The sequence below is a fragment of the Ensifer aridi genome (genome assembly GCF_002078505.1).
Taxonomy (GTDB): Bacteria; Pseudomonadota; Alphaproteobacteria; order Rhizobiales; family Rhizobiaceae; genus Sinorhizobium; species Sinorhizobium aridi.
Genome location: NZ_LUAV01000004.1, coordinates 326,567 through 549,381 on the forward strand (window position 1 = coordinate 326,567; position 222,815 = coordinate 549,381).

Here is a 222,815-nt window from a genome sequence, read left to right on the forward strand (position 1 = left end):
AAAAGACGCACGGCGCTGTAAAACGCGCTGCATTCAATCATATTCAAGCAACGCGCTTTAGGCATTTGTTTTATGCATGTCGTGCCCCAAAACCGCTGCACACTTTTGGGCAACATGCATTAGAATTGCTGTGACCGTTCAGCCGCAATCGGGAATCCTGACCGAAATGATCGTCCCGACGTTTTCCGTCGAATGGATCTTCATCGTCCCGCCGTGGAGGCGCGTGAGAGAGCGGGAGATTGCAAGCCCGAGCCCGGAGCCGCCTTTGCCTTTGGCATATTGACTCTGCACCTGCTCGAAGGGCTGGCCGATCTTTTGCAGGGCATCCTTGGGGATACCGATGCCGGAATCGGCGATCGTCAGCGTCACCGCCCCCCGCACCTTGCGCGCCCTCAAGGAGATGCGCCCGCCCTCATTGGTGAACTTGACCGCGTTCGAAAGCAGGTTGAGCAGAACCTGCTTCATTGCCCGCCGGTCGGCGAACATCGTCAGACCGGAAGATATCTGCTGAACCACGCGGATATTCTTCTGCTCCGCCGGTATGGTGGTGAAACGAAGCGTCTCCTCGATGAGCGGCGCCAGATCGATCCTTTCGCGCGAGAGGCGCATGTGGCCGGCCTCGATCTTCGACATGTCGAGAATGTCATTGATGACGTTGAGCAGATGCTTGCCGCTTTCGAAGATGTCGCGCGAATATTCGTGATATTTCTCTGAGCCGAGCGGCCCGAACATCTGGTTCTGCAGGATCTCCGAGAAGCCGAGAATGGCGTTCAGCGGCGTGCGCAGTTCGTGCGACATGTTGGCCAGGAATTCGGATTTGGCCCGGTTCGCCGCTTCTGCGCGCTCCTTTTCCGCCTGGTAATTGGCGTTGGCGGTAGAGAGCTCCGCCTTCTGCTGCTCGAGCGTCAGACGGGAGGCCGAAAGATCGCCAATGGTCGCCATCAACCGCCGCTCGGATTCGCGCAACCGCACCTGATGGCGCTTGAGCAGCGTGATGTCCGTGCCGACGGAGACGAGGCCGCCGTCACGCGTACGGCGCTCGTTGATCTGCAGCCAGCGCTCGTCGGCAAGCTGCACCTCGCTTGTCTGGGAGTGGTTGCTTCGGTCCGGATCGGCAACGCGCCTTTCGATCACCGGCCTGGCCGCTGCCGCATGGACCACGGCACGCTCGGTACCGGGCACGAGGACGTGGTCCGGCAGTTGATAGGCCTGTTGGTAGTGGGTGTTGCACATCACCAGGCGGTCGTGCTTGTCCCAGAGCACGAAGGCCTCGGACGTGCATTCGATAGCATCGGCCAGACGCTGATCCGCTTCGGCGTAGCGCTGAGCGAGCTTGTGCTGCTCGGTCACGTCCATTGCGATGCCGATCAGGTGCACCCGGCCCGATACGGTGCGGATGACCTGGGCGCGCGCACGCAGCCATACATAATGACCGTCCGCATGGCGCATGCGGAACACCTGATCGATCTGGCGTTCGTTGCCCTTGGCGATCGCGCGCGCAACGCGGTAGATGCCACGGTCCTCCGGGTGCATCAGGCGGGCGGCATCGCCGAAGGACAACACGCTGCTGTCGCCTGGCATGCCGAGCATCTCGTACATCGAGCGGGACCAGAACAGCCGCCGATTGGCGAGATCGAAGTCCCAGAGGCCGCAGCGGCCGCGGGAAAGCGCCGTTTCGACTCGCAGGTTAGACTCGGCGAAGACGGAATCGGCATCGCGGGCGCGCTTCGCCTGGATATAGTAGGCGTATAGCACGACGAGCAGGATCGCCGATATCCCGGCGAACAGCGTGACGTTGAGCGAGACCTCGTCGCGCCAGGCGGCCTCGAAAGCCGCGACCGGCGTGGCCGCCAGAATGACGCCGGCCGAATCCGGCAACCGCAACAGAGCAACGAGATGCTCGACGCCATCGATCGGTGTTTTCGTGACGCTCGAACCTTCGCCGTAATATTGCAGCGTCGCCACGTCGGGAGCGACAGAGGCGAGGGTGCGCCCGATGAAATGAACGCCATCCTGGGTGCCGGCAAAGATGCGACCGTCCCTGCGGACCGTGAGCAGGAACATGCCGGCGTCGAGAATGTCGGCCGACAGATACTCCGCCAGCCGCTGCTCGACTTCCCACCGGCGGCCCTCGGCAAAGAGTGCCGATCCGTCGGCTTGGAAGGCGGCGGCAGCCGCTACGGCCGCGAGATTGACTGCGCGGCGCGAGCCGGCCTCCATACGAGCGTGCTCGTCGATGATCCCGGACATACGCGAGATCGCCACGATGAGAAGGAAAGCGATGATGAGTGCGGGAATGGAACGTTTGAGGATGGGCTCGACCCTGGCGAGGCTCCGCGATGCCGGCTTGGCAAAGAGCTTCGCCTGCTCGATGAGCTCCCGTTCCAGACCGGAAAGGCCCGGAAACTTGAGTCGCAACCGCCCGTCGGCTGCGCTTCCCCGTCGCGCGTCCGCCATCTTTTCCAATCTGTCATCCTCGAGAGCGTGCCTCGCATTCATGAATGCGCAGGGGACGCTTTGATCCTGTCAATCTGAGCAGCAGCCTCTTCAGCGGTTCCCCGCAAGCTGGGCGTCTCAGCGATTCGGCGCGCCGCCCGCCCGAATCTGACTCAATGAATCACACCGCGATTCGCCTTGTCCAGAGGCAATCGTAAAGATTTATTAACCAATTCTCATCGTTGGAAAATCATAGCGAATAATTCCGCATGCCGATCGCACGATATGCTGCCCGCCACGCGGCGCGAGGACGGCTCACGCGCGCCTACCGCAACCATTTCCTGAATCGGAGTCGAATCAAGGGGAAAGCATGCAGCAATTCAACATGCTACCGCGACTTCCTCGTGCATCCGATCGGGCACGGCGTCGTAGACTTATCCCTCGTCCTTCAACATGCGGTCGACGATATCGCTGACATCTGCGGAGAGGTTGGAGGCGCGCGCGATCTCCTCGAGGGCGCCTCGGGCATGATCGGCCCGCACCTTTTCGAGCGATCGCCAGGACCGCATCGATGTCAGAATACGCGCTGCAAGTTGCGGGTTACGCGCGTCGATGTCGAGAATCTGATGGGCGAGAAAGCGGTAGCCTTCGCCATCGGCCCGGTTAAAGCCCGTCGCATTGGCGAAGGCGAAGGTGCCGACCAGCGCGCGGACGCGGTTCGGGTTGCTCGCGTTGAACAGCGGATCCGACATCAGTGTCCTGATGCGGTCGAGAGTGGCGGCGCCGGGGATCGTCGCCTGGATCGCGAACCATTTGTCGATGACGAGCGCATTGTCCGCGAAGCGCTTCTTGAATACGGCGAGCGCTTCCACGGTCTCGTCGGTATCTGGAAAGCGATGGGCGAGCAACGTCAGCGCGTGGCTGAGGTCGGTCATGTTATTGGCGGCGCGGAAGGCATTCGCTGCCTTCTCCGGCCGGTCGTCGGCATAGACGAGATAGGAAAGCGCCGCATTGCGGAGCGCCCGCCGTCCCGCACTCTCCGCGTCCGGTCGGAAGGGGCCGGATAGCGACATCTTGTCGACGAGCAGCGCGAACGTATCTCTACCGGCGGCGGCAATGGCCGCCAGCATCGCTTGGCGACCGGCGTGGATCGCGTCCGGATCGTTGTCGGAACCAATTTCGCGGGCTATGTCGGCTTCGCTCGGCAGAGACAGAACCTGCGACCGGAAAGCCGGCTCCAGCTCCTCCTCGGCAGCCGCGGCAAGGAGGCCGTCGACGAGCGCGCCGTCGCAGGTGACTGGCTGTGCGCTGCGCGCTTCCGCTGCCGCTTTGACGAGATTGTCGAGCGCCATCGTATTCAGCGCCTGCCAGCGCGCGAAAAGGTCGACCTCGTGGCGGGCAATCAGAGCCCGGTCCTCTGCACTTTGTTCGACATGCAGGTTGATCGGAGCGGAAAAGTCGCGGTTGAACGATGGAACCGGTCGCGCTGGAATGCCGGAGAAGGTGACCGTCTGCTTGCGCTCGGTTAAGTGCACCACGTCCGCGGTGACATCGGCGCCGGAAATCGCCGTCGGTATGGCCTCGCTTCCGTCCTGGAGAAGCAGCCCCAGACGCAGCGGTATGTGCATCGGCTTCTTGGCGCTCTGTCCGGGCGTCGGCGGTATCGTCTGCTCCAGCGACAGAGTGTAAGTCTGCTTGTCGGCGTCATAGGAGCCGGAAGCGGTGACGAGCGGTGTTCCCGCCTGGTGATACCAGAGCGAGAATTGCGTCAGATCGCGGCCGCTTGCCGCTTCGAAGCAGGCGACGAAATCCTCGATCGTAACCGCCTGGCCGTCGTGGCGCTCGAAATAGAGATCCATTCCCTTCTTGAAGAGGTCGCGTCCGAGAATGGTCGCGATCATCCGCGTGACCTCGGATCCCTTCTCGTAGACTGTCGTTGTGTAGAAGTTGTTGATCTCACGGTATTTGGTCGGGCGCACCGGATGGGCAAGCGGCCCGGCATCCTCGGGGAATTGCTCGGATTTCAGATGCCGCACCTCGGCGATCCGCTTAACGGTGCGCGAGCGCATATCCGCCGAAAATTCATGGTCGCGGTAGACGGTCAGGCCTTCCTTCAGGCAGAGCTGGAACCAGTCGCGGCAGGTGATGCGGTTGCCTGTCCAGTTGTGGAAATATTCGTGCGCGATGATCGCTTCGATGTTGGCGTAGTCCGCATCGGTCGCCGTCTCCGGATCGGCGAGCACGTATTTGTCGTTGAAGATATTGAGCCCCTTGTTCTCCATGGCGCCCATGTTGAAATCGGAAACGGCGACGATCATGAAGATGTCGAGGTCGTACTCTCGGCCGAAGGCCTCCTCGTCCCACTTCATCGAGCGTTTAAGCGCGTCCATGGCATAGGCCGCGCGCGGCTCCTTGCCGTGTTCCACATAGATCCTGAGTGCGACCTCGCGACCGGAAACGGTGGTGAACGTGTCCTCGACAACGCCGAGATCGCCGGCAACCAGCGCGAAGAGATAGCTCGGCTTCGGATGCGGATCGAACCAGGAAGCGAAGTGGCGGCCATCGCCCATGTCGGCGCCGCCGAGATAATTGCCGTTCGAAAGCAGAAGCGGCGCTGTTGCCTTGTCGGCGATGATATTGACCGTATAGACGGCCAGCACGTCCGGCCGATCCGGGAAATAGGTGATGCGGCGGAAGCCTTCCGCCTCGCACTGGGTGCAATAGACGTCGCTGGTGCGGTAGAGCCCCATCAGCTTGGTGTTCGTCTCGGGAGACAATACCGTCGTCACGGTAATCTCGAAAGGGGCAGTCTCCGGCAGGCCGCGGATGGTCAGGGTGTCGTCCGTTGCTTCGTAAAGTGCGGCCGGTAGTTCTTCCTGGTCCAGCAGCAGTCCGGTCATTTTCAGTTCGTCGCCGTCGAGGACCAGCGGCGCCGAGGGACTGACGCCTTCGCGCCGATGGAAGATCATGCGCGCCTCGACCTTCGTTTCCGTCGGGTCGAGTTCGAAGGTCAGGTCCACCCTCTCAAGAACGAAATCGGTCGGCCGGTAGTCTTCCAGATGAACGATCTGGCCAGTATTTGTCCGCATGGTCAGTCCTGTTTGCGCCTTATGCCCTTCGATTTGTAGAGGGCGCTGGTGACGGTGAAAACCCAAGAACCGAGATTTTTGCACGATTGTGATACCGGCGACCGCACCCCGGCAGCAAAAAACGTAGAACCTCCCGCGCCCTTAATCCACCGGAGGTTTATCGGAGCGGCACTAACAAGAGCTAAATCGGCAGTGATTTTTTCGTGCTTGCTAAAAAATCCGGGCGCCGCCGCACGGCAGCAATGATCACGAAAAAACCGCGCCCATCAACAAATTTGATCCAACATCCGGCGCAGCACGGCTAAGGTAACGCCGTCTTTAGCGGCGTTGCGGCCGCGGCCTTCCCGACCTATCCCTCCTCCAATCGGCGCGCCGATGGCAATTTGAAAAGTGCATGTCATGAATGCGGACGTTCAGAGCCCGATGAAGGGGATTGTGCTCAAGATTCTCTCTGTCGTCGTTTTCGTGTGCATGTCGACCTGCATCAAGGCGGCCGGCAACGATATCGCCACGGGCCAGATCACCTTCTATCGCTCCGCCTTCGCCATGGTGCCGATCCTCTTGTTCCTGGCCTGCCGCGGGGAGTTGCGCGACGCTTTCAGAACCAGCAACGTCAGCGGTCATCTTGCCCGCGGCTTCGTCGGCATCCTCTCGATGAGCTGCGGCTTTTATGGTCTCGTCCATCTGCCCTTGCCGGAGGCGATTGCGATCGGTTACGCCATGCCGCTGCTTGCAGTCGCCTTTGCGGCGATTTTCCTGGGCGAGATCGTGCGGCTTTACCGCTGGTCCGCAGTCGTCATCGGAATGGTCGGCGTGCTCATCATCACTTGGCCGCGGCTGACCTTGTTCGACGAGGGTGGGCTCGGTTCGAGTGAGGCGCTCGGCGCCATCGCGGTGCTGCTTTCGGCGACCCTCGGAGCGATGGCGATGGTTCTCGTGCGCAAGCTCGTGCAGAAGGAGCGGACGCACACGATCGTCCTTTATTTCTCGCTTTCCGCCTCGGTGTTTTCTCTCGCGACGCTGCCGTTCGGCTGGACTTCGATGTCCTGGCAGGCCTTCTTTCTCCTGATGATTGCAGGCTTTTGCGGCGGGGTCGCGCAGATCCTGCTGACGGAGAGCTATCGGCATGCGGACATGTCGACGATCGCCCCTTTCGAGTACACCTCGATCGTCCTCGGCATGGCCATCGGCTACGTCCTGTTCGGCGACATTCCGACCGGGACGATGCTCGCCGGCACCGTGATCGTCGTCGGTGCGGGCATCTTCATCATCTACCGCGAGCACCAGTTGGGGTTGGAGCGAAAGGGCGCCCGCAAGCACGTAACACCGCAGGGCTGATAGCCCAAGGCTGTGCAGCGATTGTGGTGTTATTCCGCGGACGCTGTCGATTGCGACAGTGAATGTCTAAACGGAGAGTCGGAATAGAAGGGCCGGGTCAGTTCGGCAGCAACGGGCTCACCGCACGGCGGTGGGCGCGCCGGGCGTCGTCGGTCGTGCTCAGTCGGCTATATTCTCGCGAAGCGCGGACGGCCGTTCCGATGTCGGAGATCGTGTCGAGCAGGCTGCGAATGCTGTCGAGCGGCTTGGACATGATCCTGTTCTCCTGCAGTCATCTCGTGACGGGGCCGGCATGCGGCCCCGCGCGATGATCAGCGCTGAATGAATTCGGCGTAGATCTGCGCCGGACGCGTGGTCCGCGCGAGGCCGATCGCGGTCATCTGCTCGTTGGCTGCCGTGCCGAAATTGTTGAACGGCGTCCGCAGCGCCGCACCGGCATGACGGAGCGTTTCGAAGCTGCTGTGAATCGGACGATAGCGGGCAGTCATGGTTCAATTCCTTATCCATTCCTCCCGTTGCTCCATATTGCGATGCAACATCAATTTTGCAATGCATTAAAACGCTGCGCAGACATGCGCAAATCGCATGGCTTTCTTCATTGTTTGTTCATGAATCGGCTGTGCCGTTTCAGGCTAGTGTGCGGGCCTTGAAGGTCAACAGGTCCGCCCAGGCGAAGCGCTTGTTGACGGGGGCTGCAACGAGGTCCTGCGGGTGCAACGTGGCGAGCGCGGCGACGCGGTGGCCGCCGGCGGAAAGCTCGCGCCACTCGCCGCGCAACTGGTGGATCGTCTCGCCCGCGCCGAAGAAAAAGCGAGCGGCGAAGTTGCCGAGGAGCAGCACCTGTTTCGGCTCTGCCAGCGCGATCTGCCGTTCGATGAACGGGCGGCATATATCAGCCTCCCGGGCGCTTGGAACGCGGTTTCCCGGCGGCCGCCAGGGCACGACGTTCGAGAGCAGCACGTCCGCCCTCGATAGCCCGATGCCCGCCAGCATGCGTTCGAGCATCTCGCCGTGCTTGCCGGCAAAGGGGCGGCCATCGCGGTCATCATCCGCGTAAGGCATGGGGCCGATGATCATGATTCCGGAGGCGGCATTGCCTTCGGCGAAGACGAGGTTGCGGGCGCTGTTCTTGAGGTTGCAGCCGGCGAAGGCCTCCATCGCGGTACGCAGTTCCCCGAGCGATCGGGCTGCCTCCGCAGCAAATTGTGCCTCCTTCACCGCCTGCTCGTCGGGAATCGCGACGGTCGCCGCAACCGGTGGTGGCGGCGGCGAGGCAACACGGGACCGGACGGAAGGCGCCGCCGGTTGCCGTGGTCCGCCGCCTGAGGTCTCCGAAGAAACCGGCTCCCTGTCGGATTGCGCAGCTCGGCTTTCGCCGCGCCTGGTCTTCATCGCTTCGAATTCGGCGAACCGGTCGATGGGTTCATCCTCAAGCAGCCACTCGACGCCGGCCTCCGCATGGAAGGCGAGCAGCGCGGCGAGTTCCTGGGGGGAGAGGTCGTTGGCCGAGATCATGGGGCGAATTTAACAGATCGGCGGGGGCGGTCCAGCCGCAGCCGGAGCGGGATGAGGAAAAACTGTCCGGTTGTCCGTCCGCGGCCCGCGCCAGTTTGATCGCAATGCCGGGCCGATCATGCGGCGGCGGTCCAGGTCGCGATGTCCTCCCGCTCGCCAATGAGCGCCAGGCCATGGGCGATCGACAGGAGCTCGCCAACGCTTTCAATGCGTTCTCGGCCGAAGCGGTTCTCGAACAGGCGGCGAACGGCGGGAACGAAGGACGTGCCGCCGGTCAGGAATATCCGGTCGATCGATTGCGGCGCCGTCTGGGTTTTTGCGAGCACCTCGTCGAGAGCCTCCTCGATGCGGGCGAGGTCCGGCGCGATCCAGGCTTCGAAATCCGCCCGCTTGACGGTTCGGCGCGCGCGTTCTCCGAGCGGCGGAAATGAGAAATCGGTTTCGGCCTCATCGGACAGCCGCATCTTGGTGGCTGAAATCGCCTGATAGAGCGGGTAGCCCTCGTCATGCTCGATGAGGTCCACGAAGGCTTCCAGCTTTTCCGGTTCGAGGCTCGCCCGCACGAGCTTCTTCAATTCGGTGAAGTCCTTCAACGTCTTGAAGATGGAAAGCTGATTCCAACGGCCGAAATTGGCGTAGTAGCTCGACGGCACTTCAAGCAGCTTGTCGAAGCTTTTGAAGAGACTCCCCTTTCCGATGAGCGGCGAGACGATGTTGTCGATGATGCGGAAGTCGAAGTGATCGCCCGCTATGCCGACGCCGGAATGCCCGATCGGCGTTGCCGTCAGCCGGCCGGCCTCTCTTTCGAAGCGGATGATCGAATAGTCGGTAGTGCCGCCGCCGAAATCGGCGACGAGAACCGTCGCGTCGCGCTCGAGATTGCGGGCGAAATAGAAGGCGGCCGCGACCGGTTCGTAGACGTAATGCACTTCGGGAAAGCCGAAACGCGAAAGCGCGCGATTGTAGCGCTCGAGCGCCAGCTTCTCGTCGGGATTGGCGCCGGCAAATTGCACCGGACGCCCGACGATGACGCGCCGAAGGTCCGTGTCCCAGTTGCCGCCGGCGTAGTCCCGTAGCCGCGCAAGGAAGCGGTGCATCAGATCCTCGAACTCGTACCGCTTCGCAAAAACCAGCGTGCCCTGGAAAAGGGCGCTTGCCGCAAAGGTCTTGATCGACTGGAGGAAGCGGCATTCGCCCGGGTTGTCGATGAAATCGCGGATCGCCGCCTGTCCGACTTCGATCCTGAGGGGCACGTGGCCGTGACCCTTCAGGAAAGAGAGTGCGGTCCGCGTCGTGTCGGACTGTCCCGCCGGGCTTTCGACGAGGATGGAACGAGTGGATGCCCCCTCCGCCAGCGCCAGTACGGAGTTGGTCGTGCCGAAATCGAGGCCGACAGCCGATGCCATGGTCTACTCCGTCTTGTTCGATTGGGGGCGGGCCTCCTCGCATGCGGGCGCGGCAAAAGCAAGCCGCTACTGCATGTCTCCTTAAATCGACATCGACTTAAGGAGACAGACATGCAGCAATTCAAAGAGCAGCGACCTCTGCGCGTCTGATAAGACGCGCGGCGCTGTCGGCCGGGCTGATTCGTCGCAAATTTATTTACGTTTACGTACAGGTAATATAATGGAGCTGTAGTAAACTCATGAACTCATGCGCAAATGCAGAGACAGTCTGTCGCATCCCGGCTCGACAAGCCGTTTCGCATTTGCCATGACGGGACGATTTTGGCTGGGAACGGAGCCGGCGGAAGACCGGCGAGACTGGAGAATGGCGAAATGGTCGAGGCGACGGAACTGCCCGAGCGCGAGAGCATGGAATTCGACGTGGTGATCGTCGGCGCAGGTCCGGCCGGGCTTGCGGCAGCGATCCGGCTGAAGCAGGTCGATCCGGAGCTCTCGGTCGTGGTGCTGGAGAAGGGTGCCGAAGTCGGCGCGCATATCCTCTCGGGCGCCGTCGTCGACCCGATCGGCATCGACCGGCTGTTGCCGGATTGGCGCGAGGATCCGGATCATCCGTTCAAGACGGAAGTCACCGACGACCACTTCCTGTTCCTCGGGCCGGCCGGCTCGATCCGCTTGCCCAACTTCCTGATGCCGCCATTGATGAACAATCACGGCAACTATGTCGTCTCGCTCGGCAATGTCTGTCGCTGGCTCGCCACCCACGCCGAGGCGCTCGGCGTCGAAATCTATCCGGGCTTTGCCGCGACCGAAGTGCTCTACAATAACGAGGGCGCGGTGATCGGCGTTGCCACCGGCGACATGGGCATCGAGCGGAACGGCGAACCGGGGCCGAACTTCGCCCGCGGCATGGCGCTCCTTGGCAAGTACACGCTGATCGGCGAGGGCGTGCGCGGCTCGCTCGCCAAGCAACTGATCGCCAAGTTCAAGCTCGACGAGGGCCGCGACGTACCGAAATTCGGCATCGGTCTCAAGGAGCTCTGGGAGGTCAAGCCGGAGAACCATAAGCCCGGCCTCGTGCAGCATTCCTTCGGCTGGCCGCTCGACATGAAGACCGGCGGCGGCTCCTTCCTCTACCATCTCGAAGACAATCTCGTCGCCGTCGGCTTCGTCGTCCATCTGAACTACAAGAACCCCTATCTGCATCCCTTCGAGGAATTCCAGCGCTTCAAGACGCACCCGGCCATCCGCGGCACCTTCGAGGGCGGCAAACGCCTTTCCTATGGTGCCCGCGCCATCACCGAGGGTGGTTGGCAATCGGTGCCGAAGCTCTCTTTCCCCGGCGGCGCGCTGATCGGCTGCTCGGCCGGCTTCGTCAACGTGCCGCGCATCAAGGGCAGCCACAATGCGGTACTGTCGGGCATTCTCGCGGCGGAGAAGCTGGCCGCGGCGATCGCTATCGGCCGCGGCAATGACGAGCCGATCGAGATCGAACACGGCTGGCGCGAAAGCGCCATCGGCCAGGACCTGAAGAAGGTGAGAAACGTCAAACCGCTCTGGTCGCGCTTCGGCACGGCGATCGGCGTCGCGCTCGGCGGCCTCGACATGTGGACCAACCAGCTCTTCGGTATCTCCTTCTTCGGTACGCTGAAGCATGGCAAGACCGATGCAGCCTCGCTGGAACCGGCGGCTAAGCATCGGAAGATCGACTATCCGAAGCCGGACGGCGTGCTTACCTTCGACCGGCTCTCCTCGGTGTTCCTGTCGAACACCAATCACGAGGAGAACCAGCCGGTGCATTTGCAGGTCAAGGACTGGGATCTGCAGAAGCGTTCGGAATACGACGTCTACGCCGGTCCCTCGTCGCGCTACTGTCCGGCCGGGGTCTATGAGTGGGTGGAGAAGGACGGCCGGCCGACCTTCGTCATCAACGCCCAGAACTGCGTCCACTGCAAGACCTGCGACATCAAGGACCCGAACCAGAACATCAACTGGGTGCCGCCGCAAGGCGGCGAAGGCCCGGTCTATCCGAACATGTAATTTCGGGCGCTGAGCGCGACTGATTTCGAGGATCACCACAAGGGCCGGCGAGCGATCGCCGGTCTTTGGCATGCGCTTGCCCGCCGTCACCTCACCCTCCGCGTAATGTCGCCTCCATGCCTCTTCGACGTCGCTGCACATGAATTCGGGACTACTAACCCCATCAAACATTTGTGTACTTTGAGAAAAAGACAGTAAGATCAACTGCTGACGCAAATGGGAAAGTGTTTGCCGGGAAGACAGGATAGCACTGGAATGCGGCGTTGGTTCCGATGGGGACTTGACGCCGCGGAAGCCGTCGCCTGCCAGCCCCTCGGGCTGAAGCCGATCTTGTTCCATTCGCTGCCAGCAACCGCGGTGAAGCTGGCAGCCTGCCATAAGTACACCGCCAACAGAGGGAACGGAAAATGAAGAAACTTCTTGCAACGACATGTCTGGCCGTCGGTCTTCTCGGGCTTGGCAGCGCCGCATCTGCGCAGGAATGCGGCGATGTGACGATCGCCAACATGAACTGGCAGAGCGCCGAAGTGCTCGCGAATGTGGACAAGTTCATCCTGACGGAAGGTTACGGCTGCAGCGCCGAACTGGTCGTCGGTGATACGGTACCGACCATCACCTCGATGATCGAGAAGGGCGAGCCGGACGTCGCGCCGGAAGGCTGGGTCGATCTGCTGCCCGATGTCGTCAACCGCGGCCTTCAGGAAGGAAAGCTCGTCGGTGCAGCCGTTGCCTTGTCTGATGGTGGCGTTCAGGGCTGGTGGATGCCGAAATACATCGCCGACGAGCATCCGGACATCAAGACGATCGACGACGTGCTGAAGCACAAGGAGCTCTTCCCGGATCCGGAGGATCCGAGCAAGGGTGCCATCCACAACGGCCCGCAGGGCTGGGGCGGTACGGTCGTCACGACGCAGCTCTACAAGGCCTACGGCGCCGAGGCTGCGGGCTTCACGCTGGTCGATACCGGCTCTGCCGCCGGCCTCGACGGCTCGATCGCCAAGGCCTATGAGCGCAAGCAAGGCTGGGTTGGCTACTATTGGGCTCCGACGGCACTGCTTGGTAAATACGAAATGGTCAAGCTCGACCATGGCGTACCGGCAGACCCGGCCGAATGGAAGCGCTGCAACACTGTTGCCGATTGCCCGGACCCGAAGAAGAACGACTGGCCGAAGGACAAGGTCCAGACGCTCGTCACCAAGGCCTTCGCCGATCGCGCCGGCCCGGCCATGGACTATCTCAAGGTCCGCGCCTGGCCGAACGACGTCGTCAACAAGCTGATGGCCTGGATGACGGACAACCAGGCGAGCGGCGAGGAGGGCGCCAAGCACTTCCTCGAGGAGAACCCGGACATCTGGACCAAGTGGGTTTCTCCGGAAGTTGCCGAGAAGATCAAGGCTGCACTCTGATCGACTCGCTTTTCAACGAACGGCGCGCACAAGGCGCGCCGTTTTTCGTATCACCAGGCGCACGATTTCGTTCACCGCATGTCGGTTTGAGAATAAGATTGCGCAGCTTCATTGGTTACAGCGCGTTGAGCGTTTGAACGGCGGCGAAGCAAGAAAAAGAAGGATGCCGCCCGAAAGAGTGCAAAGGGGAACCGAGATATGGAATGGCTGACGAAATTTCCGACTATGGACGATGACCGCCTCAGAGAGCTGAAAAAGGTCATCGATGAAGGTTTTCGCGCATTCACGCGCACCTATGGCGACGCCATTGAATCCTTCTTTGATCCGCTGCAGTTCTTCCTGATCCATGCCGAGCGCTTCATGACGCGCACGCCTTGGCCGGTGATCCTCATCCTGATCGCCCTGATCGCCTGGTTCGCCAGCCGTAACTGGAAGGTCGTCGCGGGAGCGGTCGGTACGCTGCTCGTTATCGGCTATTTCGACATGTGGGACGACACGATGAAGACGATCTCGATGATCTTCGTCTGTACCGTCCTCTCCATCGCGATCGGCATTCCGCTCGGCATTCTCATGTCACGCTCCGACCGCGTCCAGAACCTCGTCAATCCGGTGCTGGACGTGATGCAGACGATGCCGAGCTTCGTCTACCTGATCCCGGTGGTGATGCTGCTTGGCATCGGCAAGGTTCCGGGCCTGATCGCCGTCGTCATCTACGCCATTCCGCCGATGATCCGCCTCACCAACCTCGGCATCCGGCTCGTCGACAAGGATGTACTGGAGGCGGCGGACGCCTTCGGCTCGTCGAACTGGCAGAAGCTGAAGAACGTACAGATGCCGCTGGCGCTACCCACCATCATGGCCGGCATCAACCAGACGATCATGATGGCGCTCGCAATGGTTGTCATTGCTTCGATGATCGGTGTTCAGGGCCTCGGCCAGCCGGTCTTGAAGGCGATTGCCAACCAGTACTTCACGCTCGGCATCTTCAACGGCCTCGCCATCGTCGGCATCGCGATCATCTTCGATCGCGTAAGTCAGGCCTACGGCCGCCGGCTGCAGCGGCATCGTGAAATCGTTCACGGCTAGAGCGAACGGGCATTACAGGATTACCCTGTCCGCAGCCCCTGCGCACAAAGGGGAAGGGGGAGGCGGCTTGTCGCGCAAGCCGCCATCCCAGACCATCTATCAAAAACCGGCAAGCACGAGCTTGCCCCGGGTGCGTCCGGTTTCGATCATCTGGTGTGCCTTCCTGAGCGTTGCCGCGTCGATTGGTCCGAGCGTCTCCGTCAGCGTCGTGCGGATCTTGCCGGCATCCACCAGTTCCGCGACCCTGTTCAAGAGGTTGTGCTGCTCGATCATGTCCGGCGTTTTGAACAGCGGTCGGGCGAACATCATCTCCCAGTGCGTCGACACGGCCTTGCGCTTGAAGGGCATGATATCGAGAACGGGGAGGTCGTCGATCAGTGCGAAGCGCCCCTGCGGCGCGATCAGTTTGACGATTTCGGCGACGTGCTTATCCGTGTTAGTTGTGGAAAACACGAAAGCCGGCGCACCGAGGGCCAGTTGCTCTATTTCCGTCGCGAGCGGACGGTTGTGGTCGAGCACGTGATGCGCACCGAGTTTCAATGCCCAGTCGCGGGTTTCCGCGCGCGAGGCAGTGGCGATCACCGTGAGATTGGTGAGCGCCCGCAGCAACTGAATGGCGATCGAGCCAACGCCGCCGGCGCCGCCGATGATCAGCACGGCATTTGCCGCGCCCGGCACCGGATCATTGACCCTGAGGCGGTCGAAGAGCGTTTCCCATGCGGTGATCGCCGTCAAGGGCAGTGCGGCGGCGGCAGCGAAGTCGAGCGATCGCGGCTTCCGTCCAACGATCCGCTCGTCGACGAGGTGAAACTCCGCATTGGTGCCTGGGCGATCGATCGCCCCGGCGTAGAACACTTCGTCGCCGGGTTGAAAAAGCGTGACCTTCGCGCCGACCGCCTTGACGACGCCGGCAGCATCCCAGCCGAGAACCTTCAGTTGATCCGGTTCCGGTTGAACACCGGCGCGCACCTTGGTGTCCACCGGATTGACGGAAACTGCCCGGACCTCCACCAGGAGATCGCGTTCGCCCGGCGTCGGCTCAGGCAGGTCGACGTCGATCAGCGCGGTCTCGTTGGCGATAGGTTGCGGTGTCTTGTAGGCGACGGCACGCATGGAATGCTCCTTTCAAGATTGAACAGGAGCTAGATGAGCCCTATGCTCGCAGAGCACAAGAATGCACAAATTTGGCCTATAGTGTCGAAAAGGATACTGTCCATGTCCCGGCCGCGCGCGAAACTGACGAACACATTCCCCGGCTGCCCTGTGGAGTCGGCACTGAGTTTCATCGACGGCAAATGGAAAGGTGTCATCCTCTATCATCTGATGACGGAAGGCACCTTGCGCTTCAACGAGCTGCGCCGAAGAGTGCCGAGCGTGACGCAGCGGATGCTGACCAAGCAACTGCGCGAACTGGAGGAGGCGGGGCTTCTGTCGCGCACGGTCTTCCCGGTCGTCCCGCCGCGTGTCGACTACGCTTTGACGTCCAGGGGAGAAAGCCTGCGGCCGGTGATCATGGCCCTAAAGGCCTGGGGCGATAAAAATGTCCTCTGCGACGGCGAACGCATGACGCTGAAGCCGCTCAAGGCTAAGTCACAGGTCGAATCGGAGAACGCCTGATCGCTCTCGATGATGCCGGGATGCGTACAGAACACCGATCGCACTTTTCCGCGACCGCGCCCTAGAAACCCCCGTTATCGCGCTTATCTGAGATGCTGAAACACCCTACAGCGCCGCGCGTCTTATCAGACGCGCAAAGGTCGCAGTAGCACTTTGAACTGCTGCATGTCTTTGTCCCTAAATCGAGGTCGATTTAAGGAGACATGCAGTAGCTGACGGAGATCGCGATCATTGAAAGTTAAGGCCATCTTCAATCGAGATGGGGGGACTTTTCGAACGACCGATATGCCGGCCTACAGCAAGAAGGTCGAAGACGTCTTTCGTGCGGCCGGCCACCAGATAGAGATCGCCATCGTCGAGGCGAGCGCGATCCACCACGAGTTGGAGACGACCTGCCGGCGGGGCGATCTCGACGCGATCCTTGCCGGCGGCGGCGATGGAACCATTTCGGCCGCTGCGGGTGTCGCCTGGAAAGCCGGCATGCCGCTCGGCGTCATCCCTGCCGGAACAATGAATCTCGTTGCCCGTTCGCTGAAGCTGCCGCTCGATATCTGGAAAGTGCCGGAGGTTCTTGCCTTCGGCCGGATCATCGATGCGGATATCGGCAGCGCGGATGGCCGCGCCTTCGTACATCAGTTTTCGATGGGCCTTCACGCCCGCATGGTACGCTATCGCGAATCCTACCGTTTCGCGTCCCGCCTTGGGAAAATACGGGCCAGCACCCGCGCCGCCATTGGCGTCATCTTCAACCCGCCGGATTTCGAGATCGAGTTCGACGCCGACGGCCATCGCGAGCGCCGGCATGTCTCGGCAATCGCGGTGTCGAACAACCACTTCGGCTACGACACGCTCATGTATGCGGAAGACCTGACGAGTGGCCATCTGGGCTTCTACACCGCGCCGCCTTTGAGCCCGGCGGGCGTCGCGAAGCTCGCCTTCGATATCCTGCGCGGAAAGTTCCGAAGCAGCCCGCTGATCACCGAGATGAGCGCCCTTGCCGTCGAACTGCATTTCCCGAAGGTGGATCGAAAGATCAATTGCGTCATAGATGGCGAGCTCCTGCCGTTGGCGCGGCGGGATGTCGTGCTGCGTGTTCATCCTGGCGAATTGAAGCTGCTGGTCGGTTCGCAGTAGTTTTCGCTGGCTCTACTTCACCCAGATATAGCTGAAGGTGTAGCGGTCCGAGCCGGACCCATAGACATAGGGCAGGGCCAGGTTACGCGGTGTCCCCGCTCCCTCCGGCACGCCAGAAGTTTCGAGGGCGTGCCTCAGGAGGTCGGGAAGGGGCGGCTCAGAGTTAGCGTCGTCGTGCCAGACAACCAGAAGCGGCCTCTTCGACATGTCGACCGGGAGCGGATTCGAGAGTCTCGGCATGGCAACCACCGCCTCCCCGAGCTGCGTCCTGATGTTTCCTGCTATCTGCTTGTCGTTGGTTAGGACGAGCGCGGGCTGCCCGCCTTCCGCGCGCGCAACCGCCTCGACGAAAGCTGAGTAGGGGATGTTCAGTCGCGAATAATTCCCAAACCACGGACGCACGATGGCCCGCGCCGACACGATGAGAAGCGCTGCGACTGCGACGCAGGCGACCAACAGGAAGAATCGTCTGAGGCTGTCGGTAAGGTCGATCTCGGCCGCTTCGATCTTGAGGCAGAGATAGAGCGGAAGAAGGACAAGAAAGAGGACGAGCCATTTCTCGCGAACGTGAGTCGCGGCGACTCCCAGCACGATCAGCAACACCGCGAACAGGCAGATCGCAATCATACGTCCGACGATTCGGCTCCACTGGTTTCCAGCCCGCCACACCACAGGAATCTTGCGGCCAAGGACGAGGCCGAACATGAGCAAAGGGACAAGGCTGCCGCCGATGATCGCCGAACCCAGCGAGTAGATGCCGTGGAAGGCCTGCAGGAGACGTCCGTCCGCCTCACGTTCCCGCATTTCGTTCAAGGTGCCGCCCGAGGCGAAATCGAGGTTCTGCAGCACCCAGAGGCCGTGCGGCAGCATAATGACGCAGGCGATCGCAATTGCTGCGAGGATGCGCCAATCGAAAATGCGCGCTCTGAGGTCGCGTTCCGGCAGGACGGCGATGATCGCAGCGATTGGCAGGAGAACGAAATTGTACTTCGCGATCAAGCCGATGCCGACGGCGGCGCCGGTAAGGAGATAGGAGAAGAGGCTGGGGCGCGTGTGCGTCTTCAGAAAGCCGTAGAGAAACAGAGAAACGGCAAAAAGCGCTGCAACCGTGTGCGAGAGGTCGCGCTGCGCCAACAGGAAAACCGGCGGAAATGTGAGGACGCCGAGCATGGCCATCGCCGAAAGGCGCTGGTCCGAAAGAACGTGCCGCGCCGCGAGGCCGTAAAACAGACAGCAGAGAAACAGAAGGCCGTTCTTTAGGATGGTCATTGTCGCGAGCGACGGGCCCATCACTTGCGCCAGGCCGTATTGAAGCCAGTTGTAGAAGGGCGGTTGCGGCCCGTAGCCAAGCTGCAGGAACTGCGACAGGAACGCCTGTTCCGCCTCGTCGATCTCGAGCGAATTCGACACGGCGAGGCGCAGGGCGACACACAGCAGAAAATAAAAGGCGACCGCGACGACGACCGCGCCGGGCCGCCGATTGACAGCTTCAAGCATTCGGCGGCTCCCGCTCGAAGACCTGGCGCACGATATAGCTCGTGGTGTCGTCGTCGCTGAAATAGGCGCGCGCCATCATCTCCGAGAGAATGCCGGTGGTGATGAGCTGGATAGAGGACAGGAACAGCATCACGCCGACGATCAGCATCGGGCGGGTTCCGATATCATTGCCGAGGATGAACTTGTCGATCGCGAGATAGAACAGAATAAGGGCGCTGGCGCCGCCCGCAGCCAGACCGATCGAGCCGAAGAAGTGCCCGGGGCGCGCCTTGTAGCGCATGAAGAACAGCACGGCGAGCAGATCGAGAATCACCCGGAAGGTCCGTGAGATGCCGTATTTCGAGGTGCCGTAGTGCCGCGCATGATGCGTGACCGGCATCTCGCCGATGCGGCTGCTCGGCACCACGCCAGCGACCCAGGCCGGAATGAAACGATGCATTTCCCCCATCAGCTTCACCTGCTTGATGATGGAGGCACGATAGACTTTGAGGCTGCAGCCGTAGTCGTGGAGCTTCACGCCGGTGATCTTGCCGATCAGGAAATTGGCGCACCAGGAAGGAATCTTTCTGAGTAGGAGGTCATCGCGGCGATTCTGTCGCCAGCCGACGAGCAGATCGAGCCCGCGCTCCTCTATCGCCGCAACCATCAGGGGAATATCGGCCGGATCGTTCTGCAAATCGCCGTCGAGCGTCGCGATAAGCCGGCCCGAGGCTGCATCGATCCCCGCCTGCATCGCGGCGGTCTGGCCGAAATTCTTCTGGAGTTCGATGATCTTTAACTGCAGGTCAGCGCGTGCGAGCTCCTTACGTGCGTTCGGCAAGGTGCGGTCGGTGCTGCCGTCATCGACAAGGATCAGTTCCCAGGACTTCGAAAACCCGGCCATCGCATCCCCGATACGGGCAACAAGCGGCCCGACACTCTCCTCCTCGTTGAACACCGGCACCACTATGGACAGCTCGACGGCCTCCATAGCGTCGGTCGTCGCCTTCACGGGTTCTTCAATGTGATTCAAGGGGTGGTCTCCGATGCGCTCGCAGGTTTTCTTGCACAGTTAACGGTGATAACCAACGCGGAAATTGCATGGCTCGCTACAGGAAATCGGTCTCTCATGAATTCAAACTGGCAGTCCAGCCGGCGGCCATGGCTCGCACGCAACCGCATGGCGCTGATCTCCGCGGCGGCAATAGCGGCTTATGGCATCTTCGTCGAGTGGGTCTGGGGCTGGTTGGCCTTGCTTAGGCAATGGGCTGAGATCGGCCTTACGCCTGTCCTCTCCGCCCTCGCTCTCCTCGTCGGCACCTATTTCATCCGATGCTATCGCATCCAGGACTACTTTCCGGGTGAGACCGGGGGCCGGTTCTTCACGCTTTTCCGAGTAACGCAGGTTCACAACCTGCTCAACATCATGCTGCCGTTCAGAGCCGGCGAGACGAGTTTTCCGCTGCTCATGCGCAGCGAATTCGGCGTTCCATTGATGCACGGCACGTCGGCACTGCTCGTCATGCGGCTCCTCGACTTGCATGCGCTGCTCATGGTCGCAGCGATTGGGCTGGTCATCGACCGGGGTCATCGGGCGATCGACTGGTTGCTCTGGCTGCTGGCGTTCCTCTCGCCGCTTGCATTCTTTCTGTTAAAGGAGCCGGCGGTTGCAATGATGCGCAGATTGGCGCCGGAGAAGTTCCGGTCCCTTATCGACGAGGTCGAGGCGGGCCTGCCGGACGGCATCAACGCCTTCCTACGCGCCTGGACCATGACGGTGCTGAACTGGGCGGTCAAGGTCGCGGTGCTAGCCTGGGTGCTCGCCATCATGGGCGTGGCTCCGATCGCCGCCTCATTCGGCGGCGCACTTGGCGGCGAATTGTCCTCTGTTCTGCCGGTGCATGCGCCGGCAGGTGTCGGCACCTATGCGGCGGCGATCGTCGCCGGCGCGGTCTCGTTCGGCGCGACGGCCGACCATGCGACGCTGGAAATGCTCGGCCGCGCCAGCGTCAATGCCCATCTGCTCGTCATCGTGTCGGCTGTCGCCGGCACGTTGCTGTCGCTGGTGCTGAAACCGAAGACGTGATGATCTCTACTGAAACGATGTCTCGTAGAAGCTTCTGAGCTTGCGCGAATGCAGCTTCTCGGGCGGCATTGCCGCCAGCTTCTGCAGCGCCAGGATGCCGATCTTGAGATGCTGGCTCACCTGTGTGCGGTAGAAAGCGCTCGCCATGCCAGGCAGCTTCAACTCGCCATGCAGCGGCTTGTCGGATACGCAGAGCAGCGTCCCGTAGGGCACGCGGAAGCGGAATCCATTGGCGGCAATGGTGGCCGATTCCATGTCGAGCGCGATGGCACGCGCTTGCGAGAGGCGCTTGACCGGTCCGCGCTGATCGCGCAGTTCCCAGTTGCGGTTGTCGATCGTCGCGACCGTGCCCGTGCGCATGATGCGCTTGAGGTCGTAGCCGTTATAGCCGGTGACCTCGGCCACGGCATCCTGGAGAGCCACCTGCACCTCCGCCAGAGCGGGCAGGGGGATCCAGACCGGCAGGTCGTCGTCAAGCACATGATCCTCGCGCATATAGGCATGCGCCAGAACGTAGTCGCCGAGACGCTGGCTGTTGCGAAGGCCGGCGCAATGACCAAGCATCAACCAGACATGCGGCCTGAGCACGGCAATGTGGTCGGTGATCGTCTTTGCGTTGGAGGGGCCGACGCCGATATTGACGAGCGTGATGCCGCCGTGGCCCTTCTTCTTCAGATGGTAGGCCGGCATCTGGGGCAGTCGGGCGAGCGAATAGTCGGCGTCCGGTTTGTCGGCGCCGGCGGGCGTGGCGATGTTGCCCGGCTCCACGAAGGCGGTGTAGCCGTTGCCGCCTTCCGCCATCTGCTGGCGCGCCCAGGCGCAGAACTCGTCGACATAGAACTGATAGTTCGTGAACAGCACGAAATTCTGGAAATGCGCGGCGCTCGTCGCCGTATAGTGACTGAGGCGCGCAAGCGAGTAGTCGATGCGCTGCGCCGTGAAGGGCGCGAGCGGCGACGGCTCGCCGGGCCCGGGCTCATAGGAGCCGTTGGCGATCTCGTCATCGGTAGTCGTCAGGTCCGGGGCGTCGAACAGGTCGCGCAGCGGTATGTCGATGCTCTCTGCCGCCGACGCCTCCACATGGGCCCCTTCGCCGAAGGCAAAATGGAGCGGGATCGGTGTCGAGGATTCCGACACCGTGACGCCGACTCCATGGTTGCGCATCAGGTGGCCGAGCTGCTCCTTCAAATAGTGACGGAAAAGCTTGGGGCGGGTGATCGTCGTCGTGTAGACGCCCGGGGCACTGACATAGCCGAACGAGAGCCGTGAATCGACGTGCCCGAAGCTGCTCGTCTCGATGCTGACCTGAGGATAGCAGGCGCGGAAACGGGTGAGCGGCTTGCCGCTCTTGCCGAGCCCTTCGAAGGCCTCGCGAAGGAAGCGGGTATTGCGCTCGTAGAGCGCCTCGAGGCAATCGACGGCCTCGGCCGGGTCATCGAAGAACTGCGGCTCAAGGGGCTCGGGGGTGGCGGTGGAGAGGACGGAGTTTGAAGAGATTCGTTTGTTCATGTCGCATTATAGGCTGCAGCTTCTGACAAGCAAACGACAAGATGCTGCGTTTTCACATCGTCGCGGTTGTGCTTCAACGGGGTCCGGCGATGATGATTGCGCTGCCTGCGAGCGCCACGGCGGCACCCGCCACGTCCCATCGATCCGGCCGAACACTCTCGGCGAGCCACAGCCAGGCCAGCGAGGTGGCGATATAGACGCCGCCATAGGCGGCATAGGCGCGACCCGCCGCAGCCGTGTCGATCATCGTCAGCAGCGAGGCGAAAAGGGCGAGCGAACCCATGCCGGGAAAGAGCCACAAGGCCGATTTGCCGAGCCTGAGCCATGCCCAGAAGGCGAAGCAGCCGGCGATCTCGGCAAGGGCAGCGAGGAAATAAAGGGCGAATGCGGGCATGATCTTCCGGTCCTTCCGAGCGTGAAAGGACCGGAATTTCAGGCGCCATGCAAGAGGTCGAATGCGTTTCCGCCACGGGGGTGGCGGTCAGCTCATCGCCTGACGCTGCAGCGTGACGAAGAGGACGAGGCCGGCCCCGTTCTTGCCGATGCCGAGGCCGGAAGCTTTGCTGTAAGCGGCCGCTCCGATCGGCGCCATCAGCAGGCCCGCGAGGATCAGGAGGCGGAGCGAGATGATGGCGGAGGAGACAAGGGCGGCCATTTCCGTGATTCCTTTAATGCATGTCGCCCAAAAGTGTGCAGCAGTTTTGGGATAACGACATGCGCAAAAACAAAGACCTAAAGCTTCGCCTGGCAATATTGAGCCGTGTGGGCGGTGCAGTCGGTAAGCGAGCCGAGATAGGTGCTCTGGCGGCGGCGCTCCGTATCGGCGCCGACCGCTGCGGCGAGCGTCATCGCGAAGACAACCATCAGCAGACTGATGATGGTGAGGCGGCGAGCGAGAATATCCATGGTCTTGTCCGTTGGGCTGGAGACACGTTCAAATCGATTGATAGCCTTTTCGCACAACCAAACTGAATTCTTGCTGAGATGCCCGTTCATCTGCCATTCATCTTCGTAAAACCTCTTAGCCTTGCCGTGGGCGGTAGGCGTCCCTACGTCAATGCTCCCGTAACTTCAGGAGAGAACGCCTATGACCGCTCCCATCGAGCTTTACTACTGGCCGACGCCGAACGGCTGGAAGATCACCATCATGCTGGAGGAGCTCGGCGTTCCCTACGTCGTGAAATACATCAACATCGGCCGCGGAGATCAGTTCGCACCGGACTTCCTGAAGATCTCACCCAACAACCGCATGCCGGCGATCATCGACCCTGAAGGCCCCGGCGACGAACCTCTTTCCGTGTTCGAATCAGGAGCGATCCTGCAATATCTCGGCCGCAAATACGGAAAGTTCTATCCCTCCGAGGAGCGCGCCCGCGTCGACGTCGACCAATGGCTCTTCTGGCAGGTGGGCGGTCTTGGCCCCATGGCCGGACAGGCCCACCATTTCCGCCAATACGCCCCGGAGAAGATCGCCTACGGCATCGAACGCTACACCGATGAGGTGAACCGCCTTTACGGCGTGATGAACAGGCGGCTCGCCGACCGGCCGTTCCTTGCCGGTGATTACTCCATCGCCGATATGGCCGCGATCGGCTGGGTGATTCCGCACGAGAATCAGGGCCAGGACCTGAACGAATTCCCGAACCTGAAGCGCTGGTTCGAGACGATTCTCGCGCGACCGGCGGTCAAGAAGGCGATCGAGGTGGGCAAGGAAGAACGGGCTCGCCAGAAGAGCCTTGCCGAAGACGAGGAAGCGAAGAAGATCCTCTTCGGCCAGCGCGCCCGCTGAGATGAGCAGACCGGGTCGGAGCTTGTGGATGCTCGTCGAAGGAGGCTCACCTTCTTGCATCGAGAGCCCCGACCTGGCGGGCCCCCCCGGGCCAGAATGCCAGGCGCTGCGCCATTGGCCGTTTTGCGCGGTGCTTGCCGGGCAATGATCGCCCCGGAGCCGCTCAACTCGAAAAATGATGCGAATGCCGTACGCGAAATTTGGGGGCGATGTCGCCAAATGCGGGCACTGCAGCTTGACCAGAAAGCAGGACCGGTCCAGCATCGGCTGCACGCAGAGGCTGAAAGGCCGTCCGCTCTCAAATCGGAAGTGGCTGTCGGCTTCATCGCCATATGCAAACCTGACCGGTCGGAGCGGGCATGATGAATATTGCGCGCGTGTTTGTGGGTTTCGACAGCAAGGAAGTCGTGGCCTACCATGTCTTCTGCCAGAGCATCCTCGAGAAGAGCTCGATTCCGGTCGAGTTCGTGCCTGTCTCGCTGAACAATTTGGCAGGGACCTTCACCCGCGAGCGCAATCCGCTGCAATCCACGGAGTTCTCGTTTTCACGCTTCCTCGTCCCTTATCTCAGCAACTATGAAGGGTGGAGCCTGTTCGCCGATTGCGACATGCTGATGCGAACCGACATCGCGCGGTTGTGGGAGCTGCGTGACGACCGCTATGCCGTGATGTGCGTGAAGCACGACTATATCCCGAAGAGTACGATCAAATTCCTCGGCCAGACGCAGACCAAATATGAAAAGAAGAACTGGTCGAGCGTCATTCTCTTCAACAACGCCAAATGCAGATCGCTGACTTCAAACTATGTCAACACAGCGACTGGGCTGCAGTTGCACCAATTCAAATGGCTCGAATCAGACGAACTTATCGGTTCACTGCCGCCAACCTGGAATTGGCTAGTTGATGAATATGATTACAACGAGGCTGCCGATCTCGTCCATTTCACGGAGGGAGGTCCTTACTTCGAGGAATACAAGAACGCGGATTATGCCGAGGAATGGTTTTCCACCCGTGATCGCCTTCTCTACGCCGCGAAACTTTGATTGCCCGCTGAAGGCTTCGTTCCGCTCTAGCGGCTGAAGCGCTTGAAAAATGCGCGAATCCGACGCTCCAGCTTTGTGCTTGCCCAAAGTCTGGCGACCTGGCGTTCCATTCCTGTATAGCGGTTTGCCAGAACGTTGGATGCAATCAGTGCTATTGTCGACTCATTCAATTCCGGAAAATGGCGGCAGATGCGCTCCAGGGTGCCGGCCGGCCCACTGACGCCTTCTTCGAAAAACCGTAGGCGGCCTCGGTTGACGAAACACCGCAGCATAATTTGTTCGAAGGTCCAGTCATGCTCCACATGCATGTTGAATTGCATTCCCGCCACGCCGGTGAACCCGCAAAGGCAGACGTTTGCATGCGACGCCCTCTCCAGCAGCCACAGGGCAACGGCGAAGCCTGTTGTCGGCATGCGCCCGACCGGATAAAGCGAGCCGAACACGTAGTCGAAATCCAAGGTGTATGGGACGAGTGCGCTCCGCCGTGGCGCGGTCATGCCGGGCGTTCCTTCCGGCACGCCGCGGTCGGCAAGAACGCCAATCTCGGCTCTCGGGGGCCGGGAGAAGAGTGCATACGCCTTATCGAAGTGTTTCTTTGACTTCTGGAAGCGCGTGCCGCCGCTGACGAGGCGGTGGCAAAGTATGGCATCCTTGTCGAAAGGGCGTGCTAGCACTTTCGCGCAGCCTGTGAAAAAGATGTACAGCGTTCGCTCCGGAAGGCCGCGAGAGACCGCTTCGACGTCTACGCCTTCACTGTTGGCGATCAGGGCCACCATTTCGTATTCGGAAAGGATGGTCTCAAGATCTCGTACTTCCATGAAGATCCCCCCGCCGCCTTAGTAGGGCCGGCTCGAACCTTCCCAAGGAAGGGCATGGTGGTCAAGTCCGCAACGCCGCGGCTACCACAGCGACCTGTGCGCGTCTGATAAGACGCGCGGCGCCGTAAGTGGGCCGCCGTTAGCCCAGGGCGAATGCCGGCGCCCCCCTCGCATTCAAAGCCGCGTCCAGGTCTGCGACTTGCAAAGCACTTTCAGCACACAGCCTTTCATCTTCAGCGAATTGCCGCTGACGGAGCCGGAGCCGCTATAGGTCTTGTCGCTTTCGGGATCGGTGATCTCGCCGCTGTAGCTGCCGCCCATTCCGGAAAGGGAGCCGATGCGCTTGCCCGCATGTTTGCCCGTCTTCAGGGTGATGCAGAACGCCCCGCCGCAGGGGGCGATCTCGGCCGTTGCGCCGCTTGCTGTCTTCCAGTCGCCGACGATCGGCTCGGCCGCGTGCATAGCACCCGTTGCGGCGAAGGCGAGCGCCGCGGTGAAGAACAATGTACGAATCATTCGATTTCCTCCGAAAGAAGCTGCCGTCTTGCGTCTGGCCCATGCTTGCGTTTCCTCGTCTCCGGCGATCTCCTCACCACCAGAGCCCCGCACGTTAGCTTACGCGTACGTAAAGGTAAATATCCGTGCGGGCGCCCCGTTTGTCGGAGGGGAAGAGCCATTGTGGATCCGCGAAATCGCATCCTCCTCGGAAGCGCTGCTGTTTATGTGGTTAGCGTTTGGTTGAAATCCGCTTCTGAATTTTCGTAAATTTTGAGGCGAATGCCCGCTGTCACAGGCGGTCCGATGCTTAACGAAAACCCAAGTTTACCAAGCGTTTGAACTTTGTTTGCGTCAAATTAAGCATGCATTTTAAGGGCCCGTTGAAGCCCGTCCGGCATATTCGAACCCATAAGACGAGCGGAGGAAAACCCGCCGAACCGCCGGAAGCGACGCCGCACAAGACGGTGCGCCTTCGGAAAGCCCGCGAAGAGGCAGCACTGAACAGGGACGAAGAAAAATGCCGAACTGAAGCCAGGCGCGCCACTGCATGATTCCTTAAATCGGATCGATTGAAGGAGAAAATCATGCAGCAGTTCAAAGTTCTACAGCATCTCTGCGCGTCTAATTAGACGCGCGGCGCTGTAGGGGGCGTGCCGCTTCGGCGGACCAACGAAGACAGGGACAAGATAAAGATGGCACGCTTTGACATTGATGTCGTTTCGCATGACGCGATCGGAGGCGAGAATCGGGCCGATGCTCTTTGCGAAATGGGCCTCGCCTACGCAACTGGCCGTGGCAGGCCCGTCGATCTCGTCGCCGCGCACAAGTGGCTGAACATCGCAGCCATCAGAGGCTCGGACCGTGCTGCCGACCTTCGGGCCGATCTCGCGGCGACCATGAGCAAGGCGGATCTCGCCGCCGCGCTCCGGGCGGCGCGCGAGTGGATGACCATGCACTGACCGCGCGATGGCGCTTGTGAGTCTAGCCTGCTGCGAGGCTCTTGAGCACCGAGGGCAGGGCCGCTTCGAGTAGATCCAACTCGCTATCGGGGCCGGTGCTCACCCGGATGCAGCGGTTGAGAGGTGCGACGCCGGGCATGCGGATGAAGATCCCGTGGTCGCTCATCAGCCGGTCGACGATTGCCCGCGCGTAGGCCGCATCCCGTCCGCAATCGACAGCCACGAAATTCGTCGCCGAGGCAAGCGGCTCGATCCCATTATCGCGGGCGATGGAGGCGATTCTTTCCCGTGCCCCGAAGATCTTGAGCGTAACCTCATTGAGATAGTCCTGATCGGCGAGCGCGGCGATCGCGGCCGCGACACCAATACGGTTCATTCCGAAATGATTGCGGATCTTGTCGAAGGACTGGGCTGTTCCGGCTGTGGTCAATGCGTAACCGACGCGCGCGCCCGCGAGGCCATAGGCTTTCGAGAAGGTGCGCGTGCGTATGACGTTGGGCTTGTCGATGAGGCTCGCGATCGACGGCAGCGCCTCCGGCGGTGCCGTTTCGCAATAGGCCTCATCGAGAACGAGCAGAGTCGTTTCGGGCAGGGCGTTCGCAAAGTCGATCACATGGTCGGCCGGCCACCAGCTTCCCATCGGATTGTCGGGATTGGCGAAATAGACGAGCGGGGCGTTCTCGCGCTTCGCGGCGGCGAGTAGCCCCTCGAGATCTTCGCGGTCCTCGACATAAGGTGTCGTCACCAGCCGTCCGCCGTGGCCCGCGACATGATAGTTGAAGGTCGGATAGGCTCCAAGCGAAGTCACCACCGGCGTGCCCGGCTCGACGACAAGACGCACGATCTGCCCGAGCAGACTGTCGATGCCTTCACCAACCGCAATATTGGCGGGAGCGGTGCCGAGCTGTGCGGCAAGCGCCTGCTTCAGATCGTGATTCTCGGGGTCGGCATATTTCCAGGTTTCTCCGGCCGCCTGCTCGATAGCGCGCAACACCGATCTGGCCGGCCCGAATCCGCTCTCATTGGCGCCAATGCGCGCGGCGATCTTGCGGCCGCGCTGGCGCTCGATGGCCTCGGGCCCGACGAAGGGAATGGTGGCCGGCAGGGATTGGACGAGCGGCGTGAAGCGTGAGAATGCGGACATCTTGGAAAAACTGAACTCCGTTCGGGAAATGCGCCGCGGAACTTATCGCATAAGGACGCGAATCGGAAACGGCTCGCGCAAAGAAAGATGGACGGCTGAGGTGGCTTGGGGGTTGCCGGGGCTTTCAAGCGCCGCTGGAAAACTGCATACGGATCAGCCTGCGAAGAAAATCCTGTGCCAGCAACATGTTGAAGCGTACCCCGAGTTCGGTGCCGCTACGGTACACTTCGGCGCAGCCGATCTCCTCCTTGAAGCCGTCGATCTCCAGAAAGAAGTGCTTCGGCAGCATGATCGCCGCGTTGAAGTCGAGCATCGCGCCGCCGACCGAGATGTGGCGCAGCAGGCAATGATATTTGGTTTTCGCCTTCAACTGCTGGCCGATGACGAGGATGCGGCAGGGCCGTTCGATGAAATAATGCGGGTACTTACCGGCTGGTTGGCCGGAACTTGCTTGCGCGCGATGCATGATCATCGACATGACCGGTTCCCCGGAAAAACCATCCTTCCATCCAGCCGGCAGATCGCTTCATGAGAGAATCAAGCGCGGCGAAGACATCGCGCATGCTCTGCCGCGCCGCTTGCTTCAGCCTTGCGAGCGCTTTTGCCGCCAGCCCCGGAACGATGGGTGCCGAGCCCCTCAGTTCCTTTTTACGATCGCTGCGGCCGCTTCCGCATATGGTCCATGTCGGCAGGAACAAAAGCGCTGCAGCGTAGTTTCAGGGCCTCAATCGAAGGGAGAGAACAATGAGGTTCAAACACGCAAGTACTCTTGCTCTGGCGCTCGCGCTCGGCATCTCGCCACTCGTCCTCAGCGAGGTTGCAAACGCCCAGCAAGGCACGTCGGGCGGCACCCAATCCCAACAGGGAACGTCGGGCCAAGGAACTGAGTCCAACTCGAATCCCGGGACCCCTGAGTCAACCGCCGGCGGATCCAGAGAGGATCGCTGCGCTCAGGCGGATGCGCCCGCCGATTGCCCCGAAGGCCTGAAGAGGCCGCCCAAGACGGAGGGCGCAAGCGGCGACAACAAATAGGTGCGGGGCGTGCGGACCACTTTCAATCGCTGCCAGCTGGGCCGCAGTGGAGGAGTCTGACCCATGGCTGCGGGCAGTCATGAGCCACCTGCATCTGCTTCTGGCGACTTGAAGCAATCGCAACACGCACGATGATCACGCTATTGCAATCCTTAGTGGATCTGCTCTCCTCATCGAGAGGATTGGCGATTTGGCTCCGTATCGCGCAGAGATTGCCGCGACCACGCGAATTGGGCAAACCCGTAAGCTCTTCTCGCCTTCGAAAAAAATCCTGCGCGTTTTCGGAAACGCGCAGGAAATGGCTGAAATATCCACGTCTGGTCTCGTCGCGGCGGCTTTGTTGAAAAAGTCGCCGTTTGTCGATTTTTCGCAAAAAACCCTTGCAATCATTGGCCTCTGGCAATAGCTAGGCCGTAACGGAGAGGTGGCCGAGTGGTCGAAGGCGCTCCCCTGCTAAGGGAGTATACCGGAAACGGTATCGAGGGTTCGAATCCCTTCTTCTCCGCCATTTCCCGCATTGTTCAGCCCCGATAAAGCTGGCCGCCTCTCTCAGAGTCGTTGGTAGTATTGCCCGTTCGAGGTCGGTGTCTCCAGTAGCGAAGTACTTCGGCCGCGAGTTCGCAGCACATCTTCGCGACGGCAATTGATCGCTCGCCTGCGCTTGAGGAACCGCACCGTCCCTCGATCGACTCGATCCGGCCGATTCTGCGACCGGGGTGATCGTCGCGTCCGCAGATTCGCGAATCTCCGCCCATTGATTCTGTTGAGAATCGGCGAAAGCTCCCCTGATCGCATTGTCCGACTCGGCCTTTGGGCGGCCTGAGGACCTGCGGAAAGACCGGGCGCGGAGAACCCGGTGCCGGGTTTTGCCCCCGTTTTTGGCCATTTTCTGCCTCTTTTCGAAACAGAAGACGTGACGCAGCTTCACGCTAACCCCGCGTGGCTAAAGGATTTTCTTAATGATTTGTTAATTCTCTCGGGCCGTCTGGGGCGATTTTGTGTCGTTTCAGCAACAGGGATCAGGGAAGGGCAGCGCAAAGGAGTTGATCAGGCAAGTTGGTCGTTGCGCGCCCCATCCGGTTTTGTATTTTCAACTCCGGAAGCGAGGGCGGTTGATCGTCCGACTTCTTGAACGTTGGGGATGGGGCAGGGAACGCTGTCCTTCAGCAAAGAAACCCAGACCCGTTTGAAACTTTTGACTGGAGGTCAGAAATGAACATCAAGAGCCTTCTTCTCGGCTCCGCTGCTGCTCTCGCAGCAGTCTCCGGCGCACAGGCTGCCGACGCTATCGTCGCTGCCGAGCCGGAGCCCATGGAATACGTTCGCGTTTGCGACGCTTTCGGCACGGGTTACTTCTACATTCCGGGCACGGAAACCTGCCTCAAGATCAGCGGCTTCGTCCGCGTTCAGGTTGACTTCGGCGAAGACGCTGTTGACAACCGCGATGATGATCCGGATGGCTCGTCCGATTGGGACATGTTCTCGCGTGGCTTCCTGGCGTTCGACGCCAAGAGCGACACCGAGTTCGGCACGCTGACCGGCTTCTTCGCTATCGAAGCTGACACGGACAACCAGGGTCACAACAACTTCAAGGTCGACGAAGCTTACATCCAGCTCGGCGGCTTCAAGGTTGGTGCCTTCTGGAGCTGGTGGGATAAGGGCCTGAACGGCGAAACCGACATCAACGGCAACGACACCACCAAGTTCAACTCGATTGCCTACATCTATGACGGCGGCACCTTCCAGGCCGGCGTTGCTGTAGACGAACTCGAAGGCGTAACTTCGAAGCCGAACGGTATCGGTGTTGAAGGTATCGTTTCCGCTACGCTCGGCGGCGTATCCTTCGACCTGCTCGGCGGCTACGACTCGGAAGTCGAAGAAGGCGCGATCCGTGGCCTGATCTCTGCAGACCTCGGCCCGGGCGTTCTCCAGGCTCTCGCCATCTGGTCGTCTGACCCGAACGCTTACTGGTCGGTTTCGGAATGGAGCGTTGCTGCTTCGTACCGCTTCAATGCAACCGACAAGTTTGCGATCACCCCCGGCGCTCAGTACTTCGGCGACATCCGCAACAACGTTCCGTTTAACGACGCTTGGGAAGGTGCTGGTCCGAACGAAGGCTTCGGCAACGGCGATGCCTGGAAGGTCGGCGTCACGGCTGACTACCAGATCACCGAAGGCCTCGCAGCTCGCGCAACGGTTAACTACACCGACGTCGACTACGACAACACCTTCGCTGATGACGATTTCGTCTCGGGCTTCGTCCGCCTGCAGCGCGACTTCTAATCTGACCTGACCTCGGTCAGTGAAGGAAAGCCCGGCTCTCTGAGCCGGGCTTTTTCGTTGTCATTTGCGCGTGGCGAGCAGCGCAAGCTTGCGTTCCGCAGCTCTCAATGTCGCAATAGTTGGACATGCATGGAACGCATGACTGCGACACTCCCTCGAAGGAACGTTACTTTCCTTAAATCGTACTCGATTTAAGAGCAAAAACTTGCAGCAATTCAGAGTGCTACAGCGTCCTTTGTGCGTCTGAGAAGACGCACGGCACTGTAGACAGCACCGGTGCGGTCGCTCGGTCTCGGCAGGTGCGATCAACAAATCGTGATCGCAACTTAAGCCTTGGCACAAAACCCTGCTTCGGCCATTTTGTTGCTGAAGGGAAGTAATCCTTTGAAAGGAAAAGGTGAAGCCGATGAAGAGGCTAGCAATCGTTGCCCTGTCACTGGCGACCGCGCTGACAAGCATCGGGCCGGCTCAGGCATTCCCGACGGTGCCGGCGGTGAAGGCGCAAGCCTCCGACATTCAACTGACCCAGAACAACGCGCGCGACCACGTACCAGGCTGGAATCCGAGCAATCCGCGTTATTGCCAATACCACAATTGCCGGTTCTTTGACCGCTCCGGGAATCCACGTTTCGGCTCGTACAGACGCTACCGGGACCGCGACTATTATCGCTACCGAGACCGCGGCTATTACCGCCGCCATTACCGTGATTGGGACGATGACGACGACGATTTTGGCGCGGCTCTCGGAGGCTTCGCAGCCGGCGCGATTATCGGCGGTCTTCTGAGTCAGCCGCCCAGGGCCTACTACCGTGGCGGCGGCAATTCGCATGCGAATTGGTGTTATGCGCGCTACAGGTCGTACCGGGCTTACGACAATACGTACCAGCCCTATTACGGCCGGCGTCGTCAGTGCATTTCGCCGTACATGTAAGCGGGAAAGAAAACTGCCGCGCCTGATGGCCTAGTCAACGGCGCCGAGTTTTTTGCCCCCGGAGTTCGTAGCTTTTCCGGGGTGGATTCGAGCCGTCGTTGCAATCAGCCCACAACAAACGCGGCTATGTGCGCTTCGAGCCCGCCGAGATGCAGATGCGGCGCGTGGCCTTGGCCGCGCGCGGTCACGGCCACCAGATCGGGGTGCCGCCGCGACATTTCCTGAACGGTCGCTTCGCTCAGCAGTTTGGAATGTTCGCCGCGAACGACCATCATCGGCAGGTCGTGAAAAGCATCGAATTGTGGCCACAGCTCCGGGAGTGCGGTGTCGGCGGTCAAGCCCTTCAGTTGCGCCGTGATCGCTGGATCGAAGTCGGCGATTGGGAGCCCGTCTTCATCCCGGTAGATCGCTTCGGCCATGTCGCGCCAGTCCTGCTCGCGAAGAAGGGGGAAGTCTTCACCGTGCAGGCGCTGCAGAAACATCGGCGCCTCCGCCCAACTTTCCGGTCCGCTTGCCGCGTTCAGGTAGTCCCGGATCCTCAACAGCCCCTCGATCTCGACCACGGGCCCGATGTCGTTGAGGACCACGCGGGCGACTAGGGCAGGCGCTGATACGATGAGGTGATGGAGAATGAGGCCGCCGCGGGACGTGCCGATGAATATTGCTTTGTCGATCCCGAAATAGGCGCAGGCAGTGATGACGTCGGCGGCTTCGGCGGCGATCGTGTACCGGCCATTGTCGTTGTCGCGCTCCGACTGCCCGCGACCGCGGTAGTCGAGCGTGACGACGGGATGTCCGCCGCCGGCGGGGGAGGCCAGGAAGGTGGCCAAGCCATGGAAATCGCGGCTGTTGCGGGTGAGTCCCGGGAGGCAAACGATGGGCATGCCCGCCCGCCGCTCAGCCCCGAAACCATAAGCCCGGCCGTAGAGCCTCAGCCCGTCCTTCGCGTGAAAATAATGCGGTTGAAACACCTGCCACCCTAGCGCGGGATGAGGAAAAGTGTGCGCGGTTTTCCGCCCGCATTCCGCGCTAACCTATTAGAATCGATCACGTTCATGATTTTAGGTCGATCCGACCTAAAATCATCGTGATCTAGTCGCCGCGCGGTGCATCGCCGCCGATCAATTCGCCGCCGCAGCGTCGCAGGCGACCGTCACGAAGAATCACGTCCCATTCTCAAGTCCGACACGATGTCCGCCTTCTGCCCGAGCCGGGACTTATAGACCTGATAATTTTCCATCACACGCTGAACGTAGTTGCGCGTCTCCTCGAAGGGAATGCGCTCGATCCAGTCGACCACCTCATCGATCGGCTTGCCACGCGGGTCGCCATAGCGGGCGAGCCATTGAGGCACGCGACGCGGACCGGCATTGTAGGCGATGAAGGTGAGTATGTAGGAGCCGCCGAAGCTGTCGATCTGTTCGCCGAGATAATGTGCCCCAAGCGTCGCATTGTAGCCGGCGTCCGTCGTCAAGCGGTCCTTGGAATAGGCGAGGCCGTAGCGGCTGGCGACGCCTTTGGCAGTGCCGGGCAGAAGCTGTAGCAGGCCATGGGCGTTCGCCGCGGAAACCGCTGCCGGATTGAAGGCGCTTTCCTGGCGGGCGATCGCATAGGCGAGGGCCTTGCCGGCCCCGCTGATATCCGCGCTCGACGGAATGACGCCGATCGGGAAGGCGAGGGCGGCCACGTCTACGCCGCGGCCAAAGGCGATTTTCCCGACCTGCAGGGAAAGTTGGTGATTGCCCGCTTTCTCCGCCTGCCCCGCCAGGATTGCAAGCTCGCCGGGGGTGTTGAGCTCCTCCGCGAGCGCCCGATAGAGGCTGTCGGCCCGCCAGCCGTGGCCGCTCGCTTCGAGCCGGCCGATCGCCTTGACGGCTTCGCGGCTTTCGAAGCGAGCGCGATCTTCCTCGGTAGGCGAGGGGTAGGTCACATCGATCGTCGAGCGACCGAGTCGTGCGGCGGCAAGCTGACCGTAGAAGGTGCCGGGATATCGCGCCGCATTGGCGAAATACTCCCCCGCGTTGCCGGGGCCACCGGCCTCGGCGGCGCGCCCAAGCCAATACCAGGCGCGCGAGGCGGAGACCGGCCGTCCAGATGCCTCCAGGACCCTGCGGAAATGGCGTGCGGCCGTCGCCGGCTCTTCGAGCCCTCGCAGCGCGTACCAGCCTGCATGAAATTCCGCGTCGACGATGTCCGTCGGCCGGTTTGCCGCATGATTGGCAGCGATCTCGTAGGCGCCACGGAAGTCACCCTTGTCGAGGAGGCCGCGGCTGACGATGCGCTGCTCCTTCCACCATTCTCCCGGGTCGACCAGGGCGCCGCTGTCCTCAGGCATCCGGGCGAGAAGCTTTGCAGCTTCCTCGTATTTCTCTCGTTTCCGCAGAAGCTCGATGCGAATGAAGAGATAGGCTGGTTTGTCGCGCCAGGAAGGCTCGACCGCTGCGACAAGCGCCGCCGCATTGCTGCTGCCGCGCATAACTGCGGCCCAGGCACGGAAGAGCGATTGCGCCTTACCGAGATCACTGAACCGCTCCGCCTGTTCGGTGCGGCCGCGATAAAGCAGCATTTCCATCCGCCGCCTATGGTCGTCGGTCGTCAGTAGGCCGGAAAACTCCGAGAGGACCTTCGTTTCGATCTCCTCGTCGAGCGCCTCGTCCAGCCAGATGGCGCGCAGATGCTTGGCGGCCATCTCTGCTTGCCCCCCGGCCATCAAGGCACGCGCAAAGACGATGGCCCCTTCCGCCGTTTCGGGGCGGGTAGCACCGAAGGCGGCGATCACGTCGGCGGCCGGCGGATTTTCGCGATAGAGCGCTCGTTCCGAATGGGCGCGTAGCGACTTCAAGCCCGGCCAGCCGATAAGTTCCCGTTGCGCATCGGCGATTTCGTGGGAGGGGACGCCTCGCTGTCCGGAAACGGCGATCGCCCAGGTGAGGATATGCCGGTCGAGCGTTCCGGCCGGCATGCGGTCGCGAACAGCGATCGCCGTTGCCGGCTGCCGGTCCGACAAGGCATCGAGGCCGGTTTTCAGATCTCCATCGACTTCCGCGGTAGCGTCCGGTATCGCGGCGGTGACATCACCTGTGGTGATCCGTCCCAATTTGCCCGCGAAGCCTGGCTTTTGGGCTGGTACTGGTATCCGGCTCTCGATGGCGCCGGCCGAGGAGGCCAGTATCGCTGCACCGAGCATGGCGGCGACAGGCAGAAAGAGCATTCCGCGCATCAAGAGCCCCGTGGTTCCCCGTGTCTCAACTTCATTTTGCCGTCGGATCGGCTACGCAAAGGTTAGCGGCATTTGTCGGTCGTCGTAAATGGCAGGCGAGCGGGCAGTTCATGGCTCTTGTTTTCCCTGCGTGCCAGAGCCGGTCGCAGTTCCCTCAAGCTCTTCATTGGTCGGAAACGGACACGAAATGCGTTGTTGCGGCGCTTGCCGCAGCCACGTCACATGATTATGGTGCGGCAGTTTTTTAACCGTCGATTGCGGCCAAAGCATGGGCCTTTTCCGTGTCCCCGGCCGTCAGGAGTTGTGCATGTTCAAGGGTTCCATTCCCGCTCTCGTAACACCGTTCACGGCCAGCGGCTCGGTCGATGCGGATAGTTTCGTCGCACATGTGGAGTGGCAGATAAAGGAGGGCAGCCACGGTCTTGTGCCGGTGGGCACGACGGGCGAATCCCCGACCCTTTCCCACGACGAGCACAAGCAGGTCGTAGAACTGTGCGTCGAGGCAGCCGCCCGTCGCGTCCCGGTCATCGCTGGCGCGGGCTCCAACAATACGATCGAGGCGATCGAACTGGCACAGCATGCGGAAAAGGCTGGAGCGGACGCCATTCTCGTCGTCACGCCTTACTACAACAAGCCGACGCAGAAGGGGCTCTTTGCCCATTATGCGGCGATTGCCGAAAACGTGAAGCTGCCGATCGTGATCTATAACATTCCTGGCCGATCGGTCATCGACATGAGCGTCGAGACCATGGCGGCGCTGGCCAAGGCCTATCCCACGATCATCGGCGTCAAGGATGCGACCGGGAAGATTGAGCGGGTTTCCGAGCAGCGCATGGCCTGCGGCAAGGATTTCGTGCAGCTTTCGGGCGAGGACGCGACCGCGCTCGGATTCAACGCACATGGCGGCGTCGGCTGCATTTCCGTTACCGCCAACGTCGCGCCGCGCCTCTGCGCTGAATTCCAGGAGGCGACCCTTGGCGGCGATTTCGCCAGGGCATTAGACTACCAGGACAAGCTGATGCCGCTTCACAAGGCGATCTTCCTGGAGCCTGGCCTTTGCGGCGCAAAATATGCGCTCAATCGCCTTGGGAGAATGAGCCGCGCGGTCCGCTCGCCGCTGCTGCCGACGCTCGAGCCGGCGACGGAGGCGGCGATCGACGCCGCGCTTCGGCACGCGGGATTGATGAACTGATGGCACCGAAGGGCAACGAAAGAACGGTCAAGAAGGTGGTGGCGGAAAACCGCAAGGCCCGCTTCAACTATGAGATCGTCGATACCTACGAGGCCGGTCTCGTGCTGACCGGCACCGAGGTTAAGTCGTTGCGTGAGGGGAAGGCCAACATCTCGGAGTCCTATGCGACCGACGAGGGCGGCGAAATCTGGCTGATCAATTCCTATCTGCCAGAATATCTACAGGCGAACCGCTTCAATCATGAGACGCGCCGGCGCCGCAAGTTGCTTTTGTCGAAGCGGGAAGTGAACCGCCTCCAGGGCGCTGTCAATCGCGAAGGCATGTCGCTGATCCCGCTTAGAATCTATTTCAACGAGCGCGGCCGCGCGAAGCTGGAACTGGCGCTCGGCAAAGGCAAGAAGCTGCACGACAAGCGCGAGACCTCCAAGGAGCGCGACTGGAACCGGCAGAAGAACCGCCTGCTCAAGGAGCGGGGCTGAGTCCTTTTCATTGGGGTTTGCGAGGGAAAGCCCCTCATCCGACCTGCCCGGCCACCTCTTCCCGCCTGCGGGTAGAGGGTTAGGGGCAGATAGACTGATCGCTCGCGTTAAAGCTCGACGTCGTCGGCAACCGGCTCTACAGGACGCTGCACCCGTTCCGAAGGCTCGCGGCCTATTTCGCCCCTGAGAGTTGCCAGATCGATGAAGTGGTCCGCCTGGCGGCGCAGGTCGTCGGCGATCATCGGGGGCTGCGTCGACATCGTCGAGACCACGGAGACCTTGCGTCCTTTGCGCTGCAAAGCCTCGACCAGCGTCGTGAAGTCTCCGTCGCCCGAGAAGATCACCAGATGATCGACGGTCTCCGACTGCTCCATGGCGTCGATTGCGAGCTCGATGTCCATGTTGCCCTTGATCTTGCGGCGCCCGAGCGAGTCGGTGAATTCCTTGGCGGGCTTGGTGACGACCTTGTAGCCGTTATAGTCCAGCCAGTCGATCAATGGACGAATGGAGGAATATTCCTGGTCCTCGATGAGCGCAGTGTAATAGTAGGCCCTCAGCAGGTATCCGCGCTTCTGGAATGCTTTAAGCAGCTTGCGATAATCGATGTCGAAACCGAGACTCTTCGATGCAGCGTAGAGGTTGGCGCCATCGATGAATAGAGCGATTTTCTCGCGAGGATCGAACATCGTTATTTCCTTTTCCATGCCCTGCACACTGACCGGACCGACCCCGCGGAGGCTGCGCAGACAATAGGCGTATTACATTATTAATTGCTGATTTTGCAAATAATGTAGGTCATGCCACCGCATTTATTCCAACATGGGCGCGGCGCCTATAGCTAGTTTTAGCAGTTGCTGCAGTTCGTCCACACTTCAATTTGCAATTGTCGTTGATGTTGGTACGAAGAATATCACGAAACACAATCACTGTCTGGGACTTGCAGCGTCAACCCTTAAATGCCGTATTTTAACATGCGTTGGGCGAAGGCGTGAGCGCTGGATGCAGGAAAAACTTGAACTTATGTTGTTTTGAATGTATCCGAGCGGCTAATTCCAGAAATCGGAGCTGATGGAGCCGCATCAAGCGGCGTTCCGGTTTCGTGTCGTTAATCATGCCGCGGCATGCCGCCGCGCTTCTTAAGTCGTAAAGGACAGGCTATGGCCCGCGTCACCGTCGAAGATTGCATTGACAAGGTCGAAAACCGCTTCGAACTCGTCCTGCTTGCCAGCCATCGCGCGCGCCTGATTTCGCAAGGTGCCCCGATCACCGTTGATCGTGACAACGACAAGAATCCGGTCGTTGCACTGCGAGAGATTGCCGACGAGACGCTTTCTCCCGGCGATCTGAAGGAAGACTTGATCCACTCGCTCCAGAAGCATGTGGAAGTGGACGAGCCGGAACCCGATGCGGCTGCGCTCGCTCAGACGGAAACCGCCGCTTTTGCCGAGGCTGCGGAGGAGGAGGACCAGCCGGAAGCGCTGACCTTCGACCGTATGTCCGAGGAGGAACTGCTGGCAGGTATCGAAGGTCTCGTTCCGCCGGAAAAGAGCGACGACTACTGAGATCCGTTCGGGAACAGCCGTTCCAACGTGTTTTCGAAGCAGTGCGCCACTCGTATGATTGGCGCACTTTTTTGTTTGCCTGATTTCACGGAGCCGTCAGCGGATGATGCGCCAATACGAGCTCGTTGAGCGCGTGCAGAAATACAAGCCCGACGTCAACGAGGCCCTGCTTAACAAGGCCTATGTCTATGCGATGCAGAAGCATGGTCAGCAGAAGCGGGCAAGCGGCGATCCGTATATTTCTCATCCTCTCGAAGTCGCGGCGATTCTTACCGAAATGCATCTGGACGAGTCGACGATCGCCGTCGCCCTGCTGCACGATACGATCGAGGACACGACGGCGACACGGCAGGAGATCGACGAGCTCTTCGGCGAGGACATCGGCGCGCTGGTCGAGGGGCTGACTAAGATCAAGAAGCTCGACCTCGTCACCAAGAAGGCGAAGCAGGCGGAAAATCTCCGCAAGCTGCTGCTTGCCATTTCCGACGACGTTCGCGTCCTCCTCGTCAAGCTTGCCGACCGACTGCACAACATGCGCACGCTCGATCACATGTCGGCGGAGAAGCGCGCACGCATCTCCGAGGAGACGATGGACATCTATGCGCCGCTGGCCGGACGCATGGGCATGCAGGACATGCGGGAGGAGCTCGAAAATCTCGCGTTTCGCCATATCAACCCCGAGGCCTTCGAAACGGTCACGAGGCGGCTGGAAGAGCTCTCGCAGCGCAACGAGGGTCTGATCAAGAAGATCGAAGAAGAACTGAGCGAGCTGCTACAGGCGGAGGGCCTGAAGAATGCACTGGTGAAAGGGCGTCAGAAGAAGCCCTATTCCGTCTTCCGCAAAATGCAGTCGAAATCGCTCTCCTTCGAGCAGCTATCGGACGTCTGGGGCTTTCGCATCCTCGTCGACGACATTCCTTCGTGCTATCGGGCGCTCGGCATCGTGCACACCCGCTGGCGCGTCGTGCCAGGCCGCTTCAAGGATTATATTTCGACGCCGAAGCAGAACGACTATCAGTCGCTCCACACGACGATCATCGGCCCGTCGCGACAGCGCATCGAGCTGCAGATCCGCACGAAGCGCATGCACGAGATCGCGGAATACGGTATCGCCGCGCATGCGCTCTACAAGGATCGGGACATGGTCTCGGGGGATGCGACCCGCTCTCCGTCGTCGAATGCCTATTCCTGGCTGCGTCGGACGATCGAGTCGCTTGCCGAAGGCGACAATCCCGAGGAGTTCCTGGAGCACACGAAGCTCGAACTCTTCCAGGACCAGGTCTTCTGTTTCACCCCCAAGGGGCAGTTGATCGCGCTGCCGCGCGGTGCCACGCCGATCGACTTCGCCTATGCCGTCCATACGAACATCGGCGACACCTGCGTCGGCGCCAAGATCAACGGCCGCATCATGCCGCTGGTGACGCGGCTCAACAATGGCGACGAGGTGGAGATCATCCGCTCGGGCATCCAGGTGCCGCCGCCGGCCTGGGAGGAAATCGTCGTCACCGGCAAGGCGCGCGCGGCCATCCGCCGCGCGACACGCGCGGCCGTGCGCAAGCAATATGCCGGGCTCGGATACCGCATCCTCGAACGTACCTTCGAGCGCGCGGGCAAGACGTTTTCGCGCGAGGCGCTGAAGCCGGTTCTCCATCGGCTCGGGCAGAAGGAAGTCGAGGATGCGATCGCCGCGGTCGGACGCGGCGAGCTCTCCTCGCTCGACGTCCTGCGCGCCGTCTTCCCGGACCACCAGGATGAGCGCGTGACCGTCAAGCCCAGTGCCGACGACGGCTGGTTCAACATGCGCAGCGCGGCGGGCATGGTCTTCAAGCTGCCGGAACGCTCGAAGGAGGCGATCGCGGCGGAGCAGGCGGAAGGACCCGAAGCCTTGCCGATCCGCGGGCTCTCCGGCAATGCGGAGGTGCATTTCAGTCCCGCGGGTGCCGTTCCCGGCGACCGGATCGTCGGCATCATGGATAAGGAGAAGGGTATCACGATTTACCCGATTCAGTCGCCCATCCTGCAAAAGTTCGACGAAGAGCCCGAGCGTTGGATCGACGTGCGCTGGGATCTCGACGAGGCGAACAGCAGCCGCTTCATGGCAAGAATCGCCGTCAGCGCCTTGAACGAACCTGGCACGCTTGCCGAGATCGCGCAGGCGATCGCGACCACCGACGTGAATATCCGCTCGCTCTCCATGGGGCGTGTCGCCGCCGATTTCAGTGAGATGCAGTTCGACCTCGAAGTCTGGGACCTGCGTCAGCTCAACCATCTGATGGCGCAGCTCAAAGAATTGCCGAGCATTTCCATGGTCAAGCGCCTGTTCGATTAGGGTGCGCACCTGCTGGCGGCGTCGCAAGGCTCCGCCACCGCAAAACGCGTCAGAATTCAGCGCTTTCCCATGCAATTGCCTTCGAAATGGGCAGCGCCCGGCGCAGAAATGATTTGCCATGCATGTCGTGCATGGCTGCCGCCGCATCCTGGCGCTGGTGGCGAGCCGACCTCTGAACTATCTTTCGCATCGGGAGGTAAACGAAGAGGTTTGCCAATGTTCAAGCAGTTGAAGAAAATCACCCGTGCGCTGCACATTCCCACTATCGAAGAGCGCGAGATCGCCTATCTGAACGGTTCCGTCGATCGCATCGACCTCGAATACCGTCAGCGTCAGATCGATCGCGGCCTGTTCCGCAAGGGTTTCTGATTCGAAAACGTGAGCGCGCCGGGACGGCGCGCAAAGGTTGTCTCGCGGACTTGCGCCCAATCGCGACCGGGCGCAGCCGATAATCTGTCAGCGTGAAGGCGATGAACGCCGAGCTATGCATTTTCAGAATGGCTCGGATGCGTGATTTTGCCGCCTGCCGCCTCGGCTTGCACCCGGCTGGCGTCGCGCCTATGTTGCGGCCATCAAAGGCGGAGAGGCCGCCTGCTGCATGATTCCTCGAATCGGAATTGATTTAAGGGCAAATCCTGCAGCGATACGAAGTACTACGGCGACTTTCACGCGTCCGGTTGGGCGCGCGGTGCGGTAGTGGCCCGCGGACGGCTTCTACTGCATGTCTCCTTAAATCGACCTCGATTTAAGGACAAAGACATGCAGCAATTCAAAGTGCTACAGCGACCTTTGCGCGTCATACAAGACGCGCGGCGCTGTAGATGCGATCATGACGGCAGAATGTTATTCAGGCGCAGAGAACCGGTAACGATATCCGAAAGGCTTCGCGCTTTCTTCTGGCCGCGCAAGGGGCTTTCGCGCGGTCTGCGCTGTGTTGTGCTTCGCGTCCTCCGTCTGAAATCGTCTCCTCACTCGATCGCCGTCGGCGTGGCGGCGGGGGCCGCTTCGTCCCTTACGCCGTTCTTCGGCTTTCACATCGTTTTCGCGGTTATCATCGCCGCGCTCTTCTCCGGCAACCTGCTCGCTGCGGCGATCACGACTGCACTTGCCAATCCGATTACCATTCCAGTGATCCTGACGGCGTCCTACGAGCTCGGCACGGCACTTATGGAGCCGCAGGCCGTTCCGGCCATCGGCGGCCCGGAGATCGCCCGCATGATTGAGCGGCTGGACCTTGCCGAGCTGTGGGGCCCGGTCTTCAAGCCGATGATCGTCGGCTCGCTGCCGCTGGCCATCGGCGGCGCCTTGATCTTCTACCCGCTTTCCTACCAGGCGGCCCGGCTTTTCCAGGAGCGGCGCCGGCGGGCTCGTGCGCAAAGGGTCGGAACTCCATCATGATTATCGGTATCGGGAGCGATCTCATTGATATTCGCCGCATCGAAAATTCGCTTCAGCGTTTCGGTGAGCGTTTCGTCAACCGGTGCTTCACCGATATCGAGATCGCCAAATCGGAGGGCCGCAAGAATCGCGCGGCGTCCTATGCCAAGCGCTTCGCGGCCAAGGAGGCCTGTTCGAAGGCGCTGGGTACGGGGCTTGCGCAAGGGGTCCTATGGAAGGACATGGGGGTCGTCAATATGCCAGGTGGAAAGCCGACGATGCAGTTGGCTGGAGGCGCAGCCGCACGCCTCCAGCAGATCCTGCCCGTCGGGCACCGTGCCACCATTCATCTGACGATCACCGACGATTTCCCGTTGGCACAAGCTTTCGTGATTATCGAGGCAGTCCCGGTTGCCCCCGCCGAGGGAACGGTTTAGAGCACTTGCCGGATCGACCGTCGCTTGAAGCATGGAGCTCCCGCGACATATAGGGTCGAATTCGCGCGGTGATGCGCAGCACGCGTCCGGGGCGCAAACGCAAGTTGAAGCGTGAAAACCAGGTGCCCTGGGCAGGATGACAAGGAAGAACTGAGCGTGGCAGAAAAGACAGAAACGAAGCAGAGCGGCCTCTGGGAAAATGTGAAGGTCATCATCCAGGCGCTGCTCTTGGCCGTGGTCATTCGGACCGTCTTCTTCCAGCCCTTCACCATTCCGTCGGGATCGATGATGCCGACACTGCTCGTCGGCGACTACATCTTCGTGAACAAGTTCGCCTATGGCTATTCGAAGTATTCGCTGCCGTTTTCGCCGAATCTTTTCAGCGGCAGGATCTTCGCAAGCGAACCCGAGCGCGGCGACATCGTGGTCTTCCGCTTCCCGCCCAACCCCGACATTGACTACATCAAGCGTCTCGTCGGCCTTCCGGGCGACCGTATCCAGGTCAGGAACAGCATCCTCTACGTCAACGACAAGCCCGTCGAGCGCGTGCCGGACGGCACGTTCCGGGCGGATGATCAGTACGACACCGGCGGCGACGTTCCGGTCTATCGCGAGACGATGGACAACGGCGTGTCTTACGACACGCTCGACCAGTTTCCCGATTCACGCGGCGACAATACCCGCGAATTCATCGTCCCCGACGGCCACTATTTCATGATGGGCGACAACCGCGACAACTCGGCCGATAGCCGTTTCGACGTCGGTTTCGTTCCGGCGGAAAACCTGGTCGGCCGCGCAAGCCTGATCTTCTTCTCGCTCGGCAACGATACGTCCTTCCGCGAAGTGTGGAAGTGGCCGGCGAACCTGCGTTACGATCGCCTGTTCAAGGTTGTCGAATGATGAAGGGGCGCTCGTTGAGCGCGGAGGACCGGGCGAGGCTCGAGGCCGCGATCGGTTACCAGTTTGCCGAAAAGGAGCGTCTCGACCGGGCGCTGACGCATTCGAGCGCCCGCAGCGGCCGCGCAATCAACTACCAGCGGCTCGAATTCCTGGGCGACCGGGTATTGGGGCTGTGCGTGGCAGAACTTCTGTTTCAGACCTTTGTCAATGCGAACGAGGGCGAGCTTTCGGTCCGCCTGAACCAGCTCGTGAGCGCGGAGAGCTGCGCGAAGGTGGCGGACGAATTGTCGCTGCATGAATTCATCCGCACGGGATCGGACGTCAAGAAGATCACCGGCAAGCACATGATGAACGTACGCGCCGATGTGGTAGAGTCCCTGATCGCTGCGATCTATCTCGACGGAGGCATCGAGGCGGCGCGCCGCTTCGTCCTGCAGCATTGGACGCACCGCGCCGCGAGCGCGGACGGCGCCCGCCGTGATGCGAAGACGGAACTGCAGGAATGGGCGCACGCCAAATTCGGCGTTGCGCCGAAATACAGGACGGACGATCGCTCCGGCCCCGATCACGATCCACGTTTCACCGTGACGGTCGAGGTCGACGGGCTGGCACCGGAGACGGGGATCGATCGCTCAAAGCGCGGCGCCGAGCAAATCGCCGCCACGAGATTGCTGGAACGCGAAGGTGTTTGGCAGAAACGATCTGCCGGAAATTGACGGAAGCCATGACGGATAAGGAAATTGATACGGCCGCCGGCGGCGCGCAGACCCGCTCGGGCTTCGTGGCGCTGATCGGCGCGACGAACGCCGGCAAATCGACATTGGTCAACCGCCTCGTCGGCGCGAAGGTGTCCATAGTCAGTCACAAGGTCCAGACGACACGTGCGATCATCCGCGGCATTGCCATTCACGGCAACGCTCAGATCGTCTTCATGGACACGCCCGGCATCTTCAAGCCGCGGCGCCGGCTCGACCGCGCCATGGTCACCACCGCCTGGGGCGGCGCAAAGGATGCCGATGTCGTGATGCTGCTGATCGACAGCGAACGCGGACTCAAGGGCGATGCCGAGGCGATCCTCGAAGGCCTGAAGGAGGTGCCGCAACCGAAGATCCTGGTGCTCAACAAGGTCGACCGGGTGCGGCCGGAGGAATTGCTGAAGCTCGCGGCCGCGGCAAACGAGGCCGTCGCTTTCGAGCGTACTTTCATGATCTCGGCGCTCAACGGCTCGGGCTGCGACGACCTTATGGATTATCTGGCCAAGGCGCTGCCGGAGGGTCCCTGGTATTATCCGGAGGATCAGATCTCCGACCTGCCGATGCGCCAGCTCGCTGCCGAGATCACTCGCGAGAAACTGTTCCTGCGACTGCATCAGGAGCTTCCCTATGCGTCGCACGTGGAGACTGAGAAGTGGGAAGAGCGCAAGGACGGCTCGGTGCGCATCGAGCAGGTGATTTACGTGGAGCGCGAGAGCCAGAAGAAGATCGCGCTCGGCAAGGGCGGGGAGGCGATCAAGGCGATCTCCACCGCAGCCCGCAAGGAAATCTCGGAAATTCTGGAGCAGCCCGTGCACCTCTTCCTGTTTGTGAAGGTGCGTGAGAACTGGGGCGACGATCCGGAGCGCTTCCGCGAAATGGGGCTCGATTTCCCGAGATAGGCATTGCCGCTCAGGTCACGAGGATTTAGGTCGGATCGACCTAAATCGTGAACGTGATCGATACTAAAAAGTTAGCGCGGGTTGCGGGCGGAAAACCGCGCACACTTTTCCTCATCCCGCGCTAGATCTTCGCCAAATTGACGCGCTCTTCGAGCTCTGCGGCCGCCTGCTTGCGCTCGCTGTAACGGTCCGTCAGGTAGGCGGAGCAGTCGCGCGTCAGGAGCGTGAATTTCATCAGCTCTTCCATGATGTCGACGACGCGGTCGTAATAGCTCGACGGCTTCATCCGGCCATTGGCATCGAATTCCTGGAACGCCTTCGCGACGGAAGACTGATTGGGAATTGTAATCATGCGCATCCATCGGCCGAGGATGCGCATCTGATTGACGGCGTTGAAGCTCTGCGATCCGCCCGAAACCTGCATGACGGCCAGCGTCTTTCCCTGCGTCGGCCGGATCGATCCTGTCGATAGCGGAATCCAATCGATCTGGGCTTTCATGATCCCGGTCATCGCTCCGTGGCGTTCCGGGCTCACCCAGACCTGTCCTTCGGACCAGATCGATAATTCGCGCAGTTCCTGCACCTTGGGATGGCTCACCGGTGCCGCATCGGGCAGCGGCAAAGCGGCGGGATCGAAGATTTTCACCTCCGCGCCGAAAAACTCGAGCAGACGGCGGGCCTCGTGCGCCAGAAGGCGGCTGTAGGACACCGTTCGCAACGATCCATAGAGAATCAGGATGCGTGGCTTGTGCGTCGAAAGCGTCGGGCACAGCGCGTCGCTATCCGGCGGCCGCAGTTGCCGCACGTTCGCGGAAGGGAGGTCGTTGTCGTCAGACAATGCGCTTGCCTTCTGAATCGAGCACGGCTTCGCCGTCTTCCTTGGAGAATAGTCCCTTGTGGGTATCCGGCAGGATGTTGAGCACGACTTCCGACGGGCGGCAAAGGCGTGTGCCCAGCGGAGTGACCACGAAGGGGCGATTGATCAGAATCGGGTGTTCGACCATCGCATCGAGCAGTTCCTCTTCCCCGAGCGCGGGATTACCGAGCTCGAGCGCTTCGAACGGTGTTCCTTTTTCACGAATGGCCTCGCGCACTGTCAGTCCCGCGGCCGCGATCATCGACTTCAGCTCTGCGCGCGATGGCGGCGCGTCGAGATAGGCGACGATGGTCGGCTCGATGCCGGCGTTGCGGATCATCGCCAGCGTGTTGCGCGAGGTGCCGCAGGCCGGATTGTGATAGATGGTGACGTTCATGGTGTTGCCTCGTTGGAGATTGGGCGGGCGATGGGTCGGGCCGGCCGCAGGAGCCAGGTCATCAGCGAAAGCGCGCAGACGGCTCCCAGTATTTCCGCAATCACGAAGCCGGGCAGATCCCCCGGACGAATGCCGGAGAAGGTGTTCGTCAGTGACCGAGCCAATGCGACTGCTGGATTGGCGAAGGACGTGGAGGCGGTGAACCAGTAGGCGGCTGTGATGTAGAGACCGACGAGCCACGGTACTGCCTCGCCACGGAAGCGGATGCCGGCGAGGATGGTGGCGATCAGGCCGAAGGTCGCGATCGCCTCCGAAAGCCACTGCGCGGGACCGGTGCGTACTTTTGCGGAGATGTCGAGCGGCGAAAGATCGAACATCAGATGGGCGATGACAGTCCCGGCAATGGCGCCCGTCACCTGCGCGACCAGATAAAACGCGCAGTCGCGTCGCCCGAGTCCTCCGGAAAGGGCGAAGACAAGCGACACTGCCGGGTTGAAATGGGCACCAGACAGAGGGCCAAGGATCGTGATCAGGACAACGAGGATCGCTCCCGTGGCGATCGTGTTGGCAACGAGGGCCAATGCATTATCGGCCGTCAGGGCATCGGCCATGATCCCCGAGCCGACGACCGCCGCCACGAGCAGGCCAGTGCCGAGCGCCTCTGCCACACAACGGCGGCTTAAGTCGAATTCCTGCATCAGCTTGCCCTGTCCGCGGTCACGTCGTTCATACGGCCGATCTCATCGAGATGGCTGTGGAGCGCCATTCTGTCGATCGAGGTGAGCGGCAGGCTGATGAAGGCCATGATTCGGTTCTTGAGAAACCGCGCCGCCTCGGCAAAGGCCCTTTCTTTTTCGAATTCGCTGCCTTCGACCGCGGCCGGATCGGCCACGCCCCAATGGGCGGTCATCGGATGGCCCGGCCAGACGGGGCAGGCCTCTCCCGCCGCGCTGTCACAAACGGTGAAGATGAAATCCATTTGCGGCGCATCCGGCGTGGCGAACACGTCCCAACCCTTGGAACTGAAGCCCTCAGCCGGGTAGCCGCGGCTCTTCAGTTCCCGAAGGGCAAGCGGATGCACGGTGCCCTTGGGGTTGCTGCCGGCCGAAAAGGCGCGGAAGCGGCCCTTGCCTTCCGTATTCAGGATCGACTCGGCAAGAATAGAGCGTGCCGAATTACCGGTACAGAGGAACAAGACATTGTAGACGGGTTCAGGCATGGGTGTCCTCCCTTGGTGAACAGCATGGCGTAAGGTCCGCGATCAGGGGTGCGCAGAGATCCGGATGTCCGGCGCAGCAGTCCTTGAGCATGAAGCTGATGACGTGACGCAGACCGTCGAGATCGGCGCGGTAGATGATCGATCGGCTCTGCCGCTCCGTCGTCACAAGTCCCGCCCGCTGCAACTGCGCTAGATGCGTCGACATGGTGTTGTGCGGGACTTTGAGCACACGGGCGATCTCACCCGCGGGCAGGCCGTCCGGCTCGTGTGTGACCAGGAGCCGAAATGCGTCGAAACGTGTTGGTTGAGCCAGGGCGGCAAGGGCTGCAATTGCGTCGGATGTGTCCATGTGTCGAGATATATCGACACATGAACATTTAGGCAAGCTTCGATCGCGACTGCAACGCGAATCAAGAAGGTATTCGCGGTTTCCGCCTGCAGGCGGCGGCTCATTGCTGCCGATCAGTCGCTCGAAGCGGCAAGCCGCTTGCCGAGCAGGGGGCCGATCGTTTCCGCCCGGTTGGTCCAGACGTAGCCCGCGAAATCTTCCGGAACCATCGCCAGATCTTCCGCCCTGTCGATGCCGGAGGTGAAATCCCCGCCGCCATAGGGGCCAAGAAGGATGATCTCGCTTCCGACAGCCCGCATGCGGGCCGCGAAGCGGTGCGGCCAGCCCCACAGAAACGGCGCATAATTGCTGGGCACGATGATAAGCGTATCGCTGCAGGCATCCGGAACGATGCCGGTCCAGCCATAGGCGGCGTAGCGACCAAGGCAGGCGACGGTGGACTGTCGATCATAGCCTTTCAGCCCCGGGATCAGCCGCAAGGTTTCCTGTGTCGGGGCGCTGCCGCCGTAGACGCCGAACACTTGCTTGCGCCACTCCGGGTGGAACCGCAGCAGCACGGCAAGCGTCGCGCCTTCCTCCCGCCGCTCGCTTTTGAAATTGATCAGGAAACGGCCATGGGGCAGGGCGTTGAAGACCTCCGTCAATGTCGGCATCTGGCCCGCCCCCTGACCGCGGAAGGGAAAGGTCTTGCCGCCGTCGGGCGTGTAACCATAGCCGATGTCAAGTGTCTTTAGCTCGGTCATGGGCGTCTGCTCGGTGACGCCCGTTCCGTTCGTCCTGCAGTCCAGCGTCCAGTCATGGAACACGGCGAACTGGCGGTCCGGCGTCAGGTGCACGTCGAGCTCGACGACATCGGCGCCGCTGTCGAATGCTGCGCGCATCGAGGCGATCGTGTTCTCGATATAGCTGTGGCGCGGTGGCTCGATGCGATCGGCCGTGCAGGTGTCTTTTTCGACGCCATCCGGTGAGTAGACCTGATGGATACCACGATGAGCGAGGATTTTGGGTGCGCCGGTGGGCGGCGTCGCCAACAGCGACGTATTGAGGAGCCAGACCACGGCAAGGACGACGAGCGCAATGGCGGCGACCTTCTTCATCGGGTTTTCCTCCTCTCGCGACGGCTTTACGCGATAATGGGACGTGACGATGTTACCGCGAGTGCACGCAGCAGGTTACGCGGATTGCGAACGATCTGTCACGTCGACGCGCGATTGACCGATAACCGACCTCATGGGAGGTAGGCGTTCGGCGTCGGTCATGCAACGCTTGTGGAGAATATACGTGCCGCAGCTCGCCGACGGAAATGCGTCAAAGGCGATGTCGCCGCAGCGAGATGAGGAGCGGCGCGTTCCACCGCAAGCCACGCGCTTGCGCGCGCGCCCGTACCATCACGTCGTATGCCGGCGATCAGGCCTTCCGCATTTACTAAGTATGCAAATCTTTGAGGGGCCACAAAAAAGCCCCATTGATAAACCGGCGAACGCAGCTAAGTTAATGGAAGTTCTGATGGATAGGAGCCCGTTGGGCTGGCCTGACGACATCCCGTAGCTGGCGCCGCGCGTCCGTGCGGCCCGTCGGAAGCCGTGAGGCTTGACCTGAGCCGGTCGCTGCTTCTGGACACATCGGCGCTGTTCTCTGGCGCACTCTTCCGGAAGCGACCGAACCGCCCGCGCTCCATGCGGAAGAACCAATATGGTCCGTGTAGGTCTGGCGCTGAGGTTGGAAATGAATGCAGCATTGTTGAAGTTGCTTCGCCGTCTTGTCCAGAAGGGGACTCTGGCGGTCATTTTTTCATCGGGAAAGAAAGTTGTCTTGGGTGATGGCACGGGGAAGCCTGCGACCATACGCATCACCGACGCCGAGGCGGAAAGGGCAATACTGTACGACCCCGGGCTGAAGTTCGGGGAAATGTATATGGACGGTCGCGTCGTCGTCGAGGAGGGCGACATTTTCGATGTCCTGTCCATCATCAAGAGTAATGGTGTGGAAAAGGCAGCAACCTTCGCGAACTCTATCGTCGCGCTGTGGCATGTGCTGCGCCAGCAGGTGAAAAGCCGCCTGCCTGTAAACCGCAATCGCTACAACGTTGCCCACCATTACGATCTGGACGGCAAGCTCTTCAATCTCTTCCTCGATGAGGACTGGCAATATTCCTGTGCCTATTTCCATCCACCGGGCATCTCGCTAGACGAGGCGCAGCGCGCCAAGAAGCGGCACATCGCGGCGAAATTGCTGCTCGAACCCGGCCAGAAGGTGCTGGAGGTCGGTTCTGGTTGGGGCGGCATGGCGATGTATCTCGCCGAATCGTCCGGCGTCGAAGTCACCGGCATCACGCTCAGCGAAGAGCAGTTGAAGGTCTCGCGTGAACGCGCGGCCAGGCGCGGCCTCTCCGACCGCGTGCGCTTCGAGTTGCAGGACTATCGCACCATGCAGGGACGGCAGTTCGATCGCATTGTCTCCGTCGGCATGTTCGAGCACGTGGGCATCGGCAATTACGGCAACTTCTTCCGTAAGATGAAGGAGCTCTTGAAGCCCGACGGCGTGATGCTGCTGCATTCCATCGGCCAGATCTACAAGCCCTGGGCCACCAATCCCTGGATCGAGAAATACATCTTCCCGGGCGGTTATATCCCGGCCCTATCGGAGGTGCTGCCCCCGGTCGAGAACAGTCGGCTGCTCGTCAAGGACATAGAAATCCTGCCGATGCACTATGCCTGGACGCTCAGGGCCTGGCGCGAGCGCTTCGTTGCGCGGCGGGACGAGGCGGTGAAGCTCTACGACGAGCGCTTCTTCCGGATGTGGGAGTTCTATCTCGCAGCTTCTGAGACGGCATTCCTCTACGACAAGCACTTCATCTTCCAGATACAGCTCTCGCCGTCTCTGGGAACAGTGCCGGTCTCGCGGGATTACATCGAAGCAAAGGAGCGCGAACTGCTGGAGTTCGAGAAAACCCGTCGGCGGCTGGAACTCGTCGCGGTTTGATGCAGTAAAGCGCCCAATTTCTTCGTAGCGGGATTGCCTCTCACCCCTAACCCTCTCCCAGGAAGCGGGGCGAGGGGTCTGAGAGCGCCCGACTGTCTCTTCTCCCGTCGAAACGCGGAGAAGGTCGCGGAGCGGGATGAGGCACGGCGCACGCATTTCATCTTTGCCATCTTCTGTGGAGTTCAGGTGAGCCCTCACTTGGCCTTCCTCGTCTGCGCACGTATGGTCCGGCCGGAAAACAGCATACGGAACGCAAAATGACCGCAAAGCCCATTGCCTCCATCATAGCAAGCGAGATCAAGGCGACTGCCGCTCAAGTCGCCGCCGCTGTCGAATTGCTCGATGGAGGGGCGACCGTGCCGTTTATCGCCCGTTATCGCAAGGAGGTTACCGGTGGTCTCGACGACACGCAGTTGCGCGTTCTGTCGGAGCGGCTCACCTATTTGCGCGAGCTCGAGGCGCGTCGGGCGGCAGTCGTCGATTCGATCCGCGGTCAGGGCAAGCTCACCGACGAGCTGGAAGCCAAGATCGCTGCCGCGGTTACCAAGGCGGAGCTCGAGGATATCTATCTGCCTTACAAGCCGAAGCGGCGCACGAAGGCGGAGATCGCCCGCGAGCGCGGTCTCGGTCCGCTGGCGGAGGTGATTCTGGCGGATCGCTCCATCGCACCGGCTGAACGGGCGACCGCCTTCGTGACCGCCGAGGTGCCGGATGTGAAGGCCGCTCTAGACGGCGCGCGTGACATCATCGCCGAGGGCATGACCGAGAACGCCGATCTGCTTGGCTGTTTGCGGAACCATATGCGCGAAGCGGCCTTCCTGCGCGCCAAGGTCGTCGAGGGCAAGCAGGAGGCGGGCGCGAAGTTCTCGGACTACTTCGACCATTCGGAGCGGTGGGCGACGGTTCCCGGCCATCGCGCTCTCGCGATGTTGCGCGGCTGGAACGAAGAGGTCCTCTCGGTCGAAATAATCGTCGATCAGGAGGAGGCGTCTCCGGGGAAGCCGGTCGAGCGGATGATCGCGGCCGCTTACAACGTCGGCGGTCATCTGCCGGCGGACAAATGGCTGTTGGACGTCGTCGGCTGGACTTGGCGCGTCAAGCTTTCGCTGTCCCTTTCGCTGGATCTGATGCGGGAACTGCGCGAGCGGGCGGAGGAGGAGGCCATTCGAGTCTTCGCGCGCAATCTCAAGGACCTTTTGCTCGCCGCACCGGCCGGCTCGCGCGCGACCATGGGTCTCGATCCGGGCATCCGCACGGGCGTCAAGGTCGCGGTGGTGGACGGCACCGGCAAGCTGCTCGACACGACAACGGTCTATCCCTTCCCGCCGAAGAATGACGTGCGCGGGACTCAAGCCGAACTCGCCTCGCTGATCCGCAAGCACAAGATCGAGCTGATCGCCATCGGCAACGGCACCGGCAGCCGCGAAACGGAGAAGCTCGTCGCCGACATGCTCGCTCAGATGCCGGCGCCGAAACCCACGAAGGTGATCGTTTCCGAGGCGGGTGCGTCGGTCTATTCCGCTTCCGAAACCGCGGCCGCGGAATTTCCGGGTCTCGACGTATCGCTGCGCGGTGCCGTGTCGATCGCCCGGAGACTTCAGGATCCGCTTGCCGAACTGGTCAAGATCGAGCCGAAATCGATCGGTGTCGGCCAGTATCAGCACGATGTCGATCAGGCGAAGCTCAGCCGATCGCTGGACGCGGTCGTCGAGGATGCCGTGAACGCCGTTGGCGTCGATCTCAACACCGCCTCCGCGCCGCTATTGGCGCGTGTTTCGGGTTTGGGAAAATCGTCTGCCGAGGCGATCGTCGCGCACCGCAATGCGACGGGCGCCTTTGCCAACCGCCAGGAGCTCTTGAAGGTGCCGCGCCTCGGCGCCCGGACCTTCGAACAATGCGCCGGCTTCCTGCGGATACCGAACGGTTCGGAGCCGCTCGATGCCTCGTCCGTGCACCCGGAAGCCTATGGGATCGCCAAGAAGATCGTCGACGCCTGCGGCCGGGACGTACGCGCGCTGATGGGTGACAGCGCCGCTCTCAAGAAGCTCGATCCGCGCGCCTTCGTCGAAGAGCGTTTCGGCCTGCCGACGGTCAAAGACATCCTCGCCGAATTGGAAAAGCCGGGCCGCGATCCGCGACCGAGCTTCAAGACGGCAACCTTCGCCGAAGGTGTTGACGACATCAAGGACCTGAAGGTCGGCATGCAGCTCGAGGGGACGGTGACCAATGTCGCAGCCTTCGGCGCCTTCGTCGATATCGGCGTGCACCAGGACGGACTCGTCCACGTGTCGCAACTGGCCGACCGTTTCGTCAAGGACCCGCATGAGGTCGTGAAAGCGGGCGACGTCGTCAGGGTGCGTGTCACCGAGGTCGACGTTGCGAGGAAGCGCATCGGACTGACCATGCGCAAGGATGGCGGCGCGGATGCGGGGCGAGAGGCACGGGGGGCGGCGCCGAACGGAAGCAACCGTGGCGCGTCCATGCGCCCGCAGAAGCCGCAGGCGCCTGCGGAAGGTGCGCTCGGCGCGGCGCTCTTGGCGGCAATGAAGAAAAAATGAGGATGATCGTTGGAACGGCTCCATGTTGCGGATCGTTACATCATCATCGATGCCCCGGTGTGACGGCTTCAGGCTACGCTCTATATATTAGTTAATTGAAATATAGCCTGCTTTCCCTCATACTTCGCGAGTGGCGACAGCGGTTCGTCGCGAACAGGCGTCGACCAATGAATGCCGGACTACGGCGGAACAGGTCAGCGGAAATCCTCTTCCGCCGGGACATCCCGGCGAAAGGAGGTGCGTCATGGTACGCAATGTGGTCCGCGGCCTCGCTCTCGCCGCCCTGCTGGCGGTGACGGTCTATCCTGATCCTGCAGATTCGCAAGCAGTGGCGAATTGCGCCGAGCGATCGCAGGTCGTCGAGTTTCTTGCCCGACAGTATTCCGAAAAACAGGCTGCCTTCGGGCTGATCAACCCGCAAGCAGTGATGGAACTTTATGCAGGCGATAACGGTAGCTGGACCTTGGTCGTGACCGATGTGTCCGGCCGAAGCTGCGTCATTCTGGCGGGAAAAAGCTGGGAGCAGGTGATCCCGGTCGGCCCGAAGGCTTAACCGCAGGTCTTCATCGGTCGCATCTCTAACGCCGGATCAGGCGCGGGGAGGAGGCACGGCCGACCCCCACCCCGCATCCGGCGCTGATTGCAAAAAGGTCAGTCTGGCCTGCCGACGCTCGCATAGTGGAAGCCGTGCTTGGCGACTTCATCCTTGCGGTAGATATTGCGCAGGTCGACGAGCAGCGGGGTGTTCATGATGGACTTCAGCCGATCAAAATCCAGCGCGCGGAATTCGTTCCACTCGGTGATGATCACCAGTGCGTCGGCCTGTGCCGCTGCGTCATAGGGATCGGTCGCGTAGTCCATGCCCTCTATGAGGTTGCGGGCGTTTTCCATTCCTTCCGGATCATAACCGGTCACCTTGGCTCCGGCGTCCTGCAGGGCCTGAACGATCGCGATCGCCGGGCTATCACGCATGTCGTCGGTATTTGGCTTGAAGGTGAGGCCGAGAACCGCGATTTTGGAGCCGCGCACCTCGCCACCCGCCGCGGCGATCACCTTGCGACCCATCGCTCGCTTGCGGTTGTCGTTGACGGCGACCGTGGTCTCCACCAGCCGTACCGGGCTGTCGTGATCCTGGGCGGTCTTGACCAGTGCCAGCGTGTCCTTGGGGAAGCATGAGCCGCCATAGCCCGGGCCGGCGTGCAGGAATTTTGCCCCGATGCGTCCGTCGAGACCGATGCCGCGGGCGACATCCTGGACATTGGCGCCGACCTTCTCGCAGAGATCGGCCATCTCGTTGATGAAGGTGATCTTCATCGCCAGGAAGGCGTTACCGGCATATTTGATCAATTCCGACGTGCGGCGTGTCGTGAAGACGAGGGGGGACTGGTTAAGATAAAGCGGACGGTAGACCTCCGTCATCACGTCGCGCGCGCGCTGGTCATTGCCGTTGAGGCCGATGACGATTCGGTCCGGCCGTTTGAAATCCTCGATCGCAGCGCCTTCGCGCAAGAATTCCGGATTCGAGACGACGGCGAAGTCGGCATCCGGATTGGTCTCGCGGATTATGCGCTCGACCTCGTCGCCGGTACCGACCGGAACCGTCGATTTGGTGACGATGGCCGTGAAGCCCTGAAGATTGGCAGCGATGTCGCGCGCGGCGGCATAGACATAGGAGAGATCGGCGTGGCCGTCGCCGCGCCGCGACGGTGTACCGACGGCGATGAAGACCACGTCGCTCGCCGCAACGGCAGTCTTGAGGTCTACGGTGAAATTCAGGCGGCCGGCGGCGACGTTGCTGGCGACGAGATGATCGAGGCCCGGTTCGAAGATCGGAATCTGTCCTTTCTTGAGCGCCGCGATCTTGCCTTCGTCCTTGTCGACGCAAACGACATCATGGCCGAAATCCGCAAAGCATACGCCGGAAACAAGGCCGACATAGCCGGCGCCGATCATCGTGATTTTCATCCGCTCTTTCCTTTTGATTGTGTGGTTTTTCTCGAGGATGTTCGGTTGGTGAAATGTATCGGTTAAAAGGCGAAAATAGGATCAATCTACAGTTTTCTGCCCGCGTGGGCGCGATTTGCGCGCTGATCCCGCGGGACCAAGTCAGCCTACTGTGTCTGTATTACGGCAATATTCTTCATACCATTCTACGAAACGCGCAACCCCTTCTTCCACGGGAACGGAAGGTTTGAAGCCGGTGAGTGCCTCGAGCAAGTCCGGCGACGCATAGGTTCGCGGGACGTCTCCCTGCTGCATCGGCAGCAGGTTGCGGATCGCCGGCCGCCCCATCGCCTTTTCGACCGTTTCTACGAATGTCATGAGCTCGACCGGCTGGCCGCCACCAATATTGACGACGCGGAACGGCGCGTGGCGGGAAAGCGTGTCCGCGGCCGTGCCCGCTGCCACCCGGTTCTCTTCCGATGGCGCAATGTGCGAGAGCTGGACGATGCCTTCGATAAGGTCGTCGATATAGGTGAAATCCCGGCTCATCTGGCCCTCGCCATAAATATCGATCGGCCGGCCATGACGAATGGCATCGACGAACTTGAAGAGGGCCATGTCAGGCCTTCCCCAGGGACCATAAACGGTGAAGAAACGGAAGGCGGTGGTCGGCACTCTGTAGAGGTGAGCGTAGCTATGCGCCATCACCTCCATCGATTTCTTGGTCGCCGCATAGAGCGTCATCGGCTCGTCGGCCCGGTCTGCTTCGGCAAAGGGGATCTTTTCGTTGGCGCCGTAGATCGATGAGGTGGAAGCCAGCATCAGATGCTTCGGCGCGATTTTCTTGGCGAGTTCGAGGATGTTCCAAGACCCGACGAGGTTCGAGTCGACATAGGCTTTCGGATTTTCAAGACTGTAGCGGACACCCGCCTGGGCGGCGAGATGAATGATGATCTCCGGCTCGGCGAGTTCGGCCGCGCGATCGAGCGCGGCGCGGTCTTCGAGCATGGCCGTGACAGCTTTGAAGCCGTTTGAACGCTCGAGGACGGCGTGGCGACGTTGCTTGAGCCTCACGTCGTAGTAGGGCGTCATGCCGTCGAAACCGACCACAAAATGCCCCTCGTCGATCAGCCGCTTGGCGAGATGGAAGCCGATGAACCCTGCGGTGCCGGTAATGAGGTAGCGCACAACGATATCCCAAATTGCCCAACTGGATTGTTCATACGCAGAAAGGCCGACAATGGAAAGCCGAATCCGTTACTCCGATGGGTTGTCTAGCTGCCGTTGCAAGGCCGTCAGGACGGACATTGCATGGCCGGCATACTGGCTGATCCAGCGGTCGTGGATCGCCTGTATCGGCAGGGCGTTCAGATGGTTCCACCGCTCACGCCCGTCGCGCCGGACGAGAACGAGATCGGCCTCTTCCAGCACTTTCAGGTGCTGCATCACGGTGCAGCGGTCAAGGTTTTGAAAGCGCTCGCAGAGCATGCCTGTCGTCTGCGGCGACTCCTTCAGTGCGTCGAGCATCTGGCGGCGCAAGCCGTTGGCCAACGCCTTGAAAACCGCATCGTCTTTCGAATCGTTTGACATGTTATATTTTTATAACATATTATCGCCGGGTACAATCATGAGGAGGACGTCATGGCTATCGAATTTCGTGTGAATGGGCGGATCGCCCGTTCCGTCGAAGAGGTCTTCGACGCGGTCGTGAATCCAGATCAGCTCAGTCGCTATTTCGTGACGCTCGGCGGCATCAGCGGTCCGCTGGTCGAAGGCGCCACCGTGACCTGGTGGGGCGAGGTTCCGGTAGAGGTGGAGGTGGTTGAGCCTAATGAGCGCATCGTCTTCCGCTGGGATGCCATGGTCGCAGAGGGCGAATCTCCCTATCGGACGCGGGTGGAGATGCGTTTCCAGTCGCTCGAAGATGGCGCTACCATGGTGACCATCGCGGAAAGCGGATGGCGGGAAAACGAACAGGGGCAGAAGGCCTCGTACTTCAATTGCGAGGGCTGGTCGCAGATGCTCGCCTGCATGAAGGCGTGGCTCGAATACGGCATCAACCTGCGCGACGGCTATTATGTCGCCGAGCTCTCCGGCAAGCCGGCGCTCGAGCCGCAAGTCTAGGAGGCCCCCGTCATGTCAGTAGAGATCAAGGGCGGCATCAACATCGCCATGAAGGTGCCGAGCCATCAATATGAAGCCGTGATCGCCTTCTACCGCGACGTCGTCGGACTTCAGCCTTTCGACGAGAAGGAGCCGGCCAAGGGGTTCATCCTCGGCCCCAATCGCCTCTGGATAGACGAAATGCCGCATTTCAGCCAGGCAGAGGTCTGGCTGGAACTGTTTACCGAAAACCATGAAAGGGCCCTCGACCATCTCACCGGGAACGGAACGGTGCGCTGCGATGCGGTTGAGGATCTAGGCGAGGGCTTTCGCGGCGGCTGGATCATGAACCCCGCCAACATCGTGCATCTCGTGCGCGAGCCGGATGCCTGGTAGGGGCGCTCAGAACGAAAGCGGTGCCCCGTCGGCGGTCGCCCCTATCGGAGCATCGGCCGGCGGCATCGCCGCACTTATAGGCGGCTCCGCCTGAATCACGACCACTCGGGTGCCTTCAGGCACACGGTTGTAGAGATCGATGATATCCGGATTGAACATCCGGATGCAGCCGCTCGAAACGGCTTGGCCGATGGACCAGGCCTCGGTCGTACCGTGAATGCGGAAAAGCGTGTCCCTGCCATCCTGGTAAAGATAGAGCGCGCGCGGGCCGAGCGGATTAGTCGGGCCCGGGTCCATGCCGCCGGCGAGTGGACCATAACGTTCCGGCTCGCGCGCGACCATGTCGGATGTCGGTATCCATCGGGGCCATACAGCTTTGCGGCCGATGTGCGCCTCGCCGGCGAATTCCAGTCCCGCCTTGCCGACGCCGATCCCGTAGCGCAGCGCCATCCCGCCATCCTGCACGAGGTAAAGGTATTTGTTCGGCGTATCGATGACGATCGTGCCAGGAGGCTTGTGGGTGGGGTAGGGCACCTGCTGGCGCAAGAAGCGCGGATCGACCTTGCTGATGTCGGTCGCAGGCAGCGGGAACATCTCTTCCGGAATCGGTCCGTACATCGTCATATAGTAGGGATCCGGCCCCCGCGGCCGGGGCTGCTGCGCGGTGCTCGTCGCGCAACCCGCCAGTGCGGCCAGAACAAGGAGGAGCGTGAGAGGCTGGGCGAGGCGGGACACACACATGCTCCAAACAATCCTGATGATTGCCAGCTCGAGATCAGCGGCAGGCTTCGCCGGCAGGATAATGACAGAATTGTAGTGCGGCGACCACGCCGCGGAAAGGCGACGATTCGTCAGGGCCGCCCCGATGAAGTCCCGTTGCGCGCGCCATCTTCGCTTGATCCGGTTTCCGCCGCGGGTGTATGCCTTTTTCATGCAATGGAGCGATCAGGCCATCATTCTCGGCATCCGGCGGCATGGCGAAAGCTCTGTCATAGCGGAAGTGATGACGTCCGGGCACGGGCGGCATCTCGGGCTGGTGCGTTCGGGCCGCTCGCGCGCAATGCAGCCGGTGCTGCAGCCGGGCAATTCGGTGGAGGTGACCTGGCGGGCGCGGCTCGACGAGCATCTCGGCGAATTCCGCGTAGAACCGCTGCAGTTGCGGGCCGCAAGGCTAATGGAGACGGCAACTTCGGTCTACGGCATTCAGGCGCTCGGGGCGCTTTTGCGCCTTCTGCCGGAGCGCGATCCGCACCCGCATCTTTACGAGGCGCTTGCCGTCATCGTCGATCATCTCCAGGACCCGGCGGACGCCGGCGAATTGTTCGTGCGCTTCGAGCTCGCGGTTTTGAACGATCTCGGCTTCGGCCTCGATCTTTCGGAATGCGCGGCGACGGGCGGGCATGACGAACTCGTCTATGTTTCGCCGAAATCCGGCCGCGCCGTCAGTCGTGAGGCCGGCGCGCCCTATGCCGAGCGCATGCTCGCCCTTCCGGCGTTTCTCTCCGGAGGGCACAAAGCGGCCGATCACGAAAGCCTCGCCGCCGCCTTCCACCTCACCGCCTATTTCCTCAATCGCCATGTCTACGAACCGCGCGGCGTCGATGCGTCGTCGGCCCGCGAGGGTTTCGTGCATGCGACATTGAAGGCGCTGAAGTCTGCGTCGCCCTCGGCGGCCTGAACAGGAAAGGCGCCGCGGGGCAAGCGCGGCGCCTGACAATCAATTGAGCTCGTTGGTCGTCTAACCGATCTTGCCGCCGCCCTGCTTGGTGACGGCGACGACCGCCGGGCGTACCGGCATGTCGTCGCGGAAGTCCGGCCAGCGCGTCGCCGGCTTTTCATAGGTGGCGAGGCCGGCGTCGCCCGGATGCTGGACGGCGAGGAAGAAGGTGTCGCTCGTGGGGTTGAAGGTCGGACCGCACATTTCGGCGCCGACCGGCACCCGGAAGAACAGCTTCGAGGTACCGCGGGCTTCCCCTTCCGTCTCGACCGCCCAGACGCCGTCGGTGCGGCCGGTCTCCTTTTCGCTGTTGCCGTCCGTCGAAACCCAGAGGCGGCCGTCTGAGTCGATGGCGCAATTGTCCGGCATGCCGAACCAGCCGTTCTTCGTCGTTGCGGTCGAGAAGGAAGCACCAACATCGGCAACGCTCGGATCGCCGCACTTCAGGAGGACATCCCAGCGAGACTTCGTCGAGGCGAAATCGCCGTCGGTTTCCGAGATCTCTATGATATGGCCAAAGGCGTTCTTGGCGCGCGGATTGGCAGCGTCGATCTCGTCTTCCTTGCGCTTCGTGTTGTTGGTCAGCATCACGTAGACCTTGCCGGTCTTCGGATTGGGCTGAACGTCTTCCGGCCGGTCCATCTTGGTCGCGCCGAGCGCGTCGGCGGCAAGGCGGGTGTTGATCAGCACGTCGGCCTGCGACGCAAAGCCGTTTTCGGCCGTGAGCGGGCCTTCGCCATGGACGATCGGCATCCAGGTGACCGTGCCGTCCTCGTCGAATTTCGCCACGTAGAGCGTGCCTTCGTCGAAGAGATCCATGTTCGCCGCGCGGTCGTTCGGATTGTAGATGCCTTTCGTCACGAACTTGTAGACATAGTCGTAGCGCTCGTCGTCGCCGCTATAGAGGACGACCCGGCCGTCCTTGTTGACGATCGACTCGCAGCCCTCGTGCTTGAAGCGTCCGACCGCGGTGCGCTTCTTCGGCACGGAAGTGGGGTCGAGCGGATCGACCTCGACGACCCAGCCGAAGCGGTTGGCCTCGTTCGGCTCCTTGGATACGTCAAACCGGTCGTAGAATTTCGACCATTCGTACTGGCCGCCCGGTGCGCCGAGGCGCTTCAACTGCTTGAATTCCGGATGATCTTCGGCGAGCTCGCCGCCGAAATAGCCGTTGAAGTTTTCCTCGGCCATCATGTACGTGCCCCAGGCGGTGACGCCGCCGGCGCAGTTGTTGATGGTGCCGAAGACCTTCTTGCCGGTCGGATCGGCCGAGGTCTTCACGCGGTCATGGCCGGCGACAGGGCCGGAAAGCTGCATTTCGGTGTTGACCGTGATGCGGCGGTTGTACTTGCCGTCGAGGACCGGCTGCCATTTGCCGTCGACCTTGCGGATCTCGACGACGGTGCCGCCATGGGCGGCCATTTCGATGTCGACCAGTTCCTTCGTGTAGTCGCCGAGCACAACCTTGTCCTGCTCCTTGCCGTCCTCCGTCACCTTCTCGACGCGAGCGAAGTTCGGGAACATGATCTCGGCGTTGGTGTATTCGTGGTTGACGACGAGGAGGCCGTGGTCGGGATTGCCGTCGAGCGGGATGAAGCCGACATAGTCGTTGTTGTAGCCGAACTGGCGGTTCTGGGCTTCCGCCGTCTGCTTGAGTGGATCGAATTGCGGGCTGTCGGCGAAGATCTTGTCGCCCCAGCGGAACAGGATGTCGGCGTCGTAGCCTTCGGCGACATGGTGCGTCTCGTCGACGCCGGCCTCGACTTCCTTGAAGTCAAACCGCGAAGCGGCCTCGCTGGCCCGCGCTTCGTCGGCCGACAGCAGGGCGAGCGGGCTGACGGTGGTCGAGATGGCGGCAACCGCGAGCGAACCGCTGATGAACGAGCGGCGCGAGAAGCGGCGGTTGATGATGTCGCCCATCGTCGGATTGGTGGAACAGTTCTGGCCGATGTCTTCCCGAGCTTCGCGCTCCTCTGTCAGCGTCTGGAATTCGGTCTCTTCTGTCAGGCCGAGATGCTTGTCCATGCTCTGGTTCTCCTCGTTTAGCGATCGAAGCCGCCGCGTCGATGCGCGGCGCCCGTTCGTCGCTCTAGCAGCAAGCTCATGACAGTTCTGCGACAGTTCAATGAAGAGATTGCGGCACCCGGCCGGCAAGCGATTTGCGGCTGTGGGAGGGACGCGCCGGTGCGCGCAAGGGCACGAATGTCTCGTGCAGTATTTTCCGCGCCCGTTTCGCGCTAACGTCGTCCGAATCGATCGCAAACTGGTTGCGATGCTGGGGGAATCGATGCTTGAGGTCATTGCCCTTCTTGCCTTTGTAATGGCGCTCACCGCCTTTCTCCGTGGCCGGAACACCGCTGAACGGCTGGATGCGGAGATCGAGGCCCTGAAGGCCGAGATTGCTCGGCTCGCTGAGCAAAGGGTGGCAGAGCCAGCACCGGACCTTGCATCGGCTGGACCGGAGGGGCGCACACCGGAGGAAGAGCCGGCCGAGGGGCCGTGGTCGCAGGCACGGCAGGATGCTCGGATTTTTAGCGACGAGGCGCCGGATCGGGAGGGGCTCGAGCAGGCCGCGCGCGAAATGCCTGCTGTCCCGTCAGCAAGCGGCCAGCCCAGGGTGGATCGGACCGAGAGTCTTGAAAGCCGTATCGGCGGGCGCTGGCCGGTCTGGGTCGGCGGGCTAGCGCTCGCGCTCGGCGGCTATTTCCTCGTGCAATATTCGATTGATGCGGGCCTCCTGAGCCCGGCCGTGCGCCTGACGCTTGCCGCGGGCTTCGGCCTCCTGCTCGGCGTCGCCGGCGAGGTGATCCGGCGCCGCGCCATGCCGACGAGCGCCGACCGGTTCCGCAATGCAATGATCCCGGGCGTGCTGACCGCGGCCGGCGCCGTCACGCTCTTTGGCGTCGTCTATGCGGCCCATGGCATCTACGGTTTTGTCGGCACCGGTGCCGCCTTCGTCCTCCTGGCGCTGATTTCGCTGGCGACCGTCGGTCTCTCGCTGCTGCATGGACAGGCGCTCGCCGGACTCGGCCTTTTGGCGTCGCTTCTGACGCCGCTTTTCGTGTCGAGCGCGGAACCGAGTCCCTGGGTGCTGTTCGGCTTCCTCTCGATCGCCTGGCTGGCGACGCTCGCCGCATCGCGTTTTCGCCGTTGGACGGTGGTCCCGACACTCGCCAATGCCGGCCTCGGCCTCTGGGGACTTGCTTACGTCGCCTTGGCCACGCCTTTCGAAGCGCCGCCGGTCGCTTTTGCGCTCCTGGTGATGATTGCCGGCGTCGGCCTCGTTTGGCCGAGCGGTGTGGAGCGGCCAGCGGCGGCATCGGACGTAGGCGCGCCGGACGCGGCGGCGCCGGAGGGAGCGTGGGAAGGGCTCTTCAAGCCGCCTTATACGGCGATCTCCCTATCTGCTGCGATTGTCGCCACTCTTCTCGCCCTTCTGTTCATCAGCCCGGCGGTTGACGCCGCGCATTTTCCCGTAAGCGAGTTCGTGGTCGTGATCGCGTTCCTTGCCGCGGCAGGTGCCTTGCGGGCAACGGCCGTCTATGCGGCACTGCTCGCCACCCTCGGCGCCATCGCCGGCACTTGGAGCCTGACGGCGCTCAGCAACGTTCTGGCCTATCTCGACCCGTCCTTCGCGGCGCCATCGCCCGAGATCGTCGTTCCCGGCCGCACCGCCATGCTGACGGCGATGACATTGTCGACGCTCTTCGTCCTCTTTGGGTCTTTCGTGCTTGCTCGGCGCCTTGCCGGGGAGCGGCAATTCGCGATCCTCTGGGCCGGCATCGCGGCCGTTGTGCCGAATGCGCTTCTCGCCATGTCGTTTCTGATGACCGGCACCTTCGCCTTCGACCTGCCGCACGGGCTTGCCGCCCTCATCGGCGGCCTGTTCCTTCTCGGCCTGGTGGAATGGCTCTATCGCCGGCGCGCCGAGACGAAAGATGCGGACGCGGCTGCTGGGCTTCTGGCGCTGGGGTCCTTAGGCCTCTTTGTCATCGGCCTGCATGCCTGGACAGATGGCCTCGTCACGACGCTTGCGATCGCGTTCCTCGGAGCGGGATACACCTTTGCCACGCGTCTTCGTTCATGGCCCATCCTCCCTTGGGTGACGGTGGCCTCCGCCATCGTTGTCCTCGCACGGATCGCCTGGGAGCCGACGATCGTCGGTCCAGGCAGTCTTGGAACGACGCCGGTCTTCAACGCGCTCCTGCCGGGTTACGGCATGCCGGCGCTGCTGCTTGTCGCGTCGGCCTATTTCCTGCGGGCCTCGCCGGACCTGCGCGTGCGCAATCTGCTGCAGGCCCTTGCGAGCCTGTTCGTCCTGCTGACTTTGGCGATTCTGGTGCGCCACGCGATGCATGGTGGCGTGCTCGACAGTTCCGTTCCGACGCTCGGCGAACAGGCGATCTACACGCTCCTCGCCATCGGCGCCTCCGGCATCCTCATGACGCTCGACGGGAGATCGCCAAGCCCGGTGTTCCGCTACGGCGGAATGGTGCTCGGCGTGCTCTCCATGCTCTCGGTGCTTTCCGCCCATCTGGCGGGCCTGAACCCCTATTTCAGCGGCGAACTGCTCGGAAGCATCCCCTTCTTCGACCTGCTCTTCATCGGCTACCTGCTGCCTGCCGTCGGCTACGCGGGCCTCGCATGGTACGCGCGAGGCAGGCGCCCTCTGCCCTATGTGATGGCGCTTGCCGTCAGCGGGGCGGTCCTTGCCTTTGCCTGGGCGACGTTAAGCGTCCGCCGCTTCTGGCAAGGCGAGAACGTCGCCGACTGGAAGGGTTTCCTCCAGGGCGAGACATACACCTATTCGGTGGTCTGGCTCGTGCTCGGGGTCCTGCTGCTCGTCGCCGGCTCGCGCTTTGATGCCAAGAGCATCCGCATCGCTTCCGCCGTGCTCGTCTTCATAGCCGTGCTCAAAGTCTTTCTGATAGATATGGCCAATCTCGAAGGCGTCCTGCGGGCGCTGTCCTTTATCGGCCTCGGCGGGGTGCTGATCGGCATTGGCCTGTTCTACCAAAAGATCCTGTCGGGCAGCGGCGGAGGAGGCCCAGGCAACGCTCCGGCGGGCGAAACCGACACCGGCGAGGGAGCGCGCCCGGCATGACGCAATTTCACGTCCTCGCAGAGGCCTTCACGCCTCACGACGATCTTGCCGCAATTCTTCTCCCGCACGCCTTTGCTGCCGACGACGGCTCCCACGATGCCGCGCATCTGATGCGCGTGTGGAAGAATGCCACGCGCATCCAGGCCGAGGAGGGTGGAGATACCCGTCAGCTTGCCGCGGCGGTGCTGCTGCATGATTGCGTCTCGGTCGAGAAGAACTCGCCGCTGCGCGCCGGGGCGTCACGGCTTGCGGCCGAAAAGGCTTGGCAAGTCCTCGACGCTCTCGGCTGGCGTACACTGGAAATTTCGGCCGTGGCCCACGCCATTCTGACACACAGCTTCTCCGCCAACATAGAGCCCGAAACGCTGGAGGCGAAAATCCTTCAGGATGCGGACCGGCTCGACGCGATCGGCATGGTAGGCGCGGCGCGCTGCTTCTACATTGCAGGGCGGATGGGCAGCGGCCTTTACGATCCGCTCGATCCCTTGGCCGAGGCGCGGCCGCTCGACGACAAGGCCTTCGCGATCGACCATTTCGAGACGAAGCTTTTCCGTCTGGCAGATGGTTTCCAGACAGCGGCCGGGCGGCGGCTGGCATTGGAGCGCCAGGCGCGATTGCGCAACGTGCTTGCCATGTTCCTCGACGAAATCTAATTCTGCCAATATGTTGCCGCCGCTCCATGACTCAGCGCGCGAGCGGCCTGAATCAGTTTCTGAACTCGGAAGATTTGCGATGAAAGTGGCCGGCCTCAACATCCACCCCTTGAAGAGCGGTCGCGCCGTGCCGCAAACGACCGTCACGGTCAATCTCGACGGACTGGCCGGCGACCGGCGTTTCATGGTTGTCGGGCCAGACGGCCATTTCATCACTCAGCGCGAGTTGCAGGCGCTGGCGCAGGTGGAAGCGAGGCAGATCGAGGGCGGCGTGCACCTGAGAATGAACGGCAGCGAACTCGCCGTGCGCTTCGACCCCGATCACCGCCTCGGTGTTCGCGTCTGGTCGAGCGACGTCGATGCCGCCGTCGCCGACGATGCAGTCAACGACACGCTGTCCGGCTGGTTGGCTCGGCCCGTCAAGCTCGTTCACATGGATGAAGAGGCCGAGCGTTTCGTCGGCGCCGAATGGGCAGGGGCGGCGGCGCCGGTGGGCTTTGCCGACGGCTTCCCGATCCTTGTCACGACGAACGGCTCGCTCGCCGACCTCAACCGCACACTCGTCGAAAAGGGGCAGGAACCGGTCGGCATGGAACGTTTCCGCACCAATATCCTGATAGATTGCGACGAGCCCTGGGCGGAAGACCTCTGGGAAAGCCTGGAAATCGCCGGCATCATTTTCGATCTCGTCAAGCCCTGCGCCCGGTGCATCATGACCACACAGGACCAGACGACCGGCGAACGCATCGGCGGCAATCCGATCCAGGGGCTCGCGGAAAAGCGCATGTCGGCGGACCGCCGGGTGCCGGGTGTGCTCTTCGGTTGGAATGCCGTGCCGCGGAGCGAGGGAACCTTGAGGCTCGGCGACGAGGCCAAGGTGATCCGCCGGCGGAACGAAGGCTGGCCGATGAAGGTGCGTCCGGCCAACTGAATGACGTCCGATTGCGGGTGCCATGACGCGGTCGCCGCCATCAATTTCTGTGATCACAAGGTCAATTTAATTGGCTTTCCTACCGTGCGCGCGACGCCATATTATGGCCCCTCATCAACCGGAGCTTGCCCATGTCCGCTGTTTCTCCCGCCGCTATCCGCGCCGTCGAGCGCAGCAGCTTGCCCTGGCTCATCATCGTCGCCGGTTCCCTCATTGCCATGCTGACCTTCGGTCCGCGCTCGGCCATGGGGTTCTTTCAACTGCCGATGTTGGCGGAAAAGGGCTGGGATCGAACGACTTTCGGCCTTGCCATGGCGCTCCAGAATCTCTGCTGGGGCCTTGGCCAGCCGTTTTTCGGGGCGATCGCCGACAAGTTCGGGACCTGGCGGGTGCTCGCACTTTCCGGCCTGCTTTATGCCGCGGGTTTGTTCACGATGGCTTTCGCGAATGCTCCGATCTGGCTGCATGTCGGTGGGGGCGTTCTCGTTGGTCTCGGCGTCGCCTCCGGATCCTTCGGCATCGTGCTTTCCGCTTTCGCCCGCAACGTCGCGCCCGAACAACGCTCGCTCGCCTTCGGCATTGGCACGGCCGCGGGCTCGGCCGGCATGTTTTTGTTCGCGCCGCTGAGCCAGGGGCTTATTTCGGCCTATGGCTGGTCTGATAGTCTCGTCTATCTCGGCCTGTTGATGCTGCTGGTCCCGCTCTTCGCTATCCCGCTCAGGGGCAATGCCGCGTCCGGGCGCCAGTCGGAGATGCTGTACAAGCAGACGGTCGGCGAGGCTCTCAAGGAGGCGTTCGGGCATCGGAGCTATCTGCTGCTTGTTTCAGGCTTCTTCGTCTGCGGCTATCAGGTCGCCTTCATCACGGCGCATTTCCCGGCCTATATTGGCGACATTGGTATCGATGCCCGCTATGCGGTGATCGCGCTCGCGCTTATCGGCTTCTTCAACATCATCGGTTCGCTGTCAGCCGGCTTCATCGGCCAGCGCTATTCGAAGCCCTACTTCCTCGCGCTGATCTATATTGCCCGCTCGGTCGCGGTCACCGCCTTCCTGTTGCTGCCCCAATCTCCGACTTCGGTCATCATCTTCGCGATCGTCATGGGGCTCTTATGGCTCTCGACCGTGCCGCCGACGAACGCTTTGGTGGCGATCATGTTCGGAACGCGGCATCTTGGCCTGCTCGGCGGCATCGTCTTCCTGTCGCACCAGATCGGCTCGTTCCTGGGTGTGTGGATGGGCGGTTATCTATACGACCAGTTCGGATCTTACGATCCGGTCTGGTGGGTGGGCGTGGCCCTCGGCCTCTTCGCTGCCATCGTCCATTGGCCGATCGAGGAGCGGGGCGTCGCGCGTCCGGCCATGGCGTAAATCAAATCCGATGCGCCCGGGATTTCTCGGGCGCATCTTCCTTGAAATCTGTCACAAAACTTTCTAAATCAGTCGCGGCGGCTCAGCCGCTTTTGTTTTGACGCAATTATGCTCAATGTGAGCATAATTGGCGGTTGCCGGAGACGGCAAGAGAGGAGAGCCCGATGACAACACTCGACCTTCGCGCGGATGCAGCGTCTGCCCCGACGTTCGTAAGCGCTGCGGCGCGCTTCGGCGTCATCGAGAAACCGGACCTCGCCTTTACAGCGGCGATCGCCCGCGAGACCGAGCATCTCTACGAGAAGGTCAAGGACTTCATTCCGGCGATCGAGTGGGCGGCCTATGCGCCCTACGTGCATGCGATCAACCGGCTGAAGAAAGAGCGCAACGCCGTCATTCTGGCACATAATTACCAGACGCCGGACATCTTCCACTGCGTCGCCGACATCGTCGGGGATTCCCTGCAGCTTGCGCGTGATGCCACCAAGGTCGATGCCGAGATCATCGTCCAGTGCGGCGTGCACTTCATGGCCGAAACCTCGAAGCTGCTCAATCCTGAAAAGACCGTGCTCATTCCCGACGCCAAGGCTGGATGCTCGCTGTCGGAGTCGATCACCGGTGCGGATGTGCGGCTGCTCAAGCAGCGCTATCCCGGTGTCCCGGTCGTCACCTACGTCAACACCTCGGCAGAGGTGAAGGCCGAGACCGACATCTGCTGCACGTCCTCCAACGTGCTTGCCGTCGTCGAGAGCCTGGAGTCCGACACGGTGCTCTGCATCCCGGACGAATATCTGGCGATGAACGTCGCGCGCCAGACGAACAAGAAGATCCTGACCTGGAAGGGGCACTGCGAGGTCCACGAGCGCTTCACGGCAAGCGAACTTCTGGCCTACAAGGAGGCCAATCCCGGTATCGAGATCATCGGGCACCCGGAATGCCATCCGGACGTGATCGCCGTCTGCGACTTCTCCGGCTCCACCTCTGGCATGATCAACTACGTCAAGGATAAGCGGCCTGAGCGGGTGCTGCTCGTCACCGAATGCTCAATGGCGTCGAACATCCAGGCGGAAGTCAAAGGCGTGGACTTCGTCAAGCCCTGCAATCTCTGTCCGCACATGAAGCGCATCACGCTGCCGAAGATCCTCGACAGTCTGCTCAACATGACGGAAGAGGTTCTGGTCGATCCCGCGATCGCCGACCGCGCGCGCCTTGCTGTCGAGCGCATGGTGAACCTCAAGCAGTAATTAAGAGCGGGACGAGGAAAAGTGTGCGCGGTTTTCCGTCCGCATCCCGCTCCAACCTTTGATGCAGCCGGGCATTCGGCCCGGCGCAGAAGCAGGCCGTTGGAGGAGTAACCGAGCCATGCTGACCGACCATTTTCGCCCGCAGTCCTTCAATGGGATCGATGACATCGTCATCGTCGGCGGCGGGCTTGCCGGACTTTTCTGCGCATTGAAGCTCGCGCCGCGTCCCGTCACCATCCTCGCCGCCGCACCGATCGGCCACGGCGCCTCCTCGGCCTGGGCGCAAGGCGGCATTGCCGCGGCGATGAGCACCGGCGACACCTTCGAGAAGCACGTCGCCGATACGGTCGCCGCCGGTGCCGGCATCGTCGACGAGAAGATGACGCGGATGATGGTCGCCGAAGGGCCGGCCCGCATCCACGACCTGCTCGAATATGGCGTGCCCTTCGACCGCGATCTCGAGGGCAAGCTCCTGCTTTCGCGCGAGGCCGCGCATTCCGAGCGGCGCATCGTTCGCGTCAAGGGCGACATGGCCGGCAAGGCGATCATGGAAGCGTTGATCGCCGCCGTGCGGCGCACGCCGTCGATCCGCGTGCTCGAAGGCTATGTCGTCGAGGAACTGGTGCGCGAAGGACGGTTCATTTCCGGCGTCGTCGCAAGGCCGGATGCCGGTCAATCGAAGACCCGCGTTTCCTTCCCGGCGCGCGCAGTCGTCCTCTGCTCGGGCGGCGTGGGGCATCTCTATGCGGTCACCACCAATCCGTGGGAAGCCTGCGGCCAGGGTGTCGGCATGGCGGCGCGGGCTGGCGCTATCATCGCCGATCCCGAATTCGTCCAGTTCCATCCGACCGCAATCAATATCGGCAAGGACCCTGCACCGCTCGCGACCGAGGCGCTGCGCGGCGACGGCGCGATCCTCGTCAACTCCAAGGGCCACCGATTCATGCTCGACATCCATCCCGATGGCGAGCTGGCGCCGCGCGACGTCGTCTCGCGCGGTGTCTTCGCCGAGGTCAAGGCCGGACGCGGCGCTTTCCTCGATTGCACCAAGGCGGTAGGCAAGCATTTCCCCGAAATGTTCCCGACCGTTTATGCCTCCTGCACGGCCGCCGGGATCGACCCGGTGACGCAGCCGATTCCCGTCGCTCCGGCGGTGCACTACCACATGGGCGGCGTGCTGACGGATGGAGAGGGGCGGACCTCGATCGACGGCCTCTGGGCGGCCGGCGAGGTGACCTCGACCGGCGTTCACGGCGCCAACCGGCTCGCGTCCAACTCGCTGCTCGAGGCGGTGGTCTTCGCGGCGCGTATTGCGGAAAACATCAAGGGAACCCTGCCGGCCCCGAAGCTCACTCCCTGGGGCGACAATGCCGGCGAGAACGACGATCCGGTAACGGTCGAGGACAGCCCGCCCTTTAAGATCTTGCGTCGTCTGATGAGCGAATGCGTCGGCGTTGTGCGCACGCGCGAGAGCCTGACGCGGGCGATCCGCGAGATCGCCGATCTGGAGCGCGCCAACAGCCGGTTGCGCTTTGCCAATATCGTCACCACGGCAAAGCTCATCGCGGTCGCTGCGCTGCAGCGCACGGAAAGCCGTGGTGGCCATTTCCGCGCCGATTGCCCGAGCGACCGGCCGGAATGGCAACGCAGGACCTATCTGACGCTCCCTCAGGCCGAGCGCCTCGCGGCAGACCTGGCCGAGACAGAGCCGGCATGACGTCGGTAACCCGCAAGATGACCTCAATCGCAGGAACAACGCCATGACCTCTGCCCGTCGCCCGGAATTGCCCGCCCTCATGGTGGAAGAGCAGGTGAAAGCCGCACTCCTGGAGGATTTGGGCCGAGCTGGCGACATCACTACGCTTGCCACCATAGGACCGGACATGACGGCCACGGCGCATATGAGTGTGCGCGAAGCGGGCGTGATTGCCGGCCTGGAACTGGCGCGCATGGCCTTCCGCCTTATCGACCCGTCGATCCGTTTCGAGGCGCTCGCCGCCGACGGCGATCGCGTGAGGCCAGGCACGACGATTGCCCGAATCTCGGGCCGTGCCCGCGGCGTGCTTTCGGCGGAGCGGGTGGCGCTCAACTTTCTCATGCATCTTTCGGGGATCGCGACCTATACGGCGAAGTTCGCCGACGAGATCGCCCATACCGCGGCAAAGGTGTGCTGCACCCGCAAGACCATCCCCGGCCTGCGCGCGCTCGAGAAATACGCCGTTCGGCTCGGCGGCGGCTCCAACCATCGCTACGGCCTCGACGACGCGGTGCTGATCAAGGACAACCACATCGCCGTTTGCGGCGGCGTCGCGGGCGCGATCCGCGCCGCGCGCAGCTATTGCGGCCATCTCGTCAAGGTCGAGGTCGAAGTCGACGGCCTCGCGCAGTTGCGCGAGGCGTTGACGGCTACGCCGGACGTTGTCCTGCTCGACAACATGGGGCCGGACCTGCTGCGCGAAGCCGTGGCAATCAATGCCGCGCATTGGGGATTGAGCGCTGCCTCCTATGCCGGCGACGACCGTCGAACGCGGCTGGAAGCGTCCGGCAATGTGAGGATCGAGACGATCCGCGCGATTGCCGAAAGCGGCGTCGACTTCATCTCGACGTCGAAGATCACCATGGCGGCGCCAACCCTCGACATCGGCCTTGACGTGTCGATTTAGTCAGGCTCGCCGGTTACAATGCAACTCTGCCGCGTTCGCGCGGAACGACCCCGGCAGCCGCGCGTTGTCCCCCATCAGCCCGGGAGTGAGTGATGAGGAAGGATCTCCGATGATGAGAATGATGATCGCGATCGCCTGTGCCGCGGGAATGGCGGCCGCCGCCTCGGCGCAACAATCCTCTCAGACTGCCACTGCCGAGTTCGTGGGCAAGGACGGCAAGGACACCGGACGGGCGACTTTGACGGCCGGCGGCAAGGGCGTGCTGATCGAGATGGAGGTGAGCGGCCTACCCAAGGATACCTGGGTCGCCTTCCACGCTCATGAAAACGGGCGCTGCGATGCGGCAGGAGGCTTCGAATCGGCCGGCAACCATTTCGTCGGAGAGGACGAAAACGCGGAGCATGGCTTCCTCGCGGCAAACGGTCCTCATATAGGCGACATGCCGAACCAATATGTCGGGGCTGACGGCATCCTGCGCGCGCAGGTCTTCAACAGCTTCGTATCGCTCGACGACAAGGGAAACGCCCTCCGCGGGCGTGCCCTGGTGATACACGCGCATTCCGACGACAATCGCAGCCAGCCGGCCGGCGATGCCGGCGATCGCCTGGCCTGCGCCGTTGTCCAGTAGTTATCGCCCTCCAACCTTGAGGCCGGGGGCAGGGCGTTCATCCAGGATCTGACGGCGGAAGCGGAAGAGCGCTGCCGGCCGGCCACCCGTGGAGGCGAGCGTCACGCCGGTCGGCTCCACCAACTCCGCCCCTTCGACCAGCCGGCGGAAGTTCTGCTTGTGCAGGTGCCTGCCGGAGATCGCTTCGACGGTCGCCTGCAGGTCGGTAAGGGTGAATTCCGGAGGCATCAATTCGAAGACTACGGGCCTGTATTTGATCTTGCCGCGCAGCCGGGCGACGGCGGTCGCGACGATGCGGCGGTGGTCGTGCCGCATCGCCAGCCCCACCGCCGGGTTCTCGGGATTGCGGCAATGGCCGTCGATCACCGCTTCGCGCACGAGTCCCGCTTCATAAAGCAGTTCATAGCGCTCCAGCACGCGCTCCTCGTCCCACGGAAAATCGTCGAGACCGAAGGCGAGACGCACCCGCGAGCGGCGCTGCGCGGTCGAAGCGGACTTCTCCTCGCCCGATAGCCCCACCTCCCATCGACCAAGCGCCGGCAGGATCGTCTGGTCGAGGATGGCGGGGCGGCCCTGGCGCCAGTCTTCCCACGGCAGGTAGCCGTACCAGTCCCGCCAATGGGCGCCCGCCTCGGCCAACCGCTCGTTGTTCTCGGCATCGGTGCGCGTCAGCGCCAGATAGCCGACCGAGACCATGTGCTTGCCTTCTTCCCCGGGCAGACGCTGGCGGCCGCGGTCGCCGAACGTATAAAGCTGCTCGATGTAGCCGAGCTTGAGCGCGGTTTGCTTTTCGACATGGGCGCGAAGGTTCGCCTCGAAGGTACGGTGATGGGCCGGATCGAAGGGCCCGAAGGGCAGGCTATCGCGCGTGTCTCCATCCGCTTCGCTGACGGCGAGGATACGCGGACTTCGGTTGACCACGGCGACGACGACCGCGTTGAGCCCGATCTCGACGGTGATCGGCCGCTCTTCAACAACCGACATGAGACGTCTTCTTCGGACGGAGCGGCAGGGCGAAGGGAGCATTGCCGTCGGCATCGGCGCCGCGGCCGATCGAGCGCACGGCGGCGGCCAGGCGTCCGTTGCGAGAGAGAGCCTGATCGCCGATCTCCACGAGCCGCGCATTCGGCGTTGCGAAAGGCGAAGCAAGCCGTAAGCGCCTCGCCAGATCCTCATCGTCCTGCTCCGGCTCGACGGCGAGGGCGGCGATCAGCGCCGCGGCGGGTGAGCGGGAAACGCCCATCCAGCAATGGATGAGCAGTGGCCGCCCGCGGTCCCAGTTGCGAGCAAAGTCGATGATGCGTTCGACGTGCTCTTCCTGCGGCGCGACGAGATCGCCCGTGCCGGCAAAGCTGATATCGTTGACACCGATCGTCAGATGCTTCGTCTGGTCGATCACGGCGGGACGGTGAAAATCCTGGCCTTTTGCCACGAGGCTCAGCATTTCGCGGCAGCCGTGGCGAACGGCCATTTCAGCGATGCGCGCGAGCGGCGAGACGACGATCACCGCCACCGTCAGGCCTCCTGCCGTGCCCTGCTGCGCTCGGCTTCCAGCGCGCTGAAGCGCGCCGCGAAGAGGCGCTGCGCCTCGACTGCGGGCAGAGGATCGATCAACAGGGTCTCGCGGGTGATGCCACGCGGCTGGCCGAAGAACTTGCGGGCCTCCTCCGCCGAGAATCCGGCGAGTTCCGTGGCCTCGAAATAGGCCGCAACGCGGTCGGCCTTCTTGATCCGCTCCTTGAGCTCCTTGGGCGTGTGGGGCGGCAGTCCGAAGCGCAGGTGCACGGCGCTCTCAAGCCGCTTTTCCACACTCTTGTAGCCGCCGCCGACGACCGCCTTGAAAGGGGAGATCATATCGCCGATGACATATTCCGGCGCATCGTGGAGCAGGGCCATCAGGCAGTCCTCGGCATTGCAGCGGTTGGTACGGCGGAAAATGTCCTCGACGATGAGACTGTGCTGGGCGACGGAAAAGGCGTGGTCGCCCGAGGTCTGGCCGTTCCAGCGCGCCACGCGGGCGAGCCCGTGGGCGATGTCGGAAAGCTCGACATCGAGCGGCGAGGGATCGAGAAGATCGAGCCGCCGGCCGGAAAGCATACGCTGCCAGGCGCGCGCATTCATCATGCGCTCGCCTCGTCGGCCTCACTCGGAAAGCGGAGGCCCGTCCATGCGGGCAGCGTCAGCGAAACCGGCACATCGCCCGCAAGTATAGGGTCTGCCCGCGCGATCGCCTCGCCGGCCTTATCGATGCGCACGATCGCAAGGCCGGACTTGTCTTGAACGGTACCGAGCGAACCGATCGACCGCCCGTTGACGGAAATATTCGCGCCGGTCGGCGGTAGCGGTGCGTCGCCCGTAACGACGACGACCCTGCGCCGTGCCGTACCGCGGTGCTGTATGCGGGAGACGACTTCCTGGCCGACATAGCAGCCCTTACGGAAGGAAAGACCACCGTTGAAATCCATCAGCACGTCATGTGGAAAGGCATCCTGCAGGGCATAGTCGCGGCCTGCCTCCGCTACTCCCGCTGCGATACGCAACCGATCGAGATCGGCAACGCTTGCGTCCGGGGCAGCCGCCTCGCGGTAAAGGCGGAAGACGGTCAAGCCCGCTTTTTCGAAGCGATCGTCGCGATAGCTCTCGGCAGGGCGGTCCTCCTCGAAGACGACCGTCACCGATGCCGGCAACTGTAGCGACAGGTCCACGGCCGACCGCAGTTTGTACATGGTCAGACGCTTAAAAAGCAGCTCCGCCTGGTCGCCCGTCGTCTCCAGCCGCAACGCCTCGCCGTCTCGGGAAATCAGAAAATCGAAGAGGATCTTGCCCTGCGGCGTGAGCAGCGCGCCAGGCTTGACTTCGTCCTCAGCCAGTGCGCCGACATCCGTCGTGATCAGGCCTTGGAGAAGAGGCTCAGCGTCCTTTCCGGAAATGCGGATGAGCGCGCGGTCGTCGAGACAAACCCTGGGCATATGTCGAATCCTACTGTCTTTCCCGAAGAGGTAGGATGTCCGCCGATAATCGGCAAGCGCGACGATCGATTCTCACGAGGCGAGGCGCAGGATATGGGGCGAGACCACTCACTCATTCTGCCCTAATCGCCGGCGACGAAGAACTTCCAGCGGCCATCCGGTGTGATGCCGACACGGTAGAAGTTGTAGCTGCCGAACTCTTCCATGCCGGCGAAGTCGCCGGCTGTCACCAGCCGGAACAGCTCCACCTTCTCTGGTGGAGTCAGCGAGGAGAGCGGCTTCTCGGCGAAATAGGGCCAGACATAGACCTCGTCGGGCGTGCCCTTATCGGCCTGCACGAAGCCGGTCGAAAGCACGTCGAGGAGGATCGCGAGGATCTCGATGCCCTCCTGGTCGCCGGAAAGCCCTTTAAGCGTCGCGATGGGGTCGTCGTCACCCGTTCCCGTTACCTGGGTCTGAGTCGGGCCCTTGCCCAGCAAAGGCCGCAGCCGTTCGATATCGCCGGAAGCGGCGGCCTCGACGATCAGTTCGCGCATGCGGGCGACGGGTTCAGGGATCTTGGAGACGTCCGTCAGCACTTCGACGGGTTCGGCCACCTCGGGCGCGGCGATTTCATCGTCCTTGGCGGCGGGTGCCGCCTTGTCGACCAGAGGGTCGGGCATTGGAATTTCGAGCGGAGCCTCTTCTTCCGGCACGGCTTCCTCGGGCGCTTCGGTCGGTGCGGCATTCTGCTCGCCGGCAACGGGCGCGGGGGCGCCTCGGAGTTCGCTGAGTGCCAGCGCGGGCGCGGCCGTGATCGGTGCGCAGACGGCCACGCTCGCCAGCAGCAACGTAACAAGCCCAACCGGGAAGGCCCGGTTTGCAAGGTTCCGGCTCATGGGGCAGTCCTGATGTTACTGAATTGTCCGCTGTGGCGAGAACTCTCCGGCGAGCATCCGCTCACGAAGCGAATTCAACATTGCCTCGGCACCTTCTTCGCCATGGAGCCGGATCGTCTCGCGCATGGCAAGCGCGATCGCTGCATCGGCAATGATTTCCGGCTCGATACCATCTGCCATGCCGTCCGCCCAGGCCTCGTTCTGGTGCTCAAGGGCCGCCTGCATCTTCTCGTGGACGATCATGTCATCGATGTCGGTCAGGCTTGGTTGCATCATTCGTTCCATGCGGCTTCCGTTACGTGCACTTGGCGAACCTAACGCCTCTCCGCTGAACCGCGACTGAACGGGCAGACAGGCCGGTCACTTCTTACCACTCTCTTAATAAACTTAGCAGCCTTTTCCCGAAACGACACGGCCTCGCGGAAAAAGAGGTTAATTTATCCCTAATTTCCAAAACGGGCGACGATTTCTGAAGCGAGTGTTGCACCTTCGGCACGGTATCTCTCCTCTGCGAGCGTCGCCGGCTCCGTGCAGCTCGTATAGACGGATGCGAAGGTCCGATAGCCTCGGTTGAAGGCGGCGGTCATGCGCTCGCGCCGTTTCGGCTCGCCGGCCGTTTCCTTGTCGAGGAGTTCCTGCGCGGAGCGACGCCAGGCGTCCTCCGGCTGACCGAGGCAAAGATTGCGCAGATAGTGGACCGATCCGAGGATCTCGGCGAGGCGAAGCAGCCGCTCATCATAAGGCGTCGGCTTTTCCTCCGGGGCCGGGGCAGGGGAAGTCTGGTTTTTTTCCTGCGCGGCGGGCTGCTTTTCCTGCGCCACCGCACCTGCGGCTGTCGCGAGGATGGCGCCCGTCAGGAGAAGTCTGAACAAGAACGCTACGCTGATCATGAGCGCATCAAATCCGAATCGGCACCGTTTGCAAGGCCACTTCGGCCGGGGTGCCTCGTCAGCCGGACGGCGGCCAGCTTCTCCACGCAGTCGCGAACGCTAGGGGGAATGGGAAGCGCGAAGATTTCCTCCGGTGTGAACCAGCCGACACCGGCGGCGTCGTCGCAAGCGACGGCGACCGAATCGGCATCGGCCTCGACGGTGAAGACGGACAGCAGGAAATGCCGCCCCTCCGATTCCTTTCCGGGCAGATCGTAGGTCTCGAAGAGCACGGGATCGCGACCGCTGATGCCGGTTTCCTCGGCGAGTTCGCGCAGGGCCGTCTCCGCCGGCGTTTCGCCGGGCTCCGCCCTGCCGCCGGGAAAGGCATACATGTCCGCCGACGGCGGATTGGCCCGCCGGACGAGCAGGTAACGTCCGTCCCGTTCGAGGATGGCGGAGGAAGCGTGTTCGGGTTGGTTCGGCATCTGGGAATCGAATTTCAACTGGGTCGTTGACCCATCCTACGTGAAGTGCCACATCGATGTCATGTGCGGACGCTTTGCGCTGACGGCAACGCCGGAAGAATTGATGGAATTGTTTGGCTTGCTGGAGGCGGACGACTTCCCGGCTCGTTTCAACATCGCCCCGACCCAACCGATCATCGTGATCGTCGCTGCGGATCGGGCGGAGCCGGGTAGCAATCTGCCGGAGCGCAAGGCTCTGCTCGTGCGCTGGGGGTTCACGCCTGGCTGGGTCAAAGATCCACGCAAGTTCCCGCTGCTCATCAACGCGCGTGCCGAGACGGCAGTCGGCAAGGCCGCCTTCCGCGCGGCGATGCGCCACCGCCGCATACTGGTGCCGGCCTCCGGCTTCTACGAATGGCGGCGTCCTGCGAAAGGCGGCGGCGAACCTTCGCAAGCCCATTGGGTGCGCCCCAGAAAAGGCGGCGTCGTCGCCTTTGCCGGGCTTATGGAGACCTGGTCCTCCGCCGATGGCTCGGAGGTCGACACGGCGGCGATCCTCACGACCGACGCGAATCGCGTTGTCCGCCACATCCACGATCGCATGCCCGTCGTCATCGAGCCGGAAGATTTTGCCCGCTGGCTCGACTGCAGGACCCAAGAGCCGCGCGACGTGACGGATCTTATGGTTCCGGCTGCGGAGGACTACTTCGAGGCGATCCCCATCTCGGACAAGGTGAACAAGGTCACCAATACGGGGCCCGAGATTCAGGACGAGGTCGCGCCTGTCATTCCCGCCGCGCCGGCAGCAAGCAAAGCCCGGGCGGACGATCGCGACGATGACGGCCAGATGTCGCTGTTCTAAGTGCTTTTATGTCTGCGTGTCGGACCGACCCCGAGATGATCGCCCTCAACGGGGCGCTTCATGACCTTCTTGCCAGCAGGCTTGGCTTTTACCTGTAGTGCGGCGGCGAGTACGGCCTTCAGGCCGAGCGGGCGGTACTTCGTCAGCAGATCGGATGGGGGCGGCTTGCGTTCGGCGGTCTTGGCGGCCTTCATTGCATGTATTCCTTGGTGTTTTTCCCTACTGCATGTTTCCCTAAATCGCAGTCGATTTAAGGATCAAAACATGCAGCAACTCAAAGTGCTACAGCAACCTTCGCGCGTCTGATGAGACGCGCGGCGCTGTAGTCAGCGCATTGCCTTCGTTACTTTTGAACGAAAACCATGTCCCTGTTGTTCCTCGGGAAACAGGACCTGAAGCAGTGTCGGCTGCATTCGCGAATCTCCTCTCCCGGTATGGCGATGTCACATAAGCCAAATCGTGACAAATCCATGGCCGCTATGGTTGCAAAATGACGACTTTCGCTTGCATGGCGCTCTCCTCTTGACCGGCGCCGAGCGACGCGCGATAAGGATCGCCATGAAAACGGTTATCTGCATTATCTGCCGGAAGATTATTCGCTAGCGCTCCGCTGGCCTGGCCGTTTTCGTCTCCAGAAATCCAAGATGACAAACGCGGGGCCATCCGGGCGCTATATTCCGATGGTTGCATGCAGGCTTGGAGATTGGGATGGCCGCAATGCCGATTTTGAAGCTGTACAACACGCTGACGCGGGAGAAGGCCGATTTCCGGCCGATCGATCCTCAAAACGTCCGCATGTATGTCTGCGGCCCGACGGTCTACGATTTTGCCCATATCGGTAACGCGCGGCCGATCATCGTCTTCGACGTGCTCTTCCGGCTGCTGCGTCATGTCTATGGCGAAAGCCACGTCACCTACGCGCGCAACATCACCGACGTCGACGATAAGATCAATGCGCGGGCGCTGCGCGATTATCCGGGCCTGCCGCTGAACGAAGCGATCCGGCGCGTGACGGAGAAGACCGAAAAGCAGTTCCTTGACGATGCCGCAGTACTCGGCTGCCTCGATCCGACCGTACAGCCGCGCGCCACGGAAAATATCGCCGAGATGATCGAGATCATCGAAAAACTCATCGCCAAGGGTCACGCCTATGAGGCGGAGGGCGAGGTGCTCTTCGACACGACATCGATGGCAGATTACGGCCAGCTTTCGAAGCGCAATCTCGAGGAGCAGCAGGCCGGTGCCCGCGTAGCGGTCGAGGCGCATAAGAAAAATCCGGGCGACTTCGTGCTCTGGAAGCTTTCCGAAGAGCATGAGCCGGGCTGGGAGAGCCCCTGGGGACGAGGCCGTCCCGGCTGGCACATCGAGTGCTCGGCAATGAGCAGGCACTATCTCGGCGAAGTGTTCGACATTCACGGGGGCGGGATCGATCTGATCTTTCCGCACCACGAGAACGAGATTGCCCAATCGCGTTGTGCTCACGGCACAGAGGTGATGGCGAACGTCTGGATGCACAACGGCTTCCTGCAGGTCGAAGGCCGCAAGATGTCGAAGTCGGAAGGCAATTTCATCACCATTTACGAGCTTCTGCACACGGAGACGTTCGGCGGCCGCAAATGGCCGGGCGAGGTACTGAGGCTGGCGATGCTGATGACGCATTACCGCGAGCCGATCGATTTCTCGATGAAGCGGCTGGAGGAGGCTGAGCATCTGCTCTCGAAGTGGCCGGTCGCCGGTGAAGCTGCAGGCGAGCCGGATCCGGCGGTCGTGGCGGCGCTTGCCGACGATCTCAACACGGTCGCGGCGATCCAGGCGCTTCACGCCCTGGCTCAGAAGGCCTCCGCCGATTCGCGGTATCTCGGCGTCTTCGCCGCGAGTACCGCGTTGATCGGCGTGGTGCCGAAGGAAATCGAGCTCGACGAAGCGGTGGTCCACGAGATCGACGGCCGCGTGCGCGCGCGTCTCGAGCTCCTAAAGGCGAAGAATTACGCAGAGGCGGACGCAATCCGAGCGGATCTCCTGGCGCGCGGCATCCAGCTCAAGGACGGCAAGGACCCGGAGACCGGCGAGCGGGTGACCACCTGGGAGGTGAAGCGGTCCCAGGTTTAGGCAACCACCTTCAAGGCTACAGGGCAGGAAAGAGGAGGACGACATGGCTGACGATATCCATACCGGCGGCTGCCAATGCGGTGCGGTCCGCTTTCGCGTCGAAGGCAAGCTCGGCGACGCCTCGGTCTGCCATTGCCGTATGTGCCAGAAAGCGAGCGGCAATTTCTATCTGCCGCTCGTTTCCGTACGCGGCGCGAAGGTCACGTGGACGCGCGGCGAACGCAAGCGGTTCCAGTCCTCCAACTTCGTGTGGCGCGGCTTCTGCGGCGATTGCGGCACCCCGCTCACCTACGAGGCGCCGGACGGGATGGCACTGGCGATAGCGGCCTTCGACAGGCCGGACGGGATCACGCCGACAATCCAATGGGGCGTCGAGGCGAAATTGCCCTACGTCGATCACATTCGGGAACTCCCCGGCGAGGAGACGATGGCCGATACGGATGCGGCGTCATTTCTTGCGAACCTCGTTTCCTATCAGCATCCAGACCATGACACCAAAACCTGGCCACCGGAGGAAAAACGATGAGTGATGCCGTCAGAACAGGAGGATGCCAGTGCGGCGCGGTACGTTTCCGCATCCACGGTGAGCTCGGGCGACCATCGATCTGCCATTGCCGCATGTGCCAAAAGCAGTTCGGCTCGTTTTTCTCGGCCTTGGTGACCGCGCCGAAGGACGGAGTCGAATGGACGCGGGACGAGCCGAGCTATTTCCAGTCCTCGGTCAATATCGACCGCGGCTTCTGCCGGAAATGCGGCACGCCGCTGACCTATCGGCATCCGGGCGGCCTCGAAATCGCGATCGGCGCCTTCGACGACCGTTCCGATCTCGCCCCGAAAATTCAGGTCAATTACCAGGCGCGGCTTCCCTGGGTCGAGACGATCTTCGACCAGCCCATCCACGAGGATCCGGATTATTACGCCCGGCAGGAGCGGATCATCTCGTTCCAGCATCCCGATCATGAGACCGATCAATGGCCGTCGGCCGGGACCTGGGCATGATGATCCGGCGCATCTTTACCGGCGGCTGCCAATGCGGCGCGGTCCGCTATCGCGCCGAAGGCACGCTCGATGATCCGCATATCTGTCATTGCCGCATGTGTCAGAAAGCGGCAGGGAATTATTTCATGCCGCTCGCCAATATCGCGCGCGAGGATTTCCGCATCACGCGCGGGGAGCCGTCCTGGTTCCGCTCGTCGGGCCTCGTGCGGCGTGGCTTCTGCCGCAATTGCGGCACGCCGCTCTTCTACGACATGCCGGAGGCGAGCTTCCTCAACATCGCGCTCGGATCGCTCGACGATCCCGATGACGTGCAGCCCATCTATCAATCCGGAGTCGAGTCGCGGATGTTCTGGTTCTCGCATCTGCCGAAGCTCCCGGAGAAGGAGACGGACGACGGCAGCGAAGCGGCAGCAGAGCGCCACCTGCGTGTCTTGGAAACCAACCGCCAGCATCCGGACTTTGACACTGTGCACTGGCCGCCCGAGGAAGACCTATCGTGAGTTCCCCATTGCGTAGCCTTTATCCGGAAATCGAGCCCTATGCTTTCGGCCACCTCGATGTCGGCGACGATCATAGGGTCTGCTGGGAGCGGGTGGGCACGCCCGGCGCGAAACCGGCCGTCTTTTTGCACGGTGGCCCCGGCGGCACGATTTCGCCGAACCATCGCCGCCTCTTCGATCCGGCGCTCTATGACGTGATGCTGTTCGACCAGCGCGGCTGCGGCAAGTCGACTCCGCATGCCGAGATCGAGGCGAACACGACCTGGCATCTCGTCGCCGACATCGAACGGCTGCGGGAGCTGGCCGGCGTCGAGAAGTGGTTGGTCTTCGGCGGCTCCTGGGGATCGACGCTGGCGCTCGCCTATGCGGAGACCCATCCGGAGCGCGTTTCCGAACTCGTCGTTCGGGGCATCTATACGCTGACCAAGGCGGAACTCGACTGGTACTATCAATTCGGTGTCTCGGAAATGTTCCCGGACAAGTGGGAGCGCTTCATTGCCCCGATCCCGCCGGAAGAGCGCCACGAGATGATGCGGGCCTATCACCGGCGCCTGACGAGCGAGGATCGCGCGACGCGGCTTGCGGCCGCCAAGGCCTGGAGCATCTGGGAGGGCGAGACGATCACGCTCATGCCGGAGCTTTCGACGAGCGCGCACTTCGAGGAAGAGGAATTCGCCGACGCCTTTGCCCGGATCGAGAACCACTTCTTCGTCAATGCCGGCTGGTTCGAAGAGGGGCAATTGCTGCGCGATGCCCATAAGCTCCACGGCATTCCGGGCGTGATCGTGCACGGACGCTATGACATGCCGTGCCCCGCGAAATATGCCTGGCAGCTGCACAAGGCCTGGCCCGAGGCCGAATTCCACCTGATCGAGGGTGCAGGCCACGCCTATTCGGAGCCGGGCATCCTCGATCGCCTGATCCGCGCCACCGACAAATTTGCCGGCAAGACCGAATGACGCGGGAAAGGCCGCGTTGACTTAAACTGAAATCGCGCGTTGGAACCGAGACATGACCAGGGAACGCATCTATCTCTTCGATACGACGCTTCGAGACGGGCAGCAAACGCCCGGGATCGATTTTTCGGTCGAGGACAAGATCGCGATTGCGACCCTGCTCGACGAATTCGGCATGGACTATGTCGAAGGTGGATACCCGGGCGCCAATCCGACGGATACGGAGTTTTTCAAGCACAAGCGCACCGAGAAAGCGTCCTTCGTGGCCTTCGGCATGACCAAGCGTGCCGGCGTCTCCGCTTCCAATGATCCGGGCCTCAATGCTCTGCTTGCCGCCAATAGCGATGCGATCTGTCTCGTCGCTAAAAGTTGGGACTATCATGTCGAGGTGGCGCTCGGCTGTTCGAACGACGAGAATCTCGAGAATATCCACGCCTCCGTCGAGGCGGTCGTCGCTTCCGGCCGCGAGGCGATGGTCGATTGCGAGCATTTCTTCGACGGTTACAAGGCGAACCCCGCCTATGCGATCGCCTGCGCGAAAACCGCTCTCGATGCGGGCGCGCGCTGGGTCGTGCTTTGCGACACCAACGGCGGCACCCAGCCGCCGGAAATCCGCGAGATCGTCGCGGCCGTGATGGCGGCAGGCGTGCCCGGTGCAAATCTCGGCATTCACGCCCATAACGACACGGGCCAGGCCGTGGCGAATTCACTCGCCGCGGTCGAAGCTGGCGTCCGTCAGATCCAGGGCACGCTGAACGGCGTCGGCGAACGCTGCGGCAATGCCAATCTGGTGACGCTGATTGCGACGCTAGCGCTGAAGGAGACCTACTCCAGCCGCTTCGAAACGGCGATCGACGCCGAAAGGCTGCAGGAACTGACCAAGCTCGCGCATTCGTTCGACGAGCTCCTCAACCGCTCGCCGGACTCCCAGGCCCCCTATGTCGGTGCTTCGGCCTTCGCCACCAAGGCCGGCATTCATGCCTCGGCGCTGCTGAAGGACCCGAAGACGTACGAGCATGTTGCGCCTGAAAGCGTCGGCAATCTGCGCCGGGTCATGGTCTCGGACCAGGGCGGCAAGGCCAATTTCATCAATGCGCTGAAGCGGCGCGGCATCACGGTCTCCAAGGACGACCCGCGGCTCGACAAGCTGATCTCGATCGTCAAGGAGCGCGAGGCGACGGGCTACGCCTATGAGGGCGCGGATGCGAGTTTCACGCTGCTCGCCAACCGCATTCTCGGCACGGTGCCCGACTTCTTTCACGTGGAGAGTTTCCGGGTGATGGTCGAGCGCCGCTTCGACGCAAACGGAAAATTGAAGACGGTGTCGGAGGCCGTGGTCAAGGTCGTGGTCGACGGCGAAACGATGATGTCGGTCGCAGAGGGCCATGGCCCGGTCAATGCGCTCGATCTCGCGCTCCGCAAGGATCTCGGCAAGTATCAGTCGGAGATCGCCGATCTCGAACTCGCGGATTACAAGGTGCGCATCCTGAACGGTGGGACCGAGGCGGTGACCCGCGTCCTGATCGAATCGACGGACAACACAGGCGCGCGCTGGTGGACGGTCGGTGTTTCCGACAACATCATCGATGCTTCCTTCCAGGCGCTGATGGACAGCATCGTCTACAAGCTGCTCAAGAACCGGGACCAGGTCGGCCTGATCGCGGCGGAATAGTCCTTCGCTCCACTTACAGCTTTGTTCACGCATCGGTTCACGGAAATGAATTGGTGCATCACTCTTCGTTGGAGTAGGACGCAGGAGGAGGGCGGTGAACGGTCCGACGGGCCTGCCGTCGATTGCGATCCGGAGCGGTCCCCGCCTGGCTCCGGCGAAGTTTTCAGGATCAAGATCATGGCTGAACCGAACGCGAAATCACCCGCCGAGAATGTCGATTCCGCGAGAGGTTTCGCCTTCGCACTTGCCGCCTACCTGCTTTGGGGTTTCCTGCCGTTTTTCATGAAGGCGGTGGCGCATATTCCTGCGGCGGAGGTCGTCGCGCACCGCATCGTCTGGTCGGTGCCTCTTGCCGGGCTCGTGCTCCTGTGGCTCGGCCGCACGCAAGAGATCAATGCGGCGCTCCGCTCGCCGCGTATGCTGAAGATGGCGACGCTGACGGCCGCTCTCATTACAGTCAACTGGGGCATCTATGTCTGGGCGATCGGCGCCGGCCGCGCAATCGAGACGGCGCTCGGCTACTACATCAACCCGCTGTTCTCGATATTCCTTGGTGCCGTGCTGCTCAAGGAAAGGCCGAATACGGCGCAGATGGTGGCGATTGCGCTTGCCGCCCTTGCCGTCGCCGTGCTTGCCTTCGACGCCGGCGGTCTTCCCTGGGTCTCGCTCGGGCTCTGCTTCTCCTGGGGCTTTTACGCCTTCTTCCGCAAGACGCTGCCGATCGGACCCAATCAGGGTTTCTTCCTGGAGGTGCTGCTCCTCAGCGTCCCGGCGGTCGGCTACGTCATCTGGCTCGAAGCTACGGGGCAGGGGCATTTCGGCGACACCAGCATGGCCGACGTCCTGCTGCTTCTGTCCTGCGGCCTTGTCACGGCCGTGCCGCTGATGATCTATGCGAACGGTGCGAAGCTGCTCAGGCTTTCGACGATCGGCATCATGCAATACATCGCCCCGACGATGATTTTCCTGATCGCGGTCTTCGTTTTCCACGAACCTTTCGGGACCGCAAAACTCGTCGCTTTTGTCCTGATCTGGGCCGCGCTCTTCATCTATTCGGGAGCGATGCTGGCCGAGAGCAGGGCCCGCCGTGCCGCCCAGCCGACACCGGCCGAGTGAGGCCGAAAATCAGAGCCTGGAAATAATCTCGGTTTCGCCGTCACGGCCCATCGCAGCGGCCGATCCCAGGATGCCGGGAACGATGTCTTCCGCCCTGTCGATCACCAGCGGCTGGACCAGGTGCGCCGTGTGGACGAAACCCTGATCGCGCATGTGTTGGATGAGTTCCAGCATAGGGTCCCAGAAGCCGTTGACATTGCCGAAGACCATCGGCTTCCTGTGGCGGCCGAGCTGCGCCCAGGTCATGATCTCGACGATTTCCTCGAGTGTACCGATGCCGCCGGGAAGAGCCACGAAGGCGTCGGCGCGCTCGAACATCTTGTGCTTGCGCTCGTGCATGTCGGCGGTGACGATCAGCTCGCTGAGCTGACCGAGCGAATGGCGGGTCGCTTCCTTGTCCATGAGGAATTCGGGAATGATGCCGGTGACATGGCCGCCGGCGGAAAGCACGCCGCTTGCGACCGCGCCCATGATCCCGCGCGTGCCGCCGCCATAGACGAGTTGCAGGCCGTGTTCGGCAATCGACTTTCCGAGGATCCGGCCCGCCTGGATATGGGCGGGGTCCCGCCCGGGCTGGGAGCCGCAATAGACGCAGACGGATAGAATCGGGCTTGCTTCGTTGCTCATGAGCCCAAGAGACATTGCAGCGCAGTACGGGTCAAGAAAAATAAGGGAAAGAGCACTTTCGTTCAGCCCGATGAGCAGCAAAAGCTTGTACTGAACTGTAGGAAACGTTAGCAATTTCACTAATACATTGAAGAATTCGGACGGCTATGCCGCTATTGCGCTATAATGGTGTATTGGTGTCGCGGACTCGGGCCGGCGAAAGGGGCATGAGCGGAGCATCAAGACGCTCCGCCCTGTGGAGAGTGGCATGATAAAGAATAAGGCCAGCTGGGTGGCCCTCGGTGTCCTGGCGATTGCGACGGCTTTGATGGTCTTCGTGGTCCAGCCGAACTTGCGCGAAAGCGACAAGCAGGCCGCGCAATCCATTGCGAGCGGCGAGGCCGGCCAAACGGCGTCCGCGACGAAGACCGAAGGCCCATCCGCTAACGTGCAGCAGGGCACGGCCGGCGAGCAAGCGGCGGGCGCTGACAATGCGGCGCCGGCAGCCGAGACCGCTGTAAACGGGACCATTCCCGGGTTCGACATCCTCCGCGTTGAGCCGGACGGCTCGACTGTCGTTGCGGGCAGGGCGGAGCCCGGCACCAAGCTCGAGATCCTGAGCGGCGATAAAGTCGTCGGTACGGCCGACGTCGGCGCCGCTGGGGATTTCGCTGCCGTCTTCGACAAGCCGCTTGCAGCGGGCGATCACCAGTTGACGCTGAGAAGCGTCGGCCCGGACGGCGCCACCAGGACCTCGGACGAAGTTGCAACCATCTCGGTACCGCAGGATCCGAGCGGGCAATTGCTGGCTATGGTGTCGAAACCCGGCGAGGCGAGCCGCCTGATCACGACACCGAAGGCCGAGACGAAGCCGATGCAGGCAAAGGCTGAGCCCACCGCCGGTGACCCCGCTGGCGCTTCCGTTCCACTCGCGAAAACGAATGGAGTGCCGGGTCTCCAGGTCACGGCCGTCGAGATCGAGGGTGGCACGATGTACGTTGCTGGCAATGCCAAGCCCGGCTCCCTCGTGCGCATCTATGCGGACGACAAGCTGCTCGGCGAAACGAAGACGGACGACAAGGGGCATTTCGTCGTCGATGGTTCGATCGAGCTCTCGGTCGGCAGCCACATCATTCGTGCCGACATGATGAATGAAGACGCCAGCAAGGTGGCAATGCGCGCCTCCGTGCCCTTCGACAGGCCGGCAGGCGCGCAGGTCGCCGCCATCGCCGGTCCGTCCGACACGCCGGTTACGGCCCTCGGCAGCCTGAAGACGGAAGCAGGAAAGGCGCTTGCACTGTTGAGGGGGCTTTTCGCCGACGGAAAACAGCCTTCGGCCGAACAGCTCGCTGCCGCCCGCTCGGCAACGGAATTCGCGCTCCAATCGCTCGCCGAGTTCAAGCCGGCTGCCGATGCCGATCCGGCACTCGCAAAAGCCGCGGCCGAAACATCTAAGGCGGCGGCTAGCGCGCTGACCGCACTCAAGTCCTCGCCGCCGGACCCGGCAAGCGTTGCCGCCGCGTTGCAGAAAGTCGATGGAGCCATCGGTTCCGCATTGACGCAACAGAGCCTCGGCACCGCCGTTGCGACAGTTGAACTTCCGGTCGCCACGGGGAGCGGAGCCGCCAGGGCGACGGACGCGCCAAAGGTCGAGAACGCGGAGGAAGCGGCCGCCGCTCCGGCCCAGCAGGCAGCAGCGCCCGATGCGACGCAGGAGCAGCCGGCAACCATCGAACAGGCGCCGCTCAAGGAGAGCAAGACGTCCGTCATCATCCGCCGCGGCGATACGCTCTGGCAGATTTCGCGGCGCGTCTACGGCGCTGGCGTTCGCTACACGACGATCTATCTCGCCAACCGCGAGCAGATCGGCAATCCCGACCTGATCCGTCCCGGTCAGGTTTTCGGGGTCCCCGACGAGGCCCTCTCCGACGAGGAATCGCGGGAAATACACCGCAAGCACATGCGTCACTAAGAATAGCCGGTCTTTTGCCGGCACTTCCATTGCACCGGCGGCAGGGTGGACCTATCTGTCAGGAAATGCGGCGTCTTCAAAGGGCGCCGCTTTTCATTGAAGCTGGAGCGGGAAGGACGATGTAGGGCTCGCGCCTGCCTCCCGCGTCTCCAAAAATCGAAGCGGACTGAGACGTGGCACCCCAGAACAAGAAGACGGTTTCCGCCGACAGCGCCAATCCCGTCGGAACCATTGCGAATCTCTGGCCTTATATGTGGCCGGCGGATCGCATCGACCTGAAGCTCAGGGTCGTTTGGGCAACGGTTATCCTTGTGGTCGCCAAGGTCGTGCTCATTCTCGTACCCTATTTCTTCAAGTGGGCGACGGATGCGCTCAACAACAAACCGGACACGCTTGGCTTCCTGCCGCAGTTCCTGACGGGTGCCGTCATGCTGGTGCTCGCCTACAATCTCGCGCGCCTGCTGCAGGCAGGGCTGAACCAGCTGCGCGACGCGCTCTTTGCGAGCGTCGGGCAGCACGCCGTACGGCAGCTTGCCTACAAGACCTTCGTCCATATGCATCAGCTTTCACTCCGTTTCCATCTCGAGCGGCGCACTGGCGGGCTGTCGCGCATTATCGAACGCGGTACCAAGGGCATCGAGACGATCGTCCGTTTCACCATCCTGAACAGCGTACCGACAGTCATCGAGTTCTTGCTGACGGCGGTGATCTTCTGGTGGGGCTACGGCTTCACCTATCTCTTCGTTACGGCGGTCACCGTCTGGCTCTATATCTGGTTTACGGTGCGCGCGAGCGACTGGCGCATCGCGATCCGCCGCTCGATGAACGACAGCGACACCGATGCGAACACCAAGGCGATCGACTCGCTCCTCAATTTCGAGACCGTCAAATATTTCGGCAACGAAGAGATGGAGGCGAAGCGCTTCGACAGGTCGATGGAGCGCTATGAACGTGCCGCCACCCAGGTCTGGACGTCGCTCGGCTGGCTCAACTTCGGCCAGGCGCTGATTTTCGGCGCCGGCACGGCTGTGATGATGACGATATCGGCGCTTGCCGTGAAGCGCGGCGAGCAGACGATCGGCGACTTCGTCTTCATCAACGCCATGCTGATCCAGCTCGCAATTCCGTTGAACTTCATCGGCTTCGTCTATCGCGAAATACGCCAGGGGCTGACCGACATCGAACACATGTTCGATCTGTTGGACGTCCGCGCGGAAGTGGTCGACAAGGCCGACGCCAAGGAGCTCAAGATCCAGCGCGGCGCGATCGCCTTCCGCGACGTGCATTTCGCCTATGACGGCGCCCGGCCGATCTTGAAGGGGATTTCCTTCGAGGTTCCGGCCGGCAAAACGGTCGCCGTCGTGGGGCCGTCCGGTGCCGGCAAGTCCACCCTGTCGCGGCTGCTCTACCGCTTCTACGACGTTCAGCGGGGCTCGATCACCATCGACGGCCAGGATGTGCGAGATGTGACGCAGAAAAGCCTGCGCGCGGTAATCGGTATGGTGCCGCAGGATACGGTGCTCTTCAACGACACGATCGCTTACAACATCCGTTATGGCCGGGTGACGGCGAGCGATGCGGAAGTCGAGGTGGCGGCGGAGGCGGCGCAGATCGCCGACTTCATCCGCGGCTTGCCGGAGGGTTACCGGGCGATGGTCGGCGAGCGTGGGCTGAAGCTTTCGGGCGGCGAAAAGCAGCGTGTCGCGATCGCCCGTACCATCCTGAAGGCGCCGCCGATCCTGATCCTTGACGAGGCGACCTCCGCGCTCGACACGAAAACCGAGCAGGAGATTCAGGCGGCGCTGGACATCGTATCACGCAACCGCACGACGCTCGTCATCGCCCATCGGCTCTCGACGGTCATCAATGCCGACGAGATCATCGTCTTGAAGGATGGCGTCATTGCCGAACGCGGCACACACGGTGAGCTGATCGAGCGGGATGGCCTCTATGCTTCGATGTGGAGTCGCCAGCGCGAGGCGACGCAGGCCGAGGAACAATTGAAGCGGGTGCGCGAGAGCGACGATCTCGGTATCGTCGACCGCGGCGTGCCGGCGATCTGACCGAAGCGGCCGGTGCCGTCAGGCACTCGCCTGGCATTCGGCATTGCCGGACCATCGAGTTCGCGCTAGTTGACGTTCCACATCAATCTGGAGAGTAGGGTTCATGAGTTTGATCGACACGGTGCGCAACACGCTGGTTCCGGTGCACAAGGAAGGCTATCGCTTCATTGCGATCTTCTTCGTGGTTTCGCTGGTACTCGGTTTCGTATGGGAACCGCTGATGTGGATCGGCTTCGCGTTGACCGCCTGGTGTGCCTACTTCTTCCGCGATCCCGAACGGATGACGCCGATCGACGAGGATCTCGTCATCAGCCCGGCGGACGGCCGCGTGTCGTCGATCGCGACCGTGATCCCGCCCGAAGAACTGGGTCTCGGTTCGGAGCCGATGCTGCGCATCTCGGTCTTCATGAATGTCTTCGATTGCCATGTAAACCGTGCCCCAATGAGCGGCACCGTCCGCCGGATCGCTTACCGCGCCGGCAAGTTCGTGAATGCCGAACTTGACAAGGCAAGCCTTGAAAACGAACGCAACGGCCTCGTCATCGAGACAAAGCATGGCGCGATCGGCGTCGTTCAGATCGCTGGCCTGGTCGCCCGGCGTATCCTCTGCTGGACGACGGAAAATGCATCGCTCGAAACGGGCGAGCGCTTCGGCCTTATCCGCTTCGGTTCGCGCCTCGACGTGTTCCTGCCGCAAGGCGCTGAGCCGCGCGTCACGCTTGATCAGACGGCGGTCGGCGGCGAGACGGTGCTTGCTGAATTCGGTTCGGCCAAGGGGCCGGTTATCAGCCGTCGCGCGTGAGGATAGTCATGGAAGAGCCTCGGCACGAAAACTCAGCGGGAGCCCCGGAAACCGTCGAAACGGCGGGTTCGCACGACAAGGCGCGCGGACCGCGGTTGCGCGAAATTCCGCTGCGCCTGATGGTCCCCAACATGATCACGGTCCTGGCGATCTGTGCCGGTCTCTCCGGCATCCGGCTCGCCTTCGAGAACCGCTTCGAACTCGCAGTCGCCATGGTTCTCCTTGCCGCCTTCCTCGACGGCATAGACGGACGCATAGCACGCCTGCTCAAGGCCACGTCGAGCTTCGGAGTCCAGATGGACTCGCTCGCCGATATCATCAATTTCGGCGTGGCCCCGGCGCTTGTGCTCTATGTTTTTCTGCTCGACCAAGCGCGTTCCGTTGGTTGGATCGCGGCGCTGATCTATGCGATCGCGGTGGGTTTGAGACTCGCCCGCTTCAACGTCATGGCCGAGCGCCAGGTCAAGGCGGCCTGGCAGTCTGAATATTTCGTCGGCGTTCCGGCGCCTGCCGGTGCCATACTGGTGCTGCTGCCCGTCTATATCGGGCTTCTCGGCCTCGCGCCGGACCGGATCTTCGCCCTGATCGCCTCGGTCTACACTGTGCTGATTGCATTTCTGATGGTCAGCCGCCTGCCGGTGTGGTCAGGCAAATCAGAGAATCGCGTCCGCCGCGATCTCGTGCTGCCCGCCATTCTCGTCGTCGTCCTCTATGTAGCGACGCTGATGACCTATACCTGGGAGACGATGGCCGTAACCGCTGTTGGATATTTGATCATCCTGCCGTTCGGCGCGCGCTCGTGGCAGCGCAAATACGGCGACTGGCCGGGGGGGCAGGACGGCGACGGCCTGCCGGGCTACAACGAATAGCGACGAACGAGCTAGCGAGCGCCCCTCATCCGGCCTGCCGGCCACCTTCTCCCCACAAGCGGGGCGAGGGACACTCGCCGCGCGGCCTCATTTCCCTCTCCTCCGCTTGCGGGAGAGCGCCAATCTCAAGCGTATGCTTCCGCCTACTCCGGCAGCCGATAATCGACAATCTTCTTCTCGCGGACGATGAAGAGCTTGCCGGTTTCCGTCTGTTCGGGACCGAGGAGGGGCATCAGCGCCGCCGCGACCTCTGACGGATGCGGCACCGTTTCCGGATCTTCACCCGGCATCGCCTGCGCCCGCATCGCCGTCCGCGTAGCGCCCGGATCGACGCTGAGCACGCGCAAGGGCAGCCGCTGCGTCTCGTAGGCCCAGGTACGCGCCAGCGCTTCGACCGCCGCCTTCGACGCGGAGTAGGGCCCCCAAAAGGGCTTGCACTTGTGGGCGGCGCTCGAGGAAAGGAGAAGCGCGCGGCCGGCATCGGAGCGGGTCAGCAGCGGCTCGAGCGAACGGATCAACCGCCAAGTGGCGGTGACGTTGATCGCCATCACCTTTTCGAAGACCTTGGCCTCCACATGTCCGATCGGCGAAATCGTGCCGAGCACGCCCGCATTGGCAACCATGATGTCGAGCTTGCCCCAGCGTTCGTTGATGGCGCCGCCGAGCTTGTCGATTGCCGCCATGTCGGCGAGATCGAAAGGAACGAGCGTTGCCGAACCGCCCACGGCCTTGATCGCGTCGTCCAGCTCTTCGAGGCCGCCGACGGTGCGGGCGCATGCGATCACATGCGCTCCTGCCTTGGCGAGTTCGAGGGCAGTGAAATAGCCGATGCCGCGCGATGCGCCGGTGACGACGGCGATCCGGTCTTTCAGATTGGGCGTCATGTTGTCGTTGTTATCCGTTGCTGGCGAGAACCGAGAGCTTGCGGACGTTGCTCGCAGCCTCCTGGTCGAGAAGACGGGTCGGGTAGTCGCCGGTGAAGTAATGATCGGTGAATTGCGGCGCCTGCGGGTCGCGCGGCACGCCGCCGACGGCGCGGTAAAGCCCGTCGATCGACAGGAACTCGAGCGAGTCGGCGCCGATGTAGCGACACATCGAGGCGAGGTCCGAATGCTGGTTGGCAAGCAGCTTGTCGCGGTCCGGCGTGTCGATGCCGTAGAAGTCCGGGTGGAAGATCATCGGGCTTGCGACGCGGATATGCACTTCGCGCGCACCGGCGTCCCGGATCATCTGAACGATCTTGACCGAGGTGGTGCCGCGCACGATCGAGTCGTCAACGAGCACGACGCGCTTGCCGGCGATCATCGCCCGGTTGGCGGAATGCTTCAGCTTGACGCCGAAGGCGCGAATCTGCTGCGTCGGTTCGATGAAGGTCCGTCCGACATAGTGGTTCCGGATGATGCCGTATTCGAAGGGGATGCCGCTCTGCTGTGCGTAGCCGAGCGCGGCCGGAGTGCCGCCGTCGGGTACAGGAACGACAACATCCGCCTCGACGGGCGATTCCTTGGCGAGATTGCTGCCCATGTTCTTGCGCGCCACGTAAACGCTGCGGCCGCCGACGACCGAGTCCGGACGGGCGAAGTAAACATATTCAAAGAGGCAGAGGCGTTCAGGCCGCCTGGATTCCGGCTTACGCGCGTCGACCGAGATCGAGCCGTCCGGCTGGATCTCGCAAATGACCACTTCGCCGTTCTCGATGTCACGGATGTACTTGGCGCCAATGATGTCGAGAGCGCAGGTTTCCGAGCAGAAGATCGGCTTGCCGTCGAGCTCGCCCATTACGAGCGGGCGGATGCCGATCGGGTCGCGCGCAGCGATCAGCTTGGTTCGCGTCATCGCCAGCATCGAATAACCGCCTTCCATCTGGCGGATGGCGTCGATGAAGCGATCGGAGGAGGAGGTCTGCTTGGAGCGGGCGATGAGGTGAAGGACGACTTCGGTGTCCGAGGTCGACTGACAGATAGCGCCGTCGGCGATCAGCTGGCGGCGGAGCGTCAGGCCATTGGTGAAGTTGCCGTTATGGGCGATAGCGATGCCGCCGACTTCGAGCTCGGCAAAGAGCGGCTGGACGTTACGCAGTGCCACTTCGCCGGTCGTCGAGTAGCGCGTATGCCCGATGGAAATGTATCCTGGCAGCTTCGCGAGCGTCGCCGGATCGGTATAGTGGTCTCCGACGAGACCCATGCGCTTTTCGGTATAGAATTGCTTGCCGTCGAAGGTGACGATGCCGGCCGCTTCCTGTCCGCGATGCTGCAGCGCGTGCAGACCCAGCGCCGTCAGCGCGGCGGCGTCCGGATGCCCGAGAATGCCGAAAACGCCGCACTCCTCGTGGAGGGTGTCGCCGTCGAGTTCATCGTGGATTTCGCTGGATCTGAGATCGGTCATCGCAATTCGCCTTTGCTCCGTGCCGTGCGCATATCGTGATCAGGCCGCCAGTCGTCAAGCGATCTTAGCCGAAAACACTGGCAAGCGTCATTCCAAATGGACAAAGCCCGCACAGCGGGCTTTGTCGCGGATATCCTCTTGGCGTCAGCCGTTCGTCGCCGGCGCTTCCTCGACGGGGGCCTGCTCGGTGGCGGACGGCGGGTTCTCGCTCTCGCCTTCGCCCGTCGTGTCCTTGCCGCGCAGGCGGTCGAGAATGGTGGCGTCCGCCTCTTCGGGCAGCAGGGCGATCAGCTGATTGCCCAGATTGTCGAGCAGCGGCTTCGATTTCGCCTGGGTCACCCAGATCGGCTGCTGTGGCGGCGCTACCAGCCAGTTGAAGAACAGCATGGCGACGACCACCAGAAGAATCCCGCGCGCCGCGCCGAATAGGAACCCGAGCGTGCGGTCGAGCGCGCCGATGCGGCTGTCGATGATGAAATCGGCGATCCGCATCGTGATGAAGGAGATAATGATCAGCGCGATGAGAAAGATCACGGCGGCAGAGCCGATCATCGCGACCGTGTCGCTGCTCGTGTACTGCCTGGCATAGGGCAGCAGATGCGGATAGAGGAAATAGGCGGCGGCCGCGGCGCCGACCCAGCTCGCCACCGACAGAACCTCGCGCGAGAACCCTCTGACCATTGCGAGGATGGCCGAAAACAGCGCGACGCCGAGAACGATACCGTCGAGAATTGTGATGGGCATGTTGTCCTTACTCCGACCCGGTTTCGACTCGGGTCTTACCAAGCTTATCCGCCACCGGCCTTGTCCGCACGCGTTCAGAACGTCTTTCCACCGCAATCGCCAAGCGGGACCTCTCGAAGGATGCTTCCGGGCGCGGCCAATCTGTCAGTCCTCGTCCGCCTGCTGCAGAGCGCGCCGTGATCCAGCGATACGCGCCACCAGATCCGGCAGGCTTTCCATCTCGCTCCACCGGCCGGCGCCGTTCCTTGGCAACTCGGTCGAGGCAGATGGCAATACGGCCTGGGAGAAACCGAGCTTCTCGGCTTCCTTGAGACGTTGGGCGGTATGCGCAACCGGCCGGACGGCGCCCGACAAGCTGACTTCGCCGAAATAGACGCAATCGGCCGGAAGGGCAAGCCCGGCGAGCGACGAAACCAGTGCGGAGGCGACCGCGAGATCGGCGGCCGGTTCGGAAACGCGATAGCCCCCCGCTACGTTGAGATAGACGTCGTGCTGGCCGAGGCGGACGCCGCAATGGGCTTCGAGCACTGCGAGGATCATCGAGAGCCGCGCCGAGTCCCAGCCGACGACGGCGCGGCGCGGCGTTCCGAGAGAGGTGGGCGCCACGAGCGCCTGGACTTCCACGAGCACCGGCCGCGTTCCCTCCATGCCCGCGAAGACGGCGGCACCCGGCGATTTCTCGTTGCGTTCCCCGAGGAAGAGCTCTGAGGGGTTAGCGACCTCGCGCAGGCCCTTGTCCGACATCTCGAACACGCCGATCTCGTCGGTCGGCCCGAAGCGGTTCTTCACTGTCCTCAGGATGCGGTAATGATGGCCGCGGTCGCCCTCGAAATAGAGGACCGCGTCGACCATGTGCTCGACGACGCGCGGACCGGCGATCTGACCCTCCTTGGTCACATGGCCGACGAGCACGACCGCGGTGCCGGTCTGCTTGGCGAAACGGATCATCGCCTGCACGCCGGTGCGCACCTGCGTCACGGTCCCCGGAGCGGAATCGACGATGTCGCTCCAGAGCGTCTGGATCGAGTCGATGATCACGAGATCCGGGCGCTTGCCTTCGGAAAGTGTCGCGAGGATGTCCTCGACATTGGTCTCGGCGGCGAGAAGCACATCGCTGTCGGCAGCGCCGAGCCGCTGTGCGCGCAGCCGCACCTGCGCGACTGCCTCTTCGCCGGACACATAGATGACCCGATGCTTTCGACGCGCAAGCGCGGCTGCGGCCTGCATCAGCACCGTCGATTTGCCAATCCCCGGATCGCCGCCGACGAGCAGCGCCGAGCCGCGGACGAAGCCGCCGCCGGTCACGCGGTCGAGCTCGGATATGCCGGTCTCGATGCGCGGTGCATCCTCAATCTCGCCGGAGAGCGTCGTGAGCGCCACCGGCCGACCCTTCTTCGGCGTGCGGGAGGGACCGCCGCCGATGCCGGCCGTCGGGTCCTCTTCGATGATCGTGTTCCACTCGGCGCAGCCGTCGCACTTGCCCGCCCAGCGGGAATGGACTGTGCCGCAATTCTGGCAGATGAACTGGGTGCGGGCTTTCGCCATTGGTATCAGCTTTCGGAAATTTGCAGGAAGGCAGAACCGACTGCCGTCGGAGAATCACTCTCTCCCGGCCACATAATGCCGCGAAATCGTGTTTGAAAGGATTTCCTCTGTGCCTGCTTCAAGCGCCGCCGACATAGGTTCGATGATAGCGGCGTCCAAGGCTCGTCAGCAGTTCGTAGCCGATCGTGCCGCCGGCGCGTGCGACGTCGTCGATGGCGACGTTGCGGCCGAAGAGCTCGATATAGTCGCCGGGGCGCACGGCGTTTTCCGGCAGGTCGGTGACATCGAAAAGACTCAAGTCCATCGTCACCCGGCCGACATGCGGCACCTTTCTGCCATGCAGGAAGCCGAAGGCGCCGGAGGGCGTCGACTGCCGGAGTGTCACGCCGCCGCCCGAGACCGAACGATGGTAGCCGTCGGCATAGCCGATCGCGACCGTAGCGATGCGACTGTCGCGGGTGAACAGCGCGGAGGCGCCGTAGCTTGCCGTGCCGCCGGAGGGAACCGTCCGGACTTGGATGATGCGCGCTTCCGCAGTAACGACCGGCTTCATGGGGTTGACGGCACCGCTGACGGCCTCGCCGCCATAGACGGCGATCCCCGGACGGGTGAGGTCGAAGTGGTAATCCTCGCCGAGAAACACGCCGCCGGAATTGGCGAGACTCGCCGGCACGCCGTCGAAGGCGGCCGTCACCTCGCGGAAGCGCTGAAGCTGATAAAGGTTCATCGGGTGCTTCGGATCGTCGGCGCAGGCGAGATGGCTCATCACCAGCACGGGCGAAAAACTTGCAGGACGCGCCGGGTCGTGGGCGAGAGCGATCGCCTCCTCGACGGAGAGGCCGAGCCGGTTCATGCCGGTGTCGACGTGGAGCACGCAGGGATATTCACCATGTTCGGAAAGCGCGGCCATGAAGACGGCAAGCTGCTCCTCCGAATTGATGATCGGCACGAGGTCGTTGGCGAAGAAAAGCTCCTCATTGCCCGGCCACATGCCGGCAAGGATATAGATGCGCGCCTCGGGTATGAGCGGGCGAAGCTCCGCGCCTTCTTCCACGCTGGCGACGAAGAAATCGCGCGCGCCGGCGGCGTAAAGCGTCGGTGCCGCTTGAGCGAGGCCGATTCCATAGGCATCGGCCTTGAGCACGGCGGCCGCGCGTGCCTTGCCCGAGAGCTCGTTCATGGTCCGCCAATTGTCGGCGAGGGCAGTGAGGTCGATGGTGAGCCGGTTGGAGGCGGCAAGAAATTCGGGACTGTGCATAAGGCAAGCTCTTCCTGGTGAAGCCGCAGCATTACATACAAGCGCGGGAGGCGGCAAACTGCTTCGCCCGGATGAGGTACGCGATCGCGACGAGCACTTTTGTACAAGACCGATCCTCTTCACGCCGGTAGGATTGGCCGATGCAGACGATTTCTCAGGAACAGGCCATCGAGGCGATGCCGCTTCAGGGGGCCGAGCAGACCCGGTTCTGGCGGGACGGCCGCTTCAAGGGCATGGAGTGCCTGAGTGCGACCTTCATAACTCACGAATTTGCGCCGCATGCGCATGACACGTTCAGCATCGGCGCCATCGAGGCGGGGTCGCAGATCAGCACGATCAAGGGCGAGCGCTCGCAGACAGGACCGGGCGATCTCTATCTCATCAATCCGGACGAGGTGCATGACGGGCATCCGGGCAACGACGGCTATCGCTACCGGATGATCTATCCGACCGTGGAACTGGTCGTCGAGGTTCTCGAGGACGTCACCGGGCGCACGTTCCAGGGTACTCCCTCGTTTTCGCGGCAGTGGCTGACGGCACCGGAACTCGCCGCCGCTTTTCATCGCGCGCACCGCACGCTGGAGGGCAAAGTCGGTGCGCTGGAGGCGGACGAGGGCATGTTCAGCTTTCTGGCGACGCTGTTCCAGCGGCATGGAAGCGCTATCATCCTTCCGCCCCGGACGCGCGAGAGTTCCGCCGTGCATCGCGTTCGCGATTATCTGCTTGCCAATTACTCGACCGACGTCGGCCTTGACGAGCTTGCGAAAGTGGCCGGTCTCAGCCGGGCGCATCTGATCCGCGCGTTTCGCAAGGAGTTCCATATCACCCCGCATGCCTTTCTTACCGACAAACGCGTGCGCGAGGCGAAGACGCTTCTGCGTCAAGGCTGGTCCGCCGCCGACACTGCCTATCATTGCGGCTTTGCCGATCAGGCGCACTTTACACGGCATTTCAAGGCGAGGACCGGCGTGACGCCTGGGGCCTTCCGCACCGGCTGATCACTTTCGTTCAAGACGCGTCGTCTGCATTCCTTGTAGGGCTCTCGGCCATACAACGATGGAGATCGCAGACGATGAAAAGGGCAGGGATTTTTGACGAATTTGCCGGCGGCGCGCGGGCGATGGCTCCGCTTATCGTCGCTGTAATGCCGATTGGGCTCGTCTTTGGAGCGGTCGCCGCCGCAAAGGGCTTGTCAAGCCTCGAAGTGCTGCTGATGAGCGCCCTTGTCTTCGCCGGCGGCTCGCAATTTGTGGCCATGGATATCTGGACGCACCCGGCATCCTGGAGTGCGCTCGCCTTCTCAGGCTTGCTCGTCAATATCCGTCACGTGCTGATGAGTGCTTCGATCGGCACGAAAATGCCGGCCTTCTCTGGCCCGGCGAAATATGCGGCGATGCTGCTGCTTGCCGACGAGATCTGGGCGATGGCGGAGTTTCGCGCCGGAGGGACACGGCTCACGCCCGCCTGGTATGCGGGCCTGGCGCTGCCGTTCTATTGCGTCTGGGTGTTGACCAGCCTTGCCGGTTCCATCGCAGGCGCCTTCGTGGGAGATCCGAAGACGATCGGTCTCGATTTCGCGTTCCCAGCGGTTTTCATCGTTCTGGTCATGGGTTTCTGGAAGGGACGCGAAGCCGGTGCGGTGCTGGCGGCGAGTGCGGTGGCGGCGGTGATCGCCGATCAATTCCTGCCCGGCGTCTGGTACATCGCCGCCGGGGCCGCCGCGGGCGTTGCCGCCACTCTCTTCGCCAGCCAACGCCGGGAGGCTTGCGCATGACGCTCGATCCGAACACGCTTCTCGCGATTGTCGCCATGGCGGTGGCGACCGTGCTGACCCGCATCGGCGGTCTTGTTCTCATCCGTTTCGTGACCATCGGTCCCCAGCAGAAACGAGCGCTGGATGCCATCCCGCCGGCTGTGCTGATGGCCGTCATCGCTCCGACGGCGTTCGTCACCGGACCAGCCGAGACCTTGGCCGCCTTGGCTACCGCAATTGTCGCCACGCGGTTGCCGCTGCTTGCGGCCGTAGCGACCGGCGTGATTGTCGTGGCCGTTGCGAGAGCGTCGATAGGGGCGTGAAGGCTGGAGCTACGCTGGACTTCCGCCCCTCAACCGCCCGATCAATGCTCGTACTGCGTAAACGATGGATCCGCGAGATCCGAGAAGCGGGTGAATTCCGACTGGAATGCGAGCTTGACCGTGCCCGTCGGTCCGTGGCGCTGCTTGGCGATGATCACGTCCGCCGTGCCCTTCACCTGCTCCATCTTCATCTTCCATTCTTCGTATTTCGGGTCGAACTCGTCGCGCGGTTCCATGTTCTTGACGTAGTATTCTTCGCGGAACACGAAGAGCACCACGTCGGCGTCCTGCTCGATCGAGCCCGATTCGCGCAGGTCCGAGAGCTGCGGCCGCTTGTCCTCACGGCTTTCCACCGCGCGCGAGAGCTGCGAGAGCGCGATGATCGGCACATTCAGCTCCTTGCCGAGCGCCTTGAGGCCGGTGGTGATCTCGGTGATCTCCTGCACGCGGTTTTCGCCCGATTTCTTCGAGCCGGTCATGAGCTGGACGTAGTCGACCACGAGCACGTCAAGGCCGCGCTGCCGCTTCAAGCGGCGAGCGCGCGCGGCAAGTTGGGCGATCGAAATGCCGCCGGTCTGGTCGATATAGAGCGGCACCTTCTGCATCATTTGCGAGCAGGCGACGAGCTTTTCGAAATCGGCCTCCGAAATGTCGCCTCGGCGGATCTTCGACGATGAGACCTCGGTCTGCTCGGAAATGATGCGGGTGGCGAGCTGCTCGGACGACATTTCGAGTGAATAGAAGCCGACGACGCCGCCGTTCTTCGCCTTGAAGGAACCGTCCGGCTGCACCTCCGGTTCGTAGGAGGCGGCAATGTTGTAGGCGATATTGGTCGCAAGCGACGTCTTGCCCATGCCCGGTCGGCCGGCGAGGATGATCAGGTCCGAACGCTGCAGCCCGCCCATCTTCGAATCAAGCGAATGGATGCCGGTGGAGATGCCGGAAAGGTGACCATCGCGCTCGAAGGCCTGTCCCGCCATGTCGATGGCGAGCGCCACCGCATCGTTGAACGACTGGAAACCGCCGTCGTAGCGGCCGGTCTCGGCAAGTTCGAAGAGGCGCCGCTCCGCGTCCTCGATCTGGCTCTGCGGCGGCATGTCGAGCGGCGCGTCATAGGCGATGTTGACCATGTCCTCGCCGATGGTGATCAGCGAGCGGCGCAGCGCCAGATCGTAGATCGCCCGGCCGTAATCCTCGGCGTTGATGATCGACACCGCTTCGGCGGCAAGGCGCGCGAGATATTGCGCGACCGTCAACTCGCCAACCTTCTCGTCGGCCTTGAGGAAGGTCTTGATGGTCACCGGGTTGGCGGTCTTGCCCATGCGAATGATGTCGCCGGCAACCTCGAAGATCTTGCGATGCAGTGGCTCGTAGAGATGCACCGGCTTCAAGAAGTCGGAAACGCGGTAGAAGGCATCGTTGTTGACGAGAATCGCGCCGAGCAGCGCCTGCTCCGCTTCCAGGTTGTTCGGCGCTTCGCGGTAGTGCTGGTCCGCCTGATCCTTGGCCAAGGGAGCGAGCTTTCGCGCTGCGTCGTTCATGGTGTTTCCGTTTCCGCCTGTATGTCCCGTGAGCTATCCGGTTTGCTGACTGCAGTCCCCGACGTCTAGTGCAGACGTGCAACAGTGCCACGGCACTCAACCCCGTCCATTGCCTTTGCCCGTTGTTCACACTGATCCACAGGGTGCGGCAAACGCCCCGAAAAATTGTGCGGGGGTACTGGATAACGGCGTCGAGGCCAGACAGGCAATCTATCTGATTCGCGGTCGCGCGTCGTTTGTGGATGCTGCAGGGACAACGCCGCGTCACGGAAAAAGAAAAAGCCCGGCTCGCGGGGAGCCGGGCTTTCCATTCAGTTCTGTGGCTGACGCTTATTCTTCTTCGGTTTCGAATTCGGCTTCCGGGTTGAAGAAGTCTTCCGGCTTCAGGGCGTCTTCGTCGACACCGTAGATTGCATCGGCCGACGTCAGGCTTTCGCCCTTGGCCTGGCGCTCTGCCTCTTCGGCCGAACGGGCGACGTTGACTTCGACCACCACGTCGACTTCCGCATGCAGGTGCAAGGTGACCTTGTGAACGCCGATCGTCTTGATCGGCTGGTTGAGGTTGACCTGATTGCGGTTGACGTCGAAGCCTTCGGCGGCCAGTACGTCCACGATATCACGAGCGGCAACCGAGCCGTAAAGCTGGCCGGTCTCACCCGCGGAGCGAACGATGACGAAGGACTTGCCGTCGAGCTTCTCGGCAATCTTCTGGGCTTCCGACTTGCGCTCGAGGTTGCGAGCTTCAAGGGTTGCGCGCTCGGATTCGAAGCGAGCCTTGTTGGCGGCATTGGCGCGCAGCGCCTTGCCGAGCGGCAGCAGGTAGTTGCGCGCGAAGCCGTCGCGGACCTTTACGGTTTCACCCATCTGGCCGAGCTTGGCGATGCGTTCGAGGAGAATGACTTCCATTTTGGTTTCCTTTCAGTTTGGCTTGTGTCGTTGATCAGTTTTCTCCCGTCGGCGTGAGCGCGATGGTGCGGCGCGTATCGGTCAAGCCGGTGAGGAGGAAGAAGACAGCCGGGATCGTGAAGACGAGCACCGACAGGTATGCGATCCACAGCACGGGAAGCCGCCAGGACTTGCCGCGTGTGCGGAAATGGAAGGAGGCAAAGCCCGAAAGCAGGAAACCCGCTCCGAACGTGCCGCAGACGAGTGCGCCGATCGCCGCAGGCGCACCACCGATGAAGGTGAGGAGGAGGCCTGCGAGGAAGGCGAAGATGGCGTTGCGGTGCATTCTCAGCGCGGAGGGGATGTCCTCGCGCGGACGCAGGGACTTGCCGGACATTTGCACGATGCGCGTCGCGATGTAATAGGCGGCAAACAGCATCACGACCCAGATCGCGCCCTGTACGAGCGGCAGGGCCAGGGTGAACATCGATTTGAGCTGGGCGATTGCCGCAGCGTCGGGACTATAGAGCGGCTCCTGCGCCTTCACAGCCTCTATCACCATGTCGACCATGAGGTCGGACACGCTGGAATCATATCCGACGATGTAGCCGACGATGATCATTCCGACGGTCACCAGCCCGGCGAGATGCACGAGAATGTCGGAAAGGGGATACCAGGCGAGAGCGCCCTCGGGACCGCCGAGTTCGGAAGCCGGGCGCGCAAGGTTGGAGAGGTGGCTAAGCCAACCGGCCGGAATGAGCGTCACGACCACGATCAGCAGCGCGAAATAGGATGAAACCAATGCGGCTGCCGTAGCGCCCGCGACAACGATCGCGGCGAGGGCGGCGGCATTGCCCCAGCCGAGGCCGGCGATCAGGATCGGCAACGCGGAAGCGGCATAAAGAACGATCGCAAGGGACGACTGCGTATTCGCGCCCATCGACAAGAGGGCGGCGGTAGCGCCGGCGAGCGCGCCGGTCGGCAGCGATGTCCTGTTCCAGTTCTTCACGTTCGCTGTCCTGCTTCTAAGGCAGTTAGGGGCGGCGATCCGCCTAGCCCCAACATGGGATTTCATGCGCTTTTCGCGCCGGTTCCGATCCGCGCCCACCGCGGAAGGGAGAGTTGAAGGCGCCCGCTGCGGCGAACGCCTTCAACCTGATTGGCTTCCGTTGAGTCAGGCGCTCAACGGAGAGTCAGTTGCCTTACGATACGACGTAGGGCAGCAGGCCGAGGAAGCGTGCGCGCTTGATCGCCTGGGCGAGCTCGCGCTGCTTCTTCTGGGAGACGGCCGTGATGCGGGACGGTACGATCTTGCCGCGCTCGGAAATGTAGCGCTGCAGCAGGCGAACGTCCTTGTAGTCGATCCGCGGAGCGTTTGCGCCCGAGAAGGGGCAGGTCTTGCGGCGGCGGTGGAACGGACGGCGTACCGGAGCGGAAGAAACTTCAGCCATTGTCATCTATCTCCTAAAGCTTCTGTTACGCGCGGTCTTCACGCGGGCGGCGCGGACGGTCTTCACGGTCACCACGGTCCGGACGCGGACCACGGTCGAAACCGCCTTCACGTGGGCCACGGCCTTCGCCGCGCGGACGATCGTCGCGATCGCGCTTCTGCATCATGGCGGACGGACCTTCCTCGTGCTTCTCGACGGCGATCGTCATGTAGCGCAGGATGTCTTCGTTGATGCGCATCTGGCGCTCGACTTCGTGGACGGCCGGTGCCGGAGCATCGATGTCCATCAGGACGTAATGAGCCTTGCGGTTCTTCTTGATGCGATAGGTGAGGGACTTCAGGCCCCAGTTCTCGACGCGACCGACCTTGCCGCCGTTCGCTTCGATCACGCCCTTGTACTGCTCGACGAGAGCGTCGACCTGCTGCGGTGTGATGTCCTGCCGAGCGAGGAACACGTGTTCATAAAGAGCCATTGTGGCTTGCCTTTCTTGCGTTAATCAGCCCGGGCCTCGGCGGCTAAGCCTCAACGACTGTTCTTAAAGGCTGTGGTGAGCCGGCAAGAAAGTGTTGTATCGAGACGGTCGAGAGCGGAGACACGGGAGGCCGGAATGCCTTGCATTCCTGGCGGCTTCCCCGTCGGAAGCCGGCCCTCCGTTCAGCCACCAGCCAGAAGACCGGGCGTTTCGAACAGCGCGCTTATACGCATTTTCCGCGGAAATGCAAGGCGCGATCGGAAGATCGTTACAGCAGCCCGGAGAGGCGTGCGGCGCGTAGGCGCGACGTTGCGGAACAATCGTTCTCACTCCCTGTTGGACGCCTTGCAGCCGGACAAACCCGCGGGAGACAAAAAATGCACGAGTTCGATCCGAGAATGCAGGAGTGCCTAGAAAATTGCCTGGTCTGTTACCGTGTCTGCCTTTCGACGGCGATGAGCCATTGTCTGGAGGCCGGCGAGGAGCACACCGAGCCTCCGCACTTCCGGCTGATCATGGCTTGCGCCGAGATATGCCGGACCGCAGCGCATTTCATGCTGATCGGGACACCGCATCACCGGCATCTCTGTCGCGAATGTGCAGAGATTTGCACCGAATGCGCGGCTGACTGCGAACGCATCGGCGACATGGCCGAATGCGTCGAGGCCTGCCGGCGTTGCGCCGAAAGCTGCCGTCAGATGGCCGCTTGGGATTAGGACCGCAGAGAGCCGGCGCCGTTCAGATCGGCGCCGGATACAGCCGGTGCAGGCGCCTTATGCCGTTCATCACGTCCTGCGAAAGCGTGACGCCCGCAGCGCCGATATTGGTCATCAGCTGCGCCATCGACGTCGCGCCGATGATGACAGAGGTCATGAAGGGGCGCCTGAGGCAGAAGGCGAGCGCCATCTGGGCGGGGTCGAGGCCGTGCTCGCGGGCGAGCGCCACGTACGCGGCAACGGCAGGTTCCTGGTGCGGCGTGAAGCGGCCGCCAAGATCGCCGTTGATCGACAGCCGCGAACCGGCGGGCTTTGCGCCGTCGAGATATTTGCCGGTGAGGAGCCCGGCTGCGAGCGGCGAATAGGCAAGCAGGCCGACATCCTCGTGGTGCGACACTTCCGCGAGGTCGAGATCGTAGGGCCGGTAGAGCAGGTTGTACTCGTTCTGGATCGTCGCCACCCGCGGCAGGCCATATCTTCTCGCCAAGTTGAGCATCTTCATCGTGCCCCAGGCGGTTTCGTTGGACAGCCCGATGGCACGGATCTTGCCCGCCTTTACGAGATCGCCAAGCTTGTCGAGGATAGCCTTCAGGTCAGCGGTGACCTGCTCCGTCTCCTGCCGAGACGGGTCGTAGGACCAGGCGTTGCGGAAATGATAGTGGCCGCGGTTCGGCCAGTGAAGCTGGTAGAGGTCGATGTAATCGGTCTTGAGCCGCCTGAGGCTGGCCTCGAGCGCTTGATCGATTCCTTGCGGCGTGATCGGCTCGCCGTTGCGGATATAGGGGCGGCCGGAGCCGGCGACCTTGGTTGCGACCACCACGTCGTCGCGCCGGCCGCGTGCTGCCAGCCAATCGCCGATGATCCGCTCGGTACTGCCGTAAGTTTCCTCCGAAAGCGGCGTGGTCGGATAGAGTTCGGCCGTGTCGATGAGGTTGACGCCATGGTCGAAAGCGTAGTCGAGTTGCTCATGGGCTTCGGCAGGGGTGTTCTGGGAGCCCCAGGTCATCGTGCCGAGGCAGATTTCGGAAACTTTGATGCCGGTGCGGCCGAGCGTGTTGTAGCGCATGATGTCACTTCCTTTTGTGGACGGAGTCGCGCCGGCGGGAGGGAAGGGCGCACCGCCTGGGAATGATGAGTAGAGGCCGCAGCCCAGAGGCGTCGTGCGGGCGCGGCGGCAAAAGCCGGGCAAACTTACGCCTTGATTGGCGAAGATCAAGGGCAAAAGCCTACAGCGCCGCGCGTCTTATAAGCCGCAAAGGTCGCTGTGGTACTTTGAGACACTGAATGTTTTCGTCCTTAAATCGGGACGATTTGAGGAAACATGCAGTGGGCGAGGCCCGGGAAGACGGGCTCTGCGCTTGACTTGCCGTCTAGGAATGTGAATGGAGAGAAAAACACGGGCAGGGTAAAAGAAGTGCCCGCCCGGTCAAAATCAGGAATCGATCGCGCCGGTCTCGAAATGCTCCAGGTCGTTCGTGATCCAGGGAAGGGCACTCTTGATGAGCATCGCATTCACGTTCCCCGGCCAGGGCAGCCAGGCCGTCGGCATGGGCAAGGATCTGGCCGAAGCCTTTCCGGAGGCCGCTGCCGTCTTCGCCGAAGTCGACGAGGCGCTCGGCGAAAAGCTCTCCGACATCATGTGGAACGGGCCGGAAGAGACCCTGACGCTGACCGCGAACGCGCAGCCGGCGCTGATGGCGGTCTCCACGGCGGTGATCCGGGTGCTCGAGGCGAGGGGGCTTGATCTCAAGAGCAAGGTGTCGTTTGTCGCCGGCCACTCGCTCGGCGAGTATTCGGCGCTCTGTGCCGCCGGCACCTTTTCGCTTGCCGACACGACGCGGCTCCTGCGCATCCGCGGCAATGCGATGCAGGCGGCAGTTCCCGTCGGCAAGGGCGCAATGGCCGCGATCATCGGCCTGGAGCACGATGACGTCGAAGCGGTTTGCCGCGAGGCCTCGTCGCTCGGATCGTGCCAGATCGCCAACGACAATGGCGGCGGCCAATTGGTGATTTCGGGCGAGAAGCAGGCTGTCGAGAAGGCGGCGGCGCTCGCCTCTGAAAAGGGGGCCAAGCGCGCCTTGATGCTGCCGGTATCGGCGCCCTTCCATTCCGCGCTGATGGCGCCCGCCGCAGAGGCGATGCGTGAGGCGCTCTCCGAGGTCGAGAAGCGCGATCCGGTCGTGCCGGTCGTTGCGAACGTCCTTGCCGCGCCGGTGAGCGATTCCGGCGAGATTGCTCGCCTGCTCGTCGAACAGGTGACGGGCCAGGTGCGCTGGCGCGAGACGGTGCAATGGTTCGCGGCCAACGATGTGACGACGCTTTACGAGATCGGCTCCGGCAAGGTGCTGACGGGACTTGCCCGGCGGATTGACAAGACTGTCAACGGCATCGCCGTCAATTCGCCCGCCGATATCGACACGGCGCTTGCCGCCCTTCTGGCCTAAGTGTCCTATTATTGGGCGCCCTATTATAAGGAAGAAATCCATGTTTGATCTTTCCGGCCGCAAGGCTCTCGTTACCGGCGCCTCCGGCGGTATCGGCGAGGAAATCGCCCGCATGCTGCATGCTCAGGGGGCCATTGTCGGCCTGCATGGCACCCGCGTCGAGAAGCTCGAAGCCCTCGCCAACACGCTCGGCGATCGCGTCCAGATCTTTCCAGCAAACCTTTCCGACCGCGCCGAGGTTAAGGCGCTCGGTGAGAAGGCGGAGGCCGGGCTCGGTGGTGTCGACATCCTCGTCAACAATGCCGGCATCACCAAGGATGGCCTCTTCGTCCGCATGAGCGACGAGGACTGGGACAATGTCATGGAGGTCAACCTGACGGCCGTTTTCCGGCTGACGCGCGAGCTCACCCATCCGATGATGCGACGCCGCTTTGGCCGGATCGTCAACATCACCTCCGTCGTCGGCGTCACCGGCAATCCCGGCCAGACCAACTACTGTGCCTCCAAGGCCGGCATGATCGGTTTCTCGAAGTCGCTCGCCCAGGAGATCGCGACCCGCAACGTCACGGTCAACTGCGTCGCGCCGGGCTTCATCGAAAGCGCCATGACCGGCAAGCTCAACGAGAAGCAGAAGGAAGGGATCATGGCCGCGATCCCGATGCGGCGGATGGGAACCGGCGCGGAGGTCGCTTCCGCGGTCGCTTACCTCGCGTCGAACGAGGCGGGTTACGTCACCGGCCAGACCATTCATGTCAACGGCGGCATGGCGATGATCTGATGCGGCGTCGGGGCGCCGCGGTTCTGGCCTCTTCGCCTCCCGCGGGACGCCCGAAAGGCGTCTTTGTCTGTTGGTGCCAAATGCCTGAAATTCAATGTTGACCAAGCGAATGTCGGGCATTTTCGCACTTTGCGACAGACTTAAACCGTGTTAATCGGGCCTTGACTGTGCGCAGTCGACCGGTCCGGACAGGCATCCGGCAGCCCTTGCTGCCCTAGGTATCCGCGGTTTCGGTTGGATGGATTGCCCGTTGGGCCATCTTGGTCTATCAGGCGTGATTGAGAGTACCGGTGCCGGAATCGGCGCCGCAAAGAAACATAAGGTCGAGGATCTCCGACATGAGCGATATCGCAGAACGCGTGAAGAAAATTGTTATTGATCATCTTGGCGTCGATGCCGAAAAGGTCAGTGAAGGCGCAAGCTTCATCGATGACCTCGGCGCGGACTCGCTCGACACGGTCGAACTGGTCATGGCATTCGAAGAAGAATTCGGTGTCGAAATCCCGGACGACGCAGCGGACTCGATCCTGACCGTCGGCGACGCCGTCAAGTTCATCGAAAAAGCTCAGGCCTGATCCTTTACGGCTCAGGCCACCACGGGCCGCAGCTGCGGCCCGTGCAGCCCTGGGGAAGTGGGCTGGCCCGCGTTGATTGCGGGTTGCGATCAGCAAAGCGTTCCCGCCTTTCCCTCTGATCGTCATTAACGAGATTTACAATGCTTGCACGGATCGGGATCATCACGCGTGGCCCGACCCGGCGCTTGAATTGAACAGCCAGGGTGGGTCACGGGTTATGAGACGTGTCGTTATCACCGGTACCGGCATGGTATCTCCTCTGGGTTGCGGAACCGAAGTCAGCTGGTCGCGTCTTCTGGCAAGCCAGAACGCAGCCCGCAAGGTCACCGAGTTCGAGGTCGAAGACCTCCCCGCCAAGATTGCCTGCCGCATTCCCTTCGGGGATGGCTCGGACGGCACCTTCAATGCCGACGATTGGATGGAGCCCAAGGAGCAGCGTAAGGTCGATCCTTTCATCGTCTATGCGATGGCTGCCGCGGACATGGCGCTCGCCGATGCCGGTTGGAAGCCCGAGAGCGATGAGGACCAGATCGCGACCGGCGTGCTGATAGGCTCCGGCATCGGTGGCCTCGAGGGCATAGTCGACGCCGGCTACACGCTGCGTGACAAGGGCCCGCGCCGCATTTCGCCTTTCTTCATTCCCGGCCGCCTGATCAACCTCGCCTCCGGCCAAGTCTCCATTCGCCATAGGTTGCGAGGTCCCAACCATTCGGTGGTAACAGCCTGCTCGACCGGTGCGCATGCGATCGGCGACGCGAGCCGCCTGATCGCGCTCGGAGATGCAGACGTGATGGTTGCCGGCGGTACCGAATCGCCTATCTGCCGCATTTCGCTCGCGGGCTTTGCTGCCTGCAAGGCGCTCTCGACCCAGCACAACGACAACCCCGAAAAGGCGTCGCGGCCCTATGATGCCGATCGTGACGGTTTCGTCATGGGCGAAGGCGCGGGCATCGTCATTCTGGAAGAATTGGAGCACGCCAAGGCACGCGGCGCCAAGATCTATGCCGAGGTCATCGGCTACGGCCTGTCCGGCGACGCCTTCCACATCACTGCTCCGTCCGAGGACGGCGAGGGCGCCTACCGCTGCATGCAGATGGCGCTGAAGCGTGCGGGCATCACCGCCGCCGACATCGACTACATCAACGCGCACGGCACCTCCACCATGGCCGACACGATCGAGCTCGGCGCGGTCGAGCGGCTGGTCGGCGACAATGCACCGAAGATCTCCATGTCTTCCACGAAGTCCGCGATTGGGCATCTTCTCGGCGCGGCCGGCGCGGTCGAGGCCATCTTCTCGGCGTTGGCGATTCGCGACAACATCGCTCCGCCCACCCTCAATCTCGACAATCCTTCGGTCGAGACGAGGATCGACCTCGTTCCGCATGTCGCCCGCAAGCGCGAAATCAACGTGGCGCTGTCGAACTCATTCGGCTTCGGCGGCACCAACGCCTCGCTCATTCTGCGCCGCTACACCGGCAATTGACTATCTGGATCGCGCCGGCTTCGGGGGCGGCGGGGAATGCGGGCGCAAAGTCGCGCGCAGTTTTCGTCCCCCGCATCAGCACCGGTCGCGATCCTGCTTTTTGCCGCAATGCTCGCTACAAGCTGTCGGAGGAGGAGGTGGTGGCGCTTTCAGCGCCGCCGCCGAAGGGCTATGTTCGCGCAAGGCACATCTGATAATTGCAAGTATACCCGTTGCTCTGCAGCGCCGCGCGTCCGCCGGACGTGCTAAATTGCTGCAACACTTTGAATCGCTGCATGGTTCGTCTCCATATCCATGCAGTATCACGTCACACTGGCCGCCGGTCTAAGCCGAAATTCGCACCGGCGGTGGTAGGAGTGAGGTTGCGGATTTCGGATTCGGGATAATCGTGAGCGACTCAAACGATAACAGCGCGGCACAATTCGGCCGCAATGAAGCCGGGAGCAATGGGCCGATCATTCCGAAATCGGCAAACGAGGCGTTGCGGCCGGAAAAGGTTCCGCAGCCTCCCAAGCGATCGCGCAAGGCGCGCAGCCAGGTCGTCATCTTCTTGAACTTCGTCATGACGGTGATCGTATTCGTGGCTCTCGCAGCCGCCGGCGCGGTCTATTACGCGATGCACGAATATGAGAAGCCCGGTCCATTGGAGGCGAACAAGAATTTCATCGTTCGCAGCGGCGCCGGCATCAGCGAAATTGCCGCAGGCCTCGAGCGCAACGAGATCATTACCGACAGCCGCGTCTTTCGCTTCGTCTCCGAGGCTTATCTTGACGACGAGACGCTGAAGGCCGGCGAGTACGAGATCAAGGCCCGCTCCTCGATGCAGGAGATCATGCAGCTCCTGAAATCCGGCAAGTCCATCCTCTATTCCGTCTCGCTGCCGGAAGGGCTGACGGTGAAGCAGATGTTCCGCAAGCTCGCCGATGATCCTGTGCTCGTCGGCGACCTGCCGACTGAGCTGCCGCCCGAGGGCTTCCTCAGGCCGGACACCTACAAGTTCACGCGCGGCACGAAACGCGCCGAGATCGTCCAGCAGATGATCGCTGCACAGAAGGCGCTGGTCGAGCAGATCTGGGAGAAGCGTGATCCGGATCTGCCGGTTTCGACGATCGACGAATTCGTGACGCTTGCCTCGATCGTCGAAAAGGAAACGGGGCGTGCCGACGAGCGGCCGCGCGTCGCTTCCGTCTTCATCAATCGGCTGGAGAAGGGCATGCGTCTACAATCGGATCCGACGATCATCTATGGTATTTTCGGCGGCGAGGGCAAGCCGGCCGACCGGGCGATCCTGAAGTCGGACCTGGACAAGATGACGCCCTACAACACCTATCTGATCAAGGGGCTGCCGCCGACGCCGATTGCAAATCCGGGCCGGGCAGCACTTGAAGCCGTCGCCAATCCGTCGCGTACGCCTGAGCTCTATTTCGTCGCCGACGGTACGGGTGGGCACGTCTTCGCCGAGTCGCTGGAGGAGCACAATGCTAATGTCCGCCGCTGGCGAAAGCTGGAGGCCGAAAAGGCGGCGGAGGCGGCCAAGGCGGCCCAGGATGCCGTCACGCAGACCGGAGCCCAGTAACAAAGGTCGCATGTGGACGACGTGATCGCGGCGCGGATATCCCTTGCGGGATGCCGCGCCGCCACCTTATTGCAACTGCAACTGCAGCGCCGCGACTTACCGGACGCAAAAAGTCGCTGCAGCACTTTGGATCCTGCATGTTCCCGATTTCAGGAAGCACGCAGCAGCGAATGGAGGAAACCATGCCGCTCCAATCGATGACCGGCTTTGCCAGGAGAGAGGGGAGCAGCGGCCGCTATCGCTGGGTCTGGGAACTGCGCTCCGTCAACGGCAAGGGGCTAGATCTACGGCTTCGCCTGCCGCCCGGCCTCGAGCGCTTCGAGCCCGACTGTCGACGCCTTGCTTCACAATACTTCTCCCGCGGCAACCTGCAGATCGGCCTGTCGCTCAACGGCGCGGAAACGACTGTCCAGGCGGTCGTCAACAGGGAGGCGTTGGCCGCGGTCCTTAAGCTTCGCGAGCAACTCGGCGATTTCGTCGATCCGGCGCCGCTCAGGTTCGACACGCTGCTTTCGCTTCGTGGCATCGTCGATTTTCGTGAACCCGAGGAGAGCGAGAGCGAGCGCGCGGTGCGCGACGCCGAGGTCCTCGTCGGCCTGGAACTCGCCCTGGCCGATCTGAGGTCGATGCGTGAGGAGGAGGGCAGAGCACTCGGCCAAGTTCTGCTTGCGCAGGTGGATCGCATCGAGCAACTGACGGCGACCGTTGAAAACGATCCGTCCCGCAGCCCGTCGGCCATCGCCGATAGGCTGGCGCAGCAGGTCGCCCTCATCATGGACAACGCATCCTCCGTAGACCGCGAAAGGCTGCATGCGGAGGTGGCCCTGCTTGCGACGAAGGCCGACCTCAGAGAAGAACTCGACCGACTCGGCTCGCACATCGCGGCCGCGCGCGATCTTCTGACGAGAGGGGGGCCGGTTGGGCGCAAGCTCGATTTCCTTGCACAGGAATTTAACCGCGAATCGAATACGATCTGCTCGAAGTCGAATGCCGCCGCCGTTTCCGCCGCCGGTATCGAGCTGAAGGTCGTGATCGACCAGTTCCGCGAACAGGTTCAGAATCTGGAGTAGCATATGAAGCCGGCGACCGTTTCGCCCATCAAGATCGCCCGCCGCGGGCTGATGCTCGTGATTTCGTCGCCATCGGGCGCTGGGAAGTCGACGATTGCGCGCAACCTGCTCGAAGCGGACCCGGAATTGAGCATTTCGGTGAGCGTGACGACGCGTCAGCGGCGACCGAGCGAGATCGAGGGGCGACACTATTATTTCAAGACGATCCGTGAATTCGAAGCCTTGCGAGCGACGGATTCCCTGCTCGAATGGGCGGAAGTGCACGGCAATTTCTATGGCACGCCGCGCGATGCCGTCGAGAAAGCAATGGCCGAAGGTCGCGATATGCTCTTCGATATCGACTGGCAGGGCGCCCAGCAGTTGCAGGAAAAGATGGCCGGCGACGTCGTCTCGATCTTCATCCTGCCGCCCTCCATGGCCGAGCTGCAGTCTCGGCTGCACCGGCGCGCCGAAGATAGCGAAGAGGTCATCGCGACGCGGCTCGCCAATTCACGTGCGGAAATCGAGCATTGGCGGGAATACGACTACATCGTCGTCAACGATGATCTCGACCGCGCCTTCTCGGCCGTGCGCGCGATCGTGGAAGCCGAGCGCCTGCGCCGCGACCGCCGTCCCGGCCTGTTCGAATTCGTCAACGGATTGTTGACGGAAAATCCATTCTGAGGCTGCCAGCCGCGCGCTTCAAAGGCAATTGGCCAATTGGCAAAATTCTTCGACGGTGAGCGTTTCCGCGCGCCGCTGCGGGTCGATGTCCGCCCTTGCGAGCAGCGCCTCGCCGCCGACGGGCTTCAGGCTCTGGCGGAGCATCTTGCGGCGCTGGCCGAAGGCAGCTTGGGTCACTTTCTCTAGGGACGCGGCGGAACAAGGGATTGGATTCTCGATCGGCTCGAGATGGACGACCGTCGAGGTGACTTTCGGCGGCGGCGTGAAGGCCTGCGGCGGCACGTCGAATGCGAGACGTGCTTTCGTCCGCCAGCCGCAGAGAACGCCGAGCCGTCCGTAGTGGTCGTCATCGGCACCGGCGACGATCCTGAGGCCGACCTCGCGCTGGAACATCAGCGTCATGGATTGCCAGAAAGGCGGCCAGCGCTCGGGCAGCAACCAGTTGACGAGAAGCTGTGTGCCGACGTTATAGGGCAGGTTGGCGATGATGCGTACCGGGCCGTCGGCAAGCGCCTCGAAGTCGACCTTCAGGGCGTCGCCTTCGATGACCTGGAGCCTTCCCGGATAATGGGAGCCGATCTCGGCGAGCGCCGGCAGGCAGCGCGCGTCGCGTTCGATCGCCACCACTTTTCTGGCGCCGAGTGCGAGGATCGCGCGCGTGAGGCCGCCCGGACCGGGGCCGACTTCGATGACGGTCACGTCCGCGAGTGGACCGGCGGTGCGCGCAATCTTCTGGGTCAGGTTGAGATCGAGCAGAAAGTTCTGTCCGAGCGCCTTCTTCGCGTCGAGACCATGGCGCTGGATGACGTCGCGCAGCGGCGGCAGACCGTCGAGTGCCGCCATCAGCGGTTTGCTCCTTCGGCATTGCCGGCAAGCTCGGCGGCGAGCCGCAGGGCTGCCAGAAGACTGTCCTCGCGTGCGACGCCTTTCCCGGCCAGGCTGAAAGCGGTGCCATGATCCGGCGAAGTCCGGATGAATGGTAGGCCGAGGGTGACATTGACGCTGTCGTCGAAGCCCAGCGCCTTAGCGGGGATCAGCGCCTGGTCATGATACATGCAGATGGCGACGTCATAGGTCTCCCGCGCCCGGTCGTGGAACATGGTGTCCGCCGGCAGCGGCCCGACGACGTCCAGTCCATCGGCACGCAGACGGTCGATGACGGGGCGGATGACGGCGTCGTCCTCGCGGCCGAGCGCTCCCCCTTCGCCCGCGTGTGGATTGAGGCCGGCAACCGCCAGCCTGGGCTTCGGCAGGCCGAAGCGGCTCTTAAGGTCGGTGGCAGTGATCGTACAGGTTCGGTAGATCAGGTCCGGCGTCAGCGCTTTCGGAACGTTTTTCAGCGGAATGTGGATGGTGACAGGAACGGCGCGCAGCTTCGGTCCCGCAAGCATCATCACCGGCAAGGCTGCGACCCCCGTCGCTTGCGCCGCAAGTTCGGCGAGATATTCCGTGTGGCCCGGAAAGCGGAAGCCCGCCTGGTAGAGTACGGCCTTCGCAATCGGATTGGTGGCGACCGCCGAAGCCTCGCCGCTCATTGCGAGCCGCACGGCCGTGTCGATCGCACCGGTTACGGCAGAAGCGTTCGCCGCATCCGGTTGGCCGGCGACAACAGGGGCGGGGCAGGGGATAGGCCATACGGGGATGGCCTGCTCGAAAACGGAGAATGCTTCGAAACTATCGGTTTCGCGGATCGGCACCGTCTGACCGAGCATCTTGGCGCGCGCCGACAGTACCGCTGGGTCACCGATGAAGAGGAACGGCGGCGTCGCCCGCTCGGTCCGTTTTGCCCACACGGCAAGGCTGATATCCGGCCCGATCCCGGCCGGATCGCCCATCGTCAGGGCGACCGGCCTGACGCGCGTCTCATTCATGATGGCCCGCTTACTTGTTGACGATCTGCGCCTTTTCACGCAGTTCTTCGAGGTACTTCTCGCTGTTCGGATCCTGCCCGCCCGCCTTCTTCTTGCCGAGATCCTCGGCGCGGAAGACGATCTCGGCGGCGGTGTCGTCGTTGACCTGCCGCTTTTTGCAGATTGCCAGATATTCCACGCCCTTCTCGGTGACGCGCGTCCCGGTCGTCATGCCGTCTCCCGCTTTTTCGACGAGCGGCTTCCACTCCTCCGGCAATTGCTGCGCCAGCAAGCGACCGAGGTTGCGGATCGAGACGTCACGATAGTTGGCCGCGAAGGCCTTGGATGTTTCGCAGCCGGGGAATTGCGAGCGTGACGCATTCGCTTCGGCCTGTCGTTTTGCCGTGATCGCGCCTCGCTTGGATTCGGGGATGACGAAAATGATCTGCTGGAGGAAGTATTCCGTCGTCACCGGCTTGTTGCCGCCGCCTTCCATCATACGCTTGACGAGGTCGCCGCCGGAAAGGCGATTAGCGCTGCCGTAGCGGAAGTTAACGACACGCGGCCAACTCATCTGCACGGCGATGTACTGTTTGAAATGATCGACGCCGACGCCGGCCTGCTCAAGGATCTTGCCAAGTTGTTCCGGTGAAAGCTTGTTTCCGGCGGCAAAGCGTGCGTAGGCCGCGTCGACGTCGCTCGTGCTGACGGATTGCTGGACGCGCGCGATTTCGGCGCGTTTCAATGTTTCGTCGATGAGCTGCTGCTTTGCTTCGGCCGCGCCGCCGCCCTGTCGTTGAAGACGGAGAAAGGCGGCCCGCTTCGCGATGTCGCCCGAGGTGATCACGGTGTTGTTGACGATCACCTTGACCTCGCTCGCGGCCCTCACAGCCGTATTCGCGGCAATGCTCAGCACCCCGGCCAAGGCCAGTGCCGAGAGCGCCCGCACCATCGAGTTTTTCCCGCCCATTTTCATTTCCCTACTCGTCCCCCCGCGCCAAAGCTGCCCGCGACCGCCTGCCGTTCCGTCAGCCCGCGCCTTCCGGTGTCAATTGGAGGCAAATGCATAATACATGCGGCCAAACGATGACAAGACCGCACAATCAAACGGGAACGCGGCGGCTGCAGCCGCGCTCTCTTCGATGCCGCAGGGGAGACGGGCAAGGCGGAAGGCTTGCCTCGGTCTTAGAAATAATCCAGCTCCTCGAACCTGGTCTCGCCGACATTGATGTCACCGAGTGTGCGGAAGCTGATGCGGGCGCCGATCGACCAGTCGTTCGCAACCGAATTGTCGGGGTCGCGCTCCTGCTTGTAGACGATCGAGAACAGCGTGTCCTGGTCGTCATAGGTGATGCCGAGCCCGTTGCGCGAGACCACGCCGTTGTTGATGTCATAGGTCAGCGCGCCAAATACGGACCAATAGTCGTGGAATCGATAAGCGGCCGCCGTCTGGATTTCGTCCTGGTCAGAGTTCGAACCGTAAAGCGGCTGTGCCTCGATGCGCGTATAGGTAAACGCGGCCTGCCAGTTCAAGCCGAGATAACCGACCGTCGCATCGGCACGGCGCAGGTCGAAGTCCCTCTCGTCCAACCGGCCCGAGAGGCTCGCCATCAGGCCGGAGGGTGCGTCGATGCCAACCATTGCGACATAGTCGGAGCTGTCGGTCTCGAGCCCCGAATCCGCGCCGACCTTGACGAGATCGTCCGTCGCGAAGGAGTTCAGGCCGGCGAGATGGAAGGACTGGCCGGCAATGGCGCGCAGGCTGTAGCCGTTGTCGAAGCTGCCGGTATAGCGGAAGCCGACATTGGCGCGCGTGCCGCCTTCGATGCGGTCGTATCCTGAGAACTTGTCGCGATCGAAGAGATTGGTTGCGTCGAAGACGAAGCTCTGCGCGTCTTCGTTCGGTAGCCCGCCGGCGTACTGTTCGTCGGGACGTGCGTAGATCTGGCCGATCGGCTCCAGAATGTGGGTGCTTCCTTCACCGGCAAAGAGGATCGGATAGCGCGCCTCCAGTCCGGCGGTCAGCATGCGCCGTGTAACCGCATCGCTGCTATTGAAGTTGCCGGTATAGCCGACAGGATCGTCCACATTGACCCCCAAGGCATCGCCGCGTGCCGCAAGCAGCGGCGTCAGCACGAGGCCCCCGGGCGCGATGAAGGTGCGCTTCCATTCGACCTCGCCGGTCAGCCTGTGCGACGTGCCCTCGAGCCCGCGAAAGCGATCGACGCCGAATACCGTCGTGTCGCGGTCGAGACGGTTGCGCTTGACGTTCGTCAGGTTGAAATCGGCGGTGAGTTCGCCGCCGAAAACGGGGCCCGGCGCGGTGTAGGAATAGTCGAGGACCTGAGCGATTGGCTGTTGGTTTTCCTCGATGCTGTCGGGATCGGCGTCCTGGATGTCGAAATAGAATGCCCGCAGGTCGAAATAATTGCGCTTGCCGAGGCCCGTAAGATAGGCCTGATTGACATAGGTGCTGCTGTCGAAGCCCTGCAGGTCATAGGTCCTGGCAAAGTTGTTGTCCGACTGGACGAGCACGTTCCAGCCGAAGGTCCAGCGAGGATTGATTTCGAACTTGCCTCGCGAGCCTATCATGCCGCGATTGGTTTCCAGCGCGTCGACGGTACCGGCCGTGAATTCCTCTCTGTCCATTTGGCTGATGCCGGCGACGTTCAGCGTGTGCAGACCATTGTGAAACTGCTGGCGGAACTCGCCCTCGAGCAGGAAGCCCTGGCGCGTCAGCCCGGTCGCCGTGATCGTCGCGTCCATATAGGGCGAGATCGCCCAGTAGTAGGGTACGCCTACACCGGCGCCGAGCTTCTGCGTGTAGCGGAACTGCGGGAAGAGAAAGCCGCTCTTGCGTTTGACCGTATGATCCGGGATTTCCATCACCGGAATATAGGCGATCGGTTTGCCGAAGAGCTCAAAATAGGCATGCTCCAGCCGAATCGTGCGCGTGCGGCCGTTCTGGACGATGCGCTGGGCCTTGATGTGCCAGAGAGAGCGGTGTTCCGGCTTGATATTGCAGGGCGTACAGGCCGTATAGACGGCCTTGTTGAGGATGAATTCCTCGCCGCCGCGTCGCTCGCCCGTCTCTGCCGCCAGTCGCGTCAGATCGGTGGTCTCGATCCTGAGTGCCTCGACGAAACCGTCGCCGAAATCGTCTGTGACATCCATCCTGTCGGCATAGACGACATTGCCGCCGGGTTCGACCAACTGGATATCGCCGGTTGCAAGGATACGGCCGGTCTTCTGATTATAATCGACCTGGCGGGCCACCATCTTGTAGCGGCCGTACTCGATCTGGACGTTCCCGCGCACCGTTACGATTTCCGCGTCGCGGTTGTACACAAGTTCGTTGGCCGTCAGCAGGAGTTTGGCGTCAGCCGGAATGTTCGGCTGCAGCTCGTCGATTCGCGTTGCTGTGTCCTGCGCCAAGGCCGGCGCATCCATTCCGATGGCAAGGGTATGCAGCGCCACGCCTGCAAGCAGGGCAGCTCTGATAAGCTTCATGCGTTCGCGGTTGCCTACCGCCACTAGCCATCCTCCTGATGCAGTAGAATCGTCGAGCCCAGCGCCATCGCTACAACAACCGGTAGCCAGGCTGCAACGAACGGAGGCACGATGCCGCTGCTCCCGAATGCTTTGACAAGCACGGTGACGACATAAAGCACGAAGCCCGAAAGGATTCCACCGAGAATCACCGAACGCGATTGGTTGAACCGGCTAAATTTTAGCGACACACAGGCGGCGATCAGCGTCATCGCGACGAGAAGCAGCGGCAACGCCAGGAGCGAATGAAACTGCGTTTCCATCGCGTTGGTGGAAAAGCCGAAGGACCGGGCCACCTCGATTTTCCGCGGAAGGTCAAAAAACTGAATAGAATCAGCCTTTGCCAAGCGTTCCTGCACGAAATCCGCCTTCAAATTGGTGGGAAGCTGTGCCGTTTCCAAACGACGCGGCAGCCGCCCGATCTCGGTTTCGACGACGTTGTTAAGAAGCCAGTAACCATCTTCGAGTTTCGCCGACTTGGCATCCTGTCGGCTGGTGATCGTGCCCTGTGGATCGAAGTGGATGACGGTCACGTTGATAAGCTCCGTGCCGCCGTTCTGGACGGAGCGCGCGCCGATGATCGTATCGGTGCCATTATAGATCTGGCGTAGCCACGGGACCGAGTTCGTTGCGGCGGAACGGGACGAGCCCCATTCGGCCTCGAGGGCTTCGGCCTTCTTCGTTCCCCAGGCGGAAAGCGGGTTCAGCGCGATCACGGCGAGCACGCCGAAAAGAAACGCGCCCAGAACGAAGGGGCGAAGAAACTGCCAGACGGAAATGCCGGCCGCTCGCGTGACGACCAGCTCATAGCGCCGGTTGAGGGAGATCAGCGCAGCCATGGCGGCAAAGAGCGCCACGAAGGGGACGGTCTGCTGCAGGATCGTCGGAATGCGGAACGCGGTCATCAGCAGCGCACCCGTGACCGAATAGTGCGGCAAGTTCGACATGCGGCTGGTGAGTTCGCTGAAATCGATGATGAAGATCAGCGTGAAGATGCCGACGAGGAACCAGAAGGTGGTGATCGCGTAGCGCTTGAAGAAGTAGCGTCCGAGCGTGTCGAGGATCATGATGGCTGCTCCCCGTCGGCGCCTGCCGGGCGCATGAGCCGAAGCCGAATCATGATGTCCGAAAGCTTTTCCTGCCACGTCGTCGGTATGTCGAGGCGGCTATTGCTGGCGAGTTGGTGTATGGCGAACGCGCCGGTCGCCAGCGGGATCAAATACATGAGCGGCACGAACCACAGCGAATCTTCCGCGCTGTTGCCGGCGTAGAAGGTCATCCAGCGAATGACCAGCGCGGCGCCGAGCGCGCTGATCATAGGGTGCACGCGGGCCTCTCGGTGGGAGCGGGCGTCACTGCTGACGACGAGTGCGATGAGGCCGAACAGCAGCGGGAAGGTCCACTCGGTGAAGCGCCGATGCAGTTCCGCCGTGAAGGTCAGGGGAGCTCTCTTGTAGGCCGGGTCTTCCGGATCGGGATTGAGCAGGTAGAAGAGGTCGCGATCCTTGGCGCGGATGTTGGCCTCGCCGGCCATCCTGGTCATGTCCGTCAGGTCGAAGGCATAGGAGTCGAACTTGATCACCGAGACGTTGCCGTCGGGCAGCTTGCGATGGACCTCGCCGTCCTTCATCACGAGCGCCGAGCGCTCCTCGTCGACCGCCCCCTCGCGCGCATAGTAGATAAGCTCGAAATTTGGATCGCGCGCATCGGCGACGAAGATGCCGTGAAGAACGCCGCCGCTGCGGCGGGCACCCACTTGCACGTAGAGCCCGTCGGTCACCTTGCGGAAGGCGTTTTCCTGCACGACAGAAGCGAGCAGATCGGCATGGGCCGTCGCGATCATCTTGCGCACGGCGACGCGCGAATAGGGCTCGACGAAATTGTCTATGGTGAAGGACAGCACGCTGAGCCCGGCGGCGAGATAGATCACCGGCCGGATGATCGACATGCGGGAACTGCCGGCCGCACTGAGAACGGTGAGCTCCGAATCGGTGTTCATGGCGCTCAGCGTTTGCGTGACGCCGATCACTAGGGCGAACGGCAGGATGATCGGAACGACCGAGGGCAGGATCAGCGTCGCAAGCTTCAGAAAGGCGAGGATGGACTGGCCGCTGTCGGTGACGAGGTTCACGTTGGTGAGCGCTTGCGTCGTCCACACGATGCCGAGCAGCGGCAGGAGCGTTGCGAGGAACATGATCGCGGCGCGCCGGAAGATGTAGCGTTCGATCAGCTTCATGTCCGTATACGGTCCAAGATCCTGTTCAAGTTTCAGTGCCGTTCCGCTGCCGGCGCGTTGCTGCGCTTCGCCAGCCGATCGGACCGGTCTTCGTTTCGCCTCGCTGTCAGAATCTGAAACAACAAGGAAAATATAAGACGAAGAACTGCGGTTAACCGCATGTAAACATGTGCGGCCATCTTGCCAAGCGCCTCAAAAGCGAGAAGGGTGCGCGCCACAGCTTTGACCATGGCCGACATCGAGAATGTCCGCCAGTGTAGCCGTCCGGTAACAGGCCGGCGGCAACCACATCAGAAGTGCCCGGAGCCCTGCATGCCGATGAAATTCGAGTTCACTTTCAGCAAGTCCCATCGTCCGACCGGCGGCGTCGCGGTCCTCCTGCAGGCCGCGGGCGCCAAGGAAGCAGCCGGAGCGGCGGTCGCCGATCCGGAAGGCGTTCTCGCGAAGGCGGCAAAGATCGGCAAGTTCACCGGCAAGGCGCTCTCGACCCTCGACGTCATCGCGCCGCACGGCTCGCCGGCCGACCGGATCCTTCTTCTTGGCGTCGGCGATGCGGCCGCGGTGCGCGACCATGACTGGCTGAAGGCCGGTGGCGCGGCGGCCGCGAAGCTGCGCTCCGCCGAAAAGGTCACGATCTTCCTCGATGCACCGGGTATCGACGTCACCGGCAAGGCGGCCGCGGACTTCGCCCTCGGCATGGAAATGAACGCCTATGCCTTCGAGAGCTACAAGACCAGGAAATCGGACGACGAGCCGAAGACGGCGCAAAAGCCAATCAAGGTGACGATCGTCACCGGCACCGTGATTGCGGCGAAGAAGGCTTTCGCGACCGCCCAGGCGATCGGCGAAGGGGTATTTCTCGCACGCGATCTCGTCAACGAGCCGGCAAACGTCCTCGGTCCGGTGGAGTTTGCCGCGCGGGCAAAGGAACTCGAAAAGCTCGGCGTCGACGTTGAAATCCTGACCGAGCGGGACATGAAGAAGCTCGGCATGGGCGCGCTGCTCGGCGTCGCGCAGGGCTCCTCCAGACCGCCGCGCCTGGTCGTCATGCAATGGAAGGGCGGAAAGGCGAAGGACAAGCCGCTCGCCTTCGTCGGCAAGGGTGTCGTGTTCGATACCGGCGGCATCTCGATCAAGCCCGCCTCCGGCATGGAGGACATGAAAGGCGACATGGGCGGCGCGGCCGCCGTGACCGGTCTCATGCACGTCCTTGCCGCGCGCAAGGCGAGCGTCAATGCTGTCGGCATTCTCGGACTGGTGGAGAACATGCCGGACGGCAGTGCCCAGAGGCCCGGCGATATCGTGACATCCATGTCCGGGCAGACGATCGAAGTGATCAACACCGATGCCGAAGGCAGACTCGTCCTCTGCGACGCCCTGTGGTATTGCAGCGATCGCTTCAAACCGCAGTTGATGATCGATCTCGCGACGCTGACCGGTGCCATCATGGTGGCGCTCAGCAATCATTATGCCGGGCTGTTCTCGAACGACGATCGGCTGGCCGAGCAATTGCTTGCGGCCGGTACCGCGACCCACGAGCGCCTGTGGCGCATGCCGCTCGGCAAGGAATACGACAAAATGATCGACAGCAAATTTGCCGACATGAAAAACACCGGTGGCCGGCACGGCGGCTCCGTAACGGCGGCGCAGTTCCTGAAGCGTTTCGTCAAGGACACGGCCTGGGCCCATCTCGACATCGCCGGCACGGCCATGGGCTCGCCGACCGATGAAATCAATCAGTCCTGGGGTTCGGGCTTCGGCGTGCGCCTGCTCGACGAACTTGTCCGCGCGAATTACGAATCCTGACCCTTAGCGGGGTTAGGTGTCCGGGAAAGATCGGCATGACCGAGATTCTTTTCTACCATCTGACGGAATCGAAACTCGAAGAGGCTCTACCGCCGTTGCTCGACAAGAGCATCGAGCGCGGCTGGCGCGTGGTCGTGCAAACGGTCGATGCCGAAAGGCGCGACGCGCTGGACACGCATCTCTGGGTCTATCGCGACGACAGCTTCCTGCCGCACGGCACGGACGCGGGCGACTTCGCGGCCGAGCAGCCGATTCTCATCGTGGCCGATGACGGCAACCAGAATGCTGCGACCGTGCGTTTTTTGGTCGATGGTGCCGAACCGCCCGAGGTCTCCGGCTACGAACGGGTCGTCTTCATGTTCGATGGCTATGATCAGCAGCAACTCGAAGCGGCACGCGGCCACTGGAAGCGGCTCAAGGGTGAGGGGCACACGCTCACCTATTGGCAACAGAACCGGGACGGTCGCTGGGAGAAGAAGGCCTGACAGCTCTTCGAAAGGGAGAAGGCCCACGGCTTTAGCCGCCGGCCTTCTCCTGAAAGGCAGCGAAACGCTCAGTCGTGGAATGCTTCCACGAACTTGCGGCGGCCGAGCATGAAGGCGTCCGCAACATGCCGGAGCGGCGCGAGGTCGACATCCGATCTGCCGGCCCTGATGATCTCGGCGAAACGGCGATAGAGCATCGGATACTCCTGCTCCGGCTCCTCGTGCACGATCTTGCCGTCCACGGCAAGTTTCGCGCCGCCTTCGGAGAGAACCATCTCCACGGCATCGGTCTCCGCGATGATGTCCCAGCTCTGCTTGCCGGTCTGGCGCCAGTCGAACTCGGCGGAAACGCTAAGCTTATGGGCATCGCTGAAGGCGATGGTGGCGGCAATCGGGGCGTCGCGGTTCTCGGGGAATTCCAGCGTCGCGGAGGTGATGAAGATCGGGCGGGGCAGGATATGCGTGACGATCGAAAGGGCATTAATGCCCGGATCAAAGACGCCGAGCCCGCCGGCCGCCCAGATCCATTCCTGATTCGGATGCCAATGGCGGACATCCTCCTTCCAGATGATCTTGGCGCTGCGGATCGTCGTCGACGCGAGAAAGCTCTTGGCGGCTTCGACCGCCGGTGCATAGCGGGAATGCCAGCTCGCAAACAGCGAAAGGCCCTTTGCCGCCGCCAGGGTCTCGAGGTCGGCGACCTCGCTCAAGGTCGCCCCCGGCGGTTTTTCGAGAAAGACGTGCTTGCCTGCGTCGAGTGCGGCGCGGGCGGCCTCGTAACGGTACTGCGGCGGCATACAGAGCGAAACCGCGTCGATAGCTGGAACCGCGTCGAGCATGGCGTCGATAGACTTGAAGTTATCGATGCCCTCGATGGTTCCGTGGCGGCTCGCCGCCGCGATCAGTTGGTAGTCGGCATTCTTAGCAAGCGCGGGCAGGTGCTGATCGCGCACGATCTTGCCGACGCCGACAATGGCAATTCGAATGGGGGCCATGGTGCTTCGCTCTGATTAGTATGATTTATTCTCGACTCTTGTAGCAGATTGGGAACGGCGGGCAACCGGGTTCCAGTTGCGAAATTAAGCTGCCGCCTTGGGTGGACAAGACGGGATGCGAATCTATGTTTCCGTCTTCACCGGTCCGGACCGCCCGAGGAGCATAGTCGAGGATTGCCATGCCAGATATTCGTCACGCGACTCGGGCCGAGCTCGACACGATCATCGACTGGGCCGCGAAGGAAGGGTGGAACCCGGGTCTCGAGGACGCCAATGCATTCTGGGCCGCGGATCCGGAAGGCTATTGGGTCGCGACCGAGCATGATGTCCTGGCGGCCGCCATCTCCGTCGTACGCTATGGCAGCCAATACGCATTCCTCGGGCTCTATATCGCTGAACCGGCCTATCGCGGCAGGGGCATCGGCCTGGCGCTCTGGAAGCACGCGATTGCTCGTGCCGAGGGGCGAACCATCGGCCTCGACGGGGTGGTGGCACAGCAGGAGAACTACCGCAGGTCCGGCTTCGCCTGGTCGCACGCGAACATCCGCTATGCGGGAGTCGTCGATGTCGCCGAGCCGCCCGGGACGAACCTTATCGATGTCGCACCCGTCCATGCTGCGGCTCTCATCGACTACGACCGCCGCTTCAATCCGGCGCGCCGCGATGCTTTTCTGCACGAATGGACAAAACAGTTGCAGACGCGGCGCAGCGTCGTGCTGCTGCGCGACGGCACGATCGTCGGCTACGGCACGATCCGGGCCTGCCGCGAGGGCTTCAAGATCGGTCCGCTCTTTGCCGATAACGAAACCGGGGCCGATCTGATTTTCCGCAAGGTTGCCGCCGGCACCAAGCGGGCGCTGATCCATCTCGACATCCCGGAGCCGAACGCCTCGGCGCGGGCGCTTTGCGCGCGGTACAACATGAAGCCGGTGTTCGAGACGGCGCGTATGTACCGCGGCCCGGTGCCGGACCTGCCGCTCGCAAGGATTTACGGCATCACGACATTCGAGCTCGGCTGACCAGCGCGGGAGAAGGAAAGGTGTAGACGGATTTCTGACCGCATCCCGCGCAAACTTATCAGAAACGATCATGGTCATGATCTTAGGTCGATCCGACCTAAGATCATCGTGGTCTAACTCTTTGAAACTCCGCAGTTCCGGACGGAAAACCGTTACACACTTTTCCTGGAATTGCTCTAAAGTCTTAACCCGTCATCGCTTCCTCGTATTCGGCCGACAGCTCGAGCCAACGCTCTTCCGCCTCGGCGAGCTTCGCCGCTGCATCGGCCCGCTCCTTTGCGCGCTGTGCCGCCTTTGCCGGCGCCTTTTCATAGAGGGCGGGGTCGGCAAGCTCCGCATCGAGCGCTCGAATCAGTTTCTCCAGTTTTCCCGTCAAGGACTCGATCTCGTTGATCTTTTTCCTGAGCGGCGCGAGCGACGCGCGCCTGTCGGCATTGGCCCGACGCTGGTCGGCCTTCGACAGAGCCTCGTCCGCTCCGTTGATTCTCGGCCTTTCGTCCTTCGGTTTCGGGCCGCCGACGATAAGGCTGCGATAATCGTCTAGGTCGCCGTCATAGCTCGTGACCGTTCCGTCGTTTACCAGCCAAAGCCGGTCGGCGGTCGCTTCGATCAGGTGCCGATCGTGCGAAATGAGGATGACCGCGCCGGAATAGTCGTTGAGGGCTGCGATCAGCGCGTTGCGGCTGTCGATGTCGAGATGGTTGGTCGGTTCGTCGAGAATCAGCAGGTTAGGGGCATCGAAGGCTGCAAGCCCCATCAGGAGTCGTGCTTTTTCGCCGCCGGAGAGGTCTTTGGCGGCGGTGTCCATCTTCTCCGTGGCAAGCCCCATCTGCGCGACGCGCGAGCGCACCCTCGCCTCCGGAGCGTCCGGCATCCGGCGGCGCACGTGCTCGACGGCGCTCTGTGTCGGAATGAGATCGTCCAGTTGGTGCTGGGCGAAGAAACCGATCTTCAGGGCCGGGGCGATTCGCACTTCGCCTGCTTCGGCCGTAAGGCGGCCTGAGATGAACTTCGCGAAGGTCGACTTGCCGTTGCCGTTGGAGCCGAGCAGCGCGATGCGGTCGTCCGCGTCGATGCGGAGATTGAGCCTCTTCAGGATCGGCTTTCCCGGGTCGTAGCCGACCGCGCCGCCCTGGATCGCCACGATGGGCGAGGCGATCTGCTTTTCCGGGTCCGGAAAGGTGAAGCCTTGGACGTGCTCCTCGATCACCGCCGCGACGGTGCCCATGCGTTCTAACGCCTTGATGCGACTTTGCGCCTGGCGAGCCTTGGACGCCTTTGCCTTGAACCGGTCGATGAAGCTCTGCAGGTGCTTGCGCGCCGCTTCATTCTTGGCGCGTGCCTTCATCTGCAATTCGTCAGCTTCAGCTTTCTGCCGCTCGAACTGATCGTAGGAGCCGCGGTAGAAATTGAGCTTCTTCTGGTCGAGGTGAACGATCGCGTTCACCGCGGTGTTCAGAAGATCGCGGTCGTGGCTGATGATGATGACCGTGTGCGGATAACGGCGGATATACTCCTCGAGCCAGAGGGTGCCCTCGAGGTCGAGGTAGTTGGTCGGCTCGTCGAGGAGCAACAGGTCGGGCTCGGAAAACAGGACGGCCGCGAGCGCCACGCGCATGCGCCAGCCGCCGGAAAAGGACGAGGCGGGGCGCTTCTGCGCCTCGTGGTCGAAGCCGAGGCCGGCGAGAATGCTTGCCGCGCGGGCTTCTGCCGAGTGGGCGCCGATATCGGCGAGCCGCGTCTGGATTTCCGCTATCCGGTGCGGGTCGGTTGCGGTTTCCGCCTCGGCGATGAGCGCTGAGCGTTCCTTGTCGGCCTTGAGCACGATATCTATCAGCGGTTCGTCCGTGCCCGGGGCCTCCTGCGCCACCTGGCCGATCCGCGCGTTCTTGGGCAGGGAAACGCTCCCTGACTCCGCAGCCAGATCACCGGTAATGACCCGGAAGAGCGTCGATTTGCCGGCGCCATTGCGCCCGACGAGGCCCGCCTTCGTACCCGCCGGAAGCGTCACGGAAGCGTTTTCGATGAGCAGACGGCCCGCGACGCGGGCGGAGAGACCGGTGATCTGGATCATGTCCGGCCTTTTGCCCGGACTTTCCGGGGAAGGCAAGAGGTTCGCTAGGCCCTCCCGTCTCCCGCGGCGGTAAGCACGCGGCGGGCGATTTCAAGGGGTGATTGTTATGGATTCATGGAAAACGTGTTCCGATAATCAATACTTCTAAACCTCATGATGAGGCACCACATGTTTCGTCGGAGAGCGCGGAATGGCTCTTCTGACCCCTTGATCGGATCGGGCGCCCATCGGCCAGGCCACCGCGTCTCGATTGAAAAGTTCCGGTCACAGGTGGTCTCGACGAAACCCTCGTTCAAACGAACGACCGATCAGGAGTGATGATCATGAGGAACGCAATCCACACCGCTCTCGCCGCTACTCTTGTGGCCACTGCCGTTCTCGGCGGCGCATCCGCTGCCTTCGCTGGCGGCAGCTACTACGAGGGCGTCAGCGACAAGCCGCTCTACACCGAGCGCGCTCCGAAGGCAGCCAACGAGACCGCCGTTCGTCGCGAAAATGGCTCCATCGACCGCACACCCACCGGTTCGGTAGGCTATTCCTCGCAGCCCAAGCTGATCTCCGGCGGTGAGGGCGAGTATTACCCGGGCCTGACCCGCTAACGGCCGCGCCCAAAGGAAACATTCACGGGGCGCGCAAGTCCCGTGAGCATATTTCAGCAGGGAACAATTGCATGAAAAAGTCCATCGCAGTCCTTCTCGTTGTGACTGCCTTTGTGGGCGGCGCCTCGACCGCCAATGCCGGCGGCAGCTATTATGAGGGTGTCAGCTCCACGCCGCTCTTCACCGGGCGAGCCGCCGCTTCCGCCGGAACCGGGGTTTCGGCCGGCACGGCCGATCGCGGCGATTACTACGCCGGTGTCGACAACAAGTCCGTCGATGCGACGGCGACCGGCGCAATCGCCGGTGGAAGCACGGCGGTGAAGCTCCTCGGCGGAAGCACTGAGGAAGACCGCTAAAGGCGAGGCGAGCGGGCGTGCTCCTCCCACACGTCCCGCTCGGCCCGCTCGACCCTCAATGTCGGAACGGCCCGGTCCCGATTGTCGGGGCCGGGCTTTTCAGTTCCATCCGACCAAATGCTGCCAATTGCCGCATCGGCATAATGGAGAGATCGCTGCTTTAGCTTCGCATTGATACTTGACGACAATAGTCAGCAATAATATGCCGCCTCGCTAAAATGGAGGTGGCTTTGGGCGCTGGCGATTATTCGATGTCCCCGTTGTGTGTTGCAAGTCTCGCCGCGCGGGGCGATCGACCGGCGCTCCTCTATCCGGGCGGGCGAACGGTGAGCTACCGGGAGCTTGCCGGGCGCGTCGCTCGCCAGGCTTCGCAATGGCGCGGCGCGCGCAGCCTGGTAATGCTGGAGGCGGAGCTTTCGGAGCATTCCATCGTTGCTTATCTTGCGGCGCGTGAAGCCGGGCACGCCGTCGCCATGCAGGGACGGGCTTCCCTTGACAGGGACCGCGACGTCTTCAGGCCGGAACTTTGCTACCGCCGCTTCGATGGTCGCTGGCGGATGGAGCGATCGGAGGGGGACACGGTCGCTCCCCACCCGGATCTCGCAGTGCTGCTCTCGACGTCCGGCAGCACCGGGCACGGGAAAAGCGTGCGACTTTCCCGCATGAACATTCAATCCAATGCATCGGCGATTGCCGAGTATCTCGGCCTGACGGCGGCGGATCGGAGTTGCCTTATCCTGCCGCTCCACTATTCCTATGGCCTTTCCGTGCTGAACGCCCACCTCTCGGTCGGTGCGAGCCTCTATATTCCCGGCGGCTCCATTCTCGATGAGGGCTTCCTCGACGGGCTTGCCGCAAGCGGCAGCACCAATATCTCGGGCGTTCCCTATTCTTACGACCTTCTCGAAAAGGTCGGCTTCCGCGAGCGGTATTTCCCCCATCTGCGCTTGATGACGGTTGCCGGCGGGCGCTTGTCGCCCGGCGCGGTCCGCCTCTACGATGAGCACCTCTCGGCACGCGGCGCTCGTTTTTTCGTGATGTACGGCCAGACCGAGGCCACGGCCCGAATGGCCTATATGCCGCCCGAGCGACTCCGAGGCAGGGAAGATCGGATCGGCCTCGCCATACCGGGCGGCAGCCTGACGATCGAGGATGAGGACGGGCGGCCGGTCACCGGGCCGGATCAGGCCGGCGAGCTTGTCTATCGCGGCCCTAATGTGATGATGGGCTACGCCTCCTCGCGCGCCGACCTCGCGCGCGGCGCCGAGCTTTCGGAACTCAGAACCGGCGATCTTGCCATGAGGGACGCGGATGGTTTCTTCCGCATCGTCGGGCGGAGAAAGCGCATATCGAAGATCGCGGGGCTTCGCATCGGGCACGATAGCCTGGAAGCGGCGCTCGAACGGCAGGGCATCGCCGCCGCCGTCGTCGGCAATGACGCCGAGATTCATGCCTACTATTCCGGTCAAAGCGAAGCCGAAGAGGTCCGTCGGCTTTTGGTCGAGGCAAGTGGACTGACATTGCTGCAGGTCAGGGCGTCTCGCGTCGACGCCCTGCCGCGCCTGGAATCGGGCAAGATCGACTATCAGACGCTTCGCAATCGCGCGAATGGCAGACTTTCGGTAGCTGCCGAAAAGGACACCGTCGGGGCTCTTTTCAATCAGCTTTTCTACCCGAAAAAAGTTCGGCCGGAGGACAGTTTCCTGTCGCTCGGCGGCGATTCACTACGCTTCGTTCAGCTTTCGATCGGTCTTGAAAGGATACTGGGAGAGGCGCCGGAGGCTTGGGAGAGGATGCCGGTCGCATCATTGGCGGCGTCCGGGCGGCGCGAGAGCAGGTGCCGTCAGATCGGCACCGATCTCCTGATCCGGGCGCTGGCCATCCTGCTCGTCGTTCTGCACCACGAGACCTTGTGGCCCATCCCGGGCGGATCAGCGGCGATGGTCATTCTCGCCGGCTACGGGCTCGCCCGGTTCCAAAGCCATGTCCTGCTCTCGGGCGCGGTACTGAAGCTCCTGCGGCCGCTGGCGCAAATCCTCGTTCTCTATTACCTGATCGTGGCGGGCTACACGCTTGCCTGGGGCGAGGTGCCCTGGGCCTCCGTCTTCCTCGTCGGCAATTTCGGCTTCGCCGATCCCGAGCGCCACAGCATGGTGCCCTATCTCTACTGGTTTATCGAAGCCTATTGCCAGATGTTGCTCGTGTTCACGGTGCTCTTCGCAGTACCCTTCGTCAGGCGCGGGGCGGTGGCGAGGCCTTTTGCCACTGGCATGGGGCTCTTCGCTGCGGCGTTCGCCACGCGAATGGCCTTTCCTCTCCTGGTGGACATCGGCAACCGCCAGATATTCACACTGCCGTGGATCTTCTACATGGCGGCCCTCGGCTGGTGCGCGGCATTGGCCGAAACATGGCGCGAGCGCTCAGCCGTGATGCTGGCGGGCACGGGCGTATTTCTTTTCCTCGGGCTCTATGAAGGCGTGTGGATCGGCACGAAAATCAAATATTTGCTGCAGATCGCCGTTCTCGCCGCGCTGCTTTTCCTGCCGCGTATTTCGGTGCCGCGATGGAGTGCGCAGTTGATCCTGCCGCTCTCCGCCGCGGGTTTTCATATCTATATCCTGCACCGCTTCGTGCCGGAGCTCCTGCTCCCATCGCTGCAGCCGTTCCTCCCTCCGCTCGCCTTCGCCCTTTGCTCCATCGTCGGAGGCACGATGCTCGGGATCGCGGCCTGGTTGGCGCAGCGCCAGCTACTCAAATGGCTCGCCGAGGAGGGCAGCGCGATCGAATGGCGAAGCAGGCTTAAACACTGGCTTGCCTCAGATCGCCCACTTCTCGCCCTCGGTCCGCAGGAAGAAAACCAAGTCCAGCGTCAGTGACGGGCGCCCGAGCGCCGTAAATGTCGCATGCGCCTGGCCGCGGTGATGGGTCTGGTGGTTGAAGAAATGCGCGAGCGTCGGTCCGAGCTTTTGTGTGATATCGCCCGGCATGGTCAATGGTGAGTAGGTGACGTGCGCGCTAAGCCGCGCCTCGTCGAGGCTGCCGACCCAGGCGATGATGCGCTCGTCCTCCGCCGCCCGTGCCGCGGTCAGTGCGGCGAGGTCTTCGTGGAGGATGGCATCGAGCCTCGAGGGTGCATCGCCCCCGCGCGTGAACCGCTTCATCCAGATCCGGTCGGCGGCGAGAAGGTGGCTGAGCGTCCCGTGCAGCGAGCCGAAGAAGGCTCCCTTGTTCTCGCGGAACTCGGCATCGGAGAGCTCCGCGGCGGCCGCGTAGAGCCGTCGGTTGGCCCAGCGATTGTAGTCGGCAAACATTCGAAAATGATCGAGCATCGGCAATCTCCTCGTATGATCCCTCACGCTACCGCGAATCTGTATTCCGGTGTCGAATGCTACTCATGAAATTTAATGATTTGATCTGAGAGCGTGTCTCCCATCGAATGGACCACCGACACCGTCAGAAGGAGACCGCATGACCCGCACGCTCTATGCACTGTCTGGAACCGACAAGGCCCGCCCGTTTTCACCGCATGTGTGGAAAACCAAGCTTTCGCTCGCTCATAAGGGGCTCGCATTCGACATCACCCCGGTTGGCTTCACCGAGATTCCGAGGCTGGAGCAGGGGGCGACGAGAATCGTCCCGCTGCTACGCGATGGCGGTAAACTCGTGAGCGACAGCTTCGATATCGCGGTCTATCTTGAGGGGGCCTATCCCGAGCGGCCGACATTGTTTGCCGGCGAGGGCGGCAAGGCGATGGCCCGCTTCGTCGAGGGGTGGTCGCAGATGACGCTTCATCCGGCGATCGTGCGCATTGCGATCATGGACATTCACGACCGCCTCGATCCGGTGGACCAAGCCTACTTCCGGACAAGCCGCGAGGAACGCTTCGGAAAATCGCTGGAGGCAGTCGCTGAAGCGGGGCGAGCAGACCTCGAAACCTTCTCGGCGAAGCTGGAACCGCTTCGCCATATGCTCAAGTTCCAGCCCTTCCTCGGCGGCGATCGGCCGTTGTTTTCCGATTATATCGTCTTCGGCGCATTGCAATGGGCGCGCATCGTCTCACCGCACCGACTGCTTGCCGAGGGTGACGTCGTGACCGACTGGTTTGAGCGTTGTCTCGATCTGCACGACGGCCTCGGCCGCTCCGTGACAGCGGCGTGAAACAATCGCCGGCGGCGGCGAATCATCGCCGCGCCCCCTTGTTTTGGGCGGAATTGGCGGCTAATGAACCGCCACTTTTCTCAAGAAAACGAGGGATTGAGCCAATGGCGATTGAACGTACCTTTTCGATGATCAAGCCGGATGCGACGAAGCGCAACCTGACCGGCGCCATCACCAAGATGCTCGAAGATGCCGGCCTGCGCGTCGTGGCGTCGAAGCGCGTCTGGATGAGCCGCCGCGAAGCCGAGGGCTTCTACGCCGTTCACAAGGATCGCCCGTTCTTCGGCGAACTGGTCGAGTTCATGTCCTCCGGCCCGACTGTCGTTCAGGTCCTTGAAGGCGAGAACGCCATTGCCAAGAACCGCGAAGTGATGGGCGCCACCAACCCGGCCAATGCTGCCGAAGGCACCATTCGGAAGGTTCATGCGCTGTCGATCGGCGAAAACTCGGTCCACGGTTCCGATGGTCCGGAAACGGCTGCCGAAGAAATCGCCTACTGGTTCGCCGGCACCGAGATCGTCGGCTGATTAGGCTTTCTTCGTTTCGGTCTCTAAAGACCTGGAATGATTCTTGAAATGGGGCGGAGACGCCCCGTTTTTTACGCCGGGCAGGCGGCCGTGTCGAAGTGCGTCGGCGCCAATCCGTTCCTGAAGACTTCCGGGTTCTTGTCGTAGGCCGGCCCCACGACCAACGGCTTTGCCGGCATGACGCTCTGATCGACGTCGGAAATCACCGTCGTTTCCAGTTTCTGCAGCGTTGCCCCGTCCGGCCCCTTGACCTCGATTGTTACGGCATAGGGCCTCTCCTTCCTGACGCAGGTGATGTCAGGGCTCTCCAGCACCACCTTGTCGAGCTTCGGGAAGAGCTTGCGCGTGAGCGTCAGCGGTTCGCCGCCCGCCGGATTCTCGAAGGTCGCCATAACGATGCTGCCGTCCGGCACCGGTTCCGTCTTCTGGAGCGTGATCGTGTAGGTGGCATAGGCCAGCCGATAGTTGAAGACGAACATCTTGCCGGTGAGCTTCAGCGGATCCGGCCCGGTTTCGCGCTGGCAACCGGCGAGCATCACGGCCGCGACCAGAGCGGGCAGCACGACATTCTTCATGGCTGGGTTCCTTTCTTGTTGCGGCGATAGTGGCGCCTCGCCTTCGTCCGGTTGCCGCAAACGGCCATGTCGCACCACGTCCGGCTTTTGTTGCGGCTGCGGTCGAGGAACAGCCATTCGCAATTGGGGCAGATCTTCAGGCGCTCGGGCTCCGGGCTGGCGATAAGGCTGAGCGCCGAATGCGCGGTGGCCGCGTCCAGCGACGTGCCATTCGCGTTCACGGGCTGGCGCAGCACGGTGGCGATCGCCTCGAGCAAATCCGCAAGCAGGTCGGGTCGATCTTCCGCGCGCACCACCGCGCGGAAATGACGGTCCGTCGCCTCGCGCAATTCGATCAATGACTTTCGGTTTTCGGGTCGGGCAGGGAGAAGGGGGCCGAAACGCTCTCTTTCGAAGCCGTAGCGATTGGCGGCCTCCGCAAAGGCATCCATCGCCAAGGGCTCCGCGAAGCGGTCGATGCGGCGCTCGGGATCGAAGCGCAGGACGACGGAATTGGCGACATCCAACGCCAATGCGCCGCCGGCGAATCTATGTGCGGTCCATGTGAAGCTCATCCGAACTCCTAACTGGTAAAATCAATTTTACCAGTTATAGTGCTTCTGTCACTATGCGGATGCGCCATGGCCTATTTTCTCCAGCAAATCGCCAATGCCGTGCCGGTGGCGGCGCTCTATGCGGCCCTCGCCTTCGGCTATGCGATCGCTTTTGCCGTGACACGACGAGCGGATCTGACCTACGGCGCACTCTTCGCCTTTGCCGGGCAGATGTTCGTGCTCTTCGCGGATTTCGGCTGGAATCGGCTCTGGCTGGTAATGCCGGCGGCGCTTGGCCTCGGAGCGGCCGCGGCGCTGACCTTCGGGCTTGGCGCCGGTGTCGTCGCCGGACGCTATGTCATGCGGCCCCTGGCCTTCTCCTCGGCCAATGCCGTGGTCGTTGCCTCGCTCGGCAGCTTGCTGGTGCTCATGGAGACCGCCCGGCTCGCCTCGGAGACGCGGAGCCTGTGGCTGCCGCCCTTCCTGAACGACGTCATCGTGTTCTGGCCGAATCCCGAATTTCCGGTGGCGCTGACCGTCGTCCAACTCATCAACACCGCGCTGATGGCGGGCCTCGTTGCCGGCGGCCACTGGCTGCTGAACCACTCCTACGTCGGACGCTACTGGCGCGCCGTCTCGGAGGATCGCGAGGCTGCCGCACTCTGCGGCATCAACCCCGCGACGGTCTACATCGTGGCCTATGGCGCGGCGTCGCTAATTGCTGCCTTCTGCGGAATTCTCGCCGCTTCCTATTACGGCAACATGGATTTCGGTACCGGTTTGACCTTCGGCGTCAAGGTCCTCTTCATTGCCGCGATTGGCGGGCAGACGGCACCGCTGTTGGCGGCGCTCGGAGCAGCCGGTGTCGGCCTTGTCGAGACGCTATGGAGCGCCTACGGGCCGATCCTCTGGCGCGATTTCGCGATCTTCGGATTCCTGGTGATCGTGCTGGTGGTCACGCGCCGGGAAAAGGCAATTCCCTGACGAGGGGCGGATTGGCCCGATCCGTCCCGAGATCGTCTTGAGTTAAGGCTTGCGCGTCCAGCGATCGCGCGCCGCGTCATCGGCGTCTTTGGCGCTGACCCATTCGCCGATGCTGCCATCGACGTGATGTTCCTTTTTCCAGAAGGGAGCCGACGTCTTCAGGAAGTCCATGATGAAGTTCGCCCCATCGAACGCCGCCTGCCGGTGCGGCGAGGCGGCGATCACCAGCACGATGTTCTCGCCGGGCGTGATCTTGCCGAAACGATGGATGGCGGTTGCGGCCTGCAGACCGAAGCGTTCGACCGCCTCGTGGCAGATCCGCTCGATTTCCGCCTCGGCCATGCCAGGATAATGTTCGAGTTCAAGCGCGCTGAGCGCTCCCGCCTCGTCACGGCAAAGCCCGGAGAACGTGACGACCGCGCCGATGTCGCTCCGCTCTCGGCGAAGCGCGGAGACTTCGGCGTCAAGGTCGAAGTCTTCGCGCTGGACGCGCACGATGACGGGGGCGTTCATGGTCTTCAGCCGCCCGTCATCGGCGGGAAGAGGGCGATCTCGCGGGCGCCGGCGATCGGCTCCGCGTGATCGACATGTTCCTGATTGATCGCCGCGCGGATGACGTTCTGGTGTTCGAACGCGGCTTCGTATTCCTCGCCCCGGGTCTTCAGATGCGCGATGAGATCGGCGACGGTGACGACATCCGCCGGCAGGTCCAGCATCTCCTCACCCTTGCCGATACGCTCCCGTACCCAGGAAAAATAGACGAGGTTTACCGTGCTCATTCGTTGACCACATGTTTCAGGCCGGCGCGGAAGTAGTCATAGCCGGTATAGAGCGTGATTGCTGCCGCGATCCACAGGAGCAGAATACCCGCTTCGGTGATATAGGGCACGATCTTGTCGCCAGCGGGACCGGCAAGCAGGAAGGCGATCGCCACCATCTGGATGGTCGTCTTCCATTTGGCGATCCGCGTCACGGGTACGCTGACCTTGAGCGCCGCCAGATACTCGCGCAGACCGGAGACGAGGATTTCGCGGCAGAGAATGATGATGGCCGCCCAGATCGACCAGCCGGCGATCGTCCCGTCCGCGGCGACGAGCAGGAGGATCGATGCGACGAGCAGCTTATCGGCGATCGGATCGAGCATGCGGCCGATATTCGACGTCTGCTTCCATACACGGGCGAGATAGCCGTCGAAGAAGTCGGTGATCGAGGCGGTGATGAACAGGACGAGTGCTACCCAGCGCGCAAAATCCGAGCTGTGAAGCCTGCCCTCGATGAAGAAGCAAAGGACGATCAGCGGTACGATGAGGATACGGAAATAGGTCAGGAGATTGGGGAGGCTATAGGCAATGGGCGTTGGCATGGACTCGGTTTCTCTGGACACGACAATCCCTCACTTCCCGCGATCTAGGGTCATCGGCGCGATCTATTCTCATTCGGTTGGAGCAGGAGAGGCTTGATTTGTCTTTCCCATGCCACCGGGTTTCAGGTGTACAGAATGACTTTGCGACCACAAGGTCAACAGCCATTGTGCAACGACTGTCATATTTGCGGGATTTCGTCTGAACGCAGGCTGAATTGCGCCAGCAGTTGAATACCCTACAGCGACCTGCAGGTCATTTGGAGGCGTCCTCGTGGAAATGTTCGTAGACGAGGCGAGCCACCGTTTCCGAAATGCCGTTAACGGCCATCAGGTCGTTGATGCCGGCGCGCGAGACCGCCTTCGCGGTGCCGAAATGGGTAAGGAGCGCCCGCTTGCGCGTCGGGCCGATCCCGGCGATCTCGTCGAGCGGGTTCTTCACCATCTCCTTCTTCCGCCGCGCCCTGTGTGAGCCGATCGCAAAACGGTGGGCTTCGTCGCGTAGCCGCTGGATGAAGTAGAGCACCGGATCGCGCGGCGGCAGCGTGAAGCTTTCCTTGCCTTCGACGAAGAAGCGCTCGCGCCCGGCGTCGCGATCGACGCCCTTGGCAACGCCGATCGCCGTCACGCAGTCCTCGACATCGAGTTCCTTGAGAATGGCGCGAACGGCCGTCATCTGTCCCTGGCCGCCGTCGATCAGGATGACGTCCGGCCACGTCGGAAACGTGGCCTCTTCGCTGGCTTCGGCCGAACGGTCCGGCTTGCCTTCCTCTTTCAGCAGGCGCGAAAACCGCCGCGTCATGACTTCGCGCATCATGCCGAAGTCGTCGCCGGGCGTGATGTCGGTCGATTTGATGTTGAACTTGCGGTACTGGCCTTTGACGAAGCCTTCGGGGCCGGCCACCACCATGCCGCCGACCGCATTGGTGCCCATGATGTGCGAGTTGTCGTAGATCTCTATCCGTCGCGGCACGCGAGCGAGCTTAAAGGTCTCAGCGAAGCCTTCGAGCAGGCGCGACTGGGAGGCGGTCTCGGCGAGCTTGCGGCCATGAGCCTCGCGGGCGTTCGCGAGCGCGTGCTCGACGAGATCTTTCTTCTCGCCCCGCTGCGGCACGAGGATCGAAACCCTGTAGCCGGATTTCTCGCTGAGCGCCTGGGCGAGCAGTTCCTGCTCCTCGACCGTTTCGCAGAGGAGGATCTGCCGCGGGCACGGCTTGTCATCGTAGAACTGCGCCAGAAACGCGCTGAGCACCTCGCTTGCGGGGAGCGAAGGGTCGGCTTTCGGGAAGTAGGCGCGGTTACCCCAGTTCTGCCCGGTGCGGAAGAAGAACACCTGGATGCAGGAAATGCCGCCTTCGTGGTGGATGGCGAAGACATCCGCTTCCTCGACGCCGGCCGGGTTGATGCCCTGGTGGCTTTGGACATGGCTCAGCGCCGCCAGGCGGTCGCGGTAGAGCGCCGCCCGTTCGAAATCGAGGTTCTCCGAGGCCTCGTGCATCGCGGCGGCAATCGTCTCCTTCACCGCCTGGCTCTTGCCGGACAGAAAGTCCTTTGCCTCGCGGACGAGCTCCGCATAGTCGGCATCGCTGATCTCGCTTGTGCAGGGGGCCGAACAGCGCTTGATCTGGTAGAGCAGGCAGGGACGCGTGCGCGTCTCGAAGACGCTGTCGGTGCAGGTTCTGAGAAGAAAGGCCCGCTGCAGCGAGTTGATGGTGCGCCCGACAGCGCCGGCGGACGCGAAGGGGCCGAAATAGTCGCCTTTGCGGCTGCGGGCGCCGCGATGTTTGTAGAGCGCGGGCGCCCGGGTGTCGCCGGTAACGACGATATAGGGAAAGGACTTGTCGTCGCGCAAAAGCACGTTGAAGCGCGGACGCAGGCGCTTGATGAGGTTGGCTTCGAGCAAGAGCGCCTCGATCTCGGTCCGCGTCGTCACGAATTCCATGTTCGCGGTTTCGCGTACCATGCGCGCGATGCGGTTCGAATGGCCGCGTCCCTGGGCGTAGTTGCTCACCCGCTTCTTCAGGCTGCGAGCCTTGCCGACATAGAGCACGTCGCCGGCTTCGTTCAGCATCCGGTAGACGCCGGGTCCGTTCGGCAGAAGCTTGACAAAAGCCTGGATCAGCTCGGCGCCCCGGAGCCCTTGGGTTTCGGGCTGGCGCTCCGTCCATACGATCGCAGGTGCCGGCTTGCTCTCGGTCACCTCGAGCAGCTCGTCGTCCTCGTCGGTCTCAGTGCCGTCATAAAGGATGCCGCCATCCGTGGGCGTCTGCCCGTTCATTCCACTATCTCCCGAATATCCGGCGTCTCCCAGGCAAGGTGCTGCCCGCCGTCAAGCGCGATCATCTGTCCGGTAACCGACGGCGTGTCGAAAAGGAAGCGGATCGCGCGTCCGAACTCGTCCAGTGCCGGGCCGCGTTTGAGGATCAACGCCTCGACCTGCGCCTCGAAATCGCGCGGGTCCTGCCGTTCGTTCGGCAGCGTCGGTCCCGGTCCGATGCCGTTGACGCGAATGTCGGGGGCAAGCGCCTGGGCCATGGTCTGGGTTGCCGTCCAAAGCGCCGACTTGGACAGCATATAGGAATAAAAGCGCGGATTTGGAGACCAGACGCGCTGATCGATCACATTGACGATGAGCCCGGAAACGTCGTCCGGTCGCTGGCGCGCGAAATCGCGGGCGAGCAGGGAAGGGGCTTTGACATGCAGTGCGAAATGCCGCTCCCACACCGCATCGTCAAATTCCTCCAGACTGTCCTTGTTGAACACCGAGGCATTGTTGACGAGAAGATCGAGCGGGCCGAGCAGCTCGGCCGCTTCTTCGATCAGCCCGGATGCGGCATCGACCTCGGTGAGGTCCGCCCTAAGGGCGACCGCCTCGGCGCCGGCCGCCCTGACCTTTGCGGCAAGCGTCTCGGCCTCCGCGAACGAATCGTTCGCATGAACGGCCACCGCGAACCCGTGTGCCGCCAAATCCTCAACTATTGCCCTACCGATGCGTCGAGCGCCGCCGGTAACAAGCGCCGCCTTGATTGTCCTTTTCAACGTATCTTCCCGTTCCTCGAATCCGCTTTCTGAGTGGAGGAAGATATAGGCAAGAAGCGGTCGGCTGAACCTCTCCCCGAACGATTCATTTCTGAAAAATTAATGTGATCGGCGTAATTTGCATTATTTCGTAATGTTACAGTATATATTTCGTTAATCTTGAGTTATGGTTAATAAAACCCCTGTGTCTGCGGTGCAACATCCAAGTTTGGCCGTGTTCGAGCCACCAAAATTTCACATTTTGGCTCTTGAGATTCCGCATTTCCTGATCAATTTCGAGCCAACCGGGCGGGTTAATCACAGATGTCCGGTGTTTCGTTGAAGAACAACTGCAACGGAACGCTGGTTCGAAAAGGAGAATAGTATGCGTACGCTCACCACCACCCTCATGGCCTCGGCCATGGCTCTCGTTGCCTTCCAGGCCGCCCACGCCGCAGATGCGGTTGACGAAGTCCCGGCCGCCCCGGCTGCCGAATACACCGAACCGGCAGTCAAGAACTGGTCCGGCGCCTATGTCGGCGGCACGGTAAACTGGCACCATGGCGAGGCCGATGCGACCGGCGGCAACACCTCCGCCGGCTTCGGCGGTGGTCTCTATGGCGGCTACAACGTTCAGAACGGCCAGATGGTCTACGGCGGTGAAGCCGACGTCAACTATGCCGGCAACGACTCCCATTCCAGCGGGCGCCGCGTCAAGCAGGGCGTCAACGGCTCGGTCCGCGGCCGCGTCGGCGTCGACCTCAATCCGGTGCTGGTCTACGGCACGGCAGGTGTTGCCCTTGGTAATGCCGAGCTTAAGACGCCCGCAGGTTCCGACGACAAGACCCTCGTCGGCTGGACGGCCGGTGTCGGCGCCGAAACCTTCGTCACCGACAACATCACAGCGCGTGCCGAATACCGTTACACGGACTACGCTTCCAAGGACTTCCGCACCGGCGGCACGACCGTCTCCTCCGGTTACGACGAGCACAGCGTCCGTCTCGGTATGGGCGTCAAGTTCTGATCCGGACAACGGGATCGCAAAAAAAGGCCGGGGCGACCCGGCCTTTTTTCATGGCGTAAGTTTTTTCACGCCTTGAACTTCGAATAGTCGGGAAAATGCTTCTCAAACTTGGCAGGCCACTTCTCGAGCTGCGGCCGCCCGTTCTGCCATTCGCCGGCAAAGCGCAGCTCGATGTAGCGCAGCATGGCTGCCAGCGCGAAGTGGCCGGCATTGAGTTTGCCGCTTGTCTTGGGCAGGTTCGCGTTGAGATAATCGAGCCCCCGCTCCACCTTTTCCCATTGCCGGTCGATCCAGGGCTGATGCACCTTCTCCGGCGGATGGAAGCGTTTCTCGTAGACGATCGCAAGCAGACTGTCGCAAATGCCGTCGCAGAGCGCCTCGAAGATCTCGACCTTGGTGCGCTTTGCCGGGCTCTTCGGGTAGAGTTTGCCCTTCGCTTCGCGGTCGATGAAGTGCATGATCGCCCGGCTGTCGTAGATCGCCTGGCCGTCCGCGGCGATCAGCGTCGGGATCTTGCCGAGCGGGTTGCTCTCGATCAGCTCCGGCGGATTGGCGTTGGTGTCGGTCAGAACACTCTCGGCGGCGAGACCGACGTGATGGGCGGCCATGCGGACCTTGTTCGAATAGGGGGAGGCGGGCGAGTAGAGTATCTTCATCCTGTGTCTTTCCGTTGTCATGGTGCGGCAGGCAGCAAGACCGTGTCTCGCCTGCAGGCTTGGCGATCCACTTCAGGGCAGGCCCGGAAGTTCAGTTCCTTATCGAAGCAGATTCTGATTTCTTCAAGCAGCATGCCTTCGCAGGTAACAGCGATCGTCTCCCGTGTCATTCCGGGATTTTTCGCAGCGAAGGCGGCCTCGATCGCCGATACGGCGAGGTCGCGGCGTCCGCCGGACGCCAATTCGGGAGGGATGGAAACCCTCTCTCGGGCTGCGCGCGTAACTGCGAAATAGTCGCGCTGACTGAGCCCGGAGCAGCTGCCGTGCTTGCGCCACTGATGGCCGATCAGGCCCATCGACGGAATGAGATCGAAATATTGCCGCCCGAGCGATTCGGGCACGCGGTCCGGTTGGCGGGTAGCGCAATATCCCGGATAGCCGTTTTCATTTTGAGGCCAGAGCCCGTGCACGATCAGCCCGTGATCATTGCCGGCTTCGCATTGATCGGATTTCCCCTTCGGGTCATTCGCGCCGCACCAGGTCGGCGACCAGGAGAGGGAAAGGACATAGAAATCGAAACCCGTCCCGACGGGGACGGTTGTTTTGGCCACCGCTGCCGGGCTATCGCCGCTGGAATTCGACGCTGCGTTCCTGCCGTCTTCATTGCTGCAGCCGACGATCGTGAGAAGGACGACGATTGCCGGCGGCAGCTTGTCCGCCACGATCAACGAAGCGAAGCGCAATTCGCGCCGTACACATACCACGGGTCAAGGCCACCGATGCAGAACTCGATACTCCTGCCGACACCGGCGAAGCCCCAGGGTCGCTCGATCAGATACCAGAGCGGGCGCCGCACGCCGTCCGTAGTCACTGCCGTTCCGTAGCAATATTCGCGTTCCACGAGATGCGTGTAGTCGCGTGGCTCGTATCGACTGAGACCCATGTCGCGGATCTCGGCGATCGCGATGTTCGCGTGAAGATAGTTGGCCGCCTTGTAGTCAAAGCGCCGGGTAATGAAGCCGAGCACGGAGGGCTCGCCGCAAACGCCAATATCGTAGGTTGGTTTGACGACGGCAGGCTCGGCAAAGTCAGCGGCCGCGGCGCTGCTGACCGCACCGGCGGCGAGGGAAAGCGAGGTCAGAAGCATTGCGGCAAGCTTGCAAGTCATGGCCATCTCCCTGAATCGTATGGAGAGATTGAGGCTAGCAGGCCTGATCCGTCAAGGCCCTCAGTTGAGAGGTGTCTCACCGCGCAGCCAGAAGGAGCGTGCCGACGCGAAACGATCCTGGGCCAGCCGTCCCTTCAGGAATGGTAGGAGGATATCGAGTTCGCGCTTCAGCGTATAGGGTGGGTTGACGACGATCAGGCCCGATCCTGCGAGCCCCGTGACGTCCCGGTCGCTGCGCACCGAAAGTTCGGCGCAGAGCATTTTCGGGATTTCCAATGCCTTCAGCGCCTCATGAAAATTCTTGATCGGTGCGCCCTTCTTCAGCGGATACCAGAGGCAGTAGATGCCGCCGGCGAAGCGGCGATGAGCCTTCGCTAACCCCTCGACCAGCCGCTCATATTCCCCTTCGACCTCGAAGGGCGGGTCGACGAGAACGAGGCCGCGCTTTTCCTTGGGCGGCAGATGAGCGCCGAGCGCCAGCCAGCCGTCGAGCCGGGTGATTCGGCTCTGGAAATCGCCTTCGAACAGCCGGTGCAGTGTTTCGTAATCCTCGGCATGCAGCTCCATGGCCGATAGCCGGTCCTGCGGACGAAACAGCATGCGGACAAGCTTCGGAGAACCCGGATAGAGCGTAAGTCCTCCGGCCGGATTAAGATCGCGAACGGCCGAGAGATAGGGCGCAAGGATTTCGGCGACAGGTGCGGGAAGCTCGGCCTCGATCAGCCGGCCGATGCCCTCGCGCCACTCGCCGGTCTTCTGCGCTTCCTCGCTCGAAAGATCATAGAGCCCGATCCCAGCATGGGTGTCGAGCACACGGAAGGCCTTATCCTTCTGCTTGAGATAAGTGACGAGCCGTGCCAGCACCGCGTGCTTCAACACGTCGGCAAAGTTGCCCGCGTGGTAGATATGACGATAGTTCATAAGAGCCGCCGATGGCTGCGATCAATTGTTTCGATGGATGGCGAATGGGGCTTTGAGCCTATTTAGGGATGCCATATAGAAAAGCCATGAACGTTGCGAGCCCAATCAAAGCAGAAAAATCGATCGGCCATTCGGTCTGTCCGCATGACTGTCCGTCGGCCTGTGCGCTGGAAGTCGACCTGACAGCGGAGGGCCGGATCGGCCGCGTGCGCGGCGCCGCCGCAAACAGCTACACGGCCGGCGTCATCTGCGCCAAGGTGGCGCGCTATGCCGAGCGCATCTATCATCCCGGAAGGCTGATGGTGCCGCAGCGTCGCGTCGGCGCGAAGGGCGAGGGGAACTGGCAGGAGATTTCCTGGGAGGTGGCGCTCGACGAGATCGCCGACCAGTTCCTCAAGGCCGAGCAGAAGCACGGCTCGGAGGCGGTCTGGCCCTATTTCTATGCGGGCACGATGGGACAGGTGCAGCGCGATTCGATCGAGCGGCTACGTCACGCCAAACGCTATTCCGGCTTCTTCGGCTCGATCTGCACCAACATGGCCTGGACCGGCTTTACCATGGCGACCGGAGCCTTGCGCGGTCCGGATCCGCGCGAAATGGCCAAGGCCGATTGCGTGGTGATTTGGGGTACCAATGCGGTGGCCACCCAGGTCAACGTGATGACGCATGCGGTGAAGGCGCGCAAGGAGCGCGGCGCCAAGATCGTCGTCATCGACATCTACGACAACCCGACCGTCAAGCAGGCCGATATGAGCCTGGTCCTGAAGCCCGGAACCGATGCGGCGCTCGCCTGCGCCGTCATGCACATCGCCTTCCGCGACGGCTATGCCGACCGGGACTACATGGCGAAATTCGCCGACGATCCAGCCGGTCTCGAGGCGCATCTGAAGACCCGCGGTCCGGAGTGGGCTTCCGCCATCACCGGCCTCGCGGTCGAGGAGATCGAAGCCTTCGCCAAGCTCGTTGGCACCACGCCCAGGACCTACTTTCGTCTCGGTTACGGTTTCACCCGGCAGCGCAACGGCTCCGTGGCGATCCACGCCGCCGCTTGCGTTCCGACCGTGCTCGGCTCCTGGAATCATGAGGGCGGCGGCGCCTTCCATTCCAACAACGACATCTTCAAGCTGGACAAGCGTGAGCTCGTCGGCACCGCTTTGCACGATCCCGGCGTGCGCATGCTCGACCAGTCGCAGATCGGCCGCGTCTTGACCGGCGACGCCGAAGCGCTGCGCCATCGCGGCCCGGTGACGGCACTGCTCATCCAGAACACCAATCCGGTCAATGTCGCGCCGGAGCAGCGGCTGGTGAAGCAGGGCTTTCTGCGCGACGATCTCTTTGTCGCCGTGCACGAACAGTTCATGACCGATACCGCGCAGCTTGCGGATATCGTCCTGCCGGCCACCATGTTCCTGGAGCATGACGATCTCTATCGCGGCGGCGGCCATCAGCACATCCTCATCGGCCCGAAGATCGTCGAGCCGCCGCCGACGGTGCGCACCAACCTCTTCGTCATAGAGGAACTGGCAAAACGTCTCGGCATAGCCGACCGTCCAGGCTTCGGCCTGACGGAACGGCAGCATATCGACCGGCTGCTCGCCAATTACGGAATCGGCTATGAGGAGATGAAAGAGCGGAAATGGCTCGATTGCCAACCGGCTTTCGAGGAGGCGCACTTTGTCAATGGCTTCGGCCATCCGGACGGCAAGTTCCGCTTCAAGGCGGATTGGACCGGCACGCCGGCGCCCAACCGGCCGCCGCAGTCGATGGGGCTGCAGGGGCCGCACGGCCGTCTTCCCCAGTTCCCCGATCATGTCGAACTGATCGAGGTGACGGATGAGCGCCATCCGTTCCGTCTGGCGACCTCGCCCGCCCGCTCCTTCCTCAATTCGACCTTCTCCGAAACCCCGTCCTCGATCGAGAAGGAGGGCCGGCCCGAGGTCATGGTCCATGCGGAGGATGCCGCCGAACTCGGCATTGTCGACGGCGATATCGTAAGGCTCGGCAACGAGCGCGGTGAGATCCGCCTGCATGCGAAAATCGGCGGCGGCGCCCGCCGGGGCGTCGTCATCGCCGAAGGGCTTTGGCCGAACGGCGCCCATCTCGACGGCGAAGGGATAAACGTCTTGACCGGAGCCGACGCCGTCGCGCCCTATGGCGGCGCGGCGTTCCACGACAACCGGGTTTGGATAAGCCGGGCGTGACTACGCCCATCCTCGAACAAGGATTACCAATGACGAAATCCGTCGACTCGCGCTGTCGGATCATCGATCGCCGAACGCTCTGGAATGGCTTCATTAATCTTGAGCAGATCACCCTTGAACAACAGATGTCCGACGGCAGCACTGTGCGGCTCGTGCGCGAGGTGCACGACCACGGCCGCGCGGCGACGATCCTGCTCTTCGATCCGGAGCGGCAGGTGGTCGTTCTCGTCCGCCAGCTCCGCATCCCGGTCTTCATGCAGGGGGAGCCTGCGTATCTCATCGAAACGCCGGCCGGCCTTCTCGATGGCGAGGAGCCGGAAGTCGCGATCTGCCGTGAAGCCATGGAGGAGACCGGCTACCGCATCGAAAGCGCCATGCATCTCTTCGACGCCTATATGAGCCCCGGCGCGATAACAGAGCGCACAAGCTTCTTCCTCGGCCGCATCGACATCTCCAAGAAGGTGGCCGCCGGCGGCGGACTTGCCCATGAGGGTGAGGACATCGAAGTGCTGGAAATTCCCTTCGAGGAGGCCGTCGCCATGATCGGTACCGGCGAGATTTGCGACGCCAAGACCATCATGCTCCTGCAATGGGCGATGTTGAACCGTACCGCGCTTGCAGCTTAACCCTTTGAAACGACGTACATTACCGATAATTCACTTTTTGTCAGGGCCGCACTACGCTAAACCGCTCGTGTCTTCTTCAACGGCACGGTCGAACCATGGCGTCCTCTCCCTCTCATGAGATTGAAGCACAAGATCAACTGGTCGAGAGGGGATGGCGGCCGTTCCTGAGGCGCAACCAACGCTATCTTTCCGCCATCGGCACGCTGGTCGTGATCGCGCTCTTCGGAGCCGCGATCTTTCATCTGACGGCAGAGGTGCAATATGAGGACGTCGTCTCGGCACTGGCCGGTACGAGCTGGCGTTCGGTGGCTGCGGCCATCCTGTTCACCGGCCTGAGTTTCCTGGCGCTCACTTTCTACGACGTCGGCGCTCTCGACTATATCCGGCGCAAGCTCCCCTATGCCGACGTCGCGCTGACGGCCGCCTGCGCCTATGCGGTCGGCAACACCGCCGGCTTCGGCCCGTTGAGCGGCGGCGCGATCCGATATCGATCCTATTCACGGCTCGGCCTCGAACCTGACGACATTGGCCGCGTCATCGCCTTCGTGACGCTCGCCTTCGGGCTGGGCCTCGCGGCCGTCACGTGTCTGAGCCTGCTTGCCGTCGGTGAGTACGTCGCGCCGCTCACCGGCCTCGATGCGTTCTGGCTGCGCATAATAGCCGCCGTCGTGCTCGCCGGCTTGCTCGCGGTCCTGACAGCCGGGCGCAGCGGCCATGCGTTCAGCATCGGGCGCTTCACCCTGCGCCTGCCGGATTCCAGGACATCGTCGCGCCAGTTCCTGGTGACGGCGCTCGATCTTGCCTCATCCGCGACTGTTCTTTATGTCCTCCTGCCGAGCGGAACGATCGGCTGGCCGGCTTTTCTTGCAATCTATTCGATTGCCGTCGGGCTCGGCGTGCTCAGCCACGTGCCTGCGGGGCTTGGTGTCTTCGAGACTGTGATCGTCGCGACCCTTGGGCATGCGGCCGATGTCGACGCGATCCTCGGCGCCCTCGTCCTCTACCGTCTGATCTATCACGTCCTGCCGCTCCTGGTCGCGCTCGTTGTGATCGTCGGGATCGAGCTGCGCCAGCTCGCCGGCCATCCGGCCGCGTCCAGCCTGCGCCGTGCCGGCGGCCGCATGACGCCGCTTCTGCTTGCCACGCTCGCACTGGTGCTTTCTCTCATGCTGGTGCTGTCGAGCGTGACGCCAACGCCGGACGAGAACCTGGCCTTCCTCGCGAACTATGTCTCTCTTCCGATCGTGGAAGGAGCGCATTTCCTCGCGAGCCTGCTCGGGCTGGCGCTCTTCATCGTGGCGCGAGGGCTGGCGCTGCGGCTTGATGGCGCCTGGTGGGCGGCGATCTTGATCGCGCTCGTGGCGCTCCTGCTTTCATTGGTGAAGGCGGTGGCGCTCGGAGAGGCCGGCATGCTCGCCTTCTTCCTTGTCGGACTGCTCGCGAGCCGCCGTCTCTTCGTTCGTCCGGCCTCGCTCTTCGGCCAAGCGTTGACGCTGCCCTGGCTTACTGCCCTCGGCGTCATCTGCCTCGGTGCCTTCGTCGTCCTGCTCTTCGTTTATCGCAACGTCGAATACAGCCACGAACTCTGGTGGCAGTTCGAATTCTCGGCGGAGGCTCCGCGTGGTCTTCGCGCGCTGCTAGGGGTGACGATCGGCGCGAGCGCGGTGGCGATCTGGAGTCTCATGCGTCCGGCCGCGACTGCGATCGCGCCTGCCTCCAACGAGGATATGGAGCGGGCGATCGCCATCCTTGAGGCCCAGGACGTGTCCGACGCCAATCTCGTGCGCATGGGTGACAAGAGCATCATGTTCTCTGCCGACGGCCGCGCCTTCATCATGTACGGCCGCTGGGGGCGCTCCTGGGTCGCGCTTTTCGATCCTGTCGGTCCGGTGGAAGCCTGGCCGGACCTCATCTGGCAGTTCATCGAGACGGCACGATCCAATGGCTGCCGGGCCGTCTTCTATCAGGTTTCGCCGCGCGGGCTTGCCTATTACGCCGATGCGGGCTTGAGGGCTTTCCGCCTCGGTGAGCTTGCAGAGGTTGATCTCACGCGCTTCGAGATGAAGGGCGGCAAATGGGCGACCCTGCGCCACCAGGTGAGCCGCGGCCAGCGCGATGGTCTGGAGTTCTCGGTGGTGGAGCCCGCGGACGTGCCGGCCATCCTCCCGGAACTCGCTGCCATTTCCGATGCCTGGCTTGCGCATCACAATGCTCGGGAGAAGGGCTTTTCGCTCGGCGCCTTCGATCCGCAATATCTCGTGACGCAGCCGGTCGCGATCCTTAAGTGCCAGGGGCGCATCGTCGCCTTCGCCAACATCCTCCTCACGGGCACGAGGGAGGAGGGGTCGGTCGACCTCATGCGCTTTTCGCCGGAAGCGCCGAAGGGGTCGATGGACTTCCTGTTCGCGCAGCTCATGGAATACCTGAAGGCGCAAGGCTACCGGCGTTTCAATCTTGGCATGGCGCCGCTTTCCGGCATGTCCTCCCGCAGCACGGCGCCGGTCTGGGACCGCGCCGGCCGGACTTTCTACGAGCACGGCGAGCGTTTCTACAACTTCAAAGGTCTGCGCGCCTTCAAGTCGAAGTTCCACCCGCACTGGCAGCCGCGCTATCTGGCGGCGAGCGGCGGTCTCAATCCCATCCTCGCGCTCATGGACGCGACGTTCCTGATCGGCGGCGGCATCAAGGGAGTGATCAAGAAATGACCCGCATGGCGAGAATCTGGAAAGGCGCTGCCCTGGCGGCGCTGATTGCCGCGGCGGCGAGCCTCCCCTCAGCGGCCGAAGAGGCGAGATTCGACACCGGCATGATCCCATCGCCGCATATATTGTTCCCGAAGCAAGACGCATCCGGGCTCGTCGTGCTGCTTTCCGGCGCGGACGGCTGGACCGAAAAGGAAAATGCCGTAGCGCGCTCGCTTTCCGGCGAGAATGCACTCGTCGTCGGCATCGACCTCAAGGCCTATCTGGCAGCGCTCGCCAAGGACGACGGAGATTGCATCTACACCGTCTCGGATATCGAATCCTTGAGCCAGCAGGTTCAACGTGCCGCCGGCAGCGGTGCCTATCGGCCGCCGGTCGTCGCCGGGGTCGGCGCCGGCGGCGCCATGGCGCTGGCGATCGCCGCCCAATCTCCCGCCGCGACGATCGGTAAGACCTTCGCGGTCGACCCTGAAGAGGGCATTCCCTTGAGCAAGCAACTCTGCACTCCGGCCGAGAAGGTGGCGAAGGGTGACCGCATGGTCTATGGCTTGACCGACGGACCCTTGCCGGATCCGGTCAGCGTCACGTTCACACCCTCGGCGTCCGCCGAGAGGCGCCAACATGTTGCCGCGCTCGTTGCGAAGCACCCGGACATCGAAACCGCGAACACAGAGGACGACGCCTATGCCGCCCTGTCCGGCGCACTCTCGGAATATCTGAAGGAGGGCGACGAAGCAGACAACCCGTTCGGTCTGCCGCTCACCGTCCTCGACGCGAAACCGTCACGCGACACCATGGCGGTGATCTATTCCGGCGATGGTGGGTGGCGCGATATCGACAGGGAGGTCGGCAATGCCCTGCAGCAGCAAGGTGTGCCGGTGGTCGGGGTGGATTCGCTCCGCTATTTCTGGTCGCAGCGCCAGCCGCAGGCGACCGCCGACGATCTCACCCGGATCATCAGCTACTATCGAAAGCGCTGGAATGTCCGCAACGTGCTGCTGATCGGATATTCCTTCGGCGCCGATATCCTGCCGCGCACCTACAATCTGCTTCCACCCGCGACCCGCGCCGGCGTGCGCCAGGTGACGCTCATGGCGCTGTCGCATCAGGCCGACTACAAGATATCCGTCCTCGGCTGGCTCGGCGCCGAAGGCGAGGGGAGTGCGGGCGACCCGGTGGACGATGTGAAGGCGATCGACCCGTCTCTCGTGCAGTGCATCTACGGCACGGAAGAAGAGGACGACGCCTGTCCGGACCTGAAGCCATCCGGCGTCGATGTGGTTGCGATCGACGGCGGCCACCATTTCGACGGCGACTATCCGGCCTTGACCCGCCGGGTCCTCGACGCGCTCGATCGGCGGCTCGCAACGGCGAAGTGATCCGCCTAGGTCAGAAGCAAGGGCTGTAGTTATGAGGGGGCGGCTACGTCTGTACCGTAGCTATCGGGCGGCGGGCGATATCAGCGTGCTCGATGCTTCGCCGACGGCCTCGCTTATCGCGCGTCCCGCTTCCATCCGCACCTTGCCCTCCGCAACAAGCTGCAGCGCCAGCGGATAGGTCCTATGCTCGACCGTGAGGACGCGCGCGGCAAGCGTTTCCGGCGTATCGCCCGGAATAATCGGAACGGCGGCCTGCGCGACGATCGGGCCGTCGTCCATGCCTTCGGTCACGAAATGCACCGTGCAACCCGCAATCTTCATGCCGGCGTCGATCGCGCGCTGGTGCGTGTGAAGCCCGGGGAAGAGCGGCAGCAGCGACGGGTGGATGTTGAGGATCCGTCCTTCGTAGCGCTGAATGAAGACCGCGGAAAGAAGCCGCATATAGCCGGCAAGGCAAAGGAAATCCGGCCGGAGCCGGTCAAGCTCGGCAAGGATCGCCGCTTCATGCGCTTCCTTGCTGGGGAAGTCCTTGCGCACGAAGGAGAAGGTAGAAATGCCGAGTGCTGCAGCCTTTTCGAGGCCGCCCGCATCCGCCTTGTCGGCGATGACGGCAATGATCTCGGCCGGAAAATCCGGCGCCGCGGCAGCCTTCGCTAGCGAGAGCATGTTGGAACCGCCGCCGGAGATGAAGACGACAATCCTTTTCTTTCTATCCTCGGTCACGCTCATATGGCGAGGTTGCCCTTGTAGATCGTGCCGGCCGCGCCCTCGGCGCGGGCAACCATGCGGCCGAGCGTGAAGACCGTTTCGCCTTCGCCGGCAAGCACCTGAGCGACCCTGTTCGCTTCCGCCGCGGGAACGACGGCGATCATGCCCACACCGCAATTGAAGGTGCGCAGCATCTCGTTGGCGGCAACGCCGCCGGTCTTGGCCAGCCAGGAGAAAACGGCCGGCGGCTTGATGGCGTCGAGGTCGATCTCGGCGGCGAGGTGCTTCGGCAGCACCCGCGGAATATTCTCGGGGAAGCCGCCGCCGGTGATGTGCGCCAGTGCCTTGATCGCGCCGGTCTCGCGGATCGCCTTCAGGAGCGGCTTTACATAGATGCGGGTCGGCGTCATCAGGAGATCCGCCAGCGTCCCTTCGCCAAAGGGGGCAGGCGCATCCCAGGCAAGGCCCGACAGCGAAACGATCTTGCGCACCAGCGAATAGCCGTTCGAATGCACTCCGGAGGAAGCGAGGCCGAGGATGACGTCGCCTTCGGCAATGTCGCCCGCCGGCAGAAGCTGTCCGCGCTCGGCCGCGCCGACGGCGAAGCCGGCGAGGTCGTAATCGCCGCCGGAATACATGCCCGGCATCTCGGCCGTTTCGCCGCCGATGAGTGCGCAGCCCGCCTCGCGGCAGCCGGCGGCGATGCCTGCGACGATCGCCGCGCCCTGGTCGGGATCGAGCTTGCCGGTCGCGAAATAGTCGAGGAAGAACAAGGGTTCGGCGCCCTGCACGACGAGATCGTTGACGCACATGGCGACGAGGTCGACGCCGACGGTATCGTGCTTGTTGGCATCGATCGCGATCTTGAGCTTGGTGCCGACACCGTCATTCGCGGCAACCAGGACCGGATCGGAGAAACCCGCTGCCTTGAGATCGAAAAGGCCGCCGAAACCGCCGATCTCGCCGTCAGCGCCGGGACGCCGGGTCGAGCGTACGTGCGGCTTGATCTTCTCCACCATCAGGTTGCCGGCATCGATATCCACGCCTGCATCGCTATAGGTGAGGCCGTTCTTTCCCGACTGGCTCATGCTCGTTCTCCAAGGGCTCGTCGCGTATTGCGGATGCGATTGGCACGAGAGCCCGAGGAGTGCAAGCGGAGAGGCCGGCATTGCGGTCTTTTTTCACGTTTTTGCCCTTGTCCCTCTGGCGCCGAGCACCAAGACAGCGGATTGAGGGCTGTCGGGCTTGACCTCCGCGCACGCCGCACCCTATCTCGTCCGACGAAGGGACACGCGGCACGGTGTGTCGGACGCGCGACGGGGAACGTCATGGGCAATCGGGTCAGCGGTTTGGGACTTCAGCGCCAGCTTTTCTTCTGGCTTCTGGTGCTCGCCGGCTTCATCGTCTTCCTGACGATCTTCAGTTCCATCCTGCTGCCATTTCTCGCCGGCATGGCGCTCGCCTATTTCCTCGACCCGGTGGCCGACCGGCTGCAACGGCTGGGCCTCAGCCGCCTGATGGCGACGATCGTCATTCTGGTCGCCTTCGTCGTCATTTTCGCATTGTCACTGATGATCATCATACCGCTGATCTTCACGCAGGCCGCCGATTTCATCCAGAAGATGCCCGGCTATGTCGCCCGGCTCCAAGCCTTTATCACTGACACCACCCAGTCGACCATCGTGCCCGATTGGCTCGAGGGTCAGATGGCCGCGATCAAAGAGAATTCGGCCAAGCTTCTGGAGCAGGGCGCACTCTTCCTCGGCACCTTGTTCCAGCAGCTTTGGAACTCCGGCATGGCGCTGCTCGACATTCTGTCGCTCTTCATCATTACGCCGGTCGTCGCCTTCTATCTGTTGCTCGACTGGGATCACATGGTCGAGAAAGTAGATAGTTGGATTCCGCGCGACCACGTGGAGGTCGTGCGTCAGATCGCCCGCGACATGAACGTGACGATCGCCGGCTTCGTTCGCGGCCAGGGATCGCTCTGCGTTATCCTCGGCGTCTACTACGCCGTCGGCCTGTCCCTGGTCGGTCTGAATTTCGGGCTGCTGATCGGCTTTTTTGCCGGCATGATCAGCTTCATCCCCTATGTCGGTTCGCTGGTCGGCCTTGTCCTTGCCGTGGGCGTCGCGCTCGTCCAGTTCTGGCCGGACTACATATGGATCGCGCTCGTCCTCGTCGTTTTCTTCACCGGTCAGTTTCTCGAGGGCAACATTCTCCAGCCGAAGCTGGTCGGCAAGAGCGTCGGCCTCCATCCCGTCTGGCTGATGTTCGCACTGCTCGCTTTCGGCGCGCTCTTCGGCTTCGTCGGCCTTCTCGTCGCGGTGCCGGCGGCGGCGGCGATCGGCGTCCTTGTTCGCTTCGGCATACAGCGGTACCTTGATAGCGATCTCTATCACGGGCATAGGACGGCGGCGAACCAGCAGGAAGGCAACGACCCCCGCTGAATGCCATCGTCCAGAGCAAAGCATGACAAGACCCCCTCACGAACAATTGCCGCTCGTCTTCGGCCATGATCCGGCTACGGGTCGGGAGGATTTGCTCGTTTCCGACCGGCTGAGCGCGGCCATCGCCATCGTCGATCACTGGCCGGATTGGCCGTCCCCCGTCGTCATCATCGCCGGACCGGTAGGTTCCGGCAAATCGCATCTCGCGAGCATCTGGCGCGAGAAAGCGGGAGCCGAGGCGATCCATCCCGTCGCCGGATCGAATGCCGCCGACATCGCCGCGTTAAGGCCGGTTCTCTTCGAGGATGCCGATCGTGAGGGCTTCGATGACACGACGCTCTTCCATGTCATCAACAGCGTGCGCCAGAACGGCACGGCATTGCTGATGACGTCGCGGCTGTGGCCGATGTCCTGGCCGGTGACCCTTCCCGACCTGCGTTCCCGGCTGAAGGCCGCCACCGTCGTCGAGATCGGCGAGCCCGACGACGAGTTGCTGACGCAGGTACTGATCAAGCTCTTCGCCGACCGCCAGCTTCTCGTCGACGAACGCCTCGTCGGCTATATCGTCGCGCGTATGGAGCGCTCCTTGGAGGCGGCCCAGACGATCGTCGAGCGGCTCGATCATATGGCGCTCGCCCGCGGCACGCGGCTGACGCGCGCGCTCGCCGCAGAAGTCTTGGAGGAGCTGGCAAATGCCGGCCGGCCGGATTGACTGTCACAGTTCCGTCGTCAAAGTGGGATAGCGCGTTCATTCGGAGTAATGGGGTTTTGAAGGGCATGGACAAGGCGACGTCTGCAATCACCGAACACGAGGCGCCCGTTGAGCAAAAACGTGAAGCGCCCGTGGAGCAGTTGGATCTCCTGACGGCCCCCGAGCGTTTCATCAACCGCGAATTCTCCTGGCTTCAGTTCAATCGCCGCGTCCTCGAAGAGACGTTGAACACCGCTCATCCGCTCCTGGAGCGCGTCCGCTTCCTCTCGATCTCGGCCGCCAACCTCGATGAATTCTTCATGGTTCGCGTCGCGGGTCTCGAGGGGCAGGTGCGTTCGGGACTTTCGCTGCGCAGCCCCGATGGCAAGACGCCGGCCGAAACGCTCGATGAAATCCTGCAGGAGGTCGACAATCTCCAGATGGAGCAGCAGGCGTCGCTTGCCGTCCTTCAGCAATATCTTGCCAAGGAAGACATTCTCATCGTCCGCCCGGCATCTCTGTCGGCGCAGGACAGGAGCTGGCTCGCCAACGAATTCGACCAGTCGATCTTCCCGGTCCTGACGCCGCTGTCGATCGACCCGGCGCATCCGTTCCCGTTCATCCCCAACCTCGGTTTCTCGATCGGGCTGCAACTCGTCAGCAAGACCGGCCGCGAGCCGATGACGGCGCTCCTGCGCCTGCCGGTGGCGCTCGACCGCTTCATTCGCCTGCCGGACGTCAAGAACGTCATTCGCTACATCACGCTCGAAGACGTTGTCGGCCAATTCATAGACCGGCTCTTCCCCGGCTATGAGGTGCAGGGCTCGGGCACGTTCCGTATCATTCGCGACAGCGATATCGAAGTCGAGGAAGAGGCGGAAGACCTCGTCCGTCTGTTCGAGACGGCGCTCAAGCGCCGCCGTCGAGGGTCGGTGATCCGGATCGAAACGGATTCCGAGATGCCCGCCTCGCTGCGCCAGTTCGTGGTGCACGAGCTCGGCGTTCCGGAAAATCGTGTCGCCGTTTTGCCCGGCTTGCTCGCGCTCAACACGCTCTCGGAAATCACCAAAGCGCCGCGGGATGACCTGCGTTTCGAGCCTTACAATCCGCGCTTCCCCGAGCGCGTACGCGAGCATGGCGGCGATTGCCTTGCCGCCATCCGTGAGAAGGACATGGTGGTCCACCATCCCTATGAATCCTTCGATGTCGTCGTACAGTTTCTGTTGCAGGCGGCGCGCGACCCGGACGTGCTGGCAATCAAGCAGACGCTCTATCGAACCTCGAACGACAGCCCGATCGTGCGCGCTCTGATCGATGCCGCCGAGGCCGGCAAGTCGGTGACGGCGCTCGTAGAATTGAAGGCTCGATTCGACGAGGAAGCCAACATCCGTTGGGCGCGCGACCTCGAGCGCGCCGGCGTCCAGGTCGTCTTCGGCTTCATAGAATTGAAGACCCACGCCAAGATGTCGATGGTCGTCCGCCGCGAGGAGGGCAAGCTCAGAACCTATTGCCACCTCGGAACCGGCAACTATCACCCGGTCACGGCGAAAATCTACACCGACCTGTCGTTCTTCACCTGCAACCCGGTGATCGCCCACGATATGGCGAATATCTTCAACTTCATCACCGGCTACGGCGAGCCGGAGGCCGGCATGAAGCTGGCGGTCTCGCCCCATACGCTGCGCCCGCGCATCCTGAAGCACGTCGATGAAGAGATCGCGCATGCGGAGGCGGGCCGGCCGGCGGCGATCTGGATGAAGATGAATTCGCTCGTCGATCCGGACATCATCGATGCGCTCTACAGGGCCAGTCGCGCGGGCGTCGAGATCGATCTCGTCGTGCGCGGTATCTGCTGCCTGCGTCCGCAGGTGCCCGGTCTCTCCGACAATATCCGGGTCAAATCCATCGTCGGCCGCTTCCTCGAGCATTCGCGCATATTCTGCTTCGGCAACGGGCACGGTCTTCCTTCGGAAAATGCTCTTGTCTATATAGGCTCGGCGGATATGATGCCGCGCAATCTGGACAGGCGGGTCGAGACGCTCGTGCCGCTCATCAACCGCACTGTGCACGAACAGGTTCTTTCGCAGATCATGCTGGGCAATCTCATCGACAACCAGCAGAGCTACGAGATTCTTCCGGACGGCACCTCGCGTCGGATGGAGGTGGGCAAGGACGCCGAGCCGTTCAACGCGCAGCATTATTTCATGACCAACCCGAGCCTTTCGGGTCGGGGTGAAGCTCTGAAGTCCAGCGCACCGAAGCTGATTGCCGGCTGGAAAAGCGGTTGGCGCAAGTAAACTGGAATTGCATGGCCGAATCTGAAGCGCAGGGGCGTTTGCCCGGTATCCGCCCGGTTTCCGTTGTGGATATCGGGTCTAACTCCATTCGCCTCGTTGTCTATGAGGGGCTGAGCCGTTCGCCGGCGATGCTTTTCAACGAGAAAGTGATGTGCGGTCTCGGCAAGGGCATCGACGCGACGGGCCGCATGGAGGACGAGAGCGTCCAACGGGCGCTGAAGGCGCTGCAGCGCTTTCGGGCGCTCTCCGACCAGGCGCGCTCGTCAAAGATGTATGTGCTGGCAACGGCCGCCGCACGCGAAGCGACAAACGGCGCAGCCTTCATTGAAAAGGCGGAAGCCATCCTCGGACAAAAGGTACGGATCCTGAGCGGCGAGGAGGAAGCCTATTACTCCGCGATGGGTATCGTCAGCGGCTATCACGATCCGGATGGTGTCGTTGGCGACCTCGGCGGCGGTTCGCTGGAGCTCGTAGAGGTCGAAGGAAGGCGCATCGGCAACGGTATAACGCTGCCGCTCGGGGGTATCCGACTCTTCGAACACAGCAACGGCTCCCTGAGCAGGGCACGAACCTGGACACGGAAGTTCATGAGGAGCGCCGAGGTCCTGACGAAGGGAACCGGACGGACCTTCTATGCCGTTGGCGGAACGTGGCGATCCATCGCCAAGCTCCACATGGAGATGCTCAATTATCCGCTGCATATGATGCAGGGCTACGAGATCTCCTTTGACGAAGCGATGGCGATCCTGACCGAAGTGATCGAACCGAAGAACCTCAAGCCGTCCGCCTACGCGACGATTTCCAAGAGCCGCCGAAGCCTCTTGCCTTTCGGTGCGGTGACGATGCAAGAGGCGATCTCTATCATGAAGCCGGGGCGCATCTCTTTCTCCGCGCTCGGCGTTCGCGAAGGCTACCTGTATTCGCTGCTTTCCGATGAGGAGCGTCTGCAGGACCCGTTGCTGGCGGCCGCCGACGAGATCGCCATACTGCGCGCCCGCTCCCCGGAACACGCCCGCGAGCTTGCGGAATGGACCGGCCGTATGGTGCCTTATTTCGGCATCGAGGAAACCGAGGAGGAGAGCCGCTACCGTCAGGCTGCCTGTCTCTTGGCCGACATCAGCTGGCGCGCGCATCCGGACTATCGCGGCCTGCAGGCCCTCAACATCATCGCCCACTCGGCCTTCACCGGCATCACCCATGCCGGTCGGGCCTATATCGCACTAGCGAATTACTACCGTCTTGAGGGCCTCAACGACGATGGCGCCACAAGTCCGCTGGCCGGCATCACGACGCCGCGCCTGCTCGAATTGGCGAAGCTTCTGGGTGGCCTGCTGCGCGTCGCTTATCTCTTCTCGGCATCCATGCCGGGCGTGGCGCGTCATCTGACATTGCGGCCATCGCAACAGCCGGATATCGATCTCGAATTCGTGGTTCCGGCAGCCTATGCCGATTTCGCGGGCGAACGCCTGGACGGTCGTCTCCAGCAGCTCGCCAAGCTGACCGGGAAGAGACTCGCCTTCCGCTTCGAGCGCTGAGGGATCTGCCCAAGCGGGAAGAGGCCGCGCGGGTATTCCGCGCGGCCTCTTCCATCGTTATTCGGCCTTCAGGAATTCGCCGACCTCGAGCAGCACGAATTCGTTGTCGTCCGCCTTGTCGAGAGAGCGTCCGGCGGAGAAGGGCAGGTTGTTGTCGTTGCCGACGACGATGTGCGTTTCGTCCACGCGGTCGACATTCTCGATCGTGACGAAGGGCATATCATAGTAGCCCTCGCCGCCACCCTGGCGCTTCCGGTTGTCCGGATCGGCAATCTTCAAGAGATCGATGTAGCCGATCTTGCGCACCGCCTTGCCGACGTTTTCCTCGCTCATCTCGATCTTGTAGATGCGCTTCAGCTTGGATCCGACCGCAAAGCAATCCGGCTTCGGATCCTTGGGATCCGCACAGGCCTTGTCGAGGGTGCCGGCACCATTGTCGCGCTCGATCACCAGCGCGGTTTTTTCGTCGAGCATGTTGAAGTCGCCGATCGCCTCGCCGCCTTCCGCGAGCGGATAGAGCCAGCTACGTCCGGTCCATGCCTTGCTGGCGACGTCGAGTTCAATGATGCGCAGGGCCGGGCGGCCATCGGCCTGCTCCACTGTCTCGTTGTCCGTCCAGATCGGTCCTTCGAGCAGGCCGTAGAGCTTCGTGCCGTCCTTGGACAGCGCCAGCCCTTCATAACCGCCGGATCGTTTCAAATTGAAGACCGGCATCTTCTTGGAGGGGTCCGCCTGCAGCGTCAGTGTCGGATTGTCAGGCGAGAGCACCGGCGTGCCGTCGACCGTCGTCGGAACGACGTCGGTGAGCTTGCCGGTGGTGTCGAACTTCAGGAGATAGGGGCCGAACTCCTCACCAAACCAGAAGCCGTCGGCGACAGGCTGGATCGACTCGACGTCGAAGTCGCCGCCGGTGAGATAGCGTGTGGCCGAACCTTCCATGACGATCGGGAAGGGCGCCTTGCGCTCCGGGTCGGACAGGAAGACGGTTTTAAGCAATTCGACCTTGCCGGCGTCCCAGTCGATCTTGAGGTGATGCAGCATCAGCATGGCATCGGTCGAGTTGAGCTTGTTGCCGAAGCCGTTATCCGACAGGCTCCAGAAGGTTCCGTCCCCCATCGCCTTGATGCCGGAGAAGCCCTGCATCGGCTGACCGTTGAAGGGGAGCGACAGGCGCGTCGGCCGAACGCCGTCCTTGCCCGGCACGCTGCCGAGCTTGGTCGCGCGCTTGCGGTCGGCTGTGGAGAACTTGCCCGAGGTCTTCAGATAGTCCGCGGCATCGGCCGGAGCAGCGATGATCGTGTTGGCCGCAAGGATCGCGTGCGCCTTCAGCGTTGCCGGGAAGGCCTTCTCCTCGGCAAGTGCCGCGCTCGACATCAAAAGCGTCAGCGCCACGGTGGCAAAAAAGGATCTCGTCATGTAGTTCACCCAAGTTTGGAGGAAAGAACGATCCCCGATAGGCGGCTTTGATGACGGTTGCTTGATGCTTGTTTTACAGCCCGGTGAAGCTTTGATGACAGCGGGAGCCTACCCGATCCGGCTTATGCACGAACGTTCAAGATCGTAGCGGCCGGCTTGGCTAACCTCGCTTTCGGATACCAAAAGCGGGCTTCCCATCATGTTTGACACGAAATTTGCAATTGTCCTGCGCGATGATCTCGCAGTGTGGCAGAAACTGAACGTCGCCGCCTTCCTGGCGACGGGCATTGCCGGACAGAAACCGGAGATCATTGGCGAGCCATATCGCGACGCCGCGGGCAATGTCTACAACGCGCTCAGCATTCAGCCGATCGTCGTGCTTTCGACGGACGGTTCGACACTCAGTAACATCCAGCGGCGCGCCCTCGAAAGAAAGGTCCAGACGTCGATTTACGTCGATCAGATGTTCTCGACCGGCCATGACCACGCGAACCGCGAGGTCTTCGAGCAATTCGGGCCGGATGACGCCGCCGTTGCCGGCATCGCGATCCATGCGGAAAGGAAAATCGTCGACAAGATCACGAAGGGAGCGAAGCTACACGGCTAACGGAATTTGGCGTTTGTTTCAGCAGGCCGCCGGCGCATAGCGACAATACCCCGAGCTTCTGGCCTCGACCTTTGAGCTCGTGTTCGCCGAGATCTTCGCTTGTCACGAAGGCGGGCAGGCGCGTACGCCGTGCCAAGTCGGCCGAGATCAGGACCTGCCGATCGAGCGTTCGGCAGAGACCTTCGAGGCGCGACGTCGTATTCACCGTGTCACCGAAATAGGTGATCTTGTGCCTGTCGACCCCGATCTCGGCAGCAACGATGGTTCCGCCGTGGAGCGCAGCCCGCAGGCGCGGGATTTCCCCGTAATCCTTGCTCCAGCGGTGGCCGTCCGTTTCGACCTGGTCGAGGATGTCGAAAACGCAGCGAATACAGGCTGCATCCGCAACCGCGCGGTCGAAAGACCAACTGATGACGGCCGCGTCGCCGATATAGTCGTCGATCGACCCGCCGTAGCGCATGACCGGATCGGCCAGCATCGCGAACAGCCTTCCGAGATACTCCTGCATCTTGAGGTCGCCAAAGCGCTCGGCGAGAGACGTGGAGCCGGCGAGATCGATAAAGAGGAACACGCGCTCCTCCTGCACCGGCTTGCGGTAGCGCCCGGTCAGAAGGCTGAGGAAGACGTCGCGGCCGAGCAGTTCGCGCACCCTGAGGACGAAGACGATCGGACCGGAGGTCGCAAGCGCGTATAGAAGCACGTTGAGTGACGGCAGCATCGCATCGGCCCTGCTTTCGCGCAGGAGACCGGTAAGGTGCAACAGGAGCCCGGCGGCCGCGTAGCCGATATTGCCGAAGGTGAGGTAGACGGCCAGGGACGCGAGAAGAAAGGCCGGCGTCGGCAGGCCGTGTATCCTCCGGTAGAGACGTCGGAAGATAATGTGCCGTTCAAAGGCGAGAATCGGCATGCACATGAAGAGCGCATAGGTCGCGCCGATCAGACCGCCATCGCCGTAGACCACCCACGCATAGGCGACGCCGCTGCCGGCGACCGCCAGCAGCAACAGAATGACGTCGAGCGTGGAAAATCTCCAGCGCATGTGTGGAAGCCTCGAAACCGGAAAGCATGCAGGACGATCGCGGATCGGACGGCGGTCCGCGATATGTTCAGATAGCTGATTCTGAGCCTTCGACGTAATCAGCCTTTCGATTCGTCCTGGCTAGAGATCGATTCAGGCGGAAAGTTGTCCAAAGAAGCGCGGCTTCAACCGGGGATTTCGATCGCCTCGACCTTCTTGCCGACGAAGCGCAGCGCCACCTCTCCGTTGATGAGCTTCAGCGCCGTCTCGCCGAAAAGTTCGCGGCGCCAGCCCTTGAGGGCGGCGACATCGGCCTTCTCGCCTTCGGCGGCGATTCGGTCGAGATCGTCGCTGCTGGCGATGATCTTGGCCGCGACGCCTTCCTTTTCGGAAATGAGCTTCAACAGGACCTTCAGCAATTCCCCCGCCGCCGCAGCACCCTCCGGCGTATGATTCTGGCGCGGCAGACGCGGCAGTTCGGCTTTCGGTATAGACAGAGCCTCGCCGACGGCCTCGACCACCGCGGCGCCCGCGCCGGAGCGCTCCCAGCCCTTGGGGATGGTTCTGAGGCGCCCGAGAGCTTCGGCGTCTTTCGGCTGCTGCTGGGCGATTTCGTAGATCGCATCGTCCTTGAGAATCCGGCCGCGGGGCACATTGCGCGTGCGCGCCTCCCGCTCGCGCCAGGCAGCCACCTTCTGCAGCACCGCAAGCTCGATAGGCTTTCTCACGCGCATTTTCAGCCGCTGCCAGGCATTGTCGGGATGCAGGTCGTAGGTCTCCCGGCTTTCAAGGATCGCCATTTCCTCGGCAAGCCAGGAGGAGCGCCCCTCGCGTTCCAGTTCCTTGGTCAGGTACTGGTAGATGTCCCTTAGATGCGTCACGTCGGCGAGCGCATAGTCGAGCTGCTTGTCCGTCAGCGGCCGACGGCTCCAGTCGGTGAAGCGCGACGACTTGTCGATCTGCTCGTTCTTGATGCGGTTGACGAGCTGGTCATAGGAAACGCTGTCGCCGAAGCCGCAGACCATCGCCGCCACCTGCGTGTCGAAGAGGGGATGCGGAATGAGATCACCGAGATGATGGATGATCTCGATGTCCTGGCGGGCGGCATGAAACACCTTGAGGACATTCGGATCGGCCATGAGGGCGAAGAATGGCGCAAGATCGATCCCCGGCGCCATTGGGTCCACGATGACGGCCATGTCGGGGCTCGCCATCTGGATCAGGCAGAGTTCCGGCCAGAACGTGGTTTCACGCAGGAATTCTGTGTCGATCGTAATATAGCTTGAGCGGGCCAGCTTTTCGCAGGTGGCCTCCAGATCTGCTGTCGTTTGAATCATCGGGTTTTAAATCACTGTGGCAAAAATGCGGCTTGAGCCTTCCCGTGTATCGTCTCGCAGCATCTGTCACAATCGAAATTGTCAGACAATTCTGAAATAAGCAGTCATGCCGGTCTTTTGATGTTCGATGATGTGGCAATGGATCACCCAGTCGCCGGGGTTGTCGGCGACCAGTGCCACTTCCGCCTGTTCATCCGGCAAGAGGAGGATCGTATCCGTCGGCGGCGGAAGGAAGCTGCGCTTGTTCGAGGCAAGAATGCGGAAGCTCAAGCCGTGCAGGTGGATCGGATGGGCATGCGGGGTGCGATTGGCGATTTCGAGCACATAGCTTCCTCCAAGCTTCAGTTCTTCGATCGGCGCGACGGGGTCGGACGTATCACCCGGCCACGGGGTCTTGTTGATCGCCCAGAACGTGTAGCCGAGCGAGCCGCAAATGGAAGGCGTCGCCTTGTGCTCGGCGGTTGCCGTGAGATCGATCGGAATTCGCTTCGCCGCCGAGAGATCGGCCTCGGCCACAGGGTTCGTCGGGAGGGCGACGATATCTCTGAGGTCCCGCTTCAGTGAAGTGCCGACTGCCCGTAAGGCCGCGATGGTCCAGGGACTGGAGCCCCGGAAATTGCCGAGCGTGGCGCGCTCGCCCTCGCTTTCCGGCATGCGGATTGCGAGGTCCACGCGTTGGCCGGGGCCGACCTCCAGCCGGTCGAGCGGGAAGGGGGCGTCGACGGCATTGCCGTCGAGCGCTATAACCGTTGCCGGCGCGCCTGCGAGCCCGATCGTGTAGATGCGCGTGACGTCGGTGGCGGCGATTCTTACGCGCACGAGCCCTCCGGCGGGGACGTCATAGACGGGCTCCCGCTGCCAGTTTGCCGTTCTCACGGTCCCGTAGGTCCCGCCGCGCGCCGCATCGCGCGGCTTGAACGAATCGATGAACTTACCGCCGGCGCCGAGCCGCCAATCGCGCAGATTGAGGACGATCTCCGCGTCGAAGGCTGGATCTTCGGGATTCTCGACGACGATTACGCCGGTGAGCCCGCTTCCCACCTGCGTCAGCGTGTTGCAATGCGGATGGTACCAGAATGTCCCCGCGTCGGGCGGTGTGAAGACATAGTCGAAGTGATCGCCCGGATAAACGTAGGGCTGGGTCATTTCCGGCACGCCGTCCATCGCATTGGGGATTCGGAGACCGTGCCAGTGGACCGTCGTCGGCTCGTCGAGACGATTGAACAGCCGCGCCGCATAGGCCTCGCCCTTGCGCATCCTCAAGACCGGCGGCAGGCCAGTGTGGGTTCTTTCACCGAGGCCATAGGTCATCACCTTAGGGGTGACGCCATCGGCCGCGATCTGCGCATCGGTGAACTGCGCGGTCAAGATCTGCGGATCGGGCGTGGCGCCGGTCTTAGCTGCGACGCTGGCGCCGAGCGCAAATGCGCCGCCAAGCGCGACCGAGCCCTGGAGGAATGTTCGGCGGCGGAGCATCGGCATCATGGCGTTTCAATTCCAGTGGGCGGAGCGGAGTCGGCGAAAGGACCCCTAATGGCCTTTCTCCGGGGAAGCGATTGGCCGTTTCTAAACCTGATTTTTGCTTTCAGCAATTCGGCGCAGCGCATCTTGCCGCAGGCGGAGGGTCAGAGTTCCTTCTGTGATTGGCCGCCGCCGGCAAGCTTATTGAAGAAGGAGGAGGTGCGCAGCAGGTTGCGGAAGGGCATCGAGCGCTCCTGCGCCGGAACGGATGCGCGGGCCGTCATGCGCCGAAGCGTGTAGAGCATGAAGAGGGCGAGGATCACCGCCGTATAGATGAACAGCGCCTGCGGTCCGAAGATATCGAGCATGAACGAGGCGAAGAGCGGCCCGATGATCGCCCCAAGCGACCAGAAGAAAAGCATGCCGGCGGAGACAAGTGCGTGCTGGCCCTCCGCCGCGTGATCATTGGCATGCGCCGAACAGAGTGAATAGAGCGGCATTGCGAAGGCGCCGAAGGCGAAGATGCCGGCGAAGTTCAGCCATTCGTCGTTGCCGGCGCCGAAGGCGAGGAAGAGGCCCGCAAGAAGAGAGCCGAAAGTCGCGACAAGGATGATCAGCCGCCGGTCGATCTGGTCCGAATAATGGCCGAGAGGATATTGCAGTACGACGCCGCCTATGATGCCCGCGCTCATGAACGTCGCAATCGCCGTAACGGAAAGCCCGATTTCCTGCGCATAGATCGGTCCCAATGAGCGGAAGGCGGCGTTGGTGAGGCCCACGACGATGCAGCCGATTGTCGCGAGTGGCGAGATGTTCCAGAGCGCCTTGATGTCGAAGCGGATCGCTTCCGGAGCGACTGGGCTCGAGCGGTCGGCGAACGAGATCGGCACGAGCGAAAGGGTGAGCGCCATCGCGATGATCGCGAAGAGCTCGAAGCCGCCGATGCCTATTCCGGGGATGAGGTACTGCGCCGCAGTCACCGAGCCGAGATCGACGAGGCGATAGACCGACAGCGTGCGCGCCCGATTGGCATTGGTGACGCTGGCGTTCAGCCAGCTTTCGACGGTCGCGAAGAGGCTCGCGAAACAGATGCCGGCGACAAGTCGCATCAGGAACCAGAACCACGGATCGATGAGAAGCACCATGGCGATCGCGGCCGCCGAGGCGATCGCCGCCATCGCCGAGAAGGTGCGGATGTGCCCGATTGCCCGCAGAATGCGGGTGACGTAGACGCAGCCGATCGCGAAACCGACATTGTAGCCCGCGCCGATGAGGCCGATCAGCGAGGTCGAAAATCCCTCTTCAAGTGCCCTGAGCGAGATGAAGGTGCCCTGCAGCCCGTTGCCGCCGATGAGGATGCCGGCGGTGATGAGGAGCGGGATGAGCGGGCGAATCTGGGACATGGTAGGAAGCATCCGATTGCGGCCGCGACTCGCAAGACCTGTGCGGCCCTGATACCCTGTCTAGCGATGGCCGTTCGCGGGGGACAGTCGCGATTTGTGACCCTTTTCGGTCTTTCTGCGCCCTGCCGGTTGCTTTGGCGGCGAAGGCCGGTGATCTACGGTCCGGATCGGTACTCTTGTCGGCAAACCACGTCGCGGCCTTGACAAAAGCGGCGCATCATGCGCTTTTCCGCCCGACTTTGAACATGCCGCCGTGCGCCGTTTTGCGAGCTGCGCGGCCTTTTTGCAATTCCAGGACTAGATGATGCACCGTTACCGCAGCCACACCTGTGCCGCTCTCCGCAAATCGGATGTCGGCTCCACCGTTCGCCTCTCCGGCTGGGTTCACCGCGTCCGCGATCATGGCGGCGTGCTGTTCATCGACCTGCGCGATCACTATGGCCTGACACAGGTTGTCGCCGATCCGGATTCGCCTGCCTTCAAAATGGCCGAGACAGTCCGCGGCGAGTGGGTCATCCGCGTCGACGGCATCGTAAAGGCGCGCACCGAAGAGACCGTCAACAAGAACATGCCGACCGGCGAGATCGAGCTCTATGCCCGCGAGATCGAGACCCTGTCCGCCGCCAAGGAACTGCCGCTACCGGTTTTCGGCGAGCCGGACTATCCGGAAGACGTGCGTCTCAAGTACCGCTTTCTGGATCTCCGCCGCGAGACGCTGCACAGGAACATCGTCAAGCGCACGGAGATCATCGGCGCCATGCGCGGGCGAATGACGGAGATCGGCTTCACCGAATATACGACGCCGATCCTGACCGCCTCGTCGCCGGAAGGCGCTCGCGACTTCCTGGTGCCGAGCCGCATTCATCCCGGCAATTTCTACGCGCTGCCGCAGGCGCCGCAGCAGTACAAGCAGCTTCTGATGGTCGCCGGCTTCGACCGTTATTTCCAGATCGCACCCTGCTTCCGCGATGAGGATCCGCGCGCCGACCGTCTCCCTGGCGAATTCTACCAGCTCGACCTCGAGATGAGCTTCGTCGAGCAGGAGGACGTTTGGGACACGATGGAGCCGATGATCCGCTCTATCTTCGTGGATTTCGCCGGCGGGAAGCCGGTGACGGAAAAGTTCCCGCGCATTTCCTACGATACGGCGATCCGCAAATACGGTTCCGACAAGCCGGATCTCAGAAACCCGATCGAGATGCAGGAAGTCACCGAGCATTTCGCCGGCTCCGGCTTCAAGGTCTTCGCCAACATGATCGCCTCCAACCCGAGGGTGGAGATCTGGGCGATCCCCGCCAAGACCGGCGGCTCGCGCGCATTCTGCGACCGCATGAACGCCTGGGCCCAAAGCCAAGGCCAGCCGGGTCTCGGCTACATCTTCTGGCGAAAGGAGGGCGAGAAGCTCGAAGGCGCTGGTCCGCTCGCCAAGAATATCGGCGAGGAGCGTACCGATGCGATCCGCACGCAGCTTGGTCTCGACGACGGTGACGCCTGCTTCTTCGTCGCCGGCGAGCCGGCGAAGTTCTACAAATTCGCCGGCGAGGCGCGCACCAGGGCCGGCGAGGAACTGAACCTCGTCGATCGCGACCGCTTCGAACTGTGCTGGATCGTCGACTTCCCGTTCTATGAATGGAACGAGGAGGAGAAGCGCGTCGACTTTGCCCATAATCCGTTCTCGATGCCGCAGGGTGGCCTCAAAGCGCTGTCCGGCGACGATCTCCTGTCGATCAAGGCATTCCAATACGACATGGTCTGCAACGGCTTCGAGATTGCCTCGGGCTCTATCCGCAACCAGTCGCCGGAGCTGATGGTAAAGGCCTTCGAGAATGTCGGTCTCAGCCAAGCGGACGTCGAAGAACAGTTCGGCGGTCTCTACCGCGCCTTCCAGTACGGTGCCCCGCCGCACGGCGGCATGGCCTTCGGTATCGACCGCATCGTCATGCTGCTCGTCGGAGCCAAGAACCTGCGCGAGATCTCGCTGTTCCCGATGAACCAGCAAGCCCAGGACCTGCTAATGGGCGCTCCGTCGCCGGCAACGCCGGCGCAGCTCAGGGAGTTGGCGATCCGTCCGATCCCGCAGAAGAAGGACTGATCTTTTCGAAGGCTATTAAAAACCCGGCGATGACCTCGCCGGGTTTTTCTTTGGACTCGGGAAGCCGAGCAGGAAGCAATCTCGTCTGCGACCGCTCGTTGCGGGCATGCCCCCCTCGCATCCCCCGAAAATGTTATTCGATGCTCGCCTTGACAGGGGTGCCTTCAAAGCGTTCCCTTTCTCCGTTGCTCCATGGCAACCTATTGGAGGGAATGATGGCGAAGAACGTCAAGGACCTGTTGGCGGAGGCAAATAGTGCCGTCCCGAAATTGTCTCCCACCGAAGCCGCCGAGAAGATGCGCTCCGGTGATGTGCTCATTGTCGATGTTCGCGATCCGACGGAGGTTCTGCAAACCGGCAAGCTCAAGGGGGCGGTGAACGTTTCGCGAGGGATGCTGGAATTTCGCGCCGACCCGGAGAGCCAATACCACAATCCCGTATTCCAGAAGGACAAGACGATCCTCTTGCATTGTGCCTCCGGCGGCCGTTCGGCCCTTGCGGGCAAGACGCTTCAGGACATGGGCTATACGTCGGTGTTCAACATCGGCGGCTTCAAGGAACTGACCGAAGCGGGTATCGACACGGAACCCGCGTGAGGGGAGCGCCGGGGCGCGAGGACCGCGCCCCGTTCAACTACGCTCAGAAGTCCATGCCGGGCGTGGGCGGCATCTGCGGCTGCCCATCCTTCTTCGGCTTCTCCGCGATCATCGCCTCCGTCGTCACGAGAAGACCAGCAACAGAAGCAGCGTCCTGCAGCGCCGTGCGCACGACCTTGGCGGGGTCGATCACGCCCATGTCGAAAAGGTCTCCGAATTCGCCGGTCTGGGCGTTCCAACCATAGGCGAATTCCGGTTTCTCCCGGAGTTTTCCGACGATGATCGATCCTTCGGCACCTGAATTCTCGGCGATCTGGCGAACGGGGGCCTCGATCGCCCGGCGGACGATCTCGATGCCGACGCGCTGGTCGTCATTGGCTGTCGCAAGATTGCCGAGCACCTTGACGACGCGCAGGAGCGCAACGCCGCCGCCGGGCAGGATGCCTTCCTCGACCGCGGCGCGCGTTGCGTGCAGCGCGTCGTCGACGCGGTCCTTCTTTTCCTTGACCTCGACTTCGGTCGAGCCGCCGACGCGAATGACGGCGACGCCGCCGGCGAGCTTGGCGAGCCGCTCCTGCAGCTTTTCTCTGTCGTAGTCCGAAGTCGTATCCTCGATCTGCGCCTTGATCTGCGCGACGCGGCCCTTGATGTCCTCCTTGGATCCGGCGCCGTCGACGATCGTCGTCGTCTCCTTTTCCACCATCACGCGCTTCGCTCGGCCGAGCGTATCCACCGTCACGTGTTCGAGCTTGACGCCGAGTTCCTCCGAAACCACGGTGCCGCCCGTCAGGATCGCGATGTCTTCCAGCATGGCCTTGCGCCGGTCGCCGAAGCCGGGCGCCTTCACGGCCGCCACCTTCAGGCCGCCGCGCAGCTTGTTGACGACGAGCGTGGCGAGCGCCTCACCCTCGACGTCTTCGGCGATGATGAGAAGCGGCTTGCCGGCCTGGATGACCGATTCGAGGATAGGGATCATCGCCTGGAGATTGGAGAGCTTCTTCTCATGGATGAGGATGTAGGCATCCTCCAGCTCGACCCGCATCTTGTCCTGGTTGGTAATGAAATAGGGCGACAGGTAGCCCCGGTCGAACTGCATGCCCTCGACGACCTCGAGTTCTATCTCGGCCGTCTTGGCCTCCTCGACGGTGATCACCCCTTCATTGCCGACCTTCTCCATCGCTTCCGCGAGATAGCGGCCGATTTCGGCATCGCCATTGGCGGAAATGGTGGCAACTTGAGCGATTTCCGCATTCTTCGAGACCTTGCGGGCGTTGTTCTTGAGTTCCTTGACGATCGCGTCGACGGCGAGATCGATGCCGCGCTTCAGATCCATCGGGTTCATGCCCGAGGCAACCGCCTTGGCGCCTTCCCGGACGATGGCCTGCGCGAGCACCGTTGCGGTCGTCGTGCCGTCGCCGGCGACGTCGCTCGTGCGGGAGGCGACTTCGCGCAGCATCTGCGCGCCCATGTTCTCGAACTTGTCCTCGAGTTCGATCTCCTTGGCAACGGAAACGCCGTCCTTGGTGATCCGCGGCGCGCCGAAGGATTTTTCGATCACGACGTTCCGGCCCTTGGGGCCGAGAGTGACGCGGACGGCGTTGGCCATGATATCCACCCCGCGGAGCATCCGATCGCGGGCATCGTTGGTGAACTTGACTTCCTTGGCAGCCATATGGCCCTCCCTCAACACGGAATTTTTGCGATGTCTTCGTGCCCGCTTCCATGTCGGCGGGCATCGCTCCTCAACGGCCGCCTGAAACGCGCAGAGCAGGGCACCTCTGCTCTACGCCGTCGTTTCCAAGTTCACTCCTCGTCGTCGTCGGGCGTCAGGATGTCGATCAACGCCGCGACACGGCCGGCCGGAAGATGGCGGCCCTCGCCGATCAGCGCTTCGTCGTTGTTGACCCAGGCGATCGCTTCGGCAAGTTCGCTCGCGGTCGCGCCGGTGGCAAGAAGTTCGGCCATCAAAGTTTCGTCGACGGGCCCGAGAATGGCGGTGATATCCGACTGCTTCAGTCCCATGGCGTACTCCTTCCGTTTCATCGGTCGGCAATTGCCCAACTGTCGGCAACCGACGAAGATACATAGGCGGTCGCCTTCAAGCATCAAGCGGGATCATAGCATCAATCGCCGGGACAAGAAAAAACCCGGCGAGAGTGCCGCCGGGTTTTGAATTCGAGGGGGGGGCCTGCACGGCCGCACCTGTTCTATGCCTCGCGAATGTCAGTCGTTCGCCGTCACCTTGACGCCGAGAACCGAGGGGATCGTGTTCGGTGCGCCCATGGCGGCGCCCATGATCATGGGGAACGGCACCGGCTTCTCCGGCTCGGCGCTGATGGTCAGGCTCTTCGGTGCGTCGAGATAGGCGTTGACGGCGGCCGATACCTGGTTCTGCAGTTCCGGGACGTTGAGCTGTGCCATCATGATCGGCACCATGGCTTTCAGCGACTGCGCCAGTTGCTCGCCCGTGACGCCCTGCTGGCTGCCGGCGTAGTCGAGCGCCTTCTTGGTGATCGAGGCATCGTCGAAACGGATCGAGGCGCTGTTGAACGTCAATTGCTGCATGAGGCCGAGCATGGCGAGACCCATGGCCTGATTGGCCTCTTCCTTGTTCGGATTGGCTTGCGCGGCCTTGTTCGCCTCCTGCAACGCCTTCATGAACTGAAGCGTGTAGCCGGAGAAATCCATGGCGATGTTCAGTCGGCCGATATTCTTGAAGTCGAGCGCATATTCCTCGACGGCGAGATTGCCGCTCTCTAATTCCCAGCTCCCCTTCATCGTCATCTGGCCGTCGATCTGCTTCAGGCCGAGCTTCTCGATCGCGTCCTTTGCCTTGGCGTCCTCGACCTCCGAGAGATCCGCGTACAATCCATTCATTGTCCCATCGAAATCGAATCCGGCATCATTTTCCCGCCGGGTCAGATTGCTCTCGATGCTGGCGATCTTAAACACGTCCTTGCCCTTGACCTTGACCTCCATTGGGCCGGTGCCGAACGACTCGTAAAGCAGAATTTCGTTGATGGTGCCGCCCGAGGCGTTGCCCGGAATGGCAAGGCCGCCGATCGCGATATCCTTGATGGAGACGCTGTCCTCTTTCTCGCTCACATTGACGTCTGCGAAGGAAACCGTTTCAGCGTAATAGCCACCACCGTCGGTTTCCTCGACGCCTTCGAACGTCACGTCGCCTATTTTGATCGACTCGCCAGGCTGTGCTGCCACCTGCAGCTTGACGCCGCTCGCCGTCACCACATCGCCGTTCGCTTCGGCCTTGTCAAAGGTAACCGACGTGCCGTTCACCTCGAACGCGGCACTCAGTTTCTTCATCATGTCCGCGCCGTCCAGGGCGAAGGCTGGGCCGGCAAGCGTGAGGAGGGCGGCGCTGGCCATCATCAGGCGGATCGTGCGCGTATGCGTCATTGCGTTGTTCCTTGTAAAAATGTTTGATTGTGAGGCTGTTTCGGAGGTGTGCTGCAGATAGTTTTGGCGTTGGTCGTGGGATGCGTCAACTACGTCCTTGCGCGCCAGATGACAGGTCGCGCGAAGGCGACGACACCGAAGTCATCCGGTCGCTCACGTCCCAAGTTTGACACGTCCATTCATTCCCGCCCCTGACCGGCCAAATCGGCAGGTCCGACACTAATCCGAAACGGGGCGAATTTATATCGCCGAGTCGGATGCCGGTTGTTCCCTGCGGATCATGCTTTCCGGAAAATTACCAGCCTACGGTTGCTGCAGCCGAAGATATAGGCAAGGCCCGAGGCGCGTTCTCCACAGTGCGATTGCCTCGGATTCTTGCCGTCGGGGAGCGGTTGCGGTAGCAAGGACACATGGGACAAAGCCTTTTGCCGCCCTCTGGCGGCGACGACAACATTCAGCCGGTTGATCTCAAGGCGGCGCTGGAAGAGCGCTATCTCGCCTACGCGCTATCGACCATCATGCACCGCGCGCTGCCGGACGTCCGCGACGGGCTGAAGCCGGTCCATCGCCGGATCATTCATGCGATGAGCGAGATGGGGCTCAGGCCCAACTCGTCGTTCAAGAAATGCGCCCGCATCGTCGGCGACGTCATCGGTAAGTTCCATCCGCATGGCGACCAGTCGGTCTACGATGCACTGGTGCGTCTCGCTCAGGATTTCTCGCAGCGCTACCCCGTCGTCGACGGGCAAGGCAACTTCGGCAATATCGATGGCGACAATGCCGCCGCCTATCGTTACACCGAAGCGAAGATGACCGAGGTCGCGGCCCTCCTTTTGGAGGGGATCGATCAGGACGCCGTTGATTTCCGTCCGACCTACAACGAGGAGGACCAGGAGCCGACGGTGCTTCCCGGTGCGTTCCCGAACCTTCTCGCCAACGGCGCGTCGGGCATTGCCGTCGGCATGGCGACGTCGGTCCCGCCGCATAATGCCCATGAGCTCTGCGATGCGGCGCTCTATCTCATCCGGCACCCGAATGCGACGGTGGAGGACTTGCTCTTTGACCCCGCCAACCCGCAGCGCGGCGGCATAGAGGGACCGGATTTCCCGACGGGCGGCATCATCGTCGAGAGCCGTGCCAGCATGATCGAGTCCTATCGGACCGGCCGCGGCGGCTTCCGAGTCCGCGCGCGCTGGGCCGTGGAGGAATTGGGGCGCGGCGGCTATCAGATCGTCGTCACCGAAATACCCTACCAGGTCCAGAAGTCGCGCCTGATCGAGAAGATCGCCGAGTTGCTCATCGCTCGCAAACTGCCGCTGCTTGAGGACATCCGCGACGAATCGGCAGAGGACGTGCGCATCGTTCTCGTGCCGAAGAGCCGCTCGGTCGACGCAAGTATCCTCATGGAATCGCTATTCAAGCTCACTGAGCTCGAAAGCCGCATTCCGCTCAACATGAACGTGCTGTCGATGGGCCGCGTGCCGCGGGTCATGGCGCTGAACGAGGTGCTGAGCGAATGGTTGGCGCATCGCCGCGAGGTCCTGCAGCGGCGTTCGCGCCACAGGCTCGCCGCGATCGATCGGCGGCTGGAGGTCCTCGGCGGCTACCTCATTGCCTACCTGAACATTGACGAGGTCATCCGCATCATCCGTGAGGAGGACGAGCCGAAGGCAGTGATGATCGAGCGCTTCGCGCTCACCGACAACCAGGCCGAAGCGATCCTCAACATGCGCCTGCGCTCCTTGCGCAAGCTCGAGGAATTCGAGATTCGCACCGAGTTCGACGCGCTTTCGAAAGAGAAAGCGGAAATCGAGGCGCTGCTCGCTTCGGATGACAAGCAGTGGCAGGCGGTCGCCTGGGAGATCGGCGAGGTCAAGAAGAAATTTGCCAAGGCGACCGAACTCGGCAAACGCCGCAGTTCCTTCGCCGAGGCCCCGGACGCCGATGTCGGGGCCATCCAGCAGGCGATGATCGAAAAGGAGCCGATCACCGTCGTTATCTCGGAGAAGGGCTGGATACGTGCCCTCAAGGGTCACATCTCGGACACCTCGTCCCTCCAGTTCAAGGAAGGCGATGCGCTGAAGGTGGCATTTCCGGCGCAGACGACAGACAAGATCCTTGTCTTCACGACGGGCGGCAAGGTCTACACGCTCGGCGGAGACAAGCTGCCGGGCGGACGGGGTCACGGCGAGCCCTTGCGCATCATGGTCGATATGGAAAACGACCAGGACGTGCTGACTGCGCTCGTGCACGATCCGGCGCGCAAGCTCATCATTTCCTCGGCGGCAGGCAACGGCTTCGTCGTCGCTGAAAGTGATATCGTCGCCAATACCCGCAAGGGCAAGCAGGTGATGAATGTCGCGATGCCCGACGAAGCCAAGCTCATCGTTCCGGTCAAGGGCGATCATGTCGCCGTCGTCGGCGACAATCGCAAGATGCTCGTTTTCCCGCTCGTCCAGATCCCCGAAATGGCGCGTGGCAAGGGGGTTCGTCTGCAGCGCTACAAGGACGGCGGCATCTCCGACATCCGCTGCTTCACCATCGCCGAAGGGCTCACTTGGGAAGACAGCGCCGGCCGCGTATTCACAAAGACCAAGGACGAACTGATCGAGTGGCTCGGCGATCGTGCTTCCGCCGGCCGGATCGTACCGAAGGGCTTCCCGCGAAGCGGCAGGTTCAGCGGCTGACGTCCCCAGACTCGGCGCTTGCAAGTCGGTACCGTCCGCGGATCAATGTTGATTGAGAGCGCCGGGTTTTTTCCGGTGCACGGAAGCTCGCTGGAATTCCTTGATTTCCTGCATGATTCCTCAAATCGGCCCGGATTTGAGAACTATGTGGCAAGGGAGATGAATGCGATGAGTTCAGCCCTTGACGACACGTTGCTGGCGATTTCGGATCCCACCCGACGCCGCATACTCGAAATCCTCCTCGCCGGTGAGATGTCCGCGGCGGAAATCGCTGCAGCCGTCGGGTTCGAGCAGGATGTCCTAGCCAAACATTTGATTATCCTCGAAGCAGCAGGATTGATCGCTCGGCGCCGGCAAGACGGGAAGGAGCTCGTCACGGCCGATCCCGCGCCGCTTGAGATCGCCGCGGAGTGGATCGACACCAACCGCGAACTCTGGGCCATGCGCTCGCAAATGCAGGAACTTTCGCCGGATGGCGGATCGTCCGAGCAGAGCTGATACAGCAGGGGTGGGACAACGACGTGCACGATTTTGGTCGAACCGACCAAAATCATCTCCAGCGGCGCGGGCTGATCATCCGGTGACTTCCGGGCAGGCGAGGCGCATCCTTGTCGCCTTGATCCGCATTTGCCACAGCGAATGGCCGAAAAGGGCAAGGACGAGGATGGCGCCTCCAAGCAGCGTCTGGCGCGTCGGGACCTCCGAGAAGACGATCCACACCCAGATCGGCGCTAGGATCGTCTCCAGAAGATAGAACATGCCGACTTCCGGAGCGGAAAGGTATCGCGGTCCCGTCGCCAGGCAGAAGAAGGCAAGCGGGATCATGACGAGTCCGTTGAAGAGGATGTAACCGGGCTCTGCGATTGAGAAGCCGCCGGGCGGCAGAAGCACCAACGCGGCAATCGCCGGGAAGATCGCGGTGGTCAGCGGCACGAGTGCCATATCCCGGCCGCTGGCGCGGCTGACGGTTATGGCACTGGCGAGCAGCAGGGCCGAACAGGCAGCCATGGCATCGCCGAAGAGGTGCCCGCTTTGAAGCCCGTCCCGGACGATCACTCCGACGCCGAAGATCATGATCGCCATCGTCAGCAGCGTGGCGTTCGAGGGGCGCTCCTTCAGGAAGATCCACGAGAGGAGCGCCGCGAACATCGAGGTGAAGGCGAGGACGAAGACGACGTTTGCGGTCGACGTGTTGAACACGGCGAGCAGGAACGTGAAGGAATTGATGCCGTAGAAGAGGCCGGCGATCAGGCCGGCCTTGCCGGGGATCAATGCGATGCGGCGGCCGAGCAGGCGATTGATGACGAACCAGGCCGCGATCGCCACTGCGAAAGTCGAAAGGCTGCGTACGGCAAGGATCGACCACACCTCTCCGTTTGCCGAACGGATCAGCGGGATATCGAAGGAAAGCGCAAGGCCACCGAGGCCGGTGATGGCAAGGCCGCGCCGGTGCTGCGCCGCGTTAGGGGAGAGGGGCAATTTTCAGTCCGTGGCGGTTTCGTTGGATTCGTGCTCGCCAGAATAGCGCTCCCAGCCGCGCGCCATAAGGTGCTCCTGCGGCAAAAACTTTGTTTTGTAACCCATCTTGCGCGACCCCTTGACCCAATAGCCGAGATAAACATGGGGCAGGCCGCGCTCTTTCGCCCGGCGGATATGGTCGAGGATCATGAAGGTGCCTAGGGAGCGCTCCGACAAAGCCGGATCGAAAAAGGAATAGACCATCGACAATCCGTCGCTCATCCGGTCGGTGAGCGCTGTGGCGATCAGGGGCCCTCTCACCTTCTCGTTGATGCCGTCGCCTTCGACCCGCAGCCGGTATTCGATGATCTTGGTGTGCACATGGGTATCCTCGACCATCATCGCGTAGTCGAGGACCGACATGTCCGACATGCCGCCCTTTTGATGGCGACAGTCGAGATAGCGGCGGAAGAGGTTGTACTGCTCGCTCGATGGCTCAGCCGGATATTCGGCCGAAACGACGTCGCGGTTGGCGGCAAGCACGCGGCGCATCGAGCGCGTCGGCGCGAATTCATTGGCGAGGATGCGCACCGAAATGCAAGCCCGGCAGGTCTCGCAGGCGGGCCGGTAGGCGATGTTCTGGGACCGGCGAAAGCCACCCTGCGTGAGAAGATCGTTAAGCTCGGGCGCACGCTCCCCAACCATATGGGTAAAGACCTTCCGTTCCATCTGCTTCGGCAGGTAGGGGCAGGCTGCCGGTGCAGTCAGGTAGAACTGAGGGGACGGTGCGGTCTGCGTGTTCATCGAGCGTGGGGATTACTCTTCGTGCGGTAGCTCATCATAATAGCATGGCCGAAGAATGGAAAACGTCAACACACTCCTTCGGGCAGGAGCGGGCAAAAGTTCAAACGGTCTACCGCCTGTGCGAGCGGCGTCGCGCTGCAGGTACCTGTCAGTACATGTCGCGCCGGACGGCGACGGTGCCGATCAGGAGATCATGCAGCAGGCGGCCTCGATCGGTGAAGAGGCCGATCAGCAGGATCAGCGGTGTCAGCAGTGCGTTGGCGATCCAGAAGATCGCGAGATGGACGATGGCCGTCAGGAAATCCATGGACCTGCCATCCGTGCGGGCGATCGCGACGCCCATGATCCTCATCCCGGGCGACGCCTGCTCGCGACCCCCGACCGTCAGCCCGAAGTAAAGCATCGCCACCAGCGCGAAGAGGATGGGATAGAGGAAAAAGCCGAGGCCGAGCGTCAGGATGCCGAGAAAAAACACGACCACCGCTGCCGGAATCCAGAGCAGCGCGACGATCACGTAGTCGAGAATGAAGGCGAGCACCCGGCGTGACAACACGCCCTGGTAGGCGCGCCAGTCCTGGCTCGGAAGTCGGAGTTGTTCGTCGTGCATGCTCATGTCAGGCCTCGCAGCGTTCCGATCACATATGGGGAGTGAATTCGGCAAAACAATGCGTGGCTTGGTTCCGGCGCCCGGCGCTCACCGTCTTGCCAATATCTTCGCCACCTCGACCGCGAAATAGCTTAGAATTCCATCGCAGCCGGCCCGCTTGAAGGCGAGCAGCGTCTCCAGCATCACCCGTTCGCCGTCGATCCAGCCATTGGCTGCTGCGGCTTTAATCTGCGTGTATTCGCCCGAAACCTGGTAGGCGAAGACCGGCAATCCGAAAGCTTCCTTCATCCGCCAGCAGATGTCGAGATAAGGCAGGCCGGGTTTGACCATCAGCATGTCGGCGCCTTCCTCGACGTCCAGGGCTGCATCGCGGATCGCTTCGGTGCCGTTCGCCGGATCGATGTAATAGGTCTTCTTGTCGCCCTTGAGCAGGCCGCCGGTGCCGATCGCCTCACGATAGGGGCCGTAGAAGGCGGAGGCGAATTTCGTCGCATAGGACATGATGCCGACATTCTGGTGACCGGCCGCGTCGAGTGCCTCTCGAATTGCACCGATCCGCCCATCCATCATTTCCGACGGCGCGATGATGTCGGAGCCGGCATCCGCCTGGATCACCGCCGCCTTTGAGACCGTTTCCACCGTCTCGTCATTGGCGATCTCCCCGCCGCGCAGAATGCCATCATGGCCGTGGCTGGTAAACGGGTCGAGCGCGACGTCGGTGATGACGCCGATGTTAGGCACGGCCTTTTTGATCGCCCGGGTCGCCTGATTGATGAGATTGTCGGCAGCAAGGCTGTTCGAGCCGGTCTCGTCGCGGAGCGCCATGTCGATGTTGGGGAAGGTGGCAATCGCCGGGATGCCGAGGTCCGCCGCTTCCTTCACGGCCTCGACGGCCTTGTCGACGCTCATGCGGTTGACACCTGGCATTGCCTCGATCGGCTGGACGACACCGCTGCCGGGGACAATAAAGATCGGCCAGATCAGATCGTCCACCGTCAGGCGGTTCTCCTGCACCAGCCGGCGCGTCCAGTCCGCCTTGCGGTTGCGGCGCATGCGGCGATGTCCGGTGATCCTGTCCACAAGATTTGTCCTGTCGTTCATCGCGCCGCTTCCTTCTTTCGTGTTCATGCGAGAAGGCGGTTTATCACGCGTCTCCGCCGGTTGAAAACTACGTTACGGGTCTCGGGCTGCGGCATTTCTTCCCGCGCGTCGTGTGTGTCACGACGCTTTCCCGCCCTTCGTGCTGGTCGATCGCCGCCGCCCGGCCTATCGTGCCGCCCATGCATCATGATTCTGTCCACGTACCAAAACCGTCGCTGACCGAGGTGCTCTTCGGCTGGTTCCTGCGTCTGGTTTCCGTGATCTGCTTCTGGTTCGCGCTGAACTACTGGGCGATGCTGATCGGCTTTTCCCATGGCGGCGCGGGGCGCTTCGATCTCTTGTCGCCCGAGTGGCGCGCGGCCGCGACGGCGCTGGCGGTTGTCTACCCGGTCGCAGCCATAGGGCTCTGGCTTTTGGTCTCCTGGGGGCCTGTCGTTTGGGTGGTTGCCGCCGCGACGGAGCTCGCCATGGACAAGTTCTATCCGGGCATCTTTGGCTCCCGTCCACTGCTTGTCTTGCTCCACGGGGCCGTTGCTGTGACCTTCGTTCTCTTCCGCGCTGCGCTTTTGTATCAGCGGCTGCGCGAGGCCCGGAAGGTAAGGGTTGATTCACCCTGAGACAGGCTCCGTGGACGGTAAGTACATGTTAAGGCTGCGGTTTAAGTAGAATTTTATACGTATTCGATAGGGTCTCACTCAAGGCGGGAAGACAAAGAAACACCGCCAAACGAAACAGTGAGGCAGTAAAATGAACACCAAGATGAAGTCGCAGGTTGCTGCGCCCCGAGACCCGCAGGAAGAAACGATTCGTGGTCTCTATATGGAATCCCTTCACCTCGTCGAGCGCCTGCATCGCCGCCTGCTCGACGTCATCAAGGACGAATTCGACCGCCAGGGGCGCAGCGACGTCAATGCCGTTCAGGCGCTCCTGTTGTTCAACATCGGCAACTCCGAACTTACCGCCGGCGAACTCCGCTCCCGCGGGTATTATCTCGGCTCCAACGTCTCCTACAACGTCAAGAAACTCGTCGATCTCGGCCTTATCAATCACCAGCGCTCTCGTGTCGACCGCCGCTCGGTTCGCATCAGCCTGACGGAAGAGGGACAGGAAATCGCCGAGACCGTCGCCAAGCTCTACGAGCGCCACATCGGCTCGATCGAGAAGGTGGGTGGCATCGGTTCCGACGAATTCACCCAGATGAACAAGCTCCTGCAGCGCCTCGACCGCTTCTGGAACGACAGCATCATGTATCGCCTCTGATCGAGGCGGCTTCTATCTCCAGTTTCAAGGGTCGGACGCAATCCCTGCGTGTCCGACCTTTGCTGCTTTTGCTCGATGTGGTTGTCGCCAAAGCTCCATCGAGTCTTGCGCCCGACCCCGCCGAGACACGAATTGGCCATATTGCTATGACAGCGACGCGTTGATGCGGCAGGTCTGCGCTCGCGCTTGTAACCGTGATTCGTTTCACAGTCGGCCTGCCGGGAGAGGCTCTCGCTCGCGCTATCGTGACAGCGATGTGAGAGCCGGGGCGGCACGCGGGTTTACGTTTGTTAACCATGTTTGTGCTAGGGCTCGGGCAGCGCGCGTTTTGCGCATTGAGATGGTGGGACTATGTCGAAAAAGAACGGAATTGATGCTTTCTCGCGCCGTGCATTTCTGCGTTCGGCCGCAACGTTTGGCGCGGCCGCCTGGGCCGGCGCCGCTGCTGCCCAGGATGCGCTGAACGAGATCATCAATTCCCCGCGCCGCGGCTCGTGGGACGACCAGTTCGACGCCAAGGCATCGCGCACGGCGACGGCGGTTCTCTCCAACACGCCCGTCTTCGGTCCCGAAACGATCGCTCATGTGCAGCAGGCAATCTTCGACTATCAGCAGATCGTCGCTGCCGGTGGCTGGCCTCAAGTTCCGCAGACCGGCGTAAGGCTTGAGCTTGGCGTCACCGATCCCTCCGTGCAGCAATTGCGTCAGCGCCTGATGGTCTCCGGCGATCTGCCGCAGTCGGCCGGCATTTCCTCCTCCTTCGACTCCTATGTCGACGGCGCGGTCAAGCGCTTCCAGGCGCGCCACGGCCTGCCGGCTGATGGCGTGATCGGCGAATTCACGCTGAAAGCCCTGAACGTCGACGCCAACACCCGCTTGGCCCAGCTCGAAACCAACCTCGTGCGGCTTCAGTCGATGTCCGGCGATCTCGGCCGCCGCTACGTCATGGTCAACATTCCGGCGGCCTATATCGAGGCGGTCGAGAACGGCCGAGTCGTGCTGCGGCACACCGCGATCGTCGGCAAGATCGACCGCCAATCGCCGATCCTCAATTCCAAGATCTACGAGGTCATCCTCAACCCCTACTGGACCGCGCCGCGCTCGATCGTCCAGAAGGACATCATGCCGCTGATGCGCAAGGACCCGACCTATCTCGAGCGCAACGCCATTCGCCTCTTCGACGGAAGCGGCAACGAGGTCTCGCCTGAAACGGTAGACTGGAACGCCGAAAAGGCCCCGAACCTGATGTTCCGTCAGGATCCCGGCAAGATCAACGCCATGTCCTCGACGAAGATCAACTTCCATAACGAGCATGCCGTCTATATGCACGACACGCCGCAACAGGGCCTGTTCAACAAGCTGATGCGCTTCGAATCGTCGGGTTGCGTGCGCGTGCAGAACGTCCGTGACCTCTCGACCTGGCTGCTCAAGGAAACGCCGGGCTGGTCGCGCCAACAGATCGAGGCGACCATCAAGTCGGGTGTCAACACGCCGATCAAGCTTGCCGAAGAGGTGCCGGTCTATTTCACCTACATCACCGCTTGGTCGGCAAAGGACCGTGTCGTCCAGTTCCGCGACGATATCTATCAGCGCGACGGGGCAGCCGAGCTCGCCCTGCAGACGACGACTGGGATCGAGCAATCGCCGGGCGCCATCGACGCGGACGCCTTGCCGCAATAAGCGAACTGCCGCATTCTTGTAGCGAAGCCGCGCATTCCCGGGATGCGCGGCTTTTTCATGTTCGTGCGGTCGCGATTTTTGGGCGCGGCGGATGATGGAAATGGCGCAAACCGCACAGCGGATATTGCTCTCCGCGTGCGAGGAAGTTAAAGGAACAGCCACCCTTGAGAGGAGCCGCGAGCCCATGCTTCAACAGACCAATGACGCCTTCTTCACCCGCTCTCTCGCCGACAGCGATCCGGAAATCTTCGGTGCGATCGAGAAGGAGCTGGGTCGCCAGCGCCATGAGATCGAGCTGATCGCCTCCGAGAACATCGTGTCTCGCGCCGTGCTTGAAGCCCAGGGCTCGATCATGACGAACAAATATGCGGAGGGTTATCCGGGCAAGCGCTACTACGGCGGCTGCCAGTTCGTCGACATCGCCGAGGAACTGGCGATCGAGCGCGCCAAGAAGCTTTTCGGCGTCAACTTCGCCAATGTGCAGCCGAATTCGGGCTCGCAGATGAACCAGGCAGTCTTCCTCGCGCTCCTGCAGCCGGGCGACACCTTCATGGGTCTCGACCTCAATTCCGGCGGTCACCTGACCCATGGATCGCCGGTGAACATGTCGGGCAAATGGTTCAACGTGGTCTCCTACGGCGTGCGCGAAAACGATCATCTGCTCGACATGGACGACGTCGCCGAGAAGGCGCGCAAGCATAAGCCGAAGCTGATCATCGCCGGCGGCACCGCCTATTCGCGCATCTGGGATTGGAAGCGCTTCCGCGAGATCGCCGATGAGATCGGCGCCTGGCTGATGGTCGACATGGCGCATATCGCCGGCCTCGTCGCCGGTGGTCAGCATCCCTCGCCGTTCCCGCATTGCCACGTCGCGACGACGACGACCCACAAGTCGCTGCGCGGCCCTCGCGGCGGCATGATCCTCACCAATGACGAGGAAGTCGCCAAGAAGATCAACTCCGCCGTCTTCCCCGGTCTCCAGGGCGGTCCGCTGATGCATGTCATCGCCGCCAAGGCCGTCGCCCTCGGCGAGGCGCTGCAGCCCTCCTTCAAGGAGTACGCGGCGCAGATCGTCAAGAACGCCCGTACCCTTGCCGAGACGCTGAAGGCAAACGGTCTCGACATCGTTTCCGGCGGCACCGACAACCACCTGATGCTCGTCGACCTGCGCAAGAAGAACGCGACCGGCAAGCGTGCCGAGGCGGCGCTCGGCCGCGCCTACATCACCTGCAACAAGAACGGCATTCCCTTCGATCCGGAAAAGCCCTTCGTCACCTCCGGCGTACGTCTCGGCACGCCGGCCGGCACTACTCGTGGCTTCAAGGAGGCGGAATTCAAGGAAATCGGGGAGCTGATCGTCGAGGTGCTCGACGGCCTCAAGGTCGCGAATTCCGACGAGGGCAACGCCGCTGTCGAGGCCGGTGTCCGTGAGAAGGTGATGAGACTCACCGAACGCTTCCCGATGTACGGCTATATGTGATCGGACGGCTGCATGCGCTGCCCCTATTGCGGTTCGGAAGATAGTCAGGTGAAGGATTCCCGTCCGGCAGAGGACGGGAACGCCATTCGCCGCCGCCGCATTTGCCCGGATTGCGGCGGCCGCTTCACGACCTTCGAGCGGGTGCAGTTGCGCGAGCTGATGATCATCAAGAAGACCGGTCGAAAGGTGCCTTTCGACCGGGACAAGCTGTTGCGCTCGTTCGAGATCGCGCTTCGCAAGCGACCGGTCGATCGCGATCGCATCGAGCGGGCGGTCTCTGGCATCGTTCGCCGCCTTGAAAGCTCCGGCGAGACCGAGATTCCCTCGGAGGAAATCGGTCTCCAGGTGCTCGAGGCCCTGAAGAGCCTCGACGACGTCGCTTTCGTTCGCTATGCCTCGGTCTATAGGGATTTCTCCCACGCCGAGGATTTCGAGAAAGTCATCGCCGAGATCAGTGCCAAAATCGCACGCGATCCGAGCGAGTAGACCGGGTTGGAGTGCAGGATGGGCGGGCCGACGCGCGAGGACGAACGGTTCATGGCGGCGGCGCTGCGGCTGGCGCGAAGCAATCTCGGCCTCACATCGACCAATCCCTCGGTCGGCTGCATTATCGTCAAGGATGGCACGATCGTCGGCCGGGCCGTGACGGCTCCGGGCGGGCGCCCGCATGCCGAGACGCAGGCCCTTGCCGAGGCCGGAGAGAGGGCAAGCCGCGCCACCGCCTATGTCACGCTCGAGCCCTGTTCACACCACGGCAAGACGCCGCCCTGCGCCGATGCGCTGATCGCCTCGGGCATTGCCCGCGTCGTCGTTGCGATTCTCGATCCGGACGAGCGCGTCGCCGGTCGCGGCGTGGTGATGCTGCGGGAGGCGGGCATTGCCGTCGACATCGGTGTCCTGCATGACGACGGGGAGCGGGCGCTCGAGGCCTACCTCATGCGTCACCGCATGAAACGCCCGCATGTGACTCTGAAGCTTGCGGTTTCCGCCGACGGCATGATCGGCCGCAAGGGGGAGGGGCAGGTCAGGATCACTGGCGCAATCTCGCGCGCTCAGGTGCAGGTGCTGCGCGCCGAGACGGATGCGATCCTCGTCGGAATCGGTACGGCCAGCGCCGACAATCCGGAACTCACCGTACGGTTGCCGGGATTGGAGGGCCGCTCTCCCATTCGGATCGTGCTCGACCGCCGCCTTGAGTTGCCCGCCGACTCGAAATTGGTGCGCTCGGCCCGCGACATTCCGCTGATCGTGGTTACCGGTGACGCCGGTTTTGCTTCTCCCTATGTGTGGGGCGAAGGTCCCCGGAGTGCGGGCGAGGGGCAGAGTGGACGCACCTCGTTACCCCTTACCTCAGCCCCGCTTGCGGGGAGCGGGGACGACTACGCTGGGCGCCGGGCAAAGCTGGAAGCCGCAGACGTCCAGGTGCTGAATGCCGATACGATTGCCGATCTTTTGACGGCACTTGCCTCACGCGGCATCTCATCTCTCCTCGTCGAGGGCGGCGCGCGCGCGGCGCGTGACTTCCTCGACGCCGGCCTCGTCGACCGCATCCTGCTCTTCACCGGTCCTGAGGCCATTGGCGAAGGGGGCATTCGATCCCCATTTGAACGGAAGTCCGTTCCAGCGGGCTTCACGCTCCGACACACGGCGCGCTATGGCGACGATATTTTTGAGGATTACGAAAGAGAGAGCTGATGTTCACAGGCATCATCACGGACATAGGCACGGTGGAGAAGGTTACTCCGCTCAGAGAAGGGATCAAACTGCGCGTCGCGACCAATTACGATCCGAAGACGATCGATATGGGAGCCTCTATTGCCCATGCCGGCGTGTGCCTGACCGTCACGGCCCTGCCGGAGGCCGGCAGCAACGAGCGCTGGATCGAAGTCGAGGCTTGGGAAGAGGCGCTGCGGCTGACGACCATCGGCGAGTGGGGAGAGGGCACGCGCATCAATCTCGAGCGCTCGCTGAAGATCGGCGACGAGCTTGGCGGCCACATCGTTTCGGGGCACGTCGACGGCAAGGCGGAGATTCTCGCCGTCGAACCGGAAGGAGACGCGGTGCGCTTTCGCTTGCGGGCGCCGGAGCACCTCGCGAAGTTCGTTGCTCCAAAGGGCTCCGTGGCGCTCGACGGCACCTCGCTCACCGTGAACAAGGTTGATGGCACCGAGTTCGATGTGCTTCTGATCCGCCACTCGCTGGAAGTTACGACCTGGGGCGAACGCCAAGCTGGCGACCTGGTCAACTTCGAAGTCGACACGATGGCGCGTTATGCGGCCCGGCTGGCGGAGTTTCCAGCCCCTGCGGCGTGATGTCTTGACGGGCATCCAACGGGAACCGCTTCTTGCCCAAAAACGGCACCGCCCAAATCACATCCGCCCCGGAGAGGGGCGGATGTGATGGTGCTCATTGCCGCGGGGAGGCTCAACGGACATAAATTGTCAGGCTGCCATCGGCTGCCTGTGCGGCACCTGCTATGTTCTTCATCTCGACGTTTCGCGTTTCCAGCTTAGCCGCCAGAGGCTTGTTGGCCTCGATAGCGGATTGTAGCGCCGCCACCTGTTGCGGGGTCTCATCATTGATCCGCGACCGAACCTCGCTCATACGGCTAAGCGTGTCGACGTCGACGACCCTGAAATCATCGCCCTTGAAGGTACTAACCGTCTGATCGATCTGGCGCGGCCAGTTCGTTTCGACGCTGGCGGCATGGGAGATACCGCCGAACGTCAAAGCGGAGAGGGCGGCGATGACGGAAATTTTCGCGATGCGGTTCATTGTCATGCTCCTTATTTTCGTGCGACCTCCGCCTCGGCCAACCGGGCGCGGTTTTTCGCCGAGGCGTCTTTCGCTTTGGCCAGCACTGACCGTTTGCGGACGAGGTCATCCGCAGCAGGGGGCGCTGGACCGTTTCGACTCGTTGGGCGGCGGTACCACGTTTGGGCCGGGGTCTCGCGCCTTGCCAACGGTTAGAAATTGAGCGCGAATCTGGCCGTTTCCGTGGCGTAAGCGACTGAGAAATAATTAAAAATTGTTCATGTTCTATTTGCCGGAAATTGCTGTCGCAACCTGCGAGGAAGCGTTCTCCCGCCATCGCTTGCGCCTCGCTTCAGGGCGCGCTCGCCGAGCGTCGCTCGAACATGATCATCGGCTTGCTGTGATACTTGGTGCGCCGGACTTCCTTGAAGCCGTGCTTGAGCGCAACGCGGATCGAAGCCTGGTTGTTGGGGTCTATGATGCAGGTTTTCAGCAATCCGGGAAATGCCCGGTCGCCCCAGGCGAGGGCGGCTGTGACGGCCTCCGTCGCAAGACCGCGGCCATGATTCCGGGGAGAGATCGCCCAGCCCGTTTCCATCGTACCTTCGAGCGAGGGTGTCATCTGGCGATGGGCGTCATGGAAACCGGCTTCGCCGATGAAGGCGCCGCTCTCCTTCTCCTGGATCGCGAAGAAGCCGAAGCCGAAATAGTGCCACATGCCGACCTGGCGCAGGAAGCGCGTCCAGGATTGCTCCCGCGAGTAAGGAACGCCACCGATGTAGCGGGTGACCTCTTCATCGGCGAACAGGGCACTGTAGGCGGGGAAATCGTCGCGCCGATAGGGGCGCAACAAAAGCCGCTCGGTTTCTATGGTAGGCACGCGATGCATGTTTTCTCCGATTGTTCTCTGCGGGGAAATGAAGGTCAGGCGCCCGGCTCGCCGTCCCAATAGTCCGCTGTCGATGGAGCGCGGCCGATGAAGCGGAACGATGCCTTCGCCTCGCCCGGCCGCCGTGTCTTCGCGAGGAACTTGCCGGAATCGGGATATTCACAGATCTCTGTCGCCGCCACCGTGGAAATGGCCAGATATTTGAGCGGCACGGTGCCGGTATTGATGAGGTGATGCGCTGTCTCGGGGCCGCCGGCGGGGGCTGCGAGCACGTCGCCAGGTCCGACCGCATAGCGTTCGCTGCCGAACCGGTATGTTCCCTCTCCCTCGAGAATGACGAACAGCTCTTCTTCGACATGATGGTTATGGAACGGGCATCCCGATTTTCCCGGCGGAACTTCGCCGTAGCTAACGCCGAGGTTGTCGAGGCCAAGCAGCATGCCGAAGGAGGCATCGCGACACTCGAAGAACGAGCCTTGGCGCCAGTGGTCGAGATCGAGATTTTTTGGATTGACGATCGGCTTCCGCGCTTCCGCCATGACGTTCCCTCCTCCTCCGATGAAAACCTCAGCCATGCAGGCTTTGGCACCAGTCATGGTTGAGGTTTTAAGGGCACTCGGCGTCATTGCAAAGCGGATTGCGCGCTTTCCGAGGCGGTGGCATTGCGCAAAGTTCACGATTGGCAACAAAGGCGCCGCCGCCGCTCGACGATCCGGCGGCGCTGCCGCATGGGAAGCGGCTATCGGCGCGGCAAATAAACCCGTTCGGCGGAATTTGCTTGCCATTCCGTGCCGGGCATGGTTTGACCGCCGCCTGCGCCGGCAAAGTCCGGCCCGATTTTTCAAGACAGGTGATCCATGGCGAAAACCGAGCCCGTCCACATTCTGATTGTGGAAGCGCGTTTCTATGACGATATGGCCGACGCATTGCTCGACGGAGCGAAACACGCGCTCGATGCAGCCGGCGCCACTTATGATATCGTGACAGTCCCCGGGGCTTTGGAAATTCCGGCGGCGATCGCCATGGCGCTCGACGGTGCCGATGAAGGCGGAACCGAATATGACGGCTTCGTCGCACTCGGGATGGTGATCCGTGGCGAAACCTATCATTTCGACATCGTCGCCAACGAGTCCGCGCGCGCCCTGATGGACCTCGCCGTCAGTGAAAGCCTTGCGCTCGGCAACGGTATCCTAACGGTCGAGAATGACGACCAGGCCTGGGCGCGTGCCCGTCGGTCGGAGGGCGACAAGGGCGGTTTTGCCGCACGCGCCGCCCTCACCATGATTGCATTGAAGAACAAATTGGGCGCAGAAAAGTGACGAATACCCCCTCGGATCAGCCGCGGAAACAGGTGAACCAGCGTGGCGCGGCGCGCCTTGCGGCCGTTCAGGCGCTTTACCAGATGGATGTTGGCGGCACCGGCATTCTGGAGATCGTCTCCGAATACGAAGAGCATCGCCTCGGCAAGGAACTGGACGGCGATACCTATTTGAAGGCGGATGCCGCCTGGTTCCGCTCGATCGTTTCCGGCGTCGTGCGCGATCAGCGCAAGCTCGATCCTTTGATCGGCTCGGCCCTTCAGGACGACTGGGCGCTTTCGCGGCTCGATTCGACCGTCCGCGCGATCCTGCGCGCAGGCACCTTCGAGATACTCGAGCGCAAGGACGTGCCGGTTCCGGTGATCGTCACCGAATATGTCGAGATCGCAAAGGCCTTCTTCGAGGACGAGGAGCCCAAGCTCGTCAACGCCGTCCTCGATCGGATCGCCAAGCAAGTTCGCGGCGACAAGCGGAAATAGCATGATGGTTGCTGCGGCCACGGAAGACATGGGCGTGGTCCTTCGCGAGGCGCGCCGCAACGTGTTCCTGCTCACCGTGGCGCAGGCGCTGCTCGGCGTCGTCGGGCCGATCAGCTTTGCCGTCGGCGGCGTTGCCGGCCACCAGTTGCTCGGCGACGACAAGTCGCTCGCGACCGCGCCGCTCACCGCCTTCAATGTCGGCATGGCGCTCGGCGTCATCCTCGTGGCGATGCTGTCGCGGCTCCTCGGCAGGCGCTTTGCGTTTATGGTGGGCGCCGCGATCGCCGCGATCGGGGGCCTGGTCGCAACGGCTGGCCTCTTCCGGGAAAGTTTCTGGCTGTTCGCAGCCGGCCTGGCCGTTCTCGGTTCTTCCAACGGTTTCACGCAAAAGCTCCGTTTTGCCGCCGCCGACGCATCACCCTCCTTCTACAAGCCGAAGGCCATTTCCTGGATTCTCGGCGGCGGCATCGTCTCGGCGATCCTTGGTCCTCAGATCGTCATCCTGGCCGGTGATTACTTTGCCCCCGTATGGTTCGCCGGCGCCTTCGTCGCGCTGCTGCCCGCTTGTCTTGCGGCGCTTTTCTTCTTCGCTCCCTTGCGATTGCCGGATCACAAGGCGGCATCGGCCGGGCATGCATCGCTTCCCGCACGGCCATTGCGCGAGATCGTCGGCAGCCAGCGCTTCCTGACCGGCATGATCTGCGGCATTTCCGCCTATGCGCTGATGACCTTCATGATGACGGGAGCGCCAATAGCCATGGTCGTCGGCTGCGGCTTTTCGAACGATCTCGCGACGCTTGGCATTCAATGGCATGTGCTGGCGATGTTCGGCCCGAGCTTCGTGACGGGCTGGCTGATCAGCCGGTTCGGCGCCGAGCGCATCGTCGGCTGCGGTCTGCTCTTGCTGATGGCCTGTGCGGCGATCGCCCATCTCGGCGTCGCCCTCTGGAACTTCTGGGGCGCGCTCGTCCTTCTCGGGCTCGGTTGGAACTTCGGCTTCATCGGCGCGACGGCGATTGTTGCCCAGAGCTATCGGCCACATGAGGCGGACAAGATCCAGGGCTTTCACGACATCGTTCTGTTCTCCGCTGTCGCCGGCTCATCTTTTGCTTCCGGCAAGGTTCTCGCCGCTTACGGATGGGACATGCTCAACGCGGTGGTCTGGCCGGTCACCGGACTCTGTCTATTCCTCCTCCTTCTGTTGATCCGCGCAGACAAGCGAACCGCCGCCTGAAAAGCGTTGTTTCCGCAAAGTCTGTCCGGCGACTGACAGGCTGGCACGCGGGCAATTTCAGGGGCTTGACGATCCACATTCGCAACCGCACTCTGGCCGCGCCGCGAGAACGCGCCGCTTGAGGAGGCGGCGTGCGATTCGCGGAGAGGGGCCTGCGGCAGGGAGTGAGCCCGCGGGTTGAAACGGAGGATAGTTGCGAAATGACCATACTTTTGGGCGTTATCGCATGCGGGTTGCTTTCGGTGGCCTATGCCATCTGGGCGACACAGTCGGTGCTTGCCGCCGACCAGGGGAATGCCCGCATGCAGGAGATTGCAGGCTTTATCAGAGAGGGGGCGCAGGCCTACCTCATGCGTCAATACACAACCATTGCCATTGTCGGTGTCGTCGTCTTCATCGCCGCGTGGATGCTTCTCTCGAGCGCAGCGGCGATCGGCTTCCTGATCGGCGCGGTGCTTTCGGGCGCGGCCGGCTTCATCGGCATGCATGTCTCGGTCAGGGCCAATGTCCGCACGGCCCAGGCCGCTTCGGTCAGCCTGGCCTCCGGTCTCGATATCGCCTTCAAATCCGGCGCGATCACCGGCCTTCTGGTCGCCGGCCTCGCGCTACTGGGGGTATCGGTCTACTACTTCGTGCTCACCGCGGGGCTCGGGCATGAGCCGGCCGCGCGCGAGGTCATCGATGCGCTGGTGGCGCTCGGTTTCGGTGCGTCGCTGATCTCGATCTTCGCCCGTCTCGGCGGCGGCATCTTCACCAAGGGCGCCGACGTCGGCGGCGATCTCGTCGGCAAGGTGGAAGCTGGCATTCCCGAGGATGATCCGCGCAATCCGGCGACAATTGCCGACAACGTCGGCGACAATGTCGGCGACTGCGCCGGCATGGCGGCCGATCTCTTCGAGACCTATGCGGTCTCCGTGGTCGCGACCATGGTGCTCGCGTCGATCTTTTTCGCCGGAACGCCTGTACTCTCGACGGTCATGATCTATCCGCTGGCGATCTGCGCGGCCTGCATCATCACCTCGATCATCGGCACGTTCTTCGTCAAGCTCGGCACCAACGGATCGATCATGGGGGCGCTGTACCGCGGATTGATCGTCACTGGTGCGCTGTCGATCTTCGGCCTCGGGGCGGCAACCTCTCTGACCATCGGCTGGGGCTCGATCGGAACAGTCGCCGGCCAGGACGTTACCGGCTGGGCGCTGTTTGCATGCGGCATCATAGGCCTTGTCGTTACCGCCCTGATCGTCGTGATCACCGAATATTATACCGGCACGAACAAGCGTCCGGTGAACTCGATTGCTCAGGCCTCCGTTACCGGCCACGGCACCAACGTGATCCAGGGGCTCGCCGTGTCGCTGGAGTCGACCGCCTTGCCGGCGCTCGTCATCGTCGGCGGCATCATCACCACCTATCAATTCGCCGGTCTCTTCGGCACCGCCATCGCCGTCACCGCCATGCTCGGGCTCGCCGGCATGATCGTGGCGCTCGATGCCTTTGGGCCAGTCACGGACAATGCCGGCGGCATTGCCGAGATGTCGCATCTGCCGCCGGAAGTGCGCAAATCAACCGATGCGCTCGACGCGGTCGGCAATACTACCAAGGCCGTAACCAAGGGTTATGCGATCGGCTCTGCGGGTCTCGGCGCCCTGGTCCTCTTCGCGGCCTATTCCAACGACCTCACCTATTTCGCGGCGAACGGCGACAAGCATCCTTATTTCGCCGACGTGGGGACGATCTCCTTCGATCTCTCAAATCCCTACGTCGTCGCAGGTCTGATCTTCGGCGGCCTCATTCCCTATCTCTTCGGCGGCATCGCCATGACCGCCGTCGGTCGGGCAGGGGGTGCGGTCGTCGAGGAGGTGCGCCGGCAGTTCAAGGAAAAGCCGGGAATCATGGAAGGCAGGGATCGCCCGGATTATGGACGGGCCGTCGACATGCTGACCAAGGCGGCGATCCGCGAAATGATCATCCCATCGCTCTTGCCGGTTCTCGCACCAATCGTCGTCTATTTCGGTGTGCTGCTGATTTCCGGGTCGAAAGCCTCTGCCTTCGCGGCACTCGGCGCCTCCCTCCTTGGGGTCATCGTCAACGGGTTGTTCGTTGCGGTTTCGATGACATCCGGCGGTGGCGCATGGGACAATGCCAAGAAGAGCTTCGAGGACGGTTTCGTCGACAGGAACGGTACGCGTCACATGAAGGGCTCGGAGGCCCATAAGGCTTCGGTGACCGGCGATACCGTCGGTGATCCCTACAAGGACACGGCCGGTCCCGCGGTCAATCCGGCGATCAAGATCACCAATATCGTGGCGCTACTGTTGCTCGCGGTTCTCGCCTGAGGCGCTGCCATCAATAAGAAGGCCCGCGAAGTCGGCTTCGCGGGCCTTTCCGTTTTGCTTAACTTCGTCAGTTGCCGAAGTTCTTGAAGAGATTTCGCCCCGCCGCTTGTGCGGCACCGGGGCCGCTCAAGAGCTGGCCGAGGAAGCTTGTTTCCTTGCCGCCTGTCGGCGTCGTGCGCGACAGCATGTCGAAGACCTTGCCATCCTTCAGCGTGTAATGCGCAAGCTGGCTGACGACGCCTTCCTGGTCGAAATAGACGGCGAGGATCGACTGGTCGATGAGCTTCGGCTTCATGAAGGCGACCGGCCGCTTACGCGTCTGCGAGATGTAGTAGAAGACCTCGTTGTCGAAGGTCGCGGTCGTCGAAGGCGTGCCGAGCGAGAGCAGCACCTGTTCGCGGCTCGACCCTACTGGGACGAGATTGAGCGTCTCCTTGTCGACGACATAGCCCTGGTGCAGGACCTCGCCGACATTGGCGGATGTGCAGGCGGAAAGTGCGGTAGTGCAGAGGGAGGCCACGAGCACGGCACGGCTCAGAGCTTTCAGGTTCGATGTCATATACCGCTTCGTCAAGGACTGCTCCCCTGGAGTAACGATGGCAGATCGGCCATTGCAATTCGTGCATGCTTCGGTAAACCAGCTTCGGCTATCATGCAACAACGTCATGGGCGTGCGCCCATGATTTCGAAAAAGCCTCGGCTGGCCCTGTGATGATTTTCGGACTGTTCAAGAAGAAAAGCGGCAACATTGCGATTGTGGAGCGCCAATATGCGCTGCTCACCGCGGCGGCGCGCCAGCCGTTTCTCTATACCGATCTCGATGTGCCGGATACCGTCATGGGTCGCTTCGAGATGTTGTCGGCGATCCTGATCCTCTATTTCCGGCGCACGCGCACCTCCGCTCGGGCCGGCCAGGAGATTGCGCAGGAGATCGTCGATGCCTTTTTCGAGGATGTGGATCATTCCATCCGCGAACTCGGCGTCGGCGACGTGAGCGTGCCGAAAAAGATGAAAAAGTTCGCCGGCATGTTCTACGGCCGCCTCGAATCCTATGCGGCAGCGCTCGAGGAGCGGGACGGTGGCGCGCTTGCGGCTGCCTTGCGGCGCAATTTCCACTCCGGAGCCGACGAGCCGCCGTCGATGCAAGGCCTGGCGTCCTATCTGCTTGCGGCCGAAGCCGTGCTGTCGGAGGCTCCGGAGGAGATCGTCGAAACGGGTCAGTTGCGCATCCCGCCTGCCGGAGCGTAATAGGGGCGTATAATCCGTCGCTCAGAGCAGCGCGCCGGCTGGCCGCGATGCTGCAGGCGCGAGGAAGGATCCTGTCATGAAGCACGAGAGCAAACCGGCATTTTCCTACCCGGTGAGGGTGGGGCACATCTCGGCAAATCCCGTCACCCTCCATTTGTCGGCGAGCGAGACGGAGCGGCGCGCTCTTGCCGACCTTTGGAGCGTCGACGACGTCCTTTCGCTCGACGCCGACCTGCAGGTCGCGCGCTGGAAGAAGGATGGCGTGAAGATCAAGGGTGAGGTGCATGCGCGCATCGTGCAGACCTGTGTCGTGACCCTGGAGCCGGTAGAGGCGAACATTCGCGAGCCGGTCGAAGCGATCCTGGTGCCGGAAGGCTCTCGGCTCGCCCGTCAGGCGGACAATGACGGCGGCGAGATGATCCTCGATCCGGAAGGTCCCGATATTCCCGACACTTTCGAGGGTGATACGATCGATGCAGGCGAGGTCGTCAGCGAGCACGTGGCGCTCGCCATCGACCCTTATCCGCGTAAGCCAGGCGCCGTTTTCGGCGAACGCATCGAAAGCTCCGCGGCGGACGATAAACGTCCGAATCCGTTTGCCGTGCTGAAGGACTTGAAAAAGGATTGAAACGGCATAGGCCGGGCCTACAATTCGGTTGTCACGCAGGCGAAAAGCAGTATTTTGGCCCGACTCCAGCCGATGGGGCCGTTGTGCCGGACGTTGCATGCTGGCCCAAGTGTCAGAAGGAACATGGATCGCCGCCGCCACTTGAGCGGCGATACGTGTTGCGTGGCGGGAAAAAGGGATAAGACACGCGTGGTCAGAATTTCACTTGACGTTATGGGGGGCGACTATGGTCCTGAGGTCGTCATCCCGGGCGCAGCGAGAGCGCTCGAACGTCATCCGGACATAAAATTTGTTCTGTTCGGCCAGGAAGCGCAATGCGCCGAATTATTGGCCAAATACCCGAAGCTCCAGGCGAGCAGCACCTTCCACGATTGCGAGATTGCCGTCGGCATGGACGAAAAGCCGAGCCAGGCGCTTAGGCGCGGGCGCGGCAAATCGAGCATGTGGAAGGCGATCGACGCGATCAATGCCGATGAGGCCGATGTCGTCGTCTCAGCTGGCAATACCGGCGCGCTGATGGCGATGTCCGTCTTCTGTCTCAGAACCATGCAGGGCATACAACGCCCGGCGATCGCTGCCATCTGGCCGACGCTCAAGGGCGAGAGCATCGTGCTCGATGTCGGCGCGACGATCGGTGCCGACGCGCAGCAGCTGATGGACTTCGCGCTGATGGGCGGTGCCATGGCCCGCGCCCTGTTCGAGGTCGAGCGTCCTTCGGTGGGTCTGCTGAACGTCGGCGTGGAAGAGATCAAGGGGCAGGAAGAGGTCAAGGAGGCCGGGCGGCTCATCCGTGAGGCCAATATCGAAGGGATCGACTACTACGGCTTCGTCGAAGGCGACGACATCGGTCGCGGTACCGTGGACGTGGTCGTGACCGAGGGATTTTCCGGCAATATCGCGCTCAAGGCGGCCGAGGGCACCGCTCGCCAGATCGCCGAATATCTACGAGCCGCCATGTCGCGCACGCTTCTTGCCAAGATAGGCTATGTCTTTGCCAAGGCTGCTTTCGACCGAGTGCGCGAGAAGATGGATCCCCGCAAGGTCAACGGCGGCGTCTTCCTGGGCTTGAACGGCATCGTCATCAAGAGCCATGGAGGCACGGATGCCGAAGGGTTCGCCGCGGCGATCGATGTTGGCTATGACATGGTGAAGAACGGCCTGAAGGCGAAGATCGAGGCCGATCTGGCACGATATCACGGCGCCGAGCCGTCCGAAGCCCTTCCGCGAGCATGAATGAAGAGGTTTGAGTAGATGATCCGTTCTGTCGTTCGCGGCTTCGGTGCAGCGCTGCCCAAGCGGGTGATGACCAATAAGGAAATGGAAGCCAAGGTCGACACGTCCGACGAATGGATCGTGCAGCGGACCGGCATTCGCCAGCGCTATATCGCGGGCGAGGGCGAAACGACCGCGTCGCTCGGCGAGGCGGCTGCGCGTGCCGCGCTCCGGAGGGCCGACCTGACGGCGGACGACCTCGACCTGATCATCGTGGCGACCTCGACCCCGGACAACACCTTTCCGGCAACCGCGGTCAACATCCAGAACCGCCTCGGCATGCGCCATGGAGCGGCCTTCGACATGCAGGCGGTCTGCTCCGGCTTCGTCTATGCGGTCGCGACGGCGGACGCCTACATTCGCGGCGGCCTCGCAAGACGGGCGCTGGTGATCGGCGCCGAAACCTTCTCGCGCATTCTCGACTGGTCGGACCGCACGACCTGCGTGCTTTTCGGTGACGGCGCCGGCGCGATCATCCTGGAAGCGCAGCAAGGCGAGGGCACCAATGCCGACCGCGGCGTGCTGACGGCGCAGTTGCGCTCCGACGGCATTCATGGCGACAAGCTCTATGTCGACGGCGGCCCTTCGACGACCGGCACTGTAGGCCATCTGCGGATGGAAGGGCGGGAGGTCTTCAAGCACGCTGTCGGCATGATCACTGACGTGATCGAGGCGGCTTTCGAGGCGACCGGCACGACGGCGGACGACGTCGACTGGCTGGTTCCGCACCAGGCCAACCGCCGCATTATCGACGGCTCGGCGAGGAAACTCGGTATTCCGCTCGAAAAGGTTGTGGTGACGGTCGACCTGCATGGCAATACGTCCGCCGCCTCGATCCCGCTCGCGCTCGACACCGCAGCCTCCGACGGGCGCATCAAGAAGGGCGATCTCGTGATGCTCGAAGCCATGGGCGGCGGCTTCACCTGGGGCTCCGTTCTCGTCCGCTGGTAAAGAAAATAATGAACCCAGGCAGGCGCTTGACCGCCACAGGCAAGGGCAATAGTCTTCAATCGCTGATCGGCATGCCAGACATCGGTGGGGGAAGATGAGCGGAAAAACAGTAACGCGAGCAGACTTGGCTGAGTCGGTCTTTCGAAAGGTGGGGCTATCTCGGACGGAGTCTGCAGAGCTTGTGGAGACCGTTATCGACGAGATTTGCAACGCAATCGTGCGTGGCGAGAGCGTGAAACTGTCTTCTTTCGCAACGTTCCAGGTGCGCGACAAGAACGAGCGTATCGGACGCAATCCGAAAACCGGCGAGGAGGTGCCGATTTCCCCGCGCCGGGTGATGACCTTCAAGGCTTCGAATGTGCTGAAGCAGCGGGTGCTGAAGGCGCACTTGAGCCGCAAGGCCAAGCAGAAGCAGTCCGGTTCGGCCTCCTGAACTGCCGTCGGCGGCCACAAATGTGGTTGAAAACCCTTCCATAAGCCATTGAAATAGTCGTGACTCATGTATCATCGCGTGATGATCGGTTCGCGCGGTGCGGTGCCGTAAGTCAATGGAAGGGGATGAGATGGAAAAAAGCCCGGATGCCTTCCGCACCATCAGCGAGGTCGCAGACGAGCTCGATCTGCCCCAGCACGTGCTCCGTTTCTGGGAGACGCGGTTCCAGCAGATCAAGCCGATGAAGCGGGGTGGCGGGCGGCGCTATTACCGCCCCGAGGATGTCGACCTGCTCAAGGGTATTCGCCATCTCCTTTACGATCATGGTTATACGATCAAGGGCGTGCAGAAGCTTCTGAAAGCCAACGGCAACAAGTTCGTCGCCGCAATCGCGAGCGGCGATCTCGCCACGGTGGAGGCGCTTGCCGCTTCAAGCAACGAGGAGCCCGTTCCGCCCAAGGCCGGGATCACGGACGAGGACCAGATCGTTGGCCGTGCCAAAGCTCCGGCCAGCCGCCGCTTCTTCTCCTTCGGCGGCAGCAGCGATGAAGCGGAGATATCGATCGGCAAGACCTCCGTCAGCAAGGAGGACCGGGCGCTTCTGCAAGAAGCGCTTTACGATCTTCTCGAATGCAAGCGCTTGCTCGACCAGGTGCGGTAATTTGATATCCCACGGCATGTTTCCTTAGCGGATTTAAGGGCAGAAACATGCGGCAACTCGCGGCGGGTTACGGGACGCGGGCCTCGGATGCGCAGCAACGAGGCCCGAACCGGGCGCCTCCGAGCTATTCTTCCGCTTCTTGAGCAGATTGCTCTTCTTGCGGCAGCTTTTGCTGCAGGAGGAGCGCGTCAGTCGAGGTCGACTGCTCGGTCTTCGTCACGCTCGCCGTCGTCATCTGCTTGTCGACCGCGTCTGTCGATGCCGTGGTATCCGAATGCCCAAGGCAAGCGGCAAACGCTGTCGTCGTCGAGAGTGCGAGGGCGGCTGCAAGTACGAGGATGCTCTTCATCGGGCTTCTCCTGTGGTTGCAGGCGCAGTGTACCCGCCGCGAGGCTCCGGTCCAAATCACAAAACTGTTCTGTCGCCACTGACTGTGCTGCCGCCGGCACGGCTCGGGGCGGCGGAAGGACCGGTAAAAGTCTATTTTCCCCTTGCGCCGGTCGTGTCTTCCGACTAATGAGAGCGGGCTTGTAACGAAGCGGGTCGGAGCGTAGCGCAGCCCGGTAGCGCACTTGACTGGGGGTCAAGGGGTCGCTGGTTCAAGTCCAGTCGCTCCGACCATTTTCCCGTTGAATATACCTGCGAATCGAACGCGTTTGGGCATTGCGCGGCTTCCGATAAAGCGGAACTAAAAGCGCCTGGAACGCTGCTTTGCGCCCATAAACTCCCGAAACGTCCAGAACTGCGCTCGCGGATTCACTTCGATCGGCATCACGCCACATCTCGGATGTTGGCCAGCGAGGCCGTGAACATTCGCGCCCGTGGAACGTTTCTTTTCGCGATGCGGCGTTGGTGATGGAGGGTCTGCTATGCGTCCTGACGAGCGTGCCAAGCTGATCGAGTGGTCGGCGGCTGTTGCCGCATTTGCTCTTATCGCGGCGCTCTTAGTCGCAACGTAGCTGCTCCGATTGGCTGCTTAAATTAAATGATGCCGGAGAATTTCTGGCGCTCGCGAATGTAAGCGATGGCAGCAGCCTCCAAGCTCTTGCACTCCTCCTCGGCCTTGAGCAAGGCCGCATCGTCCCTTTGAGTCGAGCATCGAAGAACATCCCGTCGCAAACAGGCATGTTCATAGAACTCGCAAAGCTTCAGGAACGCGAGGTCGTTGATCATCCACGTGGTATCACGTAGATCGGGCGCCGCCAGAAGCAGCCGGGCCATTCCTGCCTTCTGCACATCCATATCGGACCGCTCGAACCCGGTTGAAGGGTAGCATCTGCAAAAAACCCATGTCTTGAAGGAAAAGTTCCGAAAATGCGTCTCATGAGCCGAAAAACGCAATCGGTGCGCCAGCTTACGAGAAAATCGAACCTAATCCGCCGTCGCGAGTTTTCAACATACAGAGTATCTGACTCAGGAGGAAATGCGATGGATTGGAACCGTGTCGAAGGGAACTGGAAACAGGTAAAGGGAAAGATCAAAGAGCAATGGGGCAAACTTACCGACGATGATCTCGATCGGATCGCGGGAAACCGAGACCAGCTCGAAGGCAAAATCCAAGAGCGGTATGGGATCGAGAAGGACCGCGCACGACGCGATCTCGACGACTGGTACAATCGACAGACCTGGGACTAGAGGCTCCCGGTTTGTCACAACGGAACTTAACCCCGCTTCGGCGGGGTTCCCTTGTTGCCTGCGGGGCGGACTTTTTCCCCACCAAGCAATCAGATGGAGCAAACGGTGCCTCCGGCGCGGCGATTCTGCCTTGCCATCAGCGAGACACAAACCCGAGATCGGCGGGGATCACGGGTTTGACGTAGCTATGTGTGAGGGTGGCAACGCGAGGACGATAGCGTTATTCGGAGCTTGCTTCGGTCTCATCGTTCGTTTCAGACGATGTGGACGGCTGCTCAAGAGGTCTTTTCGCCAAGGCCCTGATTTCCTCGGCGAGGGCGGCGAGCTGTGCAGCAATTTCTAAGAGGTCCGAAGCCGGTTTTGTGTTGCCGGTGCTTTTCTTATCGCGGTCGCCCATGTTCCCAGTCGCCGTTTCTGGGGCGGCATTCTTGACCGCCAGCCCGGGCGAGGCCAGTCGCTGTTACGCCAGGCCTCTAACCGCCTCCTCCCCGTACGAGACGGCTGACATCAGCTTAACGCCGGACCGCCGCCCACGGCCATTTGCCCATACGACGTAACCCGACACTCCAAAATCAGTCAGAGCGCTGCCACCGCTAGCAGGTTCGTGCTGCCGCAAAGGGCAGAGTGAACAAGAGCAACATCGCGTCCGTGCTCGTGGCGTAGGATGAACACGGCGCTGGGTCCGGCATGGACCGGTCGCACCGCGTGGCGCAGTGTTTGCCCTGCTCATGCAAGGAGGTCCTCCTTTTAGAAGGACCTCCTTTACAGTTTCGCTCACAGCGCCGTGCATCCTTTCAGATACGCCAGGGTCGCTGCCGCGTTTTGAAATGTTGGCTAATCTTCAGATCGGGTTCCATCAAGAGTGCAGCGGTTAGCGCGCGCCGCCTTACTCCCCGCCGGAACTCGAAGTGCCGGAATCCGGATTGGCACTTGTTGCGCCGGTATCCGGGTTGGAGCTCGGCGTACCGGTGTCAGGATTGGAACTCGGCGTACCGGTGTCGGGGTTGGAGCTCGGTACGCCGGTATCGCCACTGGAGCCAGACGAGCCTGTGTGTTCACCCGGTATGAGAACGATACCGTTGTCTGCATAGGCGTCGCTTGAGGCCGAGATTAGCGGCATGACGGTTGAGGCTGCGAGTCCAAGCAGCGACGCAGCGATAAGGGTTGAAAGTTTCTTCATTGGATTTCCTCCTTTGGCAGGCAGGCGCCTGCCTCAGGCCATTCCCTCCGACGTGAGGAAAGGCATTTTGCCCCAGCCGCGCGGAGGATTACATCGGAACTAGGCATTTTAGCGATCCACGATACTGGCTCTAAAAAAGCTGCTTAGGGAGGGCGAGGCGCTTGATATCGCGCGCGCCGACACTAACTCCATAAAAGTATGCGACGTTCGAAGCGGTTCCCTTGGATGGAACAGGGTCGAAAGCCCGAGCTATATGATGGATACGTCGCGATCGGAGCTGCAGCGGATCTGGCCAATCCATCTGCAGCTCTGTTGCTGTTTGGGGGTTCGGGATTTTTCGCGCGAGCTATTTCCAGGCCGGCTCCCAGACTTTCCGCTCTCCGGTGAGAGATACTCGGCGAACTCACGCTGACAGCGGTCGGGACTGAATCCGGAGGGCGATGGAGTATCGGCAGAGATGCCGAATTCGCGGACACGGGCGGTCTCCTAAGAGGCGGCATAGGCCCGCTTGCTTTATCTCTCCCATTGCGGCACTCAATGAGCCAGCGATCGACGATTGAGACTTGAAGAATTCCCTGCTCGCTGCGCAATTTAGGCTCCGATGCTGCGATCTTCGGCCGGCGTTGCTTTCTCGCTTATCGTCGCCGCCTCGCCGCCAGCCTTTGGTAGACTTCTTCCGTCTGGTCGAGCATCCGCTCGAGCGTGAAGCGATCCCGGCAGGCATCCGCCGCCTTGGCAAGTCGCGGATAGGTACCGGGATCAGCCGCGGCGATCATGGCTTTGGCAAGCGGCGAAATATCGTCGCTGTTGGGGATGATGAAGCCATTCTCTCCGTGCTCGACTGCGGTTTTCGCGCCCCCGACCTCGGAGATGATGATTGGTCGGCCGGCAGCAGCGGCTTCGAGCATCACATAGGACATCGCCTCGTAGCGGCTCGGCATGACGAGGAGGTCGAAGGCGCAAACGGCTTGCGGCCCGGTGAAGGCGGCAGTGAGATGAATGCGGTTCTGCAATCCGCTTGCGGCGATCGCCCGGCGAAGCTCTCCCTCCAGTTCGCCCGATCCGACCATCACCAGATGGCTGTTCCCGACCGACGACGCGATGCTCCTGAAAGCGTCGAGCAGGCGCTCAGGCGCTTTTTGCGCGGTAAGGCGCCCGATGAAACCGAAGACGAAAGCGTCAGACGGGATGCCGAAGCTCGCGCGCACCGTCTGCGCCATTTCGGGCGAGGGGGCCTCAACGCCGTTGACGATCACCGACATGCGTTCCTGCGGCAGGCCGAGCGAGAGCGCATGGGCGAACTCGTCCTCGGAGACGGTGACGAGGCGGTCGGTGAAGAACCAGGCGAGAAGCGATTCGATCCCACCATAGATCAGCCGGCCGCCACGCCCGAGCGCCGGATCCATCGTCCTGAAGGCGTGCGGCGTGTAGACGCGCGGCACGTGCGGTCCCGGCAGACGCAGGCGCGTCAGCGCTCCGGCCTTGGAACTGTGGCCATGGATCACGTCGAACGGCCCGGCGCCGCGGATGATCCGGCCTATGGCGCGGAAAGATGGCAGGTCGGAGGGGCCGGGCGCGCGCCGCATGTCGACGGCATGGACGGCGGCAAGGCCGAGCGCCTTGAGCTCACGGACGAAGCCTTCCTCCGCCCGGATTGGGGAGTAGATCGCCTCGACGTGATGGCCGCGTGCATGCATGCCGCGGCAGAGATCGAGGAAGTGACGCCCGGACCCGCCGCCGCTCGGCTCCAGGACTTCGAGAAGGCGCAGCGGAGCGGCCGGCGAGTTGCCGCTTGCGGAATTGCTCATTGTCCGGCGGGTCTTCCGGCCCGGGCTCGACGTCGGCTGCGGTATTCGAGCGCGGCGCATCCCCAGACGATGCCGACAAGCATGTAGAAATGGCGCCAGTGATCAGTGTCGATGACATTGCCGATGCCCACATGCCCGATCAGCGTGACCCAGGCGATCATCAGATAGGGTTGCCACGGCCTGTTGAGCAGAAGGAAGCGGAAACCGAGCGAGAGCGTCCACAGGACGAGCGTGACATAGGAGACGAAGCCGAGCCAGCCGTAGGATGTCAGGCTCTTCAGAAGCACATTGTGCTCGTCTTCGGGAAACATGGTGCTGAACACCATCGGGCCGATGCCGAGCGGTTTTTCCATGGACATCAGAAAGCCGATCCGGTGCCGGTCGAACCGGCCGAGATGCCCGCCGTCGTAGTCCTGCACAAGCTGGGAGCGGCTCAAAAAGAGGGCGGCGACCTGCTCGGATTGCAGGGCGACCAGGAGCGCTCCGACGATAAACAGTGTGCCACAGAGCGCCAGCACGAGGATCCGCAAGCGGAAGAGGCCGTTACGCTCCTTGAGCAGCATGACGAAGACGAAGGCGACGACGCAGAAAAGGTTGAGCGCCCAGGCGGCACGGGAGAAGGAGAGGAACACGCCTAGCGCAAGCACGAGCAGCCCGGCGATCTTTAATGGCGCCCGGCCGATCGGCTGGGTCAGTAGGCCGTGTATGAGGTAGAGCGCCGGGGCCGCCAGGAAGGGCCCGAAAACGTTTGGATCCTGGAAGGCGCCTTTGGCGCGGTCATAGAGGGTGAAGTTGCTCGCACCGGGTATCGCGCCGAAATAGCCGAGAATGCCGAGAAGGGCGGTGATGATCGCCGCGGCCAGCCAAGCGTTGAAGATGAGCGGCAGGCGCTGGTGGCGATCTTCTATGATGGCCGCGAAGAAGACGGCCGAGAGGCAGAGAAAGCCCGAGACGGCCATGTACATCGGCCCTGTGCCGAGATCGCTCATCACCGTCAGCGAGAGGGTGCCGCCGACCATGAACAATATGAGGAGGGCGAGAAGAGGGGCGACCGCACGGGAAATCCTGAGGCCGAAGACGGCCCAGAGACCGATGAGGCCGGTCATGAAGACCTCGTAGGGCGCGGGTTCCGCGATAACGAAGCCCGACAGGAAAACGGCGAACGCAACCAGGCCCGAACCGACGATCGAAATCGCCGCAAGCTGCGGCCGAAGGACGGCTGGCCTCGATGCGGTCGCGGCGATCAATAGGCGTTTTCCGTGTTGAGCAGCCGGAACGGTGTCAGGAAAAGGATCTTCAGATCGAAGAGCAGGGACCAGTTCTCGATGTAGTGGAGGTCGAACGCGGTGCGGAAGCGGATCTTCTCATCATTGTCGATCTCGCCGCGCCAGCCATTGATCTGGGCCCAGCCGGTAACGCCGGGCTTGACGCGGTGGCGGGCGAAATAGCCCTCGACGACATCGGAATAGGTCCGGTTCTGCGTCTGGGCGAGCACCGCATGGGGGCGCGGTCCGACGAGCGAGAGCTCGCCCTTCAGCACGTTGAAGAGCTGCGGCAACTCGTCAATCGAGGACTTACGCAGGAAACGGCCGACGGGCGTCACCCGAGGGTCATTCTTGGTGACCGCATTGCGGGCGGTCGGGTCGCTCATATGCGTATACATCGAGCGGAATTTGTACACCTCGATGGTCTCGTTGTTGAAGCCGTGGCGGAGCTGCTTGAAGATGATCGGACCGGGCGAGGTCGCCTTCACGGCGATTGCTGCGGCGAGCATCACCGGCCAGAGGAGCGCAAGCGCCGCGAGGCTGAAGAAGATGTCGAAACACCGTTTCGCCACCGAATCCCAGTCGGCAATCGGCTTGTCGAAAATGTCGAGCATCGGCACCTGCCCGACATGTGAATAGCTGCGCGGGCGGAACCGCAAATTGTTGGCATGCGCAGCAAGCCGGATATCGAGGGGCAGTATCCAAAGCTTTCGCAAGAGCTCGAGGATACGCTTCTCCGCTGTCAACGGCAGCGAGATGATCAGCATGTCGATCCTGGCGAGCCGTGCGAACTCGACCAGTTCGTCGACAGTCCCAAGCTTCGGGTAGCCGGCAATCACGTTCGGCGATCGGCGCTCATCGCGATCGTCGAAGATGCCGCAGATGCGGATATCGTTGTCCGGTTGGTGCTCGATGGTGCGGATGAGGTCCTTCGCCGGTTGGCCGCCGCCGACGACGACGGCACGGCGTTCCATCGTGCCGTTTCGTGACCAATGGCGGATCGAATAGGCGATGAAGGCGCGCTCGGCGACGAGGAACAAGGCGCCGACAATGAACCATGTGCCGATCCAGAGGCGCGAATAAAGGTGGCCGGACTTCAGGAAAAAGAGCGCAAGCGCGATCGCGCCGAAGGCTGCCACCCAGGCGGCGAGGATGCGGGGGGTCATCCTGAGCCAGGCGCACAGGGCTGGCACCTGGTAGGCATCGGCGATCTGCATGGCGGCGACGGCGAGTGCCGAGCCGCCGGCGAGGATAGCGAGATAGACGGGCAGTTGCGCAAACGTCGGCTCGACATATTGCGCATTGATACCGTAGCCGATGGCAAAAAGGGCGCAGAAGTCGAGCAAGCGGATGAGGCCGGTGACCATCGCCGGCGAATAGGTGTCGGCGCGAAACTGGAGCGCGATCTGCTTCGCGAGCGGATTGAGCTCCGCAATATCTTTCTTGCCCTTCTTCTCCTCACTCGCGCCCATCCGGATCTCCGAGGCCTTCTTGCGAAGCGCTTCGGGATCGAAGGTCTCTGGCCTGTCAAACTGGTTCATGGTTTCTTTTCCGGCGCTGCAGTCCCCTTCGCCCGGATAGCAGAAAGCCACTAAGAAACGCTTACGTTGTGCGAAGCCGCGCCGCAGGCACGAGAGAATCCTCAGTCAGTTCGCGGTAGAGCTGCATCACGTGTTTGGTCATGACGGAGGCGGCGAAGCGCGATTTGAACCGCGCTGCATCCGGCATCGTGCGGACGGTCCACTCCTCGTCGACGATCGCGGCTGCCATGACCGCAGCAAGTGCCCCTGCATCGCCCGGCTCGACCAACGCTTCGCTGCCCGCGCCGAGCACTTCCGGCATACCGCCGACCCGGGTCGCGATAACGGGCTTGCCGGCGGCGAGCGCTTCCAGAAGGATGTAGGGCATCGACTCCGCGCGAGACGGAATGACGACCAGTCGGGCGAGTGCGAAAGCCTCGCGCGCCTTCATCGCAGGGAACATTCTGATACGGTCGCCGAGGCCCATCCGCAGGATCATTTCTTCGTATTGCCGCTGCTGGGGTCCGTCGCCGATCATCAGCGCCGAAAGGCGGCGCCCGGCGATGCGCTCGGCCGCCGCAAAGCCCTCTATGAAGAGATCGGGACCCTTGAGGTCCCGCATCATGCCGATATAGAGGAGATCGACGGCATCGGGTCTCGTCGCGGTCCGCTCGAACTCGCCGTCATCGATGCCGTTATAGATCAGCTCGTTCCGGCCCGGCGGTCGGCCGACCTTGGCGAAATAGGTCTGGCGTTCGAAGTCGCAGACGAACACGAGCGCATCGGTAAGACGCTCCTGCAGCCGCTCCAAGCGGAAGATGAACGCGCCGGCGAGGGACTTCCGCGGGAAGTGCAGGCTGCCCCCATGGGGCGAATAGAGGCGGGCTACGCGATACTTGTTGACCCGCAGGGCTGAACCGATGATGCGTGCAAGCGCGCCACCCTTGGCGCCGTGCCCGTGCAGTACATCCGGTTGCAAATTTCTGATTTCCTTGTAGCTGCGCCACAGCGCACCGATGTCCGATGGACCGATGCCGCGGTGGATCGGCACGCGGAGGACGCCGAGCGCCAGATGCGGACGCACCTCATCGAAGAGCGATTCCTCGTAGGCGCCACCGGTGATGCTGTCGCAGAGGATGCCGACTTGGTGTCCGGCTTTCGCATGAGCCTCGGCAAGATCGCGCACATGGCGGAAGATGCCTCCGACGGGCGATCTGAAGCAATGGAGGATGCGCAGGGGACGTTCGCTCGCCATGGAGATCAGAACAGCCGTTCGCGAACATAGATCGTGTCGCCCGCCAGCACCGAGTCGGTGATTGGCACGCGTCCGGTGATGATGCGGCCGTTGACCTTGCGGGTGACATCGGCGGTCTGCTGGTACGCGCGCGGGGTAAAACCGCCGGCGACCGCGATCGCGTTCTGGACCGTCATGCCCGGAACGTAGGCGTACTGACCGGCCTGGCCCACCTCGCCCATGATGAACACGGAGCGGTAGCGGTCGACCTCGATGGTCACGTCGGGGTCCTTGAGGAATCCTTGGCGCAACTTCGACGCGATCATGCCTTCGAGTTCCGGCAATGTATGGCCACGCGACGGCACGGCTCCGATCAGCGGGAAGGCGACGTAACCCGCCTGGTCGACCGTGTAGGTTCCGCTGAGACTCGGCTGCTCAAAGACGTTGACGCGCAGGCGGTCGCCGCTGTCCAGCCGATAGGGTTGGATCGTCGCCTGGCTGAATGCCTTGGGCGCGGGCTGGTAATTGGTGCAGCCGCCGACGAGCGCCGGCAATAAAGCCACGGCGAAAGCGCGTGTTGTCCTGGTGGCTGCGCTAGACATGCGGGTCTCGGGCTCCGGAAATGATCACCTCTCGCCAACGTTATCGATCCGTTAGGGTTAATAGCCGGTAAACTCGCTGCCGGAATTTCGAGCTTCTGCGTTGCCGAAAACCATCTTAGGGTTGCGGCCGAAATTAACCGTTGCGTTACCATGTTCGTTTACCTTCCGGCCGAATGAATAAGCTGGAGTGGGGCATGTCGGGCATCGGCGGGCAGCAGGATGTGGATATCGATCTCGGCGGGCTCTTCCGCGCCATCTGGCAGCGGCGCGTCCGGGTTCTGCTCGCTACGGTTGGTGCAGCGGCAATCGCCTTTGCTGCGGCGAAGATGATCGCTCCGGATTATGAGGGCGAGACGCGTGTGCTGATTGAATCGCGCGAGCCCGAATTCAGCGGTCCGAACCAGGTGTCGCAGACGAGCTCCGACAGGATATTCGATGAGTCGGGCATCCTGAGCCAGGTGCAGGTCCTGCGTTCGGCCGACCTGATCAAGCAGGTCGCCCGCAACATGAAGCTCCACGAACTGGAAGAATTCGATCCTTCCGCCCATCCCTCGGCGGTTTCCGATCTCCTCGTGATGCTGGGTCTCAAGAAGAACCCGCTCGAATTGCCGCCGGAAGAGCGGATACTGAAAGAGTTCAATGCGAAGCTGCAGGTCTATCAGGTCGAAAAATCGCGCGTGATCGCGATCGCCTTCACGTCGAAGGATCCGAAGCTCGCTGCGGAGATCCCGAACGAGATGGCGAACGTCTATCTCTCGCTGCAGAGCGGCGCCAAGCTCGACTCCAACTCCGAAGCGAGCCGTTGGCTTGAGCCGGAGATCGCCAATCTGCGTGAGAAAGTGCGCGAGGCGGAGGCGAAGGTCGCGGCCTACCGGGCCGAGTCGGGTCTGCTTCCGACCGGCGAGACGCAGAATTTCACCACGCGCCAGCTTGGCGACATCTCGACGGAACTCGCACGGGTGCGCGCGGAGCGCGCGAATACGGCGGCGCGTGCCGAGGGCGTAAGGGCGGCGCTTGCCGCCGGCCGCTCGGCCGATACGCTCGCCGACATCGTCGGTTCTCCGATGATCCAGCGCCTCAAGGAAAGCCGGGCGAACGTCAAGGCGCAGATCGCCGATCTGTCGACGACGCTGCTCGATGGCCATCCCAGGCTGAAAGGGCTGAAGTCACAGCTCGAGGGCGTCGAAGAGCAGATCCGGGCGGAGACGCGCAAGATTCTCGCCAGTCTCGAAAACGAGGCGAAGGTCGGGCAGTTGCGCGAACAGCAACTGGTTCAGCAGTTGAACACCCTCAAAGCTCAATCGGCCCAGGCAGGCGAGGAAGAAGTGGGGCTGCGTGCGCTGGAGCGCGAAGCAGCGGCGCAGCGGCAGCTTCTGGAAACCTATCTCGCCCGTTACCGCGAGGCGACATCGCGTACGGTCGCCAATGCGACGCCGGCCGATGCGCGGGTGATTTCGCGTGCCGTCGTTCCGACCAGCCAGAGCTTCCCAAAAGTACTGCCGATCACCATCGTCGCCGGCTTCGCGAGTTTGCTTGTGAGTTGCGTTGTCATCATGCTTGGCGAGCTTTTCAGCGGTCGGGCCCTGAGGCCGGCTTCGCTCCCGGAAGCGCTCCCGGTCGCCCGACCTATGCAAGCGTTCGCTGTCTCGAATACCGCCGAGGACGTTTCCACGCCCGCCCTCTCTCTGGGAGAGCCGGTGGAGCAGGAACCGGAGCGCGAGGATAGCACCGCGGTAGAGCACGACTTCTCGATCGCGTCGGTTGCCGATCATCTCCGCGCAAACGACGTGCGTGTCGCCGTTTCTGTCTCGCCGGGTGGTGACGAAGGATCGACCGCGACCGTGATGCTCGTGCGCCTCTTGGCCGAAGAGGGAGAGAAGGTCGTGCTGATCGACCTCTCGGGTTCGGCTTGTCCGAGCCGGCTCATGGCGCAGTCGGCGAGCTTTGCGGGAATTACGAACCTGCTTTCGGGCGAAGTCGCCTTCTCCGAATCGATCCATGCCGACAAGTTCTCTGAGGCGCATGTCATACCGCACGGCAATGCCGATCCGCACGCCGCCATGCGCGGGATCGACCGACTGCAGATGATCATCGATGCGCTCACCAATGCCTATGATTTGGTGCTGATCGAATGCGGCCCGGCCGATGCGGGAGCGGTAGCGAAGGTCGCCCGGCGCGAGGCAACCGAGATTATTCTATCGGCGCCGTCGGTCAGCGATGAACGTGTCGTCGAGGTGCTGACGAGTTTCGGAGAGGCCGGCTACCGCGACATCGTGTTGATGAAAGGGGAGGGCCGAAGCGGCCCCGAGTTGCCCGACAGCCGCGCGGCCTGACACCGTCTTGCGGACCACTCAATCGTCGCTCAGTCCGCCGGTCGATTCCATCATCTGCCGTCGCCGCCGCTGAATGAAAGCATAAAACGCCTTGTTGCCCTTGATGGCCCGCTTCACTTCGGCGGCTGCCCGTTGGACGGCGGCGGCGAGATAGCCGCGTAGCGTCAGCGGCAGGATGATGTCGCGCAATGGCGTCTCGATCGTGCACCAGGATCGCTTATAGGGCTGGTCGCCGATCCCGAAGTCGAAGAGGGTCACACCTTCCGCTGAAAGACGCTCGATGATCCGATAGAACAGCAGCTCGCCGGGACTGCTGTCGGCGGCGAACTCGTCGATCGAACCGAACTGGCAGATGACATGGTCGCCCTTGCGCGAAAAGCCGGCAATTGCGACGACCCGGCCCTCGTGTTGCCGCTTGAGTCTTATCGCATTGAGCTCCAGAAGGGCGCGATTGTCCGGCTCGGATGCGCGTCCATCGATCAGCGCATGGAAGAAGGCGCGCGTCTGGACGTCGCGAAATGCGTCCGGCAGCCCGAGCGCTTCGAAGCGTGCCGCCTTCTGCTGGAAGAATGTCTCGAGCAATGCATGCGCCTCAGGCCCCTGGCGGGCGATCACATAGTCGTACCCGCCCAAATCGGCGAGGCGTCTTTCGGATATGCGCATCTTCTTCCGCCGCCGCTTGGCATTGATCTGGGCAAGCGTGGGCTCGATACCGCCGAGGAGCGGTAGCTGGAACGAGGCGTTAGGGTTCCGGATCGCCGGCAGTAAGGCGAAGGGGTGCGGTGCGCCCCGCCACGCCGCCGGCGTCCTTTCGAGCACTATGACGTCCGCGAACCGGCGGAGCTCGCGACGGACGCCGCGGGTGAGCGCGGCGAGCAGCTCCGCCGGAGGCACTTTGTCGATTTCACTGGTGAAGAGGCCGGTGTTGAGGTTGCTATGCTCCGAGCCGATGAGGCGGGCCGTACGGAAAACGCGCCAGCGTTCGATCTCGAAGGGCAGGATGAACAGCAGTCGCCCGCCGAGCGAGCCGCGAACGATCAGAAGCTGGCTGCCGTGCGTTTCCTTCCACGCCGCGCACCAGTCGTAGCTCTGGTGCAGGGAATTCGCGTTGTTCTCTTCAAGTGTGCGCCATTCCGGTTCTAGCGCGGCCATATCGAAGTGAGCCGAGACCGTGATCCGCTCGCCGTCACACCGTTCGGCGGGCTGGCTTGCATGCAGCCCGCCATCGCTCAAAGGCGCAAGGGTGAAATCGGTATTGGCCATCGTGATTTGCTCCGTCTGCGGAATGCCGCCATTTGAAGCGCAAATGTCGCTATATCCGATTAATCCGTGAACCGAGCGTGGAAACGCGGTTAGCGAAGCGTGAAGCTGCGGTTGGAAAGTCGCGATTGCCGCGTTACATGTTTGCCGACGAACGGAGGGCAACATGCGCCACTGAAAATGGCCCGGGCTTCAAGCGGAGTTCCGTGCGGCCGGACCGCAGCCAACTCACGACGCTAGACGACCATTTTTCTGGAGCAAGCAATGCCAGCCAGTCTCTCCACGCCGGATTCCGGCGCCAAGCTTCCCGTTCCCGAGTTCCCGCGCATCGGCTTTCTCAAGAACATCGTGCGCTCGCCCCTGATCGAGATCGGCGACTTCAGCTACTACGACGACCCGGACGGCCCCGAACGCTTCGAGGAGAAGTGCGTTCTCTATCACTATGATTTCATCGGCGACCGGCTGGTGATCGGACGCTTCTGCGCGCTCGCGACGGGCGTGCAGTTCATCATGAACGGAGCCAATCACGCGCTCGGCGGCTTCTCCACCTTTCCGTTCGGCATTTTTCCTGGCGCGTGGCGCGAGCGCTTCGATCCTGGCGGCTATGCCAGCGGCTATCGCGGCGACACGATCATTGGCAACGATGTCTGGATCGGTATGGAATCCGCTATCTTGCCGGGCGTCGCGATCGGTGACGGCGCCGTAGTCGCCGCGAAAGCGGTCGTGGCGAAGGACGTGCCGCCCTACGCCATCGTGGCGGGCAATCCTGCACGGGTCGTGAAGTTCCGGTTTTCGCCCGCGACGATCGAGAGACTGCAGGCGATCGCCTGGTGGGATTGGCCAGTCCACAAGGTGACCCGCAACATCGCGGCGATCACCGGTGCCGATCTCGATGCACTTGAGGCGGCGGAATAGCCGTCAATCGAGAAAGCCGGTTGCGAGCGCCCTTGCCCATTCGGGGCGGTTGCGATCGGCGGCGAGCCGCGATATCGCCATGTGATCGTAGCCGACGCAACGGAAGGTCACGCTCCAGCCGCCGGCGGCATGCTCGACAATGGCGTAGCGCGCATCCGGCGAGCCGGTTTCGACCTTGTGAGCGACGGGCTGATCATCGTCATATCCGGGGCAGCCGACGCTCCCGGGATTGACGAGAAGGCGGCCGTCCGCAAGCCGCACGGCTCGTGCGATATGGGTATGGCCGCAGAGGATCACGGGATAGTCGATCCCCTCCGCGTAAGCTCTCGATCGCTTTCCGCCCCGCCATATGCACCACGCCGTCGGCTGTCAGGGCCTCCATCCAATAGGTCTCGTCGCTGGCGGGCGTGCCGTGGCAAAGGAAGAGCGCGTTGCGATAGACAAGAGTTTCCGGCAGCTCCGCCAGCCAGTCGAAGTGGCGTTTCTCGAGCTCGTCATACGCGACACGATCCGAAGGACCCATCTCGGCAGGATCGCGGGTGAGAAGATAGCGGTCGTGGTTGCCGCGGATCGCCGGGATGTTGCGGTCGATCAGCATATTTGCCGTCTGTGCCGCATTGAGCGGCCCGCTGAAATGGTCTCCGAGATTGACGATCTCGGGGATCCCTTGCGCATCGATATCGGAAAGCACCGCTTCGAGCGCAAGGTCGTCCCGTGGATATCGGAAATGACGGCGATCTTCATTGCAGCGCTCCGGCGATCAGCGATTGTCGACAGGCTTCTCCATCCACTTGATGATCAGCATCGCAGGAAGGATCCACAAAAGACCCGTGAAGAAGAAATAGAGAAGGTGAACCCACCAGGGTGAAGCACCGAGCAGGAGCGAGGCGAAGGTGACCGCTGCCAACGCATAGACGATGACAAGGATGATCAGGAGGATGGTGCCGATCAGTTTTCTGAGGCGTACGGGCATTACTCTTCTTTCTTATGGCGGCAACCTAGGCCGGGTCGGGAAAAGAGCGTGCGGTTTCAGTCCGCATCGCACTCGAACCTCTCAGAATCGGCCGCGACGGCATGCCGCAAAGGCTTCGGCCTTGTTTTGCACGGCACTCTGGTGCAAATCAACGGCTTTCCGGACCGCCACGCTCAGCGAGCCTGTGTGCGGTGACCGTATCCGGCGACAGATGAGGAAGCGCCCATGGCCCACGCCGAGTTGGCAATAGAACAGACGCTGCTCAAGGAGATTGGCAGAACCGAGCGTAACCGCCGGCAGATCCGCGGCTGGCTTGCGGTCGTGCTGTTTGCCTTGTTTGCGCTGGTGCTCGTCGGGGGGGCGACGCGGCTGACCGAATCCGGCCTTTCGATCACCGAATGGAAGCCCATTCACGGCGTGATTCCGCCACTCTCCGCGGAGGAATGGGAGGAGGAGTTCCGTCTTTATCAGCGCATCCCGCAATATGAGCAGCTGAACAAGGGCATGACGGTCGAGGAGTTCAAGACGATCTTCTGGTGGGAGTGGGCACATCGGCTTCTCGCGCGCAGCATCGGCGTGATCTTCGCTCTGCCGCTGTTCTTCTTCTGGGTCACGAGGCGGATCGAGCGGCGGCTGAGGCTGCCGCTCCTCGGCATTCTCGCGCTCGGCGGTTTCCAGGGCTTCATCGGCTGGTGGATGGTGTCTTCCGGACTCGCTGAGCGGACCGAAGTCAGCCAGTACCGGCTCGCTACCCATCTGGTCATCGCCTGCCTGATCTTTGCCGCCTGCATGTGGATCTACCGCGGTCTTTGTCCTCATTCGGACGATGCCGCCCCGACGAAAAGATCGCAGGCGGTGGCCGGCATTGTTGCGGCCATGAGCCTCTTCCAGATTTATCTGGGCGCGCTCGTCGCCGGCCTCGATGCGGGTTTAAGCTACAACACCTGGCCGTTGATGGATGGCGCGCTCGTTCCGGGCGGCCTGTTCATTCAGCAGCCCGCCTGGATCAATCTTTTCGAAAATCCGAAGACCGTGCAGTACGTACACCGTCTCGGTGCCTATCTGCTCTTCGCACTGGCGCTCTGGCATATGATCACGTCACTGCGCGCCGCGCCGGAAACAACCCATGCCCGCCGCTCCTTGGTCCTGTTTGGCTTGGTGACGGTGCAGGCGGCGATCGGCATCACGACGCTTCTCCTGCAGGTGCCGATCGGCTGGGGCGTATTGCACCAAGCGGGTGCCTTGGTCGTTCTGGGTTTTGCAATCGCCCATTGGCGCGGGTTTGTCGGCGAATATCCGAGATCGACGGCGATCGAAGTGCGCGGCTGAGAGGGCCGCAACGGTCAAAGAAACACCCCGGCAGAAATGGCTGCCGGGTTTTTGTTTCACTTCCACCTTAGGCGGAAAGCATCAGGTCCATGTTCTGGACGGCCGCCCCCGAGGCACCCTTGCCGAGATTGTCGAGCAACGCGACGAGGTTGACATGGGTGCCGCCGCTGGTGCCGAAGACGAAGAGCTTCATCGTGTCCTTACCGGCGAGCTCCGTCGCATCGATCCGGTTGAGCTTGGCGCTTTCGTCAAGCGGAACGACCTCGACTATCGATTGACCGGCATAATGTTCGACAAGGGCGGCGTGGATGCTTTCGAGCGTCGCGCCGGGAGCAAGCTCTTCGAGATAGAGCGGCACCTGCACGATCATGCCCTGCGGGAACTTGCCGACGGATGGGCTGAAGACGGGCGCCCGCTCGAGCAGGCCGTGCATCTTCATTTCCGGCACGTGCTTGTGCTTCAGCGTGAGGCCGTAAAGGAAATGCGGCGCGCTGATGTGGTCCGGGTTCTTCTCATCCTCGATCTGCGCGATCATCTGCTTGCCGCCGCCGGTATAGCCGGAAACGGCATTGACGGTGACCGGGTAGCCGTCCGGCAGGATACCAGCCTGGCGCAGCGGCCGGACCACACCGATCGCGCCGGTCGGATAGCAACCGGGATTGGCGACATGGCGCGCGTCGCGAATTTTCTGCGGCTGAATTCTGTCCATTTCCGCGAAACCATAGGCCCAGTCGGGCGCGACGCGATGCGCGGTCGAGGTGTCGATGATGCGCACGCGATTGTTGCCGGCAACCATGGCGACTGCCTCGCGCGAGGCATCATCTGGCAAGCAGAGTATGGCGATATCGGCGCTGTTCAGGAGATCTTCGCGCATCGCCGCATTGCGGCGCTCCGCCTCCGGGATCGACAGGAGCTCGAGATCCGTGCGATCGGCCATGCGCGCACGGATCTGCAGGCCCGTCGTGCCGTGTTCGCCATCGATGAAGATCTTCGGTTTCATGATTTTCCTGCTCCTGCAGACGCTTGCCGGACTTTCCGGAATCAGTCTGGCATAGAATTGAATCAATTTCTTGAGCGTGCGGCCGCCGGAATCAGCCTCGTCTCTCCGCCAGCCACTCGGCACGCAGGCCCAGCATATACATGGCGATGGTGGAGCCAGCAATGGCGGTCAGATCCGCGTGGTCATAGGCAGGCGCCACCTCGACGACGTCGCTTCCCGCGATGTGAAGCGCCCCGAGTCTGCGCAGGACCGAAAGGATCTTCGCGCTGGAGGGACCGCCGGCGACCGGCGTGCCGGTACCGGGCGCATAGGCGGGGTCGAGGCAGTCGATATCGAAGGTCAGATAGGCCGGGTGGCTGCCGACATGGCGGACAATCGTGTCGGCGATCTCCTCGGCTCGCATCTCCTCCACCTCGTGGCCGCAGACGATCCGGATGCCGCAATCCTCCGGCGCATGCGTGCGGATGCCGATCTGGATCGAACGCTCCACGTCAATCAGCCCCTCACGGGCGGCGCGGCCGACGAAGGAGCCATGGTCGATGCGACCTTTCTCGTCCGGCCAGGTGTCCTGGTGGGCGTCGAATTGGACGAGGGCGAGGGGGCCATGCAACTCTGCATGCGCCTTGAGGATCGGATAGGTGACGAAGTGGTCGCCGCCGAGCGTCAGCAGATAGGCGCCTGATTTCAGGATTTTCGCCGCCTCGCGCTCGATCGTGGCCGGCGTCTTCGCATGGTTGCCGTAGTCGAGCAGGCAGTCGCCATAATCGATCGTCGCCATATCGGCGAAGAGATCGCGCTGGAAGGGATATTGCGGATCGTTGTCGAAGATCGCCGATGCGCGGCGGATCGCTTGCGGGCCGAAGCGCGCGCCGGGTCGGTTCGAAGTGGCGGCATCGAAGGGAATCCCCCAGACGACCGTATCCACGCCTTTGAGCTGCTTGGTGTATTTCCGCCGCATGAAGGAAAGGATGCCGGCATGCGTCGGATCGGAAGCCGCCGACGTCAGTGATTTCGCAGTGATCGCGTGGTCGATTGTCTTGTTTGCCATGCCGTTCTCCCGTCAGATGGACGGGACGTTGGCCAACCGACGTCCGCAAGGCAAGAGCGTGCCCGCAAAATCATGTGCATGGGCGCGCGGCATGCATGCCCATGAAAAAAGGCCGGGACATGCCCGGCCTTGAAAGTGCAGTCTCTGCGAGGCAGTTAGCGCTTCGAGAACTGGAACGAGCGGCGTGCCTTTGCACGACCGTACTTCTTGCGCTCGACCACGCGGCTATCGCGGGTGAGAAAGCCACCACGCTTCAGAACGGAGCGCAGGCCCGGTTCGAAGTAGGTGAGGGCCTTGGCAATGCCGTGACGAACGGCACCGGCCTGGCCGGAAAGCCCGCCGCCGGCAACGGTTGCGTCGACGTCGAACTGGCCGTCGCGAGCGGCAGCGACGATCGGCTGCTGCAGGATCATCTGCAGGACCGGACGAGCGAAGTAAGCCGAGAAGGGCTTGCCGTTGACGGTGATCTTGCCGGAGCCGGCCTTGACCCAAACGCGGGCGACGGCGTCTTTGCGCTTGCCGGTCGCGTAGGAGCGGCCCTGCGCGTCGACCTTCTTGACGTGAACCGGAGCGGCCGGTTCCGCGGTCGTGGCGATATCCTTGAGAGCGGAAAGGTCAGCCATTATCAGGCGCTCCTTGTGTTCTTGCTGTTCAGCTTGGCGACGTCGAGGACGGCCGGCTGCTGTGCTTCATGCGGGTGGTTGGAGCCTGCGTAGACGCGCAGGTTCTTCATCTGGCGGCGGCCGAGCGGGCCACGGGGAACCATGCGCTCAACGGCCTTCTCGATGACGCGCTCCGGGAAGCGGCCTTCGATGATCTGGCGAGCAGTGCGCTCCTTGATGCCACCCGGATAGCCGGTGTGCCAGTAGTACTTCTTGTCGGTGTACTTCTTGCCGGTGAGGACGGCCTTCTCCGCATTGATGACGATAACGTTGTCGCCGTCGTCGACATGGGGCGTGAAGGTGGCTTTATGCTTGCCGCGAAGGCGGTTTGCGATGATGGAAGCGAGGCGACCGACAACGAGGCCTTCGGCGTCGATGAGGATCCACTTCTTCTCCACCTCTGCAGGCTTCTGAACGAAGGTTGCCATATCTAAACTCTTTCGTTGGACCCGGAAGCGAGCCGGGCGTTTCTTGTTGCTTGCATTGACCTTGATGAGGCCAAAAAAGAAGGCGGCCCGAGGGACCGCGATCTGCGGGAGCTTATACGGAAGCACGAAAGCAAGGTCAAGAGCGATGCTTCGCACCGCGTGAAAGAACGCCCTGAAGAATCAACGGCTTAGCTATGTGGTTCCCTGATACCACAATTTAGCGCGGCGGAATCGAATAGGTCGCGGTGGCATGAGCGACCAATTCATGGCCGCCGACGGCCGTTATCGAGGCGTCGAGAACGGCAAGTCGCTTGCCGAGCTTCAAGATGCGGCAGGTACATTCGAGCGGCTCCGGCTCGGGCTTGCGAAGGAAATTGATGTTGAGGCTGGTCGTGACCGCGAGCGCGACCGGACCGATATGCGCGATCAGCGCGATATAGGCGGAGACGTCCGCAAGTGCGAACAATGTCGGCCCTGAGACGGTACCGCCCGGCCGGATGTGCCGTTCGTTCGGATCGAGCCGCATCGTCGCGAAGCCCGGCCCGGCCTCCGTCACGGCGAAGATCTTGCCGTCCGTATGGACTTGCGGAAAATCGGTGTCGAGGAAGCGGTTGAGCTCCTCGACGGTCATGATCGGCTGCAAGTTCATCGTCCCCTCCATTTCTGCTGCGCCCCGTTACAGGACGCCCATGCCGATCATGCAAGCCGGAAAATGGTCTTACGGCGCGAATGCGCGGGGTTGAAAGACCTGTGAGGGCGTCGTACCACGACCTCATCTCGAAAAAGGAGAGAAGGCAATGGCGGATGTCGTTTCGTTCAGGAAGGAAGAGCCGGGCGGTCTGCTGCTACGCGAAGCGAAGGGCCCGGTCCTACGGCTGACGCTCAATAATCCTCCCGCCAACGTCCTTTCGATCGCGCTGATGGAAGCGCTGCTGACGGCGCTTGATGAAGCGGCCACCTCCAAGGAGATCAAGGTCGTCGTGATCGCGGCAACGGGCAAGCTCTTCTCCGCGGGCCATGATTTGAAGGAAATGACTCAACACCGCGCGGACGCCGGTGGGGGAAGGGCCTTCTTCGAGCGCACGATACGTCTTGCCGCCGACATCATGCTGAAAATCAGCAAGTTGCCGCAGGCTGTGATCGCGGAGATTGACGGTCTTGCGACGGCGGCTGGCTGCCAGTTGGTGGCAAGCTGCGATCTTGCGATCTGCACCGACACCTCGACCTTCTGCACGCCCGGCGTGAATATCGGTCTCTTCTGTTCGACGCCGATGGTGGCGCTCTCGCGTGCGGCACACCGTAAGCAGGCGATGGAAATGCTGCTGACGGGCGAGACGATCGACGCCGGGACCGCAAAGGAATTCGGCCTCGTCAACCGCATCGTGCCACAGCAATATCTGCGCCAGGTGGTCGACAAATATGCCTCCGTCATCGCCTCGAAATCGCCGCAGGCGCTGAAGATCGGCAAGGAGGCCTTCTATCGGCAGGCCGAGATGCCTCTGGCCGAGGCCTACGACTTCGCGGTAGGCGTGATGGTTGAGAACATGCTCGCTCGCGATGCCGAGGAAGGCATCGGCGCCTTTCTCGGCAAGCGCATGCCGGAGTGGAAGGAAGAGTAGGCTCAAGCCAGTCTCAAGAGCAGGGCGCCGAGCGCGATGACACAGGCTGCAATCGCTCGCCATATACTGACGCGCTCCTTCAGAAACACCGCGGAGATGACGACGGCGAAGAGGATCGAGGTCTCGCGCAGCGCCGCGACGGTTGCGACTGGGGCCTTGGTCATCGCCCAGAGCGCCAGGCCATAGGCGGCGAGCGAACCACCGCCGCCGATCAGCCCACGCCACCAGTTATGCACCACGTGCCTGAGCACCGGCTTCACGCCGCGACGGAGGAAGGCCCACGCGAAGAGAAGAACGGCCGGCAGCGGTGCCATCCATAGCGTGTAGGAGATGGGGTTGCCGGAAACCCGCGCACCGATGCCGTCGACATGGGTATAGCTCGCGATCACGCAGGCGTTGAGCAGCGCCAGCATGATCGCGTGCTTGCCGCCGTTGCGGGATTCGAAGGCGAGCGTCAGCACGCCCGCGGAGATCGTCAGGATGCCGGCCAGAGCTCCGCCGCTCAGTTCTTCGCCAATGACAAGCCTGCTCGTCGCCGCGACGATGAGCGGGGCGACGCCGCGCATCAAGGGGTAGACAAGGCCGATGTCGCCTGCGCGATAGGAGGCGGCGACCAATTGGAAATAGGCGAACTGGAACAGTGCCGAAACGAGGATATAGGGCCAGGCCTCGGGCCTGGGCAAAGGCAGCAAAGGGAGAAAGGGGAACGCCACCACCGCCGCCCCGAGCGCCACCATAGCCGCGTCGAGGGATTTTTCCGAGCCGGACTTGACGAGTGCATTCCAGGTCGCGTGCAGAAGCGCTCCGAGGAGCACGAGCGCAATGACGTCGAGTGGCAAGATGAACCTCTGCGGGATGTTCTTGAGGGCGCATCGGTTGTGGCGCTGCGCTGCCGGAAATGCAATCGGATTCATCCGGTCGGTCTCTGGTCGCGACGGACGGCAACGAAACGGTGCAAATGCGGGGCGGAAGTGGGTGTCTTAGTTGACTTGCCGCCGCACCACGCCAACTATCCGTGCGTGACAACGATGCGGATGGCCAGCATGAACCACGACGCCTACTCGGATTACTATCTCGCCGACATCCTGCGCGAGACGAAGACCATTGCGCTTGTTGGCGCCTCGCCGAAGCCCGAGCGCCCGAGCCACCGCGTCATGGCTTTCCTGTTGCGCAAGGGCTACCGCGTCATTCCGGTTAATCCCGGCCATGCCGGTCGCACCATTCTCGATCAGCCGGTGGTGGCGCGCCTTGCCGACATCAATGAGCCGATCGATATGGTCGATGTCTTTCGCGCCGCCCATGCGCTACCGGCGCTCGTCGACGAGATCCTGGCGTTGCCGTCGCTGCCCAAAGTGATCTGGGGGCAGTTGTCCGTCCGCGACGACGGAGCTGCGGCCCGAGCCGAGGCAGCAGGCATCAAGGTCGTCATGGATCGCTGCCCGGCGATCGAATATCCGCGCTTGATCGGCTGATCGCTCGGGGAAGGGGAGACGCAACTATGAAAGCCGGCCCCGGTTTCAGCACGCTCGCCGTCCATGCCGGAGCCCAGCCCGACCCGGCAACGGGCGCGCGGGCGACGCCGATTTACCAGACGACGAGCTTCGTCTTCAACGACACCGATCATGCCGCCGCGCTCTTCGGCCTGCAGCAGTTCGGCAATATCTACACCCGCATCATGAACCCGACACAGGCGGTGCTCGAAGAGCGGCTCGCAGCGCTGGAGGGCGGAACGGCCGCGCTTGCGGTTTCTTCGGGCCACGCCGCCCAACTTCTCGCCTTCCACACGATCATGAGCCCGGGCGACAATTTCGTCGCCGCCAAGCAGCTTTACGGCGGCTCGGTCAACCAGTTCGGCCAGGCATTCAAGTCCTTCGACTGGCAGGTCCGCTGGGCGGATTCGTCCGATCCGGCAAGCTTCGAGGCGCGGATCGACGAACGCACCAAAGCGATCTTCATCGAGAGCCTGGCCAACCCGGGCGGCACCTTCGTCGATATCGCAGCGATCGCCGAGGTTTCGCGCCGGCACGGGCTGCCGCTTATCGTCGACAACACGATGGCGACGCCCTATCTCGTGCGGCCGCTGGAGCACGGTGCCGATATCGTCGTGCATTCGCTGACCAAATTCATCGGTGGCCACGGCAATTCCATGGGCGGCATCATCGTCGACGGCGGCACCTTCGACTGGTCGAAATCCGGCAGGTACCCGCTTTTGTCCGAGCCGCGGCCGGAATATGCCGGCGCCGTGCTGCACCAGGCCTTCGGAAACTTCGCTTTCGCGGTCGCCGCGCGGGTGTTGGGCCTGAGAGATTTCGGGCCGGCGATCTCGCCCTTCAATGCGTTCCTGATCCAGACGGGCGTCGAGACCCTGCCGCTCAGGATGCAACGCCACTGCGATAATGCGCTCGCCGTCGCCAAATGGCTGAAGGACCAGGAAAAAGTATCCTGGGTCCGCTATGCCGGCCTCGAAGACGACCCCAACAACGCGTTGCAGAGGCGCTATTCGCCGAAAGGGGCAGGAGCCGTCTTCACCTTCGGGCTCGCGGGCGGGTACGAGGCGGGTAAGCGCTTCGTCGAAGCATTGGAAATGTTCTCCCATCTCGCCAATATCGGCGACACCCGCTCGCTCGTCATCCATCCGGCTTCCACCACCCACCGGCAGCTCACGCCCGAACAGCAGGTTGCAGCGGGTGCAGGGCCGGACGTCATCCGTCTCTCTATCGGCATCGAGGATGTCGCCGACATCATTACCGATCTCGATCAGGCGCTGGCGAAGGTCTAGCGAGCCCCCGGTCGAGCTGTCCGCCACAAAGAGGTGCTCATGAGCCACATGCTGAAATTCGACCCTAATTCGGTCGAGGCCGAGATCGGCGCGCCGGCACCCGACCGGCTGATTTCCGGAGCGCCTGAGTTCCGTACCTGGAATTTCGAAGAGGCCCCCGGCGGCCTCTATGCCGGCATATGGGAGGCAACGCCCGGAAAGTGGCGGGTCGCCTATGACGAGTGGGAGTATTTCCACATCCTCGCCGGCCATTCGATCCTGACCGGAGACGGCGAGGAGCCCATTCACCTGAAGGCCGGCGACAGCATGGTCCTGAGACCGGGCTTCAAGGGAACGTGGGAAGTCATTGAAACGACCCGCAAGGACTACGTCATCCGGCTTTGACGCCGTGTTGGCGGCTTACCAGACGAGATCCAGCCGCTCCAGACCATGGAAGTGGAAGCTGTCCTTGACGGGAGGCTCGTCCTTGAGCCGCATTCCCGGCAGTCGCTGGAAGAGGATCGGCAGCGAAATCTGGAGCTCGAGCCGCGCGAGCGGCGCGCCGATGCAGAAATGCAGGCCAGCACCGAACGAAACGTTGGCACCTTCATTGCGATCCGGCTTGAACGTGTCGGGTGCGGAAAATTTGCGGGGATCGACGTTTGCAGCGCCCAGCATTAGGCCGATCTTGTCACCCTTCTTGAGAGTGATGTCTTGTTCAAGCTTGATGTCCGATAGCGCATAGCGCTGGAAGATGTGCAAGGGCGCGGCGAACCGCAGGCATTCTTCGACCGTGCGCTCCGTCGTTTCCGCGCTTGCAAAGAGTTCGGCGGGGGAGAAGCCGGATTGCAGGATCGCGCGCACGGCATTGCCGATCTGATGGACCGTCGCCTCATGGCCGGCATTCAGAAGCAGCACCGTTGTCGAGATCAATTCGGCATCCGACAGCCGCTCGCCGTCTTTCTCGGAGGTGATCATGTGCGTGAGAAGATCGTCCGCCGGGTTGGCGCGCTTCTCGGTGATGGCGCCTTTCAGGTAATCCGCGAACTCTGCCGAGGCCTGATTGGCGTCGAGTTCCGTCTCGAAGCTCGGGTTAAAGACATACATCTTCACCATGCGGTGCGACCAGTCGAGAAGGCGCGGTGTCGCCTCGACCGGAATGCCGAGCATGCGCGCGATGACGGTGACCGGGATCGTCTCGGCATAGGTCTTCAGCAGTTCGACCTCGCGGTCCCCCTCGAAACTGTCGATGACCGCGTGCGAGAGCGCCTCGATATCGGGCCGGAGCTGCTCGATCTGCCGGGAAACGAAGGCACGGTTGACGAGCGTACGCAGCCGCGTATGCGCCGGCGGCTCCAATTCGAGCAGCGAGTGCGCCTCCAGAGCGTCGAAATCCTTGAGATGTGCCTTCGGCTCGGGCATGCCGAGCTCTTCGCGTGTCGCCACATGCAGGATCTGGCGGCCGAAGCGGCGGTCGCGCAAAAGGCCGTTCACCTGATCATAGCCCGCAAAATACCATTGCTGCCGCTCCTCCCAGAAGAAGGCGGGACACTCAGCATGGAGCGCTGCATAGACCGGAAGCGGATTGCGGAAGAAATCCGGATCGCGAACGTCGAGAGAGACGCGTCGGGCGGGGCCGTTGATGCTGATGCCGGGAACTGCGGACATGGTGGCGACTCTTGGGATGCGTGCGGGCTCATATTCGCAAGACATCTCTATTGCGCCGGGCGCGGTTGCGGCAAGAGCAAACGGAGGGCACTTGCGAAAGCACCAAGACGCGGCACGCCGACTTTTTCAGTGGCACCGGTCGACTTATTTAAGCATGATGCGGCAACGAACAGGGAGCGGCATGGCAAAGGCGCAAGGTAG

219 protein-coding genes, 2 tRNA genes and 1 pseudogene (1 of these 222 cut by a window edge) are annotated in these 222,815 nt (G+C 62.2%); 112 read left to right on the forward strand and 110 right to left on the reverse strand.

The window, feature by feature from the left end; all coding sequences use genetic code 11:
* Nucleotides 1–138 precede the first annotated feature (138 nt).
* Both AYK65_RS05205 and pepN read right to left on the reverse strand, forming a co-directional pair.
* On the reverse strand, nt 139–2,466 hold the full coding sequence (locus AYK65_RS05205; protein ID WP_081158073.1) for an ATP-binding protein: 2,328 nt from the start codon (nt 2,464–2,466) through the stop codon (nt 139–141).
* Between the two features lie 404 nt (nt 2,467–2,870).
* The gene (pepN, locus tag AYK65_RS05210) at nt 2,871–5,525 is read right to left on the reverse strand and encodes an aminopeptidase N (RefSeq protein ID WP_081157996.1); all 2,655 of its coding nucleotides are present in this window, start codon (nt 5,523–5,525) and stop codon (nt 2,871–2,873) included.
* 399 nt (nt 5,526–5,924) lie between these two features.
* On the opposite strand from pepN, the gene AYK65_RS05215 reads away from it, so the two are divergent.
* Nucleotides 5,925–6,863: a DMT family transporter gene (locus tag AYK65_RS05215; RefSeq protein ID WP_026612737.1), complete on the forward strand. Its 939-nt coding sequence runs from the start codon at nt 5,925–5,927 to the stop codon at nt 6,861–6,863.
* A 97-nt stretch (nt 6,864–6,960) separates the two neighbouring features.
* Here AYK65_RS05215 and AYK65_RS31485 read toward each other — a convergent pair whose 3' ends face one another.
* The 4 genes from AYK65_RS31485 to AYK65_RS05225 all read right to left on the reverse strand — a co-directional run bounded on the left by AYK65_RS31485 (nt 6,961) and on the right by AYK65_RS05225 (nt 9,784).
* Nucleotides 6,961–7,116 carry a hypothetical protein gene (locus AYK65_RS31485; protein WP_139015572.1) on the reverse strand — a complete coding sequence of 52 codons (156 nt, stop codon included), beginning with the start codon at nt 7,114–7,116 and terminating at the stop codon, nt 6,961–6,963.
* Nucleotides 7,117–7,174: 58 nt separating this feature from the next.
* Nucleotides 7,175–7,351, reverse strand: coding sequence for a hypothetical protein (locus AYK65_RS31490; RefSeq protein WP_139015571.1), 177 nt, complete (start codon nt 7,349–7,351; stop codon nt 7,175–7,177).
* Nucleotides 7,352–7,490: 139 nt separating this feature from the next.
* Complete coding sequence (locus AYK65_RS05220) at nt 7,491–8,378, reverse strand: uracil-DNA glycosylase (RefSeq protein ID WP_026612736.1); 888 nt, start codon at nt 8,376–8,378, stop codon at nt 7,491–7,493.
* Nucleotides 8,379–8,494: 116 nt separating this feature from the next.
* Nucleotides 8,495–9,784 carry an Hsp70 family protein gene (locus AYK65_RS05225; RefSeq protein WP_081157997.1) on the reverse strand — a complete coding sequence of 430 codons (1,290 nt, stop codon included), beginning with the start codon at nt 9,782–9,784 and terminating at the stop codon, nt 8,495–8,497.
* Between the two features lie 372 nt (nt 9,785–10,156).
* Between AYK65_RS05225 and AYK65_RS05230 the strand changes: the two genes are divergently transcribed.
* The 3 genes from AYK65_RS05230 (at nt 10,157) to AYK65_RS05240 (ending at nt 14,313) form a co-directional block, all read left to right on the forward strand.
* Nucleotides 10,157–11,821, forward strand: coding sequence for an electron transfer flavoprotein-ubiquinone oxidoreductase (locus AYK65_RS05230; protein WP_026612734.1), 1,665 nt, complete (start codon nt 10,157–10,159; stop codon nt 11,819–11,821).
* 407 nt (nt 11,822–12,228) lie between these two features.
* Nucleotides 12,229–13,227, forward strand: coding sequence for an ABC transporter substrate-binding protein (locus AYK65_RS05235; RefSeq protein ID WP_046118392.1), 999 nt, complete (start codon nt 12,229–12,231; stop codon nt 13,225–13,227).
* A 198-nt stretch (nt 13,228–13,425) separates the two neighbouring features.
* Nucleotides 13,426–14,313: an ABC transporter permease gene (locus AYK65_RS05240; protein WP_046118391.1), complete on the forward strand. Its 888-nt coding sequence runs from the start codon at nt 13,426–13,428 to the stop codon at nt 14,311–14,313.
* Nucleotides 14,314–14,412: 99 nt separating this feature from the next.
* Here AYK65_RS05240 and AYK65_RS05245 read toward each other — a convergent pair whose 3' ends face one another.
* Entirely contained in the window at nt 14,413–15,426 is a 1,014-nt protein-coding gene (locus tag AYK65_RS05245; protein ID WP_081157998.1) for a zinc-binding alcohol dehydrogenase family protein, read from the reverse strand.
* Between the two features lie 102 nt (nt 15,427–15,528).
* Between AYK65_RS05245 and AYK65_RS05250 the strand changes: the two genes are divergently transcribed.
* Nucleotides 15,529–15,930 (forward strand): winged helix-turn-helix transcriptional regulator, encoded by a 402-nt coding sequence (locus AYK65_RS05250; RefSeq protein ID WP_081157999.1) that lies wholly within the window; start codon nt 15,529–15,531, stop codon nt 15,928–15,930.
* Between the two features lie 231 nt (nt 15,931–16,161).
* Nucleotides 16,162–17,064 (forward strand): diacylglycerol/lipid kinase family protein, encoded by a 903-nt coding sequence (locus AYK65_RS05255; protein ID WP_046118389.1) that lies wholly within the window; start codon nt 16,162–16,164, stop codon nt 17,062–17,064.
* Nucleotides 17,065–17,076: 12 nt separating this feature from the next.
* Here the strand turns inward: AYK65_RS05255 and AYK65_RS05260 are convergent, their stop codons facing one another.
* Both AYK65_RS05260 and AYK65_RS05265 read right to left on the reverse strand, forming a co-directional pair.
* Nucleotides 17,077–18,561, reverse strand: coding sequence for an ArnT family glycosyltransferase (locus tag AYK65_RS05260; RefSeq protein WP_081158000.1), 1,485 nt, complete (start codon nt 18,559–18,561; stop codon nt 17,077–17,079).
* The gene (locus AYK65_RS05265) at nt 18,554–19,573 is read right to left on the reverse strand and encodes a glycosyltransferase family 2 protein (RefSeq protein WP_081158001.1); all 1,020 of its coding nucleotides are present in this window, start codon (nt 19,571–19,573) and stop codon (nt 18,554–18,556) included. The genes AYK65_RS05260 and AYK65_RS05265 overlap by 8 nt, the downstream gene beginning before the upstream one ends.
* 96 nt (nt 19,574–19,669) lie before the next feature.
* Here AYK65_RS05265 and AYK65_RS05270 point away from each other — a divergent pair, with 96 nt between their 5' ends.
* Complete coding sequence (locus AYK65_RS05270; RefSeq protein WP_026612726.1) at nt 19,670–20,626, forward strand: lysylphosphatidylglycerol synthase domain-containing protein; 957 nt, start codon at nt 19,670–19,672, stop codon at nt 20,624–20,626.
* A 6-nt stretch (nt 20,627–20,632) separates the two neighbouring features.
* On the opposite strand, the gene AYK65_RS05275 is transcribed toward AYK65_RS05270, so the two are convergent.
* The 4 genes from AYK65_RS05275 to AYK65_RS05285 form a co-directional block, all read right to left on the reverse strand.
* Nucleotides 20,633–22,135 (reverse strand): AMP nucleosidase, encoded by a 1,503-nt coding sequence (locus tag AYK65_RS05275; protein WP_026612725.1) that lies wholly within the window; start codon nt 22,133–22,135, stop codon nt 20,633–20,635.
* 73 nt (nt 22,136–22,208) lie between these two features.
* Nucleotides 22,209–22,529, reverse strand: a complete 321-nt coding sequence (locus AYK65_RS05280) for a YnfA family protein (protein WP_046118387.1) — start codon at nt 22,527–22,529, stop codon at nt 22,209–22,211.
* A gap of 87 nt (nt 22,530–22,616) precedes the next feature.
* Nucleotides 22,617–22,790 (reverse strand): hypothetical protein, encoded by a 174-nt coding sequence (locus AYK65_RS31495; RefSeq protein WP_026612723.1) that lies wholly within the window; start codon nt 22,788–22,790, stop codon nt 22,617–22,619.
* Between the two features lie 77 nt (nt 22,791–22,867).
* Entirely contained in the window at nt 22,868–23,041 is a 174-nt protein-coding gene (locus AYK65_RS05285) for a hypothetical protein (protein ID WP_026612722.1), read from the reverse strand.
* Nucleotides 23,042–23,222: 181 nt separating this feature from the next.
* Between AYK65_RS05285 and AYK65_RS05290 the strand changes: the two genes are divergently transcribed.
* Nucleotides 23,223–23,924 carry a glutathione S-transferase family protein gene (locus AYK65_RS05290; protein WP_026612721.1) on the forward strand — a complete coding sequence of 234 codons (702 nt, stop codon included), beginning with the start codon at nt 23,223–23,225 and terminating at the stop codon, nt 23,922–23,924.
* Nucleotides 23,925–24,283: 359 nt separating this feature from the next.
* Complete coding sequence (locus AYK65_RS05295; protein ID WP_139793130.1) at nt 24,284–24,967, forward strand: glycosyltransferase family protein; 684 nt, start codon at nt 24,284–24,286, stop codon at nt 24,965–24,967.
* 26 nt (nt 24,968–24,993) lie between these two features.
* On the opposite strand, the gene AYK65_RS05300 is transcribed toward AYK65_RS05295, so the two are convergent.
* Both AYK65_RS05300 and AYK65_RS05305 read right to left on the reverse strand, forming a co-directional pair.
* Complete coding sequence (locus AYK65_RS05300) at nt 24,994–25,785, reverse strand: hypothetical protein (protein ID WP_081158002.1); 792 nt, start codon at nt 25,783–25,785, stop codon at nt 24,994–24,996.
* A 174-nt stretch (nt 25,786–25,959) separates the two neighbouring features.
* Complete coding sequence (locus AYK65_RS05305) at nt 25,960–26,301, reverse strand: DUF2147 domain-containing protein (RefSeq protein WP_046118385.1); 342 nt, start codon at nt 26,299–26,301, stop codon at nt 25,960–25,962.
* Between the two features lie 674 nt (nt 26,302–26,975).
* Between AYK65_RS05305 and AYK65_RS05310 the strand changes: the two genes are divergently transcribed.
* A complete protein-coding gene (locus AYK65_RS05310) occupies nt 26,976–27,242 on the forward strand; it encodes an SEL1-like repeat protein (protein WP_026612717.1) in 267 nt (88 codons plus the stop codon).
* A gap of 22 nt (nt 27,243–27,264) precedes the next feature.
* Here the strand turns inward: AYK65_RS05310 and AYK65_RS05315 are convergent, their stop codons facing one another.
* Both AYK65_RS05315 and AYK65_RS05320 read right to left on the reverse strand, forming a co-directional pair.
* Nucleotides 27,265–28,386 (reverse strand): pyridoxal phosphate-dependent aminotransferase, encoded by a 1,122-nt coding sequence (locus AYK65_RS05315; RefSeq protein WP_026612716.1) that lies wholly within the window; start codon nt 28,384–28,386, stop codon nt 27,265–27,267.
* A gap of 124 nt (nt 28,387–28,510) precedes the next feature.
* Complete coding sequence (locus tag AYK65_RS05320; RefSeq protein WP_026612715.1) at nt 28,511–28,864, reverse strand: PilZ domain-containing protein; 354 nt, start codon at nt 28,862–28,864, stop codon at nt 28,511–28,513.
* Between the two features lie 744 nt (nt 28,865–29,608).
* Between AYK65_RS05320 and AYK65_RS05335 the strand changes: the two genes are divergently transcribed.
* From AYK65_RS05335 to AYK65_RS05355, 5 genes are all read left to right on the forward strand, one after another.
* Nucleotides 29,609–29,824, forward strand: coding sequence for a hypothetical protein (locus AYK65_RS05335; RefSeq protein WP_081158004.1), 216 nt, complete (start codon nt 29,609–29,611; stop codon nt 29,822–29,824).
* A 12-nt stretch (nt 29,825–29,836) separates the two neighbouring features.
* A tRNA-Ser gene (locus AYK65_RS05340) sits at nt 29,837–29,926 on the forward strand.
* Nucleotides 29,927–30,274: 348 nt separating this feature from the next.
* A complete protein-coding gene (locus tag AYK65_RS31505; protein WP_139793131.1) occupies nt 30,275–30,550 on the forward strand; it encodes a hypothetical protein in 276 nt (91 codons plus the stop codon).
* Nucleotides 30,551–30,630: 80 nt separating this feature from the next.
* Nucleotides 30,631–31,701 (forward strand): porin, encoded by a 1,071-nt coding sequence (locus AYK65_RS05345; protein ID WP_081158005.1) that lies wholly within the window; start codon nt 30,631–30,633, stop codon nt 31,699–31,701.
* Nucleotides 31,702–32,107: 406 nt separating this feature from the next.
* Nucleotides 32,108–32,632 (forward strand): BA14K family protein, encoded by a 525-nt coding sequence (locus AYK65_RS05355; protein WP_026612711.1) that lies wholly within the window; start codon nt 32,108–32,110, stop codon nt 32,630–32,632.
* 104 nt (nt 32,633–32,736) lie between these two features.
* Here AYK65_RS05355 and AYK65_RS05360 read toward each other — a convergent pair whose 3' ends face one another.
* Both AYK65_RS05360 and AYK65_RS05365 read right to left on the reverse strand, forming a co-directional pair.
* A complete protein-coding gene (locus AYK65_RS05360; protein WP_085034008.1) occupies nt 32,737–33,603 on the reverse strand; it encodes an alpha/beta fold hydrolase in 867 nt (288 codons plus the stop codon).
* Nucleotides 33,604–33,785: 182 nt separating this feature from the next.
* A complete protein-coding gene (locus tag AYK65_RS05365) occupies nt 33,786–35,852 on the reverse strand; it encodes a lytic transglycosylase domain-containing protein (protein ID WP_081158008.1) in 2,067 nt (688 codons plus the stop codon).
* 307 nt (nt 35,853–36,159) lie between these two features.
* On the opposite strand from AYK65_RS05365, the gene dapA reads away from it, so the two are divergent.
* Complete coding sequence (dapA, locus tag AYK65_RS05370; RefSeq protein WP_026612708.1) at nt 36,160–37,044, forward strand: 4-hydroxy-tetrahydrodipicolinate synthase; 885 nt, start codon at nt 36,160–36,162, stop codon at nt 37,042–37,044.
* Nucleotides 37,044–37,523, forward strand: coding sequence for an SsrA-binding protein SmpB (smpB, locus tag AYK65_RS05375; RefSeq protein ID WP_046118379.1), 480 nt, complete (start codon nt 37,044–37,046; stop codon nt 37,521–37,523). Before dapA ends, smpB begins: the two co-directional genes overlap by 1 nt.
* A 107-nt stretch (nt 37,524–37,630) precedes the next feature.
* Here the strand turns inward: smpB and AYK65_RS05380 are convergent, their stop codons facing one another.
* Nucleotides 37,631–38,209, reverse strand: coding sequence for a LabA-like NYN domain-containing protein (locus AYK65_RS05380; protein WP_026612706.1), 579 nt, complete (start codon nt 38,207–38,209; stop codon nt 37,631–37,633).
* Nucleotides 38,210–38,680: 471 nt separating this feature from the next.
* Between AYK65_RS05380 and rpoZ the strand changes: the two genes are divergently transcribed.
* The 8 genes from rpoZ to era all read left to right on the forward strand — a co-directional run bounded on the left by rpoZ (nt 38,681) and on the right by era (nt 45,782).
* Nucleotides 38,681–39,085: a DNA-directed RNA polymerase subunit omega gene (gene rpoZ, locus AYK65_RS05385; RefSeq protein ID WP_026612705.1), complete on the forward strand. Its 405-nt coding sequence runs from the start codon at nt 38,681–38,683 to the stop codon at nt 39,083–39,085.
* Between the two features lie 103 nt (nt 39,086–39,188).
* Nucleotides 39,189–41,414, forward strand: a complete 2,226-nt coding sequence (locus tag AYK65_RS05390; RefSeq protein WP_026612704.1) for a RelA/SpoT family protein — start codon at nt 39,189–39,191, stop codon at nt 41,412–41,414.
* 216 nt (nt 41,415–41,630) lie between these two features.
* Nucleotides 41,631–41,783 carry a DUF3563 family protein gene (locus tag AYK65_RS05395; protein ID WP_065285015.1) on the forward strand — a complete coding sequence of 51 codons (153 nt, stop codon included), beginning with the start codon at nt 41,631–41,633 and terminating at the stop codon, nt 41,781–41,783.
* Between the two features lie 471 nt (nt 41,784–42,254).
* Entirely contained in the window at nt 42,255–42,812 is a 558-nt protein-coding gene (locus AYK65_RS05400) for a DUF2062 domain-containing protein (RefSeq protein ID WP_081158009.1), read from the forward strand.
* Complete coding sequence (gene acpS / locus AYK65_RS05405; RefSeq protein WP_081158010.1) at nt 42,809–43,228, forward strand: holo-ACP synthase; 420 nt, start codon at nt 42,809–42,811, stop codon at nt 43,226–43,228. The genes AYK65_RS05400 and acpS overlap by 4 nt, the downstream gene beginning before the upstream one ends.
* Before the next feature lie 156 nt (nt 43,229–43,384).
* Nucleotides 43,385–44,128 carry a signal peptidase I gene (lepB, locus tag AYK65_RS05410; protein WP_026612701.1) on the forward strand — a complete coding sequence of 248 codons (744 nt, stop codon included), beginning with the start codon at nt 43,385–43,387 and terminating at the stop codon, nt 44,126–44,128.
* Nucleotides 44,128–44,844: a ribonuclease III gene (gene rnc, locus AYK65_RS05415; protein ID WP_139015616.1), complete on the forward strand. Its 717-nt coding sequence runs from the start codon at nt 44,128–44,130 to the stop codon at nt 44,842–44,844. Before lepB ends, rnc begins: the two co-directional genes overlap by 1 nt.
* A gap of 8 nt (nt 44,845–44,852) precedes the next feature.
* Entirely contained in the window at nt 44,853–45,782 is a 930-nt protein-coding gene (gene era, locus AYK65_RS05420) for a GTPase Era (RefSeq protein WP_026612699.1), read from the forward strand.
* A gap of 121 nt (nt 45,783–45,903) precedes the next feature.
* Here the strand turns inward: era and arsH are convergent, their stop codons facing one another.
* From arsH to AYK65_RS05450, 6 genes are all read right to left on the reverse strand, one after another.
* The gene (gene arsH, locus AYK65_RS05425; protein WP_081158011.1) at nt 45,904–46,620 is read right to left on the reverse strand and encodes an arsenical resistance protein ArsH; all 717 of its coding nucleotides are present in this window, start codon (nt 46,618–46,620) and stop codon (nt 45,904–45,906) included.
* Nucleotides 46,613–47,035, reverse strand: a complete 423-nt coding sequence (gene arsC / locus AYK65_RS05430; RefSeq protein ID WP_081158012.1) for an arsenate reductase (glutaredoxin) — start codon at nt 47,033–47,035, stop codon at nt 46,613–46,615. The genes arsH and arsC overlap by 8 nt, the downstream gene beginning before the upstream one ends.
* Nucleotides 47,032–47,733 (reverse strand): aquaglyceroporin AqpS, encoded by a 702-nt coding sequence (gene aqpS / locus AYK65_RS05435; RefSeq protein ID WP_026612696.1) that lies wholly within the window; start codon nt 47,731–47,733, stop codon nt 47,032–47,034. Before aqpS ends, arsC begins: the two co-directional genes overlap by 4 nt.
* Nucleotides 47,733–48,254, reverse strand: coding sequence for an arsenate reductase ArsC (locus tag AYK65_RS05440; RefSeq protein WP_026612695.1), 522 nt, complete (start codon nt 48,252–48,254; stop codon nt 47,733–47,735). Before AYK65_RS05440 ends, aqpS begins: the two co-directional genes overlap by 1 nt.
* Nucleotides 48,247–48,603 (reverse strand): ArsR/SmtB family transcription factor, encoded by a 357-nt coding sequence (locus tag AYK65_RS05445; RefSeq protein WP_026612694.1) that lies wholly within the window; start codon nt 48,601–48,603, stop codon nt 48,247–48,249. Before AYK65_RS05445 ends, AYK65_RS05440 begins: the two co-directional genes overlap by 8 nt.
* A gap of 113 nt (nt 48,604–48,716) precedes the next feature.
* The gene (locus AYK65_RS05450; RefSeq protein WP_026612693.1) at nt 48,717–49,700 is read right to left on the reverse strand and encodes a glycerophosphodiester phosphodiesterase family protein; all 984 of its coding nucleotides are present in this window, start codon (nt 49,698–49,700) and stop codon (nt 48,717–48,719) included.
* Between the two features lie 628 nt (nt 49,701–50,328).
* Between AYK65_RS05450 and AYK65_RS05455 the strand changes: the two genes are divergently transcribed.
* The 3 genes from AYK65_RS05455 to AYK65_RS05465 all read left to right on the forward strand — a co-directional run bounded on the left by AYK65_RS05455 (nt 50,329) and on the right by AYK65_RS05465 (nt 54,696).
* On the forward strand, nt 50,329–51,585 hold the full coding sequence (locus AYK65_RS05455) for an SAM-dependent methyltransferase (RefSeq protein WP_046118553.1): 1,257 nt from the start codon (nt 50,329–50,331) through the stop codon (nt 51,583–51,585).
* A gap of 257 nt (nt 51,586–51,842) precedes the next feature.
* Nucleotides 51,843–54,143, forward strand: coding sequence for a Tex family protein (locus AYK65_RS05460; RefSeq protein ID WP_026612691.1), 2,301 nt, complete (start codon nt 51,843–51,845; stop codon nt 54,141–54,143).
* A gap of 244 nt (nt 54,144–54,387) precedes the next feature.
* Entirely contained in the window at nt 54,388–54,696 is a 309-nt protein-coding gene (locus AYK65_RS05465; RefSeq protein WP_026612690.1) for a hypothetical protein, read from the forward strand.
* A 98-nt stretch (nt 54,697–54,794) separates the two neighbouring features.
* On the opposite strand, the gene rkpK is transcribed toward AYK65_RS05465, so the two are convergent.
* The 3 genes from rkpK to AYK65_RS05480 form a co-directional block, all read right to left on the reverse strand.
* Entirely contained in the window at nt 54,795–56,108 is a 1,314-nt protein-coding gene (gene rkpK / locus AYK65_RS05470; RefSeq protein ID WP_026612689.1) for a UDP-glucose 6-dehydrogenase, read from the reverse strand.
* A 141-nt stretch (nt 56,109–56,249) separates the two neighbouring features.
* Entirely contained in the window at nt 56,250–57,275 is a 1,026-nt protein-coding gene (locus AYK65_RS05475) for an NAD-dependent epimerase (protein ID WP_046118377.1), read from the reverse strand.
* A 69-nt stretch (nt 57,276–57,344) separates the two neighbouring features.
* The gene (locus AYK65_RS05480; protein WP_026612687.1) at nt 57,345–57,677 is read right to left on the reverse strand and encodes an ArsR/SmtB family transcription factor; all 333 of its coding nucleotides are present in this window, start codon (nt 57,675–57,677) and stop codon (nt 57,345–57,347) included.
* 51 nt (nt 57,678–57,728) lie between these two features.
* Between AYK65_RS05480 and AYK65_RS05485 the strand changes: the two genes are divergently transcribed.
* Both AYK65_RS05485 and AYK65_RS05490 read left to right on the forward strand, forming a co-directional pair.
* A complete protein-coding gene (locus AYK65_RS05485; protein WP_026612686.1) occupies nt 57,729–58,211 on the forward strand; it encodes an SRPBCC domain-containing protein in 483 nt (160 codons plus the stop codon).
* A 12-nt stretch (nt 58,212–58,223) separates the two neighbouring features.
* Nucleotides 58,224–58,586, forward strand: a complete 363-nt coding sequence (locus AYK65_RS05490) for a glyoxalase/bleomycin resistance/dioxygenase family protein (protein ID WP_026612685.1) — start codon at nt 58,224–58,226, stop codon at nt 58,584–58,586.
* 6 nt (nt 58,587–58,592) lie between these two features.
* On the opposite strand, the gene AYK65_RS05495 is transcribed toward AYK65_RS05490, so the two are convergent.
* The gene (locus AYK65_RS05495) at nt 58,593–59,327 is read right to left on the reverse strand and encodes a L,D-transpeptidase (RefSeq protein WP_026612684.1); all 735 of its coding nucleotides are present in this window, start codon (nt 59,325–59,327) and stop codon (nt 58,593–58,595) included.
* A 190-nt stretch (nt 59,328–59,517) separates the two neighbouring features.
* Here AYK65_RS05495 and recO point away from each other — a divergent pair, with 190 nt between their 5' ends.
* Nucleotides 59,518–60,264, forward strand: coding sequence for a DNA repair protein RecO (gene recO, locus AYK65_RS05500; RefSeq protein WP_139015569.1), 747 nt, complete (start codon nt 59,518–59,520; stop codon nt 60,262–60,264).
* 60 nt (nt 60,265–60,324) lie between these two features.
* On the opposite strand, the gene AYK65_RS05505 is transcribed toward recO, so the two are convergent.
* Nucleotides 60,325–62,328: a PhoX family protein gene (locus tag AYK65_RS05505; RefSeq protein WP_026612682.1), complete on the reverse strand. Its 2,004-nt coding sequence runs from the start codon at nt 62,326–62,328 to the stop codon at nt 60,325–60,327.
* Nucleotides 62,329–62,590: 262 nt separating this feature from the next.
* On the opposite strand from AYK65_RS05505, the gene AYK65_RS05510 reads away from it, so the two are divergent.
* From AYK65_RS05510 to AYK65_RS05545, 8 genes are all read left to right on the forward strand, one after another.
* Nucleotides 62,591–65,407: a DUF2339 domain-containing protein gene (locus tag AYK65_RS05510; RefSeq protein WP_139793133.1), complete on the forward strand. Its 2,817-nt coding sequence runs from the start codon at nt 62,591–62,593 to the stop codon at nt 65,405–65,407.
* Nucleotides 65,404–66,060 (forward strand): HD domain-containing protein, encoded by a 657-nt coding sequence (locus tag AYK65_RS05515; protein WP_026612680.1) that lies wholly within the window; start codon nt 65,404–65,406, stop codon nt 66,058–66,060. Before AYK65_RS05510 ends, AYK65_RS05515 begins: the two co-directional genes overlap by 4 nt.
* Before the next feature lie 79 nt (nt 66,061–66,139).
* A complete protein-coding gene (locus AYK65_RS05520) occupies nt 66,140–66,991 on the forward strand; it encodes an MOSC domain-containing protein (RefSeq protein WP_026612679.1) in 852 nt (283 codons plus the stop codon).
* Between the two features lie 131 nt (nt 66,992–67,122).
* Nucleotides 67,123–68,361, forward strand: coding sequence for an MFS transporter (locus tag AYK65_RS05525; RefSeq protein ID WP_046118376.1), 1,239 nt, complete (start codon nt 67,123–67,125; stop codon nt 68,359–68,361).
* Between the two features lie 164 nt (nt 68,362–68,525).
* A complete protein-coding gene (nadA, locus tag AYK65_RS05530; protein ID WP_026612677.1) occupies nt 68,526–69,605 on the forward strand; it encodes a quinolinate synthase NadA in 1,080 nt (359 codons plus the stop codon).
* A gap of 118 nt (nt 69,606–69,723) precedes the next feature.
* The gene (locus tag AYK65_RS05535; protein WP_026612676.1) at nt 69,724–71,322 is read left to right on the forward strand and encodes an L-aspartate oxidase; all 1,599 of its coding nucleotides are present in this window, start codon (nt 69,724–69,726) and stop codon (nt 71,320–71,322) included.
* Between the two features lie 43 nt (nt 71,323–71,365).
* Nucleotides 71,366–72,268, forward strand: a complete 903-nt coding sequence (nadC, locus tag AYK65_RS05540) for a carboxylating nicotinate-nucleotide diphosphorylase (RefSeq protein ID WP_081158014.1) — start codon at nt 71,366–71,368, stop codon at nt 72,266–72,268.
* Nucleotides 72,269–72,377: 109 nt separating this feature from the next.
* Nucleotides 72,378–72,896 (forward strand): superoxide dismutase family protein, encoded by a 519-nt coding sequence (locus AYK65_RS05545; protein WP_081158015.1) that lies wholly within the window; start codon nt 72,378–72,380, stop codon nt 72,894–72,896.
* On the opposite strand, the gene AYK65_RS05550 is transcribed toward AYK65_RS05545, so the two are convergent.
* The 8 genes from AYK65_RS05550 to AYK65_RS05585 form a co-directional block, all read right to left on the reverse strand.
* The gene (locus AYK65_RS05550; protein WP_026612673.1) at nt 72,897–73,880 is read right to left on the reverse strand and encodes an NUDIX hydrolase; all 984 of its coding nucleotides are present in this window, start codon (nt 73,878–73,880) and stop codon (nt 72,897–72,899) included. It abuts the gene before it with no gap.
* Nucleotides 73,867–74,409 carry a tyrosine phosphatase family protein gene (locus AYK65_RS05555; protein WP_026612672.1) on the reverse strand — a complete coding sequence of 181 codons (543 nt, stop codon included), beginning with the start codon at nt 74,407–74,409 and terminating at the stop codon, nt 73,867–73,869. Before AYK65_RS05555 ends, AYK65_RS05550 begins: the two co-directional genes overlap by 14 nt.
* Nucleotides 74,410–74,411: 2 nt before the next feature.
* Nucleotides 74,412–75,020, reverse strand: a complete 609-nt coding sequence (locus tag AYK65_RS05560) for a YfbR-like 5'-deoxynucleotidase (RefSeq protein WP_026612671.1) — start codon at nt 75,018–75,020, stop codon at nt 74,412–74,414.
* Entirely contained in the window at nt 75,017–75,865 is an 849-nt protein-coding gene (gene ygfZ, locus AYK65_RS05565) for a CAF17-like 4Fe-4S cluster assembly/insertion protein YgfZ (RefSeq protein ID WP_026612670.1), read from the reverse strand. Before ygfZ ends, AYK65_RS05560 begins: the two co-directional genes overlap by 4 nt.
* Before the next feature lie 122 nt (nt 75,866–75,987).
* Complete coding sequence (locus AYK65_RS05570; protein ID WP_046118374.1) at nt 75,988–76,743, reverse strand: hypothetical protein; 756 nt, start codon at nt 76,741–76,743, stop codon at nt 75,988–75,990.
* 15 nt (nt 76,744–76,758) lie between these two features.
* The gene (locus AYK65_RS05575; RefSeq protein ID WP_026612668.1) at nt 76,759–77,028 is read right to left on the reverse strand and encodes a hypothetical protein; all 270 of its coding nucleotides are present in this window, start codon (nt 77,026–77,028) and stop codon (nt 76,759–76,761) included.
* A 158-nt stretch (nt 77,029–77,186) separates the two neighbouring features.
* Nucleotides 77,187–77,633 (reverse strand): TIGR02301 family protein, encoded by a 447-nt coding sequence (locus tag AYK65_RS05580; RefSeq protein WP_026612667.1) that lies wholly within the window; start codon nt 77,631–77,633, stop codon nt 77,187–77,189.
* Nucleotides 77,630–78,100, reverse strand: a complete 471-nt coding sequence (locus tag AYK65_RS05585) for an NUDIX hydrolase (protein WP_026613693.1) — start codon at nt 78,098–78,100, stop codon at nt 77,630–77,632. Before AYK65_RS05585 ends, AYK65_RS05580 begins: the two co-directional genes overlap by 4 nt.
* Before the next feature lie 61 nt (nt 78,101–78,161).
* Here AYK65_RS05585 and AYK65_RS05590 point away from each other — a divergent pair, with 61 nt between their 5' ends.
* Nucleotides 78,162–78,941, forward strand: coding sequence for an SOS response-associated peptidase (locus AYK65_RS05590; protein ID WP_081158016.1), 780 nt, complete (start codon nt 78,162–78,164; stop codon nt 78,939–78,941).
* Here the strand turns inward: AYK65_RS05590 and AYK65_RS05595 are convergent.
* Nucleotides 78,938–79,135, reverse strand: coding sequence for a hypothetical protein (locus AYK65_RS05595; RefSeq protein ID WP_034883099.1), 198 nt, complete (start codon nt 79,133–79,135; stop codon nt 78,938–78,940). The two genes, AYK65_RS05590 and AYK65_RS05595, sit on opposite strands and share 4 nt — an antisense overlap.
* A gap of 514 nt (nt 79,136–79,649) precedes the next feature.
* Here AYK65_RS05595 and cysS point away from each other — a divergent pair.
* From cysS to rarD, 7 genes are all read left to right on the forward strand, one after another.
* On the forward strand, nt 79,650–81,050 hold the full coding sequence (cysS, locus tag AYK65_RS05605; RefSeq protein ID WP_026612665.1) for a cysteine--tRNA ligase: 1,401 nt from the start codon (nt 79,650–79,652) through the stop codon (nt 81,048–81,050).
* A 43-nt stretch (nt 81,051–81,093) separates the two neighbouring features.
* Entirely contained in the window at nt 81,094–81,576 is a 483-nt protein-coding gene (locus tag AYK65_RS05610) for a GFA family protein (protein WP_026612664.1), read from the forward strand.
* Nucleotides 81,573–82,049, forward strand: a complete 477-nt coding sequence (locus AYK65_RS05615; protein ID WP_026612663.1) for a GFA family protein — start codon at nt 81,573–81,575, stop codon at nt 82,047–82,049. Before AYK65_RS05610 ends, AYK65_RS05615 begins: the two co-directional genes overlap by 4 nt.
* Nucleotides 82,049–82,549: a GFA family protein gene (locus AYK65_RS05620; RefSeq protein ID WP_026612662.1), complete on the forward strand. Its 501-nt coding sequence runs from the start codon at nt 82,049–82,051 to the stop codon at nt 82,547–82,549. The genes AYK65_RS05615 and AYK65_RS05620 overlap by 1 nt, the downstream gene beginning before the upstream one ends.
* Nucleotides 82,546–83,508, forward strand: a complete 963-nt coding sequence (pip, locus tag AYK65_RS05625; protein ID WP_046118372.1) for a prolyl aminopeptidase — start codon at nt 82,546–82,548, stop codon at nt 83,506–83,508. Before AYK65_RS05620 ends, pip begins: the two co-directional genes overlap by 4 nt.
* Nucleotides 83,509–83,560: 52 nt before the next feature.
* The gene (gene cimA / locus AYK65_RS05630; RefSeq protein ID WP_081158017.1) at nt 83,561–85,177 is read left to right on the forward strand and encodes a citramalate synthase; all 1,617 of its coding nucleotides are present in this window, start codon (nt 83,561–83,563) and stop codon (nt 85,175–85,177) included.
* Nucleotides 85,178–85,354: 177 nt separating this feature from the next.
* Nucleotides 85,355–86,293: an EamA family transporter RarD gene (gene rarD, locus AYK65_RS05635; protein ID WP_081158074.1), complete on the forward strand. Its 939-nt coding sequence runs from the start codon at nt 85,355–85,357 to the stop codon at nt 86,291–86,293.
* A 9-nt stretch (nt 86,294–86,302) separates the two neighbouring features.
* Here the strand turns inward: rarD and AYK65_RS05640 are convergent, their stop codons facing one another.
* On the reverse strand, nt 86,303–86,920 hold the full coding sequence (locus tag AYK65_RS05640; RefSeq protein ID WP_081158075.1) for an LOG family protein: 618 nt from the start codon (nt 86,918–86,920) through the stop codon (nt 86,303–86,305).
* 247 nt (nt 86,921–87,167) lie between these two features.
* On the opposite strand from AYK65_RS05640, the gene AYK65_RS05645 reads away from it, so the two are divergent.
* The 4 genes from AYK65_RS05645 to AYK65_RS05660 all read left to right on the forward strand — a co-directional run bounded on the left by AYK65_RS05645 (nt 87,168) and on the right by AYK65_RS05660 (nt 92,605).
* A complete protein-coding gene (locus AYK65_RS05645; protein ID WP_026612657.1) occupies nt 87,168–88,871 on the forward strand; it encodes a LysM peptidoglycan-binding domain-containing protein in 1,704 nt (567 codons plus the stop codon).
* 173 nt (nt 88,872–89,044) lie between these two features.
* Nucleotides 89,045–90,934 carry an ABCB family ABC transporter ATP-binding protein/permease gene (locus AYK65_RS05650; RefSeq protein WP_026612656.1) on the forward strand — a complete coding sequence of 630 codons (1,890 nt, stop codon included), beginning with the start codon at nt 89,045–89,047 and terminating at the stop codon, nt 90,932–90,934.
* A gap of 103 nt (nt 90,935–91,037) precedes the next feature.
* Nucleotides 91,038–91,736: a phosphatidylserine decarboxylase gene (locus AYK65_RS05655; RefSeq protein ID WP_026612655.1), complete on the forward strand. Its 699-nt coding sequence runs from the start codon at nt 91,038–91,040 to the stop codon at nt 91,734–91,736.
* Between the two features lie 8 nt (nt 91,737–91,744).
* Nucleotides 91,745–92,605, forward strand: a complete 861-nt coding sequence (locus tag AYK65_RS05660; RefSeq protein ID WP_046118368.1) for a CDP-alcohol phosphatidyltransferase family protein — start codon at nt 91,745–91,747, stop codon at nt 92,603–92,605.
* 143 nt (nt 92,606–92,748) lie between these two features.
* Here AYK65_RS05660 and AYK65_RS05665 read toward each other — a convergent pair whose 3' ends face one another.
* The 5 genes from AYK65_RS05665 to alr form a co-directional block, all read right to left on the reverse strand.
* Nucleotides 92,749–93,489, reverse strand: a complete 741-nt coding sequence (locus AYK65_RS05665; RefSeq protein WP_046118367.1) for an SDR family NAD(P)-dependent oxidoreductase — start codon at nt 93,487–93,489, stop codon at nt 92,749–92,751.
* 10 nt (nt 93,490–93,499) lie between these two features.
* Nucleotides 93,500–94,990 (reverse strand): amidophosphoribosyltransferase, encoded by a 1,491-nt coding sequence (gene purF, locus AYK65_RS05670; protein ID WP_026612652.1) that lies wholly within the window; start codon nt 94,988–94,990, stop codon nt 93,500–93,502.
* Between the two features lie 144 nt (nt 94,991–95,134).
* The gene (locus tag AYK65_RS05675) at nt 95,135–95,734 is read right to left on the reverse strand and encodes a CvpA family protein (RefSeq protein ID WP_026612651.1); all 600 of its coding nucleotides are present in this window, start codon (nt 95,732–95,734) and stop codon (nt 95,135–95,137) included.
* A gap of 144 nt (nt 95,735–95,878) precedes the next feature.
* Nucleotides 95,879–97,279: a DNA repair protein RadA gene (gene radA / locus AYK65_RS05680; RefSeq protein ID WP_026612650.1), complete on the reverse strand. Its 1,401-nt coding sequence runs from the start codon at nt 97,277–97,279 to the stop codon at nt 95,879–95,881.
* Nucleotides 97,280–97,397: 118 nt separating this feature from the next.
* Entirely contained in the window at nt 97,398–98,537 is a 1,140-nt protein-coding gene (gene alr / locus AYK65_RS05685) for an alanine racemase (RefSeq protein WP_081158018.1), read from the reverse strand.
* 140 nt (nt 98,538–98,677) lie between these two features.
* Between alr and AYK65_RS05690 the strand changes: the two genes are divergently transcribed.
* The 3 genes from AYK65_RS05690 (at nt 98,678) to AYK65_RS05700 (ending at nt 100,613) form a co-directional block, all read left to right on the forward strand.
* Entirely contained in the window at nt 98,678–99,535 is an 858-nt protein-coding gene (locus tag AYK65_RS05690; protein WP_081158019.1) for an AraC family transcriptional regulator, read from the forward strand.
* A gap of 122 nt (nt 99,536–99,657) precedes the next feature.
* Nucleotides 99,658–100,311, forward strand: a complete 654-nt coding sequence (locus AYK65_RS05695; protein ID WP_172401980.1) for an AzlC family ABC transporter permease — start codon at nt 99,658–99,660, stop codon at nt 100,309–100,311.
* The gene (locus AYK65_RS05700; RefSeq protein WP_081158021.1) at nt 100,308–100,613 is read left to right on the forward strand and encodes an AzlD family protein; all 306 of its coding nucleotides are present in this window, start codon (nt 100,308–100,310) and stop codon (nt 100,611–100,613) included. Before AYK65_RS05695 ends, AYK65_RS05700 begins: the two co-directional genes overlap by 4 nt.
* A 41-nt stretch (nt 100,614–100,654) precedes the next feature.
* On the opposite strand, the gene AYK65_RS05705 is transcribed toward AYK65_RS05700, so the two are convergent.
* From AYK65_RS05705 to rpsF, 5 genes are all read right to left on the reverse strand, one after another.
* Nucleotides 100,655–102,154, reverse strand: coding sequence for a replicative DNA helicase (locus AYK65_RS05705; RefSeq protein ID WP_026612645.1), 1,500 nt, complete (start codon nt 102,152–102,154; stop codon nt 100,655–100,657).
* Between the two features lie 330 nt (nt 102,155–102,484).
* A complete protein-coding gene (gene rplI / locus AYK65_RS05710) occupies nt 102,485–103,060 on the reverse strand; it encodes a 50S ribosomal protein L9 (RefSeq protein WP_081158022.1) in 576 nt (191 codons plus the stop codon).
* 34 nt (nt 103,061–103,094) lie between these two features.
* Nucleotides 103,095–104,048 carry a YybS family protein gene (locus tag AYK65_RS05715; protein WP_081158023.1) on the reverse strand — a complete coding sequence of 318 codons (954 nt, stop codon included), beginning with the start codon at nt 104,046–104,048 and terminating at the stop codon, nt 103,095–103,097.
* A 193-nt stretch (nt 104,049–104,241) separates the two neighbouring features.
* On the reverse strand, nt 104,242–104,490 hold the full coding sequence (gene rpsR / locus AYK65_RS05720; RefSeq protein ID WP_012707461.1) for a 30S ribosomal protein S18: 249 nt from the start codon (nt 104,488–104,490) through the stop codon (nt 104,242–104,244).
* Between the two features lie 25 nt (nt 104,491–104,515).
* Nucleotides 104,516–104,962, reverse strand: a complete 447-nt coding sequence (rpsF, locus tag AYK65_RS05725) for a 30S ribosomal protein S6 (protein WP_026612642.1) — start codon at nt 104,960–104,962, stop codon at nt 104,516–104,518.
* 377 nt (nt 104,963–105,339) lie between these two features.
* Here rpsF and AYK65_RS05730 point away from each other — a divergent pair, with 377 nt between their 5' ends.
* Nucleotides 105,340–105,678, forward strand: coding sequence for a four-helix bundle copper-binding protein (locus AYK65_RS05730; RefSeq protein WP_026612641.1), 339 nt, complete (start codon nt 105,340–105,342; stop codon nt 105,676–105,678).
* 22 nt (nt 105,679–105,700) lie between these two features.
* Here AYK65_RS05730 and AYK65_RS05735 read toward each other — a convergent pair whose 3' ends face one another.
* Nucleotides 105,701–106,744, reverse strand: coding sequence for an aldo/keto reductase (locus AYK65_RS05735; protein WP_081158024.1), 1,044 nt, complete (start codon nt 106,742–106,744; stop codon nt 105,701–105,703).
* Between the two features lie 433 nt (nt 106,745–107,177).
* Here AYK65_RS05735 and fabD point away from each other — a divergent pair, with 433 nt between their 5' ends.
* From fabD to gmk, 7 genes are all read left to right on the forward strand, one after another.
* A complete protein-coding gene (gene fabD / locus AYK65_RS05740; RefSeq protein ID WP_046118362.1) occupies nt 107,178–108,122 on the forward strand; it encodes an ACP S-malonyltransferase in 945 nt (314 codons plus the stop codon).
* Nucleotides 108,123–108,162: 40 nt separating this feature from the next.
* Nucleotides 108,163–108,900 carry a 3-oxoacyl-[acyl-carrier-protein] reductase gene (fabG, locus tag AYK65_RS05745; protein WP_046118361.1) on the forward strand — a complete coding sequence of 246 codons (738 nt, stop codon included), beginning with the start codon at nt 108,163–108,165 and terminating at the stop codon, nt 108,898–108,900.
* A gap of 338 nt (nt 108,901–109,238) precedes the next feature.
* Nucleotides 109,239–109,475, forward strand: a complete 237-nt coding sequence (locus AYK65_RS05750) for an acyl carrier protein (RefSeq protein ID WP_003531676.1) — start codon at nt 109,239–109,241, stop codon at nt 109,473–109,475.
* Between the two features lie 217 nt (nt 109,476–109,692).
* Complete coding sequence (fabF, locus tag AYK65_RS05755) at nt 109,693–110,958, forward strand: beta-ketoacyl-ACP synthase II (protein ID WP_046118360.1); 1,266 nt, start codon at nt 109,693–109,695, stop codon at nt 110,956–110,958.
* Between the two features lie 388 nt (nt 110,959–111,346).
* Nucleotides 111,347–112,534, forward strand: a complete 1,188-nt coding sequence (gene mltG, locus AYK65_RS05765) for an endolytic transglycosylase MltG (protein ID WP_081158026.1) — start codon at nt 111,347–111,349, stop codon at nt 112,532–112,534.
* A gap of 182 nt (nt 112,535–112,716) precedes the next feature.
* Nucleotides 112,717–113,604, forward strand: coding sequence for a YicC/YloC family endoribonuclease (locus tag AYK65_RS05770; protein ID WP_081158076.1), 888 nt, complete (start codon nt 112,717–112,719; stop codon nt 113,602–113,604).
* A 3-nt stretch (nt 113,605–113,607) separates the two neighbouring features.
* Nucleotides 113,608–114,267 carry a guanylate kinase gene (gene gmk, locus AYK65_RS05775; RefSeq protein WP_026612633.1) on the forward strand — a complete coding sequence of 220 codons (660 nt, stop codon included), beginning with the start codon at nt 113,608–113,610 and terminating at the stop codon, nt 114,265–114,267.
* 18 nt (nt 114,268–114,285) lie between these two features.
* On the opposite strand, the gene rsmA is transcribed toward gmk, so the two are convergent.
* From rsmA to AYK65_RS05810, 7 genes are all read right to left on the reverse strand, one after another.
* Nucleotides 114,286–115,110, reverse strand: coding sequence for a 16S rRNA (adenine(1518)-N(6)/adenine(1519)-N(6))-dimethyltransferase RsmA (gene rsmA / locus AYK65_RS05780; protein WP_081158027.1), 825 nt, complete (start codon nt 115,108–115,110; stop codon nt 114,286–114,288).
* Nucleotides 115,110–116,138: a 4-hydroxythreonine-4-phosphate dehydrogenase PdxA gene (gene pdxA, locus AYK65_RS05785; protein ID WP_081158028.1), complete on the reverse strand. Its 1,029-nt coding sequence runs from the start codon at nt 116,136–116,138 to the stop codon at nt 115,110–115,112. The genes rsmA and pdxA overlap by 1 nt, the downstream gene beginning before the upstream one ends.
* A gap of 10 nt (nt 116,139–116,148) precedes the next feature.
* Complete coding sequence (locus tag AYK65_RS05790) at nt 116,149–117,093, reverse strand: SurA N-terminal domain-containing protein (protein WP_081158029.1); 945 nt, start codon at nt 117,091–117,093, stop codon at nt 116,149–116,151.
* A gap of 209 nt (nt 117,094–117,302) precedes the next feature.
* Nucleotides 117,303–119,651, reverse strand: a complete 2,349-nt coding sequence (locus AYK65_RS05795) for an LPS-assembly protein LptD (RefSeq protein WP_026612629.1) — start codon at nt 119,649–119,651, stop codon at nt 117,303–117,305.
* Nucleotides 119,651–120,733: an LPS export ABC transporter permease LptG gene (gene lptG / locus AYK65_RS05800; RefSeq protein WP_026612628.1), complete on the reverse strand. Its 1,083-nt coding sequence runs from the start codon at nt 120,731–120,733 to the stop codon at nt 119,651–119,653. The genes AYK65_RS05795 and lptG overlap by 1 nt, the downstream gene beginning before the upstream one ends.
* On the reverse strand, nt 120,730–121,902 hold the full coding sequence (gene lptF, locus AYK65_RS05805) for an LPS export ABC transporter permease LptF (RefSeq protein WP_026612627.1): 1,173 nt from the start codon (nt 121,900–121,902) through the stop codon (nt 120,730–120,732). Before lptF ends, lptG begins: the two co-directional genes overlap by 4 nt.
* Before the next feature lie 32 nt (nt 121,903–121,934).
* Nucleotides 121,935–122,141 carry a hypothetical protein gene (locus AYK65_RS05810; protein ID WP_244559949.1) on the reverse strand — a complete coding sequence of 69 codons (207 nt, stop codon included), beginning with the start codon at nt 122,139–122,141 and terminating at the stop codon, nt 121,935–121,937.
* 73 nt (nt 122,142–122,214) lie between these two features.
* Here AYK65_RS05810 and AYK65_RS05815 point away from each other — a divergent pair, with 73 nt between their 5' ends.
* Both AYK65_RS05815 and AYK65_RS05820 read left to right on the forward strand, forming a co-directional pair.
* Complete coding sequence (locus AYK65_RS05815) at nt 122,215–123,708, forward strand: leucyl aminopeptidase (protein ID WP_081158030.1); 1,494 nt, start codon at nt 122,215–122,217, stop codon at nt 123,706–123,708.
* 35 nt (nt 123,709–123,743) lie between these two features.
* On the forward strand, nt 123,744–124,193 hold the full coding sequence (locus AYK65_RS05820) for a DNA polymerase III subunit chi (protein WP_081158031.1): 450 nt from the start codon (nt 123,744–123,746) through the stop codon (nt 124,191–124,193).
* Between the two features lie 68 nt (nt 124,194–124,261).
* On the opposite strand, the gene AYK65_RS05825 is transcribed toward AYK65_RS05820, so the two are convergent.
* Entirely contained in the window at nt 124,262–125,188 is a 927-nt protein-coding gene (locus AYK65_RS05825; protein WP_081158032.1) for a Gfo/Idh/MocA family protein, read from the reverse strand.
* Nucleotides 125,189–125,367: 179 nt separating this feature from the next.
* Here AYK65_RS05825 and AYK65_RS05830 point away from each other — a divergent pair, with 179 nt between their 5' ends.
* Nucleotides 125,368–126,207 (forward strand): GNAT family N-acetyltransferase, encoded by an 840-nt coding sequence (locus AYK65_RS05830; protein ID WP_081158033.1) that lies wholly within the window; start codon nt 125,368–125,370, stop codon nt 126,205–126,207.
* A 184-nt stretch (nt 126,208–126,391) separates the two neighbouring features.
* Here AYK65_RS05830 and AYK65_RS05835 read toward each other — a convergent pair whose 3' ends face one another.
* A complete protein-coding gene (locus AYK65_RS05835; protein WP_046118353.1) occupies nt 126,392–128,281 on the reverse strand; it encodes an ABC-F family ATP-binding cassette domain-containing protein in 1,890 nt (629 codons plus the stop codon).
* Nucleotides 128,282–128,598: 317 nt separating this feature from the next.
* Here AYK65_RS05835 and AYK65_RS05840 point away from each other — a divergent pair, with 317 nt between their 5' ends.
* From AYK65_RS05840 to AYK65_RS05850, 3 genes are all read left to right on the forward strand, one after another.
* On the forward strand, nt 128,599–128,880 hold the full coding sequence (locus AYK65_RS05840) for a hypothetical protein (RefSeq protein WP_026612621.1): 282 nt from the start codon (nt 128,599–128,601) through the stop codon (nt 128,878–128,880).
* Between the two features lie 71 nt (nt 128,881–128,951).
* On the forward strand, nt 128,952–129,236 hold the full coding sequence (locus AYK65_RS05845; RefSeq protein ID WP_081158034.1) for a hypothetical protein: 285 nt from the start codon (nt 128,952–128,954) through the stop codon (nt 129,234–129,236).
* Between the two features lie 218 nt (nt 129,237–129,454).
* Nucleotides 129,455–132,112: an AMP-binding protein gene (locus AYK65_RS05850; protein ID WP_026612619.1), complete on the forward strand. Its 2,658-nt coding sequence runs from the start codon at nt 129,455–129,457 to the stop codon at nt 132,110–132,112.
* Here the strand turns inward: AYK65_RS05850 and AYK65_RS05855 are convergent.
* On the reverse strand, nt 132,053–132,565 hold the full coding sequence (locus tag AYK65_RS05855) for a DinB family protein (RefSeq protein WP_046118351.1): 513 nt from the start codon (nt 132,563–132,565) through the stop codon (nt 132,053–132,055). The genes AYK65_RS05850 and AYK65_RS05855 overlap by 60 nt on opposite strands.
* Nucleotides 132,566–132,704: 139 nt before the next feature.
* On the opposite strand from AYK65_RS05855, the gene AYK65_RS05860 reads away from it, so the two are divergent.
* Nucleotides 132,705–133,394 (forward strand): glutathione S-transferase family protein, encoded by a 690-nt coding sequence (locus tag AYK65_RS05860; protein ID WP_026612617.1) that lies wholly within the window; start codon nt 132,705–132,707, stop codon nt 133,392–133,394.
* Between the two features lie 104 nt (nt 133,395–133,498).
* Nucleotides 133,499–133,921, forward strand: a complete 423-nt coding sequence (gene ndk / locus AYK65_RS05865) for a nucleoside-diphosphate kinase (protein ID WP_026612616.1) — start codon at nt 133,499–133,501, stop codon at nt 133,919–133,921.
* A gap of 71 nt (nt 133,922–133,992) precedes the next feature.
* On the opposite strand, the gene AYK65_RS05870 is transcribed toward ndk, so the two are convergent.
* Both AYK65_RS05870 and AYK65_RS05875 read right to left on the reverse strand, forming a co-directional pair.
* Nucleotides 133,993–134,496: a hypothetical protein gene (locus AYK65_RS05870; protein WP_026612615.1), complete on the reverse strand. Its 504-nt coding sequence runs from the start codon at nt 134,494–134,496 to the stop codon at nt 133,993–133,995.
* Nucleotides 134,493–135,050: a CGNR zinc finger domain-containing protein gene (locus AYK65_RS05875; RefSeq protein WP_081158035.1), complete on the reverse strand. Its 558-nt coding sequence runs from the start codon at nt 135,048–135,050 to the stop codon at nt 134,493–134,495. Before AYK65_RS05875 ends, AYK65_RS05870 begins: the two co-directional genes overlap by 4 nt.
* A 66-nt stretch (nt 135,051–135,116) precedes the next feature.
* Here AYK65_RS05875 and AYK65_RS05880 point away from each other — a divergent pair, with 66 nt between their 5' ends.
* Nucleotides 135,117–136,013: a branched-chain amino acid ABC transporter permease gene (locus AYK65_RS05880; RefSeq protein ID WP_081158036.1), complete on the forward strand. Its 897-nt coding sequence runs from the start codon at nt 135,117–135,119 to the stop codon at nt 136,011–136,013.
* 42 nt (nt 136,014–136,055) lie between these two features.
* Here AYK65_RS05880 and AYK65_RS05885 read toward each other — a convergent pair whose 3' ends face one another.
* The 5 genes from AYK65_RS05885 to AYK65_RS05905 all read right to left on the reverse strand — a co-directional run bounded on the left by AYK65_RS05885 (nt 136,056) and on the right by AYK65_RS05905 (nt 140,412).
* Nucleotides 136,056–136,526, reverse strand: coding sequence for a molybdenum cofactor biosynthesis protein MoaE (locus tag AYK65_RS05885; protein ID WP_046118347.1), 471 nt, complete (start codon nt 136,524–136,526; stop codon nt 136,056–136,058).
* Nucleotides 136,527–136,531: 5 nt separating this feature from the next.
* Nucleotides 136,532–136,792 (reverse strand): molybdopterin converting factor subunit 1, encoded by a 261-nt coding sequence (moaD, locus tag AYK65_RS05890; RefSeq protein WP_026612611.1) that lies wholly within the window; start codon nt 136,790–136,792, stop codon nt 136,532–136,534.
* Nucleotides 136,789–137,376, reverse strand: a complete 588-nt coding sequence (pgsA, locus tag AYK65_RS05895; RefSeq protein WP_026612610.1) for a CDP-diacylglycerol--glycerol-3-phosphate 3-phosphatidyltransferase — start codon at nt 137,374–137,376, stop codon at nt 136,789–136,791. Before pgsA ends, moaD begins: the two co-directional genes overlap by 4 nt.
* Before the next feature lie 253 nt (nt 137,377–137,629).
* Nucleotides 137,630–139,651 (reverse strand): excinuclease ABC subunit UvrC, encoded by a 2,022-nt coding sequence (gene uvrC / locus AYK65_RS05900; RefSeq protein WP_081158037.1) that lies wholly within the window; start codon nt 139,649–139,651, stop codon nt 137,630–137,632.
* Nucleotides 139,648–140,412 (reverse strand): SDR family oxidoreductase, encoded by a 765-nt coding sequence (locus AYK65_RS05905; protein ID WP_026612608.1) that lies wholly within the window; start codon nt 140,410–140,412, stop codon nt 139,648–139,650. Before AYK65_RS05905 ends, uvrC begins: the two co-directional genes overlap by 4 nt.
* 364 nt (nt 140,413–140,776) lie before the next feature.
* Between AYK65_RS05905 and AYK65_RS05910 the strand changes: the two genes are divergently transcribed.
* Nucleotides 140,777–141,415, forward strand: a complete 639-nt coding sequence (locus AYK65_RS05910; protein WP_026612607.1) for an outer membrane protein — start codon at nt 140,777–140,779, stop codon at nt 141,413–141,415.
* Between the two features lie 65 nt (nt 141,416–141,480).
* Here the strand turns inward: AYK65_RS05910 and AYK65_RS05915 are convergent, their stop codons facing one another.
* From AYK65_RS05915 to AYK65_RS05930, 4 genes are read right to left on the reverse strand one after another with little or no spacing between them, the layout of a single operon-like run.
* A complete protein-coding gene (locus AYK65_RS05915; protein WP_026612606.1) occupies nt 141,481–142,071 on the reverse strand; it encodes a glutathione S-transferase in 591 nt (196 codons plus the stop codon).
* Nucleotides 142,072–142,088: 17 nt separating this feature from the next.
* Nucleotides 142,089–142,835 carry a ribonuclease T2 family protein gene (locus AYK65_RS05920; protein WP_244559950.1) on the reverse strand — a complete coding sequence of 249 codons (747 nt, stop codon included), beginning with the start codon at nt 142,833–142,835 and terminating at the stop codon, nt 142,089–142,091.
* Nucleotides 142,796–143,239 carry a hypothetical protein gene (locus AYK65_RS05925; protein WP_026612604.1) on the reverse strand — a complete coding sequence of 148 codons (444 nt, stop codon included), beginning with the start codon at nt 143,237–143,239 and terminating at the stop codon, nt 142,796–142,798. The genes AYK65_RS05920 and AYK65_RS05925 overlap by 40 nt, the downstream gene beginning before the upstream one ends.
* A 60-nt stretch (nt 143,240–143,299) precedes the next feature.
* Complete coding sequence (locus AYK65_RS05930; RefSeq protein ID WP_026612603.1) at nt 143,300–144,160, reverse strand: 23S rRNA (adenine(2030)-N(6))-methyltransferase RlmJ; 861 nt, start codon at nt 144,158–144,160, stop codon at nt 143,300–143,302.
* 68 nt (nt 144,161–144,228) lie between these two features.
* On the opposite strand from AYK65_RS05930, the gene AYK65_RS05935 reads away from it, so the two are divergent.
* From AYK65_RS05935 to AYK65_RS05950, 4 genes are all read left to right on the forward strand, one after another.
* Nucleotides 144,229–146,361, forward strand: a complete 2,133-nt coding sequence (locus AYK65_RS05935; RefSeq protein ID WP_046118345.1) for a molybdopterin-containing oxidoreductase family protein — start codon at nt 144,229–144,231, stop codon at nt 146,359–146,361.
* Between the two features lie 29 nt (nt 146,362–146,390).
* Nucleotides 146,391–146,987 (forward strand): NUDIX domain-containing protein, encoded by a 597-nt coding sequence (locus tag AYK65_RS05940; protein WP_026612601.1) that lies wholly within the window; start codon nt 146,391–146,393, stop codon nt 146,985–146,987.
* A 95-nt stretch (nt 146,988–147,082) separates the two neighbouring features.
* A complete protein-coding gene (mprF, locus tag AYK65_RS05945; RefSeq protein WP_046118343.1) occupies nt 147,083–149,692 on the forward strand; it encodes a bifunctional lysylphosphatidylglycerol flippase/synthetase MprF in 2,610 nt (869 codons plus the stop codon).
* Nucleotides 149,689–151,068, forward strand: coding sequence for a virulence factor (locus AYK65_RS05950; protein ID WP_046118342.1), 1,380 nt, complete (start codon nt 149,689–149,691; stop codon nt 151,066–151,068). The genes mprF and AYK65_RS05950 overlap by 4 nt, the downstream gene beginning before the upstream one ends.
* Before the next feature lie 60 nt (nt 151,069–151,128).
* Here AYK65_RS05950 and purN read toward each other — a convergent pair whose 3' ends face one another.
* Both purN and purM read right to left on the reverse strand, forming a co-directional pair.
* The gene (gene purN, locus AYK65_RS05955; RefSeq protein WP_026612598.1) at nt 151,129–151,797 is read right to left on the reverse strand and encodes a phosphoribosylglycinamide formyltransferase; all 669 of its coding nucleotides are present in this window, start codon (nt 151,795–151,797) and stop codon (nt 151,129–151,131) included.
* The gene (purM, locus tag AYK65_RS05960) at nt 151,794–152,864 is read right to left on the reverse strand and encodes a phosphoribosylformylglycinamidine cyclo-ligase (protein WP_081158039.1); all 1,071 of its coding nucleotides are present in this window, start codon (nt 152,862–152,864) and stop codon (nt 151,794–151,796) included. The genes purN and purM overlap by 4 nt, the downstream gene beginning before the upstream one ends.
* 240 nt (nt 152,865–153,104) lie before the next feature.
* Between purM and AYK65_RS05965 the strand changes: the two genes are divergently transcribed.
* The 4 genes from AYK65_RS05965 to ppx all read left to right on the forward strand — a co-directional run bounded on the left by AYK65_RS05965 (nt 153,105) and on the right by ppx (nt 158,749).
* On the forward strand, nt 153,105–154,226 hold the full coding sequence (locus tag AYK65_RS05965) for an AI-2E family transporter (RefSeq protein WP_026612596.1): 1,122 nt from the start codon (nt 153,105–153,107) through the stop codon (nt 154,224–154,226).
* A gap of 22 nt (nt 154,227–154,248) precedes the next feature.
* Nucleotides 154,249–154,938, forward strand: a complete 690-nt coding sequence (hdaA, locus tag AYK65_RS05970) for a DnaA regulatory inactivator HdaA (protein ID WP_026612595.1) — start codon at nt 154,249–154,251, stop codon at nt 154,936–154,938.
* A gap of 65 nt (nt 154,939–155,003) precedes the next feature.
* Nucleotides 155,004–157,214: an RNA degradosome polyphosphate kinase gene (locus AYK65_RS05975; RefSeq protein WP_026612594.1), complete on the forward strand. Its 2,211-nt coding sequence runs from the start codon at nt 155,004–155,006 to the stop codon at nt 157,212–157,214.
* 11 nt (nt 157,215–157,225) lie between these two features.
* A complete protein-coding gene (gene ppx / locus AYK65_RS05980) occupies nt 157,226–158,749 on the forward strand; it encodes an exopolyphosphatase (protein WP_081158040.1) in 1,524 nt (507 codons plus the stop codon).
* A 57-nt stretch (nt 158,750–158,806) separates the two neighbouring features.
* On the opposite strand, the gene AYK65_RS05985 is transcribed toward ppx, so the two are convergent.
* Nucleotides 158,807–160,165, reverse strand: coding sequence for an esterase-like activity of phytase family protein (locus AYK65_RS05985; protein ID WP_026612592.1), 1,359 nt, complete (start codon nt 160,163–160,165; stop codon nt 158,807–158,809).
* 199 nt (nt 160,166–160,364) lie between these two features.
* Here AYK65_RS05985 and AYK65_RS05990 point away from each other — a divergent pair, with 199 nt between their 5' ends.
* Nucleotides 160,365–160,772: a DUF2000 family protein gene (locus AYK65_RS05990; RefSeq protein WP_046118341.1), complete on the forward strand. Its 408-nt coding sequence runs from the start codon at nt 160,365–160,367 to the stop codon at nt 160,770–160,772.
* On the opposite strand, the gene AYK65_RS05995 is transcribed toward AYK65_RS05990, so the two are convergent.
* From AYK65_RS05995 to AYK65_RS06010, 4 genes are all read right to left on the reverse strand, one after another.
* Nucleotides 160,744–161,811, reverse strand: a complete 1,068-nt coding sequence (locus tag AYK65_RS05995; protein WP_081158041.1) for an adenylate/guanylate cyclase domain-containing protein — start codon at nt 161,809–161,811, stop codon at nt 160,744–160,746. The genes AYK65_RS05990 and AYK65_RS05995 overlap by 29 nt on opposite strands.
* Before the next feature lie 164 nt (nt 161,812–161,975).
* Nucleotides 161,976–163,127, reverse strand: coding sequence for a ribonuclease D (gene rnd, locus AYK65_RS06000; protein ID WP_046118339.1), 1,152 nt, complete (start codon nt 163,125–163,127; stop codon nt 161,976–161,978).
* Between the two features lie 81 nt (nt 163,128–163,208).
* Nucleotides 163,209–164,609: a multicopper oxidase family protein gene (locus tag AYK65_RS06005; RefSeq protein ID WP_172401981.1), complete on the reverse strand. Its 1,401-nt coding sequence runs from the start codon at nt 164,607–164,609 to the stop codon at nt 163,209–163,211.
* A gap of 143 nt (nt 164,610–164,752) precedes the next feature.
* A complete protein-coding gene (locus AYK65_RS06010) occupies nt 164,753–165,991 on the reverse strand; it encodes an MFS transporter (RefSeq protein ID WP_081158043.1) in 1,239 nt (412 codons plus the stop codon).
* Nucleotides 165,992–166,295: 304 nt separating this feature from the next.
* Here AYK65_RS06010 and aspS point away from each other — a divergent pair, with 304 nt between their 5' ends.
* Nucleotides 166,296–168,083 carry an aspartate--tRNA ligase gene (gene aspS, locus AYK65_RS06015; protein ID WP_081158077.1) on the forward strand — a complete coding sequence of 596 codons (1,788 nt, stop codon included), beginning with the start codon at nt 166,296–166,298 and terminating at the stop codon, nt 168,081–168,083.
* A 215-nt stretch (nt 168,084–168,298) separates the two neighbouring features.
* Complete coding sequence (locus AYK65_RS06020; RefSeq protein WP_026612585.1) at nt 168,299–168,679, forward strand: rhodanese-like domain-containing protein; 381 nt, start codon at nt 168,299–168,301, stop codon at nt 168,677–168,679.
* Between the two features lie 43 nt (nt 168,680–168,722).
* On the opposite strand, the gene groL is transcribed toward AYK65_RS06020, so the two are convergent.
* The 3 genes from groL to AYK65_RS06035 all read right to left on the reverse strand — a co-directional run bounded on the left by groL (nt 168,723) and on the right by AYK65_RS06035 (nt 172,096).
* On the reverse strand, nt 168,723–170,351 hold the full coding sequence (gene groL, locus AYK65_RS06025; RefSeq protein ID WP_081158044.1) for a chaperonin GroEL: 1,629 nt from the start codon (nt 170,349–170,351) through the stop codon (nt 168,723–168,725).
* A gap of 131 nt (nt 170,352–170,482) precedes the next feature.
* A complete protein-coding gene (locus AYK65_RS06030) occupies nt 170,483–170,701 on the reverse strand; it encodes a hypothetical protein (protein ID WP_026612583.1) in 219 nt (72 codons plus the stop codon).
* A 201-nt stretch (nt 170,702–170,902) separates the two neighbouring features.
* The gene (locus AYK65_RS06035; RefSeq protein ID WP_081158045.1) at nt 170,903–172,096 is read right to left on the reverse strand and encodes a hypothetical protein; all 1,194 of its coding nucleotides are present in this window, start codon (nt 172,094–172,096) and stop codon (nt 170,903–170,905) included.
* Nucleotides 172,097–172,506: 410 nt separating this feature from the next.
* Here AYK65_RS06035 and parC point away from each other — a divergent pair, with 410 nt between their 5' ends.
* Nucleotides 172,507–174,783, forward strand: a complete 2,277-nt coding sequence (parC, locus tag AYK65_RS06040) for a DNA topoisomerase IV subunit A (RefSeq protein ID WP_081158046.1) — start codon at nt 172,507–172,509, stop codon at nt 174,781–174,783.
* A gap of 159 nt (nt 174,784–174,942) precedes the next feature.
* Nucleotides 174,943–175,281, forward strand: a complete 339-nt coding sequence (locus AYK65_RS06045) for an ArsR/SmtB family transcription factor (protein WP_026612580.1) — start codon at nt 174,943–174,945, stop codon at nt 175,279–175,281.
* Nucleotides 175,282–175,356: 75 nt separating this feature from the next.
* Here the strand turns inward: AYK65_RS06045 and AYK65_RS06050 are convergent, their stop codons facing one another.
* The 4 genes from AYK65_RS06050 to hemB form a co-directional block, all read right to left on the reverse strand.
* The gene (locus AYK65_RS06050) at nt 175,357–176,262 is read right to left on the reverse strand and encodes a DMT family transporter (protein WP_081158047.1); all 906 of its coding nucleotides are present in this window, start codon (nt 176,260–176,262) and stop codon (nt 175,357–175,359) included.
* 3 nt (nt 176,263–176,265) lie between these two features.
* Nucleotides 176,266–177,045, reverse strand: a complete 780-nt coding sequence (locus AYK65_RS06055; RefSeq protein ID WP_026612578.1) for an arginyltransferase — start codon at nt 177,043–177,045, stop codon at nt 176,266–176,268.
* Between the two features lie 148 nt (nt 177,046–177,193).
* Nucleotides 177,194–177,658, reverse strand: coding sequence for an RDD family protein (locus tag AYK65_RS06060; RefSeq protein ID WP_026612577.1), 465 nt, complete (start codon nt 177,656–177,658; stop codon nt 177,194–177,196).
* A gap of 81 nt (nt 177,659–177,739) precedes the next feature.
* Nucleotides 177,740–178,753 carry a porphobilinogen synthase gene (gene hemB / locus AYK65_RS06065; protein ID WP_026612576.1) on the reverse strand — a complete coding sequence of 338 codons (1,014 nt, stop codon included), beginning with the start codon at nt 178,751–178,753 and terminating at the stop codon, nt 177,740–177,742.
* Between the two features lie 179 nt (nt 178,754–178,932).
* On the opposite strand from hemB, the gene AYK65_RS06070 reads away from it, so the two are divergent.
* From AYK65_RS06070 to AYK65_RS06100, 7 genes are all read left to right on the forward strand, one after another.
* Nucleotides 178,933–179,370, forward strand: coding sequence for a DUF6163 family protein (locus AYK65_RS06070; RefSeq protein WP_026612575.1), 438 nt, complete (start codon nt 178,933–178,935; stop codon nt 179,368–179,370).
* Between the two features lie 130 nt (nt 179,371–179,500).
* Nucleotides 179,501–180,013 (forward strand): transcriptional regulator LdtR, encoded by a 513-nt coding sequence (gene ldtR, locus AYK65_RS06075; protein WP_026612574.1) that lies wholly within the window; start codon nt 179,501–179,503, stop codon nt 180,011–180,013.
* 351 nt (nt 180,014–180,364) lie between these two features.
* On the forward strand, nt 180,365–181,693 hold the full coding sequence (locus AYK65_RS06080) for a L,D-transpeptidase family protein (protein ID WP_046118331.1): 1,329 nt from the start codon (nt 180,365–180,367) through the stop codon (nt 181,691–181,693).
* A 184-nt stretch (nt 181,694–181,877) separates the two neighbouring features.
* Nucleotides 181,878–183,173: a serine hydroxymethyltransferase gene (glyA, locus tag AYK65_RS06085; RefSeq protein WP_026612572.1), complete on the forward strand. Its 1,296-nt coding sequence runs from the start codon at nt 181,878–181,880 to the stop codon at nt 183,171–183,173.
* 12 nt (nt 183,174–183,185) lie between these two features.
* Nucleotides 183,186–183,659 carry a transcriptional regulator NrdR gene (gene nrdR, locus AYK65_RS06090; RefSeq protein WP_026612571.1) on the forward strand — a complete coding sequence of 158 codons (474 nt, stop codon included), beginning with the start codon at nt 183,186–183,188 and terminating at the stop codon, nt 183,657–183,659.
* Between the two features lie 18 nt (nt 183,660–183,677).
* On the forward strand, nt 183,678–184,868 hold the full coding sequence (gene ribD, locus AYK65_RS06095; RefSeq protein ID WP_081158048.1) for a bifunctional diaminohydroxyphosphoribosylaminopyrimidine deaminase/5-amino-6-(5-phosphoribosylamino)uracil reductase RibD: 1,191 nt from the start codon (nt 183,678–183,680) through the stop codon (nt 184,866–184,868).
* Nucleotides 184,868–185,485 (forward strand): riboflavin synthase, encoded by a 618-nt coding sequence (locus AYK65_RS06100; RefSeq protein WP_026612569.1) that lies wholly within the window; start codon nt 184,868–184,870, stop codon nt 185,483–185,485. The genes ribD and AYK65_RS06100 overlap by 1 nt, the downstream gene beginning before the upstream one ends.
* Nucleotides 185,486–185,597: 112 nt before the next feature.
* On the opposite strand, the gene AYK65_RS06105 is transcribed toward AYK65_RS06100, so the two are convergent.
* From AYK65_RS06105 to AYK65_RS06115, 3 genes are all read right to left on the reverse strand, one after another.
* Nucleotides 185,598–185,948, reverse strand: a complete 351-nt coding sequence (locus AYK65_RS06105) for a hypothetical protein (protein WP_046118329.1) — start codon at nt 185,946–185,948, stop codon at nt 185,598–185,600.
* Nucleotides 185,949–186,279: 331 nt separating this feature from the next.
* Entirely contained in the window at nt 186,280–186,816 is a 537-nt protein-coding gene (locus tag AYK65_RS06110) for a GNAT family N-acetyltransferase (protein WP_046118328.1), read from the reverse strand.
* A gap of 35 nt (nt 186,817–186,851) precedes the next feature.
* The gene (locus AYK65_RS06115) at nt 186,852–187,355 is read right to left on the reverse strand and encodes a cupin domain-containing protein (protein ID WP_046118327.1); all 504 of its coding nucleotides are present in this window, start codon (nt 187,353–187,355) and stop codon (nt 186,852–186,854) included.
* A gap of 318 nt (nt 187,356–187,673) precedes the next feature.
* Between AYK65_RS06115 and ribH the strand changes: the two genes are divergently transcribed.
* The 4 genes from ribH to AYK65_RS06135 all read left to right on the forward strand — a co-directional run bounded on the left by ribH (nt 187,674) and on the right by AYK65_RS06135 (nt 192,184).
* Nucleotides 187,674–188,135, forward strand: a complete 462-nt coding sequence (ribH, locus tag AYK65_RS06120; RefSeq protein WP_026612565.1) for a 6,7-dimethyl-8-ribityllumazine synthase — start codon at nt 187,674–187,676, stop codon at nt 188,133–188,135.
* Nucleotides 188,132–188,614, forward strand: coding sequence for a transcription antitermination factor NusB (gene nusB, locus AYK65_RS06125; RefSeq protein WP_026612564.1), 483 nt, complete (start codon nt 188,132–188,134; stop codon nt 188,612–188,614). Before ribH ends, nusB begins: the two co-directional genes overlap by 4 nt.
* A gap of 28 nt (nt 188,615–188,642) precedes the next feature.
* Nucleotides 188,643–189,848 (forward strand): MFS transporter, encoded by a 1,206-nt coding sequence (locus tag AYK65_RS06130; RefSeq protein WP_081158078.1) that lies wholly within the window; start codon nt 188,643–188,645, stop codon nt 189,846–189,848.
* Nucleotides 189,849–190,048: 200 nt separating this feature from the next.
* Nucleotides 190,049–192,184, forward strand: coding sequence for a sodium-translocating pyrophosphatase (locus AYK65_RS06135; RefSeq protein ID WP_046118326.1), 2,136 nt, complete (start codon nt 190,049–190,051; stop codon nt 192,182–192,184).
* A gap of 67 nt (nt 192,185–192,251) precedes the next feature.
* Here the strand turns inward: AYK65_RS06135 and AYK65_RS06140 are convergent, their stop codons facing one another.
* Nucleotides 192,252–192,758, reverse strand: a complete 507-nt coding sequence (locus tag AYK65_RS06140; protein WP_026612561.1) for an outer membrane protein assembly factor BamE — start codon at nt 192,756–192,758, stop codon at nt 192,252–192,254.
* A 137-nt stretch (nt 192,759–192,895) separates the two neighbouring features.
* Between AYK65_RS06140 and AYK65_RS06145 the strand changes: the two genes are divergently transcribed.
* The 6 genes from AYK65_RS06145 (at nt 192,896) to AYK65_RS06170 (ending at nt 197,377) form a co-directional block, all read left to right on the forward strand.
* Nucleotides 192,896–193,432 (forward strand): ubiquinol-cytochrome C chaperone family protein, encoded by a 537-nt coding sequence (locus AYK65_RS06145; protein ID WP_046118325.1) that lies wholly within the window; start codon nt 192,896–192,898, stop codon nt 193,430–193,432.
* Between the two features lie 76 nt (nt 193,433–193,508).
* Complete coding sequence (locus tag AYK65_RS06150) at nt 193,509–194,060, forward strand: YceD family protein (RefSeq protein ID WP_046118324.1); 552 nt, start codon at nt 193,509–193,511, stop codon at nt 194,058–194,060.
* Nucleotides 194,061–194,249: 189 nt separating this feature from the next.
* Complete coding sequence (plsX, locus tag AYK65_RS06155) at nt 194,250–195,293, forward strand: phosphate acyltransferase PlsX (RefSeq protein ID WP_026612558.1); 1,044 nt, start codon at nt 194,250–194,252, stop codon at nt 195,291–195,293.
* A gap of 18 nt (nt 195,294–195,311) precedes the next feature.
* A complete protein-coding gene (locus tag AYK65_RS06160) occupies nt 195,312–196,283 on the forward strand; it encodes a beta-ketoacyl-ACP synthase III (RefSeq protein WP_046118323.1) in 972 nt (323 codons plus the stop codon).
* Nucleotides 196,284–196,377: 94 nt separating this feature from the next.
* Nucleotides 196,378–196,716 carry an integration host factor subunit alpha gene (locus AYK65_RS06165; RefSeq protein WP_026612556.1) on the forward strand — a complete coding sequence of 113 codons (339 nt, stop codon included), beginning with the start codon at nt 196,378–196,380 and terminating at the stop codon, nt 196,714–196,716.
* A 130-nt stretch (nt 196,717–196,846) separates the two neighbouring features.
* On the forward strand, nt 196,847–197,377 hold the full coding sequence (locus tag AYK65_RS06170; protein ID WP_046118322.1) for a MerR family transcriptional regulator: 531 nt from the start codon (nt 196,847–196,849) through the stop codon (nt 197,375–197,377).
* Between the two features lie 124 nt (nt 197,378–197,501).
* On the opposite strand, the gene AYK65_RS06175 is transcribed toward AYK65_RS06170, so the two are convergent.
* Nucleotides 197,502–197,726, reverse strand: coding sequence for a hypothetical protein (locus tag AYK65_RS06175; RefSeq protein WP_026612554.1), 225 nt, complete (start codon nt 197,724–197,726; stop codon nt 197,502–197,504).
* 195 nt (nt 197,727–197,921) lie between these two features.
* Here AYK65_RS06175 and AYK65_RS06180 point away from each other — a divergent pair.
* Nucleotides 197,922–197,998: transfer RNA gene (locus AYK65_RS06180), tRNA-Pro, on the forward strand.
* 360 nt (nt 197,999–198,358) lie between these two features.
* Here AYK65_RS06180 and AYK65_RS06185 read toward each other — a convergent pair.
* Nucleotides 198,359–198,619, reverse strand: coding sequence for a hypothetical protein (locus tag AYK65_RS06185; protein ID WP_046118321.1), 261 nt, complete (start codon nt 198,617–198,619; stop codon nt 198,359–198,361).
* A 186-nt stretch (nt 198,620–198,805) separates the two neighbouring features.
* On the opposite strand from AYK65_RS06185, the gene AYK65_RS06190 reads away from it, so the two are divergent.
* A complete protein-coding gene (locus AYK65_RS06190; RefSeq protein WP_026612552.1) occupies nt 198,806–199,012 on the forward strand; it encodes a CsbD family protein in 207 nt (68 codons plus the stop codon).
* Between the two features lie 220 nt (nt 199,013–199,232).
* Here the strand turns inward: AYK65_RS06190 and AYK65_RS32330 are convergent, their stop codons facing one another.
* The 7 genes from AYK65_RS32330 to AYK65_RS06220 all read right to left on the reverse strand — a co-directional run bounded on the left by AYK65_RS32330 (nt 199,233) and on the right by AYK65_RS06220 (nt 206,621).
* Nucleotides 199,233–199,409 carry a hypothetical protein gene (locus AYK65_RS32330; RefSeq protein WP_167549645.1) on the reverse strand — a complete coding sequence of 59 codons (177 nt, stop codon included), beginning with the start codon at nt 199,407–199,409 and terminating at the stop codon, nt 199,233–199,235.
* Between the two features lie 489 nt (nt 199,410–199,898).
* Nucleotides 199,899–200,192 carry a hypothetical protein gene (locus AYK65_RS06195; protein ID WP_026612551.1) on the reverse strand — a complete coding sequence of 98 codons (294 nt, stop codon included), beginning with the start codon at nt 200,190–200,192 and terminating at the stop codon, nt 199,899–199,901.
* Nucleotides 200,193–200,827: 635 nt separating this feature from the next.
* Complete coding sequence (locus AYK65_RS06200; protein ID WP_046118320.1) at nt 200,828–202,000, reverse strand: glycosyltransferase family 4 protein; 1,173 nt, start codon at nt 201,998–202,000, stop codon at nt 200,828–200,830.
* Complete coding sequence (locus AYK65_RS06205) at nt 201,997–203,247, reverse strand: O-antigen ligase family protein (RefSeq protein ID WP_081158049.1); 1,251 nt, start codon at nt 203,245–203,247, stop codon at nt 201,997–201,999. The genes AYK65_RS06200 and AYK65_RS06205 overlap by 4 nt, the downstream gene beginning before the upstream one ends.
* On the reverse strand, nt 203,244–204,806 hold the full coding sequence (locus AYK65_RS06210; protein WP_081158050.1) for an undecaprenyl-phosphate glucose phosphotransferase: 1,563 nt from the start codon (nt 204,804–204,806) through the stop codon (nt 203,244–203,246). The genes AYK65_RS06205 and AYK65_RS06210 overlap by 4 nt, the downstream gene beginning before the upstream one ends.
* Before the next feature lie 61 nt (nt 204,807–204,867).
* Nucleotides 204,868–206,040, reverse strand: a complete 1,173-nt coding sequence (locus tag AYK65_RS06215) for a glycosyltransferase family 4 protein (protein WP_046118319.1) — start codon at nt 206,038–206,040, stop codon at nt 204,868–204,870.
* 5 nt (nt 206,041–206,045) lie between these two features.
* Nucleotides 206,046–206,621, reverse strand: coding sequence for a polysaccharide biosynthesis/export family protein (locus tag AYK65_RS06220; RefSeq protein WP_026612546.1), 576 nt, complete (start codon nt 206,619–206,621; stop codon nt 206,046–206,048).
* A 194-nt stretch (nt 206,622–206,815) separates the two neighbouring features.
* On the opposite strand from AYK65_RS06220, the gene AYK65_RS06225 reads away from it, so the two are divergent.
* Complete coding sequence (locus AYK65_RS06225) at nt 206,816–208,954, forward strand: GumC family protein (protein ID WP_081158051.1); 2,139 nt, start codon at nt 206,816–206,818, stop codon at nt 208,952–208,954.
* 18 nt (nt 208,955–208,972) lie between these two features.
* Here the strand turns inward: AYK65_RS06225 and AYK65_RS06230 are convergent, their stop codons facing one another.
* Nucleotides 208,973–210,217 (reverse strand): GNAT family N-acetyltransferase, encoded by a 1,245-nt coding sequence (locus AYK65_RS06230; RefSeq protein WP_046118317.1) that lies wholly within the window; start codon nt 210,215–210,217, stop codon nt 208,973–208,975.
* Between the two features lie 261 nt (nt 210,218–210,478).
* Here AYK65_RS06230 and AYK65_RS06235 point away from each other — a divergent pair, with 261 nt between their 5' ends.
* Nucleotides 210,479–211,129: a CatB-related O-acetyltransferase gene (locus AYK65_RS06235; protein WP_081158052.1), complete on the forward strand. Its 651-nt coding sequence runs from the start codon at nt 210,479–210,481 to the stop codon at nt 211,127–211,129.
* A 3-nt stretch (nt 211,130–211,132) separates the two neighbouring features.
* Here the strand turns inward: AYK65_RS06235 and AYK65_RS06240 are convergent.
* Nucleotides 211,133–211,873 (reverse strand): annotated as a pseudogene (locus tag AYK65_RS06240) (metallophosphoesterase family protein).
* A gap of 16 nt (nt 211,874–211,889) precedes the next feature.
* Nucleotides 211,890–212,102: a DUF2842 domain-containing protein gene (locus AYK65_RS06245; RefSeq protein ID WP_046118314.1), complete on the reverse strand. Its 213-nt coding sequence runs from the start codon at nt 212,100–212,102 to the stop codon at nt 211,890–211,892.
* 225 nt (nt 212,103–212,327) lie between these two features.
* On the opposite strand from AYK65_RS06245, the gene AYK65_RS06250 reads away from it, so the two are divergent.
* Nucleotides 212,328–213,431, forward strand: a complete 1,104-nt coding sequence (locus tag AYK65_RS06250; protein WP_046118313.1) for a COX15/CtaA family protein — start codon at nt 212,328–212,330, stop codon at nt 213,429–213,431.
* 67 nt (nt 213,432–213,498) lie between these two features.
* On the opposite strand, the gene argC is transcribed toward AYK65_RS06250, so the two are convergent.
* From argC to AYK65_RS06275, 5 genes are all read right to left on the reverse strand, one after another.
* The gene (gene argC / locus AYK65_RS06255; protein ID WP_046118312.1) at nt 213,499–214,431 is read right to left on the reverse strand and encodes an N-acetyl-gamma-glutamyl-phosphate reductase; all 933 of its coding nucleotides are present in this window, start codon (nt 214,429–214,431) and stop codon (nt 213,499–213,501) included.
* A 91-nt stretch (nt 214,432–214,522) separates the two neighbouring features.
* Nucleotides 214,523–215,479 carry an agmatinase gene (gene speB, locus AYK65_RS06260; protein WP_046118311.1) on the reverse strand — a complete coding sequence of 319 codons (957 nt, stop codon included), beginning with the start codon at nt 215,477–215,479 and terminating at the stop codon, nt 214,523–214,525.
* A gap of 155 nt (nt 215,480–215,634) precedes the next feature.
* A complete protein-coding gene (rpsI, locus tag AYK65_RS06265; protein ID WP_018239369.1) occupies nt 215,635–216,102 on the reverse strand; it encodes a 30S ribosomal protein S9 in 468 nt (155 codons plus the stop codon).
* A gap of 2 nt (nt 216,103–216,104) precedes the next feature.
* Nucleotides 216,105–216,569 carry a 50S ribosomal protein L13 gene (rplM, locus tag AYK65_RS06270; protein ID WP_081158079.1) on the reverse strand — a complete coding sequence of 155 codons (465 nt, stop codon included), beginning with the start codon at nt 216,567–216,569 and terminating at the stop codon, nt 216,105–216,107.
* A gap of 217 nt (nt 216,570–216,786) precedes the next feature.
* On the reverse strand, nt 216,787–217,218 hold the full coding sequence (locus tag AYK65_RS06275) for a PaaI family thioesterase (protein ID WP_081158053.1): 432 nt from the start codon (nt 217,216–217,218) through the stop codon (nt 216,787–216,789).
* A 148-nt stretch (nt 217,219–217,366) separates the two neighbouring features.
* On the opposite strand from AYK65_RS06275, the gene AYK65_RS06280 reads away from it, so the two are divergent.
* Nucleotides 217,367–218,188 carry an enoyl-CoA hydratase gene (locus AYK65_RS06280; RefSeq protein WP_081158054.1) on the forward strand — a complete coding sequence of 274 codons (822 nt, stop codon included), beginning with the start codon at nt 217,367–217,369 and terminating at the stop codon, nt 218,186–218,188.
* A gap of 2 nt (nt 218,189–218,190) precedes the next feature.
* Here AYK65_RS06280 and AYK65_RS06285 read toward each other — a convergent pair whose 3' ends face one another.
* On the reverse strand, nt 218,191–219,027 hold the full coding sequence (locus AYK65_RS06285; RefSeq protein ID WP_081158081.1) for a DMT family transporter: 837 nt from the start codon (nt 219,025–219,027) through the stop codon (nt 218,191–218,193).
* A 204-nt stretch (nt 219,028–219,231) separates the two neighbouring features.
* Here AYK65_RS06285 and AYK65_RS06290 point away from each other — a divergent pair, with 204 nt between their 5' ends.
* Genes AYK65_RS06290 through AYK65_RS06300 form a run of 3 tightly spaced genes read left to right on the forward strand, consistent with a single transcriptional unit; the run spans nt 219,232 to nt 221,351 of the window.
* The gene (locus AYK65_RS06290) at nt 219,232–219,660 is read left to right on the forward strand and encodes a CoA-binding protein (protein ID WP_081158080.1); all 429 of its coding nucleotides are present in this window, start codon (nt 219,232–219,234) and stop codon (nt 219,658–219,660) included.
* 26 nt (nt 219,661–219,686) lie between these two features.
* Nucleotides 219,687–220,967 carry an O-acetylhomoserine aminocarboxypropyltransferase gene (locus AYK65_RS06295; protein WP_081158055.1) on the forward strand — a complete coding sequence of 427 codons (1,281 nt, stop codon included), beginning with the start codon at nt 219,687–219,689 and terminating at the stop codon, nt 220,965–220,967.
* Between the two features lie 39 nt (nt 220,968–221,006).
* Nucleotides 221,007–221,351 carry a cupin domain-containing protein gene (locus tag AYK65_RS06300; protein ID WP_026612533.1) on the forward strand — a complete coding sequence of 115 codons (345 nt, stop codon included), beginning with the start codon at nt 221,007–221,009 and terminating at the stop codon, nt 221,349–221,351.
* A gap of 15 nt (nt 221,352–221,366) precedes the next feature.
* On the opposite strand, the gene AYK65_RS06305 is transcribed toward AYK65_RS06300, so the two are convergent.
* Nucleotides 221,367–222,614: a cytochrome P450 gene (locus AYK65_RS06305; protein ID WP_081158056.1), complete on the reverse strand. Its 1,248-nt coding sequence runs from the start codon at nt 222,612–222,614 to the stop codon at nt 221,367–221,369.
* 181 nt (nt 222,615–222,795) lie between these two features.
* On the opposite strand from AYK65_RS06305, the gene AYK65_RS06310 reads away from it, so the two are divergent.
* Nucleotides 222,796–222,815, forward strand: partial view of an endonuclease/exonuclease/phosphatase family protein gene (locus tag AYK65_RS06310; protein WP_026612531.1) — the 5' end (the start) only. It continues 838 nt past the right edge of the window; the window shows 20 of its 858 coding nt (coding positions 1–20); the start codon lies at nt 222,796–222,798; the stop codon falls past the right edge of the window.

What these genes read in the sequence shown, in the direction of transcription:
- nadC (WP_081158014.1), top strand. Translation starts at nt 71,366, where the DNA reads ATGACCTCTGCCCGTCGCCCGGAATTGCCCGCCCTCATGGTGGAAGAG.
- AYK65_RS06305 (WP_081158056.1), bottom strand. Translation starts at nt 222,614, where the DNA reads ATGTCCGCAGTTCCCGGCATCAGCATCAACGGCCCCGCCCGACGCGTC.
- AYK65_RS06195 (WP_026612551.1), bottom strand. Translation starts at nt 200,192, where the DNA reads ATGAAGAAACTTTCAACCCTTATCGCTGCGTCGCTGCTTGGACTCGCA.
- AYK65_RS05225 (WP_081157997.1), bottom strand. Translation starts at nt 9,784, where the DNA reads ATGGCATCGGCTGTCGGCCTCGATTTCGGCACGACCAACTCCGTACTG.
- AYK65_RS06220 (WP_026612546.1), bottom strand. Translation starts at nt 206,621, where the DNA reads ATGTCTAGCGCAGCCACCAGGACAACACGCGCTTTCGCCGTGGCTTTA.
- AYK65_RS05610 (WP_026612664.1), top strand. Translation starts at nt 81,094, where the DNA reads ATGGCTGACGATATCCATACCGGCGGCTGCCAATGCGGTGCGGTCCGC.
- AYK65_RS05215 (WP_026612737.1), top strand. Translation starts at nt 5,925, where the DNA reads ATGAATGCGGACGTTCAGAGCCCGATGAAGGGGATTGTGCTCAAGATT.
- AYK65_RS05815 (WP_081158030.1), top strand. Translation starts at nt 122,215, where the DNA reads ATGCCGATGAAATTCGAGTTCACTTTCAGCAAGTCCCATCGTCCGACC.
- rarD (WP_081158074.1), top strand. Translation starts at nt 85,355, where the DNA reads ATGGCTGAACCGAACGCGAAATCACCCGCCGAGAATGTCGATTCCGCG.
- AYK65_RS05575 (WP_026612668.1), bottom strand. Translation starts at nt 77,028, where the DNA reads ATGGAACGAATGATGCAACCAAGCCTGACCGACATCGATGACATGATC.
- AYK65_RS05655 (WP_026612655.1), top strand. Translation starts at nt 91,038, where the DNA reads ATGAGTTTGATCGACACGGTGCGCAACACGCTGGTTCCGGTGCACAAG.
- rplM (WP_081158079.1), bottom strand. Translation starts at nt 216,569, where the DNA reads ATGGCAACCTTCGTTCAGAAGCCTGCAGAGGTGGAGAAGAAGTGGATC.
- AYK65_RS05295 (WP_139793130.1), top strand. Translation starts at nt 24,284, where the DNA reads ATGATGAATATTGCGCGCGTGTTTGTGGGTTTCGACAGCAAGGAAGTC.
- cimA (WP_081158017.1), top strand. Translation starts at nt 83,561, where the DNA reads ATGACCAGGGAACGCATCTATCTCTTCGATACGACGCTTCGAGACGGG.
- cysS (WP_026612665.1), top strand. Translation starts at nt 79,650, where the DNA reads ATGGCCGCAATGCCGATTTTGAAGCTGTACAACACGCTGACGCGGGAG.
- AYK65_RS05450 (WP_026612693.1), bottom strand. Translation starts at nt 49,700, where the DNA reads ATGAAGAAGGTCGCCGCCATTGCGCTCGTCGTCCTTGCCGTGGTCTGG.
- AYK65_RS05975 (WP_026612594.1), top strand. Translation starts at nt 155,004, where the DNA reads ATGGACAAGGCGACGTCTGCAATCACCGAACACGAGGCGCCCGTTGAG.
- AYK65_RS05855 (WP_046118351.1), bottom strand. Translation starts at nt 132,565, where the DNA reads ATGCTCGATCATTTTCGAATGTTTGCCGACTACAATCGCTGGGCCAAC.
- AYK65_RS05315 (WP_026612716.1), bottom strand. Translation starts at nt 28,386, where the DNA reads ATGTCCGCATTCTCACGCTTCACGCCGCTCGTCCAATCCCTGCCGGCC.
- AYK65_RS05445 (WP_026612694.1), bottom strand. Translation starts at nt 48,603, where the DNA reads ATGGACACATCCGACGCAATTGCAGCCCTTGCCGCCCTGGCTCAACCA.
- AYK65_RS06295 (WP_081158055.1), top strand. Translation starts at nt 219,687, where the DNA reads ATGAAAGCCGGCCCCGGTTTCAGCACGCTCGCCGTCCATGCCGGAGCC.
- lptG (WP_026612628.1), bottom strand. Translation starts at nt 120,733, where the DNA reads ATGATCCTCGACACGCTCGGACGCTACTTCTTCAAGCGCTACGCGATC.
- AYK65_RS05870 (WP_026612615.1), bottom strand. Translation starts at nt 134,496, where the DNA reads ATGAAGAATGTCGTGCTGCCCGCTCTGGTCGCGGCCGTGATGCTCGCC.
- AYK65_RS05290 (WP_026612721.1), top strand. Translation starts at nt 23,223, where the DNA reads ATGACCGCTCCCATCGAGCTTTACTACTGGCCGACGCCGAACGGCTGG.
- pgsA (WP_026612610.1), bottom strand. Translation starts at nt 137,376, where the DNA reads ATGCCAACGCCCATTGCCTATAGCCTCCCCAATCTCCTGACCTATTTC.
- purF (WP_026612652.1), bottom strand. Translation starts at nt 94,990, where the DNA reads ATGACCGATCTCAGATCCAGCGAAATCCACGATGAACTCGACGGCGAC.
- AYK65_RS05700 (WP_081158021.1), top strand. Translation starts at nt 100,308, where the DNA reads ATGACGCTCGATCCGAACACGCTTCTCGCGATTGTCGCCATGGCGGTG.
- AYK65_RS05835 (WP_046118353.1), bottom strand. Translation starts at nt 128,281, where the DNA reads ATGATCCAGATCACCGGTCTCTCCGCCCGCGTCGCGGGCCGTCTGCTC.
- AYK65_RS06005 (WP_172401981.1), bottom strand. Translation starts at nt 164,609, where the DNA reads ATGCCGATGCTCCGCCGCCGAACATTCCTCCAGGGCTCGGTCGCGCTT.
- ldtR (WP_026612574.1), top strand. Translation starts at nt 179,501, where the DNA reads ATGAACACCAAGATGAAGTCGCAGGTTGCTGCGCCCCGAGACCCGCAG.
- AYK65_RS05735 (WP_081158024.1), bottom strand. Translation starts at nt 106,744, where the DNA reads ATGCGCTACAACACGCTCGGCCGCACCGGCATCAAAGTTTCCGAAATC.
- AYK65_RS05465 (WP_026612690.1), top strand. Translation starts at nt 54,388, where the DNA reads ATGGTACGCAATGTGGTCCGCGGCCTCGCTCTCGCCGCCCTGCTGGCG.
- AYK65_RS05790 (WP_081158029.1), bottom strand. Translation starts at nt 117,093, where the DNA reads ATGAAAATGGGCGGGAAAAACTCGATGGTGCGGGCGCTCTCGGCACTG.
- AYK65_RS05935 (WP_046118345.1), top strand. Translation starts at nt 144,229, where the DNA reads ATGCCATATAGAAAAGCCATGAACGTTGCGAGCCCAATCAAAGCAGAA.
- ribD (WP_081158048.1), top strand. Translation starts at nt 183,678, where the DNA reads ATGGGCGGGCCGACGCGCGAGGACGAACGGTTCATGGCGGCGGCGCTG.
- AYK65_RS05930 (WP_026612603.1), bottom strand. Translation starts at nt 144,160, where the DNA reads ATGAACTATCGTCATATCTACCACGCGGGCAACTTTGCCGACGTGTTG.
- ygfZ (WP_026612670.1), bottom strand. Translation starts at nt 75,865, where the DNA reads ATGCCCAGGGTTTGTCTCGACGACCGCGCGCTCATCCGCATTTCCGGA.
- nrdR (WP_026612571.1), top strand. Translation starts at nt 183,186, where the DNA reads ATGCGCTGCCCCTATTGCGGTTCGGAAGATAGTCAGGTGAAGGATTCC.
- glyA (WP_026612572.1), top strand. Translation starts at nt 181,878, where the DNA reads ATGCTTCAACAGACCAATGACGCCTTCTTCACCCGCTCTCTCGCCGAC.
- AYK65_RS06080 (WP_046118331.1), top strand. Translation starts at nt 180,365, where the DNA reads ATGTCGAAAAAGAACGGAATTGATGCTTTCTCGCGCCGTGCATTTCTG.
- hemB (WP_026612576.1), bottom strand. Translation starts at nt 178,753, where the DNA reads ATGAACGACAGGACAAATCTTGTGGACAGGATCACCGGACATCGCCGC.
- purN (WP_026612598.1), bottom strand. Translation starts at nt 151,797, where the DNA reads ATGAGCGTGACCGAGGATAGAAAGAAAAGGATTGTCGTCTTCATCTCC.
- AYK65_RS05580 (WP_026612667.1), bottom strand. Translation starts at nt 77,633, where the DNA reads ATGATCAGCGTAGCGTTCTTGTTCAGACTTCTCCTGACGGGCGCCATC.
- AYK65_RS05845 (WP_081158034.1), top strand. Translation starts at nt 128,952, where the DNA reads ATGAAAAAGTCCATCGCAGTCCTTCTCGTTGTGACTGCCTTTGTGGGC.
- AYK65_RS05915 (WP_026612606.1), bottom strand. Translation starts at nt 142,071, where the DNA reads ATGAAGATACTCTACTCGCCCGCCTCCCCCTATTCGAACAAGGTCCGC.
- mprF (WP_046118343.1), top strand. Translation starts at nt 147,083, where the DNA reads ATGGCGTCCTCTCCCTCTCATGAGATTGAAGCACAAGATCAACTGGTC.
- AYK65_RS06225 (WP_081158051.1), top strand. Translation starts at nt 206,816, where the DNA reads ATGTCGGGCATCGGCGGGCAGCAGGATGTGGATATCGATCTCGGCGGG.
- AYK65_RS05365 (WP_081158008.1), bottom strand. Translation starts at nt 35,852, where the DNA reads ATGCGCGGAATGCTCTTTCTGCCTGTCGCCGCCATGCTCGGTGCAGCG.
- AYK65_RS05275 (WP_026612725.1), bottom strand. Translation starts at nt 22,135, where the DNA reads ATGAACAAACGAATCTCTTCAAACTCCGTCCTCTCCACCGCCACCCCC.
- smpB (WP_046118379.1), top strand. Translation starts at nt 37,044, where the DNA reads ATGGCACCGAAGGGCAACGAAAGAACGGTCAAGAAGGTGGTGGCGGAA.
- AYK65_RS05660 (WP_046118368.1), top strand. Translation starts at nt 91,745, where the DNA reads ATGGAAGAGCCTCGGCACGAAAACTCAGCGGGAGCCCCGGAAACCGTC.
- AYK65_RS06160 (WP_046118323.1), top strand. Translation starts at nt 195,312, where the DNA reads ATGATCCGTTCTGTCGTTCGCGGCTTCGGTGCAGCGCTGCCCAAGCGG.
- AYK65_RS05910 (WP_026612607.1), top strand. Translation starts at nt 140,777, where the DNA reads ATGCGTACGCTCACCACCACCCTCATGGCCTCGGCCATGGCTCTCGTT.
- AYK65_RS05230 (WP_026612734.1), top strand. Translation starts at nt 10,157, where the DNA reads ATGGTCGAGGCGACGGAACTGCCCGAGCGCGAGAGCATGGAATTCGAC.
- AYK65_RS05885 (WP_046118347.1), bottom strand. Translation starts at nt 136,526, where the DNA reads ATGAACGCCCCCGTCATCGTGCGCGTCCAGCGCGAAGACTTCGACCTT.
- AYK65_RS06235 (WP_081158052.1), top strand. Translation starts at nt 210,479, where the DNA reads ATGCCAGCCAGTCTCTCCACGCCGGATTCCGGCGCCAAGCTTCCCGTT.
- AYK65_RS05750 (WP_003531676.1), top strand. Translation starts at nt 109,239, where the DNA reads ATGAGCGATATCGCAGAACGCGTGAAGAAAATTGTTATTGATCATCTT.
- aqpS (WP_026612696.1), bottom strand. Translation starts at nt 47,733, where the DNA reads ATGCAGGAATTCGACTTAAGCCGCCGTTGTGTGGCAGAGGCGCTCGGC.
- AYK65_RS05310 (WP_026612717.1), top strand. Translation starts at nt 26,976, where the DNA reads ATGGCACGCTTTGACATTGATGTCGTTTCGCATGACGCGATCGGAGGC.
- arsC (WP_081158012.1), bottom strand. Translation starts at nt 47,035, where the DNA reads ATGAACGTCACCATCTATCACAATCCGGCCTGCGGCACCTCGCGCAAC.
- AYK65_RS05320 (WP_026612715.1), bottom strand. Translation starts at nt 28,864, where the DNA reads ATGTCGATGATCATGCATCGCGCGCAAGCAAGTTCCGGCCAACCAGCC.
- AYK65_RS05690 (WP_081158019.1), top strand. Translation starts at nt 98,678, where the DNA reads ATGCAGACGATTTCTCAGGAACAGGCCATCGAGGCGATGCCGCTTCAG.
- AYK65_RS05245 (WP_081157998.1), bottom strand. Translation starts at nt 15,426, where the DNA reads ATGCGTGCCGTCGCCTACAAGACACCGCAACCTATCGCCAACGAGACC.
- fabG (WP_046118361.1), top strand. Translation starts at nt 108,163, where the DNA reads ATGTTTGATCTTTCCGGCCGCAAGGCTCTCGTTACCGGCGCCTCCGGC.
- AYK65_RS05570 (WP_046118374.1), bottom strand. Translation starts at nt 76,743, where the DNA reads ATGAGCCGGAACCTTGCAAACCGGGCCTTCCCGGTTGGGCTTGTTACG.
- fabD (WP_046118362.1), top strand. Translation starts at nt 107,178, where the DNA reads ATGAGCATCGCATTCACGTTCCCCGGCCAGGGCAGCCAGGCCGTCGGC.
- AYK65_RS06145 (WP_046118325.1), top strand. Translation starts at nt 192,896, where the DNA reads ATGATTTTCGGACTGTTCAAGAAGAAAAGCGGCAACATTGCGATTGTG.
- rplI (WP_081158022.1), bottom strand. Translation starts at nt 103,060, where the DNA reads ATGGAAGTCATTCTCCTCGAACGCATCGCCAAGCTCGGCCAGATGGGT.
- AYK65_RS05990 (WP_046118341.1), top strand. Translation starts at nt 160,365, where the DNA reads ATGTTTGACACGAAATTTGCAATTGTCCTGCGCGATGATCTCGCAGTG.
- AYK65_RS06055 (WP_026612578.1), bottom strand. Translation starts at nt 177,045, where the DNA reads ATGAACACGCAGACCGCACCGTCCCCTCAGTTCTACCTGACTGCACCG.
- era (WP_026612699.1), top strand. Translation starts at nt 44,853, where the DNA reads ATGACGGATAAGGAAATTGATACGGCCGCCGGCGGCGCGCAGACCCGC.
- AYK65_RS05675 (WP_026612651.1), bottom strand. Translation starts at nt 95,734, where the DNA reads ATGCCCATCACAATTCTCGACGGTATCGTTCTCGGCGTCGCGCTGTTT.
- parC (WP_081158046.1), top strand. Translation starts at nt 172,507, where the DNA reads ATGGGACAAAGCCTTTTGCCGCCCTCTGGCGGCGACGACAACATTCAG.
- AYK65_RS06060 (WP_026612577.1), bottom strand. Translation starts at nt 177,658, where the DNA reads ATGAGCATGCACGACGAACAACTCCGACTTCCGAGCCAGGACTGGCGC.
- rpsI (WP_018239369.1), bottom strand. Translation starts at nt 216,102, where the DNA reads ATGGCTGACCTTTCCGCTCTCAAGGATATCGCCACGACCGCGGAACCG.
- AYK65_RS05840 (WP_026612621.1), top strand. Translation starts at nt 128,599, where the DNA reads ATGATCATGAGGAACGCAATCCACACCGCTCTCGCCGCTACTCTTGTG.
- AYK65_RS06030 (WP_026612583.1), bottom strand. Translation starts at nt 170,701, where the DNA reads ATGGGACTGAAGCAGTCGGATATCACCGCCATTCTCGGGCCCGTCGAC.
- recO (WP_139015569.1), top strand. Translation starts at nt 59,518, where the DNA reads ATGCAATGGAGCGATCAGGCCATCATTCTCGGCATCCGGCGGCATGGC.
- AYK65_RS06185 (WP_046118321.1), bottom strand. Translation starts at nt 198,619, where the DNA reads ATGGATGTGCAGAAGGCAGGAATGGCCCGGCTGCTTCTGGCGGCGCCC.
- AYK65_RS05595 (WP_034883099.1), bottom strand. Translation starts at nt 79,135, where the DNA reads ATGAAGGCCGCCAAGACCGCCGAACGCAAGCCGCCCCCATCCGATCTG.
- AYK65_RS05305 (WP_046118385.1), bottom strand. Translation starts at nt 26,301, where the DNA reads ATGATTCGTACATTGTTCTTCACCGCGGCGCTCGCCTTCGCCGCAACG.
- AYK65_RS06245 (WP_046118314.1), bottom strand. Translation starts at nt 212,102, where the DNA reads ATGCCCGTACGCCTCAGAAAACTGATCGGCACCATCCTCCTGATCATC.
- AYK65_RS05830 (WP_081158033.1), top strand. Translation starts at nt 125,368, where the DNA reads ATGCCAGATATTCGTCACGCGACTCGGGCCGAGCTCGACACGATCATC.
- AYK65_RS05965 (WP_026612596.1), top strand. Translation starts at nt 153,105, where the DNA reads ATGGGCAATCGGGTCAGCGGTTTGGGACTTCAGCGCCAGCTTTTCTTC.
- acpS (WP_081158010.1), top strand. Translation starts at nt 42,809, where the DNA reads ATGATTATCGGTATCGGGAGCGATCTCATTGATATTCGCCGCATCGAA.
- AYK65_RS05560 (WP_026612671.1), bottom strand. Translation starts at nt 75,020, where the DNA reads ATGATGAATGCGCGCGCCTGGCAGCGTATGCTTTCCGGCCGGCGGCTC.
- fabF (WP_046118360.1), top strand. Translation starts at nt 109,693, where the DNA reads ATGAGACGTGTCGTTATCACCGGTACCGGCATGGTATCTCCTCTGGGT.
- rnc (WP_139015616.1), top strand. Translation starts at nt 44,128, where the DNA reads ATGAAGGGGCGCTCGTTGAGCGCGGAGGACCGGGCGAGGCTCGAGGCC.
- AYK65_RS05235 (WP_046118392.1), top strand. Translation starts at nt 12,229, where the DNA reads ATGAAGAAACTTCTTGCAACGACATGTCTGGCCGTCGGTCTTCTCGGG.
- rpoZ (WP_026612705.1), top strand. Translation starts at nt 38,681, where the DNA reads ATGGCCCGCGTCACCGTCGAAGATTGCATTGACAAGGTCGAAAACCGC.
- pepN (WP_081157996.1), bottom strand. Translation starts at nt 5,525, where the DNA reads ATGCGGACAAATACTGGCCAGATCGTTCATCTGGAAGACTACCGGCCG.
- radA (WP_026612650.1), bottom strand. Translation starts at nt 97,279, where the DNA reads ATGGCGAAAGCCCGCACCCAGTTCATCTGCCAGAATTGCGGCACAGTC.
- AYK65_RS05510 (WP_139793133.1), top strand. Translation starts at nt 62,591, where the DNA reads ATGCTTGAGGTCATTGCCCTTCTTGCCTTTGTAATGGCGCTCACCGCC.
- AYK65_RS06110 (WP_046118328.1), bottom strand. Translation starts at nt 186,816, where the DNA reads ATGCATCGCGTGCCTACCATAGAAACCGAGCGGCTTTTGTTGCGCCCC.
- AYK65_RS05875 (WP_081158035.1), bottom strand. Translation starts at nt 135,050, where the DNA reads ATGAGCTTCACATGGACCGCACATAGATTCGCCGGCGGCGCATTGGCG.
- AYK65_RS05400 (WP_081158009.1), top strand. Translation starts at nt 42,255, where the DNA reads ATGTTATTCAGGCGCAGAGAACCGGTAACGATATCCGAAAGGCTTCGC.
- AYK65_RS05615 (WP_026612663.1), top strand. Translation starts at nt 81,573, where the DNA reads ATGAGTGATGCCGTCAGAACAGGAGGATGCCAGTGCGGCGCGGTACGT.
- ribH (WP_026612565.1), top strand. Translation starts at nt 187,674, where the DNA reads ATGGCGAAAACCGAGCCCGTCCACATTCTGATTGTGGAAGCGCGTTTC.
- AYK65_RS06190 (WP_026612552.1), top strand. Translation starts at nt 198,806, where the DNA reads ATGGATTGGAACCGTGTCGAAGGGAACTGGAAACAGGTAAAGGGAAAG.
- moaD (WP_026612611.1), bottom strand. Translation starts at nt 136,792, where the DNA reads ATGAGCACGGTAAACCTCGTCTATTTTTCCTGGGTACGGGAGCGTATC.
- AYK65_RS05495 (WP_026612684.1), bottom strand. Translation starts at nt 59,327, where the DNA reads ATGTGTGTGTCCCGCCTCGCCCAGCCTCTCACGCTCCTCCTTGTTCTG.
- dapA (WP_026612708.1), top strand. Translation starts at nt 36,160, where the DNA reads ATGTTCAAGGGTTCCATTCCCGCTCTCGTAACACCGTTCACGGCCAGC.
- AYK65_RS05480 (WP_026612687.1), bottom strand. Translation starts at nt 57,677, where the DNA reads ATGTCAAACGATTCGAAAGACGATGCGGTTTTCAAGGCGTTGGCCAAC.
- AYK65_RS05485 (WP_026612686.1), top strand. Translation starts at nt 57,729, where the DNA reads ATGGCTATCGAATTTCGTGTGAATGGGCGGATCGCCCGTTCCGTCGAA.
- AYK65_RS05270 (WP_026612726.1), top strand. Translation starts at nt 19,670, where the DNA reads ATGAATTCAAACTGGCAGTCCAGCCGGCGGCCATGGCTCGCACGCAAC.
- AYK65_RS05820 (WP_081158031.1), top strand. Translation starts at nt 123,744, where the DNA reads ATGACCGAGATTCTTTTCTACCATCTGACGGAATCGAAACTCGAAGAG.
- AYK65_RS06215 (WP_046118319.1), bottom strand. Translation starts at nt 206,040, where the DNA reads ATGGCGAGCGAACGTCCCCTGCGCATCCTCCATTGCTTCAGATCGCCC.
- AYK65_RS05810 (WP_244559949.1), bottom strand. Translation starts at nt 122,141, where the DNA reads ATGTCGGCCATGGTCAAAGCTGTGGCGCGCACCCTTCTCGCTTTTGAG.
- AYK65_RS31495 (WP_026612723.1), bottom strand. Translation starts at nt 22,790, where the DNA reads ATGGCCGCCCTTGTCTCCTCCGCCATCATCTCGCTCCGCCTCCTGATC.
- rkpK (WP_026612689.1), bottom strand. Translation starts at nt 56,108, where the DNA reads ATGAAAATCACGATGATCGGCGCCGGCTATGTCGGCCTTGTTTCCGGC.
- AYK65_RS31485 (WP_139015572.1), bottom strand. Translation starts at nt 7,116, where the DNA reads ATGTCCAAGCCGCTCGACAGCATTCGCAGCCTGCTCGACACGATCTCC.
- AYK65_RS05995 (WP_081158041.1), bottom strand. Translation starts at nt 161,811, where the DNA reads ATGCGCTGGAGATTTTCCACGCTCGACGTCATTCTGTTGCTGCTGGCG.
- rpsR (WP_012707461.1), bottom strand. Translation starts at nt 104,490, where the DNA reads ATGGCTGAAGTTTCTTCCGCTCCGGTACGCCGTCCGTTCCACCGCCGC.
- AYK65_RS06020 (WP_026612585.1), top strand. Translation starts at nt 168,299, where the DNA reads ATGGCGAAGAACGTCAAGGACCTGTTGGCGGAGGCAAATAGTGCCGTC.
- pdxA (WP_081158028.1), bottom strand. Translation starts at nt 116,138, where the DNA reads ATGAATGAGACGCGCGTCAGGCCGGTCGCCCTGACGATGGGCGATCCG.
- AYK65_RS05545 (WP_081158015.1), top strand. Translation starts at nt 72,378, where the DNA reads ATGATGAGAATGATGATCGCGATCGCCTGTGCCGCGGGAATGGCGGCC.
- AYK65_RS06300 (WP_026612533.1), top strand. Translation starts at nt 221,007, where the DNA reads ATGAGCCACATGCTGAAATTCGACCCTAATTCGGTCGAGGCCGAGATC.
- lptF (WP_026612627.1), bottom strand. Translation starts at nt 121,902, where the DNA reads ATGAAGCTGATCGAACGCTACATCTTCCGGCGCGCCGCGATCATGTTC.
- AYK65_RS06010 (WP_081158043.1), bottom strand. Translation starts at nt 165,991, where the DNA reads ATGTCCCAGATTCGCCCGCTCATCCCGCTCCTCATCACCGCCGGCATC.
- alr (WP_081158018.1), bottom strand. Translation starts at nt 98,537, where the DNA reads ATGCACAGTCCCGAATTTCTTGCCGCCTCCAACCGGCTCACCATCGAC.
- AYK65_RS06250 (WP_046118313.1), top strand. Translation starts at nt 212,328, where the DNA reads ATGGCCCACGCCGAGTTGGCAATAGAACAGACGCTGCTCAAGGAGATT.
- AYK65_RS05220 (WP_026612736.1), bottom strand. Translation starts at nt 8,378, where the DNA reads ATGATCTCGGCCAACGACCTCTCCCCCCAGGAACTCGCCGCGCTGCTC.
- AYK65_RS05280 (WP_046118387.1), bottom strand. Translation starts at nt 22,529, where the DNA reads ATGCCCGCATTCGCCCTTTATTTCCTCGCTGCCCTTGCCGAGATCGCC.
- rpsF (WP_026612642.1), bottom strand. Translation starts at nt 104,962, where the DNA reads ATGGCTCTTTATGAACACGTGTTCCTCGCTCGGCAGGACATCACACCG.
- AYK65_RS05380 (WP_026612706.1), bottom strand. Translation starts at nt 38,209, where the DNA reads ATGTTCGATCCTCGCGAGAAAATCGCTCTATTCATCGATGGCGCCAAC.
- gmk (WP_026612633.1), top strand. Translation starts at nt 113,608, where the DNA reads ATGAAGCCGGCGACCGTTTCGCCCATCAAGATCGCCCGCCGCGGGCTG.
- AYK65_RS05620 (WP_026612662.1), top strand. Translation starts at nt 82,049, where the DNA reads ATGATCCGGCGCATCTTTACCGGCGGCTGCCAATGCGGCGCGGTCCGC.
- AYK65_RS06165 (WP_026612556.1), top strand. Translation starts at nt 196,378, where the DNA reads ATGAGCGGAAAAACAGTAACGCGAGCAGACTTGGCTGAGTCGGTCTTT.
- AYK65_RS05585 (WP_026613693.1), bottom strand. Translation starts at nt 78,100, where the DNA reads ATGCCGAACCAACCCGAACACGCTTCCTCCGCCATCCTCGAACGGGAC.
- AYK65_RS05490 (WP_026612685.1), top strand. Translation starts at nt 58,224, where the DNA reads ATGTCAGTAGAGATCAAGGGCGGCATCAACATCGCCATGAAGGTGCCG.
- AYK65_RS05925 (WP_026612604.1), bottom strand. Translation starts at nt 143,239, where the DNA reads ATGACTTGCAAGCTTGCCGCAATGCTTCTGACCTCGCTTTCCCTCGCC.
- AYK65_RS05665 (WP_046118367.1), bottom strand. Translation starts at nt 93,489, where the DNA reads ATGACGCCCAATCTGAAAGACCGGATCGCCGTCGTCACCGGCGCATCG.
- AYK65_RS05390 (WP_026612704.1), top strand. Translation starts at nt 39,189, where the DNA reads ATGATGCGCCAATACGAGCTCGTTGAGCGCGTGCAGAAATACAAGCCC.
- aspS (WP_081158077.1), top strand. Translation starts at nt 166,296, where the DNA reads ATGCACCGTTACCGCAGCCACACCTGTGCCGCTCTCCGCAAATCGGAT.
- AYK65_RS05640 (WP_081158075.1), bottom strand. Translation starts at nt 86,920, where the DNA reads ATGAGCAACGAAGCAAGCCCGATTCTATCCGTCTGCGTCTATTGCGGC.
- speB (WP_046118311.1), bottom strand. Translation starts at nt 215,479, where the DNA reads ATGGCAAACAAGACAATCGACCACGCGATCACTGCGAAATCACTGACG.
- AYK65_RS05550 (WP_026612673.1), bottom strand. Translation starts at nt 73,880, where the DNA reads ATGTCGGTTGTTGAAGAGCGGCCGATCACCGTCGAGATCGGGCTCAAC.
- AYK65_RS05860 (WP_026612617.1), top strand. Translation starts at nt 132,705, where the DNA reads ATGACCCGCACGCTCTATGCACTGTCTGGAACCGACAAGGCCCGCCCG.
- AYK65_RS05825 (WP_081158032.1), bottom strand. Translation starts at nt 125,188, where the DNA reads ATGGCCCCCATTCGAATTGCCATTGTCGGCGTCGGCAAGATCGTGCGC.
- AYK65_RS06105 (WP_046118329.1), bottom strand. Translation starts at nt 185,948, where the DNA reads ATGAACCGCATCGCGAAAATTTCCGTCATCGCCGCCCTCTCCGCTTTG.
- AYK65_RS05950 (WP_046118342.1), top strand. Translation starts at nt 149,689, where the DNA reads ATGACCCGCATGGCGAGAATCTGGAAAGGCGCTGCCCTGGCGGCGCTG.
- AYK65_RS06230 (WP_046118317.1), bottom strand. Translation starts at nt 210,217, where the DNA reads ATGGCCAATACCGATTTCACCCTTGCGCCTTTGAGCGATGGCGGGCTG.
- AYK65_RS06070 (WP_026612575.1), top strand. Translation starts at nt 178,933, where the DNA reads ATGCATCATGATTCTGTCCACGTACCAAAACCGTCGCTGACCGAGGTG.
- AYK65_RS06170 (WP_046118322.1), top strand. Translation starts at nt 196,847, where the DNA reads ATGGAAAAAAGCCCGGATGCCTTCCGCACCATCAGCGAGGTCGCAGAC.
- AYK65_RS05355 (WP_026612711.1), top strand. Translation starts at nt 32,108, where the DNA reads ATGAAGAGGCTAGCAATCGTTGCCCTGTCACTGGCGACCGCGCTGACA.
- AYK65_RS05520 (WP_026612679.1), top strand. Translation starts at nt 66,140, where the DNA reads ATGAAAGTGGCCGGCCTCAACATCCACCCCTTGAAGAGCGGTCGCGCC.
- AYK65_RS05645 (WP_026612657.1), top strand. Translation starts at nt 87,168, where the DNA reads ATGATAAAGAATAAGGCCAGCTGGGTGGCCCTCGGTGTCCTGGCGATT.
- AYK65_RS05505 (WP_026612682.1), bottom strand. Translation starts at nt 62,328, where the DNA reads ATGGACAAGCATCTCGGCCTGACAGAAGAGACCGAATTCCAGACGCTG.
- AYK65_RS05940 (WP_026612601.1), top strand. Translation starts at nt 146,391, where the DNA reads ATGACGAAATCCGTCGACTCGCGCTGTCGGATCATCGATCGCCGAACG.
- AYK65_RS05395 (WP_065285015.1), top strand. Translation starts at nt 41,631, where the DNA reads ATGTTCAAGCAGTTGAAGAAAATCACCCGTGCGCTGCACATTCCCACT.
- AYK65_RS06275 (WP_081158053.1), bottom strand. Translation starts at nt 217,218, where the DNA reads ATGAACTTGCAGCCGATCATGACCGTCGAGGAGCTCAACCGCTTCCTC.
- AYK65_RS05260 (WP_081158000.1), bottom strand. Translation starts at nt 18,561, where the DNA reads ATGCTTGAAGCTGTCAATCGGCGGCCCGGCGCGGTCGTCGTCGCGGTC.
- nadA (WP_026612677.1), top strand. Translation starts at nt 68,526, where the DNA reads ATGACAACACTCGACCTTCGCGCGGATGCAGCGTCTGCCCCGACGTTC.
- ppx (WP_081158040.1), top strand. Translation starts at nt 157,226, where the DNA reads ATGGCCGAATCTGAAGCGCAGGGGCGTTTGCCCGGTATCCGCCCGGTT.
- AYK65_RS06280 (WP_081158054.1), top strand. Translation starts at nt 217,367, where the DNA reads ATGGCGGATGTCGTTTCGTTCAGGAAGGAAGAGCCGGGCGGTCTGCTG.
- AYK65_RS05285 (WP_026612722.1), bottom strand. Translation starts at nt 23,041, where the DNA reads ATGGATATTCTCGCTCGCCGCCTCACCATCATCAGTCTGCTGATGGTT.
- AYK65_RS05345 (WP_081158005.1), top strand. Translation starts at nt 30,631, where the DNA reads ATGAACATCAAGAGCCTTCTTCTCGGCTCCGCTGCTGCTCTCGCAGCA.
- uvrC (WP_081158037.1), bottom strand. Translation starts at nt 139,651, where the DNA reads ATGAACGGGCAGACGCCCACGGATGGCGGCATCCTTTATGACGGCACT.
- AYK65_RS05515 (WP_026612680.1), top strand. Translation starts at nt 65,404, where the DNA reads ATGACGCAATTTCACGTCCTCGCAGAGGCCTTCACGCCTCACGACGAT.
- AYK65_RS05850 (WP_026612619.1), top strand. Translation starts at nt 129,455, where the DNA reads ATGGAGGTGGCTTTGGGCGCTGGCGATTATTCGATGTCCCCGTTGTGT.
- hdaA (WP_026612595.1), top strand. Translation starts at nt 154,249, where the DNA reads ATGACAAGACCCCCTCACGAACAATTGCCGCTCGTCTTCGGCCATGAT.
- argC (WP_046118312.1), bottom strand. Translation starts at nt 214,431, where the DNA reads ATGAAACCGAAGATCTTCATCGATGGCGAACACGGCACGACGGGCCTG.
- AYK65_RS06200 (WP_046118320.1), bottom strand. Translation starts at nt 202,000, where the DNA reads ATGAGCAATTCCGCAAGCGGCAACTCGCCGGCCGCTCCGCTGCGCCTT.
- AYK65_RS05770 (WP_081158076.1), top strand. Translation starts at nt 112,717, where the DNA reads ATGCCGCTCCAATCGATGACCGGCTTTGCCAGGAGAGAGGGGAGCAGC.
- AYK65_RS05705 (WP_026612645.1), bottom strand. Translation starts at nt 102,154, where the DNA reads ATGAACGACGCAGCGCGAAAGCTCGCTCCCTTGGCCAAGGATCAGGCG.
- AYK65_RS05455 (WP_046118553.1), top strand. Translation starts at nt 50,329, where the DNA reads ATGAATGCAGCATTGTTGAAGTTGCTTCGCCGTCTTGTCCAGAAGGGG.
- AYK65_RS05240 (WP_046118391.1), top strand. Translation starts at nt 13,426, where the DNA reads ATGGAATGGCTGACGAAATTTCCGACTATGGACGATGACCGCCTCAGA.
- AYK65_RS06035 (WP_081158045.1), bottom strand. Translation starts at nt 172,096, where the DNA reads ATGACGCATACGCGCACGATCCGCCTGATGATGGCCAGCGCCGCCCTC.
- AYK65_RS05535 (WP_026612676.1), top strand. Translation starts at nt 69,724, where the DNA reads ATGCTGACCGACCATTTTCGCCCGCAGTCCTTCAATGGGATCGATGAC.
- AYK65_RS05525 (WP_046118376.1), top strand. Translation starts at nt 67,123, where the DNA reads ATGTCCGCTGTTTCTCCCGCCGCTATCCGCGCCGTCGAGCGCAGCAGC.
- AYK65_RS06130 (WP_081158078.1), top strand. Translation starts at nt 188,643, where the DNA reads ATGGGCGTGGTCCTTCGCGAGGCGCGCCGCAACGTGTTCCTGCTCACC.
- AYK65_RS05695 (WP_172401980.1), top strand. Translation starts at nt 99,658, where the DNA reads ATGGCTCCGCTTATCGTCGCTGTAATGCCGATTGGGCTCGTCTTTGGA.
- AYK65_RS31490 (WP_139015571.1), bottom strand. Translation starts at nt 7,351, where the DNA reads ATGACTGCCCGCTATCGTCCGATTCACAGCAGCTTCGAAACGCTCCGT.
- AYK65_RS05440 (WP_026612695.1), bottom strand. Translation starts at nt 48,254, where the DNA reads ATGCCTGAACCCGTCTACAATGTCTTGTTCCTCTGTACCGGTAATTCG.
- AYK65_RS05300 (WP_081158002.1), bottom strand. Translation starts at nt 25,785, where the DNA reads ATGGAAGTACGAGATCTTGAGACCATCCTTTCCGAATACGAAATGGTG.
- ndk (WP_026612616.1), top strand. Translation starts at nt 133,499, where the DNA reads ATGGCGATTGAACGTACCTTTTCGATGATCAAGCCGGATGCGACGAAG.
- AYK65_RS05590 (WP_081158016.1), top strand. Translation starts at nt 78,162, where the DNA reads ATGTGCGGACGCTTTGCGCTGACGGCAACGCCGGAAGAATTGATGGAA.
- AYK65_RS05250 (WP_081157999.1), top strand. Translation starts at nt 15,529, where the DNA reads ATGTCCCGGCCGCGCGCGAAACTGACGAACACATTCCCCGGCTGCCCT.
- AYK65_RS06100 (WP_026612569.1), top strand. Translation starts at nt 184,868, where the DNA reads ATGTTCACAGGCATCATCACGGACATAGGCACGGTGGAGAAGGTTACT.
- AYK65_RS06115 (WP_046118327.1), bottom strand. Translation starts at nt 187,355, where the DNA reads ATGGCGGAAGCGCGGAAGCCGATCGTCAATCCAAAAAATCTCGATCTC.
- AYK65_RS06175 (WP_026612554.1), bottom strand. Translation starts at nt 197,726, where the DNA reads ATGAAGAGCATCCTCGTACTTGCAGCCGCCCTCGCACTCTCGACGACG.
- rsmA (WP_081158027.1), bottom strand. Translation starts at nt 115,110, where the DNA reads ATGGCGGCACTCGACGGTCTGCCGCCGCTGCGCGACGTCATCCAGCGC.
- rnd (WP_046118339.1), bottom strand. Translation starts at nt 163,127, where the DNA reads ATGATTCAAACGACAGCAGATCTGGAGGCCACCTGCGAAAAGCTGGCC.
- AYK65_RS06045 (WP_026612580.1), top strand. Translation starts at nt 174,943, where the DNA reads ATGAATGCGATGAGTTCAGCCCTTGACGACACGTTGCTGGCGATTTCG.
- AYK65_RS05880 (WP_081158036.1), top strand. Translation starts at nt 135,117, where the DNA reads ATGGCCTATTTTCTCCAGCAAATCGCCAATGCCGTGCCGGTGGCGGCG.
- AYK65_RS06135 (WP_046118326.1), top strand. Translation starts at nt 190,049, where the DNA reads ATGACCATACTTTTGGGCGTTATCGCATGCGGGTTGCTTTCGGTGGCC.
- AYK65_RS32330 (WP_167549645.1), bottom strand. Translation starts at nt 199,409, where the DNA reads ATGGGCGACCGCGATAAGAAAAGCACCGGCAACACAAAACCGGCTTCG.
- AYK65_RS06210 (WP_081158050.1), bottom strand. Translation starts at nt 204,806, where the DNA reads ATGAACCAGTTTGACAGGCCAGAGACCTTCGATCCCGAAGCGCTTCGC.
- groL (WP_081158044.1), bottom strand. Translation starts at nt 170,351, where the DNA reads ATGGCTGCCAAGGAAGTCAAGTTCACCAACGATGCCCGCGATCGGATG.
- purM (WP_081158039.1), bottom strand. Translation starts at nt 152,864, where the DNA reads ATGAGCCAGTCGGGAAAGAACGGCCTCACCTATAGCGATGCAGGCGTG.
- AYK65_RS06150 (WP_046118324.1), top strand. Translation starts at nt 193,509, where the DNA reads ATGAAGCACGAGAGCAAACCGGCATTTTCCTACCCGGTGAGGGTGGGG.
- AYK65_RS06290 (WP_081158080.1), top strand. Translation starts at nt 219,232, where the DNA reads ATGAACCACGACGCCTACTCGGATTACTATCTCGCCGACATCCTGCGC.
- AYK65_RS05460 (WP_026612691.1), top strand. Translation starts at nt 51,843, where the DNA reads ATGACCGCAAAGCCCATTGCCTCCATCATAGCAAGCGAGATCAAGGCG.
- AYK65_RS05730 (WP_026612641.1), top strand. Translation starts at nt 105,340, where the DNA reads ATGCACGAGTTCGATCCGAGAATGCAGGAGTGCCTAGAAAATTGCCTG.
- AYK65_RS05985 (WP_026612592.1), bottom strand. Translation starts at nt 160,165, where the DNA reads ATGACGAGATCCTTTTTTGCCACCGTGGCGCTGACGCTTTTGATGTCG.